The sequence below is a fragment of the Streptomyces sp. NBC_01089 genome (assembly GCF_045162975.1).
In the GTDB taxonomy this organism is placed as follows: Bacteria; Actinomycetota; Actinomycetes; order Streptomycetales; family Streptomycetaceae; genus Streptomyces.
This window is the reverse complement of record NZ_CP108660.1, coordinates 3823187-4053872: the sequence shown is the minus strand read 5'-3', so window position 1 is coordinate 4053872 and position 230686 is coordinate 3823187. Positions and strand designations below refer to the sequence as shown.

Sequence of the window (230686 nt, the reverse complement as noted above, 5' to 3'; positions counted from 1 at the left end):
CCGCAGCTGCCGCGAGCGCCGGATGATCGTGTACTCCAGGTCCGCGGTCATCTCGGGCGAGGTGTGGTGGCGGCGCACATCGACCTGCATCTCCATGTACCGCTGGTGGTCCGTCTGCACATGGAAGAGGTCGCGGGGCAGGGTGTGGATCGGCCGCGGGTCCCCGAGCTGCTCGTTCTCCATGCCGATGATGTGGGAGATGATGTCGCGCACCGACCAGTTGGGGCACGGCGTCCCGCGGTTCCACTCGCCTTCGACGAGCGGCTTCACCAGCTCGGATATGGCTTCTGCTGAGTGGGTCCAGGCGTCGGCATAGGTCTGAAGGCTTGGATGGACTGTCACGGGACCCCTCGGAGCGGTGTTCTGCGGTACGGCGGGCGTAGACCTGCTGGTTTTCGAGGCACTGCTGGGGGTCTGGGGGCATCCCCCCGGAAGGCACAGTACGCTGCCCAGTGGCACCCCGGCAGTGCTTTCGTGTGACGATCGTAGGCCCGCGTTGACGGCCCGAATGCCAGGACGGTGGTACTGTGCGCGCCTCTCTTCTTCAGATCGCAGTGAATCCTGCGGAATCGCCCGGTTCGCGCCGCTTGCGCGTGGCCGGTCTCGTACGGGAACAGTCGGCTGCGGATCTCGTCGTGCTGCCCGAACTGTGGCCCGTGGGCGCCTTCGCGTACCGGTCGTTCGAGGCCGAGGCCGAACCGCTGGACGGCCCCACGCACGAGGTGATGGCGCAGGCCGCCAAGGACGCCGGGGTCTGGCTGCACGCGGGCTCGATCGTGGAGCGGGACCCCGACGGCGCCCTCTACAACACATCCCTGGTCTTCACGCCCGACGGCGAACGGGCCGCCGCCTACCGCAAGATCCACCGCTTCGGCTTCGACAAGGGCGAGGCGGTCCTGATGGGGGCGGGCGACACCCTGGTGACGGTGGACCTGCCGGAGACCACGCTCGGCCTGGCCACCTGCTACGACCTCCGCTTCCCCGAAATGTTCCGCGGCCTGACCGACGCGGGCGCCCGCCTGCTCGTCGTCCCCGCGGGCTGGCCGGAGCGCCGCCGCTCGCACTGGACGCTGCTCGCGCAGGCGCGCGCGGTGGAGAACCAGGCGTACGTCCTGGCCTGCGGGTCCGCCGGTACGCACGCGGACGTGGAGCAGGCGGGGCACAGCATCGTGGTCGACCCCTGGGGCGAGGTGCTCGCCGAGGCGGGCGCGGGCGAGGAGGTCCTGACCGTCGAGCTGGACCCGGGGCTCGTCGCCACGACCCGCGAGCAGTTCCCCGCCCTGAAGGACCGGCGGCTCGGACTGGCCCCGCCCCGCTGAGGCCCGCCCTGCTGAGGCCCACGGCGCTGAGGCCCGCCCTGCTGAGGCCCGCGCCGCCCGAGGAGTACCGGCCACCGGTCACCAGCCAGAGGTGACCGCCAGGCCACCCGCCACCCGCCACCCACGACGTACGGAGCACGGAGCACCGCCATGACCGAACCCGGCTGTCTGCGCACCATCCGCGCCTCCTACGACACCGTCGCGGTCGCCTACGAGGAGATCGTCCGCGACCACCTCGCGAACAGCCCCTACGACCGGGCGATGCTGGCCGCGTTCGCCGACCAGATACGGACGGACGGCGGCGGCCCGGTGGCCGACATCGGCTGCGGGCCCGGCCGGGTGACCGCCCATCTGGACGGTCTCGGCGCCGACGCGTTCGGCATCGACCTCTCGCCGGGGATGGTCGACGTGGCCCGCAGGACGTATCCGGGGCTGCGCTTCGACGTGGGCTCGATGACCGCCATCGACCTGGCGGACGGCTCGCTCGCCGGCCTCGTCGCCTGGTACTCGATCATCCATCTCCCGCCGGAGCTGCTGCCCTCGGTGTTCGCGGAGTTCCACCGGGTGCTCGCGCCGGGCGGGCGGCTGCTGCTCGCCTTCAAGGCCGGGGACGAGATCCGCCATCTCGACCACGGCTACGGGCACGAGCTCTCGCTCGACGTGCACTGGCTGCCGCCGGACCGGGTCGCCGGATGGCTGACCGACGCCGGGTTCGACGTACGGGCCCAGCTGGTACGCGAACCCGATCCGCAGGAGAAGCAGCCGCAGGCGTACCTCCAGGCGACCAGGAGCCACTGAGCCACTGCGCCACTGAGCCGGGGGCCGGGGGCCGGGGGCCGGGGCCGGCCGGGCCCGAGCCGTCTCGGCGACGCACACCCCGCCCACGCGTCGCTCCTCACACACCACGGACTTGACGTGTCGCACGACGCCGTGCGAAGTTTCACTAGTCAATTAGTGAAAGAGGGTGCGCCGGTGGCCGATCACCACGTCGAATACCGCATCGACCGGCACAGCGGCATCCCCGCCTATCTGCAGATCGTGCAGCAGACCCAGCAGGCCCTGCGCCTGGGCCTGCTCGAACCGGGGGACAAGCTCCCCACGGCGCGTGAGGTCGTCGAAGTCACCGCCATCAACCCGAACACCGTGCTCAAGGCGTACCGCGAGCTGGAGCGCTCGGGACTGGTCGAGGCGCGGCGGGGGGTCGGCACCTTCATCCGCAAGGCGCTCGACGGCGCGGGCGCCGACTCGCCGCTGCGGGCGGAGCTGGACGGCTGGGCCCTGCGGGCCCGCGCCGCAGGTATCGGCCGGGAGAGCGCATCCGAGCTGCTGACCTCGGTCCTGGACGAGCACTTCCCGAAGGGGGATCAGTGAGCACCACCAACAGTGCCCCGGCGGTGATCGAGGCGTCAGGACTGACCCAGCGCTACGGGCGGGGCCGCCGCGCGGCCCTCGCCCTGGAGGACTGCTCCTTCCGGATCCCGGCGGGCAGTGTCTGCGCGCTGGTCGGCCCCAACGGTGCGGGCAAGTCCACCTTCCTGCGGATCGCCGCCGGACTGCTGCCGCCGGACAGCGGCACCGTCAGCGTCCTGGGCGCCGCGACCGGCACCCACCGCGACCGGGTCGGCTATCTGGACCAGAACCAGCCGCTCTACGGGCACCTCTCCGTCGCCGACACCCTCGACCTGGGCGCCCGCCTCAACGCGGGTCACTGGGACGCCGGTTACGCGGCCCGGATCGTCGAACAGGGCGACCTCGACCCCGGCCGCCGGATCCGCGGTCTCTCCGGCGGCCAGCGCACCCGGGTGGCGCTCGCCCTCACCCTGGGCAAGCGGCCCGACCTGCTGCTGCTGGACGAGCCGATGGCCGAGCTCGACCCGCTGGCACGTCAGCAGCTGATGGGGCTGCTGCTGGCCGACGCCGCCGAGAACGGCACCAGCATCGTGCTCTCCTCGCACATCGTCTCCGAACTCTCCTACTCCTGCGACCACTTGCTGCTCATCGACGACGGCCGGGTGCGCCTCGCCGGCTCCGTCGACGAGCTGATCGCCGCGCACACCGTGGTCACCGGCCGGGGCGCCGACCTGGCCCCGCACACGGTCGTCGAGTCGCACCCCACCGGCCGCGGCCTCACCGCCCTGATCCGGCCCCGGGGGCCGCTCGCCGACACCTGGCAGGCCCAGGCACCCACCCTGGAAGAGCTGCTGCTGGCCCACCTCCGTACGCCGTCGTCCCCGGCGTTCCTCACCCCGGACATGCGCGGTGACACCACACCGGCGGCCTGACCGCCCAGGCCGCGCACACCACGACTCCCGTCACGACTGCCGTTCACGACTCCTGCTGACGACTCCCGTTCCCCCCACCGCCGTTCCGCCACCGCTCACAAGGACATCTCATGGCCACCGCATCCCTGGACAAACCCGCCCCCACGCCCCCGCTCCGCCCCTCGCCGCTCGACCTGCTCCGGGCCGAACTGCGCCTGCACCGGGCAGCGCTGTGGATCTGGACGGCGTTCGTGGTCATCACCGCGGGGCTGCTGCTCTGGCTGACCGGGCCTGGCGCGAGCACCACGCAGAAGGCGTTCGACAAGTTCGGCTACGCCGGAGTGCAGCTGGAAGCCTGGAAGGGCCCGGTGCACAACGTCTTCCTCTCCACCACGTACAACGACCTCTTCTACGACCCGTCGAAGCTGATCACCCTCGCCACCTTCTGCGTGGCTCTCTTCGCGGCGGGCCCGCTGATCGCCCGTGAGCTGGAGAGCGGCACCACCAGGCTCGCCTGGTCCCAGTCGGTGTCCCCGGCCCGCTGGCTCGCCGCCAAGCTCGCCGTCCCGGCTGTCGTCGCCACCGTGGGCACCGGTCTGCTGATCCTGCTCTACCGGCTGCTGTGGTCCTCCCACAGTGATCTGCTGCGGGCCGGGTACGACCCCCGCCACCTGTACTTCTCCATCGGCCCCGCCACGGTGCTCGCCCCGCTCCTCGCCCTCGCCCTGGGCGCGCTCTGCGGACTGCTGCTGCGCCGCACGCTGCCCGCGATGGCCGTCGCCGCCGTCCTGCAGTACGTGGTCACGGCCATCCGCAGCGGCCTGTGGCCCTTCCAGCGCGCGTTCCAGGTGCCCGATCTCTCCGTGCACAGCCGGGCGATCACGTCCTCCGGCGCCCGGATCACCGACCCGGAGTGCTACGACAAGGCGGCCTGCCTCGCCAAGCACCACGTGACCGGCTTCACCCGCACCTACCTCCCGTCCGACGACTTCTGGACCCGCCAGCTCCTGGAGAGCGGCGTCCTGATCGCCCTGACCGCGCTGGCGGTCGGCATCGCCTTCTGGACACTGAAGCGCCGCACGGTCTGACGGCCCGGCCACTGCACAGTCCGACCGCCGCAACGTCCGACCACCGGCCGGGGCCCCCGCTCAACGGGCCCCGGCCTTGCGCTGTGGCGACGGCAACGGCGGCAACGGCAGACGACGGAACCGGACACGAGAGCTGCCCGGTCCACGCGCGTCAGCCTTCGTGCTCCTTCTCGTGCTCCTTCTCGTGCATGTGGATCACGGAGACCGCGATGGCGATCATCAGCGCCGGGTCGGAGTCCTCACGCACCACGTTCACGGCGTACGCGTCACGGACGCTGAACCACTTCTTCGAGATGTCGGCCAGCAGCTCGTTCTCGTACTCGACCGCGAACTCGCGGTCCAGGATGTTCCCGCTGACCTCAAGCTCGGTGCCGTCGACCAGCTTCACGCGGTAGTGGTCGTGCAGCAGGGTCAGCTTCTTCTTCCTGACGGTGGCCAGCTCCTCGCCGTCCCGCTTCAGGGTCATCGTGTCGCTGATGGCGATCAGCTTCTCCTTGAGCGTGATCAGCACCCGCCCGTCGAGATCCTTCAGCTCAAGGGTGTCGCGGACGCGCATCACCTTGCCGTCGACGAGATACGCCTTGTGGCCGTTCTCGTCCTCGATCCAGTAGTCGTCGCCGATGTCGAAAATTCGGTCGCGCACAAGGAATTTCATGCGGATGACGTTACCGCCGGACGGCGTACCGGATCAGGGCCGGGCGGACAGGACCGGGTGAACTCCCGGGAGAATGTCAGACCTTGACCACGGTGACGCCTTTGCCGCACAGCGGCACCAGGTCGTCCACGTCCGACGTCAGGACGGTGACGGGCCCGGACGCTGCCCGCGCGGTGGCCGCGACGATCGCGTCCAGGGCGTACTTGTGGCCGCCGCCGCTGCCCGCCTCCCTGAGCAGCCCGACCGCCCGCGCGGCGGTCTCCTTGGTCACCGGCTCCACCGTCAGCCGCGACAACGCCCAGTCCATGCGGCCCCGGTGCACGCCCTGCGGGTCGGCCTCGACGAGCGTCACCGCGCTGGTCACCACACGGACGTCATGGCGCAGGGCCGCCGCGAGCCTGGCCGTCATGGTGCGGTCCGTGCGGAGGTAGAGCGACAGCGCCTGGCTGTCCAGCACCCACGTACCGCTCACGCGGCGTGTTCCGAGCCGGGCCGCGCGGAGCCGAACATCTCGCGCTCGGCGGCCTCGATCTCCTCGGGCGTCAGCTCGCCGTGGATCTCCTCGTTCGCCGCGATCAGCTCCGCGAGGCTGTCCCGCTCGATCTGGCGCTGTATGGCGGCCTCGATATAGGGGGAGACCCCGCGCTTGCCGACGCGGGCGCGGACGGCGGAGATGGTGCCCTCGTGGACGGACACGGACACGGATGTCGTCGGCCCCTCGCCCGGAGGGTAGACCGCCTCGCTCCTGCTCGGTTCACTCACATCCGCAACTCTAACAAAACTTCTATGAGAGGGGCCCGCGGGGAGAGCCGCCGCCCGCTGCCCCCGCCCCGCGGGTGACGTGCCGCGGACCACACGGGGCCGGGTGGCACCCTTGACGGCATGAACGATGTGACTCCCGCACCCCGTCGCGCCCGTGTCCGTGCCCCCGAGCTTGTCGGCAAGGGCGGCTGGCTGAACACAGGCGGTCAGCAGTACACCCTCGCCGACCTGCGAGGACGCATCGTCGTTCTGGATTTCTGGACCTTCTGCTGCATCAACTGCCTGCACGTCCTCGATGAGCTGCGCGAGCTGGAGCAGCAGCACAGCGACACCGTCGTGATCATCGGGGTGCACTCCCCGAAGTTCGTGCACGAGGCCGAGCACCAGGCCGTCGTCGACGCCGTCGAGCGGTACGGCGTGCACCACCCCGTCCTGGACGACCCCGAGCTGGCCACCTGGAAGCAGTACGCCGTCCGGGCCTGGCCGACGCTCGTGGTGATCGACCCCGAGGGGTACGTCGTCGCCCAGCACGCCGGCGAGGGCCACGCCCACGCCATCGAGACGCTGGTCACCGAGCTGGAGGCCGAGCACGCGGCCAAGGGCACACTGCGGCGCGGCGACGGGCCGTATGTCGCGCCCGAGCCGGTCGCCACCGATCTGCGCTTCCCGGGCAAGGTGATCGCCCTGCCCGGCGGCAATCTGCTGGTGTCCGACACCACTCGCCACCAGCTGGTCGAGCTGGCGCCCGACGGCGAGACCGTCGTACGGCGCATCGGCGGCGACGGCGTCTTCAACGAGCCGCAGGGGCTCGCGCTGCTGCCCGGCGGGAAGGTCGCGGTCGCCGACACCGTCCACCACGCGATCCGCACGTACGACCCGGAGAGCGGCCGGATCGAGCTGGTCGCGGGGACCGGGAAGCAGTGGTGGCAGGGGTCGCCGACCAGCGGCCCCGCTCTCGGTGTGGCGCTGTCGTCGCCCTGGGACCTCGCCTGGTTCGGCGGGCGGCTGTGGATCGCCATGGCCGGTGTCCACCAGCTGTGGACGTACGACCCGGAGACCGGCACCGTCGAGGTGGCGGCCGGGACCACCAACGAGGGGCTGGTCGACGGACCGGCCGCCGACGCGTGGTTCGCGCAGCCGTCCGGTCTCTCGGCCGCCGGGGACCGGCTGTGGATCGCCGACTCCGAGACGTCCGCGCTGCGCTGGATCGAGCAGGACGCCGACGGAGGCACCGCGGCGGGCGCCGTCGTGCACACCGCCGTCGGCACCGGGCTCTTCGACTTCGGCCACCGGGACGGCGATGCCGAACAGGCGCTGCTCCAGCACCCGTTGGGCGTGACGGCGCTGCCCGACGGCTCGGTCGCGGTGTCCGACACGTACAACCACGCGCTGCGCCGCTACGACCCGGCCACCGGTGAAGTGACCACCCTGGCCACCGACTTGCGGGAGCCGAGCGACGCGGTGCTCGTCGGGGACGACATCGTGGTGGTGGAGTCCGCGCGGCACCGGCTGACCCGGCTGCGGCTGCCCGACGAGGCGGTACGGGTGGAGAGCGTCGCCCACCGCACGCAGCGGGCCGCCACCGATGTCGCGCCGGGCAAGCTCCGGGTGGACGTCGTCTTCCAGGCGCCGGCCGGCCAGAAGCTGGACGTCCGGTACGGGCCGTCCACCCGGCTGCTGGTCTCCGCGACCCCGCCCGAGCTGCTGCTGGACGGGGACGGGGCCGGTACCGACCTCTTCCGTGACGTGGTGCTGAACCCGGAGGTCACCGAGGGAGTGCTCCATGTGTCGGCGATGGCCGCGTCCTGTGACGACGACCCCGCCAACGAATATCCGGCCTGCCATGTGCACCAGCAGGACTGGGGCGTCCCGGTCCGCGTGACGGACGAGGGGACGGCCCGGCTGCCGCTGGTGCTCGCGGGAATGGACGGCTGACCGCCCTGCTGCCCGGCGGCGGCCGGACGGCCGTCAGCCCAGGTGGTGGTGGTCGTCCTCGACGACCGTGGTCGAGGTGGGCATCGTCGGGCGGCGACGGCGCAGGACGCTGGTGTAGACCGCGATACCGATCACGCCGACCAGCATCATGATGATGCCGACCATGTCCAGGTTGACGCCGTTCACGTGCCAGTCGGTTGCGAAGGTGAGGATGCCCCCCACCACGAGAAGAAGGATGCAGCCGCCTAGGCCCATCGGTGTTCGCCTCCGAAGTCGTTGTGGCTGTTCCGGTCCGTACAGGGCGCGTACCCGGGACCGGAACGGTCAATCAACGTGCGTTCGGCGCAGGCGAGTTCTCCGGTCGGCTCAGCCCTCCAGGAAAGCCGTCAGGGCGTTGGCGAGCAGATACGGGTCGTCGGCTCCGCACAGTTCGCGGGCGCTGTGCATGGAGAGGATCGCGACGCCGATGTCCACGGTGCTGATGCCGTGCCGGGCCGCGGTGATCGGGCCGATGGTCGTGCCGCACGGCATGGAGTTGTTCGACACGAAGTGCTGCATGGGCACCCCCGCCTTCTCGCACGCGTCGGCGAACACGGCCCGTCCGCTGCCGTCCGTCGCGTACCGCATGTTGACGTTGACCTTGAGGATCGGCCCGCCGTTGGCGCGCGGGTGGTGCGTCGGGTCGTGGCGCTCGCTGTAGTTGGGGTGCACGGCGTGCCCGGTGTCGGACGACAGACAGACCGATCCTGCGAGGGCGCGGGCCCGGTCCTCGTACGTACCGCCGCGGGCCAGGACGCAGCGCTCCAGGACGGTGCCGAGCAGCGGCCCGTCGGCGCCGGTGTCGGACTGGGAGCCGTTCTCCTCGTGGTCGAAGGCGGCCATCACCGGGATGTGCGTCAGTTCCCCGCCCGATGAGGCGACGGCGGCCAGCGCGGCGGTGGCGGCGTGCACGGAGAGCAGGTTGTCCATCCGGGGGCCGGCCAGCAGCTCACGGTCGCGGCCCAGGTAGGAGGGCGCCTCGACGGGGCTCACCATGAGGTCCCAGCCGGTGATGTCGTCGGTCGCGACGCCCGCCTCGTCGGCGACGAACCGGATCAGGTCGCCCTCGCGGACCTCGCCGAGGCCCCAGACCGGCTGCATGTGGCGCTGCTTGTCGAGCTTGAGCCCTTCGGTGTGCACCGAGCGGTCCAGGTGGATGGCGAGCTGCGGTACGCGCAGCAGCGCCCGGTCCACGTCGACCAGCCGGTGGCTGCCGTCGCGCAGCGTGAGCCGTCCTGCGAGGCCCAGGTCGCGGTCGAGCCAGGTGTTGAGCAGGGTGCCGCCGTAGACCTCGACGGCCACCTGGCGCCAGCCGTCGCTGCCACTGTCCGGGAGGGGCTTCACCCGCAGGTTCGGGGAGTCGGTGTGGGCGCCGACGATTCGGAACGGGGTGTGCGCCGACGCGTTCTCCGGCACGTACCAGGCGATGATGGCGCCGCCCCGCAGTACGTACTTGCCGCCCGCGGACGCGTCCCAGGCGTCGGTCTCCGACACCTGCCTGAAGCCCGCCTTCTCCAGCCGCCCGGCGGCGTTCGCCACGGCGTGGTAGGGCGAAGGGCTGGCCGTGAGGAAGCTCATCAGGTCGTCGGTGTGGCCGCGGTCGAAGCGGACGGAGGTGCTCATGGCAGCCACCATAACGACCGTGACGGCGGCCCCGCCCGCGGGAACGGAACGGGGCCGCGGGGCCGGCGGGCGCATGGGACATGTGGGACGGATCGCGGCCACTGTCAGTGCCGGGTGCCACTATCGGCGCATGGTCGAATACGGTGCCGACACCAGGGAGCCCGTGCTGCTGGGCGAGATCCTGGCCCATGTGCTCAACGTCCCGGCTGCCCGCTCCCGGCGGCCCCCGTGCCAGGAGCGGACGCCCGCCGGAACGCACACGGGGGCGCCCGCCGGAACGCACACCGGGACATACGCCGGACCGCACGCCCGAACGCACAGCGGCGGCGCGGCCCCGGAGACCGGGACCACGCCGCCGTGAGCGGGCCGAGCTTCTCGTCAGCTGCTGTCCGGGACCAGCCGGGACCAGCCGCCGGGACCAGCCGGGACTAGAAGGCCGCCTCGTCCAGGTCCATCAGCGAGGTGTCGACGGTCTCGGCGAGGGCGCGCTGCGCGCTGACGCCGGGCAGGACGTTGGCGGCGAAGAACTTCGCGGCCGCGATCTTGCCCTGGTAGAAGGCGACGTCCTTGGCGGAGGCGGTCGGCAGCTTGTCGGCGGCCACCGCCGCGCCCTTGAGCAGCAGATACGCCACGACGACATCGCCCGAGGCCAGCAGCAGGCGGGTGGTGTTGAGCCCCACCTTGTAGATGTTCTTGACGTCCTCGCCGGTCGAGGTCAGGTCGGTGATCATCGCGCCGACGATCGCCTCCAGGTCCACCGCGGCCTTGGACAGCTGGTCACGGGCGCCGGACAGTTCATCGCCGCCGGTGCCGGCCGCGAGGAACTTCTTGATCTCCTCGGAGAGGGTGTTCAGCGCGGCGCCCTGGTCGCGGACGATCTTCCGGAAGAAGAAGTCCTGGCCCTGGATCGCGGTCGTGCCCTCGTAGAGGGTGTCGATCTTGGCGTCCCGGATGTACTGCTCGACCGGGTACTCCTGGAGGTAGCCGGAGCCGCCGAAGGTCTGGAGCGACTGGGCCAGCTGCTCGTACGACTTCTCCGAGCCGTATCCCTTCACGATCGGCAGCAGCAGGTCGTTGAGGCCGTGCAGCGCCTTGGCGTCCTCGCCCGCGGCCTCCTTCTCCTGGATCGCGTCCTGGACGGAGGCCGTGTAGAGGACCAGGGTGCGCATGCCCTCGGCGTACGCCTTCTGCGTCATCAGCGAGCGGCGCACGTCGGGGTGGTGCGTGATGGTGACCTTCGGCGCGGTCTTGTCCATGAACTGCGCGAGGTCGGGGCCCTGCACACGCTCCTTGGCGTACTCCAGGGCGTTCAGGTAGCCGGTCGAGAGCGCCGCGATGGCCTTGGTGCCGACCATCATCCGGGCGAACTCGATGATGCGGAACATCTGGCGGATGCCCTCGTGCTTGTCACCGATCAGCCAGCCCTTGGCCGGGTGGCGGTCGCCGAACGTCATCTCGCAGGTGTTGGACGCCTTGAGGCCCATCTTGTGCTCGACGTTCGTCGCGTACACGCCGTTGCGCTCGCCCAGCTCGCCGGTGGTCCAGTCGAACTCGAACTTCGGCACCATGAAGAGCGAGAGGCCCTTGGTGCCGGGGCCGGCGCCCTCGGGGCGGGCCAGCACATAGTGGATGATGTTGTCCGACATGTCGTGCTCACCCGAGGTGATGAAGCGCTTCACGCCCTCGATGTGCCAGGAGCCGTCGTCCTGCTGCACGGCCTTCGTGCGGCCCGCGCCCACGTCCGAGCCGGCGTCCGGCTCGGTGAGGACCATCGTGGAGCCCCACTGCTTCTCGACCGCGATCTCCGCGATCTTCTTCTGCTCCTCGGTGCCCTCCTCGAAGAGGATCCCGGCGAACGCCGGACCCGACGAGTACATCCAGATCGCCGGGTTCGCGCCGAGCAGCAGCTCCGCGTACGCCCAGATCAGGGAGCGGGGAGCGGTGGTGCCGCCGATCTCCTCGGGCAGGCCGAGCCGCCAGTACTCGGACTCCATGAAGGCCAGGTAGGACTTCTTGAACGTGTCCGGCACGGGTGCGGTGTTGGTCTCCGGGTCGAAGACCGGCGGGTTGCGGTCGGCGTCGGCATAGGACTCGGCCAGCTCGTTCTCCGCGAGCCTGGCCACCTCGTCGAGGATGCTCTTCGCGGTGTCGACGTCCATCTCTGCGAACGGCCCGGCGCCGTACTGCTTGTCGCGGCCGAGGACCTCGAAGAGGTTGAACTCGATGTCGCGGAGATTCGACTTGTAGTGCCCCATGGCGACAGCCCTCTCGTAACGCATACCTGTAACGAATACCAGCAAGTAGCTACGATGATGCTACCCGTCAGTAATAAGATGCAACCCCTATCGGGCAAGTGTGACGAGACCGCCCCTGCGGCGGGGCCCCTTTACTCAGTACTCTTGCGCGCATGTACGGCTACGACTCGAACCCGAACCAGGGCGCCCAGCAGCAGTACGCCGCGCCGCAGCCCGGCTACGGGGATCAGCCGCTGTACCCCGAGCCGTCGCCGCCCTCGCTCGCCGACGGCGTGCGGGCCTTCACCACCGGCTCGATGGCCGCCGAGGACTTCCAGCAGATCTTCGCCACGTCGAAGGTCTACTGCCCGCGCGGCGACAACCCCGGATTCCTCGCCCTGCACAACACCCAGCAGCCGGTGATCCCGATGTTCACCTCGCTGAAGGAGCTGCGCAGGTACGCGGGCAAGGAGTCCAAGTACTTCGTGATCACCGGCGCCGAGGTGATCGACCTGCTGCCGACCGGGTACGGCTTCGTCCTCGACATGGAGGGTGAGCACCGGATGGTCTTCGACGCGAAGGCCGTGGAGCAGATGGTCGACTTCGCGATGCGGCGGATGTACGGCTGATCCGGCCGCCTCTGGCTTGAACTTGGGGTCGGCAAGGCCCCGGGAATGGTCATGGCTTGCTGGATGTTCACCATTCAACTACTTTGAATGCCGAGCATCCTGCCTGGAGGGCCGCCATGCCTGCCGTGACCGTCGAAAACCCGCTGACCCTGCCGCGCGTCCACGCGCCCGAAGGCGCCGTGCCGCGCCCCGTGCTCGCGGTGTCCACCGCGCCGGGGGGCTTCGAGGGCGAGGGGTTCCCGGTGCGCCGCGCGTTCGCCGGGATCAACTACCAGTACCTCGACCCGTTCATCATGATGGACCAGATGGGTGAGGTGGAGTACGCGCCCGGTGAGCCCAAGGGCACGCCCTGGCACCCGCACCGCGGCTTCGAGACCGTCACGTATCTGATCGACGGCACCTTCGTCCACCAGGACTCCAACGGTGGCGGCGGCACGATCAACGACGGCGACACCCAGTGGATGACGGCGGGCTCCGGCCTGCTGCACATCGAGGCGCCGCCGGAGTCGCTGGTCGTGAGCGGCGGGCTCTTCCACGGGCTCCAGCTCTGGGTGAACCTGCCGGCGAGCGACAAGATGATGGCCCCGCGCTACCAGGACATCGGCGGCGGCCAGGTCCAGCTGCTCACATCGGCCGACGGCGGTGCGCTGCTGCGGGTCATCGCGGGCGAACTGGACGGCCACGACGGCCCCGGCATCACCCACACCCCGATCACGATGATCCACGCGACGGTACGGCCGGGCGCCGAGGTCACGCTGCCCTGGCGCGAGGACTTCAACGGCCTGGCGTACGTGATGGCCGGGCGCGGCAGCGTCGGCACGGACCGCCGCCCGGTGCGCACCGGGCAGACCGCGGTCTTCGGCGCGGGCTCATCGCTGACCGTCCGCGCGGACGAGGCCCAGGACGCGAAGAGCCCGGACCTGGAGGTCGTCCTCCTTGGCGGCCGCCCGATACGGGAGCCGATGGCGCACTACGGGCCGTTCGTGATGAACAGTGAGGCCGAGCTGAAGCAGGCGTTCGAGGACTTCCAGCGCGGCCGGCTGGGGACGGTGCCCGCGGTGCACGGGATGTAGGGCCTGTCCCTACGCAGGTGTGGGCCGTACGCGGGCGGGTGCTGCACACGCGGGTGGCGGGCCCGGCCGGGCCGGGGAGGTTACGCCGCCACTCGCCCGGCCCCGGTGAACGAGCCGTCGACCCGCGCCCGTGATCGGCTGGAGGCGTGCATACCCAGAAGCCGCTTCTCCCCGCCCACGCCCGCCGGCTGGCCGCCTGGTGTGTCGTCGCACTGCTCGTCACGGGCGTGGCCGCGGTGGGGGTCTGGCTCTGCGTCACGCTGAAGACCGCTGTCACCCCGGTACTGCTCGCCCTGCTCGGTACGGCGCTCCTCGGACCGGTCCACCGGTGGCTGGTCCGGATGCGGCTGAACAGGTCGCTCGCGGCCGGGCTGACCTGCGCCGCGCTCGTCGCCGTCGTCGGCGGGGCCGCGTACATCGTCGTCACCGCACTGATCGACACCGGTAACCAGATCGTCGCCTCACTGAAGGACGCCGGGAAGTGGATCGCCGACCACTTCGGGGTGGCCACAGGCGACGGCATCACCAACATCGCCGACAACGCCAAGAACCTGCTCGGCAAGTTCGGCGCGAACGCGGCCGGCGGGCTGCTCAACGGGCTGAGCCTGATCGGCACCCTCATCGCCACCAGCGTGCTGGCGCTGCTCCTCACCTTCTTCTTCCTCCGCGACTCGGACCACGCCCGCGGACTCGCGTACGCCATCGCCCCGGGCCACGGCGCCACCATCGAGGCCATGGCCCGCCGGGCCTTCGAGGCCGTCGAGGGATTCATGCGCGGGACCACCCTGATCGCGCTCATCGACGCCATCTGCATCACGGTCGGCCTGCTGATCCTGGGTGTGCCGGGGGCGCTCGGGCTCGGTGCGCTGGTGTTCGTCGGCGCGTACATCCCGTATCTCGGCGCGTTCATCTCCGGGGCGGTCGCCGTGCTGGTGGCCCTCGCCGACCGGGGCTTCGTGATCGCGCTCTGGGCGCTCGGCGTGGTCCTGCTGGTGCAGGTGCTGGAGGGGCATGTGCTGCAGCCGGTGATCCAGAGCCGTACGGTCCAGATGCACCCGGCGATGGTCATGATCTCGCTGACGGCCGGGGCGAGCATCGCGGGGCTCCTGGGGATGCTGCTCGCGGTGCCGGTGGCGGCGGCGGCCTTCGGGGTGATCGGCGAACTGCGGAAGCGCTACCCGCCGGAGACCGGACCGGAACCGGGGGCGGGGGCCGACCCGGGGCCTGACCCGGGGGCTGACCCGGGCGCGGGGGCCGTGCCCGACCCGGACGCCTGAGCCGATCCCGGGTCCGTTTCCTGCCGGTCGTCGCCCTCTCCCGCCTGGTCCTCCCGCGGCCGGTCCTTCCGCGCGCCGTCTTCCCGTGCCCGGTCCTTCCGCGCGCCGTCTTCCCGTGCGCGGTCCTTCCGCGCGCCGTCCCCCTGCTGATCGTCCGTCTCCAGCTCCAGCAGTTCGTCGGGTGCGAGGTCGGCCAGGAAGTCGGTCAGCAGATCGGAGGTCGGCCCCTCGTCGCCCTCGCCCTCGCCGGAGTCCCCGGGCCCGGCGGGACCGGCCGGCCTGTCCTTCGACTCGCCCCGCGACTCGTAGAGCTCGAACCAGATCGACTTGCCGGAGCCGCGCGGATCCACCCCCCACATGTCCGCGAGCATCTCCATCAGCAGCAGCCCGCGCCCCGACGAGGCCATCTCGCCCGGGCGCCGCTTGTGCGGCAGCTCGTCGCTGTCGTCCGAGACCTCGACCCGCAGCCGCCGGCTGCCGGGCCCGCCGGTGACGTCCGCGGTCATCCGCGCGTCGCCGTCCGTGTGGATGAGGACGTTCGTCGCCATCTCGGAGACCATCAGCGCGGCCGAGTCGACCTGTTCGCTGTCCGTCCAGTCGTGCAGCAGCTCCCGCAGCTGGCTGCGGGCCGCCGAGATGCGCTCCGGCTGGGCCTGGGCGATCGTCAGCGAGATGTGCCGGGTCGTGCCCGCCCGTACGGGCTCTCCCGCACGGGACATCAGCAGGACGGCGATGTCGTCCTCACGGCGGTCGGAGAACGGCCCGGTGTGGTGGTGCTCCGGCGGGCCGTGCGCGGCCTGCACCAGCGCGTCGGCGAGGGTCTCCAGATTCTCCCCGGTGTGCCGCTCCAGCGTGCCGCGGATCCGCTCCCAGCCCGTGTCGAGATCGTGGCCGCCGGTCTCTATCAGCCCGTCCGTGCACATCATCAGCGTCTCGCCGGGCTGGAGCGTCAGACGGGTCGTCGGGTAGTCGGTGTCCGGGTGGATGCCCAGCGGCAGCCCGCCCTCGACGGGCCGTACCAGCACCGTGCCGTCGACCGTGCGGACGGTCGGGTCGGGATGGCCCGCGCGGGCCACGTCGAGCGTGCCGGTGGCCGGGTCGACCTCGATGTACAGACAGGTCGCGAAACGCGGCGGTGGCAGATCGTCGGAGACGGTCTGGTCATTGCTCTCGGTGATGCCGTACAGAAAGCGCGAGGCCCGCGAGAGCACCGCGTCCGGCGGATGGCCCTCGGCCGCGTACGCGCGCAGCGCGATCCGCAGCTGGCCCATCATCCCGGCGGCCCGTACGTCGTGCCCCTGGACGTCACCGATCACCAGAGCCACCCGGCCGCCGCCCTTGCCGTCCTCCTGCGCGGTGCTCCCCGGCAGCGCGATCACGTCGTACCAGTCGCCGCCGACCTGGAGACCGCCCCCGGTCGGCACATACCGGGCGGTGACCGTCATCCCCGGGATCCGGGGGCCCAGCATCGGCAGCATCGAGCGCTGCAGCCCGAGCGAGAGTTCACGCTCGTTGTCGGCGACCCCGGCGCGGGCGAGGGCCTGGGCCAGCATCCGGGCGACCGTCGTCAGCACCGAGCGTTCGTCCGGCGAGAAGCTGACCGGATACGCGAAGGCGGCCATCCAGGCGCCGATCGTCACACCCGAGTCGACCAGCGGCACGAAGGCCCAGGACTGCCGCTTGAGGGGCTCCACGGCCGGCCAGTACCGGGGATAGCGGTCGCGGTACGAGGCGGGGGTCGGCAGATAGATGGCCCGCCCGGTCCTGGCCACCTCGGCGGCGGGATAGACCTCGTCCGTGCGCATGGGGAATTCGGCCAGCAGCCCGTCCTCGGCGGGATTGTGCCCGTGGTGCCCGATGACGGTCAGCCAGTCCCCGGTGATCCCGAAGACCGCGAGACCGTCCGGCTCGAACCCCGGCATGGAGAGCGAGGCGGCCACCCGCAGTACCTCCTCGGTGGACCTGGCCTCGGCGAGCGCGCGCCCCGCGTCCAGCAGGAACGCCTCACGGGAACGGCGCCAGTCACCGGTGATCGGGGTGTGGGCCGCGTCGCCCGGCTGCGGCTCCGCGACCTCCTGGAGCGTGCCGACCAGGACGAAGCTGTGCGCGCTGATCAGCGGCTTGGAGCGGCTGCGTACGGTACGCAGGACCTTGCCGGTCTCGTCGACGATGCGCAGCCGGGCCTCGGCGAGGGTGCCCTCGGCCACCGCGAGATTCACCGTCCCGTTGATCTCGTTCCAGTCGACGGGGTGGAAGCGGGAACGGGCGGCGGCCTCGGAGATGCTGGCGGGTTCGGCGGGCATACCGATGAGCCGGGCGGCTTCCGCGTCGAGCGTGACGATCCCGGCGGTGTTGTCCCATCGCCACAGGCCGGTCGCAATGGCGGCCAGGACGTCCTCGGTGCGCATTGACCCACTTTAAGAAGGTGGGACCGGCCGCCGCCACACAGGGTGCGTCCATGCGGCCGCTCCCCGGGGGCCCGGGGCCCGGCCGATAAAGGCGTAAAGGCACGGTGTGCCCGGCGGTACCCTGGTGCGAAGTACACCCTTCCCGCCTGTCTCGCGAAGAACTGGATGAACGATGCATCGGTACAGGTCCCACACGTGCGGCGAACTGCGCGCCTCTGACGTCGGCTCCGACGTCCGGCTGAGCGGCTGGCTGCACAATCGCCGAGACCTGGGCGGCATCCTCTTCATCGATCTGCGCGACCACCACGGCATCACGCAGCTCGTCGCCCGCCCCGGTACCCCCGCCAACGAGGCGCTCTCCAAGGTCACCAAGGAGACGGTCGTCCGTATCGACGGCAAGGTCTCCGCGCGCGGCACCGAGAACGTCAACGAGGAACTGCCGACCGGCGAGGTCGAGATCGAGGTCGGCGAGGTCGAGGTGCTCGGCGCCGCCGCCCCGCTCCCCTTCACCATCAACGCCGAGGACGGCGTCAACGAGGAGCGGCGCCTGGAGTACCGCTTCCTCGACCTGCGCCGCGAGCGCATGCACCGCAACATCATGCTGCGCACGGCTGTCATCTCCGCCATGCGCCACAAGATGACCGAGCTGGGCTTCAACGAGATGGCGACCCCGATCCTCACCGCGACCTCCCCCGAGGGCGCCCGTGACTTCGTGGTCCCCTCGCGGCTGCACCCGGGGAAGTTCTACGCGCTCCCGCAGGCGCCGCAGCAGTTCAAGCAGCTGCTGATGATCTCCGGCTTCGACCGCTACTTCCAGATCGCGCCCTGCTTCCGCGACGAGGACGCCCGCGCGGACCGCTCGCCCGGCGAGTTCTACCAGCTCGATGTGGAGATGAGCTTCGTCGAGCAGGAGGACGTCTTCCGCCCGATCGAGAAGCTGATGACCGAGCTCTTCGAGGAGTTCGGCAACGGCCGCCATGTCACCTCGCCGTTCCCGCGGATCCCGTTCCGCGAGTCGATGCTCAAGTACGGCAACGACAAGCCCGATCTGCGCGCCCAGCTCGAACTGGTCGACGTCTCGGACGTCTTCGCGGACTCCGGCTTCAAGGCGTTCGCCGGCAAGCACGTCCGTGCGCTGCCCGTCCCGGACACCGCGGGCCAGTCCCGCAAGTTCTTCGACGGACTCGGTGCGTACGCCGTCGAGCAGGGCGCCAAGGGCCTGGCCTGGGTGCGGGTCGGTGACGACGGCGCGCTCGCCGGTCCGATCGCCAAGTTCCTCACGGACGCGGACATCACCGCCCTCACCGAGCGTCTGGAACTCAAGCCCGGCCACGCGGTCTTCTTCGGCGCGGGCGAGTTCGACGAGGTCTCCCGGATCATGTCCGCGGTCCGGGTCGAGGCGGCCAGGCGCGCCGGCCACTTCGAGGAGGACGTGTTCCGGTTCTGCTGGATCGTCGACTTCCCGATGTACGAGAAGGACGAGGAGACCGGCAAGATCGACTTCTCGCACAACCCCTTCTCGATGCCCCAGGGCGGCTATGCCGACCTGGAGGAGAAGGACCCGCTCGACATCCTGGCGTACCAGTACGACATCGTCTGCAACGGCATCGAGCTCTCCTCGGGCGCCATCCGTAACCACGAGCCTGACCTGATGCTCAAGGCGTTCGAGATCGCCGGCTACGACCGGGAGACCGTGGAGCACGAGTTCGCCGGAATGCTCCGCGCCTTCCGCCTCGGCGCCCCGCCGCACGGCGGTATCGCCCCGGGCGTGGACCGCATCGTGATGCTGCTCGCCGACGAGCCGAACATCCGCGAGACGATCGCCTTCCCGCTCAACGGCAACGCGCAGGACCTGATGATGGGTGCCCCCACGGTCCTCGACGAGACCCGGCTGCGCGAGCTGAACATCCAGCTGCGCAAGCCCGCGGCCCCGCCGAAGGACAAGCAGGAGAAGTAACAGCTCCCCGTTTCACGTGAAACGGCAGAACAGCCCCTGGCCGCCCGACCGGGGGCTGTTTCCGTGCTGTCGGCCGGCCCGGCACTCGCGGTCCTTCCACGGAGCGGCTGTGGTCTCACGGAGTTGCGCGGGATGAACCAGTACGACGGACTGATCGGCGTGCCGGTCAAGATCAAGACCGGGGGCGGGGGCAATCTGATTCCGGCGAGTCTGTGCGTGCGCGGCGACGCGCCAGGCTTGGGGCAGCCCTTGTCCCGACCGTACGGCAGGCCCTGGACGGGGCGTAATGCGCGACAACGACGTCGAAACCGCCATCGAACGTCACACCGACTTCCGCATAGGGGCCGGCCCCGGGGGGAACCCTGGCGGGTTCCTCGAAATGAATCGACGCCTACGGCACACACCAGTCGTTAACGGCGTGCACCCGACGTGATCCGACGGGATCCGACGTGAACTGAAAGGCTCGTACATGTCTCTTCGCCGACTTCCCAGAGGTGCGCTCCTGGCGACCGCACTGGTCACCGGCGGGTTGGTGCTCTCCGGATGTTCGGGGTTCCCGGGACACACGACGGCTCCGGCCCGGGCGGTCGAGGACAACAGCGGTCACGGCGGACCGCCGGCGCCTGCCGCGGCCTCCGCGACGCCCGCGGCCGGCCCGCAGCTCCGCAGGGCCGCGGAGCTTCAGGTCAAGGAGATCCCGGCGCTCGGCCCCAAGACCCTGGCGAAGATCCCGGAGTCCGCCCGGCAGGCCGTCGTCGTCACCGGCGACGCGGCGGACTCCAGCCGCTCCACCGCCGTCCTCTACGTGCGCGACCGGGTCAAGGGCTGGGAGCCGGTCTCCGACCCGTGGCCCGCGCACAACGCCCTGCACGGCTGGACCGAGGAGCACTACCAGGGCGATCTCCACTCACCCGCAGGGGTCTTCGGCCTGACCGACGCGGGCGGCCGCAAGAAAGACCCCGGCACCCGCCTGCCGTACGACCACGGGCCCTCCTTCGTCGCGGCGGGCACCGGCTTCGACGGGGAGTCCCTGGCGGGCGCCTTCGACTACGTGGTGGCGATCAACTACAACCACAAGCCGGGCACCACCCCGCTCGACTGGACCCGCCCGATGGGCGCGAACCGGGGCGGCGGCGTCTGGTTCCACGTCGACCACGGCGGCCCCACGCACGGCTGCGTCTCCCTGCCGGAGGACCGGATGAAGGAACTGCTGCGCTGGCTGGACCCGTCGAAGAAGCCCGTGGTGGTCATGGGGGACGCCTCGATGCTGGGGGAGTGAAGCGGAAGTGAAGCCGCGCGGTGGCGACGCGGCGCCCCGTAGGCTGGAGCGTGTCACCTACCCCTGAGGAGACCGTGGTGAGCGTCGTGGAAGAGCGGTGCACCGTCCTGACCCAGGAAGTGTTCGAGGGACTGGCCCGGCACGCCATACGAGCCGACGAAGCGGTGCGTCTGGAGTTCGTGAACGGGAAGTTGGGGGTCAAGGCTGTGCCGGACGGGGACCACGGGCGGATCATCGTCTGGCTGACGCAGATCTGCATTCAGTCGAAGCAGGGACTCTGGCTCTTTCCGGAGCAGGGCCTGCGGATCGAGACCTACCGGAAGGGCAATGCCCGCCCCGATGGGGTCCTCGCTCCGATCGACACCTTCGTCGGCCAGGGCGAGTGGGCCAGCGCGGAGGGTGCGCTGATGGTGGTCGAGGTCACCTCGAACGACGCCGACACCGATCGCCGGGACCGGGTGGAGAAGCCGCGCGCCTACGCCGAGACCGGGATCCCCGTCTATCTGCTGATCGACCGTGACGCCGGTGAGGTCAAGGTCCACTCGCAGCCGGACGGTGTGCGGTACGAGCAAGTGGTGACGGTTCCGTTCGGGAAGACCGTCGAGCTGCCCGGGCCGGTCGGGATCGAGCTGGACACCGCCCCGCTCACGGCCTGGGCGCGCTGACACGGGCCACGGCACAGCAGGAGGGCCCGGAACCGTCGCGGTTCCGGGCCCTCCTGCTGGGGTTTCACCCGTTACGCGGGCTTCTCCTCCAGGCGCGGGAACAGCACCGCGCCCTTCGTCACCGTCGCACCCGCGGGGAGCTGCCCCCAGGTGCCGGCCTGCTGGAGCTTCTGGTCGGCCAGTGCGCCGAGGTCCGCCTCGGCGCCCAGCGAGTCCCACAGGCTCTGCGAGGTCACCGGCATCACCGCGTTCAGCAGGACCGCGACACCGCGCAGTGACTCGGCCGCCGTGTAGAGGATGGTCGCGAGGCGGGCCCGGCCCTCCGGCGACTCGTCCTTGGCGACCTTCCACGGCTCCTGCTCCGTGATGTAGCCGTTGACCTGCTTCACGAAGTCGAAGACCGCCAGGATGCCGCCCTGGAAGTCCAGCTCGTCGCCGATCAGCCGGTCGGACTCGGTGACCGCCTTGGCGAGACCCTCCTGGACGGCCTGCTCGGCGGCGCCCGCGGCCTCGGCGGCCGGCAGGGTCCCGCCGTAGTACTTGCCGACCATGGCGGCCACCCGCGAGGCGAGGTTGCCGTAGTCGTTCGCCAACTCGGAGGTGTAGCGGGCGGAGAAGTCCTCCCAGGAGAACGATCCGTCGCTGCCGAAGGCGATCGCGCGCAGGAAGTACCAGCGGTAGGCGTCCACACCGAAGTGCGAGGTCAGGTCCTGCGGCTTGATGCCGGTCAGGTTCGACTTCGACATCTTCTCGCCGCCGACCATCAGCCAGCCGTTCGCCGCGACCTTGCCGGGCACCGGCAGGCCCTGGGCCATCAGCATCGCGGGCCAGATCACCGCGTGGAAGCGCAGGATGTCCTTGCCGACCAGGTGCACGTCGGCGGGGAACGTCTCGTCGAACTTCTGCTGGTTCGCGCCGTAGCCGACGGCCGTGGCGTAGTTGAGGAGCGCGTCGACCCAGACGTAGATGACGTGCTTCTCGTCCCACGGCACCGGGACGCCCCAGTCGAAGGTCGAGCGCGAGATCGACAGGTCCTGAAGCCCCTGCCGCACGAAGTTCACGACCTCGTTGCGCGCCGACTCGGGCTGGATGAAGCCCGGGTTGGCCTCGTAGAACTCCAGCAGCTTCGGCCCGTACTCGCTCAGCTTGAAGAAGTAGTTCTCCTCCTTGAGGATCTCCACCGGCTTCTTGTGGATCGGGCACAGCTTCTGACCGGGGAAGTCGGGCTCGCCGTCGATCAGGTCGCCGGGGAGCTTGTACTCCTCGCAGCCCACGCAGTACGGGCCTTCGTACCCGCCCTTGTAGATCTCGTCCTTGTCGAACAGGTCCTGCACGAACTCCTGCACACGGTCGGTGTGCCGCTTCTCCGTCGTCCGGATGAAGTCGTCGTTCGCGATGTTCAGATGCTCCCAGAGGGGCTTCCAGGACTCCTCGACGAGCTTGTCGCACCACTCCTGCGGTGTGACGTTGTTCGCCTCGGCCGTGCGCATGATCTTCTGACCGTGCTCGTCCGTGCCGGTGAGGTACCACACCTTCTCGCCGCGCTGACGGTGCCAGCGCGTGAGCACGTCCCCTGCAACGGTCGTGTAGGCGTGGCCCAGGTGAGGAGCGTCGTTGACGTAGTAAATGGGGGTCGATACGTAGTACGCGTTCGTCCCCTGCTTCTCAGATCCAGTGGCCGCCATGGTCGAAATCCTAACTTCCTCACGGCGAGCCTCCGACCGGGTTATGCGCCGGGGCCCCCGTCCGCTGGACGGGGGCCCCGTTCGGCCGGTGCTGTCCGGTGTCAGCTCTTGCGCGCCGCCAGCCAGGCCGGGAAGGCCGCGAGCAGCTGCTCGTACACCTCGGAGTCGGCCAGCTCACGCGGTGTGGGACCGGCGTGGAAGAACGCGGCGTGCGGGACGTCCAGCTTCCGGAGGAAGTCGAACGCCTTCGACTCGTGGTCGCCGAAGGCCACGAACTGCCAGAACAACGGCTTGTCCGCCACCTCCGCGATGGCCTGCTTGGCCACGACCTTGGCGTCCGGGGCGCCGTCCGTCTGGAAGATCACCAGGGCCGGGGCGGTGGGATCGGCCGACTTCTCGTGCAGCGAAGCGACCTCTTCGACGGCCCGGTGGTAGCTGGTGCGGCCCAGCCGTCCCAGTCCGGCGTGCAGCTCGTCGACGCGGCCGTCGTACGAGTCGAGCGTCAGCTCTCCGGTGCCGTCGATGTCCGTCGAGAAGAAGACGACACGGACGGTGGCCCGCTCGTCGAGGTGCGCGGCGAGGGCGAGGGTCTGCTCGCCGAGGGCCTGCGCGCTGCCGTCCTTGTAGTACGGCCGCATGGAACCGGACCGGTCCAGGACGAGATAGACGGCGGCCTTGGCATCGCTCAGCCCGGCCTTGCCGATCTCGGCCCCGGCGGCCTGGTAGGCACTGACGAGCTGCGGCGCGCGGGTGGCCAGGTCGGCGGCTGCCGGGGCCGCGGGGGCCGCCGGCGCCTCGGCGGGGGAGACGGGCTCGGGCGCCGGCTCGGTGATGTCGGCGGCGGGCTCGGTGACGTGGGTGTCGGCCGCGGGCTCGGCCGGGGCGGGCTCGGGGGCGGGCTCCGGTGCCTCGGTCCGGGCCGGCTCGGTGGTGGCCTCCGGCTCCGCTTCGGCGGCGACCGGCTCGGCCTCGGCGGGGGCCTCGGTCTCGGCCTCGGCGGGGACGGTCTCCTCCGGCACGGCCGTCACGGCTGTCACGGCCGCTTCGGCCCTTTCGGCCGCTTCGGGCTCGGGGGCGATGTCGGTGCCGGTGTCGGTGTCGGTGGCAGCCTCGGGCTCGGTGGCAGGCGCGGGCTCCGGCTCCGTGACGGGCTCGGCGGTCGCGGTCTCCGGCTCCGCCTCGACGGCGGGCTCCGCAGCCTCCGCCTCTGCCTCGGCCGGTGCTGCCTCGGATGCCTCGGCCGCCTCCGGCTCGGCCGCAGTCTCCGGCTCAACAGCTGTCGCCTCAGCGGCAACCGGCGCGTCCTCGGTGACGGCGGGAGCGGGCTCCGGCTTCGGCTCGGCTTCCGGCGCGGCCTTGTCCGACGCCTTCGCCTGGGCCGGCACAGTCGGCTCGGCCGACCTCGGCTTCGGGTTGTCGAAAGCCTCCGCCACCAGGTCGGACGCGATCCCAGGACCGGACCTGCGAGCAGGCTTCGGCACCGTCTTCTCGGCGGCCGGTACGGAGGTCGACGCCTTGTCGGCCTGTGCGGGCAGCGACACCGTACGCGGCTTCTCCGACGACGCGCCCTCGGACGAGGCCCGTTCCGACGTAACGCTTTCCGACGTAACGCCTTCCGATGCGGTGCCTTCCGACGCCGCACCCTCAGCCGCTTCGTCCGCCGACGCCACCTTCTCCGACGACGACTCCGACGACTGCGAGGACTCCGCAGAGGTCTTCGACGGCGCCGACGTGCGCTCGGCCTGCGCCGGAACGGTCGTGGCCGCCGACGGCTCACCGGACTCCACGCGGTCGCGTCCAAACACCTTGCGCAGCAAGCTCCGAATGCCCATGGGCGAGACCTTTCGCAATGATTCGCAGAGTCGAGTACGAGACACGTCCGCGCCGACGGGAGTCGATCCCTGGCCAGGGCGGACACGTAAGGTTAGCGACCGCCGTCAGCGATCTTGGACCGACCGGCCCCGAAGGGCCGGTCTCAGGAGAGGGTAGAACTCACGCCGCCGGGTCGGGCTCCAGGTCGAGCCGTGCGCGGGTCGTGTCGGCGAACAGCGCCGAAAGCCGTGCGCCGTCCGGCTGCCCCGGAGCGAAAAGCCCGGCCGCCCTGGCCCGTACGACCAGCAGACCGTGCGCGTCGACCGTCTCCGATACGCCCCGGGTCTCCACCACGTCCCACCAGGCATCGAGGTTCCTGCCGAACCAGTCGGGCAGCCCGCACGGCCGGGTCACCGCGTCCCAGAAATCGTCGAGCGAGGCGAGCGGCAGCGTGCGCAGATCCACGACCAGTTCGGAGCCCATGGCAGCGGATGGTACGCGGAAGGCCCGGCAGGCGTACTGGGCTGACGCCACCCGGACTCCCCGGTGGCTCCACGGGGAACACGATTTCACCCTCGGTGACGACCCGCTCCCGGCCGTCCCGGTCTGCGCCAGGTCTACAGCAACTCCCCGTAGGCGGCGGCCAGCTCCTCGTACACCACGTCCAGCTCCGCCTCATCCGTCCCCGACCGTGCGGCGAGCAGCAGCCGCACCCCGAGAGGGTCCCCGTGCAGCGGTCTTATCACCAGGTCGGGTCTGGGTCTGGTGGTCGGCTGGCAGACCGTGACCACCTCGCCGGACGCGACCAGGGCGAACGCCGTGAGGTAATCGCCGTGCAGCACCCGGGGATTGAGGCCCGCAGCGCGCAGCATCCGGCGCATACCGTCCCATTCGCCGTCCACGGTCGGGTCGACCATCCACTGGTCCGTCGCCAGGTCGGCCAGTTTCACCACCGCGTCGCTGGCCGCCGGGTGGTCGGCGGCCAGTGTCACGGACTGCGGTTCGCGCTCGACCAGGACACGGACCTCCAGGCCGTCCGGTACGCGCAGCGGGCACCCCTCCACCTCGTGCACGAACGCCACATCGAGCTGGCCCGATGCCACCAGGCGCAGCAGGGCGTTGGCCGACACATCCATATGGAGCGAGGTCTCGGTGTCCGGCAGCCGGCTGCGCAGCCGGCGCAGCCAGCCGGGGATGGCGCGGCTCGCCGTCGCGCCGATCCGCAGCCGGGGCCCGGCCGCACGCGCCGCCGCCGCCTTCGCCTCGGTGACCAGCGAGCGCATCTCGTCGATCAGGGGCCTGGCGCGGCTGAGTACGGTGCGGCCCAGCGGGGTGGGCCGACAGCCCGTGCGGGTACGGGAGAAGAGCTGCCCGCCCAGGGAGTTCTCGATCCGGCGGAGCTGTGTGGTGAGCGAGGGCTGGCTCATGCCCAGTTCACGGGCCGCCCGGTGGAGGCTGCCGGTGTCCGCTATGGCGCACAGTGCGCGAAGATGCCGCACCTCAAGGTCCATGCAACCAGAGAGTAGGGGTGTGCCGGAGGCCGCACCAGACCATCAAACCCGCACCGATAGCCCCAAGTTATCGCCAGTTGCCATCATCCCGGCGGGGCGCCCGCACAGCACACTCTCCGGTACCACCCGTTCACCCCCACACCGGACGAGTAGGAGCCCCCCACATGAAGCACCGTAATACCGCGATGTCCGCGATCCTCGGCCTCGGCATCGCCGCCGCCCTCGGCACCGCGGCCCCGGTCCAGGCGGCCACCTCCACCCAGGCCCCCGTGCCGCACACCGCGCAGCAGGGCGCCCAGCACTACACGAGTGCGCAGCAGGAGGCGGGCAACAAGGCGTTCTTCGACGCCGTCATGAAGTCGGTCGCCAAGAAGCAGGCGGCCCACCCCGGGCTGAAGTCCGTCACCATCACCTACGACGCCTCGGCCGCGCCCAGTTACCAGAGCCAGATATCGGCCAGCGCGCAGATATGGAACGCCGCGGAGACCAACGTCAAGCTCCAGGCGGGCTCGTCCGGCGCCGACTTCTCCTACCGTGAGGGCGACGACCCGCAGGGCTCGTACGCCTCGACGGACGGTCACGGCAGCGGCTACATCTTCCTGGACCACGCGCAGACCCAGGAGTACGACTCGATCCGTGTCACCGCCCACGAGACCGGGCATGTGCTCGGCCTTCCCGACGACTACAGCGGCCCGTGCACCGAGCTGATGTCGGGTGGCGGCCCCGGCCCGTCCTGCACCAACCGGCAGCCCGACGCGCAGGAGCGCGCCCAGGTCGACTCCCTGTGGGCGAACGGCTTCGCCAAGGCCCTGGCCAAGGCGAACGTGGCACGCAACTCCTGACAGCAGTTCCTGACAGCAGCTCCTGAAAGCAGCCCCTGACAGGGCGGCTGCGGCTCCGCACAGCGCCACCTGAAATGCCCTGACGCCACCTCCCCGGCGTCGGCCCCCCACCCCCGCACCCGGCGTCGTCAACGATGCCGGGTGCGGGTGACCTGCCGGGGCGGAAAAAGCCGGGCCGGGCCATGCCCGGCCCGGCTCCGCCGTCTCCGGGCGTCTCCCGGCTCCGCCGTCTCCGGGCCCCGGCGGCCGGCCACCGGCCCGTCTCACCGCCCCGTCTCACCGGCCCGTCTCACCGCTGCGGTGAGGCGATCTCCCGTGCCGCGACGACCTCCTGGCGCAGCGGGGCCAGGACGCCCTCGTCGTCGCCCTCGATCCGGGTCTCCACCTGCACCAGCGTCGGGCTCGACCGCAGCCCGTGCGCCAGCTCCCGCAACTCCCGGGTCACAGCGCGCACTTCATCCGGCGCGGGCGGCCGGGCCCCGTGGTCGACGCGTACCCGGGCGGCCGTCGTCGCGTCCACGATCCGTTCCGCCGCGACGACCAGCGGCCACCAGGCGGCGGCCCGCTTCCCGGTCGGCGGCGGCTCGGTGAGGGCCCGCTGGAACTCCGTCCGTACGACCGACAGATCGCGGTAGAGCCGCCGCCGCAGCCGGGCCCGGTCGTTGTGGTCGCCCGGCGGGCTCGGCACGTCCGCCGCTTCCCCGCCGAAGGCGCACTCGACATAGCGCGCGCTCTCCTCGACCGCGATGGCGAGCCGGTCGCCGATCCGGGTGTGCCAGCTCTCCGGCCAGAGCAGATAGCCCGCGACCAGGGTGATCCCGCAGCCGATCAGACTGTCGAGCAGCCGGGGCAGCACCAGATGGAACCCCAGATGGTTGAGCTGGTCGGAGATCAGCAGGATCACCGGGGTGATGGCCGCGGTCTGGAACGCGTACCCGTTCGCGGAGACCGCCGGGATCAGCGCGGCGAGCACCACCATCACCGGCACGTCCCACCAGCCGCGCGGCACCACCCCGAGGACCAGTGCGGCCGTGAGCACCCCCACCGCGGTGCCGAGCGCCCGCAGCACCGCCCGCGAGAAGACCGAGCCGAAGTCCGGCTTGAGTACGAAAGTGACGGTCAGCGCGACCCAGTACGAGCGGGGCACGCTCACCACCGACACCAGCACCTGTGCCAGGCCGATGCAGAGCGCCAGCCGCAGCCCGTAGCGCCAGGAGGCGGGCGAGAGCAGCACGGTGGCTGCGGCCCTGCGGGCCCGTACCCCGAGCGCGGCGGGCCGGCCCAGCCGGTCGTCGGCGCCGTAGTGGTCGGGGTCGTCCGTATCCGACTCGCCGACCACGGTGGCCGCGTGCCGCAGCGCCGCGTTCATCGCGCGGTCGGCGGGGCCCTCGGGCTCGGGGAGCACCAGGTCGGGCACCGCGCCGGAGCGGCCCGAAGCGACCACATCGGCCAAGTCCCTTACAGCGGCGGCGATCTCGGGGCGGCGCGAGGCGCGGCCGTGCAGATGGGCGGCGGCGGCCGCCTCGATCAGCGGGACGAGCACATTGAGCCGGCCGAGCAGCCGCACCATGGACGTGCTGCGGCCGTGGTAGTGGGCGCGCCGGGCGAGGATCAGGTCGTACGAGGCGTTGAGCGAGGCGGTCACGGCCTGGCGTCTGACGTCGTACGCGGTCGTGCCCGCGGCCGCGAGCAGTTCGGCGGCGGCGCGGTAGGTCGCGGCGACAGCGGTACGCTCCGGGGCCCGCGCCCGCAGCGGCCAGCCGAGCAGCGCGAGCACCAGCACGAAGAGCCCGCCGAGCGAGAGCAGCAGCGGGGCCTTCCACCAGGGCCCCGGCATCGGGAGGCCCGCGCCGACCACGGAGTTGAGCAGGAGCAGCAGCCCCGACACGGACGCCACCGCGCCGATCGTGGAGATCATCCCGGAGACCAGGGCGACCAGCGTGAGCACCGCCACCGCGGTCCAGCCGTCGCCGTACACCAGGGTGCCGAGCATGACGCCGAGCGCGCCGAAGCACTGTGGCACGGCGATGTTGAAGATCCGCATCCGGTAGGCGTCGGCGGTGTCGCCGATGACACCCGAGAGCGCGCCCATGGCGACGAGCGCCCCGTACTGGGGCTGTCCGACGGCGAGGCCGACCGCCAGCGGTGCGGCCAGGGCGATGCTCGCGCGGACCACGGCGGCCCGTGGGATCGGCGCCGGCTGCGGGCGCAGCCCCCGGATCAGCCACTCCGGCGGCGAGATCAGCGGCTGCCTCTTCCGTGCGTCTGCTCTGCTGCCGACCGTGTCACCCATGGCAACAAACTACGTCCTGGCGTGCGGGATTCATCCGCCGCGTGCGCCCCTGGGCACCGCCCGGGTGCGCGCGGGGGTGCGGACGGCGGGCGGACAGCGGGCGGGGGATGAGCGCGGGGTGTGCGGAGGGCCGGGGCGCCGTTCCGCTACGCCGTCCTGTCAGGCCGTCCTGTTACGCCGTACGAGTTGCCGGGTGGCCGCCGCGGGTGTCCGCTGGGGAGAGGGCGAGCGGAAGGAATCTGCCATGGCCACACCCAGCACGCTCCACGGACACCGGGCGGCTCATCGGCGCCCGTCGGCCCACCGGCACCTCCCCGCGGCCGCCGTGGGCGTCCCCCTGCTCCTCGGTGTCGTCTACGGGCTGTACACGGCGTTCATCCTCAGCTCCGGACATGTCTTCAGCACCGCCAAGACGGTGCTCAGCATCGTGTCGGGGCTGGTGCTCGCGGTGCTGGCCTTCGGCTTCGGCCGGATCCAGCACTCGCTGCCCAAGGAGGCGAGGGCGGCCGGGTACGGCGTCCTCATCGGCGGGGCGATGGGGTTCCTGTACTCGATGACCGGATCGAGCGTGCTGTCGTCGTCGTTCATCGGCGCCGGGTTCGGCATCGGCGCCGTGATCGCGACGTTCTACCTGTTCTATACGCACGAGGACTGACGTCGGAACTGACCTCGGGACTGACGTCGAGAGCTGATGTCGGGGACCGGCCTCACGAGGATGTGGAACCGCCTGCCGCCCGGCCGCCGTCGGCCGGGCGGGGCGTCCCGTCGTCGGCGGCCAGCTCCACCAGCGCCAGCGCGACGAGCGCGGACAGGACGATGCCCACCACGACGCCCGCGGTGGGCCGGTCCCAGACCAGGTAGACGGCGAGCGCGACCGCCACCACGGTCCGGTAGAGCCAGGTCCTGGCGCGCAGCACCCGGAGCCCGGCCCGCCCGGTGCGCAGGCCCATGGCGTCGCGTACGGCGCCGATGGAGCCCCGCCACACCGTCCGGACCCGCACCGGGATCCGGCCGGAGCCGCCCAGCCAGGCGGCGAGCGCCACCACCCCGCCGACGACGGCGATCATGCGGACCGCCGTCCGCAGGAAGGCGGTCAGCGCGTCGATGACGGCGGACGCGGCCGGCTCCGGGATGTCGGCGGGCAGCCGGTCCAGATACAGGCTGCGCAGGACGGCGAGCGCCAGGCCGAGCAGCAGCGCGCCGACCGCCATCGCCAGGGCCGCGGTGACCAGCGCTCGCCGTCTGCGGGCCGCGAGGAGCACACCGGCCGCCGCGAGCAGCAGGGTCACGATCGGCAGCCAGAGCCCGCCGATCCGCAGCAGCCGGAAGGCGGTGCGCGCCCGGCCCACGGCTTGGGAGTCCAGCACCGTGAACCGGGTGTGCTCCGTGGGGATCTTCGACGCGAGGGTCAGCCCGCTGTCCACCAGCCGTTTCTTCGCGGCCTCGGTCACGGGCGCCAGATCGATCGTGAGCGCGCTGCCACGGTCGCTGGTCAGGGCCTTCTCGGCGGCGGTGTGCGCGGTCCTGTTGAGCTGGACCCAGACGGGCGTGAACTCGCCGCTGTCGACGGAATCCTCGACGGTGCTGTGCACCAGGTTCCTGAGCCCCGATGTGAGGGGCCGGTCCAGTGCGCCGAGGGCAAGTTTGATCTTGGCGCGCTCGTCGGGCGGTACCGACTTGAGCAGCGCGTCGACCGTGACGTACTTCATGATGGCGTCCGTCGCCCGGTCGGTCACAGCCGACCGCACGGCCAGGTCGGAGGCCAGCGGCCGCATCAGCGCGACGTAGTGGCCGGTGTCGCCGATGACGTCGCGGGTCCAGACGGCGACGGCGGCGACCGGGGTGAGGATCCCGGCGACCACGATCAGCAGGACGGCGAAGAACGACCGCACCCGGTGCCCCGGCGGGCGCCCCTCGGGGGCGGCGGCCCGGGCCCGTCGCCCGTCCAGTCCGTCCGCGCCTTCGCCCATCACGTATCCAGGGGAAGCCACCGGCCGGGACCCCGCACTCCGGACGACGCCATTCGGCCATTTCCGCCGCGCGCCGGTACCACGCGGCCCACCGGGCCTTGGGCCTGCGTGTCCGGGCGGGGGCCGGATCCTGCACTATCCGTTTCGCTGATCGCCGAGCGCTGAGACGATGGCCGGAAAACGGGAGGAACACATGGCAGAGGTCTTCATGCGCCGCCTGACCAGATGGCAGGCCGAACAGCAGCGGGAGGCCGTCGCTGACACCTACGTCGAGGCGTACCCGGGGCCGCGCGGTGAGGAGTTCCACGACCGTCGGCAGTTCCTGGAGCGCTTCGCCGACGACATGCAGCGCCCCGGCTTCGACATGATGGTCGCCGACGGCCCGTCGCTGGCCGGCTGCGCGTACGGCTATGTCCTGGAGCGGGACGGCGGCCTCTGGGAGGGCTTCCGCGGCGCGCTTCCGGTGGACATCGAGGAGCTGACCGCGTCCGGGCAGGTCTTCGTCCTGGCCGAGCTGATGGTGCGGCCGTCCTACCGGCGGCAGGGGATCGCGACCCGCCTGGTCGACCAGCTGCTGGTGCGTTCGCGTGCCGCGCTGGTCGCGTCCCTGGTGGAGCCGGGGAACGAGGCGGCGCGGGGCGCGATGCGGGCGTGGGGCTGGACCCGCTTCGGCGCCGTGCGGCCGAGTGAGCCGCAGGAACCGCTGGAGCCGCCGCAGCCGCAGTCGACGTACGAGGCATGGAGCCACCCCATCGAGCACGCGGGCAGCGCGGGGTAGGGGCGGCAGGGGCGCGGAGGGAGCGGGAGAAGCAGGGCGGGGAGGGCCGGGAGAGGAGGACCGGGCGAGGAGGACGGGAACGAGGGGGAGAGGGGCGCGGGAGGCGCGGGAGGCGCGGGCGAGGGGCCGGGGGAGCTACAGCCGGCCGTTGCGGCGGAAGCCCCGGTACATGACCAGGCAGGCCGCCGCGATCACGGCCAGGGCCAGCGGGTAGCCGTACTCCCAGCTCTTCTCCGGCATGTGCTGGAAGTTCATGCCGTACACCCCGCACACCATGGTCGGTACGGCGACGATGGACGCCCACGCGGAGATCTTCCGCATGTCCTCGTTCTGCTCGATGCCCACCTGCGCCAGATGGGCCTGGAGAACCGAGTCGAGCAGGGCGTCGTACGCGGCGGTCTGCTCGGCGATCCGGTCGAGCCGCCCCGCCACATCGCGGAAGTACGTCCGGATGTCCTGGGTCATCAGCGGCAGCGGCTGCCGGGTGAGCAGCTTCTCCAGCGGGCGGCAGAGCGGGACCACGGCCCGCCTGAACTCCATCAGCTCCCGCTTGAGCAGATAGATGCGCCAGGCGTCGGTGCTCGCCACATGCTGCGAGAAGACCTTCGACTCGACGGCGTCGATGTCGTCCTGCATGGCGTCGCCGACGGCGGCGTACCGCTCGACGACGTGGTCGGCGATGGCGTGCAGCACGGCCGCCGGGCCCTTGGCGAGCTGGCCGGGGTCCGCCTCCAGGGCCTCGCGCAGCGGGCCGAGCGAGCCGTGCCGGCCGCGGCTGACGGTGAGGACGAAGTCGGCGCCGGTGAAGACGGCCAGCTCTCCGGTGTCGACGATCTCGCTGGTGGTCGTCAGCTCCTGGTGCTCGATGTAGCCGACGGTCTTGAGGACGGTGAAGAGCATGTCGCCGTAGGCGTTGATCTTGGGGCGTGGGTGCGGGAGCAGCGCGTCGTCGACGGCGAGCCTGTGCAGCCCGAACAGCTCCCCGAGTGAGGCGAGTTCCGGCTGCTGCGGCTCGTGCAGCCCGATCCAGACGAAGCCGCTGCCCTCCGCCCTGACCCGGCGCAGTGCCTCGTCGGCCGGGCAGTCGCCCGACTGCCGGACGCCGTCCACGTAGACCACGCAGTTCACGACCGCGCTGCCGAGCGGGGAGCGGGCGGGGTGGCTGAGATCGACGGCCGTGCGCTGGTGCGGGAGCCGCACGGCACGGCGCAGGGTGCGCAACATCGGCATCGGCATGTGGCTGCTCCTTCGGCGGACCGCGGCCAGTGTGCCACCGCGGGTCTTCGCAGGTGGGAAGGGAGACCGCCAGGGGCGGTTGCCGGACCCCGTCAGGCCCCGGGGCCCTCCCCCGGGCCGCTTCCGGGGGTGGCACCCGGAGGCCCGGGGAGCCGGAGCCCCGCGGCGGTGGCCGCCTCGCGGAACACCGCTGTCAGCATGGGGCGGGTCAGCCTGCCGGTGTTCACATTGCGCCGGCTCGGGTGGTAGCAGCCGAAGAGCCGCAGCTTGTCGCGGCCGTCCGGACCGGTCAGCACGACCTGCGCCCCGTGGCCGAACACCGGCCGCGGCCGGGGCAGCCGCCAGCCCGCCGCCGCGAGTACGGGAAGCAGGGCCTGCCAGCCGAAGCCGCCGAGCACCACCACCGCGCGCAGCCCGGGGCGGAGCAGCGCCAGCTCCGCCGCAAGCCAGGGGCGGCAGGTGTCGCGCTCCTCGGTGGTGGGCTTGTTCTGCGGCGGCGCACAGTGCACCGGCGAGGCCATCCGTACGCCGTGCAGGGTGAGCCCGTCGTCGGCAGCGGTGGCGGTCGGCTGTGAGGCGAGGCCGATGTGGTGCAGCGCCGCGACCAGGAAGTCACCCGCGGGGTCACCGGTGAACATCCGCCCGGTCCGGTTCCCGCCGTGCGCCGCGGGTGCCAGCCCCACCACGGCCAGCGCCGCGTCGGCGGGGCCGAAGCCGGGGACCGGCCGCCCCCAGTACTCCTGGTCCCGGTACGCGGCCCGTCTCTCCACGGCCACCTGCTCCCGCCAGGCCACCAGCCGGGGGCAGGCACGGCAGTTCACCACCTGGGCGTCCAGCGCGGCGAGATCGGCGCAGCCCGGCGCCCGACTGGCCGGAAAACGCCGGTCGTCGGCGCTCGGCTGCGGCTCTGACACTCCGGACTGCGACTCGGCCATCCCGCCACGGTACGGCGCATCCGCGCACCGGCCCCGGCGGCGCGGGGGGCCGCGCGCGGGGTCGCGGGGAAAAACGGTCGCGCGGCCGGGGCACGCGCCGCTAGCCTCACGTGGCTCGCCGCACAGACGTCAGCGTGCACAGACGTCAGCGTGCACAGACGTCAGCGTGCACAGACGTCAGCGTGCACGCACGGCAGGCGCCGACGGCGGACAGCAACGCCGGACAGCAACGCCGGACAGTAACGACAGGCAGTAACCCACCGGTATACGGGCCCAGAGGGTCACCAGGGAAGGCAGACGATGCGCCAGTTCCACGGAGTCATCAGGTCGTCTCTCCCCTACGCCCCCACTGAGGACCTCTGTGCCCGACGCCGTCCCGATCCCCGGAACCACCCTGAACCTGGGCGTGCTCGCCCACATCGACGCAGGTAAGACCAGCCTCACCGAACGGCTGCTGCTCGACAACGGCGCCATCTCCGCGCTCGGCAGCGTCGACGCCGGCAGTACGCAGACGGACACCGGCGAGATCGAGCGGGAGCGTGGCATCACGATCCGTTCGGCGGTGGCGCCGTTCGCTGTCGGAGCTGTCGGAGCTGCCGGAGCCGTTGGAGCTGCCGGAACCGCCGGAGCCGTTGGCGGCCTGCAGATCAATCTGGTGGACACCCCGGGCCACCCCGACTTCATCGCCGAGGTCGAGCGGGCGCTGTCCGTGCTCGACGGTGCGGTGCTCGTGCTGTCCGCCGTCGAAGGCGTCCAGGCGCAGACCCGGGTGCTGCTGAGGTCGCTGCGCAGGCTGCGGCTGCCGACCCTGCTCTTCGTCAACAAGATCGACCGCAACGGCGCTCGCCCCGACGGCCTGCTGGCCGACATCCGCGCCGGGCTCACGCCGGACATCCTGGCCATGAACACGGTGCGGGACGCGGGTACGGCGGCGGCCAGGACAGCCGTACAGCCCCTGGAGCGGCCGGAGTTCCGGATGGCGGCCGCCGAGGCGCTCGCCGAACACGACGACGCCCTGCTGGCCGCGCTGGTGGCCGACGAGCTGCCACCGGCGGACGCCGTACGCACCCTGCTGGCCCGGCAGTGCGGGGCCGGGCTGCTGCACCCGGTCTTCTTCGGCTCCGCGCTGACGGGCGAGGGCATCGGTGCGCTCACCGACGGCCTCGCCACACTGCTCCGTCCGGCCCCACGGACCGCGCCGGAGACCTGTGGCACGGAGCCCTGCGGCACGGTCTTCGCCGTCGAGCGCACGGGCGCCGGTGAGAAGGTCGCGTATCTCCGGCTGTTCTCGGGCGAGGTACGCGAACGGCAGCGCATCACTTACTGGCAGCGTGAACCAGGCGGAAAGCAGGCCGAGTTCAGCGGCCGGATCACCGGCATCGACATCGTGCGGGCCCCCGGCGCCCCGCCCGCCCGCGACGCAGACGGAACCACCGCCGGGAAGCCCGGGAAGCCCGGGAAGCCCGGGAAGCCCGGGAAGCCCGGGCAGTCCCAGCAGTCCCAGCAGTCCCAGCAGTCCCAGCAGTCCCAGCAGTCCGGCCGGCGGCTGACGGCGGGCAGTATCGGCCGGGTGCGTGGTCTGCCCGGCATCCGGGTCGGGGACAGGCTCGGCCCGCCCGACGACCGCCTGGAGCAGTTCCACTTCGCCCCGCCGAGCCTGGAGACCGTCGTACGGGCCTGCGGCCCCGGGCAGGAGGCGCGGCTGCACGCGGCCCTGCTGGCGCTCGCGGACGAGGACCCGCTGATCCGGACCCGGGCGACGGCCGGCGGCGCGACCTCCGTACTGCTCTACGGGGCGGTGCAGCAGGAGGTCCTCGCGGCGCGGCTGGAGCGGGACTTCGGCCTGGAGGCGGTGTTCGAGCCGGTCCGCCCGGTGTACTTCGAGCGCCCGGCGGGCCGGGGCGAAGCGGTCACCGAGATCGACCGGCACGGTCCCAACGACTTCCTGGCGACCGTGGGGCTGCGGGTGGCAGCGGCTCCCCGCGGCGCGGGCGTCACCTTCGTACGGGAGGTCGAGCTGGGCTCGCTGCCCCGTGCCTTCCACCGCGCCATCGAGGAGTCCGCACTGCGCACCCTGCAACAGGGCCTGTACGGATGGGAGGTGACCGACTGCACGGTCACGCTCACCCGCACCGGCTACATCGCGCCGCTCACCGTCGCGGCGGACTTCAGGCAGCTCACACCGCTGGTCCTGATGCGCGCGCTGAAACGGGCGGGCGCCCGGGTCTTCGAGCCCTGCCTGACCGTGGAGACGGAGATCCCGGAGGACACGCTCAGCGCCGTCGTCGGCTGTCTCCTCCCGCTCGGAGCCGAGATCACCGGCTCCACGGAGGCAGGCGCGTACGGGACAGGAGGGCCCGGGACAGGCCGGTCCGAGACAGACACTTCCAAGACAGCCAGGTCCAGGACAGACCGGCCCGGGGCAGGTTCGTCCTGGCTGGTCACGGCGGAGCTGCCGGTCAGACGCGTACAGGAGTTCCAGCAGGCGCTGCCGGGACTGACCCGGGGCGAGGGCGCGATGTGGTCGCGCCCGAGCCAGGACCGGCCGGTACGCGGCCCGGCACCGACCCGCCCCCGCACGGACGGCAACCCGCTGAACCGGGAGGAGTACCTGAGGTTCCTCGCCGACCACCGCCTCGCCGACTGAGTACGGGGCCGGGCCCGGGCGGCTGCGTACGGGACCGCCGCACCCGCGACCGGAACGGGGCCCGACCACGGGTCACCCCGGTGTGTGCGGCCGGCCTCAGAACCCCTGAACTCCGGTGAGTTCGGCCGAGAGCCCCGCGCAGCTCGGGGCCGACGGCCCGCCGTTCAGGCGGTTCAGCACCCAGTACTGCTGTTGGGTGACGTCGGTCTGTCCCCCGAGCACGTCAGCCGAGTGGCTTGTCCAGGACTGCCTTGCGGTGGCTGAACGTCTCCAGTGAGTAGCGGCCGTGGTAGCGGCCCATCCCGCTCTCGCCCACCCCGCCGAACGGCAGGTCGGGCACGGTGAGATGGACCACCGGCATGCCGAAGCCGAGGCCGCCCGACGAGGTCTCCGTCGTGAGCCGGTCGCGGGTCAGTACGGAGTCCGTGAACGCGTACAGCGCCAGCGGCTTGTCCCGGTCGTTGATGAACGCGATGGCCTCGTCCAGGCCGTCCACCTCGACGATCGGCAGGATCGGGCCGAAGATCTCCTCGGCCATGACCGGTGAGCCCGGGGCCACTTCGGCGAGCACGGTGGGGGCGAGATAGCGCTCCGTACGGTCGCTCTCGCCGCCGGTCACGACGCGGCCCGAGCCGAGCAGGCCGGTCAGCCGGTCGAAGTGGCGTTCGTTGATGATCCGGCCGTAGTCGCCCGAAGCGGCCGGGTCGTCGCCGAACAGGTCGTGTACGGCCGAGGCCAGCGCGCCCTCCAGTGCCCGGGCGGTTCCGGGGTCGGTGAGGACGTAGTCCGGTGCGACGCAGGTCTGGCCCGCGTTGAGGAACTTGGTCGAGACAAGCCGGGCTGCCACCGCCGCGAGGTCGGTGTCCCGGTCGACGAACGCCGGTGACTTGCCGCCCAGTTCGAGGGAGACCGGCGTCAGATGCTCGGCGGCGGCGCGCATCACGATGCGGCCCACGGTGCCGTTGCCGGTGTAGAAGATGTGGTCGAAGCGCTCTTCGAGCAGGGCGGTGGTCTCCGGTACCGCGCCCTCGACCACCGTCACCGCGTCGCGGTCGAGATACCGGGGCAGCAGCCCGGCGACGGTCCGGGAGGTGGCGGGGGCCAGTTCGCTGGGCTTGGCGACGACGCAGTTGCCCGCCGCGAGCGCCCCGGCCACCGGGGCGAGCAGCAGCTGGACCGGGTAGTTCCACGGGGCGATCACCAGGACGACACCCAGCGGGTCCAGCACGGTCCAGGCGCTCGCCGAACCGAGATGCTCAGGTACGTCGACGGGCTCGGGCCGCAGCCAGCCCTCCAGCCGCTCCAGGGTGTGGTCGATCTCGCGCACGGTGAAGTCGATCTCCGTACGCGATGACTCGCGCTCGCTCTTGCCCAGGTCGGAGTGGAGCGCGGCGGCCAGCTCCTGGCGGTGCCCGGTCAGCATCGCCCGCAGGCCGCGCAGCTGTTCGGTGCGCCAGGACAGGGTCCTGGTCCGGCCGGTACGGAAGGTGGCTCGCAGCCGGGCTACGGCTTCGGCGGGCTTCTCGGTCGGCTTCTCGGTGGGCTGCTGGGCCGGCTGCTCGGTGGGCTGCACGGATGCTCCTTGGTTCGGTGGTGCGGCGGTTCGGTGGTTCGGCGTTCAGCGGTGCGGCGGTTCGGTGTTCGGTGTGGTCCGGCGATTCTGCGCGGTTGTTGTTCTGTGGGCAGTTCGGGAGGCCCGTTCAGGTATTTGTATTTACCAACAATCCGGGAGGGCCGCTTCTTCCCTTGCCGGAGCGGCGGCCTCCCCGGTTCCCGCCCGGACCGAGATGCGCGCCTCGGGCAACCGATTCGTCCTTCATTCGGGTACGCCTTGTGGCATTCGGTCTCAGTGAACGGGTCCCACACCTCCCCCTTGCCCAAGGCTCGGGGAGACACCCGTGCTGTCCGGCGCGGGGAAGGAGATGGGACGCGATGGGTACCGATCACATCGACACCGGGTTGTTGAAGGAGCTGACCGAGCAGTCGCAGGATTTGAACAGCGACGCGCTCCGGGTGACGAACTCCGCTCTGGCGGATTTCGCCGAAACAGCCGAATCTTCGAGCCGTCGCTGGTGGCAGCGCCGGGGGACTCTGCTGGGAGCCGCAGGCGCGGCGACCCTGCTGGGCGCCGGACGCGCCGCGGCCGCGTCGAGCACCGACGTCATGGCACTCCAGACAGCCGCCTCGATCGAGAACCTGGCGGTGAGCGTCTATCACACCGCCGCCGGGCTGCCGTTCATCAAGACCGGCAACAAGACCGTGCTGGCCTTCATCACGAAGACGGCGCAGCAGCACACCGCGCACGCCCAGGCGTTCAACGCCGCCGCCAAGAAGGCCGGCGGCAAGGAGCAGACGGGCACGGACCCGAAGTACGCGGCGGTCGTCAAGAAGACCCTGCCGACGATCAAGACATCGGCGGACGTGGTCAAGCTGGCCATCACGCTGGAGGATGTCGCCGCGCAGACGTACACCAAGAACGTCGGGCAGGTCCACGACACCAGCCTGCGTCAGCTCTTCGCCTCGGTCGCGCCGGTGGAGGCGCAGCACCGCGCCACGCTGCTGGCTGTGCAGGCCCTGCTGGCCGACGGGAAGACCAGCCTCATCGCGATCCCGACGGACGTCGCGAAGCTGCCCGCCAACATCGGCAGCGTCGGGTTCCCGGACTCCTTCTACCCCACCAAGATGGCGTCGCCGGTCAGTGAAGGGGCCGTCAAATGAGCAACAGCAGGGGCAGCTGGGAGCTGCCGATCAGCGAGGGCGAGATGTCCCGCCTGACGAGCGAGATGGACGAGGCCCACCGGGCGACCCTGCCTGTCATGACCGCGTCCGCCCGTGACCTGTCGACGGAGCTCAAGGACCTGGAGTCCTCCCGTTCCGACCGGATCGACGAAGAGCGTGCGCACCTGGCCCGCCGCCGGTTCCTGACCGGCGCCGGTGCTTCGGCGGCCATGCTGGCGCTCGCCGCGTGCGGCGGGAAGTCCAGCACGACGCCGACCGGCGGGAGCGCGTCCGGTTCCCCGTCGGCCGGCACGTCGGCGAGCGCATCGGCGTCCTCGTCGGCCGGTGCCGGCAAGTACACAGGGGACCTGAAGGTCGTCGCCCTGGCGGTGGCCCTGGAGAACCAGGCAGTCGGCGCCTACCAGGCCGCTCTCAAGGCGGCCAACGCGGGCAAGCTCGGCAAGGTGCCGCCTGCCGTCGCGACGTTCATCCAGACCGCGATGGCTCAGCACAAGGACCACGCCAACGCGTGGAACGGTGTGCTCTCCAGCGCGGGCAAGCCCAAGATCACCGATGTGCCGCTCTCCAACCAGGCCGCGACCACCAAGGCGCTCGGCCAGGTCAAGGACGTCACCGGGGTGGCCAAGCTGGCGCTCCAGCTGGAGGACCAGGCCACCGAGACCTATGTGTTCGCGACGTACAACGTCAAGAGCATGGGCGGGGTCAACACGGCGGCGACCATCGCCCCGGTCGAGGCCATGCACGCGGCGATCCTGCACTACGTGCTGGGTCAGTACCCGGTGCCGGACGCCTTCATCGGTACGAAGAATGCCGCCAGCCCCAGCCTGCTGACGGTCTGAGTCCGGCCGGGCCCGGCTGAGTCTGCCGCCAGGGCCGGTCGGAGCCCGTCCGGCCCTGGCGGGCACCTCGCCTCTGTCCGGCTCCGTCCGGATTCGTTCGACCGCTGGACCGCTGGACCGCTGGACCGCTGGACCGCTCGACCCGTCCGTCCCCTTCCGGCTCCCGGCCAGGCGCCCCCCCCTCGCGCCTGGCCGGGGCCGGCCCCGGCCGCCCCGAGACCACCGGAGACACGATGCCCGCCCGTACCCGCAGACCGCGTGTGGCGGTTGCCGCAGTGGCGCTCTGCATGCTGACCGCCGTCACCAGCTGCTCGGACAGCGGATCGAAATCCTCTTCGTCGTCGTCCACCAAGCCCACCGGCGCGGCGTCCACGGCGAGCGGCAAGGGCAGCCGGATCACGATCAAGAACTTCAAGTTCATGCCCGCCGCGCTGACCGTCGCCCCCGGGACGAAGGTCACCGTGACGAACCAGGACTCGACGACCCACACGCTGACGGCCACCGGCAAGAAGGCGTTCGACACGGGTGACATCGCCGCCGGAAAGACGGTCACCTTCACGGCGCCGTCCGCCAAGGGCAAGTACCCCTACATCTGCACCATCCACCAGTACATGAAGGGCTCGCTCACCGTCAGCTGACGCGGATCGTGCACGAGCGTGCCTGTTCGACCGTGCCTGTTCGACCGCGCTTGTCCGACCGTGCTTCTTCGACCGTGCCGGGAAGGGACCCCCATGCCGTCCGATTCCTCGCTTGCCGAGCCGCCGGACCCCGCTCCCCGTCCGGGGCGCCGGTACCTGCGGGTGCTGCTCTGTGTGCTGGCCGCCGCGGGACTCGCGGTCGACGCCTACGTACACGCGCACCTCGCCGACCGCTACGACCCGGTCTCGGCGAGCATCAGCCAGGGCACGCTCTTCCGGATCGAGGCCGGGCTCGCCGCGCTGGCCGCGCTGCTCGTGCTGGTCTGGCGCCGTGCCGTGTCCGACGCGTTCGCCTGGCTGGTCGCCGCCGGAGGGCTGGCGCTGATCCTCATCTACCGGTACGTCAACGTGGGCAAGCTCGGACCGGTGCCGAACATGTACGAGCCGGTCTGGTTCGGCGACAAGTGGCTCGCGGCGATCGCGCAGGCCGTCACCGTCGTCGCGGCGACCCTGCTGCTGCTCACCGGCTCCTACCGCCGCCGGTTCAGCGCCCGCCGCCGGGAGCGTCGCCGGGTCGAGTGACCGCGGCCGCCCCGGCCGACGGCTCGGGCGCGGGCTGCCCGGACGGCTCCGCCACGGGCTTGGGCCGGGCCGCGGTCCGCACCCCGCGCAGGGTCACCGCGCTGAGCAGGGCCACCGCGACCAGGCAGCCGCAGTAGAGGGTCAGGCCGTTCCACGCCCCGGCGGAGTACGCGATTCCGCCCACGGAACCGCCGACCGCGCTGCCGATGTAGTAGAAGAACAGATAGACCGCCGCGCCCTGCACCCCCAGCACGGTCGACCGGCCGCCGACCCAGCCGCTGGCCACCGAGTGGGCCGCGAAGAAGCCCACGGTGAAGATCACCAGGCCGGGGATCACGGCGCCGAGCTGCGGTACGAGCATCAGCGCCAGCCCCGCGAGCGTGACGAGCAGCGCGGGCACCAGCACCCGCGGCCGGCCGTACCGGTCGACCAGCCGGCCGGCGGCCGCCGAGGAGAACGAACCGGCGGCGTACGCGATGAAGAGCAGCCCCGCCGTCGTCTCGGACAGGTGGAACGGCGCGTCGATGAGCCGGAAGCCCAGGTAGTTGTAGACCGTGACGAACCCGGCCATCGCCAGGAAGCCGATCAGATAGAGCCTGAGCAGGGCGCTGTCCGGCAGTGCCCGGCCGATCGCGGACGCGAGCGCGCGCGGCCTGGCCTCCCGGCGTACGAAGCGTACGGAGGCGGGCACCGTCAGATGGAAGATCACGGCGCAGACCGCGGCCACCGCGCCGACCGCGCCGATCGCCCAGCGCCAGCTGCCGGTCAGGTCCAGCACGCCGTCGGCGACGAGCCGGCCCGCCATACCGCCGATCCCGTTGCCCGCCACATAGAGCCCCATGGCCTGGCCGAGCGATTCGCGGTGCACCTCCTCGGCCAGATACGACATCGCCGTGGCCTGGAGGCCGGCCAGCGCGAGGCCCTGGAGCACCCGGAAGACCAGCAGCACCGGGTAGTTGGGCGCGAAGGCCGCCGCGATGCCGAGGAGCGCGGCCGCCGCCAGCGCCAGGCTCATCATCCCGGTCCTGCTCCACGCGTCGGAGAGGGCGGTCAGCGGCACCACGGCGACGGCCATGGCGGCGGTGGAGACCGAGATCGTCAGCGACGAGGCCGCGGGGGACAGGCTGAAGTGCGTGGACAGGGCGGGCAGCAGGGCCTGGACGCAGTACAGCGTCATGAACGTGGTCAGCCCGGCGGCGAAGAGCGCCCCGGTGGCCCGGCGGAAACCGGGTGTCCCTCGCGTGTGCGCGGCAGGCGGTATGTGCGGGTCAGTCACCGGACGACGGTAGGCCGGGTACCGTTCATGCGTCCAATGCATGGATTGCTGGGATACGTTCCGTATATGGAACACCGCCCGGACGGGCCCCGCCGCCTCGCGCCCAAACCCGCACCAAAGCCCGCGCCGAATGCCGTACAGAATCCCGCGCCGGGTCCCGCGCCAAGACCGGCTCCGGCACCGGCTCAGACACCGGCTCAGACACCGGGAGCCGCGCCCCGCAGTTCCCCCTCGCCCGCTCCGTCCTCCTCCCCCTCCTCCTCTTCCCCCGTCCCGCCTCCCGCCGTGCTGTCGTCCGATGTGCAGCATCTGCCGGCGCCGCTGTTCGGGATGTGTCCCGACCTCGTACGGTTCGTGACCGTCGCCGGACTTGAGCATCTCTCCGCCGCGGCAGGCGAGTTGGGCACCCCGCAGTCGACCGTCAGCCGCAGCATCGCCCGGCTGGAGGCGGCCGTCGGCACCCCGCTCTTCGACCGGGAGGGCCGGGGGCTGCGGCTGACCCGGCAGGGCCGCGCCTTTCTGGCCCGGGTGCAGCGGGGGCTCGCGGAGATCGCGACCGGGTGCGAGGAGCTGCGGCTTGCCACCGACATGCCGGGCACCGTCGCCCTGGGCTTCCTGCCCGCGCTCGGCTCGGCCCCGGTGCCGCTGCTGGTCAGCTGGTTCCGCGAGCGGCACCCCAAGGTCCGCTTCCAGCTGGTCCAGGACAACGCGCAGGGACTGCTCGACCGGCTCCGGGCGGGTGAGGTCGACCTCTGCCTGACCTCACCGCTGCCCGACGAGCCGGGCATCACCACCCTCCCGGTCGCGGCCGAGCCGCTGAGTCTCGTCGTACCGGCCGGCCATCCGCTGGCCGGGCGGCGCCGGGTCCGGCTGGCCGACGCCGAGCACGAGGACTTCGTGATGGCGGCCACCGGTTACGGTCTGCGCCGACTGGTCAACAGCCTCTGCGCAGCCGCCGGTTTCCCGCCGCGTGTCGCGTTCGAGGGCGCCGAGATCGCCACCATCCGCGGCTTCGTCGCCGCGGGCCTCGGGGTCGCGGTGCTGCCGCCGTCCCCGGTCCGGGTGCCCGGCCTCGTGGACCTGCCGCTCGACGACCCGGGGGCCTCCCGCACGGTCGGCCTGACCCGGGTGACGTCCCGCACCAGGACCCCGGTCGTCAGCGACTTCGTCGACCTGGTGCTGAGCCGGGCCCAGGAGTGCTTCGGCGCCCCGCCGCCGGACAGCCCCTGAGCGGGCCGGGGGGTTACCCCCACCTGGGGTCTCGTGCCTGTCGTATGGGCACCGCGGTGCGGGTCAACAACCCTTGTCCCATGACAAGTTACGCCCACAAGGGCCTCTTCCGCGCACTGTCCACGACCGCTGTCGCCACCGCTCTCACCGCCTCGGTCGTCCCGGCCGCGACCGCCGTACCGGCCACATCGCCGGTCCCGGCCGCACACCCCGGGACACCGCCCGCCCGCGCGTCGACTGCTGTACCGGCGCTCAGCTGGCGGGCCTGCGCCCAGTCCGGTGGCCCCGCCGGCCAGGAGTGCGCCGAGCTGCCCGTACCGCTCGACTACCGCCACCCGGACGGGCCGCAGCTCACCCTCGCGGTGTCCCGGCTGCGGAGCGACCGGCCGGCCGCACGGCGCGGGACGCTCCTCGTGATCCCCGGGGGGCCCGGCGGGTCCGGCGTGCAGCGCCTGACGCAGAAAGGGGCCGCGCTGCAAGGGCAGTTGGGCGGTGCGTACGACATCGTCAGCCTCGACCCCCGTGGCGTGGGCGGCAGTACGCGGGCGAGCTGCGGGCTCCCCGCTGCCGACCGGCAGCTGGTGACGGTCAGGTCCTGGCCCGCGGCGGACGGCGGGATCGCCGAGAACACCGCGAGAGCCCGGCGGACCGCCGACGCGTGCGCCCGCAACGGCGGCCCGGTCCTGCGCAGTCTCACCACGGCCGACGAGGTCCGCGACATCGACCGCTTCCGGCAGGCGCTGGGCGAGGAGAAGCTCTCGGCGTGGGGGGTGTCGTACGGGACGTACGTCGGGGCCCAGTACGCGCAGAAGTATCCGCAGCACACCGACCGCTGGGTCCTGGACAGCAACGGCGACCCCGACCCGTCGCGTGTCGCCCGTGGCTGGCTGGCCAACATGGCGGTCGGCGTGGAGGACCGGATGCCCGACTTCGCGGCCTGGGCCGCCGATCCCGCCAGGGCGGGCGACGGGCTGCGCTTGGCCCAACAGCCCGATGAGGTAAGGCCGTTGTTCCTCGCGCTGGCCGCGAAGCTGGATCGGGAGCCGAAGGAGACGACCACCCCCGGCGTCCCGCTCACCGGCACCCTGCTGCGGCAGGCGCTGCAGAGCGCGGTCGCGAGCGACGATGCGTTTCCGCGGCTGGCCCAGCTGATCAAGGCCGCGCAGGACCCGGCCGCGACGCCCGTCCTGACGCCCGATCTCTCCCAGGCCATCCCCGACGAGGACGCGGCCGTGGCGATCGGGGTGATCTGCAACGACGTGCGCTGGCCGGACCCGGTCTCCTCGTACGGGCCCGCGGTGGCCGCCGACCGCGCCGCGCACCCGCTCACGGCGGGGATGCCGGTGAACATCACGCCCTGCACCTTCTGGAAGGACGCACCGGCCGCTCCGCCCGCCCGGATCACCGACCAGGGTCCGTCGGACATCCTGATGATCCAGAACCGCCGGGACCCCGAAACCCCGTACTCCGGCGCCCTGAAGATGCGTGCCGCGCTCGGCGGCCGGGCCCGGCTGGTCACGGTCGACAGCGGCGGCCACGGCTCCTACCTGGGCACCGGGAACGCCTGCGGGGACCGGACCGTGACGCGCTTCCTCACCACGGGCCTGCGGCCGGCGCACGACACGGAGTGCGCCGGCTGAGGCAGGGCCGGACGGCGCGCTCTAGTCGTGCGCCGCCAGCAGGTGGTCCAGGCGGGCGTCGGGGAACGCCCGCTGGAAGGAGTTGGCCTGCCACTTGTCGGGGAAGAGCGCCAGCACCTCCTTGTCGCGGACCCGGGTCAGCGCCTCGCCCTGGACCAGCCGCGCGCTGTTCAGCGCGTCGCCGCCCGCCGCGTCCGTGGACCTCGCCAGGTGGTACGGCAGGAACTCAAGACGGACCGGCGAGGAGAACTCGCCCGCCATCCGGTGCGTCACCACGTCGAACTGCATCGGCCCCACCGCCGCGAGCACCGGCGACTGGTCCCCGCGCCGGTCCGAGACCAGCACCTGGACCACGCCCTCCTCGTCGAGCTGGGCGATCCCGCGCCGGAACTGCTTGGAGCGGCTGATGTCGGCCGGCCGTACGGCGGCGAAGTGCTCGGGCGCGAAGGTCGGCATCGGCGGGAACATCGCGGGCGGCCCGTCGTACAGGGTGTCGCCCACCCGGAGCGCCGCCGCGTTGCCCAGGCCGACCACGTCACCCGGGTAGGCGGTGTCGACCATGGAGCGGTCCTGGCCGAAGATGCTGTGCGCGTACTTGGTGGCGAACGGCCGCCCGGTCGCGGCCCGGGTGACGGTCTCCCCGCGCTCGAAGACCCCCGAGCACACCCGCAGGAACGCGATGCGGTCCCGGTGCGAGGGGTCCATGTTCGCCTGCACCTTGAAGACGAGCCCGGAGAAGGGCGCGTCGACCGGGCGGGCGCCGCCGCCCTCCAGCTCGCGGGCGTGCGGCGCCGGGGCGATGTCGACGATCGCGTCGAGCAGCAGCCGTACACCGATGTTGGAGACCGCCGCACCGAAGAAGACCGGCGTCGACGTGGCGCCCAGGAAGGACTCCGGGTCGAACTCGGCGCCCTCGGCCTGCAGCAGCTGCAGCTCCTCGGTGGCCTGCTCCCAGCGGTCGCCCTCCTCGGTGGCCGCCTGCTCGGCCGAGATGATCTCCTCCTCGGCCTGGTGGGCGCCGCCGGGCGTACGGGTGTAGCGCAGCATCCGCTCGGGGGAGCGCGCGTCGATCAGGCCGCGCATCTCGCCGGCCTCGCCGACCGGCCAGGTCACCGGGGTGGGCCGGACCCGCAGCTCGCGCTCGATCTCGTCCAGCAGCTCCAGGGCCTCACGGCCCGGCCGGTCCCACTTGTTGACGAAGGTGATCACCGGGATACGGCGGTGCCGGCAGACGTCGAAGAGCTTGCGGGTCTGCTCCTCCAGGCCCTTGGCGGCGTCGATGAGCATCACCGCGCAGTCGACCGCAGCGAGCACCCGGTAGGTGTCCTCGGAGAAGTCCGCGTGGCCGGGGGTGTCGAGGAGGTTGAGCACATGGCCGCGGTGGTCGAACTGGAGCACCGCCGACGTCACGGAGATCCCGCGCGCCTTCTCCATCTCCATCCAGTCGGACGCGACCGCGCGCCGCCCCGACTTCCCGTGCACGGCGCCCGCCTCGGTGATGGCGTGCGCGTGCAGGGCCAGGGCCTCGGTGATCGTCGACTTTCCCGCGTCGGGGTGGCTGATGACCGCGAAGGTCCGCCGCCTGGCCGCCTCGGCCGCCGTCCCGCTCACACCAGCTCCGCCGGGGGCGTCCCCTTTGCCCGCGGAAGTCCCGTACGTCTGCACCCTCGCCACCAGTCCCTCGTCCGTCCGAACCACCAGTGTGCGGCAAGGCGCCACCCGGCCGGGACCGGCGTCCGGCGCGGGACGGTCCGCGCCGCCCGCTGTGGGACCCTCCAGGGGGCGGGGGCGCCGGGGGAAGTACCAGGGACAAGGACAGCGGATGAGTGCACGTTTCCAGGAAATCGACTGGCGGCCCACGCCGATGGGCGAGATCAGTCTGCGGCGCCGGCGCGACCCGGCGTCAGGGGACGACGTGTACGAGGTGAAGCTCGGGGACGAGTTCCTGATGTCGAGCCTCTTCACCCTGGGTGAGACCGAACTCACCCGGCTCGGCCTCGCGGAGCTGCCGGACGCCCCGCTGGACGTCGCCGTGGGCGGCCTCGGCCTCGGGTACACGGCGCGGGCGGCGCTGGACGACCGGCGGGTGGCCTCACTGATGGTGGTCGACGCCCTGGGCGAGGTCATCGACTGGCACCGGCGCGGCCTCGTCCCGCTGGGCGCGGGGCTGGCGGCCGACGACCGCTGCCGGCTGGTCCACGGCGACTTCTTCGCCCTGGCCACCGGCCCGGGCGGCCTGGACCCCGAGGAGCCGGGGCGCCGTTTCCACGCGATCCTGCTGGACGTCGACCACTCACCGCGCCATGTCCTGCACCCGAGCCACGCCGCGCTCTACCGCCCGGCGGGGCTGCGCGCCCTCGCCGGACTGCTGCACCCGGGCGGGGCCTTCGCGCTGTGGTCGAACGACCCGCCGGACGCGGAGTTCGGGGCGGTACTCGCGGAGGTCTTCCCGCACACGCGGGCGCACGTGGTCACCTTCGGGAACCCGCTCCAGGGGGGAACGTCGACCAACACGGTCTATGTGGCCCGCAGGGGGACGGACAGCTCTTGAGGGCTGTCACCCCGGCGGGGCTCATTCACCCGGCAGGGCTCACTCACCCGGCAGGGCTCACTCACCCGGCAGGGCTCACTCACCCGGCAGGGGCAGGCTTGTTCTTCACGAGGCTGACGTCCTGGACGAACAGCTGGAACAGCAGCTGGCTGGGGCCGGCTTCCCGGCCGTTCTTGTTCTTGGCGCCCTGGGCGACCGCCAGGCTGTACGGCTCGTTCTTCTCCGCCTTCATCCCGACGTAGCCGGGCAGCGTGCCTTCGTTGCCCGTCGCGGCCTGGTGCTCGCCGCCCATCGCCTTGCGGATCAGGTCGGTCTTGTGGCCCGGTCCGAGCGCCATGTGGTCCGAGGTGAAGAGGAGTTCGTGCGCGCCCGGCTTCAGCGTGAACTTCAGCTGGACCTGATAGCTGTCGCCCGCCAAGCCGAGGTAGTAGTCCGCCTGTTCCTGGTCGCCCAGGTGAGCGCCGATCGTCATGCCTGTGTGCTGGGTCTTGAACCCCTTGGCCGTGCCGCCCCCCTGCTCCACATAGGCCAGGGCGGCAAGCTGTGCGTCACTGCCCCAGTAGCTCAGGATGCCCGCCGCCTCGGCGTGACTCATGGACCGGAACAGCTCCAGGCTGCCCGAGCCCGGCGGCTTGGCCGCCAGGTCACGCAGCAGTGCCAGCCCGACGGTCTTGATGATCTCGTCCATGGTGCGTGTCGTGCCCTTGGCGGCCTTCTTCTGGTTCTTCTGGTTCTTCTTGCCGGGGGCCCTGAGGCGGCCTGTCTCCTCGGCCATCTCCCGTGAGGACGTACCGTCGGCGCCGCGCAGCCCTGCCTCGCGTTCCCAGTGCTCTGTGGTCATGACGTTCTGCGGGTTGGCCGGGTCGGCGTGGTCGTAGGCCCGCTGCACGAAGGGACCGGCCGGCCGGTGGGAAGGCGCCGTCCGGCGTTGCACGTCCTCGTCGGCCCGGGGGCCGGCCGCCATGACCCGGGCGGCCGTGGCCTCGGCCTCGCGCTCGAAGCGGTCGGACGGGTCGGAGACCTTCAGCCCGTCGCCGTTGTCGGTGCCGACGACCGGTCCCTGGCGCTGCTGGATGACATGCGTGAGTTCATGGGCCAGGGTGTGCTGGTCCCCGCCCCCGTCCCCGATGACGATGTGGTTGCTGCTGGTGTAGGCGCGGGCGCCGACCTCGGCCGCGGAGGCCCTGGCCGCCGAGTCGTTGTGGATGCGGACGTCGGAGAAGTCCGCGCCCAGTCGCGCCTCCATGTCGGTACGGGTGGTGTCGTCCAGCGGCCTGCCGGATGTCCGCAGCACGTCGTGGACGGCGGAGCGCTGCACCTCGGGCCGGCGCGTCTCTGCCCGCTGGGCCGGCTCGGCCTGCTGGTGGCCGCATCCGGCGCTGTGCTCGTGCTCCTCCTGGGCCCACGGGTGGCCGTTGCGGCGGAGCAGCTGGATGACAGCGGCGTTGCCGGCACCGGCCTGCACGCCGAGCAGCCCGCGCAGCTGCGCGGAGGCAGCGGATGCGGGTTCGCCGGCCGGGGCACGGCCGGTGCCGGCCCCGGTGCGTCCGGCGTTCTCGTGCCCGTGCATGGGATCTCTCTTCCGGCGGGAGACGGTCAACCTCTCCTGTATACGCGGCGGGGAGCCGCTGACGCCAGGTACGGACGGGCAGCATCGGCCGCCGGACCGGCCCGTCCTGCGGGGCCTCCCGGCCACGGACGGCGACGCGTCCAGCAGACTGGTCCCGCAGCCGCACACCGAACCACCAGGCACCGGGGGCCACATGACGGAACAGACCGACGCGACGCACCGGTCCGGGGACTCCCGGCCCTTCCTGTACGTGGTGGTCTGCGCGTCCGGAATCGCGGGCGGTGTGGGCGAGCTGATCACCGCCGCGCAGCAGGCCCGGTGGGACGTCGGCGTCGTCGCCACCCCGCAGGGGCTCGGCTTCATCGACGCGGAAGCGGTGGTGGCACAGACCGGCTACCCGATCAGATCTGCCTGGCGTGCCCCGGGCGACCCGCGCCCGCTGCCGCCCGCGGACGCCATCGCGGTGGCGCCCGCCACGTTCAACACGATCAACAAATGGGCGGCCGGTATCTCCGACACCCTGGCGCTCGGCATCCTCTGCGAGGCGTACGGCGCGGGCATCCGCACCGCCGTACTGCCCTGTCTGAACGCGGCCCAGGCCGCCCACCCCGCGTACCGCAGGAGCGTGGACACGCTGCGTGGCATGGGCGTCCTGTTCAGCGCGTACGACCCGGGCCGGCCCGGCGCGCCGCACCCCGCCGCCGGGTTCCGCTGGGCCGAGGCCCTGGAGCTGCTCGGCGGACCCTGAGCGTCCGCCGGTTCAGCGGCGGGACATGTACAGGTCGAGGGCCTTGTGCAGGAAGCGGTTGAGGGGGAAGTCCCACTCGCCCAGGTACTCGACGGCGTGGCCGCCGGTGCCGACCTTGAAGCGGAGCAGGCCCAGGAGGTGGTTGCTCTCGTCCAGGGTGTCGGTGATGCCCCGCAGGTCGTAGACGCCCGCGCCGAGCGCGTGGGCGTCGGACATCATGCGCCACTGGATGGCGTTGTTCGGCTGGACCTCGCGCTTTCTGCCGGTGGAGGCGCCGTAGGAGTACCAGACGTGCTCGCCGACCGTCAGCATGGTGGCCGCCGCGAGGACGTCACCCTCGTGGTGGGCGAGATAGAGCCGCATACGGTCGGGGTCCTCGGCCGTCAGTACGGTCCACATCCGCTGGAAGTAGGAGAGCGGGCGGGCGATGAACCGGTCACGCTCGGCCGTCTCGGCGTACAGGTCGTAGAAGGCGGACAGGTCTCCGTACTCGCCCCGTACGACGGTGACCCCGGCCTTCTCGGCCTTCTTGATGTTGCGCCGCCACTGCTGGTTGAAGCCCTGCTGCACCTCGTCGAGCGAGCGCCCCGCGAAGGGCACCTGGAACACATAGCGCGGCTGGCCCGCCGCGAAGCCGTCATCGCCGCCCGGTTCGGTCTGCTGCCAGCCCATCCGGCGCAGCCGGTCGGCGACATCGGTCGCCCGGGGGTCGTGCCAGGTCGCCTCCGTGTCCCGCAGCCGTCCGGCCGCAGGATCGGCGATCGCGGCCTTGACCGCGTCGGTGTCCCAGCTCCTGGCGACCACGGGCGGCCCCATCTTCACCGAGAACGCCCCCTGCCTCTTCAGATGGGCCAGCATCGGTTCGAGCCACCGCTCCAGGTCGGCGGCGTGCCAGTCGATGACGGGGCCCTCGGGCAGATAGGCGAGACAGCGCCGGAGCCTGGGCAGGGGTCTGGACAGGACGAGCCCCGCCCCGACGAGCCGGTCGTCCGTGTCGTACCAGCCCAGGCTCTCCGCCCGCCAGTCCGGTTTCACGTCGCCCCACGACGGGACCTGCATATGGCTCGCCGAAGGCCGGGTCCTGATGAAGGCCAGGTGTTCTTCGCGGGTGATGCCCTTCAGCCGAAGGCTCATGCGCAACGCTCCTCTGCCCGGGACGCCCCTCCCGAGGCGTACGGCCCGTCAAGTCTCTCCGTACGCACCATGTCAAGACCGCATCTCTCTGTCCCGGGGCGCCACGCCGCATTACCGAGTCCGGGGCAACGCCGCCCGGCACCCGGCCGGTCGGGTCAGGCTCCGGGGCCCGTGCCCGGTACGGCGGCGGCTTCCGTCGTACGGCCACTACCGCCGGTATCGCCGTTACCGCCACTACCGCCACTACCGCCGTTACCGCCGTCCGGTTCGGCGAGACGCCGGAAGAGCGGGTGGAGCAGGACCGCGGTGAGGGTGCCCGCCACCACGCCGCTGCCCAGGACCGTCCGGGCCCAGCCGGGGAAGCCCTGGTAGATGTCCGGGGCGACCACCGGCAGCAGTCCGGCGGTGAGGGCCAGGGCGATCACCGTGGAGTTGGCCGGCGCGCCGGGTGCGGTACGGGCCAGCATGTCGATGCCCATGACGGCGATGATCCCGTAGATCACCAGCGACGATCCCCCGACGACCGGCGCCGGTATCCCGGCCAGCATCCGGGAGAGGGGCGCGAGCAGACCCACCACGACGAGCAGGGCGCCCGCCCCCGCCGTGACGAAGCGGCTGCGGACCCCGGTCAGCCGGACGATCCCGATGTTCTCCGAACTGGTCACGAGCAGCGACGTACCGAACAGCCCGCCGAGGAGCGAGACCAGCGCATCGGTCCCGGCCACGCGCGGCACATCGCGTCCCGGGTCGGCGGTCCGGCCCACCGTCTCGCTGTTCAGGACGGTCTGGCCGGTGATCTCCGCCAGGGTGGTGAGGCTGAAGACCAGCAGCGGCAGCGCGGCAAGCACATCGAAGTGCGGTGCCCCGTACGGCAGGAGACGCGGGAGAGCCAGGCCACCGCCGCCGTCGCCCGGCGGTGTGAAGCGGCCGAGACCCGTCGTGACGGCGACGAGGGTTCCCGCGCCCATCCCGAACAGCACCGCCGTCTGCCGCCAGACCCCGCGGAGCAGCAGCAGGAGCAGCAGCGTGCAGCCGATGGTCGCGGCGGCCAGCAGCACAGCCGACGGCGCCGCGTACCCGGCGGTCCCCGCCTGACCGGTGATCAGCTGTGCGCCGACCTTGATCATGCCGACGCCGATCAGCAGCACGGCGACCCCCATGACCAGCGGGGGGAAGAGCCGCACGACCCGTGCGTAGAACGGCAGTACGGCGCAGAGCAGCGCCGCGGCCAGGACGACCGCACCGGTCGCGGTGGCCGGTCCGTGGTCCTTGGCTGTCTGGAGGAACAGTGCCGTAGCCGCCCCGCCCGGCAGCATCACGAACGGCAGCCTCACCCCGATCTTCCACACCCCGACCGACTGCAGCAGCGTGCCCGCGCCGCACAGCACGAGCACGGCGCTGAGCAGGGAAGCGGTCCGCCCGGGGCCGAGGCCGAGCGCCTGGCCGGTCAGGAACACCGTCGAGACGGGCGAGGCCACCATGACCAGCACGTGCTGCGCGGACAGCGGGGCCAGCCGGCGCAGCGGCAGCCGCTCGTCGACGGCGTGGACCTGCCGGGGCGCCGGATCCGCGGTGGTCACGGGGTGGCTCCCGCGTCCAGCCAGGGCAGCTCGGCGGCGGTGTAACGGTAGGCGCGGAAAACGGCGTTGGGCTCGGACGGGAACAGGCCGCGCACCTCGGACTCCCGGTATCCGCCGAAGTACGGGACGACGTACTCCCAGCACAGATATCCCTCGGGCGTCACCTCGAACAGCCGGCCCGCGGGAGAGTCCGTGACGAGTGTGTTGCCGCCCGCGAGGCGCTGCGCGCTGCCCATGAACGGCGCGAAGAACGACTCCCTGGCCGGGTCGTGGTACTCCCACACGATCTTCCCCGACGCCCGCTCGATCTCGATGACCCGGGTGTACGGGACGTCGGAGCCCGGCCGGAAGACCCCGTTGTCGAAGACGAGCAGATCGCCGTTGGCCAGCTCGGTCGGCGCGTGCTGCTGCGACACGGTGCCCGGCGCGGTCCGCCAGAGGATCTCGCCGGTCTCGCGGCTGATGACGACGACGGCCGAGACGCTGCGCAGGCTGGCCAGGATGTTGCCGTCGGCGAGCGGGGTGACGCTGTTGATCAGGGGCCAGTGCTCGCGCGCGTAGTCGGGGTGCAGCGGGTACTCCTCGCGGCCGAGGTGCTCGGCGGCCCGCCACGACCAGCGTGCGGAGCCGTCGGCGCCGACCTCTCTGATCGTGTCCGCCCAGACGGTGCCGTCGGCCTCCGACCCTGGCACGCCGCCCCGTACGGCGTCCGCGTCCGCGCCCCGCAGGGGTTCGAGCGCGGTGTAGAGGATGCCGCCGTCGCCCAGGTGGTGGGCGTCGTGGTGCTGGAGCGGGTCGCGGTACTCGCGCAGGACGGTGCCGTCCGGGGCGGCTTCGAGCAGCACACCGCCCCGGTACTTGTGCCACATGGGGAAGAGGGCCGGCTCGTCGGGGAGTACGCCGTTGTAGGCGAGGTTCCCGTTCGGGAGGACGCGCGCGTGCCGGCCGGGCCGGTAGGGCAGCTTCCACTCGTGCACGACCGTGCCGTGCAGATCGATCAGATACACCTCACCGGTGCCGGTGAGCGGGGCGAAGAGGGTGTAGCCGCCCTCGGACGCGTCGGGGTCGAGAGCGATCAGACCGGTGCCGCGGCGGCGGCGCGTGTTCTGGTCGACCGGTGACATGCGGCCCTCCTGATGAAAGTTTCTTTGATGTGGTCAATCTCCTTAAGAAGCTAGCGAGGGAGTGTTGCGGCACTGTGAAGGGCGTACGAAGCCCTCGGCGGCTTACGGGATGATGGGGAGCGGTACAGCGGACAGCGGAGGAGGGAACACGACGTGACAGCCGAATCGCCCGCCCTCCGGATCGGGCCCGGCATCCGCAGGCGGCGCAGGGACCTGGATCTCACCCTCGCCGATGTCGCCGCGCTCAGCGGCCTCTCGTCGCCTTTCCTCAGCCAGGTCGAGAACAACCGGGCCCGGCCCAGCATGCGTTCGCTGCAGCTCATCGCGGACGCGCTGGAGACCACGGCCGTACAGCTCCTGGCCGCCGCCGACTCCCCGCGCCGGGTCGATGTCGTACGCGCCGACGCCGACCCCGGCCTCGACGCGGCGGCGCGGGTGCGCCCGCTGGTCCGCGGTCACCAGCAGATGCACGCGCTGGAGTTCACCGGGGACCACGACGAGAGCCGCGAATTCGAGCACCGAAACGACGAGTTGATGTACGTCGCCGACGGCAGCGCCGAGGTCGAGGCAGAAGGCCGTACCTACCAACTGGGCCGGGGCGACACGCTGTTCCTCACCGGCGGGGTGCGCCACCGCTGGCGGGCGCGCGAGGAAGGCACCCGGGTGCTGCTGGTGGCCGTCGCCGACCATGTCGAGGTCATGTCGGCCGGGCCCGGCGGGTGAATCCGCGGGCCGTACGCCCACGGACGCCTTACGCCTCGCGGCCCACGGACGTGATGGACATGTCCGCGTAGCGGTCGCCCGCCACCTGGCCGGAGATCGGTTCGAGGAGCGCCAGTTCGTCGGCGGTCAGCACGATCCGGGTGGCCGCCGCGTTCTCCAGGAGGCGGCTGCGCTTGCGGGTGCCGGGGATCGGCACCACGGTCAGACCGTGCGTCACGGCCCGCTGCTGCACCCAGGCCAGCGCGATCTGCGCGGTGGTGGCGCCGTGTTCGGCCGCGATCCTGTGCAGGGGAGCCAGCAGCGCGGCGTTCGCCCTGGCGTTGTCGCCCGTGAAGCGCGGCAGCAACTGCCGGAAGTCGTCACCGGACAGCTCCTGGTCGGAGCCGGTGATGGTGCCGGTCAGCAGCCCCCTGCCGAGCGGTGAGTACGGCACGAACGCCACCCCCAGCTCGGCGGCGGCGCCCACCGCGCTGCGCTCGACGTCCCGGCTGAAGACCGACCACTCCGACTGCAGGGCGGTGATCGGGTGCACGGCGTGTGCCTCGCGCAGCTCGGCGCCCGTGACCTCGCTCAGGCCGAGGTGCTTGACCTTGCCCTCCCGCACCAGTTCGGCCAGGGCGCCGACGGACTCGGCGAACGGGACGGCGGGGTCGCGGCGGTGCATGTAGTAGAGGTCGATGACCTCGACGTCCAGACGGCGCAGGCTCGCCTCGACGGCCGTCCTGATGTACGCCGGGTCGTTGCGGATGGCCCGGTAGGACGGGTCGTCGGCGCGGTACTCGAAGGCGAACTTGGTGGCCAGGGTGATCTCGTCGCGGTGCGCGGCGACGAACGGCGCGAGGAACTCCTCGTTGGCACCGAGGCCGTACATGTCGGCGGTGTCGATGAGGGTGACGCCCGCTTCGACGGTGGCCTCCAGGGCGTCGCGGGCCGCCGCGGTGTCGGTCTCCCCGTAGGCGGCGCTGATGCCCATGGCACCGAAGCCCTGGACGCCGACGAGGGGGCCGCCGGTGCCCAGCTCGACCTTGCGGATCTGTTCGGTGGGGCTGACGGCGGTGGTGCCGGCGGTGGAGCTGCTCGTGGTGTCGCTCATGGTGGGTTCAGGCCCTTTCCGGCGTCCGGCGGGCGCCCTGACAGCAGTCGATCTTGGAGTCGATCTCGATGAGGGTGTCCTGCAGCTCCGCGATGCGCGCGACGACGTCGTGCCGGGTCTGCTCCAGGATCTCCCGTCGCTCGCCGTCGGCGGTGGCGCCCCGGCGGACCAGCTCCGCGTAACGGACCATGACCGCGACCGGCATTCCGGTCAGCCGCAGTCTGGCCACGCAGGAGAGCCACTCCAGGTCCGCGCCGCTGAAGACCCGCTGACCGCTGTGCGAGCGCTCCACCTCCGGCATCAGGCCGATCTGCTCGTACCACCGCAGCGTGTGGGCGCTGAGCCCGGTGAACGCCGCGACCTGGCTGATCGTGTAGCGGTCCTGGCGGCCGGGAAGCGGCTGGGCGGGAACGGGCGGGGTGTTTACGGGAGGACTCTCGGTCACCGTCATGCCGTAAGGCTAGAACCCTCAAGTGCACTCGAAGCAAGCAATTGATCGAGTACTCCGGTGTGCCTGTGGCGCGGCCCGCCCGGCCGGGCCGCGGGCGCGGCCCCCCGCCCCGGCCCGCCCCGCGTACGGTCAGGCGCCGCTGTGGCGGAGCATGTCCTCGCGCTCGACGACCTTCACCCGCTCGCGGCCCTCCGCGGTGCCCAGGCTCCGCTCATGGCTGTCGAGCCGGTACCAGCCGTCCCACGTCGTGTACCGGACACCGCGCTCCTTGAGGAAGCCGGTCACGGCATCCGGATCCGGCAGCGTGGCGCCGGGCAGCCGCCCGGCGGCGTGGTCGTCGAGGAGGCAGGCCACGGTCTCGTTGGCGTCGCCCTTGGTGTGGCCGATGAGACCGATGGGGCCGCGCTTGATCCAGCCCGTGACGTAGACGGCGGTCTGGTGGCTGCTGTCGGCGGCCAGCACGCGCCCGGCCTCGTGCGGGACGGTGCCCGAGGTCACGTCGAAGGGCAGCTTGGGCAGCTCGTCCGAGCGGTAGCCGACCGCACGGTAGACGGCCTGGACGTCCCAGTCGGTGAAGCGGCCGGTGCCCCGGACGTTGCCGGTGCCGTCGAGCTCGGTGCGCTCGGTACGCAGCCCGGCCACGCGCCCGTCCTCGCCGATGATCTCCTGCGGGGACTCGAAGAAGTGCAGGAAGAGCTTGTGCGGCCGGTCGCCGGTGTCGCGGATGGCCCAGTTCTCCAGGGTGGAGGCGACCATGTTGGCCTGCTTGTCGCCCCGGCGGGTGGCGATCGAGCCCTCGTCGTAGTCGATGTCCTCGGGGTTGACCACGACCTCGATGTTCGGCGAGTGGTCGAGCTCGCGCAGCTCCATCGGGCTGAACTTCGCCTGCGCGGGCCCGCGCCGGCCGAAGACATGGACCTCGACGGCCTTGTTCCGCTGCAGCCCGGCGTGCACGTTCGGCGGGATCTCGGTGGGCAGCAGCTCGTCGGCGGTCTTGGCGAGGATCCGTGCGACGTCCAGGGCGACATTGCCGACGCCGAGGACGGCGACCTTCTCGGCCTCCAGCGGCCAGGTCCGCTCCACGTCCGGGTGGCCGTCGTACCAGGACACGAAGTCCGCGGCGCCGAACGAGCCCTCCAGCTCCATCCCCGGGATGTCCAGGGCGCGGTCCGCCATGGCGCCGGTCGAGAAGACGACGGCGTCGTAGAAGCGGTGCAGGTCGTCCAGGGTGACGTCGCTCGGGTAGTCCACATTGCCGAAGAGGCGTATCTGCGGCTTGTCCAGCACCTTGTGCAGAGCGGTGATGATGCCCTTGATCCGTGGGTGGTCGGGGGCGACCCCGTAACGGATCAGCCCGAACGGTGCGGGCATCCGCTCGAACAGGTCGATGGAGACACCCGGGGCCTGGGCGGCCTCGGACTTCAGCAGGGCGTCGGCGGCGTAGATGCCGGCCGGACCGGCACCGACGATCGCGACACGGATGGGACGAGACATACGGGACGTTCCTCCAGGCAACGCGGACAGACGGACCGACAGGCCCGCCGGACGGCGGCGGGCAACGGGCGGCGGCGGTCGAAGGGCCTGCGGCCCCCACAGTCATGACCCCCACGTCCGGTCCACCTGGGGATCCCCTGACGGGATCGATGCCACCCCTGCCGCCGGGAGCCGGACAGGCGTGTCACCCGAAAGCATATGGCACCAGGTGACAGAATCCCCTGGCTGCCCACGGTACGGACCGGGCCGCCGGTACGCCCGTCCCCGCCCAGGAGGAACCCCGTATGCTACCCAGCCCGGCCGTACGCACCGCGTCCGCCGGCCTGCGCGCCCGCAAGAAGCTCCGGACCCGCGACGCCCTCTGCCACGCGGCCCTCGACCTGTTCGGCTCCCGGGGCTTCGACCGCACCACGCTGGACGACATCGCGGCGGCGGCCGGGGTGTCCAAGCGCACACTGCTGCGCTACTTCACGGGCAAGGAGGACGTGCTGCTCGCGGTGTTCCGGGAGATGGCCGTACTCACCGTGCGCGAGCTGGACCGCAGGCCCCCGGACGAGTCCCCGTCGGCCGCCCTGCGCGAAGCCACCCGCCGGGCGCTGACCGAGGTGGCGGGGGCCTTTCCCGCGTACCGCTCCACGCCGGTCTGTCTCGCCGTACTGCACATCGTGGCGGTCACCCCGGGCCTGCTCGCCTCCCTGCACCACGTCCTGCTGAGCGAGCAGGACGCGCTCGCCGGGATCCTCGCCGCACGCGAGCACCTGGCGGACCCGGCCGACCCGCGGCCGCAGCTCCTGGTGTCGGTGCACGCCTGCGCCCTGACGGTCGCCGTCCGCACCTGGCGGTCCGGGGGCAGCCATGACCTCGACGCTCATGACCTCGACACTCTGCTGCACTGCGTCGACAGATGCCTGGACAACCTCGGCTCGGCGGTCGCGGGACCGTGGGCGGACGCGATGGCCGGGCGGGTGTGATGGTCGGGCGGAGGTGATGGCTGGACAGACCTGACGGCCGGGCGGACGTGATGGCCGGGCGGAGGTGACGGCCGGGCCGACCTGACGGCCGGGCCATGACGGAACGGTTCACCCGAATGGCCCCGCCCGCCTGGTGGCACGGGCCGTGCAAGCGGAGCGTACAGACCGACGCCGGTTCAGCCCGATGACCCGGCGAAGGAGGCTCTCATGGCTCAGCCCGCAGCCCCTTCCGGGGCCCCGACACCCCGCCCCACGCAGCCCGGCCGAGGCGACGGCAGCGCGTGGGCGACCGGTGGAACCCTGTTCGCCGGTGTGCTGCTGTTCGTGGACGGCGTCCTGGCGGTGCTCAACGGCGTCGTCGGCATCGCGAAGAACAACGTCTACACCCATGTCGGCCACTACAGCTACAAGTTCAACCTGACGGCCTGGGGCTGGATCCACCTGGCCATCGGCGTCCTGCTGATCCTCACCGGCCTCGGCATCCTCAAGGGCGCCCCGTGGGCCCGCTGGCTCGGCGTCGTCATGGCCGGTCTCAGCATCATCGCGAACTTCATGTGGCTGCCGTACCAGCCCATCTGGGCGTTCATCGCCATCGCGATCGGCGTCTTCGTGATCTGGTCCCTCCTCACGGACCACTCCAGGGCGCCGCTGCGGTGAGCCGTGGACAGCTCAGCGGCTCAGCCGGAAAGCCCCGGGCCACCGGCCCGGGGCTTTCCCGTGGTCTGCCGGGTGCGGGGGCCTACCGTCCGGTCCTGTCGTGGACGCGGACGACACCGCCGTAGGTGGAGATGTAGGCGGATCCGTCGGGGCCGAGGGTGATGGGGGACCAGTTGTTGTTGTACGCGTCACCGGTCCCGGTCAGGGTGCGGAAACGGGTCTTGCCGGTGCGCCAGTCGATGGCGCTGAGGTACCAGGCGTCGGTTCCCTTGCTGTCGGACGGCTTGGAGTAGGCGTAAAGCAGGCCGTTGGAGCGGGACAGTTTGGTGACGACGGTGGGGGACTGTTCCGGGCTGGTCCAGGCGACCTTGCAGCCGGTGCCCGCCTTGTTGACCTCGATCTTGGTGATGCCGCCCGGGGTGCTCCTGCCGCCCTGGGTGTTCTGGACGGACGCGTAGCCGTAGTCGTTCTCCACCGAGAAGCCGTTGCCCCAGGCGGTCAGCGAATTCTCGGTGGCACCGGCGCCGGGCCGGAAGACGGGGACGGAGCAGACCAGGCGGCTGTCCTTGACGTGGTTGCCGCGCTTGTAGACCAGGACGTGCATGCGGGGGTCGGCGTTGTCGGTGATGCCGACGTAGCCGTTGCCCAGCAGCGCGGGGGTGGCGCCGGTGCCCTGGTTGATCTGGCCGGGCTTGGTGCGCGTGCCGCGGTCGTACGTCTCGCGCCAGTCGGTGCGCGGGGTGCCGTCCGGCGCCGCGTGCATCTTGTAGAGGGCGTGGTCGGTGGCGATGAAGGCGCCGTCCGGGCCGGTGGAGAAAGAGTTCTCGATCTGCTCGCCCGGGAGGCCGGTCGTCCTGACCGCGCCGGTGTCCGGGTCGACCGTGCCGACGCGGCCGTGGTCGCTGACCCACCACATCAGGCCGTGGTAGTCCGCCTGGACCGCGGTGACCGGGTCGCACTCGCCCTTCGGGTCGGGGTCGGCGGCGGTGGCGCAGGAGTGCGGCAGGTACGGGCGCAGGTCCCAGCTGTCGGCCTGCTCGAACTCCCAGTGCCCGGAGCGGGTGCGATGTACGGTCAGCCGCTGGATGTGCTGGTCGGCGCCAGCGATGACGATCCGGTCCTGGTTGTCCAGGTAGTAGTAGGAGCCCGAGGTGTCGGAGAACATCAGGGCGGGGTTGTGGGTCGCGGCCGCCCGGTAGGTGGAGGGCCGCACCGGGAGCGGGTAGGAGGCCAGGTCCTTGAGGGTGGCGGGGTCCTCCAGCCGCAGGGTCGGGTGGTGCGAGGCGCCACCGCAGTTGAGGACCATCAGCCCGTTGCGCAGGAAGGTGGCCGTCGCGCACTGGGCCGGATCCTTGGGGTCGGTGACCTTGCTGGAGCTGTTCACCCCGGGGCTGTTTCCCAGGGGGCCGTTCTGGGGCTGGGTGTTGCTCGCGTAACTGTCGCCGTGCATGGCGCTTCGCCCGTCCTGCGCCATGAAGGGGTTGTGGATCTCGCTGCCCGGTACCGGGCGAGGGGTGGCGGCGTGGCCGGTGAAGCGTGGCACCTGACCCATGCCGGGGCCGGTCGGCAGCGGTACGGCCTGCGCGGGGGCGGCGACGGCCAGTGCCAGTGCGGCGGCCGCGAGAGAGGCGGCCGGTATCGCGGCGCGGCGCCACTTGGGGGTGGGGAACATCTGCGTGGTCCTTCCCTGGCGTTCTGACATTCGGTGATGAAGGCAGGAGCCTTATTAAGGTACGCGCCTTATTAAGGTAGGTGTCTTAGTATGGGTTCATGGCGAGAGGGAGCACCACACGCGAGGTCATGGCCGAAGTGGCGCTGCGGATGTTCGCCGAGCGGGGTATCGATGCCGTCTCGCTCAGGGAGATCACCACCGCGTCGGGCCAGCGCAACAAGTCGGCGGCCCAGTACCACTTCGGCACCAAGGAACAACTGGTCCGGGAGATCTTCGAACGGCACACAGGAGAGGTGAACGCCCACCGTCAGCGCCTGCTGGACGCCCTGCACGAGCGAGGGGACCGACCGGCCCTGGAGGAACTGGCCGACGTGCTCATCCGCCCGCTGGCCGAGACGGTCGACGGCGACAGCCACTACGCGCGCTTCCTCGCCCGGGTGTCCACACCTCCCTGGATCGGTGCTCTGGTGCACGCCGACCCCATGGCGACGCAGAGCGTGCAGACCGTCTTCACCGAGATCGCCCAGCTGCTGGACGGCCTCCCGGGCCCCGTGCTGCGCACCCGCCTCGCCCTGGCGATGATGCTCACGGTCCGCGCACTGGCCGCGTGCGAGCACACCGTGGCACCCGGCAGCCCGGACGACGCGCGGCGGGTGGCGCTGCTCGCCGCCCAACTCGTCGACACCACCGTCGGCATACTGCTCGCCCCCGTCTCCGGGGCCACCAGGGACCTCCTCCCCCACGCCGCGGAGCCGGTCACCGACGACAGCTGGCCCTGGCACCTGCTCATCGGCGCGGAAGCGGGCTTCTGACGGCGCTGCCCGTATATCGAGTTGTCCCGTATATCGCGTTGTGGGCCCAGGGGCGTCGGCATAGGGTCACCGGCATGTCTCTGCGTCTCCGTATGCGTCAAGCACTGCCGGAAGCGATGCGCGCCCGCGACAAGGCCGCGGTGAGCGCCCTGCGCTCCACGCTCGCCGCGCTGGACAACGCCGAGGCGGTGCCGGTGGGCGAGGCCGGGCTGCGGGGCCTTGCACTGGAGCAGTCGCCGGTCGGGGTCGGCGTGACCGAAGCGGCACGGCGTGAGCTGAGTGAGAGCGACGCGGTGCAGATCGTGCGCGCCGAGGCCGCCGAACGGCTGGACGCCGCAGCGCAGTTGACGTCACCCGCACACGCCGACCGGGCCGCGCGGCTGCGCGCGGAGGCGGCCGTGCTGCTGGGCTTCATCGACGGTCCCGGCACCGCGTAGGGCTCACCGCAGCTCGTGTGGACTGCGCGCCGGAGTGCTAGGCGCTCTCGTCGGAATCTTCCTGCCGGTAGATGGCCCATGTCTTGGGGGTTTCCGAGACCCAGACAGCCACGAGTTCGGGGTACTTTTCGACCCACTCGCTGTAGATCCACAGGGCGAGATGCTCGGCGGACGGGGAGATGTCCATGACGTCGTTGAGATGGCGGTGGTCGACGGTGTCGTCCATCCACTTCTTGAACCCATCCAGGTCGCCGTAGTCGCGGACGAAGCCGGCCTCGGTCAGACCGGACGAAGGCGCGGAGAGTTCCATGATGACGACGTAGTTGTGGCCGTGCAGCCGTGCGCACTTGTGCCAGCTGGGGAGTCTGTCCAGAACGTGGCTGGCGGAGAAGTGGAACTCCTTGGTGATGGTCAGCTTCCCCGCCATGTGCAGCCTCAGCTCCGCAAGTGGCGTGCCGTTCTCGTATGGCATCAGCGGGTTACTCGCTCTCCGGGTCGCTGAGCATGATGGCTCGGTTGAGTGGGACGTTGATGAGGAAGCTGTTACGCAACGCGGGGTCAGTGATAGTGGCGCCCTTCTGTGCCACCTTGATGCGGGCACGGCCGAGGAGATCACGGGCTTCGGCCTCGGATCCCGCGGCGCGCAGGGCGCGGGCCGCGTGGAAGAGAATTTCCTCGCTGCGCAGTGCCGGCATGTCGCCGGTCTGCTCCAGAAGCCGGACCGCGTCGCGTGCATATGCGACCGCCGTCGCCAAGTCTCCTTGCAGGAGATGTACTTGCGTGGACAGCCCCATAGCGGCGATCTCGCTGCGCACCATACCGGTGCGACGGGTTTCGACGACGGTGTCCGTCGCCAGGCGGTGGACGGTCTCCAAGGCATGGGGGTTGTTGTCAGCCGTGTCCAGGACGACCTGGGCGTAAAGGTTGCGCACGATGGGGACGAGGTTGATGAGCCAGGTGCGTTCCGTTTCCAGCCAGGCCTCCTCGATCAATGTCAGGCATTCGCCGCGGCGGCGGGGATCGGAGGTGAGGAGCTGGGCGAGCAGCGCGGTGTTGTAGGCGTGCCAGCCGCTGTCCCCACCGCGCTCGGCCTCGGCGCCGCGCGCCTCATGCAGGATGCGTTCCGCTTCGTCGAACTGGCCGAGCCCGGTGCGTACCTGCGCCAAGTAGTTGAGTGCGATCGGAAGTTCGACGTTGAGCGGCTCCATGCGCAGACGGTCGGTGCAACGCGCCAGACGGGTCAGGGCCTGCTCGGGGCGGCCGTCATCGAACAGGGTGATGCCCAGTTGCATCTCATTCAGGTTGCGGGCGTGCTGAAGGACAGGGTCGCCGCTCGCACCGAGCCGGGGATCGGAGGCGTACAGCTCTTCGGCCTGCTGGAGCTGGGCCAGGCCATCGGTGAGGTTGCGCTTGGACACCTGGCGGCCGTACTCGACCTTGGCGACGAACAGGGCGACCGGGTCGTCCTGCTGCTCTGCGATCTTCACAGCATCGCTGAGTTTGCCCAGGCCCGGCACCAGTCCCTTGGTGGCCATGAGGGTCTTGCCGCGTAGCAGGGTTGTACGGGCCACGAGCTCGGGCGCGGCACACCGGGAGGCAGCCTGTTCGGCCTCTGCTGCGAGGGCGTCGATCAAAGGTCCGCCTGCGGACTCACCGCGCCAGCGCACCTCGGTCAGTGACAACAACAGTTCAATCGCTTCCGCCAGTCGACGATCACGACCGGGGGTGCCGTCGGGGAGCTTGCGGGCGGTGCGGATGGCCTTCTCGCAGTGCCGTTCGGCCTCGGCGAAGGACAAGCCGTCGATGGCGGCGGAGCGGGCCAGGGCGTAGTGCGCGGTGGCCGACTCGGCAGCGCACTCCTGGCCGCCTTCCTCCAGGTGACGAGCGATCTCCAGGCGTCGCTCCAAGTGGGCCGAAGCGACGCCGCTCTGTTCGGCCAGGGCCCGGGCGATACGAGCATGCCGGCTGCGGCGCTGCTGATCGGTTTGCTGATGGTGATAGAGCACGTTCCACAAGGCCAGGTGCTGGAACCGATAGCAGTCCGAAGGGTCGCGGCTTGCCCAGTCGGGGCGCCGGCCCCGGGTAATCAGCTGATGGTCCTCAGCGATGCGGCGCAGACGTTCCATCGTCTCTTCGTCAGGAAGGTCCATGGCAGTGGCGACGGTACGGGACAGGAACGTCGGTCCTTGGGTGGCCGCGGTCACCAGGAGTAGCTGGTCGTCGGGCGGCAGGCGCCGCATCCGGTCCTTGACGACCCGCTCGACGCTCTGCGGGAGCAGGATCCGGTCGCCGTGCTCGGGCTGCCATTCGTCCAGACACAGGCGTACAAAGATGGGGTGACCGGCGGTGAGGGAGCTCAGGTGCGTCGGCAGGGCCGGCGGTGCGGTGGGGCAGTGGTGGCGGACGAGTTCCGCGATCGCGTCGTCCGGGAGCCCGCTCAGTGAGTGGGAGCGGACCAGCCCTTCGCTCTCCCACAGCCGCAGCAGCTCGCGGGTACTCTCGGCCGCTCCGTCGAGCGTCTCACCGGTGGCATGGCTGAGGACGAGAGCGATGGAGGAGCCGGGCAGCATACGCAGCAGCCGGTCCAGTACCAGCAAGCTGCTGGAGTCGATGTTCTGGACGTCGTCGATCGTGAGGACCGTGGGCGGCCCCGACTCCGTGAGCTTGAGTACCGCGTCGACGATTTGGATGGCAACACTCTGTTGGAAGGGCAACAGTGAGTCGAACGGCATGGAACCCGAACTGAGCGCGGCCTCGGTCACGTCACGGCCCATTTTCAGTACCTGGCCGAGCCCCGGCACCAGGGCTGACAGCAGATCCGGCAGTGAACGAGCAGCGCTCCGTCCCGCTGTGCCCAACAATTGCTTGAAGCGGCTGCGTCCTGTCTGGGCATCCAGCTTCACCAGGATGTCGATGATCGGGCCGTACAGCACTCCAGGGCCGATGCACGGGTGACAGCGCGCGGTGATGACCCGGCACGGGTGTGCCCTCGGGGCCGAAGTGGAAGTACGCCGGACGAACTCACTGATCAATGAGGTCTTGCCCATGCCTGAGGCGCCCTCGACCAGCAGTGCACCCCCGCGCCCCTCGGCCAGCCCCAGGACCAGGGAGCGCAGCTCTTCCATAGGTTCGGTCCGGTCGACGAACATGGCCTGCACGACAGCCCCCGTAGGTTCACTCTGTACCTGCCGGAGCGGCCACTCCGACACCTTTCGTCACTCAACGCACGTAAGCGGCCACAGTAGAACACGGTGATCGCGCATGCGAGAGTGAGATCCTGCCACTGGCCATGGCCTGCGAGGCCAGATGCCGGGTCCTGTCTCCGGGGCATCTGCTCCATGCACACCACCGGTCCGCCACCGGTCCACGGCTGACTCCGTTGACTCGCCCGAACGGCCGTGCGACGGTGAAGGATCGCTCCTCTCGGGAGCATTGGGAACTGGAGGCAGACCGCCGTGACCTTCGGAAACGACGACTCCCGCTCGGGCAGCATGAACCGCAGTCTGATGCCGGAGCAACTCGAATACTTCGACAAGGAGTTCGCCGCCCGCCCGGCGAACCGCCTGATGCAGAACGCCGTCACCCGGACACCCGTGGACGATGTCGCCCTGGACCGCCGCGTCCTGACCGGCATCGACCACTCGGTCTCCCATCACCTGGACGACTGGAAAGTCACCAACCAGAAGCAGAGCGGGCGCTGCTGGCTGTTCGCCGGGCTCAACCTGCTGCGGGTCGGGGCCGCCCAGGCGCTGGGGATGAAGGACTTCGAGTTCTCCCAGAACTACCTGCTCTGGTGGGACAAGTTCGAGCGTGCGAACCACTTCCTGGAGACGGTCATCGAGACCTCGGACCGGGACGTGGACGACCGCACGGTGGCCCATGTGCTGTCGGACCCGATCAGCGACGGCGGGCAGTGGAACATGTTCGTGGCGCTGGTCGCCAAGCACGGCCTGGTCCCCAAGTCGGCCATGCCGGAGACGCACAGCTCATCCGCGACCCGGTCGATGAACCGGGACCTGGAGACCTTGCTCCGCCAGGGCGCCCGTGACCTGCGCGCGCAGGCGGCCCAGGGCGCAGAGGCCCAGCGGGAGCGCAAGCGCGAGGTGCTTGAGGTCGTCCACCGGGTGCTCAGCATCCATCTCGGCACGCCGCCGCAGCGGTTCCTGTGGCAGTGGGAGGACAAGGACAAGGAGTTCCACCGCGACGGCTGGCTCACCCCGGCGGAGTTCGCGGCCTCCTATGTGCGGCTCCCGCTGGACGAGTACGTCTGTCTGGTGCACGACCCGCGGGAGTCCAGCCCGGTCGGCCGCACCTTCACCGTCGAGCATCTGGGCAACGTGGTGGAAGCCCCGCCGGTGGTCTATCTGAATGTGCAGGTGGACCTGTTGAAGCAGCTGGCCATGGACGCGATCGTGGGCGGCGAGCCGGTGTGGTTCGGCTGTGACGTGGCCAAGATGATGCGCGGGGACGTCGGCGTCTGGGACGCGGCGCTCTTCGACTACGCGGCCGTCTACGACGCTCCGTTCACCATGGACAAGGCCGACCGGCTGCTGCACCACGACACACAGATGACCCACGCGATGCTGTTCACCGGCGTGGACGTGGTGGACGGCAGCCCGCGCCGCTGGCGGGTGGAGAACAGCTGGGGCGAGGAGAAGGCCGACAAGGGCTTCTGGACGATGAACGACTCGTGGTTCGCCGAGCACGTCTTCGAGATCGCGGTCCGCCGCTCGACACTGCCGCCGGACCTGGCAGCGGCCCTCGACGAAGCCCCGATCGTCCTTCCGGCGTGGGACCCGATGGGAGCCCTCGCCGACTGAGGACACCGAGACGGCGGGGTAGTACGAGTACGAGCAGTTGGCGGAGGACGAGTGACCCCTGGCCGTCACCGACGGGCCCAGGGGCCTCCGCGGCCGGCCCGTCAGGCTGCCGCGACCGCTACCGCGTCGAGCTTGCCCGTCTTCGCGTCGGAGACGAGGTTCGCGAACTGGTCGGCGCTCATCTGGACACGTTGGCCGAAGTCGTCGGTGATGACGATGCGGCGGTCCTCTTCGGCCGCGGGGTCGACGAAGAGCTGGGGGCAGCCGCAGTTGCAGTTTCCGCAGAACGTGGCCACGGGTTCGAGGCCGATGGAGTTGTCGGTCATCGCACGCACCTTCCGGAGGTGATCGGCCCCGCCCCTGGGGCGGCGCCGGGAATGGGGCCTGTATACCCGGGCCCGTCCGCGGTCAGACCCGCGCCGCGGGCGTGTCAGCCCACCGCGGAACAGGGGAACTTCAGCGCCCTCCGCAACGACTACCTGGGGGGTTCGGTTCCTCCTGGCGGGAGTTGCGGGAGTTGCGGGAGTTGCGGGAGTTGCGGGAGTTGCGGGAGTTGCGGGAGTTGCGGGAGTTGCGGGAGTTGGTGGTGGGGCGGTGTCGTGAGGCCGCTCCGGTCAGGAGCGGCCCCACGGGTGGTGCGGTACGTCAGGCGGCCGCGCCGAGCAGGCTCCGGCCCCGGTTCTCGCCCCCGCCCCGGTTCTCGCCCTCGCCCCGGCTCTCGCCCTCGCCCTTGCTCCCGCTCTCGCTCTCGTTCGCGTTCTCGATGAGCTGAGCGGTCAGGGCGGCCCGTGCGCGGGCCACCCGGGAGCGCACCGTCCCCACCGGGCATCCGGTCGCCCGCGCGACCTCCGCGTAGGGGAGCCCGAGGAGTTGGGTGGCGACGAACGCCTCACGCCGTTCACGGGGCAGCGCGGCGAGCAGCTCCTGGAGCGCCACGCCCTCCTCGAAGCCGGGCAGGCCGATGGGCTGGGTCCGTTCGACGGCGCGGCGCCAGTCGTCGGTGTCGCTCAGCCGGGGGCGTGCCGCCGCCCTGCGGAAGTCGTCGACGACGGCTCGGCGTGCGATGGCCAGGAGCCAGGTGCGTGCCGACGACCGCCCCTCGAACCGGTGCAGGCTGCGCAGGGCCCGTACGAAGGTGTCCTGGGCGAGATCCTCGGCGAGCTGCGGGTCGGCCGAGAGGTGGGCGACGTAGCGCACGACGTCGCGGTGCAGAGCCCGTACGAACGCCTCTGCTGCCGCCGGATCGCCGGCGCGCGCGGCCAGGGCCCAGCCGGTGGACGCCGCGTCGTCGGGCCCGAGCCGTTCGGCCCGTGGGCCGGGGCCCGGCGCCGGCTCGGCGGTTTCCACAGGCTGGGGACGGTGTTGTTCGCGTGGTCCGCCGGGTTCGGCGGGCAGGGTCGGTTTCATCGCCTGGTGTCCTTTGCGGATCGTTCCGGAACCGCACCGCGCCGCTCCGTACCGCCGCGGGCCGCCGTGTGCACGCGTGACCGGCGGGCACGGCCGTGGCCCGGCGGACGGGAAGCCGGGGTTCCGGTGAGGGGGCACCCGTGCCCGTCGGCCCGGGTGTGCCCGAAGGAAGCGGCGGCGCCGTACGGCTGCGCGCCGTACGCACGGCAGCGGGCGGCCGGTCGCCTGACCGGTCGCGTGCGGGTGCGTACGTACGTCCTTCGGGATGCCTTGCCGCTGCGTCAGAGAGCAGCAAGGCCCCCGGGCGGGCCGCGTGGGTCCAGGTCGCGGGTGCACAACAGCCCGCGCGGCAGCCGGTCGCTGAGGCCCCGGCGCGCTCTCGCGCGAGGACGCGGGGGCGGGACCGGCGCGGTGAGGGGCCCCTGAAGCGGGGTCAGCAGCCAGGCGGCCACGGACCGCAGGATCCGGAAGGCCGCCCGCTCACCCCTGGCCAGCCATACACCGCACACGAGCGCGGCGAGGAGATGCGCGGCGAGCATGCCGGTCGAGGACATGCCCGCCATGTCGTGGCCCATGGAGCCCATGGAGCCCATGGAGCCCGTGTGCCCCATCGAGCCCATGTGGTTCATCGACATCATGTGGCTCATGTGGCTCATGGGCTCCGTGGTGTCCATGTCGCCCGCTTGCCCCATGTACCCCAGGTGGCCTGCGTGGTGGCCCATGTCATGCAGCGGGCCAGTCGAGCAGAGGTTGTCCACCAGTGGTGCCGTACGGGCCGGGGCGGCGGTGGAAGCCGTGGCGACCAGGCCCTGTGCCGTGGCGAATGCGCTGTGCAGGACCGCCTGCGTCGTGACGGCGAGGCCGGTCACCAGCCAGATGCCGCGCTCTCGTGTGGCGGCCCACCAGCCAGGAACCGCCACCGCCAGGAAGCCGGCGGCGACCACCCAGAAGGGCAGCGGCGCCCCGGACATCAGCACGTGGCCTGCGGCGGCGAGTGTCACGGAGACAGCGGCGAACATCGCCGCTCGTGCCGCGCGCCCGATCCGCCCCGCCTCCATGGCCCCTCATCCTCCCATCGCGGGGCGGAATCGGGAACGGCAGGGTGTCCTGGGTGCGCCTCTCGTCACCATTGCCGGATACGCGTACGGGAGCACATGAACACGGCATATGTGCAGGGGGCCGTGACAGGGCGGGAAGGCGAGTGGCCGAGCGGGCAGCTCGCTCCTCCGGCACCGTGCCCGCACCGGGTCACGCCGGGTTCCGGCCGGGGCGTACGACGGTCGCCGACACCGTGACCGGCTCGGCGCGTTCGAAGCGCAGGGTGAACGGGATGTGCTCCCCCGCCCGCCAGTCGCCCTTCGGGCGGACCGTGACGTCGATGCCGGTCGGGGCCATGGTGAGACCTTCCCCGGCCGGAACCGCCGCGGTGGTCACGGGCTGCCGGTACGCCCCGGACGGGGTCATACGGTGCCGGCTCAGGGCAGGTGGCACGGCCGCACGCGGGGAGGTGACCGACAGGAGACGGTCGTCCGAGCCCCCGGTGTTGGTGAGGGTGAAGAAGGCGGCGGTCTCCGGCGTCGCACCGAGCCGGAGGAAGACATGGCCTTCCGGTACGGCGATGTGCGAGGGGCTGCCCGCGTTGCCGTGCGCGGTCCAGGCGGTGAGCCCCGCGAGGGCGAGCCCGCAGGCGGCCACCGGCACACCGACGGCGGCCAGTGGGTCACGCAGCCGGGCGGGCAAGGGATTCTTCACGGCCGGTACTTCCTTACGGGAGACGGAGCGGGAGTCACCGAACGGTCCTGCGGGAGCGGGAGCGGGAGCGGGAGCCTGTGCCTGTGCCGGATCCGGAGCCGGAGCCGGATCCGGAACCTGTGCCTGTGCCTGTGCCTGTGCGGGAGATCGGGTGCCCGGCCGAGGCGGGGCCGTCCTGCGGGAGCGGGCGCCGGGACGACGCGGGAGCTGACCCGGCCGAGCGCGGGCGCCGGGCCGGCGGAGGAGCGGGCTGCCAGTGGCGCAGCCGGAGACTGCTGAGGACGACCAGGACGGAGCTGAGGGACATCGCGGCGGCGGCGAGCATCGGGTCGAGCAGTCCGGCCATCGCGAGCGGGATGGTGACGGCGTTGTAGCCGAAGGCCCACAGGAGGTTCCCGCGGATGGTCGCGAGGGTGCGGCGGGCGAGCCGCACCGCGTCGGCGAGCGCCTCGATGTCATCGCGTACGAGCGTCACATCGGCGGCCCCGATGGCGACATCGGTGCCGGTGCCCATCGCGATGCCGAGGTCGGCACCGGCGAGCGCGGCCGCGTCGTTGACGCCGTCCCCGACGACCGCGACCCGTAGCCCCTTCTCCCGCAGTTCGCGGACGAGCACCGCCTTCCGCTCGGGCGTGCACCGGGCGTGCACCTCGTCGATGCCGAGCAGCGACGCGATGGCGCGGGCCGGGGTCTCCTGGTCGCCCGTGGCCAGGACCGGCCGCACACCGAGGCGGCGCAGCCGGTCCACGGCGTGGTAGCTGCCGGGCCGCACCACGTCGCCGAGGGCCATGACCGCCTCGGGCCGTCCCTCGACATCCACCACGACGGGGGTGTGGGCGGCTTCCGCGGCGGCGGTGAGCGCGGCGGCCAGCGCGGGCGGAAGGTCACCCTCCGGCGCGCGGGCCTCCACGAGGGCGCCGTCGACAAGTCCCCGTACACCGCTGCCGGGTGTGGCGGCGAAGCCGGTGAGTACACCGGACCGTACGGCCGCCGGGCCGAGGGCGCGCTCGGCGTGTGCGACGATCGCGCGGCCGATGGGGTGCTCCGAGCCGCTCTCGACGGCAGCGGCCAGCCGCAGCACCTCCGCACCGGGGAGCCCGTCACCGCGGACCGTCACCCGGGCCACGCTGAGGTGCCCGGAGGTGAGTGTGCCGGTCTTGTCGAGGACGACGGTGTCGATCTGCCGGAGCGATTCGAGGGCCTGGGGGCCGTTGACCAGGACGCCGAGTTGCGCGCCGCGTCCGGTGGCCGCCATGAGGGCGGTGGGGGTGGCGAGTCCGAGTGCGCAGGGGCAGGCGACGACGAGCACGGCCACACACGCGGTGACCGCGGGCTGCACGTCGGCTCCGGCGCCCAGCCAGAAGCCGAGCACGGTGGCCGCGAGGATCAGCACGACGGGAACGAAGGACCCGGCCACGGTGTCGGCGAGCCGCTGGGCACGGGCCTTCCCCGCCTGAGCCTCCGTCACCATCGCGGTGATACGGGCGAGTTGGGTGTCGGCTCCGACGGCGGTGGCCCGTACGAGCAGCAGACCTCCGGCATTGACCGCGCCCCCCGTGACCGCCGAACCCGGGGCGACCTCCACGGGGCGCGTCTCGCCCGTCACGAGGGAGAGATCGACCGCGGACGCGCCCTCCGTGACCTCGCCGTCGGTGGCGACCCGCTCCCCGGGGCGTACGACGAAGACCTGCCCCACGGCGAGCCGTTCGGCCGGCAGCCGCAGCTCGGCACCGCCGTCGCGCACCGTCACCTCCTTCGCCCCCAGCTCGGCGAGCGAGCGCAGGGCCGCTGAGGTGCCCCGCCGCGCCCGGGCCTCCAGATACCGGCCGATGAGCACGGAGAGCGGGACGCCTGCCGCCGCTTCCAGATACACGTGCGCGACGCCCTGGGAAGCGGTGGGCACCAGGGTGAAGGGCATGCGCATGCCGGGGGCGCCGGCCCCGCCGATGAAGAGGGCGTACGCGGACCAGGAGAACGAGGCCAGGACGCCGAGCGAGACGAGGGTGTCCATCGTCGCCGCACCGTGCCGGAGCCCGCGCAGCGCCCGCCGGTGGAAGGGGAAGGCGCTCCAGAACACGACCGGCGCGGTGAGCACGAAGCACAGCCACTGCCAGTTGCGGAACTGCAGCGCGGGCACCATCGAGAGCGCCATCACGGGGAGAGCGAGCAGCGCCGTCACCACGAGCCGCTGCGGCAGGGCCTGTTGGCGCCGTTGCTGCCCGTCCTCGTACTCGTTCATGTGCTTACGGCCGGGGGCGGCGCGGGCGGTGTACCCGGCCTTCTCGACGGCCTGGACCAGCGGCGCGGTGCCGAGTTCTGCCGGGTACTGAACACGGGCCCGCCCGGTCGCGAGGTTGACGGTGGCGGTGACGCCGTCCAGCGCCGAGAGTTTCTTCTCCACCCGGCGTACGCAGGCGGCGCAGGTCATCCCGCCCACGGCCAGGTCCGCCGTGCGCATCGGCCGTGGGGCCGTGGTCTCCGTTGCCATCAGTGACCGTCCCCCTGCCCCATGCCGCCCATGTCCCCCATGCCCGGGTCGTCGTGGCGCGAGGCTCCGTGGTGCGAGACCCCGTGCATGTCGGGGGCGACCGGACCGGTGAGGTGCCCGACTCCGTACGACACGGTGAAGGCGGCCACCAGCAGCAACAGGAAGCCCACGAGCACGGCGTACGGAGACGGAGACGGGGCGGAGAGACGCGGGGCGGAGAGAGACGGGGTGGAGAGACGCGGGGCGGAGAGGGAAGAACGCCGTCCCGGGGAGGGAGTTGGGGAGGGCGTTACGGAGTGGTCCATGGATGTGGCTCCGGCTGGGGTGCGGGCCGCGCGCGAGGGGGCGCGGCTGTACGGACCAGTGGTCGGCCCGCAGCGGGCACCAGTTCCCGCGCGGACGAGTGACCTGAGCCACCTCAGGGGCATCAGGGGCACCAGGGACATCAGGCCCCGGCGGCACCCCTCACACCATGACGACGAACATCACCGCCATCCCCAGGGCCATCGCCCCGTGGCAGCCGAGGTCGAGCGCGCCCCGGGCATCGTCCGGGGCGACACCGTCCGGGGCGACACCGTCCGCATCCGGGCGGGGCCCGAGCCGGCCGGTGTCGAAGCCCCGGGTCAGCCACCACAGAGCCAGTGCCAGCAGGACGAACGCGAGGACTCCGGCGCTCCACCGGTCACCCGCGCCGGTCAGCTCCATCGCGCCCGCCGCACCGGAGCCGGACATGTCCATCCCCTGCATGTCCATCCCGGGCATGTCCGCCATCGACCCGCCCCCGCCGCCCATCGAGCCCATGGACGTGCTCCAGGCCATCGCCGCGACCATCCACGCCATCGCCCCGGTCATCACGGCATGCGGCAGGACACTCACCAGTGCTCGGCCGCGCGCCGGCTCTCCCGGCCAGGCCACGGCCGCCAGGGGGAACCAGACGGCGGCGAGCGAGAAGAACACCACCTGGGGAACGACGAGCAGGCCCATCCCCCAGGGCCACACCATCGCGAGCATCGCCAGGGCCATGACGGCATGCAGGATGTGCGCGAGCCGCGCCACCCACGGGTGCCCGACGTGCGCGTGCGCGGACCCGTGGGCGTGCGCGGGCCCGTGGGCGTGCGCGGGCCCATGCGCGGACCCGTGCGCGTGCGCGGACCCGGAGGCGAGGGCGCGCCACAGTCCGTAGAGGGTGAGCGCGCAGAAGAGCACGGTCATGATCCAGCGCAGTCCGGTGGCGGCGATCATCGCGCGGTCTCCTTACGGCGGCGTACGTCCGCGATCACGAGGTCCATGAGCAGGAAGCAGGCGAGGGGCAGTCCGAAAAGAGGCAGGTAGTAGGCGATGACGGCGGCCACCACCACGAATGGCGCCATCACCTTGCCCGGTACCCGGCGCCAGGCCCCGCGTACCGGGAGGCGTCCGGGACGCGGTCCGGTGGCCCGGGCGGGCCTGCGCAGCCACCACATCCGGTAGCCCCACAGCACGATGCCGATCAGTGCGACGGCGATGAGCGCCAGCACGATCTGGTTGGCGAGGCCGAAGAGCAGGCCCATATGGGCGTCGATGCCCCAGCGGGTGAGCTTCGCGAGGACGGGATAGTCGTCGAAGCGGAGGGCCGCGGTGACCTTGCCGTTCGCGGGATCGACCGCCACGGAATCCTGCAGTTCGGGCCAGCGCCGGGTGTTCTCCTTGACGACGTAGGCGCTCCTGGCGTCGGCGGGCGGTGTGATGACGAGCTTGCCGTGCAGCCCGGCTTCGCGAGCGGCCCGGGCCACGGCATCGATACCGACGTCCTTGCGAGAGGCGGAGCCGCCGGCGGACCCGGACGCGGAATGGGGCGCGGCCCCGGACCTGTGCCCCGCCCCCGCACGATCGCCGCCGGTGTGGCCGATGGCGGTGGTGACGGCGGGTGTGCTGCCGCCCAGCGAGTCCTGGATCTTCCCGATGTTCGCCCCCGCGTGCACCGACCACGTCAGCCCCGTGGCCGACAGCGCGAGAAACCCGGCGGACACCCAGAGCCCGACGGCACCGTGCCAGGACAGTGTGCGTCCACGGCCCCCGGGGCTCCGGCGCGGGACGAAGAGCTTGCGCAGCCGCTGCCGGTTGCGGGGTGCGCCGAGCCACAGGGCGAGCCCGCCGGCCACCTCCACCCACAGCCAGCTGGCGGCCAGTTCGCTGTAGTTGCGGCCGAAGGGGCCGAGGTGCAGCGTGCGGTGCAGGCTGTCGAACCACGCGCGGACCGGCAGCCACTCCCCGGTGGTACGCAGGGTGCCCAGGACTTCACCGCTGTACGGATTCACGAAGGCGGTCCGTGTGTCCCCCTCCGGCAGCCCCCGTACGTCGAAGGCCACCCGCGTGCTGTCGGTGGCGCCCGCGCCCAGGGTCACCGACACGAGACGACCGCCGGGGACGGCGGCGCGCGCCGCCTCGACCTGCTTGGCGAGCGGTTCCGCCGCACCCCGCGCGCCGACCTTCAGTTCGTGCCCGTACACCACGGACTCGATCTGCGGAGTCGCCGTGTACAGCAGGCCGGTGACGGCGGCGGTCAGCAGGAACGGCCCGATCAGGATGCCCGCGTAGAAATGCAGCCGCAGCAGCAGAGGACGCAGCCCGCTCCACACACCCGGGCGGCCGGGCGGCTCCACCCCCTCGTCCACGGGGGGAAGGGACGGCGACCGGCCGGCGGGTATGCGCCTTGCCGGTGGAGAAGGGGACGGTGGAGAAAGGGAGGGAGGAGAAGGAGAGGGAGGAGAAGGGGACGGAGGGACGGCAGGAGCGGTCTCGGGCATGGGGGCTTCCTCGTACGGGCACCGGGGACGGTTCTCGCACAGGAGTCGGCCCGCTGGGCCGGTGAGTTCCCCCGGGCCGGACGTGAGGGCGGTCACCTCTCCGTACGTCACCTCTCGGTACGGCTCCTGCCGTACGAGGTCACGGACGGGATCTACCAGATCCGCGGCCTGGACATCTCCAACATGACCCTGGTCGAGGGCGAGCGCGGCGTGATCGTGATCGACCCGCTGATGTCCATGGAGACCGCAGCGGCCGGACTGGCCCTGTACCGCGCGCACCGGGGCGGGCGCCCGGTGACCGCCATGATCTACACCCACTCCCACGGCGACCACTTCGGCGGCTCCCGCGCCATCGTGCCGCACGGCACCACCGGTATCCCCGTCGTGGCGCCGGCCGGATTCCTGGAGCACGCCGTGGCGGAGAACGTCTACGCGGGCAACGCCATGTCCCGGCGCGGGATCTTCATGTACGGCGTGCGCCTGCCCAAGAGCCCCACCGGGCAGGTCGGCTGCGGCCTGGGCAGTGTCACCTCACTGGGCACCATCAGCCTGGTCGCCCCGACCGTGGACATCGAGAAGGCCGGTCAGGAGCTGACCCTCGACGGCGTACGGATCGTCTTCCAGCTCACCCCGGGCACCGAGGCCCCGTCGGAGATGAACTTCCTCTTCCCCGGCCACCGGGCCCTGTGCATGGCCGAGAACGCCACCCACACCCTGCACAACGTCCTGACCCTGCGCGGCGCGGTCGTACGGGACTCCCGTATCTGGGCGCACTGTCTCGACGAGGCCCCGGTGATGTTCCAGGGCCAGGCCGACGTCGTGTTCGCCTCCCACCACTGGCCCACCTGGGGCGAGAGCGAACTCACCGACTGCCTCACCACACAGCGCGACCTCTACGCCTCGGGCCCGGTCAGGCCCTGGTTGAGCAGGCGCAGGGGAGAAGTCCTGGACGGCGCGCGGCTATTACGGCTCCGTCAGCCACAACGTCAAGGCCATCTACCAGCGGTACATGGGCTGGTTCGACGGCAACCCCGCCCATCTGTGGGAGCACCCGCCGACCGAGACCGCCAAGCGGTTCGCCGCCGACTACGGGGGCACCGACGCCCTTGTCGCCAAGGGCCGCAGCTATGCCGAGGAGGGCGACCTACGCTTCGCCGCGACCCTCCTCAACCACGCTGTCTTCGCCGAACCGGGCCACACCGGCGCCCGTGAGGCCCTCGCCGACGTCTACGACCGGCTCGGCCACGGCGCGGAGAACGCCACCTGGCGCAACTTCTACCTCACCGGTGCCATGGAACTGCGCGGCACCACCGCGACCGCGGGCATCGACCTCACCAACCCCGAGCTGGCCATGGCCCTCACCGTCGGCCAGATCATCGACTCCCTCGCCATCCGTATCGACGGCCCCCGCGCCTGGGACACCACCCTCACGATGGCCTGGCACCTCACCGACCACGACCGCACCTGGCACCTCGCCCTCTCCAACGGCGCCCTCACCTACCGCACGACGGCGGGGGCACCGCCTCCTGCCCCGGCGGCCGATCTCACACTGGCCCTCGACCGGCCCCGGCTGTTCGGTGTCCTCGCGGGCCAGGGCCTGGACGGCGTCACGGTCCAGGGGGACCCCGGGACCCTGGAACGTCTCGTCGCGCTCCTGGACACCCCCGACCCGAACTTCCCGATCGTCACGCCCTGACCTGCTGTCCGTACGGGCGGCGGCCCCAGCGCCCGGGGCCCGCCCACGGCATCGGATCAAGGCATCGGATCAGGAGATGGCGTCAGTTCAGGGATCGGTTCAGGGGGTCAGTTCAGACATCGATTCAGACACCGATTCAGACACCGATTCAGACATCGATTCAGGCATCGGTTCAGGGCGCCAGCACCGTGACCACGACGACGAACCCGGCGAGCAGCAGCAGGGCCAGAGCCAGCAGGGGCGCGCTCGTGCCGCGGCCCAGTGGCTGGCGTCCGCGCATCCGGGCCTGGCGGGTACGCCACTGGAGGTAGCCGGTGACCGTGACCCCGGTCGCCAGCGCGATGAGGTACCCCGCCAGCGCAAGACGCAGGGCGCGCGGGGCGATGTCCGTGAGCTGGACGACGACGAACGATGCGGCCAGCAGGGCCAGCGCCGTACGGAACCAGGCCAGCAGGGTGCGCTCGTTGGCCAGCGTGGCCCGGTAGTCGGGCTCCCCGCCGCGCTGCCACCACGGGGCGCCAGGGGGCGGGGAACTGTCACCCGGATCCGCAGGGGGACCGGGATCGCGGCCGGAACCGGGGCCGGGGCCGGGGGAGTCGGGCGGCATCAGCGGTCGCCCCCGCCCACGGGAACCGGCACGGCGGCGCTCACACCGGGCCTCATCCGGCCAGGCCGCTGATCGCGTCGCCGACGTACTTGGCGCCGAGTACGACCAGCAGGGTGGTCATGATCGCCGCGTTGTGCCGGGCCATCCACGTACGCCACTCGCCCAGCACGGTCTGCGAACGCCGGCCGCCGAGCAGATACACACCCAGCGGCAGCAGCGTGCACAGCGACGCGATGAGCACCATCAGGACGGCCGCGACGGTCTTGCCGCCGGTACTCGCGCCGGAGGCCGCAATCGAGACGGCGCTCCCGACGGCGAGTACGAGGTTCTTGGGGTTGGCGACCGCCAGCGCCACCGCGAGCCCCGCGGACTTGACGGGCGTGAAGCGGTCGACGGCCCCCATCCAGCGCGGCGATCCACCCGATGGCGAACGCCGTGCCGTTGCCGCGCCCCTTCGGCGTGGCCAGCATCAAGATCACCGCGATCAGCGGCAACGGGCTGATGGCGATGCCGACCGCCGAAGCCGGCATCTGCCCGACCGCGTCACCCACCGCTGCCCACCGGCCGCAACGCCGCAGGACGAACACCGCGGCCGTGTCCGGGCCCGGGCCCACGTCCAGGCCCGGAACCACGCCCGGTCCCGGTCGCGGCCGGCGGTGGGGCCGACGGCAGGGCCGTGTTTCCTCGCATGCCCCCACGTTCAGCGAACGCGCTGCGCACCGCCACCCGGCCGACCGGCCCTGCGAGTGAAGGCTGCTGCCGCCGTCGACTGATCCTGCGGAACTGACGCGAGAACAACGGGAACAACAGGAACAAGGAACAACGGGAACAAGATGCGCCGAGCGGGCACCGGACGTTGACTGACCCGAACGACGAGGGAGGCGGTCATGAACGGGACAGCAGCGCGGATGCGGCCGGCGAAGTCCGGCATGGACATCCGCCGCCGGCCCCTCACCGCGGTCGTCCCGACACCGGCCGCCCCCAGGAGGCAGCGCAACGGAGGCGCCCCCTGAACCGCTCAGATGCCGACGAGGACACGGAGCCGGGCGAGCCGGGCCCGCCGCTGAAGCACGCGCCCGGTTGCCCCGCTGGTGGCCGGATGGCTGCGGGGCTACCGGCGGAAGTGGCTGCGGGGCGATGCGCTGGGTGCGCTCACCGCGTGGGCGCTGATCGTGCCCGAGTGCGTGGCGTACGCGCAGATCGCCGGAGTGCCACCGCAGAACGCCTTCTACGCCGCCCCGGTAGCTCTGCTGGCCTACGCGCTGCTCGGCCGCTCGCGGTTTCTGCTCATCGGCGCGACCTCGGCGGCCGCGGTGCTCTCGGCGGCCACCGTCTCCGACGTCAGCTCCGATCCCGAGGCGGCCGTCGGGTGTCGGCCGCGCCGGCGCTGATCGTCGGGATCATCCTGATCGGGGCGGGGCTCGCCCGGCTCGGGTTCCTCACGAACTTCCTGGCCGAACCAGCCCTGGCGGGCTTCCTGTTCGGCATGGCGCTGACCATCATCGTCCGGCAGGTGGCGAAGCTCACCGGAGTCTCCAGCGGCGACGGCAACTTCTTCGAACGGCTGTGGACGGTGCTGCGCCGCGCCCCCGACTGGTCGCTCACCACCCTCGCCGTGGGCGCGGTGGCGCTCGCCCTGCTCCTGGTGCTCGAGCGGTACATGCCCCGGCTGCCCGCCTCGCTGCTTGTGCTGGCGCTGGGTTTCGCGGTGTCCGCCGCGGCCGGTCTGGAGCACCACGGGGTGGAGACCGTCGGGAAGATCCCCTCAGCGGTGCCCGTGCCGCATCTGCCGGGCGTCGCGGCCCACGACTGGCTGCTCCTGGGCGGCGGAGCGGCTGGTGTGGCCCTGATGGTGTTCGCGGAAGCCTTCAGCATCGCGGGCCGGTTCGCCCGCGAGCACGGCGACGACGTCGACGCCGACCGCGAGATGATCGCGGTCGGGGCGAGCAACATCGCCGTCGGCTTCTTCCGCGGCTACACGGTCTCCGGGAGCGCCTCACGCAGCGCCGCCGCCGAGGGGGCGGGCGGGCGCAGCCCGATGGTGTCCGTGATCGCCGCCCTGCTGATCCTGGTCACCGGGGCGTTCCTCACCCCGCTGTTCACCGACCTGCCCGAACCGGTCCTGGGCGCCATCGTGATCGTCGCCGTACGGGGTTTCCTGAAAGTCGGCGAACTGCACCGGTACGCGAAACTGGACCGCCCCAGCTGCTGGGTGGCCCTCACCGCACTGACCGGTGTGCTCCTCTTCGATCTGCTGCCGGGCCTGCTGCTGGCCGTGGCGCTGTCGCTGGCACTGTTCATCGGCGCGGCCGGCCGCCCCCGCCTGGCCGTACTCGGCCACCTCCCGGCACCCACCTCTACGGAGACACCGCCGAACACAGCGCCGCCCTCACCACCCCCGGAGTGCTCGTGACACGGCCGGACGGCGCCCTCTTCTTCGGCAATGTCAGCCGCACCAGGCTCGGCATCAAGGCCCTCTTGAAACAGACTGACCCACCCCCGCACGCGGTGGTCCTGGACATCGGCACCAGCTTCCACCTGGGCGTCCCGGTCCTCGACGTACTCGACGAACTGCACGAGGAACTCACCCGCAGCGACATCCCCTCCACCTGGCCCGGTTACGCGCCCGGGCCCGAGCGGACCTGATGCACCACCCACTCGCCGGCAAACTGGGCCCACGGGGACTCCATACAACGGTCGAAGAAGCCGTCACAGCCACGACAAGGGGACGGGGCACCGATGATGCGGGTCGCTGACTGGCCTGGCAACGGCCAACGGCCAGTGGACGAGGCTCAGGCCGATTGTCGGAGCCTTGGCCGTTGAGTGAGTGACGGTGACGAAGGGCCGTCCATCGTAGCTCGACCGACTGTAGCGGCTTCGCCCGGAAATCCGGCAGCTGGATCACTGTCCGACAGGGCCTTGTCAGTGCCTACTGCCAGTATTTCTCCTTTGCTCTCACCGAAGTATGAGGAGACAACATGGCGGGGCTTCTGAACTTCCCAGTACAGGCGTGGCGTTCCCGCCGTGCGCGCCTGCAGACGCCGGTGCCGCCGCAGAGAGGGGAGCCCGGGACAACCGGGCCCGGCGACGGGGCGCCCAGCGGAGCGGAGATCGGAGTGCTCACTACCGCTACTCAGCGCGTCCGGCTGATCATCGAAGGGCCCAATGACCCGGATGAGGCGGAGCGAGCGATCGAGGTGCTCGGGAGCCGGCGGGGCTGGAAGGTCAGGTTTGCGCTGCCGCACGACAGACTGAGTGTGGCGGACGGGCGTGTCGCCTTGGTGGTGGATGCCCTCGCAGACGGCCAGCGAAGGACGGCGGTCGGCGCGGTGCGCGACCAAGCGGTCCGCTCGCTCAGAAAGCCTCCAGTCGGATTTCGGGTCCGGGAGGCGCAACTCGTCCGGCACGAGGACGAGCGGGGCACCACCCTGGTTCGGGTGGTGCGGAGGATGCCGCAGGGCTCCGGAAGAGTTTGCCGCTGGCTGTGGCGCCACTGGGAGGCCATGGGCGGGGCCGACACGGGGCATGTGCTGACCGTCCCCCTGATTCCCGAAGAGGATGGCGAGCAGCTGAAGACAAGAGTGAAGGAGCGGTGGGCAGACCTCACGCATGGGGCCTCGGCCTTCGACGAGGAACTCTATGACCTACGGCTGCCCATTGGGCCGAGCCCGAGGTCGGGGACAGGAAGATCCTTCTCGCGGGGGGCTGGCCCTCGGCGCTTTGAGCCAGTGACGTTGTCACTCCTGGTCATATTGATCCCGCTGATGTGTGCCTGGATGCTCGCCTCGCTCTCCTCACGGTGGCGGTTCTTGGCCCTGTTGGCCCCCCTCATGTCCTCCGTGCCAGTGGGATACTGGATCACGTCTAATGAGTCGCGACCCCGACTGCTACGGCTCATGTGGGGCATGTTCGTGGTCGGTAGTTTCACGGGAGTTTCGTACCAGTGGCTGGTAAATAGTCCTGGCGGGCTCGGAGCCCAGGCCCGGGGGGCTCTTCAGGCGCTGCTGTTGCTGGCGATGGCCATTGGTTGCTGGCACGCCTTCACCCGCTCGTGGTTGAGCCGTAATCTGCTGCTGCTCCTGCCTGTGCTCCTGGCACCACTTCCGTTCGTGCTCCCCTGGGTCGGCTCCTTCCTCCACACCGCCTACCTCGAGGACGTGCTGGGAATTCCGGAGTCATCTGTACACGTCGCCTTCTATTGGCGCTACTTCGTAGCACTCAAGCCGGTGGCGCTGATATTCGCGATCACACTGTTCTACGTGTCTCTCTACGGATGGGCCAAGTACTTCAACCTGCACATCTCGCAGAGCGCCATGTTGAACACGATGTTGCCCTTCGTCGTCCTGATCGCCGTCCTTGGGGTGACGGACAAGACCCTGAAAGAAGTGCAGGCCGAAGCAGAGCGCACGTACATGGCTGCGTCCAGGGGCGAGCAGCCACCGGGATACTTCGGCTTGAACGGTCGGCTGGTCTGTGTACAACCGGTGGAGTCAGGCAAACCGATCTCCGTCCAACCGGGGCCGCCCCCGACGAGTCGGCCGGTTCTGGCCTTTCCCAGGGAAGGCGACGACTTGTGGGTGTGGGACCCATCTCCCAAGCGCGGCCGCCTTTCTGCCGAGCATGCTGTCCGGATGAGAGCCGAGGATGTCTCCCTTTACCCGGTGACTGGCACCTCTTGCCCCTGACACCGGCGACTGTGGTGCGGCACCCTCACACCCGCCAAGTGCGTTGACCCGCGTCGGATGTGTCCACGAAGGCATCCTGTGCGAGAGCCCACATAACGGCGAAGCCCCCAGCTCCTTGGCTTGAGGAGGCTCGCAAGTGCGGGCGACGAGATAATTCGGATCGTTCGGTCAGCTGTGGAATTGGATGACCGGCAGTGAAGACTCCACGTTGACCTTCCCCCAGTCGCCTTCCAGGTGGAATTCCGTTCCGTTCCAATGGAGAGCGTCGACTCCCCCGTAGTCCAAGGATCCCGACGCATCCACGGCAGGGGGAGTTCCCTGCTCTGTCCACTCGAGGCGCCGGACGTTCAAGAACTCAATCGTCGCCCTGGCGTAGCAGTGCTGCTCACCGGGCGCAGGAGTCGTGTAGGCAGGGTGGCCGGGGGTGAGAATCAGATCGAGTTCCAACGTCAGCCGCCCGGGGGAAGCCGTGATGCCCAGCACGAAACTGTCCTCGAGATAGACGTTCTCGAATCCGTCGAGGCTGGGGTAGTCAAGCATTTTTCTCCTTATGGAAGGTCCCAGGTTATCGCGGTGTGGTTCCCTACACTCTTTCGAGTCACCGGGTTCCCCTCGGGGTCGATGCGTTCGCCGTTGGCGTTCCTGATCTCTACATGGGGATCAGCGCTGCCAGGCGCGCGGCCACTGCCTTGCTTCAAAGTGACGCGCACGACCCCATTCTCATCAGTAAACTTGGGTGGTCCGTTCTCCGTCTGTGTCTCTGTCCATCCTTGTTCCCGGGCCCACTCTCTGATTCCGGATGCCGTTCGTTGGCCGCCGATGGCGTCGGGCTCGGTGCTGGGCTGCTGGCTGCCGCTGGAGTCCGCAGTGGATGGCTCGCCGTCGGTGCCGCTCTGGGCGCCCTGTGCCATGAGGGCGATACCGGCTCCCCCCAGCGCGGCGACCTGAACAGCATCCACTGATGCGGCGCCGGCGAGGATGCCGCCTCCGGCGAGTGCGAGGCCGCCGGGTGGGAAGAGCATGATCAGGGCGGCGAGGGCGAGCATGGTGAGGGCGATACCAGCGTAAAGTTCGAGGTTTTCCAGGCCCGCTAGCAGCATCGCGCGGGAATCGGTGACGTTACCCCCCAGGGGAGTGCCGCGATAGTGAGCTGCGAGGAGCAGGCCAGTGGTGAGAATGCACCCAGTGGCGGTGAACACGCGTAGCCGCAAGGCCGCTTGCGGCTCGGCAAGCGGTTGTCGCGAGGCGGCCCGCCACGCCCGCAGCAGGAGCGCCAGTTGGATGAGGGCCCAGATGAGTGCGGCTATGCCGAACCACATCAGTAACGTTTGGCCTGCGCCGGTGGTGAAGTGTTTCTGAAGGCCCTTGGTGGAGGTGAATGAGCCCAGGCCCAGGAAGAGCAGAGACGGCAGCATCAGGATGACGGGCACGGCCAGAAGTGGCCAGCGCCTTCGCCACGGGTTGCTGTGGCGAACTTCCTTGAGGTACGCCCGTATTCGCCCCGTATCCCACGCAATGTCCTGGCTGACTGCGTCGATCCGTGCGGCCGTCCCTGCGACCGCGGCATGCAGCAGTTCGAGGCGTCCGGGTTCGGTGCGTCCGGCGGCGTAGAGGAGGGATCTGCGCATGCGGGCGAAGCGGAGGGCGACCAGCGCTGTCCATGGCGGGCACCGGGCGCTGAACGCGGTGAGAGGGCCGATGGCTGCGTTCCCGGTCCGCTCTGCGTTCAGGAGCACGGCGGGCATGGCCTGCTTGCTGCGCTGCAACTGGGCGAAGTCCAGGGCCATGGCGGTGGCCAGGCAGACCAGCGGTGCGTATGTGACCAGGTCGTTGGCTGTGCCGAGCAGGGAGGCTGTCCAGCCAGGCGGTTGGGCGTCGCGGCTGCCGGTGTAGTTGACCAGGGTGTGGTGGCCCATTGCGTAGGCGATGGGAAGTAGCCCGAACAAGCGCCGCCAACCGCGCCCCCGGAGCAGCAGTCCTGTGCCGAGTGCTCCGATGGCTCCCCAGGCGAGGTGGAGGTTGGTGTCCAGGCTGGGCTGGGTGAAGCTGAGGTCCAGGCTGCCGAGCGAGGCCGGCAGCCAGGTGCTCAGTACGGTGTGCCAGTCGGGTATGTACGTGGAGCTGAGGCTGAGGCCCCCGGGCAGCATCCAGCCGCCGTAGGGATACGGGGTGGCGTGCTGGGCGTCGAGAAGATGGCTGAGGAGCACTTCGTACAGGCCGAGCCCGGCCCCGGTGGCGGCGCCGAGGATCACGTAGTCGGTCAGGCCGAGTTGGTAGCGGATCTTGATGTTGAGACCGGCGAGAAGTAGCGGTGCGAGCTTGGCGAGCTCCTCCACGACGGGGACGACGGTGTAACTGCCCCGTCCCATGGCTTCGACCAGTGGCTGCGTGGCGCTCGATGCCACGGCGTGGGCGTAGCCGAGTTCGATGAGTGCGGCCACAACTCCGCTGCCGTACACGCCGACGGCGACCGTCAGCACCACGGTCGACAACCGCAGGGACCTCATCGGCGAGCCGATCACGGCGAGTTGCAGCACTCCGTAGATCGCTGCCGCAACCATGATGACCGACACACGAGCCCCCATTTGGCCATGGCGTCACGGAAAGAAACCACGACAGTACAAGACCTGTGAACGGCTCCTTGGGCGCGGAGGGTGTGGCGGGTTCGCGGTCATGAAACGCTGTCCCTAACAAACCTGGGACTTCACAGCGCATGAGGGGGCCATGGCCAACCGCTCTGCACAACGATGGGTTCGGGCCTATATGGCGGCGTCGTTCGTCGTCGGAGTCTCCGTGATCGTGATTTCTCTGCTTGATCACGACCCGTGGTGGTCCTGGTTGTCCCACCTGCTGTTCGGGGTGGGCCTGGTTGCCCTTGCCACTGTCCTGTTCGCGGCTACCGGCCACGGCCGCCAGCGGAAACTGAAAGAGCGGAGCCGTCCGCAGCAGTGAGGATCGTGCTCGGCTCGCTCGGCAGGAGACCGGTCTCATCGCCTTTGACATCACGGCGCCTTCAGGCTCCCGTCAAACCACGCCCCGGTGCCGCGCGGGCCGTCCCGCGTCGCTTGTTGTGGAGAGAAGCCCCAGCCGGGTGCGCCGGCAAGGCGTCCACCGTCCGGCTGTCCCCGGGGATTGTCAGTAGCAGGTGGCAGGATCCCGTGCCATGACGGCGCCGATCAATGAGTCATGGACGCGAATCGAGAACTGGCTGGCCAGGCACGCGCGGGCGACCTACGCCGCGCTGGCGCCGCCCGCGGATCCGGCGGACATCGCCGCGACCGAACGTGTCATCGGGCGGCCGCTCTTGAAGCCCCTGGTGTTGTCGTTGCTGCGGCACGACGGTCTTCCCGATCTACGGAGCTCGCTGTTGCCGGGCTCCTACCGGCCGATGGGCGCACGTGAGATCGCGAATGAGTGGAAACGCTTCAACGGCTTCTTCGACAAGCGCACGGCGGATGAGGAAGGAGATGAAGCGGACTACCGCTTCATGAAGATCGGGAGCAGTCACGTCCTCTACGGGCACCCGCAGTTGATACCCATCGCGCGGGACCTCTGCGGGGAGAGCCTCGTGCTGGACCATCGCCCCGAGATCGACCGGGGCCGGATCCACCGAGCCGAGGCCGAGGAGGGCATTTGGCGAGATTCACATGACATGTGGGGATCCCTGCCGGTGCTCATGGAGGCGATCGCCACGTCTCTCGAGACCAACCAGCCCCTCAACAACTACACACCCGTAGTGGACGAGAACCAGAGGCTGGCCTGGGACTTCGTGCCGCTGCGCAGTAACCGGACCTTGCATCGGCCATGACGCAGCAGGGGGACAGCGCGCGCTCCGCGGGGCCGACCGCGAGCCGGGGGTTGCGCCGCTAACCCCCGCCTGCTCGAAACTCCTGTCCGTCACCGAACGACAGGAGAAGAACTGTGTCCGCGAAGAAGACCTCCCGCCACCGGGAGAGGCAGAACAAGAGCCGTGCGTACGTCGATCTGAGCATCGGCCAGGTACGTCTGACCGCACCGAAGCGAACGGCTCGCCGCGTCGCACGGACCGTCAAAATGACCGTTACGCACCTGGGGTCATTCTGCTTCTACCCATTGCTGATCCACTTCTTCCCGTGGCGCTGAGCCCACCCCTGCCTCCTAAGACAAGCTATGTCTCCGGAGGCTGGCCCGGCCCGGCCCGGGCCTCCGGTTGACAGTGACCAGTGACTGTCGTGCGTAGTGGGAGACGTCCGTACCGCGTGAGGTTGGGCCAGTGGCCTCGCTCCTTTCACTCGCGAGCCAGGCCGAGCAGTACGTTCTCCACACACGGGCTGGGCTTGTCGGGCCCTCGTTTCCTTCGCTTCACTCTGCTGAGTGAAGTTGACGCCTGTCAGGGCCACTTCGGCCGCGCCGTCCTTCGATCTGGCCGTGGTCCACCCCAACGATGAGCGCATGTCACTAGTCAGTCTGCGTGTGCTGGCAGGTCGCGTGGTTCCCGCGCTGGTGCTCGCCCAAGCCGTCATCCTCCCCCTTCAGCCCGCCTCTGCCACCGAGCACGTGGCGCATTCGTGCCGATCGTTGGCCGGCTGCGGTTCGGTCATCGTCGCCCCTGTTTCCCAGGCGGCCCCGAACCACGGACCCTGCAGCAGCCCGGAACCGGTCGTGTGCCTGATCCGGAGCGAGACCCCGCAGGAACGCGAGGTCTCCCGTGATCAACGGATGCGCTACCACCACCTCCTTGAGGACATGGAGCGGAAAGAGTGCGCCATGCGTGCCGACGGGCGCTCGGAGGAGGACATTGCCCGCACCTTGAGCCGGATGCGCAACGACGCCAAGGATGTCGTGCGCGCCGGCATGACTCCCGAACAGGTCGCGGAACTGGAGGCACGCAACCAGAAAAAGTACGGCAACCCGCTCGGCCCGACACCGGACCAGCTCTACGCGAAGTACGGCTCCTGGGAGAAGGTGGCCGAAGCCGCCACACGTTCGAGCGCGGCTGTGGACCACGAGCTCGGCCTGGAATTCCGCCACTGTCCATGCGAAGTACTCCTGGCAGCGTGACTCGGACGACACCGGCAGCCTGCCCCATCGGCCAACGCCAAAGCACAGCAGAGGAATGGTCGTACAGGGCAGGTTTCCTGTGGAGCCGACAGCTCGGTCCTGTCCGTACCGGAGTTCATTACCGCCCCGCTCAACCGTCGGGACACTGAGGCCCTGACCGCATTCCATTGTGCCTGCGACGCGGCCGCCCGCCCTCTGTGTCTCACAGGAATTGGTGGACAACAAGGACCGCATCACGGAGTAAATCGCTGCTGCAAGGTGATCGTCCAGATCAACAGCGATGCTACGGCGACCTTCGTCTCCTGCGAAGATCAGGGCAATGTGACGCCCACTCAGGGCCACTCCGATACCAGCAGGACAGGGACCTTGAGGGGGGACAGAACGTGAGGCGCGTCAACCCGGACGACCTGGAGCAGCTCGCAAAGCTTCTGGACGGGCGGGGCAGTGTTCAAGACAAGATCGACGAGGCATTCGCCAGAGCCTCCCGGCTGGGAGTCTCCGGCAAGCTGACGGCACTGAAGCCTTTGCGGAGCTGGGTGGCCGATACCGCGCCGGATCTTCGCAGACGTGCAGGGATCGCTCGGTTGGAGAGTGGTGACCCTGAGGCGGGTGTGCGCTGGGCCGGTTTCAGCGCCGAGGACATCCGTCAGTACAAGGGCCAGGGGCTGTCACCGGACCAGCTGCTGCTGGCCAATTCCGTGGCCGCGAGCGATGTCCCGGCCACCAAGTCGTTGCGACGACGCGGCGATGAGTCGATCGACGCGTGGATCGAACGCCTTGAATCGACTGCCCTCACGAAAATTCCCGGCCTTGAGCCGCACAAGGAGACCGTCGAGGCATTCGTTGGGGCTGTCAGAGAGTACAAGGGGTTCACAGAAACAGCCGCGCAGACAACCCTTATTGCGACGTCACTGACGAAGGTATTGGTAGGAAATCGCATTCGCGCAGCGTGGCGTGCGGGCGGCTGGACTCAACCCATCCAGGACAGTGTGTACAACCTGGTACGGAGGAGCGGCGACAGGGGCCTGGTGCGTTGGGGCAGGCATGTCAGGGCTTGGTATCCGGAGCTCAGGTCGCTGAACTCCCCAGGTTCCTGGCTTCCCACAAAGATTGCCAATGTCGTCTACCGAAGCCGAGGTTTCCAGCATTTGGGGAGCCTTCCTGGCATGTCCACGGTGCAGACCTGGGCCAGCAGTAGAGGGTGGAACAGGCTGGCGGGTTCCAGATTCATGGATATGGGGCCGAACTCGATCGTTCGATTCATCGGTGGAAGCAACGAACTGGCAAGGGAGTTCGGGGGGATCACGCATGCGGGCGTCGCTGCCAGAGCCGCCAGCGCCAATCTCTTGAAGGTCACCGGTAACGCCTACACCGAGGCGCGGGCCGTCCAGGGACTTGGCCGGGGAGCATCGGTATTCAGAGGCCTGGCAGCCACGGGCAAGGTGGCGGGTGCCTTCCGCGGTGCCGGTGTGGTGAGTGGTGTCGCCTCAACCGCTATCAGCGCCAACACGGTCTATCACGACGGGTTGCCGTGGGACAACGGGAATTTCTCCACTCGAGAGAAGGGGGCTTCCTACGTCGCGGATGTCGCTGAGACCGGATTCAACGCCTCGTTGACCGCTGCCACCGTCGCACCCAATCCCGTCACCATAGGTGCCACTGCCGTGTTCGGCGCCGTCTACCTGGGAGCCAAGGTCGTCCAGCACTGGGATGGTGTCAAGGAAGGTGCGGATAAAGCGGTGGACGCTGTCGCCGACACAGCCAAGGAAGCTGTAACAAACCCAGTCGGCACGGCCAAAAAAGTCGGCCATGCAATCAATCCAAAGAACTGGTTTTGACCCTGTGGCAAAAGGAATGGAGCGCCGTGGCCCGACCTGCCCGCGGTGCCCCTCTTCAGCCAACGCTTCAGGCGTCGGCTGGGACGCCCCCTTCACCGATCAGATCCTCCTGGTCCGGGAGCAGATGCGTGATCTTCTCCCAGATCTTGCCGTTCCGCGTGCGCACCAGGCACAGTTCGCTCTCGGGCCCAACTTGCCCGTCCAGAATGGGCTCTTCGGGCTTTTCCCTGACCCAGTAGCCGCGCGGTCCGCAGTCCCACACCGCCAGAGCACGGACCATGGCGGCCCGTTCGCCGTCGTGCTTGCCGTCCCAGGCAGTGGTGATACGCCACATCGCGTTCAGGTCCATCACGAGTTCGGTGAACTCGCTCAGCTCCGGTTCCCTGGGCGTGCCGGCCTCGATCAGTGCCACGCGAATGAGGTCCCTGGTCGCGGCCTCGTCGCCCTCTCCCTGCTCCAGAGCCGATAGTGCGGCGTCCAGAGCACCCATCGTCGTCTCGATCCGGCAGACCTCGGAGTTCGCTTCGTTGTCGGCCTGTAGGTTGACCATGCGGGCCAACTCCCAGACCAGGCCGTGTGGGGCGATGGGCGTGTACTCGGATTCCTCCTCGCCGGGCCAGCCCTCATACGAGATCACAGCCTCCTGGCCGACGATGACCCCGTGGTTGAGCGTTCCGTGCTCGCCCATCACTTCGACAGTGACCAGGACCAGCGGCGCAGCCAGGGCGCCGAGCAGATCCTTGAGGATCGGCGCCAGCTCGCCCTCTTCGCCGACCAGGCCGATCTGCATGAGTTCACCCAGTGCAGGCCAGAGTTCGTCGGCCGGATTCTCGCCGTTCAGGAGACGAGCGAGTACCGCTATGTGCCGATCCGCCAGTCGGAATCGCGCCCGGGAGCTGTCATAGGAAGGCATGGAAGGCGTGTTACCTCAGTCTCTCGTGGCGAAGCCGCCAGAACTCCCCCCGACGGCATGCGCTGTCTCTTCGGGGCGCCGCATTGCATGATCCCACGGCCACCGTGCGGCTCGCAGTACCGCCATCGCATGGGGTTCACAGGGTTGTTGAGCGAGATCGCCCGTTCTGACCCCGGACGCTCGTCAGTGACACGGTCACCGCTCGCCCGGATAGGCTCCGGTCGTTAACGTCGCGGAGCTGATGGAGGGAGTCGTCGGTGGTGTTCGGTAAGCGTAAGGCGCAGGAGCAGAGGGTTCCTGTCCCCGCCGTCGACTGGAAGGATGTTCGCCGTTTCACCATTGGAAGGACCGAGCGATCGGTTGTCCATGGAAAGAAGCCTCAGCTCGGGCGGCTCGCGGTGCGGGTGCCCCGACAGGCGAAGGACCTTCGGACCTATGCGCCCTGCGCCTATTTCCGGACCGACTCGCCCGGCAATGCGGTGGATGAGCCGATGCTCTACGAGGACGAAGCGGCCCAACGGGTTCTCTGTGTAGTTGGCGATCCCATGGATGTCGGCAAGGAGGTGCACCGTAGCGTTCGGGACGCTGAGGGACGGGTGATTGGTACGATCCGTCGCATTCCCTCTTCGAATAGGGTGGTTCACCATACCTGGCGTATTGACCAGCCGGGTCATCCCGAGATCGCAGGCCGCAGTCAATGGTCTCTCGCGAACAACAGCCCGAAGGGCTTGGCGCTGCGCGGCCTTGAGTCGACCCTGAATGTGGTTCTGGAGCTGGCGGCGGACGGAGATAACCGAACCACAGAGGGTCGCACTCTCGAATGGAGGACTGAGGGTGAGTTGGTGATGGTATCCAAAGGAATTCCACAGTTCGACAGCAGTATTGATATGTCGATCAAGGTGGGATGGCTGGATCGGCGTCTGGCTTTTGCCGTCGCCATGGTTCCGGACTTCCCTAAGCTATAGTCGGCTTGAGTGAGGGGGAATCGATTGCAACGTAAATGTAGATGGAATGGGGAGTCCAGCGGACTCTTGCGCCGTACCCGGCTGCCACACGCGTTTCTCACCGGCAGGTACGACGGCCTCTCGACGCTCGACCTCGTCCGCGACGGCGGCTACCTGCTGCTCGCCGGGCTCGAAGGGCAGCGTTGGGCAAGGGCCGGGCGAGCGCTGGACCCAGGGGGCGCTTTCCTCCGCGTGGCCCTGCTGTCCCGGCAGGCAGGTTCCGCAACAGTACGGCCGGCTGATGCCTGCGGCATCGGCGACCACAGTGCGATGCTGGTCCGCCCCGACCACGTGGTCACCTGGCACACCACCCAGGCCACCGCGAACACCACCGCGGCGGTGGCCGAGGTCACGCGACGGGCCCTCCAGCCTGCCCGACTCTGTCGCGGCACGACGGGGCGGCCGGACCGGCGATCGCCCGGCGGGGCACGCAACGGGGACGAGAGTCTTGGATTGGTCTGAACAACACAAAGGCCGGGTTGGGGATCATGTCCCGGACCTGGGCCTTGAGTTGGTGGAGCGAGTGACGGGAATCGAACCCGCGCTCCGAGCTTGGGAAACCAACGGGTCGCGTGGAGCTGAGATGGTATTCGACCTGCGGAGACATGGACTTGAGTGGATCCTGCTGCGGGCCTGATCGCATCGCTGTTGGCCGGGGTTTTCCGGTAGGCAGGGCGCGGTTGGGGCACGCGACCGCCAACACCACGTGTTGGGGCGCGATGCCCGTGCTGATATTCCGCTCCCCGGTTCTCATGGTGGCCAGAGCGGCTGCCTGACCGTCGGGCACGCCCTATTCCCGCACCACGCGAATCGCGAGCGCAGTGCCATCCGGCCGGATGGAGCTCGCGCCCCAGAGGCCGACGCCGTCCGGCTTCGACCAGTCCTTCCGGCGTTCGTACGCCTGTCGGCGGTACTCCTCGACTTTGCCGTCCACGAGAAGCTTGTACAGATCCGCGGCCATGCCGGAAAAGGCTTCGACGCGGGTGCCGTTGATGCGGAATACCTGGTCGGTTCCGACGTACCGCTCGTCGGCGAACGAGGTTTCGGCGTCATGGACGCTGGCCGTACCGGCGAACGCCGTCTCGCTGAAGTGCTTACTACCCTGCTCGTCAATCAGGTATCGCCCAACCGTCCCCCCGCCGCCGGCCAGGGAGAGCTGGCCGGCGGCGTGGGCCCGTGCGATCACGCGACCGAACCAGGTGAGTTCCTTTTCAGGGATCAAGAAGGCGTTGTGCCGACTCGCTCCACGCTTCGTGGGCACGGCGACGGAGTTCACGTAAGGCAGGGCCCGGCGCCCGATGGCCACATCGGCGGAGCCAGCGCCGGACATCGGCCGCATCGGGAGCACGACGCCTCCCCCGGCGTGCAGCATGTGGACCGTCACGCCGGCGGCGGCGAGGAATTCAGTCGAGGTCAGGAGGGCGGGAGTCTCGTCCCACTGCCCCAGGTGAAGGCGTTCCACCCGCTCACTGCTCCGGGCCAGTTGCCTATACGTCGTCCGGGAGCTCGCGGAGGTCTTCGCCGTCACGGCTTGGTGGTTGCCGTTCACGGTCACCACGAAGATCCGAGACCCCTCACCGGGACGCCACGCCTCCAGCAGGAAGTCCGGCCGCGGCCTCGCACCCAGAGTCCCTGCCGGCTTGGTCCGGGCGAAGCCGGGAAGCAGGGCGATCTCCGCGTCGACGATGCTGACCAAGTGGTCCGGATAGCGGTCGCGGAGCACCTGCTCTGCGACCGCGAGCCCGAACGCCCGACCCAACTCTCGGGCTTGCATGGCCCGATAGGAGAGCTCGGGGGCCTTCCCTTCAGTGGTGAGACGCAAGTTTCCGTGGTGGTCCCCGGCGAAGGCGCGGCAGTACTTCAGACCCTGCCAGTGCTCGGCCAGCCCTCTCCCTCGCCCCTGCCGTGCCAGGGCTGTAGCGCGCGCGAACGTCGCAAGCAGGTCCCATGGAGTTATTCGCAGCGGTTGACCTTCGGCTCGGGGGACTTGATCGAGGCCAGGTTTGCGAGGGCCTTGGGTGTCCTTCCTGGCCCCCTTCTTCGCCCGCTCGCGGTCGATGGCGGCTGCCGCCTTTCCCATGCCAACAGCGAGTTCGGGCGAGGAGTTCACCTGCACGGCCAAGGGCTCACTGAGACGGTTGATCACGTCGGAGGCTGTGGAGTCCATGACATTGGACGGTAGAAATGCCGGACAACGACGGCAAGAGGGTGTTTCAGGCCAAAAGGGCATAGGGGGCCACGTCTCTCCCAAGGCTGACGGAGAGGGTGACGGCGGCCGTCTGGCAGCCCTGGACAGGGCATTGCGCTGCGCGCATTACCCTGCCGGGCATGATTCGCGCTGTGGTGTTCGACGTCGGTGAGTGTCTCGTGGACGAGACCCGTGAGTACGGGACCTGGGCGGACTGGCTGGGGGTGCCGCGGCATACTTTCGCGGCGATGTTCGGGGCGGTCATCGCGCAGGGGCGGGATTACCGTGAGACGTTCCAGGTGTTCCGGCCGGGGTTCGACCTGGCCGATGAGCGGGAGAAGCGCACGGCGGCCGGCAAGCCGGAGTGGTTCGGCGAGGACGACCTCTATTCGGATGTGCGGCCGACGCTGGCTGGGCTGCGCGAGGCCGGTTTCTGGGTCGGTATCGCCGGCAATCAGACCGTGCGGGCCGGTGGTCTGTTGCGTGGGCTGGACCTGCCGTCCGATCTCATCGCCACCAGTGACGACTGGGGTGCGTCGAAGCCGGACGTGAAGTTCTTCGAGCATGTCATTGAGGTGACGCCTGCCGAGCCGGGCGAGATTCTGTACGTCGGTGACCGGCTCGACAACGACATCCGCCCGGCTGTGCAGGCCAGGCTGCTGACGGCGCTGATTCGGCGTGGGCCGTGGGGCACCATTCAGCAGGGCGATCCGGACGCAGCCGCGATCACCACGATGCGGATCGACTCGCTGGCGGAACTGCCGGAGAGGATCGCCCGATTCAACGCTGGAGAGCGCTGACCATCGTTCCCCAGTGGTAGAGCCGGTCGTCGAACTCCCGGACGCACTGCTCGTTCTGCCACGGAGCGAGCGTGCGCCGCACTTCGCGTACGCGGTCCATGCCTGTGGCGTACCAAGTGGCGGCGAGCTGGTCGAGGGGCGGACGCGCATTCTGGCGGCGCTGTCGAGCCAATGGGAGGTGCGCGCGATCGCGGCGGACGACGCGTGGGCGGTGATCGTTGGAGGCCGGTGTCCGGAACGAGGCACCGCGCGGGTGCCCGGGCTGCGGGCCGGTCAGCGCAACAGGCCAGTTGCGGTGCTCAATTCGAGCGCCGCAGGGCGGGCAGGCCGGCGCACAGGGCGGTCGGGAAGGCGGGCTCGATGCGGTGCACGTCGGCGCAGCCCGCCTTCTCGCCCCGGAAGAACCACCGGTCGCCGAAGCTGGCCCCGCAGCCCGGCGCCTGGCCCTCGGCGCAGGCCGGTCCCATGCGTGAGGACACGTCGAACACCAGCCACTTCCCGTCGCAGTGTTCCTCGCCGCGGGAGGTGTGGTTCGGCACGTCGAGCGCCGCCACCGCCTGGTCGTAGGAGGCGGGAGTGCGGCCGGTGGGTGTCGGGTGGGCAGCCGAGGTCGCCGCACTGGCGCAGGTCGGGCAGGTGGGCGTCGTCCGCCGTGAAGGTCGTGTCGTTGTCCACGGCCAGTTCGCGGTGGCCGAGCGCGGACGGCAGCCGTACGTCCGCCGTGCCGGTCGAAAAACGGTCGACCGGGGCGACTATAGAACGCCGTGTACACGTCAGGCCGGACCCAACCACACGCTGGCGAGCGGTGGCAGGGGCAGGCGTCGGCTCGCCGGGCGGCCGTGGGTCGGCACTCCGTCCGGCTTCACCGGCTCCGTGTTCGTGACGTCGGCAGCACGACCTGATCGCCGCGTCGTGTGTGTGGAACGCCTCTGCTCGTCTGGCGCGCGCCCGGTGACCCACGTCCGCTCCCGCTCGCCGTCGTCATCGCAGTTGCGCAACAAAGAAGCCCCAGGCCGCTGACCTGGGGCTAAGCAATGGAGCGAGTGACGGGAATCGAACCCGCGCTCTGAGCTTGGGAAGCTCATGTTCTACCATTAAACTACACTCGCGCAGCGATCTTCCCGGAGGGAATCGCATCGCGTTTACTCTACCTCATGCCTGGCCGCCCCCGGTGTCCACGTCCCGGCGGTGTCCGGCTCCCCTCTCCGGCGGTGTCCGGCTCCTCCCCGGGGCGCCCGCTCCCCTTGGGGCCCCGCCCCGGCACCCCCGCCTCACTCCACCCCCCGTCACCCCGCGTCGCCATCCGGGCCACTGTCCGTACAACCGTCCGGTTCAAGGGTTCCTCTGTTGGTTTCCGGTGGGGATCCCGCTGCCGGGTGCGGAAGTTGGGGCGTACCGTGGCCGATCGGAGTGCCGGTTGGAGCGGTGTCCTGTACATCCCCTAATGTGGTGTTTTCTCTCGTCCACGCTTGATGGGGAAGGGACTTGATGGATCCGATGGAACGCACCGTCGTCCGCTGTGCCGAAGGGCACGTGTTCAGTACTGCCTCGTTCCCGTTGCAGCAGCTCGGGACCGACCGGATCGGGCCCGGGCGGCTCATTCGGTGTCCTCGTTGTGCGCGGCTGCGGCATGCTGTGCCGGTCGGGCTGGATCAGCAGTAAGTCAGTACCGCCGGCGCGGTTCCGGACCGTTGCCGGCGGAGCGGGACCAGATCGTTCCGCGCGGGCTCGTCGTCCGTGGTGCGGGGTGTGCGGGTCGGCCGATTGGGGCAGGGCCGCACGGTCCCCGTATCCTCGGGGCGTGCTTCTCTCAGACAAGGACATCCGGGCCGAGATCGACGCCGGGCGCGTACGCATCGATCCGTACGACGAATACATGGTGCAGCCCTCCAGCATCGATGTGCGGCTCGACCGCTACTTCCGGGTGTTCGAGAACCACCGGTATCCGCACATCGACCCCGCGGTCGAGCAGGCGGATCTGACGCGCAAGGTCGAGCCGGACGGGGACGAGGCGTTCATCCTGCACCCCGGGGAGTTCGTGCTCGCCTCCACCTATGAGGTCGTCACGCTGCCCGACGATCTCGCCTCCCGGCTGGAGGGCAAGTCCAGCCTCGGGCGGCTCGGGCTCGTCACGCATTCGACCGCCGGGTTCATCGACCCGGGGTTCTCGGGGCACGTCACGCTCGAACTCTCGAACGTCGCGACCCTCCCCATGAAGCTCTGGCCCGGGATGAAGATCGGGCAGCTCTGCATGTTCCGGCTCACCTCGCCGGCCGAGCACCCGTACGGCAGTGAGCGGTACGGGTCGCGCTACCAAGGGCAGCGCGGGCCGACCGCCTCGCGGTCCTTCCTCAATTTCCATCGGACCCAGGTGTGATATCCAGCCATGAGTGACGTACGCGAGAACCTGACTTACGACGGTTTCGGGAACGCGGTGCGCGAGCTCGCGCAGACCATCGCCGACGACGGCTATGAGCCGGACATCGTGCTCAGCATCGCGCGCGGCGGCGTATTCGTGGCCGGTGGGCTAGCGTACGCGCTGGACTGCAAGAACATTCATCTCGTGAACGTGGAGTTCTACACCGGTGTAGGCACCACGTTGGAGATGCCGGTCATGCTGGCGCCGGTGCCCAACGCGATCGACTTCTCGGCCAAAAAGGTACTCATCACCGATGACGTCGCCGACACGGGGAAGACCCTCAAACTGGTCCATGACTTCTGCGTCGGTGCCGTCGCCGAGGTACGCAGCGCAGTGATCTATGAGAAGTCGCATTCGCTGGTGAAATGCGAGTACGTGTGGAAGCGCACCGACGAGTGGATCAACTTCCCGTGGAGTGTGGAGCCGCCCGTCGTGCGGCGCGAGGGCCAGGTGCTGGACGCCTGACGGAGCAATCGCACACAATCCCACACGCGCCGGAATGCGGGGGAATGGTGAAGGAATCGCGTGCTGACCAGCGCGTGAGTCTCCCGGCGGGCTCCCGGCGGACTCGGTGCGGAGCGGATCTGTCTCTGTTATGTCTCTGTTCTGTACCTGTTCTTTGTGACGCTGCGGATATGCCTTTTCACTCCTAGACCGGTCGGCCCCCGCGTTCCGCAGGGGTTTGTCCGGCTTTCTGGCCTTGTTCCGGCCGGGTCGGCGCACGGTGTGCGGTGGCAATACGCCCGATCGGTCCGAGAGTTCATCGATCTGTCATCTCCGAACGCCCGGGGTATGTAACTGGTCGGATACGGGCGTGTGAGAGGCTTTCCGGTCGGTGGTCGCCTTAATGCCGGGCTGTCCGTCTCGTGCCGATCTCGTGCAGACCAACGAATACGGACACACCATCAGCCACAGGAGTGTGGACTCCGTTGATTCCGCCGGAGCACGGTGTGACGGATCATGGTGTTCTGCGAGAACGTGAGGGGTTGGCCATGCGGACGTCATTAGATTCGACGGGACCTGATGCCAGGATCCCGGTCGCCATTCACGCGTCCGACCCGCTTTCGCTGGCGGGGGCTACCACTCAGCTGCGCCAGCAGCCGGCCATCGAGCTGGTCGACGAGGCGAGCGGACGGCCGGGAACGGTGGCGGTCCTGCTGGCGGACGCGCTGGACGAGCCCACCCTGTCGCAGCTGCGGCGGCTGGTGCGGATCGACGGCACCAGGGCCGTCCTCGTGGCGGGCCTGATCCGTGAGGCGGAACTGCTCCAGGTCATAGAAAGTGGCGTCGCGGCCATTGTCTGGCGGCATGAGGCCACCGGGCACCGGCTCCTTCAGGCCGTCATCGCTGCCTCAAGGGGCGAAGGCGACCTGCCCTCCGACCTGCTCGGGCGGCTGATATCCCAGGTCGGTGCCCTCCAGCGCAAAGCCACCAGCTCACCGGGGGCCCCCGCTTCGGGGCTCTCCACGCGTGAGCTGGAGGTGCTGCAACTGGTGGCCGAGGGCATGGACACGGCCGAAGTCGCCCGTAAGCTCTCGTACTCCGAGCGCACCGTCAAGAACGTGATGCACGGCCTCACGACCCGGCTGCACCTTCGTAATCGGGCCCATGCCGTCGCTTATGCCTTCAGAGAGGGCTATATCTGACTGTTCCGGGCAGCGCCCTGCTTCCGGTGTCCGGACGGCCGGGTGCCCCGCCGGTCATTCCGCCGGTCCGCAAGGGCAAGCCGTACCGCCCTTGCGGACCGGCGGAGTTGTCCCCGGCCCGTCCCTCCCACGCCTGGGGCACGGGTGCGGTCACGGTGCAGGATGGCGGTGCGGACCCGCGACCCGGAGCGGTGCCCGCCCGTGACACCGGTACCAGCGAAGGGCGCGACAGTGATCCACGAGGTGGACGAGGTCCTGAAGGGGCTGCTGTCCGGCGGAGCCCTGGAGGGGACCGGGGTCGACATCGCCTTCGAGGCCCCGACCCGCGACTGGGCGGCCCGGCGCAACGCGCCGACGATCGACGCCTATCTGTACGACATCCGCGAGGACGTGAAGCGGCGCGAACGCGGCGCCATCGCGGTCAAGGACGACCGCGGAGTGGTGCTGAAGCGGCGGCAGCCGCCGCGCTGGTTCCGGCTCTCGTATCTCATCACCGCCTGGACCAAGCAGCCCCAGGACGAGCACCGGATGCTCTCCGCCGTACTGGCCACGCTGCTGCCCCGTGAGGTGCTGCCCCCGGAGCAGCTGACCGGGGCGCTGGCCGAGCTGGGGCTCACCGTGCCGCTGACGATCGCCGGGCTGCAGACCGACGCACGGTCCTACGCCGAGATCTGGTCCGCGCTGGGCGGCGAGCTCAAGCCGTCGCTCGACCTGGTCGTGACCGCGCCCTTCCCGGCGTTCCCCGAGTACGAGGTCGGGCCGCCGGTCACCGAGGGCGCCGGGGTGCGGGTACGCGGTACGGACGGCACCCTCGACGACTCGCAGCAACGGGATCACCAGCCGCGCCACTTCGCCAGGACCGGCGGGCGCCGCTGGCCGGGCGCTTCCTCGGCGTCCGCTTCCGGCGGTGCGGCGAACGCAGGGAGCGCCGGGACGAGCGCGGGGACGAGCACGGGCACGGGGACCAGTAACGGGACGAGTACAGGCACGAGTACAGGAGCGCAGCCCGAGTGACCGCAGGTGCCGACGCCGGCCGTGCAGCCGGACGTGAGACCGAACCGGCCGCCGCGCTGATCGCGCGGCTGGGGCTGCTCCGCGAGCGGGTCGCGGAGCTGGTGGAGTCGCGCAGCGCCACCGACCCGACCGCCGCCGACCCGCTGCGCGGGCTGTACCTCTCCGACGAGGCCGTTCAGCATCTCCTCGCGGCCCCGCCCGGCGGTGTTCCCGGACAGGTGCTCCCGGATGGTTCCGGTGTTTCCGATGGTGTGGGTGTTCCCGGCGCCGAGGGTGCTCCCGGTGCTCCTGGTGAGTCCGGCGTTTCTCGCGGAGGCCCCGGCTCCGGTGCGGCCGGCCCGGGCTCCGCGGTGCCGGACGTCGGTGACCGGCTGAGCCGTCTCACCCGGCGGCTCGGGCTCGGCCCGCTGGACGAGGCGATCCTGCTGCTGGCGCTCGCCCCGGACCTCGACCGGACCTTCGAGCCGTTGTACGGCTACCTCAACGACGACGTCAGCCGGCGCCGGGCGACCGTCGGACCCGCCATCGAACTGTGCGGCCTGCCCGTGCACGACGCCGGTGCCCGGGCCCGCTTCCACCCCTCCGCGCCGTTGCTCGCCCTGGGGCTCCTGCAGGTCGATGAGCCCGAACGCCCCTTCCTCAGCCGGTCGTTGCGGGTACCCGACCGGGTCACCGCGCATCTGCTCGGCGACGACACCCCGGACGCCGCGCTCGCCGGACAGGTCACCCTGCTGCCGCCCGCGGAACCGATGCCGCAGGCGAGCCCCCTCGTGGAGCAGCTGGCCGGGCGGCTGAGCGCCGGGGCGCTGACGGTGTACCTCCGCGAGGCACGGGAGGGCGAAGCGCTCTCCTGCGCCACCGCCGCACTGGCCGCCGCCGGTCTTGAGGCCCTGCACTTCGCCCCCGGCCAGGGCGCGTCGGGGGACGCGTCCGCGGTGGATCCGGCCGCCCCGTACCCGGCCCAGGGCGAGCAGCCCACGGCCGGGCTCCTCTCCGATCTGCTGCGTGAGGCGCGGCTGCGCGACTGCCCCATCGTGGTGGCTCCGGTACCGGAGAAGCCGGGGCCGCTGCTCCGCGCGCTGCTGGCACAGGACACCCCGCACGACACATCGCGGGACGCGGTTCACGGCAGCACGGTTCACGGGGACACGGTTCACGGCAGCACCGGCCACGGCACCTCGTACGACGTCTCCGTGCTGCTGGCCGGCGGGCGTCCCTACGATCCCGACTGGTGCGGCCGTGACCCGCTGGTCCTCGACGCCCCCCGGCAGCGCTCCGGCGACCTCGCCGCCTGGTCGGCGGCGCTCGGCCTCGCGGAGGACACGGCGGGTGCGGACGGTACGGGCGGTACGGACAGTACGGTCGGCGCGGACGACCCCGGCGGCGCGCCCTCCCTCGGCTTCGATCTGGCGCCCGTCGTCGCCCCGTACCGGCTGGGCGGCGACCGTATCCGCCGTACCGCGCGCGCCGCGCTGGACCTCGCGGCCTTCGACGGCGTGGAGTTGTCCGCCGCGCATCTACGGCTGGCCGCCCGGCAGCAGTCCGCGTCCGGGCTTGAGCAGCACGCCCGCCGGATCAGGCCCGACGTGACCTGGGACGACCTGGTGCTGCCCGAACGGCCGCTGGCGCAGCTCCATGAGCTGGCCCTGCGCGCCCGCCACCGCGACCGGGTACTCGGCGACTGGCGGCTGAGCGCCGGCGGCGGGCGCGGGCGCGGTGCGCTGGCGCTGTTCGCGGGTGACTCGGGGACCGGCAAGACGCTGTCCGCCGAGGTGGTCGCGGCCGAACTGGGCCTCGATCTCTACGTCGTGCAGCTGTCATCGGTGGTCGACAAGTACATCGGCGAGACCGAGAAGAACCTGGAACGGATCTTCGCCGAGGCCGACCGTACGGACGCCGTGCTGCTCTTCGACGAGGCGGACGCCGTCTTCGGCAAGCGCTCGCAGGTGACCAACTCGAACGACCGCTACGCGAACCTGGAGAGCGCCTATCTGCTCCAGCGCCTGGAGTCCTTCGACGGCATCGTGCTGCTGACCACCAACCTGCGGGCCAACATCGACGAGGCGTTCACCCGGCGCCTGGACCTGATCGTCGACTTCCCGTTCCCCGACGTCGCCCAGCGGCTGGCGCTCTGGCAGCACAGCCTGGTGCATGTGCCGTGCGCGGACGACATCGATCCCGGCCGGTGCGCCAAGGAGTTCGAGCTGGCGGGCGGTTCGATCCGCAGTGCCGTGGTCACCGCCGCCTACGCGGCAGCCGGGCGGGGCTCACCGGTCACGTCGGCCGACCTGCTGGCGGGCGCGCAGCGCGAGTACCGCAAGGCCGGACGGCTGGTCCTGGACGACGGCGGCTGGTGAACGCCGGGCCACGGCGGCCGGTAAACGCACGGCGAGCGGTGAACGCCCGGCCACGGCGGCCGGTGACGCCCGGCGGCCGGTGAAGAGAACGGCGGCGGGTTCTCACCCGCCGCCCGCTCATCGGCCGCTCACCGTCCCGGCCGGATCACGCGTCCTTGGGGACCTGGACGATGGCCCACTCATGGGCGTCCTGGAGGTCGCACCGCCCGATCAGGAGCTCGTTGTCGTCGTCGTCACCCTGCTTGGTGTCCGGACCGTTCTGCGTCGACTTCAGGCAGAGGTCGTGGCTCGCGTAGTTGCGGATCAGGTAGTGATCGTCGCGCTGCTTGTCGAGCCACCACAGCTGGTTGTCCTGCTTGGTGCCGTTGCAGGTGAACTCGGCGACCCCGGTCCCTGCGGGCCTGGCGCCGAATTCGCCCAGGTCCATGCAGAGTTTGTCCTTGATGTTGCGGATCTGGAAGAGGCTGTTGTTGTGCGGGCCACTGTGCGAGTAGCGCACCTCCAGGTCCCAGACCTGGTTGTCCGCGTCCGTGAAGTTGCAGTCGTTCTCGATGACCCAGCCGTTGATCTTGCCCTTGTCCCTGCCGGGGAGTTCGGCGCAGAGCTTGGTGCCCGTGTTCTTGAGCACCACGTGCTTGGTGTTCGCCGGGTCGGCCTTCTTCTTGGGCGCACCGCCGCCGCCTCCGCCTCCGCCGTTTCCGCCGCCGCTGTTGCCCGCGTCCGGGTTGGCGGGGGCTGACGGGGTGGGCGGGGGCACGCTCGCCGCGGGCGGCGGGAGGCTCGGCGTGGGGGTCGGGGTGGCGATGGCGCCTGCCTCTTCGACCTTCGGCTGGGCCGCGGTGGCGACCGTGGGCTTGTGGGTGAACCAGGCCATGACGAAGACGATGGCGATGGCCATGAACACCGCGAACAGGGTGGCGAGCCAGCGGGGCAGGAACCCGCGCTGGACGTAGGTCCCGTCGACGTTGAGCGGTTTGGTGCCCGAGCGCTGGATCGCGAGCTTGTAGGGGCGGTCCTGCTTGCGGCCGAACCAGATGATCTGGCGGGGCCGGAGTGTGGCGCGTACGAAGGCGGCGCGGCCGGGCTCGATCTGGACGTTGGCCGGGTGGACCTCGTACGAGAGCTGATCGCCGTTCTCGCTGCCGTTGACGGACGCGGTGAGCTTGGTGTTGCCGAGGTTGTCGATCGCGAGCTTGGGGCGCCCGCGGAAGCAGCCCTTGACGGTGTGGGGCACCAGTTCCGCGCGGATCTCGGAGAACGGGGTGATCGTGACGTTGCCCTCGGGGACCGTGGTCGCCTCGGGGTGCTCGGTCGGGATGACCTGGACGCCGTAGGGGTTCGGGCCGGCGACGGCGTCCGGGGTACGCGGCGGGGCGAACGTGAGGTCCACGGTGCCGGTGGTGCCGGGAAAGAGTCGGATGGTCGGTGGTTCGACGGTCACGTACGGGGCCAGATCACCGACGGGTACGCACCGGTACTCGTCGACGACGTCGCCCGTGTTGCGCAGCCGTAGCCGCACGGTGGCCGTACTGCCGGGGTCCACGGTCGTGGACGCAGGCTCCAGAGAGGTCCAGATGCTCACGCGCCGGACACTAGTCAGCCGCATGACGTCGTGTCACCAGGAGGCCGGGCAGGACTGTTGCCCGAGCGGTCTCTCCGGGTGCCCTCGGTGACGGTCGGGGGCAACGGTCGCGCCCCCGCGGCCGCCGGTCAAGGCCCCGGCGGGCCCTGCGGGTTCGGAGCCGGGGGCGGCGCGGGCGGATCGGCACGGTACGGACGGCCCGGCCACGGTCCCGCAGGACAGCGGGGGGTGACAGCGCGGCGTCTGTCTGTGATGATCTGGCCGTTCGCCCGCTGCCGCGCCGGCGCCGGGCGGGCTCGCACGGCGGACCCGCGCCGGTCCCCGGTGCCCCCGGCTGCCCCTCAGGGCATGCGGTATGCCCTCGGATAGGTACCGGAGGACGTTTCGCCGGCGCTCCCCGCCTCGCAGAGTGGAGGGCAGGTCGTGTCTCGTACCCCGAGGAGAGCTGAGCATGCCGTCTTACCTGTCACCAGGTGTGTACGTGGAGGAGGTGGCCAGCGGCTCCCGTCCGATCGAGGGGGTGGGCACCTCGGTCGCCGCCTTTGTCGGTCTCGCGCCCGTTGGGCCGTTGAACGAGCCGACGCTGGTGACCAACTGGACGCAGTACGTCGCGTCATTCGGTGAGTTCACCGACGGTTACTTCCTTGCGCACTCGGTCTACGGATTCTTCAACAACGGCGGTTCTGCCGCCTATGTGGTCCGCGTCGGCGGTGCCCCCGGTGGGGTTCCCGGCGAGGAGGAGCAGACCCCGGCGGCCGTCACCGGCCGTCCCGCCCAGGCCGCACTGCCGGCCGGCGAGCCGAAGCAGCTCGGCACCTTCGCGGTGTCGGCGATCGCGCCCGGCGAGAGTGGCTCCATCAGCGTCGAGGTCGCGGACTCCGAGGGTCCCGCGGACCGCTTCAAGCTGGTTGTCAAGGACGGCGAGAAGGTCGCGGAGACCTTCGACGTGTCGGCCAAGAAGGGCAACCGCAATTACGTCGTCACCCAGGTCAAGGAGCGGTCGAAGCTGATCCTCCTGCAGGAGGACGCCGCCGCCGCGCAGGTCGCGAGGCCGGAGAACCAGACGGTCGCGCTGTCCGCGCCGCCCGCCGCCCCGGCCACGCCGGCCCCGGTGGAGCAGCAGCAGCCCGAGCAGGTGCGGATCGGCGACTACCTCGGCGACTCCGCCGACCGGACCGGCTTCGGCGGTCTTGAGGCCGTCGACGAGATCTCGATGGTCGCGGTCCCCGACCTGATGGCCGCCTACCAGCGCGGTGCCATCGACCTGGAGGCCGTCAAGGCCGTCCAGCTCGGTCTGATCGCGCACTGCGAGCTGATGGGCGACCGGCTGGCCGTCATCGACCCGCCGCCCGGTCTCAACGCCCGTCAGATCCGTGTCTGGCGTCAGGAGACCGCGGGCTACGACTCCAAGTACGCAGCCCTGTACTACCCGTGGATCAAGGTCTTCGACCCGGCGGGCGGCCAGACCAGGCTGATCCCGCCGAGTGGCCACGTCTCCGGCATCTGGGCCCGTAACGACTTCGAGCGCGGTGTGCACAAGGCGCCCGCCAACGAGGTCGTCCGCGGAGCTGTGGACCTGGAGATGCAGATCACCCGCGGCGAGCAGGATCTGCTCAACCCGCTCGGCATCAACTGCATCCGGGCCTTCCCCGGCCGCGGTATCCGGATCTGGGGAGCGCGCACGCTCTCCTCCGACCCGGCCTGGCGCTACCTGAACGTCCGCCGGTACTTCAACTACCTGGAGGAGTCCATCCTCACAGGTACCCAGTGGGTCGTCTTCGAGCCGAACGACCAGGCTCTCTGGGCCAGGATCCGGCGGAACATCTCCGCCTTCATGGTGACCGAGTGGCGCAACGGCGCACTCTTCGGCGCGACGCCGGAGGACGCCTACTACGTGAAGTGCGACGCGGAGACCAACCCGGCGGAGTCGGTGGACCTCGGCCGGGTCATCTGCGAGATCGGTGTCTCACCGGTCAAGCCGGCCGAGTTCGTGATCTTCAGGCTGGCCCAGTTCTCCAGCGGTGGCGGAGAGCTGGAGGAGTAGCAGCGCGCCCCGGGCCCGGCGGCCAGAACCTGGCCGCCGGGCCCGGGCCCGCGCACCACCGGTCGCCCGTCAGCCACGGCCCGCAGGGGCCGTGCGGCGGGCACCGGTACCAGCACCACCGGCACTACCGACACCACGGACAGCGCGAACAGAAGGAACAGCGTCCATGAGCCTCATGCCCGGCGATTCGCTCACTTCACACAATTTCGGCCTCCAGATCGACGGCGTCATGGTCGAGTACCTCCAGGAGGTCAACGGCCTGGACATGACGCAGGACGTCATCGAGTTCCAGCAGGTCTCGTCGAACGGCCAGCCCATCACCAAGAAGCTGCCCGGCGTGAAGAAGGCGGGAGAGGCCACGGTCGTCCGCGGCATGACCCAGTCCAAGTCCTTCAACGACTGGATCAACGCCTCCGTACGCGGCGACATGGGCTCGGCCCGTAAGAACGCCAGCATCATCGTGATGGACTACCAGAACAGCCCCGTGAAGCGGTACCACCTCCGCAACGCCTGGTGCAGCAAGGTCTCGGCCAGCACGGTGAAGGCGGGCGAAGCCTCGGCCCTCACCGAGTCCGTCACGATCACCTACGAAGAAATGATCATGGAGTAATGCGCAGGGGAGCAGCTGCCCAGCCTGCACCGGCCGCCGCCGCCACGGTCACTCCCGAGGCGGCGGCCCCGGTCGCAGCAGCGGTCGAACCGCCTCCCGCACGGCGGGAGTTGCGTACCGAGTTCGCCTTCGAGCTGCCGCGCGGCTACGTGGACGAAGCGGGGAACGTGCACCGTGAAGGTGTGATGCGCCTGGCCACCGCACGGGACGAGCTGATCCCGCTGCGGGACATCCGGGTGCAGGAGAACCCCGCGTACCTGTCCGTCGTGCTGCTCGGCCGGGTCATCACCCGGCTGGGCAGCGTGGCGCACATGCACGACGGCGTGGTGGAGAACATGTTCGCCTCCGACCTCGCCTTCCTGCAGGACTTCTACCGTCAGGTGAACGCCGAGGGCCACACCAGGGCCGGCGTGACCTGTCCGCACTGTGAGCAGCCGTTCGAGGTCGAACTCGGCGGGAGCCGCCTGGGGGAATCGTGACGTACGCGACCGAACGTGTCCACGAGGAGATCGCGTACATCGCCTACCACTTCCACTGGAGCCTGGAGGACATCCTGGACCTCGAACACCGCGACAGGCGCCGTTATGCCGAGCAGATCGCCACGCTCGTGACCCGCGCGTCGGCGGAGCGGTAAGGGAGGCGGGACACCGTCATGGGATTCCTCGACCGGTTCAGGGGCCGCACCGACACGGGCCCGGCTTCATCACCTGCCCGCACCACCGCGGCACCCGCCGCCCCGGCACCGTCCGCCCCGGCGGCGGCCACGCCGGACGTGGTGGGGGCTTCCGGGCACGACTGGAACGGTCTGCCCGCGATCCAGCGGGCGACCCAGCGCACGGCGGGGCACGCCGTGGCCACCGCCGACTTCTCGTCCCGGCTGGCCACGTGGCAGAACCCGTCCTTCTCGGGGTCGCTCTCGCACGCCGTGCTCGACGGCGCACCCGGCGGGGTGCTCCGTGATGCCCTGACACCCGCGGCCGCGCCCTCCGGCGCCGGCTTCGGGATGCCCGCGTTGTCGCTGCCGGTCGCGGTGGTGGACGACGCGGCCGATGTCGTGGACCAGGGCCCGGGGCCGTACGAGGGCTCCGGCACGCTGCCTGACTCGCCGGTCCAGCGGGCGGTCGCCGCCGCGCGTCCTGCCGGGCCGCGGGTCGCGCCCGTACGGCAGCCCGCGAGCCGCCGGGCCCCGCTGACCAGCGCGGCCCCGCCCGCGGTGCAGCGGCGGGTGCTGCCTGCTTCGGCCCGTCCCGCGCAGGCGGGTGAGCCTCCCGCCAGGGAGGCGGAATCTCGGGCGTCGACTGCGCCTGCTCCCGCGCCTGCGTCACGTCCTTCTGCTTCTGGTCCGGCCCCGGCTCCTGCTCCGGGTTCGACTTCTGCTCCGGCTTCCGCCCCCGGTAGTGGTCGGACTCCTGCGGTTTCCGGGCCTTCGGCTGCTGCTCCTTCCGGTGCTTCCTCTGCCGCTCCTTCTGCTTCCGCCGGTGGGTCCGGTCCCGCCGCGCGTCCCGTTCAGCGGGCGAGCGCGGCAGCGCCCGGAGCGCCGGTGCGGCGGCCGACGGGTGCGACGTCCGCGCCCTCGCAGCCTCCCGTACAGCTGTCGAAGTCGCCCGGCGGGAACGGCGGTTCGGGTGGTTCGGCCGGTTCTGCCGGTTCAGGCGGACCGGTGCGGCCTTCGTCCGCTGCGTCCTCGGCCCCCTCGACGTCCGGTCCTGTGTCGCCGCCTGCCGTGCCGCCTGCCGGTCCCGTCGGGCCGGTTGCCGGTGGCGCGGTGCAGCGAAGCGCCTCCGCGCCCGGTGCGTCCGGTGGCAGCGGTACGGGCTCGGACGGCGCCGCTGCGGAACGTGCCGTTACGGACGGCCGGTCCGCGGGTGGCGCGTCCGCGGGCGGCGCGACGACGGGGCCCGCGGCTCCCGCCGCCCCCGCGGCCGGAAGCACGTCGGCCACCGGTGGCTCCGCCGCCGGAAGTGCCGCGCAGGAACGCTCCGTTCAGCGGTCCATGACACCCGAGCGTGCGGTGCGGGCGCAGACCGGCCCCGCCCCCGTTCAGCGTTCGACGGCGCCCGCCCCGGCGTCCGGCTCCGGCCGGACGGGCGGACTCGGTACGCCGGTACGCGGCAGCGCTGCGGCCGGTTCCGGAGCGGCCGGGGCGCCGCAGCCGGTGCGCTCCAGCAGGCTCGGGCCGCCCACGTCAACCCCCGACGCCCAGGGCGCCACACCGGCAGGCGACGGGCCCAACCAGGCCGGGACGGGCGGCACTTCGCCGTCCGGCGGCGCGGGGACGACGGGCTCCGGCTCCACGTCCCCGTCGGCTGCGTCGGCCCCGTCCGCTTCGTCAGCCGCGTCGGCTCCGTCCGGCTCGTCCGGCCCGTCGGCTCCGTCCGGCTCGTCCAGTGAGGCTTCCCGGCCGCGGCCCTCGTCCACGGCGCCGGGCCAGTCGTCCCCGGCCGCGTCCGCGCCCGTACAGAGGCGTGCGACCGGAGGCGGCAGCGGTACGGGCAGTGGGGCCGCCACGCCCGCCACCCCCGCCTCACCGGCTCCCGCTGCCCGCCGCAGGCCCCTGCTCGGGGCGCCGCTGGCCGGGCCGCCGTCGGGGTCGCGACCGGTGGCCGCAGAGACGAAGGGGCCAACTCCGTTGCAGCGGAAGCAGGACAGCGCGCCGGGCGGCAAGGCCGCCCCCGCGCCCGTGCAGCGGGCCGCCGCCACGCCCCCCGCCGCCGGACCCTCTGCCGCCGCACCCACCGCGGCCAAGCCCGCCACCGCCACGCCCGCAGCCCCGGCCCCTGGTGGTCAGGATGCCGGCTCAGCGGGGAGCGGTACGACGGGCGCGTCATCCGCCGCTGCGCCGGGACCCGCCCCGGCGCCCACGTCCAAGCCGGAGTATCCGTCCGCGCCCGCAGGCGGGCCGGTCGCCCGTAACACCGCTGACGCTTCGTCAACAGCCGCCTCCGGCAGCGGTGTCGGACCGGCCGCGGCGCCTCCGGTCGTGCAGCGAGCGCCCGCAGGCCCGTCCTCTGCCGCCGCGCCGTCGGCGTCCGCCGCACCCTCGGTGCCTACCGCACCCACCGCACCCACCGCGGCCTCGGCGCCCACCGCGCCCTCGGCACGGCGGGCCGCCGCTGCGCCCGCGCCCGCCGTACGCCCGCTGGCTCCGGCGCGCGCCGTGCAGACGCCGTTCAAGCCCTCGGGCGCAGCCCCGCAGCAGAGCGCACCGGGTGCGGCGCCGCTCCGCCCCCTGGCGCCCGAGCCCGGTGCTGCCGCCCTCCCGGTGGCGGACAACCGCCCCGAGACCGGTGAGGCGGCGGCCGTCCAGCGTTCCGCAGCCCCCGGCATGCCCGTACCGCAGGCTCTGCCGGAGCCGAACCGGGCTGCCACGCCCGGGAGTTCCCCGGCCCCGCTGCCCGTGGCCCGTCCTTCCGGCTCAGGCGAACCGGTGGTCCAGCGCAGCGCCGTGTCCCCTTCCGGGCCCGGTGCGCCCGCGCCGCTGCGCAGCGTGCCCGGTGCCTCGGGACCGGCAGGGGCGCCCGGTGCGACGCCGGTGGCGCGCCCCGTACAGCGCTCGGCCGACCTGTCGGCCCCGGCACCTTCGGCGCCCCTTCCGGGCGGCCCGTCGGGCCCGGCCACGGTGTCCGCCCAGCAGCCCGCCGGGTTCCCGGCGCCGCTGCAACGCGCGTCGGCCCCGGGCCCGGTGGCCCCCGTCGCGCAGGGTCCGGCAGCCGTCGGCGGCGTACCGGGCTCCGGCCAGGGCTCGGCCCACGACGACGGCGCCCCGGTGCGGCGCGGGGCGGGCGACCTCCGGTTCAGCGGGGTCGCCGAGGCGTTCCCGCCGCTGCCCGTGCAGCGCGCGGCCGTCTCGCAGGCGACACCGTCCGCACCCACGGCCATGAACTCCCCAGCCATGAACACCACGGCCATGAACTCCACCGCCACCGCACCGGCCCCGCTCACCGCCAGGTCCACGCCGCCCGCGCCGGGAGCCCCCGCGGCGCCGGACACCACGGGGCGCCAGGCCACACCGGTCGTCACCCTCGGCCGTACGGCGGCCGCGGCGGCGCCCGCGGCGCTGCCGGTGCAGCGGGCGCCCGGCACCCCGACATCGCACGGGTCGAATCCGCCCCAGCTGGTGAAGGCGCCCGCGCCCGTTCCGCCGCAGCTCTCGGCCGTCAACTTCACGACCCAGAACTCGTCGGGCGGCTCCGGCAACGGCGGGGGAGGCGCACCTCCGCCCCCGTACACCGAGCGGGCCGAGAACCCTCCGCCGTACAGTGCGGTGGCGCCGAGCCTCAACAACGGCCCGCGCTGCGACGGCGCCACCGAGGAGACCGGCAGCAGGTTCGACGCCCGGGACCTCTCCGACGGCCAGGTGGACGAGCTCACCCACCGGCTGATGGGGCCGATCACCCGGCTGTTGAGGACGGAACTGCGCATGGACCGTGAACGGATCGGCAGACTCCGGGACCCCCGGCGCTGACGGCGACCGCCCCGGCGCACCATGGCAGGACGGCACGACCCGCAGGACCGCACCACCGGCACCATCGCAGAACCGCACGACCGCACCACCCGCACCGACCGCAGGAAGGAACGCCGCACCCGATGCCCCAGGACCAGGATCCCGGCTCCACCATCTTCTTCAGCCTGTCCATCGACGGAGAGAGCCTGGGTACGTTCAACGGCTGCGAAGGGCTCTCCTCCCAGGTGGAGATCGAGCAGCGGCAGGAGGGCGGCAACAACGGCTTCGTCTGGCAGCTGCCGTCCCGGGTCACGTTCTCCAACATCACGCTGACCCGCCCGCTCACCCCGGACACGGCGAAGGTCGCGCGCTGGATCTCCTCCATCACCACCGGCGTCACCCGGCCCACCGCACAGATCTCCGCGCTGCGCGCCGACGGTTCGCTGGTCGCCCGCTGGGGTCTGATCGACGTGCTGCCGGTGAGCTGGCGCGGACCTTCGCTGAACCCTTCCAGTCCCTCGGTGGCCACTGAGACCCTGGAGATCACCCACCACGGATTCACGGACTAGGGGGCCGCGCAGATGGCGAGCACCGGAGGCAAGGGCGGCGCGGGCAAGAGCCTGGTGCGGGCGACGCTGGCGATCCACCAGCCGCCCGTCGGCTACAGCACCACGCCCGGCGGGCTGATCCGCACGTTCAACTTCGACTTCAACCCGTCGCAGCTGGCGCTGAGCCGCCGCGCCCAGTGGAAGACCACCCCCACGGCGGCGGTGCGCGACGGCGCTGTGCCGGAGTTCATGGGGCCCGAACCCCGTGAGATGACGGTCGAGGTGTTCCTCGACAGCTCCGACGAGCCGGACAGCAACGACGTACGGAAGAACGTCGAAGCGCTCTTCTCCTGCTGCGAGACGACCTCGGCCAGCATCGCGGCGAAGCAGCCGTCGACGCCGTGGGTGGTCTTCCAGTGGGGCGCGTTCTCCACCGCGCGTTTCACCGCGTACGTCAGCTCGGTCGACGCCTCGTACAGCCTCTTCAGCACCACGGGTGTGCCGATCCGGGCCACCTGCCAGGTGCATCTGCACGAGATCCCGAGCAAGACCGCCGGGCAGAACCCCACATCCGGGGCGCTCACCGCACGCCGGGTGCACCGGGTCGTCGCCGGTGACTCGCTCCAGTTCCTCGCCTGGCGCGAGTACGGTGACGCCACCGTCTGGCGGACCATCGCCGAGGCCAACGGTATCGACAACCCCGGTCAGTTGAGCCCCGGCACCGAACTCATGCTTCCCGCTGCCGAAGAGGTCGGCCACTGATGACCAAGATCGGCTACTCCAACGTCCTCCATGTCACGATCGGCGGGGCGCCGCTGACGAAGGAGCTCGCCTCGCTGCTCGTCGGGGGCTGGGTCGACTTCGGCGCGGGGGTGCCGGGCGCCTTCGAGCTCACCTTCCGCGACCCCAAGAAGAAGGTGCTCTCCGAATCCGGGGCCGACATCGGCAAGAAGACCGTCATCGCGCCGGTCGCCGACGGCCAGGGGGCCCAGTCCCCGCTGATCACCGGTGAGATCACCGGCCTGGAGATCGACTACGACGGCACCGGCACCAGGACGGTCATCCGCGGCTACGACGGCGGTCACCGGATGCTGCGCCAGCGCCGGGTGATCGGATACCGGAACATGACGGCGTCCGACATCGCCCGCAAGCTCGCCGGCCAGGACAAGCTCCCGATCGGCACCATCGATGCCACGAAGGGCATCTACGAGTACATCACCCAGGCCAACGTCACCGACTGGGACTTCCTGTGCCGGCTCGCCGACGAGAACGAGCGGGTGATGTCCGTCGACTCCAAGGGCGAGTTCCAGTTCGCGAAGCCCGACCCGGCGTCCGGCGCCCCGCCGGTGAGCACACCGAGCGAGAAGAGCCCGTACGTCCTGGAGGCCGGGGTCGACATCCTGCGCTGCCGCGCCGCGGTGACCTCCGCGGATCAGGTGGCCAAGGTCGAGGCGCGCGGCTGGGACGTGACCGCCAAGCGCGACCTCGTCGGCAAGTCGCCCGCCACCTCCAACCCCGGGATATCCATCGGCACTTCGCCCGCGAAGGCCAGCAGCAAGTTCGGCCCCGCCACGATCGTCGAGACGGACACCCCGTACGACAAGCAGAGCGAGGTGAAGAACGCCGCTTCGGCCCTCGCCGACGACGTCACCGCGGCCTTCGCCGAGCTGGAGGTGACGGTCCGCGGCAACCCCAAGCTGCGGCCCGGTGTGCCGGTCGCGCTCGCGGATGTGGGCGACCCGTTCGAGGGCAAGTACACGGTGACGGCGGCCCGTCACACCTTCGGTGACGGCCGGCACTACGAGACGTTCCTGACGGTCAGCGGCCGCCAGTGGCGTTCGACGTACGGGCTGACGTCGGGCGGGGCGAGCCCGTCGGTCCGGCTGCCCAGCGTCGCCAACGCGCTGGTCACCGACATCAAGGACCCGCTGAAGCAGGGCCGCGTCAAGCTGCGCTTCCCGTGGCTCGACGACATGTACACCAGCGACTGGACGCGTACCGTGCAGTTCGGCGGGCTCAAGGGCGGCGGTCTCATCGCGCCCGACGCCGGGGACGAGGTGCTGGTGGCCTTCGACCGGGGCGCGCTCGACCACCCGTTCGTGATCGGCGGCCTCTACAACGGCAAGGACAAGCCGGGCACCAACGACGTCCAGCCGTACGACCGCACCAGCGGCCGGGCCACCCGGCACACCCTGGCCGACCGCAGCAACAACCGGGTCGACCTGCTCGACCAGCGGACCGGCGGCAAGCGCGGGGTCCGCATCAGCAGCGGCGACGACCGGCTGACCATCAATCTGGACCGCACCAAGACCGAGATCACCGTCGACAGCAAGGGCTCCGTCACCATCAAGGGCACCCGGTCGGTGTCCGTCGAGGCGGGGAAGGACCTGTCGTTGAAGGCGGGCGGCAAGATCTCCATCATGAGTGGTGGGATGCTCGACCTGACGGGTTCGGTCATCAACGCGAAGGCGGCGGGTGCGCTCAACATGGAGGCGGGCGGCGAACTGGGCATGAACGTCGGCGGTCTGGCGACCATCGACGCGGTCGGCAGCATCCAGCTCAACGCGGTCGCGAACATCGGGATCAAGGCCGTCAGCGTGGCGCTGATGGGCGTCGTCACCGCCAACGACTTGCCGGTGGTCTGATATGGCAGAGCAATTCGTCGGCACCGGCTGGGCGTTCCCCCTGCGCATCGGCCCCACCGGTGGCATCGCCATGGTCAGCGGGGAGCGCGAGGTCGAGGAGGCCATCAGGCTGGTCCTCGCCACCGCCCCGGGCGAACGCCCCATGCGCCCGGACTTCGGCTGCGCCATCCACGACATGGTCTTCGCCCCGGTCAACGAGGCGACGGCCGGCCGCATCCAGCACGAGGTGTACGTGAGCCTCGACCGCTGGGAGCCGCGCATCGAGGTGGAGGATGTCGAGGTGAGTGCCGGGGACGAACAGGGCGTGCTCTTCATCGACGTCCGGTACTCGATCCGCGGCACCAACAACCCGCGCAGCCTGGTCTTCCCGTTCTACACGATTCCCTCCCACGACGAGCCGTCCTCGGATGCGGGACCGGCCACCGAAAGCGAACGCTGATGGCACTGCCCTCTCCCCACCTCGACGACCGCCGCTTCCAGCAGTTCGTCGACGACGCCAAGCGCTACATCCAGCAGCGCGCCCCGGAGTGGACGGACCACAACGTGTCCGACCCGGGGGTCACGCTCGTCGAGACGGTCGCGCACATGGCCGACCAGATCGTCTACCGGCTCAACCGCGTCCCCGAGAAGAACCACCTCGCCTTCCTCGACCTGATCGGGATCACCCTCTTCCCGCCGTCGGCGGCGCGCACCGACGTCACCTTCTGGCTGTCGGCGCCGCTGGACGAGGCGGTACGGCTGCCCGTCGGCACCGAGGTCGCCACCGCCCGCACCGAGAGCGAGGAGGCGGTGGTCTTCGCCACCGAGCGCGAACTGACCGTCTACTCGTGCGAGTTGGCGTATCTGGTGGTCCAGCGCAACGGTGAGACCGCCGCCGACCGTACGTCCGAGCTGGCCGAGGCCAAGGACCTGCTCTGCTTCTCCGAGTCGCCGCAGCCCGGCGACTGCCTGATGTTCGGCCTGACCGCGGCCGTCCCGCGCTGCGCGGTGGCGCTGACCCTCGACAGCCGTGTCGACGGTGTCGGTGTCGACCCCCGCCAGCCCCCGCTGGTCTGGGAGGCGTGGACCGAGGACGGCTGGACCGCCTGCGAGGTCGACCGGGACGGCACCGGCGGTCTCAACCGGCCGGGCGAAGTCGTCCTGCACGTCCCCGGCGGCCACACCAAGTCCCGTTCCGGGCGCCGCGAGGCGGGCTGGCTGCGCTGCCGGGTCACCGAACCCGCCACCGGGCAGCCCTTCTACACGACGTCGCCCACCGTGCGTTCGGCCGAGGCGTTCACCATCGGCGGCACCACGGGCGCCGTGCACGCCGAGACCGTGCGCGACGAGGCGCTCGGGGAGTCCAGCGGCCTGCCCGGCCAGCGGCTGCGGCTCGCCGCCGCCCCGATCGTCGGCGACGTACCGCCGCTGAACCTGCAGATCGCCGAGCGCGACGGCTGGGTCGACTGGGACGTCGTCCCGCACTTCGCCGCTTCCGGACCCGACGACCGCCATCTGACCCTGGACGCGGCCACCGGCGAGATAGCCTTCGGCCCCTCCGTACGCGAGGCCGACGGCACCATGCGGCAGTACGGCGCGGTGCCGCCGAAGGGCGCCGTCATCCGCGCGCGCAGCTACCGGACCGGCGGCGGACGGCACGGCAATGTCGCCCGCGGCGCCGTGCAGGTGCTGCGCAACTCCGTCCCGTACGTCTCCGAGGTCATCAACCGCGAAGCGGCCAGGGGTGGGGTCGACGGGGAGACCGTCGAGGAGGCCAAGGCCCGCGCCCCGATCACGCTGCGCGCCCAGGACCGTGCGGTGACCCTGCGCGACTACGAGGAACTGGCCCGGCGCGCGGCCCCGGAGACCGCCCGTATCACCTGCCTCGAAGGCAAGTCGGACGAGCACGGCGCCCATGCGGTGCGGGTCCTGGTCGTGCCGCAGGCGGTGCCCGACCCGGGCGGCTGGCTGCGGTTCGAGCAACTGGTGCCCGGCGACGCGCTGCTGGAGCGCATCACCCGTTATCTGGACGAGCGGCGGCTGCTCGGTACCCGGCTGGCGGTGGGTCCGCCCTTCTACCAGGGCATCACCGTCGTCGCGACCGTGCACGCCTTCCGCGGCGCCGACACCGACAAGGTCAGGCGGCAGGCGCACGAGGCGCTCTACCGGCACCTCGACCCGCTGACCGGCGGCGCGCACGGCACGGGGTGGCCGTTCGGGCGCCCGGTGCAGTCCGGTGAGATCTTCGCGGTCCTCCAGCGGGTACCGGGTGTGGAGCTGGTGGACCAGGTGCTGCTGCACCCGGCCGACCCGCTGACCGGCAAGCGCGGCGACGCGACCGAGCGGATCGACCTCGAAGCCCCGGCGCTGGTCTTCTCGTTCGACCACCGGGTCCGGGTCATCGGGGACGGGTCATGAGGGGCTCCGTCGACGGTCTGGGCTCGTCGGCGCCGCTGGGCCTGATGCTTCCCGCGGTGTTCGCCGACGACGAGCTGGCGCAGCGCTTCGTCGCCGGTCTCGACGACATCCTCGCGCCGATCCACAACGTCCTCGACTGCCTCGACTCCTACTTCACCCCGTCGCTGGCGCCCGCCGACTTCACCCGCTGGCTCGCGGAGTGGGTCGGCGCCGAGACGGACGGCGCCGAACGCCTCGGTGGGCAGGAGGGCGAAGCCGTACTCAGGGCCGCCGTGGCCGCCGCCGCCCATCTGCACCGCATCCGCGGCACCCGGCGCGGTCTCGCCGAGGTGATCCGGCTGACGTTCGGCGTCGAGCCGGTGATCGCCGAGAGCGGCGCGGCCGACTGGGACGCCCGCCCGCTCGGGCCCGTCCCCGGCGGACGGCGCCCGAGCCTGCACGTGTCGTTGGCGCTGCCCCATCCGGCCCCCGGTGACCAGCACCGGCTGGAAAGCCTCGTCGAAGCCGCCCGCCCCGCCCACATGCCCTTCACGGTCCAGGTGACCGCGGCCGAAAGGACCCCCGGCAAATGACCACTCAGCCCCCAGGTGCCGACCCGGGACGGACGCGGGAGCGGACCCGTACGTGCGCCGAGTGCGGTACGCCTTCGACGCCCGGGCACTCGTTCTGCGAAGGCTGCGGCGCCGTCCTCAGCTGGTCCCCGGCCGAACGGGCCGCGGCGCCCGCCGACCCGCCGCCCCCGGCGGCCGAAGACGACGACGAGCCGAGCACCCTGCCGACCCCGGTCGTACGGGACGGCGGCCGCAGGCCGCAGGACGCCCCGGGCACGTCCGACGCGCAGGACCGCGCGCCGGCGGCCCCGGCCCCGGACCGCGGCGACCAGGACCGGAGCAATCAGGCGCCCGGCTTCGGCGCCCCGGACTACCCGGCGCCGTACACAGCACCGGACGCCACCCCGGGCTACGCGGCATCGAGCGGCGCGGCCCCGGCCGGCGGCGGCCCGGATGTCCCGGCGCCCCGCCCCGGCGGGGCCACCCCCGGCTGGGACGCGCCCCCCGCGCAGGACAGCGAGGCGGACCGGGCCGCGGCGGCGGCGGCAGCGGCCGACCGCGCACGGGCCCTGCTCGTCCCCGTGGCCGACCCGGAACGGCGCAACCCGGACGCACCGTCCGTCGCACCCGTGCTGCCGGGCCGCCCGGAGACCTCGCGCCCGCTCGTCCAGGGCCCGGCCGCCGAGCCCGACGGCGCCGGCGGCTACGCCTGCCCCTGGTGCGCCACCGGTAACAGGCCCGACCGCCACTTCTGCCGCCGATGTGGCATGAGCATGGCGGAGCGCCCGGAGGGTCCGGCCAGGCTCCCGTGGTGGCGCAGGCTGCGCGCGGGCAACCGGGAGGTGCCGTGGGCCGGTGACCGGCCCCGGCTGCGCAGCGGGTTCGGCTGGATCGTGCGCTGGCTCGCGGCGGCCGCCGCTCTCGGGCTCGTCATCTGGGGCGCGCTCAACACCGGTGCGGCGGTCCAGGCGATCGGCGACCACTTCGCCAAGCGCGCCGCCATCAACGTGGACGACCCCAAGGCGTCCCGGTCCTTCGCCGACCACACCGCGGGCAAGGTGTTCGACGGGCTCAACAACACCTACTGGGAGCCCGGCCGTTCGCAGGACGGCCGCGGCGAGTGGGTCCAGGCCACCTTCCAGGACCCGGTCCGGCTGCTCAACATCATCATCACGCCCGGTATCTCCGTCCAGCCCCAGGACCTCTCGAAGACCGCCCGTCCGCACCGCATCGACGCGATCGTCACCCAGGCGAGCGGCAAGCAGGTCGTGCAGCATCTCAACCTCGACCAGGGCGCCGGCCCGCAGACCTTCGACTTCCGCGTCGGGACGGTCTCATCGGTCCGCTTCGTCCTGCGCACGGGCTACGGGATCTCGGACAAGAAGCAGGTCGCGATCGCCGAGGTCGAGTTCTTCGGACGGTCCCACTCCTCCTGAACCGCCCGGACGGGCACGCCCGTTCCCGTCACAGCGCTGAGGCCACCCGGTGAACCCATCCGGGTGGCCTCAGCGCTGTCGGCGCCTCAGAGGCGCCTCAGGGGGCGCCAAGGGGGCGTCAGAGCGTGCCGAGCTTCAGCAGCGACAGCAGGGCGATCAGCTGGATCGACGAAGCGGCCAGCGCCTTCGGCCACGGCAGGTCGTGCGACTTGCTCACCATGGACGTGAACAGCGCGCCCGCCGCGATCCAGGTCACCCAGCCCAGGATCTGGACGAAGCCGTTCTCGCCGCCCAGGAAGACCGCGAAGAGCAGCCGGGGCGCGTCCGTGATCGACATGATCAGCATGGAGAGGCCCACGGTCGGCTGCCACGCGCCGTCGCCGCCGAGCTGACGCGCCAGCGTATGGGTCACAGCGCCCAGCAGCAGACTCCCGATGACGAAGGCGACCCCGGTCGTCAGGACGTACGGGACGGCGTTCGACAGCGTCGCGTGGACGGCGTCCTCACGGGCCTGGTCGAAGCCGAAGAGCGCCAGCATCCCGTAGATGAGCGTGACGGTCAGCGCGGGGCCCCACACCTTGTGGTCGCGCATCTGCCAGAACGTCGGCCCCGGGCGCATCACGATGCCCCGCAGCAGTTCCTTCCAGTGCAGCCGCGGCCCCACGGGCGGCGCGGCGGTCTGCCCGGCCCGGTAGGTGTTGCCGTCGCCGTACGGGTCATCGCCGATGCTGAACGCCTGGGTGTGCCCTGGGCTGTCCGCGCTGTTCGCGTACGGGTCGACGGGCGGCCCGCCGTACCCGCCCTGCCGGCCCTGGTACGGGTCGGCAGGCCCCGGCCCCTGCGCCGGGTACGGGTCCCCGAAGTACTCCGGCTCGCCGTACGGCTGCTGGGCCTGCGGGGGCCACTGGTGCTGCTGCGCACGCTGGGGGGACGGCTGGGGCGCGGCAGCGCCACCGTACGGCGGAGGCGGTGCCTGCCTGCCGTACGGCTGCTGCTGCGGCGCCTGCCGTTGCGGTCCCCGCTGCTGACCCTGCGGGTTCTGTTGCGACGTGCGGTTGTCCCGGCCGCGTCCGATCCTGAATCCAGCCACGCTTTCGAACGTACCTGCTTCCGGCCGACCGGGGGTCCGACCTGGGAGAACAGGCGGTGCTTTGCGGCCGACCTGTGACATCCCCCAGGGGACGGCCCCTAGGGGGGCGACGGCCCCTGGGGCAGAGCGAAGGGCCGGGGCCGCCCGACGGCGGCCCCGGCCCTTCGCTCGCGTACTCGCTGCGTTACTTCACCGGCTCAGGCTCCGGTGCGTCCTCGTCGGCCGGGTCGTCCGCCGGGTCGGCGGGGAGCTTCACCGAGTCGAGCAGCAGCTGGGCCACATCGACCACCTGGAGCGACTCCTTGGCCTTGCCGTCGTTCTTCTTGCCGTTGACCGAGTCGGTGAGCATCACCAGGCAGAACGGGCAGGCCGTGGAGACGATGTCCGGGTTGAGGGAGAGTGCCTCGTCGACGCGCTCGTTGTTGATGCGCTTGCCGATGCGCTCCTCCATCCACATCCGGGCGCCGCCGGCCCCGCAGCAGAAGCCGCGCTCCTTGTGCCGGTGCATCTCCTCGCTGCGCAGGCCCGGCACCTTCGCGATGATCTCGCGGGGCGGTGTGTAGACCTTGTTGTGGCGGCCCAGGTAGCAGGGGTCGTGGTAGGTGATCAGACCCTCGACCGGGGTGACGGGGATGAGCTTGCCCTCGTCGATGAGGTGCTGGAGCAGCTGCGTGTGGTGGATGACCTCGTACTCGCCGCCGAGCTGCGGGTACTCGTTGGCGATGGTGTTGAAGCAGTGCGGGCAGGTCGCGACGATCTTCTTCGTCGCCTTGGGCTTCTTGGTCGACTCGTCCACGTTGCCGTCGTCGTCGAAGGACTCGCCGTACGCCATGTTCAGCATCGCGACGTTCTCCTGGCCGAGCTGCTGGAACAGCGGCTCGTTGCCCAGGCGGCGGGCGGAGTCACCGGTGCACTTCTCGTCGCCGCCCATGATCGCGAACTTGACGCCCGCGATGTGCAGCAGCTCGGCGAACGCCTTGGTGGTCTTCTTCGCCCGGTCCTCCAGGGCGCCCGCGCAGCCGACCCAGTAGAGGTAGTCGACCTCGGTGAGGTCCTCGACGTCCTTGCCGACCACGGGGACGTCGAAGTCGACCTCCTTGGTCCACTCGACGCGCTGCTTCTTGGCAAGCCCCCAGGGGTTGCCCTTCTTCTCCAGGTTCTTGAGCATCGTGCCCGCCTCGGACGGGAACGCGGACTCGATCATCACCTGGTAGCGGCGCATGTCGACGATGTGGTCGATGTGCTCGATGTCGACCGGGCACTGCTCCACGCACGCACCGCAGGTGGTGCAGGACCACAGGACGTCCGGGTCGATGACGCCGTTCTCCTCGAGGGTGCCGATCAGCGGGCGCTCGGCCTCGGCGAGAGCCGCGGCCGGCACGTCCTTGAGCTGCTCATCGGTGGCCTGCTCCTCGCCCTCCATGTTCTTGCCGCCGCCGGCGAGCAGATACGGCGCCTTGGCGTGCGCGTGGTCGCGCAGCGACATGATGAGGAGCTTCGGCGAGAGGGGCTTGCCGGTGTTCCAGGCGGGGCACTGCGACTGGCAGCGGCCGCACTCGGTGCAGGTGGAGAAGTCCAGCAGGCCCTTCCAGGAGAAGTGCTCGACCTGCGAGACGCCGAACACGTCGTCCTCGCCCGGGTCCTCGAAGTCGATCTCCTTGCCGGCCGACGTCATCGGCAGCAGCGCGCCGAGGGCGACACCGCCCTGCGCGTCGCGCTTGAACCAGATGTTCGGGAAGGCGAGGAAGCGGTGCCAGGCGACACCCATGTCCGTCTTGAGCCCGACCACGATCATCCAGATGAAGGACGTCCCGATCTTGATCATCGCGGTCAGGTAGATCATGTTCTGCAGCGTCGGGACGCTGGTCCCGCGGAAGGCCGCGACCAGCGGGTACGAGAGGAAGTACGCGGCGTCGTAGCCGTGTACGCCGGCCAGCGCGCCCTCGAGTCCGCGCAGCGAGTAGATCGCCAGGCCGATGATGAGGATGACGGCCTCGACGAAGTACGCCTGGCCGAAGTTGGAGCCCGCGAACCGGGACTTGCGGCCCGGCCGGTCCGGCTTCGACAGCTGACGGATCACGATCAGGACGAGGATGCCGAGCGTCGTCATCACACCGATGAACTCGACGAACATCTCGTACGGCAGCCAGTGGCCGATGACCGGCAGGACCCAGTCGGCCTTGAAGAGCTGGCCGAGGGCGTTGATCAGGGTCAGCACGAGCGAGAAGAAGCCGACCGCTACGAACCAGTGCGCGAACCCGATGATGCCCCAGCGGTTCATCCTGGTGTGGCCGAGGAACTCCTTGACCACCGTGATCGTGCGCTGTGCGGGTTCGTCGGTGCGGGTGCCTGCGGGCACGTCCTGACCGAGCCGCACGGAGCGGTAGATCTGGGCGATGGCTCGGGCGAACAGCGCGACACCGACCACGGCGAGTACCAGCGACACAATGATCGCGGCGAGTTGCATGGGGGCTCCTCGGGCCTGCGAGGTGGGGATCCAGTGGTGACAGTGATTCTCAAGTGATTACTAAGCAGTAACTTAATGCAGTCCGTTGCTGAGAGTACCCACTTATCCCACTGCGATGTACCAGGGCAGGCGGTGATCTGCGTCGCTCAGGGTGTCCTCATCGGATGTCTGCCGTCCAATCGTGTTACTCACCGCATAGTGGTGCATAACGAACTAACTTGTGGACCGTGCGAGCTGGATGCCCCGGTGGCATCACCCCGATACCGCAACCGATGGGCGGCGCATGAGCCAGGCGATCTCCCGTACCGACGGCCCCCCGGCCCCTCCCGGCGGCGGCCCGCCCCGCACCGTCCGCAGCGCCGGAATCCCGCTCACCCCGCTCACCCCGGCGGCCGCCGCGCGGACACTCGTACGCCTCGCGGTACGGGGAACGGCGGCGGACGTCCACCTCTGCGGGACCGCCACCCTCGCGGACGCCGACCGCGACCCCGGGCTCCAGCGGCTGCTGCGCTCGGCGGCGCTCAACCTCCCCGCAGGCGGCGGCACCGCCCGGACGGTGCGGCCGGGCGGGCGGCCCGCGGCCCGGGTGTACGGGCCGGACCTGCTGCTCGACACCGTCCGCGCCGGACAGCGCGAAGGGCTCGGCCACTATCTGCTCGGACAGCCGCCCGGAGCGGAGAACGCCCCGGCGCACGGAACAGCCACCGGCACTGGCACCGGCACCGGCACCGGCACCGCCACCGGCACCGCCACCGCGACCGGCACCGGCAGCCCGGCCGGTGCCGGTGCCGGGCTGACCGCCGAAATCCTGGTGCGCTACCCCGACGCACGGGTCGCGGGCGCCGCCCCGCTGCCCGGCCGGACGGCAACCGCCGACGAGTGGACGGCGCTTGCGGCCCGCATCCGGGAGAGCGGCGCCCGGCTCGTCTGGATCGGCGGATCCGACACCGCCCGGCAGCACCGCGCGGCCGCCCGCCTCGCCGCCGGACACCCCGCGGTGTACGTCGCGGCCGGCCCGGCCTTCACCCTCGTCCACGGCGGCGCCCGCCCCGCTCCGCCGCGCGCCCGGTGGCAGCGGTGGCAGGCCGCGGCGCTGAGCCACGCACGCTTCCTGCGGGCCGCGGCGCGCGAACGGCACCGGGGGCGCGGCCCGTACCGCGAACTCGTCCAGCTGCTGGCCGACGCCGAGATCGACCTCGTCCTCGACACGGCCGCGGACGACGGGGCGTATGTGACGGGGCTGCGCCGGGCCGGCTACCGGGGGCGCGTCGTCTCCTTCGAGGTGCTGCCCGGGCCGCGCGAACAACTGGCGCGGCGCGCGGCGGGCGACCCCGGGTGGTCCGTACTCCCTTACGCGCTGGGTGACGGGAACGGCCCGGACGGTGGCCACAGGCTCGACGCGCTGTGGGACGCGGTGACCGCGCCGGGCGAGCGGCTGTTCGTACGGCTGCGGGCGCCCGGCCACGAGGACCGGCTGCTCGAAGGGGCGGGGGCGTACGCGCCGGACTGCGTCGGCCTGCAGACACGGGGGGAGCGGTGCGCTCCGCCGCCCGGCTACACGGCGGTCCCGCCACCGGTGCCGGGCGACGGGGTGCTGTTCCGGCAGTCGTGAACCGGCAGGCGTGAACAGGCAGCCGCGAACCGGCGGGCAGGCAGACATGAACAGGCAGACATGAAGGGGCCCCGGTGGCAGCGCGAGCTGTCACCGGGGCCCCTTCAGTGCTCCACCAGGACGTCAGTGTCCGGAGGTCGGAGGAGCGGCGCTGATCAGCGGCCGTTCCCGGCGCCGTTGCCCGAGAGGATCGGCACGTTGTCCAGGAGGTGCGACAGGGCCTCGTCACCCTTGGCCTGGGTGGAGTTCTCGGTGCACTGCTGGGTCTGCGGCGACGACAGGATCGGGATGTCCTGGACGGAGACCGGGACCACGCCGACGAGGGAGCCGAGGTTGGCCTTGGCCGGCAGGGCGATGCAGGGCTTGTTGAGCGAGCCCTGGATGAGGCCGATCTGCGGGCTCATGTTGCCGTACGTGGCCGAGTTGCCGAACGCCTGCTGGGCACCGTTGCCGCTCAGCGACGTGGTGCCGCCGTCGTGGCCGACTGCCATGGCCGGCGACGCCATCATCGCGCCGGCGCCTGCCATCGTGAGGGTGGCCGCCGCAGTGGCCATAGCCTTCTTGATCATTTCGCGTCCTTCGGTTGTCACACGAGTGCCCGCTTCCGGAGCGCTCTGATCAACTGCCGGACCGGCGATTGGTTCCGGCGCTTCACTCATATGGCTTCTTGTCGCAGGTGTGCGGGAAGCGGGTTGACGGGCCCGGTGACCGGGGGGTTTGCGCGTCGGGCCGGAATTGGGCCGAACAGGTTCCATGGGCCGCCGGGCCGTGTCGTGGCCCCCGGTCGTTCGTTGCGAATCGAGTGGGTCCTGATTCAGGGCACAACATCGAAGAGAAGGTGCAACTCCCATGAACACTGCCAAGAAGGCAGCTCTCGTCCTTGCCACCGCGGGCCTCGCCGCCGGCGGCGCCGCCGGCTCCGCGTTCGCCGACGCCGGCGCCGGGGGCGCGGCCGTGGGCTCCCCGGGTGTCATCTCCGGCAACGAGGTCCAGGTGCCGGTCCACATCCCGGTGAACCTGTGCGGCAACACCGTCAACGTCATCGGTCTGCTGAACCCGGCGTTCGGCAACACCTGCGTCAACAACTGACGCTCTGATCCTGCGGGCCCGGCCGAGGCCGGGCCCGCGGACCGGACAGCAGAAGTGGCGGTACCCGCAGCTGATGCGGGTACCGCCACTTTCGCGTCACGGGCGCTGCCGGGAGCGGGCCGGAGCGGGACTGCCGCCGGTCGAGCAGGGCTGTTACTGGTTGCCCAGCTGCACGCCGCCCAGCATCGGGGTGGCCTGGCGGGCGAGGCCCAGGACCTGCTCGCCCGCGTCGGCCTTGCCGGTCGCCAGGCTCGTCGCGGTGTCGGCGACCGCGGCCACCGGGACGGCCGCCCCCTGCTGAAGCGACTGCGTGGCCTGGTCGAGTCCGCCGTTGAGGCTCATGGGGGGCATGGCGGGGGGCTCGGCGGCGAACGCGGGGGTGGCCGCGGCCGCGCCCGCGCCGATCGCCATCATGGAACCGGCGACGACAGCGGCGACCTTTGAGTACTTCATGTCGAATACCTTTCTCCGGCGGCGCTGTTCACAGCTGCGACTCTCGCGCCGGGCACCGTCGGTGAAAGGTGCCGGTGCGCCGCCTGCACCGTGGCTAACGATCCCGCCGGGTGGGAGAAACCCCAGGACGGCGAGCGTTTCTGCGCCCCGTTCCCCAGACGGAATTCCACGGACGGAAGCGGCCCCGCCGGGTCATGCGATACCCGGCGGGGCCGCTTCCGTGACTCGCCCGTGAGGGAGAGCCCTACGTCACTTGTTGACGCAGGTGTTGCCGAGCGCCGGGTTGAGCAGCGCGATGATGTCGACGCTGTTGCCGCACAGGTTCACCGGGATGTGAATCGGAACCTGGATGACGTTGCCAGAGAGGACGCCGGGCGAGCCGATGGCCGCACCCTCCGCGCCCGAGTCGGCCATGGCGGGCGCAGCGGCGCCCAGGGCCATCATGACGCCGGCGGCGAGAACAGCAGCCTTCTTGAACTTCATGTCGATCCTTCCCGCAGCGGTGTCTCCCGCGTCCACGACCGTCGCGACGCGTGTCCAGTTGCCTTTTCATGAACACCACTGCAGGACTGCTAACGACCGGTGCGCCGCGGGGAAACTCCGTACGCGGGTCCGGGCGGCAAATCGACCCGAATGCTTTCGGCGTCCCGGCCGGCCGGGAGGCGTGCGCCCGGTGCGGACACACGCGTGGCCGCCGCAACGTCCTGTCTGCGGCGGCCACGTGGGAGCTGCGAGGGGATCAGCCCTGGTTCGCCGCACCGTTGCCCGAGAGGACCGGGATGTTGTCCAGGATGTGCGACAGGGCCTCGTCGCCCTTCGCCTGGGTGGAGTTCTCGGTGCACTGCTGGTTCTGCGGCGAGGACAGGACCGGGATGTCCTGAACGGCGACCGGGACCAGGCCGACGAGGGAGCCCACGTTGGCCTTGACCGGAACGCCGAGGCAGGGCTTGTTCAGCGAGCCCTGGACCAGGCTGAGCTGCGGGCTCTGGGCACCGTTGGTGGCCGAGTTGCCGAACGCCTGCTCGGCGCCGTTGCCGCTGGCGGAGGTGGTGCCACCGTCGTTACCGATGGCCATGGCCTGCGGGGCCAGGGTCGCACCGGCGCCGACGATCGAGGCGGTGACGGCTGCGGTGGCCAGAATCTTCTTGATCACTGTGGTCCCTTTTCTGCATTTTTGCCCGGAAGTGGAGCACCCTGATCAACTCCGGGGGCTGAGTTTGGTTCCGCCCCTTCACTCGATTGCCGTAGCGCACGAGTGCGGCGGCCCGCTGGAGTGAGCCCCCTGCGCGCGGGGTGCGCCGTGCTGCGCGGTCTCCGCCGGTGGCGGGCTGCGGGGAAGCGGGGTGCCTCTGGGGTGCATCTCGCCCTGCCGGGAAAATCCGGCGCTCCCCGCGCTCTTGCTTCAGGGGCCCCGCATTTCCGCACGCGTTCAACGAACGCTGTTCCCGCCGGGTACGCGCCGTCACCCGTTGGAGACCTTTCCTGGCAAATGGCGGGCCTATTGCCCACCGCCACAAGGGGATTCAGGGCATTCGGGCCAACTGCCGTACGGCGGTATGCGCGAGTCCGTCATGATTTCCACCCCGCTTTCTGACAAAGTGCACTCCTGCTTGGTCCGGTTGGTCGCATTTGTGGAGACGGGAGAGCCAGTCATGCGGGAAACGACGGGTCTCGCTGTGCCGTACGGCTTGGGCACACAGCCCTGCGTGGCGCGTTCCGCCGGCCCTCCTCGGGCGGGCCACGGCTCCGGCCCATTCGCCCCGCGGCCCGTTCTCCCCCGCGGTTCGGACAGCCCGTACTTCCACTTCCCGGCCGAAAGCCAAGGGAATTGCCCCGGTGCGCCCGCGGTGCAGACGGATTCCCGCCGCTGAGCCATCAGCTCCGCGCATCCCGGGGAAACCGATCTCCGGGCCAGGTACTAAGAGAGCCGCACACGTGCTGCCAGAAAACAATTCTCCCGGACGCCCGCTGACGGTATTTCATCTCGTGCAGCCGGTGGACGGCGGAGTCGCCCGCGTGGTCACCGACCTGGTGCGGGCACAAGTGGCCGAAGGAATCAGAGTAGTTGTGGGCTGTCCGCCCGGCGCCGGTCTGGCGTCGGTGCTCGCCGGGTCAGGGGCCGACGTCCGCCCCTGGCCGGCCGGCCGGGCGCCCGGTCCCGGGCTGGCCGCCGAGACCGCTGCCGCCGCCCGGCTGATCCGTGCGAGCCGCCCCGATGTGGTGCACGCGCACAGCTCCAAGGCCGGTCTGGCCGCCCGCCTCGCCGTACGGGGGCGCGTCCCGACGGTCTTCCAGCCGCACGCCTGGTCGTTCGACGCGGTCGGCGGCCCGACCGCGCGCCTCGCGCTGGCCTGGGAGCGGTACGCGGCCCGGTGGGCCGACCGCGTCCTGTGCGTCAGTGAGGCGGAACGGCGGGCCGGTGAGGCGGCCGGGATCGCCGCCAGGTGGGCGGTGATCCGTAACGGCGTCGACCTCGGTGAGTTCCGCCCCGACGGCGGCGTCGGGCCCCAACCCGGTTCAGGGGAAGGGGCCTTGGGGTCGGGGCCCTTCGTCGTCTGTGTGGGCAGGCTCTGCCGCCAGAAGGGCCAGGACGTACTCCTGCGGGCCTGGCCGGAGATCCTCCGTGCGGCGCCCGCGGCCCGGCTGGTGCTCGTCGGCGACGGACCCGACCGGGCGCGGCTGACCAGAACAGCGCCGCCCGGTGTGCTGTTCGCCGGCGCGGTCGACGGGCCGTGCGACTGGCTGCGCGCCGCCGACCTCGTCGTCCTGCCGTCCCGCTGGGAGGGCATGGCGCTCGCCCCGCTCGAAGCGATGGCCTGCGGGCGGCCCGTCGTCCTCACCGATGTGAGCGGCGCCCGGGAGAGCCTGCCGCCCGGGCACCACCGGCACGGGCTCGTCCCGCCGGACGACCCGCACGCGCTGGCCCGCGCGGTCGGGAAGCTGCTGGCCGACGCCCGGCTGCGGGACACGCTCGGCCGCGAGGCCGGGGCCCACGCGCGGGCGAACTTCGATGTGCGGCACACGGCCACCGCGGTCTCGGGGCTGTACCGCCGGCTCACCGGCCTGCCCCCATCCACCACGAGCCCGCCCCAATCCACGACGAGGGAGCGCATCAGCCCATGACGACGGACAGCGCACATGCTCCCCACGCGGGCCGGAGCGGCGGCCCCGGCACGGCCGTGCAGCAGCCCGTGCCCGCGATCCACCCGCCGCGCGGCGCGGAGGGCCCCCGCCCCGAGCCGGCCCGGCCGGCCGGACGGCGGCGGGCCCGTACGGTCGCCCCGCTGATCGCGGGTGACACGCTCGCCCTGGCCGCCACCTGCGCGCTGGTGCCCGGGCCGGGCCCGGCGCCGCTGGTCCTCGTACCGATGCTCGCGCTGCATCTGGCCCTGCACCTGCACGGCGGCCTCTACCGGCGGCGCCTCTCCGCGTCGGCGCTGCTCGAACTGCCCGCGCTGCTCGGCCATGCGCTCGTCCTGTGGTGCACCGCGGCCGCCTGCTTCGCGGCCCTCGCGCCCTGGCGCATCCTCGACTGGACGGTCCTCGCCACCGCGGTCACCGCGCAGACCCTCACCGGCTGCGCGGTCCGCGGCGCGGTCCACCGGCTGGCGCGTGCCACCGCCGCCCGGCGCGGGCAGTCGACGCTGATCGTCGGCGGCGGCGCCACCGCCCACCAGATCAGTGCCGCGCTCTACGCGCACCCGGCGTACGGCATGCGGCCGGTGGGACTTGTGGAGACCGGGGCCGCCACCGACGCCGGATCCGCCGCAGGGGACGGGAGTTCCGTACTGCCCGTGCTCGCGGCCCATGAGGAGATCGGCCGGGCCGTCATCCAGACCACGGTCCGCCACGCCCTGTTCGTCGGTCCCGGCGGTGCCACCGCCGACGACCCGTCCCTCGTGCGGCTGCTCGGCGAGTACGGCGTCCAGCTGTGGCTCGTCGACACGTCGGGGCCCGGCCGGCGCACCGTGTCCGCCGACCACTTGTGGGGGTTCGCCGTGCGGCCGCTGGCCGTGCCCGGCCACCGCGTGAGCCGCTGGGGCAAACGCGCCCTCGACACCTCGCTCGCCGCCCTGGTCCTGATCGCGGCGGCTCCCGTGATGGGGCTGTGCGCGCTGGCCGTACGGATCTCCGACGGGCCCGGCGTCATCTTCCGGCAGGAACGGGTCGGCATGGACGGGCGCGCCTTCACCCTGCTCAAGTTCCGTACGCTGCGCCCCGCCGACGACCACGAGTCGGCGACCCGGTGGAGCGTCGCCAGGGACCACCGGATGAGCGGCGCGGGCAGCCTGCTGCGGCGGACCTCGCTCGATGAGCTGCCGCAGCTGTGGAACGTACTGCGCGGTGACATGAGCCTGGTCGGCCCGCGGCCCGAACGGCCCTACTTCGTCACGAAGTTCTCCGGCTGCCACCCCGGCTACCGGTCCAGACACCGGATGCCGGTCGGGATCACCGGGCTCGCCCAGATCAGCGGACTGCGCGGGGACACCTCCATCGAGGACCGGGCCCGCTTCGACAACCACTACATCGACAGCTGGTCGCTCTGGCAGGACATCTGCATCCTGGCCAGGACCGCCGGCTCGCTCTTCCGGCTGGGGGGCAGCTGACCGTGACGGCCCTCACCCAGGCCCCCGCGGTGCCCCGGCCGCGCACCGCACCGCCCGCCGCCGCGCCGCTCGCCGTATGCCTCGGGCGCCGGCTCGCCCGCTGGTGGCCGGTGCTGCCGGTGGCCGCGCCCGTCCTGCTGCTGGCCGTCCCCGTCGAGTACGGGAACGGGGCCAGCACCTCCACCAACATCTCGGTCGCCGACGTGGCTTCGGCGTTCCTGGTGCTGTACTGCGCGGTACGGATGCTGCGCGGCAGGCCGCGTCCGCTGAGCCCGGCCGCCGCCGCCGTCCTCGGTGTGCCGGTCGTGGGGCTGGCCGTGGCCACCGTGACCGCGGCCGATCCGGTGGCCGCGCTCCCCGGGTTCGTGCGGTACGTCCAGGTGTTCGTGCTGGTGCCGGCGGCCGTCGTGCTGCTGCTCAGGGACGCCGGCGACTTCCGGTTCGTGGCCGGAGCCTTCGTCGTACTCGCGCTGGTCCAGGGCGGGTTCGGCGTCTGGCAGTACGCGACCGGCAGCGGCGCCTCGTACATGGGCTCCGACATCCGGGCCGTCGGCACCTTCGGCCCCACCGACATCATGGGCATGGCCACCACCGTGGCGTTCGGGATGGTCGTCGCCACCGGACTCGCGCTGCGTCCGCCGCCCGGCGCGCCCCGCTGGGTGCGCCCGGCCGCGCTCGCCGCGGCGGTGGCGCTGGTGCTGCCCCTCGCGTTCTCCTTCAGCCGCGGCTCGTGGATCGCCACCGTGGTCGCGGTGCTCGCCGTCGTCCTGCTCGCCGGACTGCGTACGGCGGTCCGCGCCCTGGCGGTCGTGGTCGCGGTCGCGGTGGTGCTCGTCGGCGGATTCGGGGTCGGCTCGCAGCTCATCACCGAACGGCTCGGCTCGATCACCCAGGTCACGGCCGCCCCCGACCAGTCGGTCACCGACCGGTACACGATGTGGGCGGCGGCGGTCGGCATGTGGCGCGACGAGCCCGCGACGGGCGTCGGCCTCAAGGGATTTCCCGCGTACCGCGACGGCCACGCCTCGCTGGGGCTCTCCTCGGGCTCCGACACGGCGGGCGCAGGCCACGCCTACCAGCGCCAGCCGCTGCTCTCGCCGCACAACATGTATCTGCTGGTCCTCGGCGAACAGGGCCTGATCGGGATCACCGCGCTGGCCGGCAGCTGGGCCGCGCTCCTGGCGGGCGCGGCGCGCCGCCTGTACCGCGCGCGGAGACGGCGCGGAGCGGCCGCCGACTGCGGGCTCGTGGCGGTGGGGCTGATGCTGTGGCAGACGGTCGACTTCCTCTACGCGGACATCGGCGGCCCCTCCACCGCGCTCACCGGCATCGTCTTCGGCCTGATCGCCTGGTGGGCGCTGGGGGGCCGTCAGGAAGCGCCGGGCGCCGTATGAACGAGACGACCAGCGGCACCCGCACAGCCACCGGCACCCGTTCGCGCCGCCGTGCCGCCGCCCGTACCGCGGTGGCCGTGCGGTCAGCGGCGGGCCCTGTGCCGCCCGCCGTCCGGCAGGCACCGCCCCGGCTCGGGAAGGTGCTGGCCAGGGCGGCCGCGGTCACCGCGGCGCTGACCATCGCCGGTTCGGTGCTCGGTCTCGTCCGGGACCAGAGCATCGCGCATCTCTTCGGCGCGGGCAGTGACAGCGACGCGTTCCTGATCTCCTGGACCGTGCCGGAGATGGCCTCCACGCTGCTCATCGAGGACGCGATGGCGCTGGTGCTCGTCCCGGCGTTCAGTCACGCGCTGGCCCGGCGCGCCGCGGGCGAACACCCCGACCCCGTACGCGCCCTGGTCTCCGCGACCCTGCCGCGCCTTCTCGTGCTGCTCGGCTGCACCACCGGGGTCCTGGTGCTGGGTGCACCGGTGATCGTGGAGCTTCTGGCGCCGGGGCTCGCCGAGCCGCAGGTGGCCGTCCAGTGCACCCGGCTGACCGCCCTCACCGTGCTCTCGTTCGGGATCACCGGCTATCTCAGCGCGGCGCTGCGGGCGCACCGCAGCTATCTGCCGCCCGCCACGATCTATGTGGCGTACAACGTCGGCATCATCCTCACCATGCTGGTGCTGCACTCCCTGTGGGGCGTGCGTGCCGCGGCCGCCGGGGTCGCGGCGGGCAGTGTCCTGATGGTGCTGGCCCAGCTGCCCGCCTTCGTCAAACACCTGGCCGTACGCCCGGCCGACCGCGGCGAGAGGACGCTCATCGGCGCCCCGGCCCCGGCCCCGGCCCCGGCCCCGGCCCCGGCCCCGGCCACGGTCACGGCCACGGCCCCGGCCCCGGCCCCGGCCCCGGCCCCGGCCCCGGCCACGGTCACGGTCACGGCCGCGGCCACGGCCGTCGGCACCGCGCGGCCGGTGCTCGGAGTGCTCGCGCCCGTCGTCATCTTCACCGTCTGCCGCCAGTCGCAGGTCCTCGTCGAGCGGTTCCTGGCCGCCTCGCTGCCCGCCGGGGCGATCTCGCACCTGAACTACGCGCAGAAGGTCGCCCAGGTGCCGATGATGCTGTCGCTGATGATCTGCACGGTCACCTTCCCTGTGGTCGCCAAGGCCGTCGCCGACGGCGAGGGCGACCAGGCGCGGCGCCGGGTCGAGCGCGATCTGGCGCTGGCCGGGGTCGTGGTGCTGGCCGGCACCGCGGTCGTCGTGGCCTACGCCCCGCAGATCATCGAAGTCCTCTTCCAGCGCGGCGCGTTCAGCGCCCGCGACACCGCGACCACGGCGTCCATCATGCGGGTCTACGCGCTCGGGCTGCTCGGGCAGTGCCTGGTCGGCGCCCTGGGAAGGCCGTTCTTCTCGGCGGTGCGGCCCACCTGGTTCCCGGCCGCGGCGATGGCCGCCGGACTCCTCGTCAACACGGTCGCCGGAGCACTCACCGTCGGCCCGTGGGGGGTGTACGGCATCGCCGGTTCCAACGCGCTGGGTATCACCGTCACCGCCGTGCTCCTGCTGCGCGGGCTCGGCTCGCGGGTCGTCTCCATCCACGTACGCGGCGTCGCCCTCACGCTCGCCAGGCTGTCCGCCGCGGCCGTCGCCGCCTGCGCGGCGGGGACGCTGCTCGCCCCGCTGGTCCCCGGCGCGCTGCCCAGCCTGGCCGCCGGCTGTCTGCTGGTGCCCGGTGTGTTCGCCGCAGCGGCACTCGCGCTGCGCGCCCCCGAAGTCGTCGGCCTGCTCGACCTCACCAAGCAAAGGTTCCGTCATGTCCGCTGACACGGCGCCACACGCCGCCGCCCCGCCATCGACCGGATCCAGCAGTCAGCCGTGGATCCTCATGTACCACTCGGTGGCCGACCCCACCGACGACCCGTACGGCATCACCGTCGCCCCCGGGCGCCTCGACCACCAGCTGCGCCGACTGGCGCGGTCCGGGCTGACCGGTGTCGGCGTCGGGGCCCTGCTGCGCGCCCGCGCCGAGGGCCGCGGGCGCGGGCTCGTCGGGCTGACCTTCGACGACGGCTACGGCGACTTCACCGACCACGCGCTGCCGCTGCTGAAGCGGCACGGGTGCACGGCCACCGTGTTCGTGCTGCCCGGCAGGCTCGGCGGCGAGAACGTCTGGGACGCGCTCGGGCCGCGCAAACCGCTCCTCACCGAGGACGGCGTCAGGGCCGCGGCCGCGGCCGGCATGGAGATCGGCTCGCACGGCCTCTACCACCGGGACCTCACCGACGCGGCCGACGACGAACTGCGCGAGGAGACCCGGGGGAGCCGCGAACTCCTGCGCAGGATCACCGGCGTCGCGCCGGAGGGCTTCTGCTATCCGTACGGCACCATCGACCGGCGGACCGTCGACGCCGTGCGCGCCGCAGGTTACGCGTACGGCTGCGCCATCGCCCCCGGGCCGCTGGCCGGCGGCCACGCGCTGGCCCGCACCCACATCAGCCACGCGGACCGCGGCCTGCGGCTGGGCACCAAACGGGCGCTCCACCGGCTGCGGCAGCTGCGGGCCGGAGGCGGCCGATGAGGGTCCTGCACATCATCACCGGCCTCGGTGTGGGCGGCGCCGAGCAGCAACTGCGGCTGCTGCTGCGCCAGTTGCCCGTCGAGTGCGATGTGGTCACGCTCACCAACCCCGGCCCGGTCGCCGACGGGCTGCGCGCCGACGGGATCTCCGTCACGCACCTGGGGATGCGCGGCAACCGCGACCTCGCGGCGCTGCCCCGGCTGGTCCGGCTGATCCGGCGCGGCCGGTACGACCTGGTCCACACCCATCTGTACCGGGCCTGTGTGTACGGCAGGATCGCCGCCCGGCTGGCCGGGGTACGCGCCACGGTCGCCACCGAACACTCGCTGGGCGCGCGGTACATCGAGGGCCGCCCCCTCACCCGGTCCGCCCGCGCGCTGTATCTGCGCACCGAGCGGCTGGGCTCGGCGACGGTCGCGGTGTCGGCGACGGTCGCCGACCGGCTGCGCGGCTGGGGCGTGCCGGCCTCGCGTCTCCATGTCGTACCGAACGGCATCGACGGGGCGCGGTTCCGGCACGATCCGCGGGTCAGGGCCGCCACCCGGGAGCTGCTCGGTATCCCGGCCGACGCGTTCGTGGTGGGCGGCGTCGGCAGGCTGGTGCCGGGCAAACGCTTCGACCTGCTGGTACGGGCGGTCGCCGCGCTGCCGGAGGTCAGACTGCTGCTGGCCGGGGACGGGCCGGAGCGGGAGGCGCTGCGCACGCTCGCCGGGCAGCTCGGGGCCGGTGACCGCATCCACCTCATCGGCGAGTGCGACGCACTGCCGGACGGGCTGTCCGACGCACTGCCGGACGGGCGGCCGGACGTGCTGTCCGGCGGGTCGCATACCGGGCCGCCCGCCGGGCCGACCGCTGGACCGCACGCCGGAACGACCGCTGGGCCGCCCTCCGGGCCGACCGCCCGGCCGACGGTCCCCGCTGTCCTGGACGCGGCGGACGTCTTCGTCTCCGCGTCCGACGAGGAGTCCTTCGGGCTCGCTGTCGTCGAGGCGCTGGCCGCCGGTCTTCCCGTCCTGTACGCCGTCTGCCCCGCGCTCGACGACCTGTCGGCCGGACCGGTGCCGGGCGCGGTACGGGTGCCGGGCGGCGCCGCCGAGATCGAGGCGGCGCTCCGCCACCAACTGAGCCTGGGGGCACGGCGGTTGGCGCCACCGGCGGTGGTCGGCCACTACGACATCGCGCGCAGCGCGGCCGGTCTGCTCGGGGTGTACGCCCGCACGGTCGCCGCGGCCCCGGCCGTCCCGCGCGTACGCCGGCCGTTCGTGACCCCTGTCCCGTGACCCCCGTTCCCCCCTCCCGTGCCCCGTTCCGCGACCACCCGTGACACCGACGAAGAAGTGAGCCCCATGCCTGATTCGCCCCGCGAAGAGCACCGGACCGAGCACCGGACCGAGCGCCGAGCCGAGCGCCGAGCCATCCCCCGGACCATCGGGCGGGCCGTCCGCCGCCGCGCCGCCGCGCTGCCCGGCTGGTGGCCGCTGCCCCTGTGCGCGCTGGTCGGCGTGGTCGGCGGTGCGGCGTACGGACTGGCCGCGGCGCCCGACTACGCCGCCACCAGCTATGTCGTCGCCGCCCCCGCCAAGGGCGCCGACCCCTCCACCGCCCTCGGCTTCGCCCAGGCGTACGGCCGTATCTCCACCAGCAGCTCGACACTCGCCGCGGCCCAGAAGGCGGCGGGCGTCCCGGTGCGGACGCTGGGGCGGCACGTCCGTACGGAGACCTCGCCCGAGTCGCCGATGATCGGCATCACCGGCAGCGCGACGCGCCCCGGCAAGGCCGCCGACATCGCCAACGCGGTGGCCGGAGCCCTCACCACCAGCGGCAACGCCGCTGCGGGCAACACCGGCGTCCGGCTGGTCCTGTTCTCCAAGGCCGTCGCACCGTCGGCCGCCGTCTCGCCCTCGGTGCCGGTCGGCATCGCGGTCGGCGGCTGCGCGGGCGGCCTCGTCGGCGCCCTCACGCTGCTGGTCCGCCCGCGCCGCAGGCAGTGGAGCCAGGGCACAGCGGTCCCGGCGCCCGCCCAGGCCACCGGACCCGACGCGCTCGCCGAGCCCGCACAGCCGAAGGAACACGTCTGATGGCGGTGGCCGCCGGGACCACGTCCGGGGCCGGGGCCGGGGTCAGGACAGGCGGTGGGCCGGGGTCCGGGACAGCGGCCGGGTCCGGCCTGTCCGTGACGCTGTGCCGCGACGAACGGCAGTTCGCCGCGCTGGAGACCCAGTGGGCGGCGCTGTACCGCGGCTGCGCCACCGCCACCCCGTTCCAGAGCCACTCCTGGCTGTACTCCTGGTGGCTCTCGTACGGCACACCCGGGCGGCTGCGGGTGGTCCTCGTACGGCGTGGCGGACAGCTGGTGGGAGCCGCACCGCTGATGCTCACCCACCGGCCGCTGCCGCTGCTCGTCCCGCTGGGCGGCGGCATCTCCGACTTCTCGGACGTCCTCATCGACGGCTCGCAGCCGTCCGGCACGCTCACCGCGCTCGCCGAGGGGCTGCGCCGGGCCGCCCCGCACGCGTTGATCGATCTGCGCGAGGTGCGCCCCGGGGCCGCGGCCGAGGAGCTCTACGCCTGCTGGCCCGGGGCGCGGCGCAGGCTCAGCGACTCGGTCTGCCTCGAACTGCCCGCCGAGCCCATCGACCAGCTGGTCAAACGGCTCGCCTCCGGACGGGCCCAGCGGGTCCGGGCCAAGCTGCGCAAGCTCGACGCGCTGGGGATCGAGGGGCGCGCCGTCCCGGAGCACGAAGTCCCCTGCGGCATCCGGGAGTTGCTGCGTCTGCACGAGCTGCAGTGGCGTGGGCGCGGGGTCACGCCCGAGCACCTCAGACCCCGGTTCGCCGAACATCTGACGCGCGCCACCCAGCGCATGGTGCGGGACGGCGACGCGGCGCTCACCGAGTACCGCCTCGACGGTGCGGTGGTCGCCGCCAATGTGACGCTCCAGTCCGCCCGGCTCAGCGGCGGATATCTGTACGGCGCCGACCCCCAGCTCCGCACCAGGAAGGTCGACGTGGCGACGATGCTGCTGCGCCGCGACGCCCGGCACGCCGCCGAGAGCGGCCGGACCGTCATCAGCCTGCTGCGCGGCACCGAACCGTACAAGAGCCACTGGCGCCCGGCCGTCGTCACCAACCAGCGGCTGCTGCTCGCGACGGCCGCGCTCGCCCCGGTGCTCAGCCTGTACGCGGCCCAGCTGGCGGGCCGGGACCGGGCGGCCGACGCGGTACGCACCATCGGGCCGGTGGTACGCGACTGGCGCACCAGGCTCGGCGGCCGGCGGGCGGACGGAGAACGGCCGGCGGCCGGCGGCCGGTGACCGCACCCGGCCCGCCGTTCCACCCGCCGTCCACCCGCCGCCTGTTGCCCCGTTCGCCGTCCGCCCGTCCGCTGCCCTGTCAGTCCTCCGGCAGGGACACGCAGATCTTCCGGGGCTTGAACCAGGTGCCGGCCCACTTGCCCAGGTCGACCCGGATGCACCACTGCTTCGTACCCGTCGGCTTCGACGGCGGCTCCACCCCGTGCTCCGACGGCGTCGGAGTCGGCGTCGGCGCCGTGCCGGGCGGGGTGCTCGGTTCGGCCGTCGGCCTGCCGGGCTCCGGCTTGGCCTCCTGGGACACCTTCGTCCGGAAGATCTTCGACGCGTCGGGGTTCTCGTCGCACTGCCACACACCGTGCGGGCAGTAGTCCGTGATGGTCTGGTACAGCGGCTTGTGCGCGTCGAACCAGGCGAGCATCCCGCGCATATAGGCGGTGTTGTCGCCGTTCCTGAAGAGGCCCCACTCGGGGTAGGAGATCTGCTTCTTGTGCGCGGCGGCGAAGTCGACCTGCGCCTGGAGCCCGTACGGCCCCTTCACCTGGTCCTCGAAGGTGTCGCCCGGCGGCTGGTCGTACGAGTCCATCCCCACGATGTCCACCGTGTCGTCGCCCGGATAGCACTGGGTCCAGGGGATGTCGTCAGGGCCGCGGTTGGGCGTGAAGTCGAACTTGAACTTCTGCCCGGGGACCGAGCGCATCGCGGTGACGATCCGGTTCCAGTACGTCTTCCAGCCCTGCGGGTCGGGGCCGCAGCGCTGGGTGTACGTCGTGCCGTTCATCTCCCAGCCCAGCACGATCACCGTGTCGGGGATCCCCAGTTTCACCAGGTGGGTGGCCAGCTTGCGGTAGTGGTCGTCGAAGTCGCCCCGGGCGCCCTGCTGGATGAGGCCGCGGACCTGGTCGTCCGGGAGATGGTCCTCGTTGTGCTCCTGCATGGGCACGTTGAGCACGAACATCCGGTCGGCATCGGCGCGCCGCCACTTCGCCCAGGTGCTGAGGAAGCCGGGCTGCCCCTCGATGTTCGACCAGACGTCACCCGGCAGGTAGGTGTGCCCCACCCGCACGTCCGCGCCGCCCAGCCAGCGCGAGAGGTCCGCCATCCGCGCGACGCCCTTCGGCCCGTAGTCCAGGTACGCGCCCACCGCGGGCGCGGAGTCCTCCGGCGCCTCGGGCAGGGGGCCCTTCGGCGCGAGCGCCCCGGACTCCTTCGCGGCGGGGGAGCCGTGCGGCTCAGGCGCCGGGGACGCGGGCTGCTTCGGCGCCGCGGCGGCCGGCCCGGCGGGGGACGGAGCGGGGGCGGGCCTGAGCGCACCCTGCGCGCCTCCGGCGCCGGTCACGAGAAGACCGGCGGCCGCGCCTGCGACGCATACGCTCCTCAACCGTCGTCGTGGATGCGGCATGGGCCTCTCCTCGTGGTGAATTCGTGCAGGTGACGGAAGACGCGGACTCATGATCCATTGGTCAAACCGTCCCCCCGAAGGGCCGACCGGGCGCGCTGCGCTGGGCCATCGGTGCGTTCCATGACCACCAGTCAGCTCCATCCAGGTGAAAGACGGGACGTCCGCGCTGCACCGGGATGGGTCGGGATGAGTAACGAATGCACCGGGAGATCGTTGATCAAGGCGTCGCATGGGGAGTGAACGTTTCCCTGCGGACTGCCCAGGACCCGCCCGGTCCTGGGCAGTCCTGTCCCCGGCGGGCCCTTCTCCGGCTGTCCTGTCCCGGGCGGGCCCTTCTCCGGCTGTCCTGTCCCGGGCGGTCCGCTGTCCCGCGTACGCCCTGACTGATGGTTTGCGGCCGCGTTGCCGCGCCCGGTTCCGCCATCCGGGTGAACGGCCGCCGTGGGGGCCCGGGCCCGCCACTAGGGTGCCGAGCCATGACCGCATCCCACACCGCCACAAGCAGTGTCCAGCGCGACCAATTGGGCACCCTCTCCGTGCTCGCCTGGTCCGGCGACCCCGAAACGAACAACCTGCCTTATCTGCTGGCGTATTCACTCGGTGACGGCAAGGACGGTGCCGAGGCGGGCGAGGCCGCCGTACGCACGCTCTTCGACGAGCTCGGCATCCCGCTGGGCAGCTCGCTGGCGGACGGCTCGCGGCCCGGCTTCCCGGTCAGGCTGCTGGTCGAGGGCGGCCAGGCCGCCGTCAACATGCCGTATCTGAGCGCCCAGTGCCCCGTCCCGCCCGAGTGGCTGCGGGCGGTGGCCGACCGGGGCGAGGTGCACTTCATGTTCGCCAGCAAGCCGTGGCCGGAGGCCGTGCCGGGCCGGCCCGTGTCCGAGGAGGTCCTCAGCGCCTTCGTCGGCGACGAGGCCATGCTCACCACGTCCGCGCACTGCATGCTGCCGGTCACCCAGCTGCGGAAGTAGCCGCGGCGGCGGGGCCGGGCCGGGGAGGCGTACGCCCGGCCCGGCCCCGCACCGCTGTCACACGCCGGGCGTCACCGGGCCTGCCGTACCGGGCCTGCCGTCACGGTGCGGGCGGGTCGAAGGCGAAGGGCAGCGCCCGTACCCGGTTGTCGAAGTTCGAGCCGGCCAGGTCGGGGAGGCCCACCGCGCGCGGCGCCAGCGGGCGGCTCAGCAGCTCCCGGAAGAGCGCCTTGATCTCCTGCCGGGCCAGATGTGAGCCCAGGCAGAAGTGCGGGCCGCCGCCGCCGTACCCCAGGTGCGGGTTGGGGCTGCGGGTGATGTCGAAGGCGTCCGGGTCGGTGAAGACCGCCTCGTCGCGGTTGGCCGACGCGTAGTAGAGGACCACCTTGTCGCCGGGCCTGAAGAGGTGCCCGCCCAGTGCGTACTCCGTCCGTACCGTCCTGCGGAACTGGATGATCGGCGTCGAGTGCCGTACGACCTCGTCGACCGCCCCGTCCGCGTACCGCTCGAAGTCCGAGGCGAGCAGGTCCCGTTGCTCCGGGTTCTCGGTCAGCAGCGTCAGCGCGTGAGTGATCGCGTTCCTGGTGGTCTCCACACCGGCCACCATCAGGAGCGAGAAGAACGAGCCGAGGCTGCGGGCGCCGAGCCCCCGCCCGTCGACGTCGGCGCGCACCAGCGCCGAGATCAGGTCACCGGTGGGCCTGCGCCGCCGCTCGCGGCCGAGCGCCGCCATCATCAGATGCATCCGGGCCAGGGCCCGCAGCCCGCGCCCCGGGTCCCGCAGCCGGGCGCCGATGCCGCGCCGCACGCCCGCGTTCTCCGACGCGTGGTCGACGCGGCCCGCGATGTCGGCACGGTAGCGCTCCGGGATGCCCATGAGGTTGCAGATGACCTCGAACGGCATCCGCGATGCCACCGACGCCACGAACTCGGCGGGCCGCCGCGCGACCATGTCGTCCACGACGCGCTCGGCGACACGGCGGATGTCCTCGTCGGCCGCGGCGAGCAGCCGGGGCGTGAAGGCCCGGGAGACCACCCGGCGGAGCTGGGTGTGGTGCGGGGCGTCCATGTTGACCATGGATTCGCCGAACAGGAACCTGACCCAGCGGGCGGGCTCGGGCGTGGTGACCCCGGGGGCGCTCGCGAACACCTCGGGCAGCCGGCTGGCCCGCACCACGTCCGCGTGCCTGACCAGCGCGTAGAAGCCCTGCCCCGGCCTGCGCCGGGTGGCGGGGCGCTCGGTGAAGTACGCGGGCCCTTCGAGCTTCCGCAGCGCGGCGAAGGCGTCCAGCCGTACGGGGCGGGGCAGTTGCCAGAACGCCGGGTCCGCGAGGTTCACCTCCGCCGGGTGCGCCGGGTGCCGTACGGCAGGCTGTGCCGGGACGCTCATCCGTCCGTCCTTCCCCCGGGCCGAACAGCCCTGGTCCGGCGGTCATCGTGGCGCATCCACGGCGGCGCGGACCGCCCCCGCGGGGCCGGGCGGGCAAGTTCCCGCCGCGGCGCGGGACATTCCCCCCGTACGGCCGAACGGCCGCCGGGTCAGGGGGCAGCGGAGTGAGCCGGAGCCGCTGGTCGGCGCGCCGGAGCGGTCATTTGTCCGAAGAACTGTTTCCTCGTGCCGTCGTTGTCCCCGACGAGGCGCGACCCGGCGTGCGGCAGGCGCGGCGGTCCGCGCCGACCGGCGGGGTGAACCGGAGGGAGCCAGGATGAGAACGTCCACGCGCGGTACGGCCGGGCGGACACAGCGGGGACAGCCGGCGGACGGTGCGGGCCGCGCGGACGGTGCGGGCCGGGGCCGTGCCGGTCGCCAGGAACCGGCGGACCCGTCGGTACCGGTGACCCGGCGCGGGGCACTGCGCGCGCTGTTCGCGGTGGGCGCGGTCGGTGGTACGGCCGGGGCGCTGGCCCCGATCGTGCGGGCCGGTGCCACGGGGCGCGAGGGCGACGACGGGAAGGGTGTCCTGTCGCCGGGGCCGCCGCAGGAGCTGCGGGACGCGTTCGACGAGATGTACCGGGGCCGGCACATCAGGGGCGGTACGGCGGGCGACTCCACCGAGGTGACCGTCGACGGCAGGCCGCTGCACATCATGCGGCGGGCCGACGGCAGCTACCTCAGCATGGTGGACCACTACGAGTCGTACCCGACGCCTCTCGCGGTGGCGCGCGGCGCGGTCGACGAACTGGGCACGGCCCGGCTGTCGTTGACATCCATGCAGCAGACGCACCCGATGCGGCAGCTCTGACCGGGAAGGTCCCTGACCCGTGTACACCCGCAAGAACCAGAAGGACCTCACCGCGTCCGAGAAGAGGCGGTTCGTCTCCGCGGTCCTGGAGGTCAAGCGCTCAGGCCAGTACGACGACTTCGTACGGACGCACGGCGAGTACTACGTCCCGGACGGGTCGCGGGGGAAGCGGGTCGCCCATATGGCGCCCACGTTCTTCCCCTGGCACCGGCGCTTCGTGCTGGAATTCGAGCGCGCACTCCAGGCGGTCGACCCCAGCGTCACCGTGCCCTACTGGGACTGGACGGCCGACCAGGCCCCGACCGGCGGGCTCTGGGGCGACGACTTCCTCGGCGGCGACGGCCGGCGCTCCGACCAGCAGGTGATGACCGGCCCCTTCGCCTACCGCGAGGGGAACTGGGAGGTCACGGTCGGGGTGACCGACGACCGGTTCCTGACCCGGAACTTCGGCCGTCCGTCCCGTCCCGTCTCGCTGCCGAGCCGAGCCGATCTGGCCCGTGCGCTGAAGGAGACGGTGTACGACGCGGCCCCGTGGGACTCCACCGTGCCGCACGGCTTCCGCAACACCTTCGAGGGCTGGTCGGTCGGTGACGGACCGGCCTGGCGCAACCACAACATGGTGCACCGCTGGGTGGGCGGGGCGATGAACAGCGCGACCTCGCCCAACGACCCGGTCTTCTGGCTGCACCACTCCTTCTGCGACCTGGTCTGGGACCGCTGGCAGAAGGCGCATCCGCACGCCGGGTTCGTCCCCGCGAGGAAGCTTGCCCCGGGTGATCCGCAGAGCGGCCGGATCTTCAGCCTGGACGAGCCGATGGAGCCGTGGGGCGTCAAACCGTCGTCGCTGCTGAGCCATGCGTCGCTCTACCGGTACGCCTGAGAGCAGGTACGGGCCCGGTGCGGGTGGGCCGGACACAGCTGCGGCCACCTCCTTCGCAGGGGGTGGCCGCAGGTCGCGGGAGGCGCTGCCGCCCGCTGTCTCAGTCTCAGTTGCCGTAGCCGTCGTCGCCGTAGCCACCGTGGCCGTGGTCGTGCTGGTCGGCGTTGACGCAGGTGTTGCCGAACGCCGGGTTCAGCAGACCGATGACGTCGACGGTGTTGCCGCAGAGGTTCACCGGGACGTGGACCGGGACCTGGACCTGGTTGCCGGAGATGACACCGGGGGAGCCGATGGCGGCACCCTGGGCTCCGGCGTCGGCGGCGGCCAGACCGGCGGAACCGGCCAGGACGGCGCCGGTGCCCGCGAGTACGGCAGCGGCCTTCGCGATACGCGACATTGCGTTCTCCTTGGAACAGTGGAACGGGAACATTCAGGGTCAGCCGCAGCGATTCACGGTCCGACGTGTCGTTCAACGCCGCAGCGCACCACCGGTAACGGATGTCGATCAAAGTCACCGGGGTTCGGCACAGGACCGGCGGCTCCCCGGCGGCGGAAAGCGCACCGGGCGGCGGCCCATTCGGGGCGATAGGCTCAATCGAGGCATATGAGGCGGCTCGGTTCTCGTGCCTGCTCGCGCCCCGTACCGCTCCCACCAGGGGTTTCTGGGCATTGCGCATAAGGCCGGGATAAAAGTTGAGTGCACTCGACTCAGGTCAGTTGACTCGACGGGATCTGTCGTGCACTCTTGAGCCAGTTCCACTCAAGTCAGCTGGAGGATTCACCATGGCACGTGCGGTCGGCATCGACCTGGGCACGACTAACTCCGTCGTCAGCGTTCTCGAAGGCGGCGAGCCCACCGTCATCACCAACGCCGAAGGCGCCAGGACCACGCCGTCCGTCGTCGCCTTCGCCAAGAACGGCGAGGTGCTCGTCGGCGAGGTCGCCAAGCGCCAGGCAGTCACGAACGTCGACAGGACCATCCGGTCGGTCAAGCGCCACATGGGCACCGACTGGAAGATCGACCTGGACGGCAAGAGCTTCAACCCGCAGCAGATGAGCGCCTTCATCCTGCAGAAGCTGAAGCGTGACGCCGAGTCGTACCTGGGAGAGAAGGTCACCGACGCGGTGATCACCGTCCCGGCGTACTTCAACGACTCCGAGCGCCAGGCGACGAAGGAGGCCGGCGAGATCGCGGGTCTGAACGTCCTGCGCATCGTCAACGAGCCGACGGCCGCCGCCCTGGCGTACGGGCTCGACAAGGACGACCAGACGATCCTCGTCTTCGACCTCGGTGGCGGCACCTTCGACGTGTCGCTCCTGGAGATCGGTGACGGCGTCGTCGAGGTCAAGGCCACCAACGGTGACAACCACCTCGGTGGTGACGACTGGGACCAGCGCGTCGTCGACTACCTGGTGAAGCAGTTCGCCAACGGTCACGGCGTGGACCTCGCCAAGGACAAGATGGCTCTCCAGCGTCTCCGCGAGGCCGCGGAGAAGGCGAAGATCGAGCTGTCGTCCTCGACGGAGACCACGATCAACCTGCCGTACATCACGGCGTCGGCCGAGGGCCCGCTGCACCTGGACGAGAAGCTCACGCGCTCGCAGTTCCAGCAGCTCACCGCCGATCTGCTGGACCGCTGCAAGAGCCCCTTCCACAACGTCATCAAGGACGCGGGCATCCAGCTCTCCGAGATCGACCACGTCGTTCTCGTCGGTGGCTCGACCCGTATGCCGGCCGTCGCGGAGCTCGTCAAGGAGCTCACCGGCGGTCAGGACGCCAACAAGGGTGTGAACCCGGACGAGGTCGTCGCGATCGGCGCCTCGCTCCAGGCCGGTGTCCTCAAGGGCGAGGTCAAGGACGTCCTGCTCCTCGACGTGACGCCGCTGTCCCTCGGTATCGAGACCAAGGGAGGGATCATGACGAAGCTCATCGAGCGCAACACCACGATCCCGACCAAGCGTTCCGAGATCTTCACGACGGCCGAGGACAACCAGCCGTCCGTGCAGATCCAGGTCTACCAGGGCGAGCGCGAGATCGCGGCGTACAACAAGAAGCTCGGGATGTTCGAGCTGACCGGTCTGCCGCCGGCCCCGCGCGGTGTGCCGCAGATCGAGGTCGCCTTCGACATCGACGCCAACGGCATCATGCACGTCGCTGCCAAGGACCTCGGCACCGGCAAGGAGCAGAAGATGACCGTCACCGGTGGCTCCTCGCTGCCGAAGGACGAGGTCAACCGGATGCGCGAAGAGGCCGAGCAGTACGCGGACGAGGACCACAAGCGCCGCGAGGCCGCCGAGTCGCGCAACCAGGGCGAGCAGCTCGTCTACCAGACCGAGAAGTTCCTCAAGGACAACGAGGACAAGGTCCCGGGCGACGTCAAGACCGAGGTCGAGGAGGCCCTCACCGAGCTGAAGGAGAAGCTCAAGGGTGAGGACACCGCCGAGATCCGTACGGCCACCGAGAAGGTCGCCGCGGTCTCGCAGAAGCTCGGCCAGGCGATGTACGCGAACGCCGAGGGCGCCGCTGCCGCAGGCGGTGCGCCGGGCGCCGAGGGTGGCGAGGGCACCGAGCAGGCCACCGAGGCGCCTGACGACGTGGTCGACGCCGAGATCGTGGACGACGAGAAGGACGGCCGTCAGGGAGGCGCCGCATGACGGAGGAGACTCCGGGCTTCGAGGAGGAGCCCGACGTCCCCTCCGGCGCGACCTCCGAAGACGCCGCGTCGAAGGCCGCCGGTTCCGACTCCGCCAAGGAGCCGGAACCGGCGGCCCCGGCCGGGGACGCACAGAGCAGTCAGGAAACAGCCCTCACCGCCCAGCTGGACCAGGTCCGCACCGCGCTCAGCGAGCGCACCGGGGACCTCCAGCGGCTGCAGGCCGAGTACCAGAACTACCGCCGCCGGGTGGAGCGGGACCGGGTTCAGGTCAAGGAGGTCGCCATCGCGACCCTCCTGTCCGAACTCCTCCCGACCCTCGACGACATCGGCCGCGCCCGTGAGCACGGCGAGCTGGTCGGCGGCTTCAAGTCGGTGGCCGAATCGCTGGAGACGGTCGTCGCGAAGATGGGCCTCCAGCAGTTCGGCAAGGAGGGTGAGCCCTTCGACCCGACGATCCACGAGGCCCTGATGCACTCGTACGCGCCGGACATCACCGAGGACACGTGCGTGGCGATCCTGCAGCCGGGGTACCGGTTCGGCGAGCGCACCATCCGTCCCGCCCGGGTCGCGGTGGCCGAGCCCCAGCCGGGGGCGCAGGCCAAGGACGAAGCGCCGGACGAGGACAGCGGTGGCCCGGACGAGGGCTGACATCAGTACCAGTACTGACGTCATGATCAGGAGCGAGCGGAAGGAGGGACGTCGGGGATGAGCACCAAGGACTTCGTCGAGAAGGACTACTACAAGGTTCTCGGCGTCCCGAAGGACGCCACCGAGGCCGAGATCAAGAAGGCGTACCGGAAGCTCGCCCGCGAGCTGCACCCGGACGCCAACAAGAGTGACGCGAAGGCCGAGGAGCGGTTCAAGGAGGTCTCCGAGGCGAACGACGTCCTCGGCGACCCCAAGAAGCGCAAGGAGTACGACGAAGCGCGTGCTCTCTTCGGCAACGGCGGCTACCGGCCAGGGCCCGGTGCCGGCGGCGGCTCCTTCAACTTCGACCTGGGGGACCTCTTCGGAGGTGCCCCGGGCGGGGGAGCGGGGCAGCCGGGCGGCGCGGGCGGATTCGGCGGCGGACTCGGGGACGTGTTCGGCGGACTGTTCAACCGGGGCGGTGCCGGTACGACCCGTACCCAGCCGCGCCGCGGCCAGGACATCGAGTCCGAGGTGACGCTCAGCTTCACCGAGGCGGTCGACGGGGCCACGGTCCCGCTGCGGATGTCCAGCCAGGCGCCGTGCAAAGCCTGTTCGGGCACCGGCGACAAGAACGGCACCCCGCGGGTCTGCCCGACCTGCGTCGGTACCGGTCAGGTGTCGCGCGGCACCGGCGGTGGTTTCTCACTGACCGATCCGTGCGTGGACTGCAAGGGCCGCGGGCTCATCGCCCAGGACCCCTGCGACGTCTGCAAGGGTTCCGGGCGGGCCAAGTCCTCCCGGACCATGCAGGTCAGAATCCCGGCGGGCGTCTCCGACGGCCAGCGGATCAGGCTGCGCGGCAAGGGCACCCCGGGCGAGCAGGGCGGCCCGGCCGGTGACCTCTATGTGATCGTCCATGTCGACGCCCACCCGGTCTTCGGCCGCAGGGGCGACAACCTCACGCTCACCGTGCCCGTCACCTTCGCGGAGGCGGCACTGGGCGGCGAGGTCAAGGTACCGACGCTCGGCGGGCCCCCGGTCACGCTGAAACTGCCCGCGGGTACGCCCAACGGCCGTACGATGCGGGCCCGGGGTAAGGGTGCGGTCCGCAAGGACGGCACCCGCGGAGACCTGCTGGTCACCGTCGAGGTCACCGTGCCGGCGGAGCTCAGCGACAAGGCACGGGAGTCGCTGGAGACCTACCGCGACGCGACCGCGGGGCACGACCCGCGCGCGGAGCTTTTCCAGGCCGTGAAGGGAGCTTGAGATGAATGGCCGCCGAGGACGCCGTGACCCATCCATGGGGTACGAACTGACCGACGAGACCCCCGTGTACGTCATCTCGGTCGCCGCTCAGCTCTCGGGCCTGCACCCGCAGACCCTGCGCCAGTACGACCGTCTTGGCCTGGTCTCACCGGGCCGGACGGCCGGGCGCGGCCGGCGGTACTCGGCCCAGGACATCCAGCTGCTCCGTACGGTGCAGCAGCTGTCCCAGGACGAGGGCATCAACCTCGCGGGCATCAAGCGCATCATCGAGCTGGAGCACCAGGTCGCCGCGCTCCAGGCCAGGGTCGCCGAGCTCTCGGCGGCGGTGGACGGCGCGGCGGTGGCCATGCAGCAGCGCGAGGCGCAGGTACACGCCTCGTACCGCCGTGACCTGGTCCCGTACCAGGACATGCAGCAGACCAGCGCACTGGTGGTCTGGCGGCCGAAGCCGAAGCGGTCGCCGGAGTAGGCCGATTCGTCACATGGCTCACACGGCTCACACGGCTGAGGGCCGTCACCCGACCCGGGTGGCGGCCCTCAGCCGTGTGCGTGACTGCCGAGCATCCCGGACTGGGCGATCCGTACGCCGAGCTGCACCCGGTTCGTGGTGCCGAGTACGGTCGAGAGGTGCGCGATATGGGTGCGGCAGGTGCGGACGCTGATCCCGAGCCGCTTGGCGACGGCTTCGTCGGGGTGCCCTTCGCTGAGGAGCCGGGCGACGGCGTACGGGTCACGAAGCGCAGCAATGTAGGCGCCTCGGTTCGACAACGACTGCGACCTCCTGGCACATGCCGTAATGAGCGACGTCGCCCAGAGTGAGCGCGCTACGTCGTAAATAGGATACAGAACTGGATGCAATATGAATGGTCGCAGACGACGCCAACAGCGGCCTTGGAAATAACAGCGCTCCATGATTACAGAAGAGTCTACGCGGGGCTTCTGGGATTAGCCGAAGGCTCTCTGTGATCATCTGGCCCCCTCCGCTCGATGCAATGCAGCAAGATGGTGGTAGCGCCGGTGCGGCCACGCGGTGCATCCTTTGGGCAGCATGAGCGGATGCAACGCCATCGAGACAAACGGATTCGTGGTTTCCGTCTGTGGAGGCAGGGGAGAATTGCGGGGGAATTATCGACCGGCGACGTACTTATCCAAGACCCTGATCACCTGTCATTCAGGGGGGGGGGAGAAGCAAGCCCGGGCTGATTGGACGAGCGTTAATCCAAGATGCTTGGTGAAGCTCACCACCCAAGGTGATTCAGATGGTGCCGATGTGTGAGTCTTGACCCGGTGGCTCAATTCTATTTTGTCAGGGGTGTGGGAAGTGTGGGAAGCTTTCGGTCTCGACAAGTTTGTGGAATTGGTGTACGGCGCAATGTTTACCAATTCGTGGAGCGGGGTCGCAGATCTCGCTTCCCAGCTCGGATGCAAAGAAATTGATATCCGTCGCGCATTCGATCAACTGGCGCAGCTGTCGCTGCTGCGCCCTTCGAGAAATGATCCTGACACATTACGACTGGTTAGTCCGGAGCTAGCCGTGCAGTCTCTGCTTGCACGACAGGAGGCCGAATTGGTACGGCGGCAAGCGGAAATCTTGGAAAGCCGTGCCATGGCTGCCATCTTCGCGGCCGATCACGCACGAAATCGAGCCAGCGATAGACACTACGGTATCGAGGAGATTACCGGTGTCGACGCTATGAGAGACCGCCTGGAAGTCAAAATTTCGATGGAGAGCGGCTCCCTGCTCGCCGTCGCAGTTGGCGCCTCCGAAGACCGTCGCCACACCAGGCGCAAGTTCTTTGATGCGCTTGGCTGCCGCAAGTGCGGCAGCATTTTGCTGGAATGTAGAGGTGAAGCCAACCACATCGGGCAAGAGTCCGGCGATGTGCTCCGCGATGTGCTCGATGAACTGTGGCACTAAAGAATGAAGTTGGACGGACAATTTCATCTCAGCTTCGGTCATACTGTTTCCCAGCTGTTCTTGAAACTCGGCAAGCCTCCACTTGGGATCGTCATACAAGGCCGAAGAGAAGACCCAGTCCCCGCAGCCTTTAAAGTAGCTTACCAAGGAGTAGTAGTAGTCCCGACCGCGAAAATCTACACGCTCGGTGATCCAATCGGCGAAATCGAGGTTGGCGTGGATTACGTCGATTTCGGTTTCGGGCATGGTTTTTGCGACGCGATTCTTTAGTATTCCGAGGGCTAGGGAAGGCACTTCTATCGGCGCCCATGGCATGTTGACCAGCAAGACTCGCACAGCAGAAGCACTCCTTAGGGATGTCGGACGTGGGGCCGCCGCGAGATGGGCGACCCCACACCTGAGCTATCGGCCGTACCGTCAGTCTCCGACGGAGACGGTAATAGGTGCGTTCAGCTCGCCGTCTTCGCCCTCGATGGGGTCATTCTCGATTGTGATTTTCTGAACCATGAGCATTCCTCCTTTCATTTGTGAAGGCGTGCCGGGCGAAGGTCAGTTGGCCGGCTCGGGTGCGTGGAGTGCGGCCGATGGGTCCTCGGAAAGCATGGGAAGCGTCTGGAGTTGCTCCAGATAGTCTTGCATCTGCTCCTCCGAATCTGTATCCATGCGAGCAAATTTTGCACGCCGGCGGATTCGATACCTTCCTTGATCGCTTGTCCCTCGGCGCCCGGAACCTACTAGAATGAGGGGCTACCTTCATTTCTTGTATTGGGTCCGAGTGTTGGACGAAGCAAGCAGGGTTACGTATCCAGAATGTCTGGAGAGCGAATGCAAGTGGATCGTGTAGATGATCATTCGCCCTTCGTTCATCTGCGGTCGCGCCGAGATCTCCCGGTGCGACGACATCAAATATGCGCCCACCGGCTGGCTCTGTCACCCGGATCGACTGGCCAATATCGGCTTTGCCTGTTTAGGTCACCGAGATGTATGGATCTTCCGCGCCCGTCCTCTTCCCAATGGACGTAGCTGCCGACACAATGTCGCGATGATGCTGATCAATCGCAACTATCGGCTGTTATGGGCAGGGCAGTTGGTCTCCCAGATCGGTGACTTTGCCTTCGCGACCACTCTGTCGCTCTGGGTGGGCCAGGTGCTGCTGGCTGGCAAGCCGTATGCTCCGGCTGCAGCCTCGGCATTGATCGGGATCGTTGCGATAGGAACTCTCGCCGTTGGGCCGATTGCTGGGGTGTTCGTCGATCGCTGGGACCGGCGGCGCACCATGTTGGTTGCGGACTTGGTTCGCGTGGCCCTGATTGGTGCGTTGACCGTAGTGGCGTTCCTGCCGAACGGGACCTTGCCGGACGCAGGCGTGCTCGTGGCTGTGTACGTGACCGTGCTGTTAGCCACCGCGGCCGCCCAGTTCTTCAATCCAGCCCGGTTTGCGCTGATTGGGGACGTTGTGAAGCCCGGGGAACGTGCACGAGCCTCTGGGATTGGACAGGCAACACAGGCCATCGCCATCATCGCGGGACCTCCGCTGGCCGCACCCGTCTTGTTTGTCGTCGGCGTGCGGTGGGCGTTGCTCCTGAACACCCTCTCCTTCCTGGCCTCTTTTGTAGCTGTACGTGCCGTCCGCGTACGCGCCGCTGCCTCCGTGCCGGTTGCCACCCCCGGACTCGCCGGGGTGCGTGCGGAGTTCATTGCCGGTCTGCGGCTGGTGACGGGGAGCCGTGCCGTGACGGCATTGATGGTGACTGTTGCCCTGGTCACTGTCGGTGCTGATGCCTTGAACACGTTGAATGTGTTCTTCGTGACCGACAATCTGCATGCTGATGCGAGCTGGTACGGCACCCTGGAGATGGCTCTAGGGTGCGGACTGATTGCCGGGGCTCTGCTCGCGACGCGGATGGTGGGGCGGCTGGGGGCGGCCCGAACGTTCTCTCTTGGACTGCTGCTGACCGGTTTGGGCCTGGTGTTTTACTCACGGCTGGGCTCTCTGGGCCCCTCGCTCATCACTTTGGCCGTCGTGGGCATCCCCTTGGCCGCTGTCAATACGGCATTAACCCCGGTGTTGCTTGCGTCAGTTCCACAATCTCATTTGGGTCGGGTCATCTCTGTGATCAATCCCGTTCAGCAATTGGGAGCATTGCTGGGGGTTTCAGGGGCGGGTTGGCTCGCCAGCACTGCCTTGCGTGACTTCCACGTAGACATCGCCGGTATCCAGTTCGGCCGGATCGATACGATCTTTACGGCGGCTGGACTGCTGGTGGTGGCCGGCGGGTTGTACGCGTCGATGGCATTGCGATCGACTGATCACAATCAGGAACTTATGTTACAAAAGAGATGAAGCCGGAACTCTCTGGTAGATGTTGTCGGGATCGACCGAAATCCCCTGTTCTGTGTGTCGTCGTGCGACTTAGATCCACGAGACCCGGACGAGCGGGCTCATGCGCCCTTGATCGACCGACAACGGGTCGGCGTTGGCCTCCGGTATTTGTGTGGGTATCTGCAAGCGTTGCTGGCTGGTGGTGTCTGGTTATTCGAGCATCCCGGACTGGGCGATCCGTACGCCGAGCTGCACCCGGTTCGTGGTGCCGAGCACGGTGGAGAGGTGCGCGATATGGGTGCGGCAGGTGCGGACGCTGATGCCGAGTCGCTTGGCTACGGCTTCGTCGGGATGCCCTTCGCTGAGGAGCCGGGCGACGGCGTACTGACGCTCGGAGATCCCGGCCCTGGCCGGTACGGGGGGTGCGGGCTCGTGGAGGGGGATGCCTTGGCGCCAGAACCGCTCGAAGACGGTGGCGAGGTATTCGATCAGGGCGGGGTGGCGCAGTTCCAGGGCGGTGGTGCGGTCGGCGCTGGCGGGGATGAAGGCGACCGAGCGGTCGAAGATGATCAGGCGCTCGGGGATGTCGTCCAGGCTGCGGATCTCTATCGCATCACCCATCTGCTCCAGGTAGTCGCGTAACCCCGGGCTGTGCAGCGAGGCGCGCTGGTAGAGGGTGCGCATGTGGGCTCCGCGCTCGCGCAGCAACAGGCCCCTGGGCAGGGCCGTGCGCAGTTCGTACTCGCTGCGAGGTCCGGGCTGGACACACAACGCCTCGGTGCGGCAGTCGTTGTTGGCACGGTTGATCGCGGTGTTGATGCGGGGGAGACCCTCCAGCACCACGATCCCGGGTGCGCTTTCCGCCGGATCCGGGGAGTCGAGCGCGATGAACCGTTCCAGGGTCTCGGCGATCCTGACTTCGCGTGAACGGCGTGTGTGGATCTCCGTCTCGATGTCGCGGAGCACCGTGTGGAGGGCGCGCGAGGGAGACGTGGGGAGGAGGCGGTCCATGTGGTCCGGGTCCGGATGCAGGAGCCCCAGGTCGATGAGGCAGGGGGCCGCCGCTGCGGCCGGGCGCTCGACGTATCGCTGTTTCAGGGCTTCGGCGTATATCCGGCTGCCGGACTCGCACAGCTCCTCCACACCATGTGTGTGCTGGGGCGCCGTCACTTCTGCTCCGTCCCTGAGTTCTGGCGGCAGGGCCGCTCGCCCCCTCATCAAGCTGCAGAGCAGCAAGTTGAGGGTGGCCGCGCCGCCGCGGACACACCAGAATCATTGCGTGTACCGGGTATCGCGGTCAGTTTCCCTGCTCCAGGATGCCGGACTGCGCGATCAGATAGCCGAGTTGGGCCCTGCTGCTGCTGCCCAAGGACGCGGAGAGTTTGGCGACGTGGGCGCGACAGGTCCGTACGTTCATACCGAGGCGCCGGGCTATGGCCTCGTCGACATGCCCCTCCACCAGGAGCTGGGCGATGGAACGCTGGACGCCGGACACACCGTCGGGCGTGGGGTTGTAGGGGATCTCATCGAGCAGCGGGGTGGCACGCCGCCACAGCTGCTCGAAGACCTTGATGAGGTACTCGACAAGTCCGGGATGGCGCAGTTCCAGGGCGACCCTGCGGTCGTCGCGCGCGGGGATGAAGGCAACCGTGCGGTCGAAGATGATCAGGCGCTCTATCAGCTCTTCCAGGGTGCGGATTTCGGCCTTGCCGCCGGATATCCGGTCCACGTACGCGAGGGTGCCCTGGCTGTATCTGACGGTGTGCTGGTACAGCGTGCGTATGCTGACGCCGCGGTCGATCAGGGGCCTGTCCCGTTCCAGGGCCTGGCTCAGGACGTGTTCGCTGCGTCCGCCGCCCGGCTGGACCGTCAGCATCTCCGTACTGCACTCTGCGGTGGCGAGGTTGAGCGCGGCGTTGATCCGGTCGAAGCCCTCCAGCACGGTGATGGCGTGGGTGCTCGGTGGTGTCTGGGCGCTGATGGCCATGAACGGCTCGAAAGAGTCCGTTAGCTGGACGGACATCCGTCTGCGGTCCTGGATCTCGCGTTCCAGCGGATGCAGCCGCTGAGCGAGCGCGATGGAAGGCGGAACCGGGCGGAGCCAGTTCGCGTCGTCGGGATCCGGGTGCAGCAGGCCGAGTTCGGCCAGGCACGGCGCGGATTCCACCTCGATGCGGGTGACACGTCCGGCGCTCAGCGCACTGGCGTACAGGCGGGCGCCCTCGTCGCACAAGTCGGTGACGGCATGAGGGTGTGTCGGTTGTGTGGTGTTACTGGGCAAATCTCCACCCCCCAGGGTCCTGAACGTGCAAGAACATGATGCATCGTGCGTGTAGCGCTGACGTGCCGGAATGAGCCATCGTCTTGTCATGCGGGGGAGAAGACACCATCAAGTGAGGACGAAGCCGACTATGTACAAGATATTGCTTCGCTCGGCGCTTGCCGCTGCTTTCTCCGTGGCCTTGGCGTTCGGTGTTCTGAGTGGGGCGACCCTCGGCGCGGGAGCCGGCAGGGCCATTGCCCCGTCCGACAGCGGCTGGGACATTGTGCACGCGGCGTCCCCGGCCATGGACAGCGGCTGGGACAGTGCACAGACTTCGGTGCAGGCATGACCGTCCCACCGGACGACAGAGTCTTCCAGCGCGAGATGGCCGTCGCCTACCGCTCCGGGTGGCATTTCATCGACCTCGTCACGGCGATTCCGCACCGTGGTGACTCGTTGATGGTCACCCTGTTCGGTGAGCCGATCGTCGTCGTACGCGAGGAGGACGGTGACGACGGTGACGTCCGCGCCTACCGGTGCCTGCGCAAGCCCCGGGGTGCCCCGCAGCCTGTTCGCTGTGCCATCCGTTACGGCATGGTGTTCGTCAACCTCGACCGGCGTGACCACCAGTTGTTCGACGCCGAGCCGACCACAGCTATCCCCCGCAGTGCCTGACGCGATTCCCCCGTCGTAACAGATCGCTCAGGCGCTTCCCCCACACAGCGGCGCCACCGTGACCTGAACACGGTGGCGCCGCTGTGCTGCGCGCACTTTCCCTGTCGTCCCGGCGACCCGGCGGCCTGTCACCCCGGTGGGGCCCGGCCGCCCCGGTGGCCGTACGGGTCAGGCGCGGCCCATCGCCCGCTCGACGCTGATCTCGATCAGGACCCGGTCCGGGTTCTCGGACGGCGTGCGCCCGTAGCGCTCCGCGTAACGCCGTACCGCGTCGGCGACGGCATCCGGCTCCGTACGGATCCTCGCGCGCCCCTCCAGCGTCGCCCAGCGCCCCGGTGCCACCTGGCAGACCGCGACCCGTGCGCCCTCCGGGCCCGCCGCCAGCACATGGGCGACCTTCCGCGACTTCTTGTTGGCGATGACCCTGGCTGTCCCGGCCGCCGGCTCCCACGTCACCCCGACCGGCACCACATGCGGTGAACCGTCCGGGCGCAGGGTCGTCAAGGTGCAGCGATGGAATTCGCGCCAGAAGCTGAGGTAGGGCGGCTCGGGGTTCCGTGGGTCAATGGCCATGGGCGCGAACCTACCCGCGCTCCGCGACGCCCGGTGTGGCGGAGATCCCGTCGGCCGGGGGCCGGTGGGCCTGTCCAAGAAAGGTTGAGTGGAATAGACTCAACTTTATGTACGTTGCCTGAGTCCAGGCCGTTGCAGCAGGACGGCCAGCGACATGACAGCCGTTGCCGGGACGGACCCGCCCCGCGAGGAGGAGAGCGCACACGTGGACGCCGAGCTGACCAACAAGAGCCAGGACGCGATCACCGCGGCGAACAGCCGCGCCGTGTCCAGTGGCAACCCCGACCTGACCCCCGCCCATCTGCTGCTCGCACTGCTGGAGGGGCAGGACAACGAGAACGTCGTCGACCTGCTCGCCGCCGTCGAGGCGGACCAGGCGGCCGTGGGGTCAGGGGCCGAGCGGCTGCTCGGCGGGCTGCCCAGCGTGGCCGGGTCGACGGTCGCGCCCCCGCGGCCCGACCGCGAGCTGCTCGCCGTCATCGCGGACGCCTCGCAGCGGGCCAAGGAACTGGGGGACGAGTACATCTCGACCGAGCATCTGCTCATCGGGATCGCCGCCAAGGGCGGCCACGCGGGCGAACTGCTGGCGCAGCAGGGTGCCGGTGCCAAAGAATTGCTGGAAGCGTTCGAGACGAGCAGGGGAGGGCGCCGGGTGACCACACCCGACCCCGAGGGTCAGTACAAGGCGCTGGAGAAGTTCGGTACGGACTTCACAGCAGCGGCACGTGAAGGCAAGCTCGACCCGGTCATCGGGCGGGACCACGAGATCCGCCGGGTGGTGCAGGTGCTGTCCCGGCGCACCAAGAACAACCCCGTGCTCATCGGCGAGCCGGGCGTCGGCAAGACGGCCGTCGTGGAGGGCCTCGCCCAGCGGATCGTCAAGGGCGATGTGCCGGAGAGCCTGCGGAACAAGCGGCTGATCTCCCTCGACCTGGGGGCCATGGTCGCCGGCGCGAAGTACCGCGGCGAGTTCGAGGAGCGGCTGAAGTCCGTCCTGGCCGAGATCAAGGAGAGCGACGGCCAGGTCATCACCTTCATCGACGAGCTGCACACCGTCGTCGGCGCGGGCGCAGGCGGCGACTCCGCGATGGACGCGGGCAACATGCTCAAGCCGATGCTGGCCCGCGGTGAGCTGCGCATGGTCGGCGCGACGACCCTCGACGAGTACCGCGAGCACATCGAGAAGGACGCCGCCCTGGAGCGGCGCTTCCAGCAGGTGCTGGTCGCCGAGCCGTCGGTCGAGGACACCATCGCGATCCTGCGCGGGCTCAAGGGCCGCTACGAGGCGCACCACAAGGTCCAGATCGCGGACGCGGCCCTGGTCGCCGCCGCGACCCTCTCCGACCGCTACATCACCTCCCGCTTCCTCCCCGACAAGGCCATCGACCTGGTGGACGAGGCCGCGTCCCGGCTGCGGATGGAGATCGACTCGTCCCCCGTCGAGATCGACGAGCTCCAGCGCTCCGTCGACCGGCTGCGGATGGAGGAGCTGGCCCTCAAGAACGAGACGGACGCCGCTTCCAAGCAGCGCCTGGAGAAGCTGCGCCGCGACCTCGCCGACCGCGAGGAGGAGCTGCGCGGCCTCACCGCACGCTGGGAGAAGGAGAAGGAGGGCCTCAACCGGGTCGGTGAGCTGAAGGAGCGCGTCGACGAACTCCGCGGCCAGGCCGAGCGCGCCCAGCGCGACGGGGACTTCGACACCGCGTCCAAGCTGCTGTACGGGGAGATCCCCGGCCTGGAGCAGGAGCTGGAGGAGGCCACCGAGGCCGAGCAGGAGGCGGCCAAGACCGCCGACACCAAGAGCACCATGGTCAAGGAGGAGGTCGGCTCCGACGACATCGCCGACGTGGTGGGCGCGTGGACCGGTATCCCGGCCGGCCGTCTCCTGGAGGGCGAGACGCAGAAGCTGCTGCGGATGGAGGAGGAGCTGGGCCGCCGCTTGATCGGCCAGACCGAAGCGGTCCGCGCCGTCTCCGACGCCGTACGCCGCACTCGCGCCGGCATCGCCGACCCCGACCGGCCCACCGGTTCGTTCCTCTTCCTCGGCCCGACCGGCGTCGGCAAGACCGAGCTGGCCAAGGCGCTCGCCGACTTCCTCTTCGACGACGAGCGGGCCATGGTCCGCATCGACATGAGCGAGTACAGCGAGAAGCACTCGGTCGCCCGGCTCGTCGGTGCGCCGCCCGGCTATGTGGGGTACGAGGAGGGCGGCCAGCTCACCGAGGCGGTGCGCAGGCGCCCGTACAGCGTGGTGCTGCTCGACGAGGTGGAGAAGGCCCACCCCGAGGTCTTCGACGTGCTGCTCCAGGTCCTCGACGACGGACGCCTCACCGACGGCCAGGGCCGCACGGTGGACTTCCGCAACACCATCCTGGTCCTGACGTCGAACCTCGGCAGCCAGTATCTGGTCGACCCGCTGACCAAGCCCGAGGAGAAGAAGAAGCAGGTCCTCGACGTGGTGCGGGCCTCCTTCAAGCCCGAGTTCCTCAACCGCCTCGACGACCTGGTGGTCTTCTCCGCGCTCTCGCCCGACGAGCTGGCGCACATCGCGGGCCTCCAGATCGACCGGCTGGCCCAGCGCCTGGCCGACCGGCGGCTCACCCTGGAGGTCACCCCCGAGGCACTGGCCTGGCTGGCCGAAGAGGGCAACGACCCGGCGTACGGCGCCCGGCCGCTGCGCCGGCTGATCCAGACGGCGATCGGCGACCGGCTGGCGAAGGAGATCCTCGCGGGCGAGGTCACCGACGGCGACACGGTCCGGGTGGAGCGGGTCGGCGACGAGCTGATCGTGGGCCGCGCGGAGACCCCGGTCGAGAGCGCGGGCTGAGCCCGGAGCCGGTATCGGGCTAAGCCCGGAGCGGACACCGGCCGATAGAGCGGGGCGGGGGTTGCCATGCCCCGCCCGCCATGGGAGAGGATGGCGGAACTCGTACGAAGGGCAATTCAAAGATGACCATCGACCCGTCCTCCATTCCGAACTTCGGGGGCCAGCCCGATCCGCAGGATTCAGGACCGGCGGGCCCCGTCGTTCCCGACCAGGATCTGGTCAAGCAGCTCCTCGAGCAGATGGAGCTGAAGTACGTCCTGGACGACGAGGGTGACCTCGCCGCGCCGTGGGAGGAATTCCGCACGTACTTCATGTTCCGCGGTGAGGACGACCAGCAGGTCTTCTCCGTCCGGACGTTCTACGACCGCCCGCACGGCATCGAGGAGAAGGCGCAGCTCCTTGAGCTGATCGACGACTGGAACCGCCGCACGCTGTGGCCCAAGGTCTACACGCACACCCACGACGACGGCAGCGTCCGGCTCATCGGTGAGGCGCAGATGCTCATCGGCACCGGCGTGGCGCTGGAGCACTTCGTGTCGTCCACGGTCAGCTGGGTCCGTGCCTCGATCGAGTTCGACAAGTGGCTTGTCGACCAGCTCGGTCTTGAGCAGGACCTGGAGTCCGGCAAGGGCGACGACGAGCAGCCCGGCGACGACGCCTGAGACGGTCGTAGCCAGACAGGTACGAAGCCCGGTTCACGGGGCACCTCGGTGCCCCGTGAACCGGGCTTCCTGCCGTCGACACCTGCTTTGCAAGAGCAGCGCTCAGCCCCTGAAGGCGCCCTTCAGCCGTTCTCCCGCGTCCCTGAGCACCTCGTCCTTCTTGCAGAACGTGAAGCGCACCTGGCTGCGGCCCGGCTCCGGGTCGTCGTAGAACACCGAGCTGGGCACCGCCACCACACCGCAGCGCTCCGGCAGCGCACGGCAGAACGCGAGCGCGTCCTTCTCGCCGAAGGGCGCGATGTCGGTCGTGATGAAGTACGTGCCCTGCGGCTCGTACACGGTGAATCCGGCGGCCCGCAGGCCCCCGTCGAGCAGATCGCGCTTGCGCCGCATATCGGTCCGCAGGGTGGTGAAGTAGCTGTCCGGGAGCCGCAGCGCCTCGGCGACCGCGTACTGGAACGGTCCCGCGCTCACATAGGTCAGATACTGCTTCGCCGTGCGCACCGCCGAGACGAGGGCCGGGGATCCGGTGACCCAGCCGACCTTCCACCCGGTGAACGAGAACGTCTTGCCCGCCGACGAGATGGAGACGGTGCGCTCACGCATCCCGGGCAGCGCCGCGATCGGGTGGTGGGGGCCGTCGAAGACCAGGTGTTCGTAGACCTCGTCGGTGACCACGAGCAGGTCGCGTTCGCGCGCCAGGTCCGCGATGGCCGTCAGCTCGTCGGGGCTGAGCACCATGCCGGTCGGGTTGTGCGGTGTGTTGAGCAGCAGCAGCCGGGTGCGCGGCGTGATCGCGTCCCGCAGTGCGTCGAGGTCGGGCCGGAAGTCCGGGGCGCGGAGGGTCAGCGGTACGCGGACGGCGCCCGCCATGGCGATGCAGGCGGCGTACGAGTCGTAGAACGGCTCGAACGCGATGACCTCGTCGCCCGGCTCCAGCAGGGCGAGCATCGCGGCGGCGATGGCCTCGGTGGCCCCGGCGGTGACCAGGACCTCCGTGTCGGGGTCGAGGCCGATGCCGTAGAAGCGGCTCTGGTGGTCGGCGATCGCCGAGCGCAGCTCCGGGATGCCCGGGCCCGGTGGGTACTGGTTCCCTCTGCCCTCGCGCAGCGCACGGACCGCCGCCTCGCGGACCTCGTCCGGGCCGTCGGTGTCCGGGAAGCCCTGGCCCAGGTTGATCGCGCCGGTGGCCGTGGCCAGCGCGGACATCTCCGCGAAGATGGTGGTGCCGAGCCCGTCGAGCCGGTGGTTGAGCAGCGGCCGGCCGCCGACCTGTTCCGTGGAGCTTCCCGTAGTGGTCATGCCGGCCATCCTGCGCCGAACCTCTGGACTTCCTCAACTCCTGCTTGAGGCCGCGCGTACCGGGGATTGGCCTGTCACACGAGAAGCCCGGCAGCCGGGCGGGGACCGACGGGGGGCCCCGCTGCGCCGGACGGATGAGGGGTGAGTGCCGTGGGCTTTTTCATCGTGGCGGTAGTGGTGATCGTGCTGGTCGCGCTGGTGTCCGCCGACCGGAGGCGCGGTGGGCGCAAGGGGCGCGCCGGCCGCTCGTCCGCCGTGGGCGGTACGGCGGCGGGCGGCGGCAGCTGGTGGGCCGGGGACAGCGGACCGGGCGGTCACCACTCCGGCGGCCACCACTCGGGCGGGCACTCCGGCGGGCACCACTCCTGTGGCGGCGGCCATTCGTCCTGCGGCGGGGGTTCGTCGTGCGGGGGCGGTTCCTCGTGCGGTGGCGGCGGCGGGTGCGGCGGCTCCAGCTGACACAGGACCGCGCTCGCACGTTCCGCAGGCGCCCGCCGGGTCAACCCCCGGCGGGCGCCTTCTGGTTGCCCCCACCGGACGCCGCCTTGCCTGCAAACCGCACGCCCGCCCTGCCTGCAACCGGGCACCCGGCTCGCCCCCGCCGGACACCTGCCTCGCCCGCACCGGACGCCCGCCGTCGTCGCCGCTGCCGGGTCGCTGTGACCCATCTCTCAGCTGCTCGCGGCCCCGCCGGACACCGCCCGTACCGCCCCACAGCTCGCCTCACGGCTCACTCCGCATCCCCCTCACCGCCGGTTTGTTGAACGTATGAACAGCGCAGCCCCCGGGGGGATGGAAACCCCTTCAAGTTGGGTAAAAACGCTGTGAGCATCGCGTACTTCGTGATTCCCTCCATGTGAGAAGAAGCAGCCCTCGGACCTGAGACCTGACCGTGGCCCATGCCGGCGTCTCTTTCCCTGACACCTGCTCCGGGGAGAACCCCGTCCATCTGCCGATTGTGTGTTTGCGGAGCCCACCCATGCTCACGACCCTCAGTACTGCCTACACCGACACTCGCGCCGCCGATCTGGCCTGGGCGCTGGGCCGCGAACCGCTGCCCGCGCTCGCGGTCCTCGATCTCGAACTCGGCGGCGCCAAGCTCCAGATGAGGCTCCTCGGCGCCTCTCACCAGGTGCTTCTCGAGGAGGAGGGCGGCACCTGTTCCGAGACCGTCGCCTGCATCCCGGGAAGCAGCACTCCCTTACCGCTCGGCGTCGCCGAGCGCGTCGGCGACTGGGGGTACGAGTTCGCGGCCTGCGTCGAGACGCTCTCGGCCTGCTCGTTCGCGGGCCGCGCACAGGAGTTGCTCGCTCTGGTCGCCGACCATCCGAACGGCCTGGCCGGTACGTTCCCCGGCTCCCCGCACGCCTTCACCGCGATGCTCGCGCAGCGGCGCGAGGGCCAGGTGCACTGGCGCACCTGGCACGCGTACCCGCAGGAGGGGCAACTCGTGGTCACCCGCACCAGAGTTGGGGTACGCATCCCCGTCGAAGCCTGATTGCATCCTTGTGGGTGACGAGTGGTGTGCGTTCCGTAACGTAGCGTTCTTGGCATGATCGACCAGTCCGCGCCCCCAGAAACCCAGGACGCGGCGCTCTCCGTACGCCCGAGGACCGGCAGGGTGCTGGTCCTCGCCACCGTTTTCGTCTGCGCCGCCTGCGGACTGGTGTACGAGCTGGAACTGGTCGCCCTCGCCTCGTACTTGATCGGGGACTCGGTCACCCAGGCGTCGGTCGTGCTGTCCGTCATGGTCTTCGCGATGGGGATCGGCTCGCTCCTCGCCAAACGGCTGCGGGTCCGCGCCGCCGTGGGGTTCGGCCTGGTCGAGGCCGCGCTGGCGCTGATCGGCGGCGGCTCGGCGCTCGTCCTGTACGGCTCCTTCGCCTGGGCGGGCGGCGGCGGTTCGCGGTATGCCCTGGTCGGTTTCTCGCTGGCGATCGGGGTGCTGATGGGCGCCGAGATCCCGCTGCTGATGACGCTGATCCAGCGGGTCTCGCGACAGGACGCGGGCGGCGCGGTGGCCGACCTGTTCGCGGCGGACTACGTGGGCGCGCTGGTCGGCGGACTCGCCTTCCCGTTCCTGCTGCTGCCGCTGCTCGGCCAGCTCACCGGGGCGCTGCTCACCGGCACGGTCAACGCCGTGGTCGGCGGTGCGCTGGTGCTGTGGCTCTTCCGGCGCGATCTGACGACCCGGGCGAGGTGGTGGCTGATCCTGCTGAACGTGCTGGTGCTCGCCGTGCTGGCCACGGCGACGGCACTGGTGGGCGACTTCGAACTGGCCGCCAGGCGCGCGGTGTACGGGGCGCAGGTGCGGGTCGCCGAGCAGACCCGCGTCCAGGAGATCGTCCTGACCCGGTCCGCGCACGGCACCCTGGACCTCTTCCTGGACGGCAGGCTCCGGGTCGACGGCGCCGACGAACGGCAGTACCACCGGGCGCTGGTCGACCCCGCGATGCGCGGGCCGCACCGGAACGTACTGATCCTGGGCGGCGGCGACGGCCTCGCGGCCCGCGAGGTGCTGCGCCACCGGGACGTGGCGTCGGTGACCGTGGTCGAACTCGACCCCGGTGTCGAACGGCTGGCCCGCACCGATCCCGGACTCTCCGCGCTCAACGGGCATGCCTACCGCGACCCGCGGCTGCGGGTGGTCACCGCTGACGCCTTCAACTGGCTGCGCTCCCCGAGGCCGCGGTACGACGTGGTCCTCACGGATCTGCCCGACCCGGGGATCACCGCGAGCACCAAGCTCTACTCGGAGGAGTTCTACGGCCTGGTGTCGCGGGTGCTGGCCCCGGGCGGCCGGCTGGCCGTCCACGCGGGCCCGGTCGACACCCGCCCCGACAGTTTCTGGACGGTCGACGCGACGGTGCGGGCGGCCGGCCTGCGGGCGGTTCCGTACCGGGCGTCGGGCCGAGGCGTGGGCTTCGCCGCGGGCCCCGACCGGGCGAAGGACACGGGGAAGGGTGCGGGGAAGGTGCCCGGCGGCTGGGGCTTCGTCCTGGCGGCCCATGGCACTCCGCGGCTCGGGCCGGAGACCGCGGGCACCTGGTCACGGGTGCCGGGCCGGCCGCCGGATGTGCCGCCGTCGACGCTGGTGCATCCGCGGTACGGGGGGTGAGGCGGGGGCGGTGTGCGTGTGCCCCGGCCGAAAGGCAGACGAGTCGGCTGTGGCTGAGTAGGCTCGGCTTCCATGGAGCATGAGGTGGTCGTTCCGGTTCCGGCAGAGTCCGTCCGACGGGTCCTGGCGGACCCCGCCCGTGTGGCCCGCTGCGTACCGGGGCTCCAACAGGACGCGGACAGCGCCGGCGCCGGGAAGGGCGGGCTCGCGGGCCGGCTCAAGGTCAGGATCGACGGCCACACGATCACGTACCGCGGGACCGTGCGCTTCGTGGAGCGGGACGGCGGCTACGAGATCGACGGCGAGGGCACGGAGGCTCGCGGCCCCGGGTCGGTCACACTCTCGCTGAAGCTGGGCCTCGCGGATGCGGACGCGGGGACGACTCTGAGGTGGACGGGGACGGCCCGGGCGACCGATGGCCGTCTGGCGCAGATCCCGCCCGAGGCCGCACTGACCGCGGCCCGCCGCCTGCTCGACCGCTTCGGCGACCGCGTACGGGCCGAGGCGCAGGCTGACGGCAGCGGTGGCGTCAGCGGCAGCGGTGGCGGTGCCGCCGATGCGGCTGGGTCCGCGGATGCCAGGGCTGCGGATGCCGCCGGGGCCGCGGATGCCGGGGGCACCGATACCGGTGCTGCCGATGCCGCTGGGTCCGCCGATTCGGGGTCCTCCACCGATTCCGACGGCGCTACACCAGCCCCCACCGATGAACCAGCCTCCACCGATTCCACCGATGCCAACGATTCCGGGGACGGGGACGGCCACGGGGATGCCGGGGCGTCCGTGTTCGATACGGAGGTGCCGCCGCCGTCGCTCGACCCGGCGGCCGACGCGGGCTTCACCGCCCCCGGCGAACCCCCGGTCGAGGCCGCACACGCCCGCCGCACGATGATCGGCCGCAGCGCGGAAGAGGTCGACCACGCCCCGCCCCGCGGCCGCTACGCCCCGGTACCGGCCCCGTCGTCGAGCACGGCGGGCGCGACCCTCCGCTGGGCGGCCCCGGCGGCGGCGCTGGCCCTGGCATCGGCGGTCGTCGTGGGCCGCGCCCTGCGGCGCCGGCGCTGAACCGGGCGGCCGATCGGTCCGCGTCCCGTTAGGGTCGGGGCGTGAGTAGCGAAGAGGTCCGGCTCGTCGCCGGCGACGCCGAGTTGACCGTGAGCCCCGAGAACGGCTGCCGTATCCGCAGCCTCCGCATCGGCGGTACCGAACTGCTGCGGCAGGGAGCCAAGTTCGGCTGCTTCCCGATGGTGCCCTGGTGCGGCCGTACCGGGAACGGCCGGTTCAGCAACGGTGGCATCCCGCACCAGCTGCCGCTGAACTCCCCGCCGCACGCCATCCACGGCACCGGCCGCAACACCGCCTGGCGGCCCGCCCGTGCCGGCAGCGGCGACGGGCTCGGCGTGGCGGCGTTCACCTACGATCTGGCCGACCCCTGGCCGTACACCGGCCGGGTCACCCAGACCTTCGAGCTGACCGAGTCCGCCCTGACGCTCACCCTCGGTGTGGAGACCTACGACGACTCGTTCCCCGCGCAGGCCGGCTGGCACCCCTGGTTCAACCGGAACCTGGGCGTAGGCGGCGACGCGCAGCTCGGCTTCGAGCCCGCCTGGCAGGAGGAGCGCGGCGACGACCACCTGCCCACCGGCAAGCGGATCGACCCCCTCCCCGGCCCCTGGGACGACTGCTTCGGGATGCCGGACGGAGTGGACGTCACCGTCACCTGGCCCGAACAGCTGGAGCTGACGGTGCGCAGCCGCTCCGAATGGGTCGTGATCTACGACGAGCAGGCGGAAGCGGTCTGCGTCGAGCCCCAGTCCGGCCCGCCGAACGGGCTGAACACACTGCCGCGCCTGGTCACACCCATCGACCCGCTGGAGATGTCGGCCACCTGGAGCTGGCGCCGTCTCTGAGCCAGGGCGAGAAGTACCGGCTGTCCGGCCGTCCCAATTAAGCTCGGGACCATGACTGACGTACGCGCTGATCTGCTCCAGCACATCAAGGACAAAGCCGTCGTGCACGGCAAGGTGACGCTCTCCTCGGGGATCGAAGCCGACTGGTACATCGATCTGCGCCGGATCACCCTGGACGGCGTGGCCGCGCCGCTGGTCGGTCAGGTGATGCTGGATCTGACCGACGGGCTGGACTTCGACGCGGTCGGCGGGCTGACGCTGGGCGCCGACCCGATCGCGGACGCCATGCTGCACGCCTCATCGGCGCGCGGCAGGACGCTGGACGCCTTCGTCGTACGCAAGGCCGCCAAGACACACGGGATGCAGCGACGCATCGAGGGCCCGGACATCAAGGGCCGCCGGGTTCTCGTCGTCGAGGACACCACCACGACGGGCGGCTCGCCGATGACCGCGGTGGAGGCGGTGCGCGAGGCCGGCGGTGAGGTGGTCGCCGTCGCCACGATCGTGGACCGCAACACCGGCGCGGCCGAGGTCATCGCCGAGGCGGGCGTGCCGTACGTCTTCGCGTACAACCAGGGTGACCTCGATCTGTGAGGCCACCCGGTCCGTGAGGCAACTCGGTCTGTGAGGCGCTGAACACGGGGTGTGGTTTCACGTGAAACCACACCCCGTGTTCAGGGTCAAGCCACCACGCCAGGTGGACCCGCGCCAGGAGTCTGGAAAGATGGGCGGCGACGATGACGTCGCCCCCAGGTCAGGGACCAGTTACGCACACCCGCACATCCCAAGGAGCGGACAGATGCCCATCGCAACCCCCGAGGTCTACAACGAGATGCTCGACCGGGCGAAGGCAGGCAAGTTCGCCTACCCGGCCATCAACGTGACCTCGACCCAGACCTTGCACGCGGCGCTGCGCGGCTTCGCCGAGGCCGAGAGCGACGGCATCATCCAGATCTCCACCGGCGGTGCCGAGTTCCTGGGCGGCCAGTACGCCAAGGACATGGTCACCGGATCGGTCGCGCTGGCCGAGTTCGCGCACATCGTCGGCGAGAAGTACCCGGTCACGGTCGCGCTGCACACCGACCACTGCCCCAAGGACAAGCTCGACGGCTATGTCCGGCCGCTGCTCGAGGTCTCCCGCAAGCGCGTCGAGGCCGGTCTGAACCCGCTCTTCCAGTCCCACATGTGGGATGGCTCCGCCGAGACCCTCGCCGACAACCTGGCCATCGGCCAGGAGCTGCTCGCGCTGGCGGCCGCCGCCAAGATCATCCTTGAGGTCGAGATCACCCCGACCGGCGGCGAGGAGGACGGCGTCAGCCACGAGATCAACGACTCGCTGTACACGACCGTCGACGACGCGCTGCGGACCGCCGAGGCCCTCGGCCTGGGCGAGAAGGGCCGCTACCTGCTGGCCGCCTCCTTCGGCAATGTGCACGGCGTCTACAAGCCGGGCAACGTCGTCCTGCGCCCCGAGCTCCTGAAGGACCTCCAGGAGGGCGTCTCCGCCAAGTACGGCAAGCCGGCCGGCAGCCAGCCGTTCGACTTCGTCTTCCACGGCGGCTCCGGCTCCTCCGCGGAGGAGATCGCCACCGCGCTGGAGAACGGCGTCGTGAAGATGAATCTCGACACCGACACCCAGTACGCCTTCACGCGTCCGGTGGTGGACCACGTCTTCCGCAATTACGACGGCGTCCTGAAGGTCGACGGCGAGGTCGGCTCCAAGAAGACCTACGACCCGCGCACCTGGGGCAAGGCCGCTGAGGCCGGTATGGCGAAGCGCGTCACCGAGGCGTGCGCCAACCTGCGCTCCACGGGCACCCGCATCAAGTAGCACGTCCGTCACGCCGGGCCCGGTATCCCGCCCAGGGGTGCCGGGCCCGCGTCATATCCGGGGCAGCCCTGTCCGGGGCCGGCCCCCGATCACCCGCAGCTCAGAGCCCAGAGTCCAGAGCCCACAGCCCACAGCCCACAGCCCACAGCCCAGCGAGAGGGTGCCGCACATGGCGTACGACTTCGATACGGCCGTCGACCGGCGCGGCTCCTGGAGCGTCCAGTGGGACGGGGTCGCGGACCGGTTCGGTGTGGACGGGCTGCTGCCGTTCACCATCTCCGACATGGACTTCCGCTGCCCGCCCGAGGTCCTCACGGCCCTCCACGAGCGGATCGACCACGGGGTGTTCGGCTACACCGACTGGCGGCTCGGGGACTTCCGGGACGCGGTACGCGACTGGTACACGACCCGCTTCGACACCCGCATCGACACCGGCCGTATCGTGTACGGGCCCTCCGTGCTCAACCAGCTCTCACAGCTGCTGCGGATGTGGACGGACGAGGGCGACGGAGTGGTGGTCCACACCCCCACCTACGACGGCTTCACCAAAGCGGTCTCCGGTCTGCGCCGGGAACTGCGCGGCTGCCCGGTGGGCGACGACGCGGAGCTGGAGCGGCAGCTCGCCCGGCCGGGCAGCAAGGTCCTGCTGCTCTGCTCGCCGCACAACCCCACCGGCCGGGTGTGGCCGCACGACGAGCTGACCCGCTTCGCCGCGCTCGCCGAGCGGTACGGCACCGCCGTGATCTGCGACGAGATCCACGCCGACTTCGTGCACGAGGGGCACCGGCATCTGCCCTGGACCCGGTACGGGCGGGGCCGCTGGGCGCTGATCACCTCCGGCAGCAAGGCGTTCAACTTCCCGGCGCTGACCGGTTCGTACGGCATGATCGGCGACCCGGACGACCGGGCGGAGTACCTCAGCCGGATGGAGACGGGCGAGGGGCTGGCCTCGCCCGCGGTGCTCTCGCTGACGGCGCATGTCGCGGCCTACCGGTACGGGGCGGCCTGGCTGGACGCCGTCCGCACGTACATCGCGGCGAATCTGTCGATGCTCGCCGAGCGGCTGAACACGGCCTTTCCCGAGCTGCGCTGGACGCCGCCGCAGGCCGGATATCTCGCCTGGATCGATCTGCGCCCACTGGGCATCGACAGTGCGGCGCTCCAGCGGCAGCTGATCGAGGTGGAGAAAGTGGCGATCATGCCGGGCGCCGTCTACCGGGCGGAGGGCTTTGTCCGGCTCAACGTGGGCTGCCCCCGGGCCAAGGCGGAGGCAGGGGCCGACGCCCTCGTACGGGCGGCCCGCGCGGTGCGGCCCTAGGGCATGTCCGCAAAGTCGCGTCCGGCCGGACACGACTTTGCGGACCTACCCGGGGCCTCTCGCTCGCGTCCGGGCTCCTCGCCTCGTCGCCGGCCCGGAGCCCTGGTCCTGCCGGGCCAGGCGGCCCCTGGCAGCCGTATCCGCGCGGGCCAGGCAGACTGGCCTCCATGTCCATTCACGAGAATCTGCTCGGGGGCCCTCCCGAGACCCGTCTTCCCGACGACCCCGAACCCCGCGAGCTGCTCGCGGGCGGCACCGCCCCCGCCGATGTGGCGGCGAAGTACCCGACCTCCTCGCTCGCCTGGGCGCAGCTCGCCGACGACGCCTTCGAGCACGGGCGGGTCGTCGAGTCGTACGCCTACGCCCGTACCGGCTACCACCGCGGCCTCGACTCGCTGCGCCGGGCCGGCTGGAAGGGCCACGGCCCCGTGCCGTGGGACCACGAGCCGAACCGTGGCTTCCTGCGGGCCCTGCACGCCCTGGCGCGCGCCGCCCAGTCGATCGGTGAGGACGCGGAGTACCAGCGCTGCACGGAGTTCCTGCGCGACTCCTCGCCTGCGGCGGCCGACACGCTGGGCTGACCTGACCTCGGCGCATCCCCTGCGGTATCCCTGCGGCATCGGTGCCGCACCGGTGCCGCATCCGCGCCGCACCGGGCGAGGGCCGGACACACACCGTGTCCGGCCCTCGCTTGTGTCTCGCTTGTCCTGCCTTGCTTGTCTTGCCGTGGACCAGGTTTCGCGTCAATGATGAAGGTGGGGACCGGGGCCCACCTGTCGACGGAAGGGGCGGACCGCTACCTGGAGCACCACCGAGGAGACAGCGATGTCTACGCCTTCGCACGACCCGGCCCCGAAGCACGACCAGGCCCCGAGCCACGACCCGGCCCCGAATCTGGACTTCGCGGGGACCACCCCGTACGAGGACTATGTCCAGGCGGACGTCCTCACCCACCTCCAGCAGCTGCGCTCCGACGACCCGGGCGAGATGGTCTTCCTGGTCACCACCCAGGTCATGGAGCTGTGGTTCACCGTGATCGTCCATGAGTGGGAGACCGCGTCCGCGGCCCTGCGCGGTGACGATCTGCCGACCGCCATCGCCGCCCTGAAGCGCTCGACGTACGAGCTGCAGTCGCTCAACGACTCCTGGCGGCCGCTGGCCCAGCTCACGCCCGCACAGTTCAACGCGTACCGCGGCGCGCTCGGCGAGGGGTCGGGCTTCCAGTCCGCGATGTACCGCAGGCTGGAGTTCCTGCTGGGCGACAAGTCCGCCTCGATGCTCGTCCCGCACCGCGGAGCGCCCCGGGTCCACGCCGAGCTGGAGAAGGCGCTCCAGGAGCCGAGCCTGTACGACGAGGTGCTGCGGTTCCTCGCCCGGCATGGGCAGCCGGTGCCCGCCGCCGTGCTCCGGCGCGATCTCGCGGCCAAGTACGAGCCGTCGCCCGAGGTCGAGGCGGTGTGGACCGCCGTGTACACGGGGGAGCAGGACTCCCCGCTGGTCCGGCTCGGCGAGGCGCTGACCGATGTCGGTGAGCTGGTGTGGCGCTGGCGCAACGACCATCTGGTCGCCACCCGCAGGGCGATGGGGTCGAAGACCGGCACGGGCGGCTCGGCCGGGGTGGCCTGGCTGGAGAAGCGCGCCGCGAAGAGCGTGTTCCCCGAGCTGTGGACGGCGCGCAGCCATGTCTGAGCGCACCGCAGGGACGACCCCGCAGCCCCCGACGACCGAGGATCAGCCGATGAAGCCCGCACCGGCCCAGCCGAAGCCCGATCTGTCCGCCCTGGCCCGCCGAGCGGCCGAGCTCGACGCGGCCGATGAACTGGCCCCGCTCCGGGAGCTGTTCACCATCGCCCCCGGCACGGTCTACCTCGACGGCAACTCGCTCGGCGCCCTGCCCCGGCACGTTCCCGCACGGATGCAGGAGGTCATCACCCACGAGTGGGGCGCGCTCGGCATCCGGTCCTGGGAGGAGTCCGGCTGGTGGACCGCGCCGGAGCGCATCGGCGACAGGATCGCGCCGCTGGTCGGAGCTGAGCCCGGCACGGTGGTCGTCGGGGACTCGACAAGCGTCAATGTCTTCAAGGCACTTGTGGCCGCCGTCCGGTCGGCCGGGGACGACCGTGACGAGATCCTGGTCGACGCCACGACCTTCCCGACGGACGGCTACATCGCGGAGTCGGCGGCCCGGCTGACCGGCCGCCGCATCGTCCCGTACGCACCGGGCGACCCGGTCGGCCCCCGTACCGCCGCCGTGCTGGTCAACCATGTCGACTACCGCACCGGGCGGCTGCACGACCTGCCCGCCGTGACCGGCGCCGTGCACGCGGCGGGTGCGAGGGTCGTCTGGGACCTCTGCCACAGTGCGGGCGCGCTGCCGGTCGGGCTCGCCGCGCACGGGGTGGACTTCGCGGTCGGCTGCACCTACAAGTACCTGAACGGCGGGCCCGGTTCCCCCGCCTTCCTGTACGTACGCCCTGACCTCCAGCCGTCCTTCGACTCACCGCTGCCCGGCTGGAACTCGCACGCGGACCCGTTCGGCATGGAACCGGGATACACCCCGGCGGACGGCGCCCCCCGCGGCCGGGTCGGCACCCCCGACATCCTGTCGATGCTCGCGCTGGAGTCGGCGCTCGACGTGTGGGACGGGGTGTCGGTCGAGGCGGTCCGGGCCAAGTCCCTCGTCCTGACGGACTTCTTCCTGGAGTGTGTGAGCCTCGAATCGGTGACACCGGCCGCCCCTGAACAGCGGGGCAGCCAGGTGTCGCTGAGGTGCGAGAACGCCGGGGCCGTCATGAAGGAGCTGATCGCCCGCGGTGTCGTCGGTGACTTCAGGCCGCCGGACATCCTGCGCTTCGGTTTCACCCCGCTCTATGTCGGATTCGGCGATGCGCTGCGTGCCGCGCGCGTTCTGGGGGAGGTACTCGCCTGATAGCGTCCCGGCTGGTCAGGGCAGCCCGGCCCGCACAGAGAGAGGTTGGAGCCGTATGTCGGACGACGCAGAGGCCGATTCGGTCCTCGGGCATCCCGCTGTCGCCCCCGATGCGACCGCCGCGTACGGCGATCACCCCGACCAGACCGTGGACTTCTACGCCCCGCACGGCGGCGAGGGGCCGGTCCCGCTCGTCGTCGTGCTGCACGGCGGCTCCTGGCGGCAGCGGTACGACCGCCGGCACATGTCGCCGTTCGCGGCCTTCCTGGCCCGCCGGGGCTTCGCTGTCGCCAGTGTCGAGTACCGGCGGGGCGGTGCCGCCGAGGGCAGCGCGGGCCGGTGGCCCGACACCCTCGACGACGTGGCCGCCGCCCTGGACGCGCTGCCGGAGCTCGTACCGTCCGCTCTGCCGCGCGCCGACCTGCGGCGTACGGTCCTCACCGGGCATTCGGCCGGCGGGCACCTCGCGCTCTGGGCGGCCGCCCGGCACGTACTGCCGCCCGAGGCGCCGTGGCACCGGTCGACGCCGCCGTTCCGTGGTGTGGTCGCGCTGGCGCCGCTCGCGCACTTCGGCGTCGCCAGGGAGGTGGGGGCGTGCGAGGGGGCGGTGGACCAGTTCCTGGCGGTCCCGGACGCCCCCGCAGCGGCCGGGGCCTCGGCCGTCCGCGCGGAGTGGGCCGATCCGTCCGCGCTGCTGCCCACCGGCATCGCGACCACGGTCGTCCAGGGCCGCGCGGACACCACGGTGCCGCCGCAGGTCGCCGACGCGTACGCGGACGCGGCGGCCAAGGAGGGGGAACTGGTCGGCGTGACCCTGCTCGACGGTGTCGGGCACTTCGCGCCGATCGACCCGGCGGCCGACGCCTGCGCGGTGGTCGTCGCGGAGATCGAGCAACTGGCCTGGTGAGGACGGGCGCACCTGCCGCGGGTATCCGTGTGGGCACCCGCCGCCGGTACCGTATGCGCACCCGCCGCCGGTACCCGTACGGGCACCCGATCCGAGGCAGGTAGTACCTGAGGGGGACCCCACAGGTTCCGTACCAGTGCGGACGACCGGGGCCATGCCGCCGCCCTACCGTGGGGCCTGTGACCGATACAGAGACGCGGAGCCCGGATACACAGACGCGGAGCCCCGAGATCCGGCTGGCCGAAGGGGTCCTGGCGGGCCTGCGCCAGGACCTCTTCCACGACGCCTTCGCCTACCGCCCGCTCCGCCCGATGCGTACGGACGGACTGCTGACCCGGCGGCTGCCCGGCCGGATACGGGACCGGGCCGCATGGACCCCGCACGCGGTGGTGCTGGGCCTCGCCCTCATCACCCTGCTGCTGCCGGCCCATGGCACCACCGACTTCGACGGCCTGCTGTCCTTCCTGACCGGCCTCATCTCGGCCGGAACGGTCGTGATGACGCTGCTCAGGCCGGTCGGCGCCTGGTGGGCGTCGGTGGTGGCCGTGCCCGTGGTCAGCCTGCTCGACCGCAGCTCCGGGGCCTGGCCCTGGTCCGACAGCGCCTTCCTCGCGCACCTCGTGGTGCTGACGGTGGTCGCGGCCAGGACCAGGCCGCGGACCGCCGCCTGGATGTGGGCGGGCACCGCCCTGTACGGGTTCCTCGGCGGGTCGGTCATAGGGGTGGTGGGGCAGGCCGGCATGGTCGGCTCCAACACGGCGATGATGCTGTTCCTCTCCGCGGTCGCCCTCCTCATCACGACGACGGTGCAGGTACGCCGCGAGGCGCACCGCGAGGTCACCGCCCAGCAGACGGTCACCGCCATCGAACGCGACCGGCGCACGCTCCTGGAGGAGCGCACCACCATCGCCCGTGAGCTGCACGACGTCGTCGCCCACCACATGTCGGTGGTCGCCATCCAGGCCGAGGCCGCCCCGTACCGGGTGACCGATCCGCCGCCCGAGCTGACCAGGTCGTTCGAGGTGATCAGGGAGAACGCGGTGGCGGCCCTGACGGAGCTGCGCCGGGTGCTCGGTGTCGTACGGGCCGAGGACTACGAGGCCCCGGACGCCCCGCAGCCCACCCTCGCCGAACTGGAAGGGCTGCTCACCAATGTCAGGGAGGCCGGCCTGACGGTGGACAAGACCGTGACCGGCGCCGTACGTGAACTCCCGCAGGGCGTCGAGCTGTCGGCATACCGCATCATCCAGGAGGCGCTGAGCAACGCCCTGCGCCATGCGCCGGGCGCGCAGGCCCGGGTGGAGGTCAGCTACGTCCTGGGCGGCCTCGGCCTGCGCGTGGTCAACGGCCCGCCGCAGGGCCTGGTCAAGCCTTCCCCCGGCGCCGGGCACGGCATCACCGGAATGCGGGAGCGGGTCACCATGCTGAACGGGGAGATCACCACGGACCGTACGGAGGACGGCGGTTACGAGGTCACCGCGTTCATCCCGGTGCAGCGAGCGGCGGAGGACTCCGAATGACCACCGTCCCGGCCATCAGGGTCCTGGTCGTCGACGACCAGATGATGGTGCGCGAAGGGTTCTCGGTCCTGCTCAACGCGATGCCGGGCATCGAGGTGATCGGCGAGGCGGTCAACGGTGTCGAGGCGGTGGCCCAGGTGGCCGCCCTGCGCCCGGACGTCGTACTGATGGACATCCGGATGCCCGAGCTGAACGGCATCGAGGCGACCCGGGCGATCGTCGCGGCGGACGAGGCGGCGAAGGTGCTGGTCCTGACCACGTTCGACCTGGACGAGTACGTCTACCAGGCGCTGCGCGCGGGGGCTTCGGGCTTCCTGCTGAAGGACGCGTCGGCCCGTCAGCTGGCCGACGGCGTACGGGTGGTGGCGTCCGGGGAGGCGCTGCTCGCCCCCACGGTCACCAAACGGCTGATCGTCGAGTTCTCCCGGCTCTCGGACACCCCGAAGCAGCCGTCGCTCACCCGGGCCGAGGAGCTCACGGAGCGCGAGAGCGAAGTGCTCGTGCTGATCGCACAGGGCCTGTCGAACGCGGAGATCGCCTCCCGGCTGATCGTCGCCGAGTCCACGATCAAGACCCACGTGAGCCGGATCCTGGTGAAACTCGGCCTGCGGGACCGGACCCAGGCGGCGGTCTTCGCGTACGAGACGGGGCTGGTCAGGCCGGGGTAGCGCTCACTCGGACGGGTGATCGCCGGTGGAACGGGCCCGGATCGGCGGACGGCTGGTGACACATGTGCCGCCGCTCCTTCACCCGCTCATGTCCCGCCGCCCCCTCACCCGCTCATGTCCCGCCGCCGCAGCGCCGCCAGGCCCGCCGTCACCAGTGCCGCCGTGAGCAGCAGCAGGACCGCCACCGGGGGCCAGGCCATCTCGGCGCCCGGCAGTTTCGCCAGATGTCCGAAGGGGGACAGGCCGAGGACCGGCTGCGGGAGGTTCAGTGCCGGGCCGAGCCAGTCCAGGGACAGGGCGAGGCCGGCCACCGCCCAGGCCGCGGGTGCGGCCTTCGGGGCCGCTCCGTACAGCAGGACCGCGAGGCCGCCGAACACCCAGACCGCCGGGAGCTGGGCCAGGGCCGCGCCGATGACCCGGGCCGGGTCCCGGCCGTAGCCCAGGGCCAGGCCGGCGCCGCCCGCCAGTACGACGGCCGCCGATCCCCCGAAGGCGACCGCGAGATGGCCGGCCGCCCACCGCAGCCGCCCGACCGCGCCCGCCAGCAGCGGTTCGGCGCGGACGCCGGTCTCCTCGCCGTGCAGCCGCAGCACCGACGCGACCACGTACAGCGCGGCGACCGTGCCGAGCACCCCGGTCATCGCCGCGAGGAACGCTTCGGTGAGGCCGGAGTGGCCGCCCATCCGCTCGAAGATCTCCCGGGCGCCCGCGTTGTCGCCGACCAGGTCCCCCGCGCCGTCCGCGATGCCGCCGAAGACCACCCCGCTGACCAGGAACCCGGCCGCCCACCCGTACAGACTGCCCCGCTGGAGCCGTAGCGCGAGTGCGCCGGCCGTGGCCATCCGGCCCCGGGCCGGTCCCGGCCGGGCGGGCAGGAAACTCATGCCGAGGTCGCGGCGTGCGGCCAGGGTGTACGCGAGGGCGCCCTGGGCGGCGACGGCCGCTGCGGGGAGCAGCAGCACCCACCAGCGCTCGGCCGCGTACGGGCGTACGTTCTCGGCCCAGCCGACCGGGGACAGCCAGGTCAGCACGGACGAACCGGCGTCCGACGCGGCGTCGCCCGCCGCTTTCAGCACGTACGCGCCGCCGACCGCGGCCGCACCGATCGCCTTCGCCGCGCGGGCGCTCTCGGTGAGCTGCGCGGCGAGGGCCGCTGTGCACGCGAACAGCATCCCGGTGGCCGCCACCGACAGCGCGAGCGCCACCGAACCGCCGGCCGGTTCGCCGGACGCCGCGAGTCCGGCGGCGGTCACACCGGCCAGACCGGCGTTGGCGGCCGCGGCGGCCAGCAGCGCGGCGGTGAGCGGGGCGCGACGGCCGACCCCGGCCGACGACAGCAGCTCCTGCCGCCCGGTCTCCTCCTCGTCGCGGGTGTGGCGTACGACGATGACCAGGCTCATCACGGCGGCGAGCGCGGCTCCGAAGCCGCTCATGCGCCAGGCGGTGAGTCCGCCGGCCGAATCGCTGAACACCGGGCCGTAGAGCGCCCGCAGCAAACCGTCGCCGTTCATCGAGTGGGCCAGCGCGGCGCGTTCGGCGGCCGTGCCGTACAGCGAGGTGATGGAGCGCGCGACGGAGGCGAACGAGCCGCCGAGCAGCAGGATCCAGAGCGGCATCATGAGGCGGTCGCGGCGCAGGGCGAGCCGCAGCAGGGCGCCGGTTCCCGCGAGTTGCTGTGCGGGGCGCGCCGCGCCGAGCGGTGGCCCGGCGGCGGTGGCGCCGGTGCTGGTGCTGGTGGCGGTGGCGGTGGCGGTGGTGACGGTGGAGCGGCCGGTGCTGGTGCTGGTGTCGGTGGCGGGGTGGCCGGTGCCGGTGGCGGGGCGGCCGGTGGCGGTCATCGGCGTACCGCGGGCGGCTGCGTGGGTCCGGCCGCTGCGGTGCCGTGACTCGGGCCGTTGGCCGGGCCGTTGGTGGTCGGGCCTCCGCTCGAACCGCCGCTCGGGCCGCCGCTCCGGCCGTTGGTCGGGCCGGCGCTCGGGTCGTTGCTCGGCGTGCCGACCGGTGCGTCGGACGGTGCGTCGGCCCCGGTGCGGTCGGTGGTCCCGTCCGGGGCGGGCGCCGGTGTCGCGTAGTGGCGCAGGAAGAGTTCCTCCAGCGTCGGCGGTGTGCTGGTCAGCGACCGTACGCCCGCGGCGCCGAGCGCCCCGAGCACCGCGTCCAGCCGGTCGGTCTCGACCTGGAGTCTCACCCGGGTGCCCTGGACGTCGAGGCCGTGTACGCCGGGCAGCCGGTCAAGTCCGCTGGGCGCGGCGGCCAGTTCGGCGACGATGCTGGTGCGGGTCAGATGCCGCAGTCCGGCCAGCGAACCGGTCTCCACCGTGCGCCCGCCGCGGATGATGCTCACCCGGTCGCAGAGCGATTCGACCTCGCTCAGGATGTGGCTGGAGAGCAGCACCGTCCGCCCCCGGTCCCGCTGTTCGGTGACGCACTGCTGGAAGACCTCCTCCATCAGCGGGTCGAGCCCGGACGTCGGCTCGTCGAGGATGAGCAGATCCACGTCGGAGGCGAACGCGGCGACCAGCGCCACCTTCTGCCGGTTGCCCTTGGAGTACGTACGCCCCTTCTTCGTGGGGTCCAGCTCGAAGCGGTCGAGCAGCTCGGCCCGGCGCCCGGGGTCCAGGCCGCCCCGCAGCCGTCCGTACAGATCGATGACCTCGCCGCCGCTCAGGTTCCGCCAGAGGGTGACGTCGCCCGGCACATAGGCGATGCGTCGGTGCAGCTCGACCGCGTCGCGCCACGGATCGCGGCCCAGCAGCTGCGCGGCCCCCGAGTCCGCGCGCAGCAGCCCGAGCAGGATCCGGAGGGTCGTGGACTTCCCGGAGCCGTTGGGCCCGAGGAAGCCGTGGACCTCACCGGTCTCGACGGCGAGGTCGAGGCCGTCCAGTGCGGGTGTCCTGCCGAACGATTTGTGCAGTCCGGCGGCCGTGAGTGCCTTGGTCATGTTTCTGAAAGTACAGTGATTTCACAAAGTTGTGAAGTTAAGGAAACGTATAAACTCGCAGGATGACGACGGAAGACAACGGTCCGGAGAGCGGCCCGGACACCGCACAGGCTGGGGGAAGCGCGGCTGGGGACGGTGTGGCCGGGGACGGTGCGGCTGGGGAGGGCGCGGTCTCACGCTTCGTCGAGCGGTTCGCCGCACAGCTCGCCGACGCCGGGATGCAGCGGATGCCGGCCCGTGTCTTCGCGGCGCTGCTCGCCTCCGAATCCGGCGCGCTGACCTCGGCCGAACTGTGCGCACAGCTCAAGGTCAGCCCAGCGGCGATCTCCGGCGCCGTCCGCTACCTCACCCAGGTCAACATGGTCACGCGCGAACGCGAACCGGGCTCGCGCCGGGACCGCTTCCGGGTGCACAGCAACCAGTGGTACGAGGCGCTGACCAGCCGCGACATGGTCATCAAGCGCTGGGAGGACGCGCTGCGCGACGGCGTCACGAGCCTGGGGCCCGACTCCCCGCAGGGCCGGCGGCTGGGGGAGACGCTGGCCTTCTTCGAGTTCCTGCACGGGGAGCTGGCGACGCTGATGGAACGCTGGGACGTGGAGCGCGAGAAGCGCTTCGGCTGAGGGGGCGAGGGACCGAGAGGCTGGTCCCCGCCTCGCTCCGTGGGACAGCGTCACACTGCCACCGCGGGCAGCGTCAGCCCCCACACCCCCGCCCGCACCATCCACGTCCGGGTCCGCACCGGGCCGCCCAGCAGGCCGTCCCTCCGGTACCGGAAATCCGCCCCGGAGACCGTCACCGCCAGCGCCTCGGCCGTCAGCCGGTCGCCGGACGGCAGCTCGATCGCCACCTCCGCCTTCCCCGCCCCGCCGCGCGACGAGACCCGTACCCCGGCCACAGGACGGTCCAGATCGGCCAGCAGCACCCCGTCCGCCTCCACCCGCAGCCGCTGCACCCGGGGCGCCTCCGGCGCGGGCGCCGGCGAGACGAGGGTCCGCACCAGCGAACGGCAGGCGCCCCACACCGACAGCGGCCCCTCGCCGTCCGCGCCCGGCGGCCCGGACCGCGGACCCCCCGCGGGGATCCGCAGATCGCCCAGCACCACCGCGTCGCTGTCGTCCACCAGCAGGTCCAGCCAGCGCACCGCACCGTCCAGCACCGACCGCGCCGCGGCCACCGCCCCCACCGGCACACCCAGCGACCCAGCGAGCTCCAGCGCGTGCGCCGGTCCCACCGGCACCAGCGACAGGGCGTCGCGCGCCCGGTTCCGCTCGTGGTGGAGCAGCGTCACCGCCCTGAGCAGCGCCTGGTCGTCACCGACCACCACGAGGCGCCGGTGGCCGCGTCTGGCGAGCGCCCGCGCGAACTCCTCCGGCCCGTCGGGCAGGCAGATCTTGGCGTGCGCTCCGGCGCACAGCACGTCCTTCGCGATCCGTACGGACTCGCCGTCCGCACGGCGGGCGACCGGGTCGATGACCACCAGCAGCTGATGCTCGGTGCTCGCTGCGGGATCTGGAGCCGACACCTCGGTCCTTCCTCGGGTAGCATCTTTGTGCAAGAGCCCCTTGCGCTATTGCGCCAGGGGCTTCGTCTATTCCGGGGCAGCCGGTTCGACGGTTCAGGTATCGGCGTACGACAGACGTGCGCCCCCTGGCCTTGGACATGCCCCGCCCGGAAGGGGTGTACGCCTGTGCCCGCACTTGTGCTGCTCGGTGCTCAGTGGGGTGACGAGGGCAAGGGAAAGGCCACCGACCTCCTCGGTGGATCCGTGGATTACGTGGTGCGCTACCAGGGCGGCAACAATGCCGGCCACACGGTCGTCGTAGGCGACCAGAAGTACGCGCTCCACCTCCTCCCTTCCGGAATCCTCTCGCCGGAGTGCACTCCGGTGATCGGTAACGGAGTCGTCGTCGATCCAGCGGTCCTGCTCTCCGAGCTGAGCGGGCTGAACGACCGCGGCGTGGACACGTCCAAGCTGCTGGTCAGCGGTAACGCGCACCTGATCACGCCGTATCACACCACCGTCGACAAGGTGACGGAACGGTTCCTCGGCAAGCGGAGGATCGGCACCACGGGCCGGGGCATCGGCCCGGCCTACGCCGACAAGATCAACCGCGTCGGCATCCGCGTCCAGGACCTCTACGACGAGTCGATCCTGGAGCAGAAGGTCGAGGCCGCGCTCGACGGCAAGAACCAGATCCTCGCCAAGCTCTACAACCGGCGCGCGATCGAGGCCGGCCAGATCGTCGAGGAGCTGCTCGGCTACGGCGAGCAGATCCGCCCGTACGTCGCGGACACCGCGCTCGTCCTGAACAAGGCGCTGGACGAGGACAAGGTCGTCCTCATGGAGGGCGGACAGGGCACGCTCCTGGACGTCGACCACGGCACGTACCCCTTCGTCACGTCGTCCAACCCGACCGCCGGCGGCGCCTGCACCGGTACCGGCGTCGGCCCGACGAAGATCACCCGGGTCATCGGGATCCTCAAGGCGTACACCACGCGGGTGGGCGCGGGCCCCTTCCCGACCGAGCTTTTCGACGAGGACGGCGACAAGCTGCGCTCGATCGGCCACGAGTACGGCGTCACGACCGGACGCGACCGCCGCTGCGGCTGGTTCGACGCGGTCATCGCGCGCTATGCGACGCGGGTGAACGGGCTCACCGACTTCTTCCTCACCAAGCTCGACATCCTCACGGGCTGGGAGCAGATCCCGGTGTGTGTGGCGTACGAGATCGACGGCAAGCGCGTCGACGAGCTGCCCTTCAGCCAGACGGACTTCCACCACGCGAAGCCGGTCTACGAGTACCTGCCCGGCTGGACCGAGGACATCACCAAGGCGAAGACCTTCTCGGACCTGCCGAAGAACGCGCAGGCGTACGTGAAGGCGCTGGAGGAGATGTCCGGCGCACCGATCTCGGCGATCGGCGTGGGCCCGGGCCGGACCGAGACGATCGAGATCAACTCGTTCATCTGAGAGGTCTGAGAGGTCTGAGAGGTCTGCGGGATCTGTGAGGTCTGCGGGATCTGAAAGATCCGCGAGACACCGCGGGCGCACCGCGCGGCGGCCGGCCTGTTGTCACGGGCCGGCCGCCGTCGCCGCGTCCGCCACCGCGCGGGCCGTCGCCCGCGCGCCATCCCGTACCGAAGCGTCGACGCCCGGCAGACAACGCTGCTCCGTGGGGTCGTACACACAGCCCAGCACCCCGGCGTGGTCGGCGGCCGGTTCGAGCAGCTCCGAGTCCCAGCCGTGGGCGAGCAGCGCCTTGTGCAGTTCCCGTGAGGCGTCACAGGGGACGACGGTGTCGGCCGTGCCGTGCACCAGCCGTACCGGAACCGGTGTTACCGCCCGGCCCAGCGCCCGGAGGGGCACCGTGCCCGTGGTACGCGCCGGACGCTGGTAGCCGCCCGCGATGCCGACCACCGCGGCGGGCCGCCAGCCGTCGAAGAGCTCCGGGTGCAGCGCCACCCCCATGGCGGCTCCTGCCCCCGCCGACCAGCCCGCGAGGACGACCTGCCCGGGGCCGGGGCAGCCGGTCAAGTCGCTTGCGTGATCACGGACGAACCGCAGCGAGTCGGTGAGATGGGCGCGGCCCTCGTCGGGCAGGTCCGCGCGCCAGTCCGGTACGAGGACAGCGGGGCCCAGAGCGGCGATCTCCCGCGCCAGCGGGGCCAGTACGTCCCGCTCGTCGGGTCCGACGCCGTGCCACAGCAGCACACACGGGCCGCTGCTCCGGGGGCCGGTGTACAGGTCGAGCGGCTTGGTCCCGCCGCCGGTCGGGTAGTGCGCGGTGCGGACCGTCACGCTCAAGGCCGTTCCTCCGGGCTGTGAGTGGTGGGAATGGGAAGGGGCGTGCCTTCAGGAGGCGGGAAGCAGGAAGAGGGCAGCGGGCAGCGGGAAGCCGGGCCTGCCCCGACTACCGCTTCACGGCCCGCAGGATCACGAACTTCGGATCGCTCGTCACCACCCGGCAGTTGCCGAAGGTGCGCTGGAGCATGACGTGGTAGCTGAGGTGCCGGTTGCCGACGACCCACAGCTCACCGCCCGTCCGCAGTGCGTCGCGCGCGCCGCGGAACATCCGCCGGGACGTCTGGTCGCTGGTCGCCTGGTGGGTGTGGAACGGGGGGTTGTTCAGTACGAGGTCGACCGAGCCGGCCGGCACGCCCGCGAAGGTGTCGCCGGTGCGGAACTCGGCCGGGGCGCCCGGGCCGAGGTTCTTCCTGAAGGTGGCCTCGGCCGACGCGATGGCCTGGAACGACTCGTCGGTGAAGATCACTTCGGCCCGCGGGTTCGCCAGCGCGACGGCGGTGCCGACGACACCGTTTCCGCAGCCCAGGTCCACCACCCGCTCCGGTCCCTCGTGCTGGGGGAGGTGCGGAAGGAAGAACCGGGTGCCGATGTCGAGGCGTTCGGCGCAGAAGACCCCCGCGTGGTTGACGACGGTCCGCCCCGAAGCGGCACCGATGCCGGCGGGGAGTTCGTAACTGCGCGGCCAGGGGCTGGGGCCCGGGGTGAGCGACGGGTCGGGGGTGCAGAAGATCAGCCGGGCCTTCTTCACCGCGAGGGAGGTCTTCGTGGCCCCGATGATCTGCTCGAAGAGCTTGAGGGTCGAGGTGTGGATCTCCTTGACCATGCCGGTGCCGACGACGACGGTCCCGGCGTGCACGGCGGGCGCGAGCCGGTGCAGCTGGTCCTCCAGCAGCGCCAGGCTCTTCGGCACGCGGACGACCAGCAGATCGATCCGCTCCGGCGGCGCGTCCTGCGTGGAGAGCAGCCGCACGGCGCCGGTGCCGATCCCGTTCCGCGCCAGATTGGCCCGGGTCGCCTCCTGCCCGAGGAAGGAGTCGGTGATCTGGACGACCTCGCCGGCCCCGTCCCGCGCGGCCCCGGCCAGGGCGGTGGTGAGCGCACCCCACCGGTCACCGGCCACGACGGTGGTCCCCGGGGCGGTGCCCGAAGCGGTTCCGTTCTCTTCCAGCTCTTCCAGGTGGCGCAGGAGATACTCGTCAGCGGCGTCCCAGGCGCGCAGCTGGTCGCGGGGGTCCTCGGGGAACCGGGTGAGGGCGAGCGAGCCTGATGACGTCGGCAAATGGTTCATTGCTGCCCAGGCTAGCCGCCACAGGAAGCGGCCGTCTTCTCGGCCAGTTTCTGGAATTCGCCCAGGTCGTAGTTGGCCAGGGCGGAGTCCAGGTTGGTGAGTGCGCCCAGGTGTTCGACGAAGCCCTGGGGGGTGTACTCGATCTGGAGCGTCACCCGGCTCGTCGTGTCGGTGAGGTGATGGAAGGTGACCACACCGGCATGGTGGACGCCCTCGGTGGTCCGCCAGGCGATCCGGTCCTCAGGTACGACCTCGGTGAGCTCGGCGACGAAGTTCTTGTCGGCGCCGGGGAGCTGGAGCTGCCAGGCGAAGCGCCTCTCGTCGATCGGCTCGACCAGGCGTACGTGGCTCAGGAAGGCGGGCCAGCGGGTGACATCGCTCCACAGAGCCCAGCTCACGGCGACCGGGGCGTTGATGTCCACGGTTTCGACCATCGATGACGACATGCGTGCCTCTCTTCGTTCGTGGGCTCGTTCTTCACGGGACCGGCTACCCGGAGAGTGATCTGCCACACGGAACGGCCGGACGCGCGGGACCTGTGGGCCACGCGGGCCCCCTGCACTCACTGTGTCGCAGCGTCAGTGCACCGCATTGCGCAGATGCGGGGGCCCGGCACTCGCCGGCTCGGCTTTGGAGACGCATTGGCCGCCGTCGCCTCCGCCGTAGCCGCCGTAGCCGCCGGCGGTGACGGCGAGGACGGTGTCGCCGATGAGCCGTCCCTGGCCGGGCCACTGGGGCCGGTGGTCGTGTGCGATGCCGGGGCCTTCGTGTTGCTTTCGCTGCCCTTGTTCAGGACCGCGAGCACCGAGCCGCCCGCGCCGATCGCCACTATCAGCGCCACCACGACCAGCGCCAGCGTCCAGCGGCCGCTGCGGTCCGGTGGTTCGGGTATCGGTGCCGGGGTGTAGTAGCTGTACCCGGGCACCGGCGGGGGCGGTCCGGGGGCGCCGCTGCCGAGGCCCGCGCCGTCCGCGCCGTCGTCGTGTGGATCGCCCGGCTGGAGCTTCCCCATGGCTGTGCCGCCTCCCCGTGGCCGCGCCGCCGCGCGCCCCCTGGGGAGGATAGTGCGCCGGTACGACGCGCCGGTATGCCACAACCCGACACCCTGCCGACGAATGCCGCCCAGTCCATACACGATGGCCATGTGCACCCCGACCTGCGGCTCTCTACGCTGGGGTGCATGACCCCTCAGATCCCGCAGCCCGATCCCCGGACAGGTGCGGCCGTCAAGGCCGCCGACCGTGCGCATGTGTTCCACTCCTGGTCCGCGCAGGACCTCATCGACCCGCTCGCCGTCGCCGGTGCCGAGGGTTCGTACTTCTGGGATTACGAGGGCAACCGGTACCTCGACTTCACCAGCGGTCTCGTCTTCACCAACATCGGCTACCAGCACCCGAAGGTCGTCGCCGCGATCCAGGAGCAGGCGGCGACGATGACGACGTTCGCCCCCGCCTTCGCGGTCGAGTCGCGCTCCGAGGCCGCACGCCTCATCGCCGAGCGCACCCCCGGCGACCTCGACAAGATCTTCTTCACCAACGGCGGCGCCGAGGCCGTCGAGAACGCCGCCCGGATGGCCCGGCTGCACACCGGCCGCGCGAAGGTGCTGAGCGCCTACCGCTCGTACCACGGCGGCACCGCCACCGCGATCAACCTCACCGGTGACCCGCGCCGTTGGGGCTCCGACACCGCGACGGCGGGTGTGGTGCACTTCTGGGCGCCGTTCCTCTACCGCTCGCCGTTCTACTCGGCGACCGAGGCCGAGGAGAGCGCCCGCGCCCTCCAGCACCTCGAGGACACCATCGCGTACGAGGGCCCGCAGTCGGTGGCCGCGATCATCCTGGAGACCATCCCGGGCACCGCGGGCATCATGACCCCGCCGCCCGGCTACCTCGCGGGCGTCCGGGAGATCTGCGACCGGTACGGCATCGTCTTCATCCTCGACGAGGTGATGGCGGGCTTCGGCAGGACCGGCACCTGGTTCGCCGCCGACCTCTTCGACGTCACGCCCGACCTGCTGACCTTCGCGAAGGGCGTCAACTCGGGTTACGTCCCGCTGGGCGGTGTCGCGATCTCCGCCGAGATCGCCGAGACCTTCGCCAAGCGCCCCTACCCGGGCGGACTCACCTACTCCGGCCACCCGCTGGCCTGCGCGGCTGCCGTCGCGACGATCAAGACCATGGCGGAGGAGGACATCGTCGGCCAGGCCGCCCGCCTCGGCACCGACGTCCTGGCCCCGGCCCTCGCGGACCTGGCCGCCCGCCACCCCTCGGTCGGCGAGGTGCGCGGCGTGGGCGCGTTCTGGGCGCTGGACCTCGTACGGAACAGGGAGACGCACGAGCCCCTGGTCCCGTACAACGCGACGGGCGAGGCCAACGCCCCGATGGCGGCGTTCGGCGCGGCCGCGAAGAAGCACGGCCTGTGGCCCTTCATCAACATGAACCGCACGCATGTGGTGCCCCCGTGCAACATCACCGACGCGGAGGCCAAGGAGGGCCTGGCGGCACTGGACGCGGCCCTCTCGGTGGCCGACGAGCACGTGGTCGCCTAGGGACTGTCCGGCCCGGCGGAGGGTCAATGGCCGGGGCAACGTCCGGGTCAACGTCCGGGTGGCGCAGGGGTGTTCAGTGCCTCCGCGCCACCCGGATGCCGTTTCCCCTCGGCCCGGCTTCGGCAGCCGGAAGATCACCTCGGCTCCGGTCACCGTCTACGCTCGCCCCGGAGGATGCCCGCGCGCACCAGGACCGCTCGTTGGATCAGGCCCGGTTGATCAGTACGGATGATCACGCCGGGTCCCATCGAAAGACCCTGGCCGTAGGGTGTCCTGAGTCGGACGAGGGGAACAGGACCATGCCCGCGAGCGGAGCGGTGACCCGCAGTACTCTGCGGCAGCAGATCGCCGACGCGCTGCGTGACGAAGTGCTTGCGGGCCGTCTTCAGCCGGGCGAGGTCTTCACCGTCAAGCAGATTGCCGAAGGGTACGGGGTCTCGGCGACCCCGGTCCGTGAGGCGCTCGTCGAGATGTCCGCGCAGGGGCTGCTCGACTCGGACCAGCACAAGGGGTTCCGGGTCCACCAGTTCTCGGTCGACGACTACTGCGCCATGGTCGAGGCCCGGTCGCTGATCGTCGACGGGATCTTCCGGCGGCTCGCGCTGCGGGGTGTGGCCGGGGAGCCGCTGCTGTCCGTGCGCCGCCGGGCCGAGGAGGCCGGGCAGGCAGCGCGGACCGGCAGTCTGGAGATCCTCATCGGGTACGATCTGCGGTTCTGGCGCGAGCTGGGCGCGCTGACCGGCAACCGCTACATCTCCGACTTCCTGCACCGGCTGCGGGTGCAGTGCTGGGTGTTCGCCGTGCCCTATCTGCGCGGCTGCGCGGAACCGGCCCACTGGCTGTGGCAGGGGCACGAGGAGCTGCTCGACGCGGTGACGAGCGGCGACGGCGAGCGGGCCCACGCGGTGATCGAGGCGTACAACGCGCACGCCGTCCGCTGGGCCGAGCAACTCCGCGACAGCGGTGGCGACGCTCCTGACAGTGCTGAGAGCGAGGGTCCTGACAGCGGTGCTCCTGACAGCGGTGTTCCTGACATCGGTGTTTCGGGCATCGATGCTTCTGACCTGGATGCGGGCGGGGCCGGCCGGTGAGCGTTGTGGAGCCGCGGACCGCGGAGGCGACGGTGGAGCTGTCCGTCGTCGTGCCCGCGTACAACGAGGAAGGGCGCCTCGGCCCCACGCTGGACGCCGTCCGGAGCCATCTGGACGGGCGGCCCGGCAGCTGGGAGCTGCTGGTCGTCGACGACGGTTCGGCGGACGGCACCGCGCGCATCGCCCGGGAGGCAGCGGCCGCCGACCCCCGGGTCCGGCTGGTCAGCAGCCCCGGCAACCGCGGCAAGGGGCACGCCCTGCGGCTCGGTGTGGCCGCGTCGAAGGGCGTACGGGTGCTGGTCACCGACGCCGATCTGGCCACTCCCATCGAGGAGTTGGACCGCCTCACCGATGAGCTGGAGACCGGGTACGAGGCCGCTGTCGGCTCACGCGCGCACCCCGATTCCAGCGTCGAGGTCCACCAGGGGCGGCTGCGCGAGTGGATGGGGCGGATGGGCAACCGGCTCATACGGGCCGTCGCCGTCCCCGGCATCCGCGACACCCAGTGCGGATTCAAGCTCCTGGACGGCGACAAAGCGCGCGAGGCGTTCGCCGACGCCCGGCTCGACGGGTGGGGCATCGACGTCGAGATTCTCCAGTACTTCCGCCGGCAGGGCTGGGCGGTCGCCGAGGTCCCGGTGCGCTGGTCGCACCAGGAAGGCTCCAAGGTCGGACCGCTCGACTATCTGCGCGTCCTCGCGGAGCTGATCCGGCTCAAGGCCCGCGCGGTGCGCGGCACCGACCTGGCGGTCTGCGGGCTCTTCCTGCTGGCTTCCGTCCTGCTCTACAAGAACCTCTGGGCCGACCTCGGCCACGGCTACCTCCGCGACTCGCTCCAGGACCAGAACCAGTGGGAGTGGTTCTTCGCGGTCACCGCGGACAACGTCGCCCATCTGCACAACCCGTTCTTCACCACCGCGCAGAACTTCCCCGCCGGGGTGAACCTCATGGGCAACACACCCATGCTGGGACTCTCCGTCCCGCTCACCCCCGTGACCCTGGCCTTCGGGCCGACCGCGACCTGGGCGCTGGTGCTGACCGGCGGGCTCGCGGCGACGGCCGCCGCCTGGTACTGGCTGATCGCCCGGCGCCTGGTCCGCAACCGGTGGGCCGCCGCACTCGGTGCGGCGCTCGCCGCCTTCGCGCCGCCGATGATCTCGCACGGCAACGCGCACCCCAACTTCCTGGTGCTGTTCATGATCCCGGTCATCATCGACCGGGCGCTGCGGCTCTGCGCAGGGGAGCGACCGGTACGGGACGGGGTGCTGCTCGGGCTCTTCGCCACGTACCAGGTCTTCCTCGGCGAGGAGCCGTTCCTCCTCGCGGCCCTCGGCATGCTGCTCTTCGCGCTCGCCTACGGGCTGCTGCGCAGGGACGTGGCGCGGGCGGTGCGGCGCCCGCTGCTCAAGGGGCTCGGGGTCGCCGCGCTCACCGCGCTGCCGCTCGTCGCGTACCCGCTGGGCTGGCAGTTCTTCGGCGCGCAGAGCTACCACAGCGTGCTGCACGGGAACAACGCCGGCAACAGCCCGCGCGCCCTCCTGGAGTTCTCCGGGCGGGCCCTGTTCGGCAGTGATGCGACGGCCGACAAGCTGGCGCTCAACCGGACCGAGCAGAACGCCTTCTACGGCTGGCCGCTGGTGGCGCTGGCCTTCGCGATCACCGTACGGCTGTGGCGGCACACCCTGGTCAAGGCGCTGGCCTTCACCGCGGTGGCGGCCGCGGTGCTCTCCCTCGGCCAGAAGATCCGTATCCCTTACACGGATGTGGTGTTGCCCGGCCCGTGGCGGCTGCTGGCGCACCGGCCGCTCTTCGAGTCGGTGATCGAGGGCCGGGTCGCGATGATCTGCGCCCCGGCGCTCGGGGTGCTGATCGCGCTGGCCGCCGACCGGCTGATCCGCACGCGTGTGCGCGGGTACCGGGCCGTGGGCGCGCTGGCCGTCGCCGCGGCGCTCGTGCCGATCGTGCCGACCCCGATGCCGGTGCAGAAGCGGCCGGACGTCCCGGCGTTCATCGCCGACGGGCTGTGGAAGAAGTACGTGGGCCCCGGCGAGTCCGTGGTCCCGGTGCCGCTGCCCGACCCGGGCAGCGCGGAGGCCCTGCACTGGCAGTCGGCCACCGGCGTCGGCTTCCCGGTGCCCGGCGGCTACTTCAACGGGCCGTACGGGGCCGACCGCACCGGCATCTACGGAGCGCCGCCCCGCTACACGTCGAACCTCTTCCACGACGTCCGCTACGGCGCGAAGATCCCGGTGATCGGCCCCAACTGGCAGGCCCAGGCGCGCTACGACCTGGCCTACTGGAAGGCGGGCGTGGTCGTCATCCCGCCCGAGGACAACGACGCGGCGCTGTACGTCACGGTGGAGAAACTGCTGGGCCGGCCGGGAAAGCGGATCGGCGGCGCCTGGGTCTGGCCCGTGGGCAAGGAGAGCGGTGCGTCGTCGGCGTCGGTGACGACGGCGGAGTAGGAGCGAGGCGGCAGGGCACCGGGCCCGGGGTGGTCCCGTACGGCGGCCCGCGACTGCCGCCCCGGCCGCCCGTACGGGTCTGGCCCGGCCCACACCGCCCCGGCCCGTACCTGCCTCGCCGGGACCGCCTCGGCCCGTCCCGCCCCGCCCCGGTCCGTACCGCTGGGGAACGCCCGGGAACGCCCGGGTCGACCGGGGGTCTTCGCGCAGCGTGAACCGCGCATTACGCTGGCCGGACAAGCCCGCTCGGGGGGTGACCCCCGAACCCCGCTAGGAGCCCCGTTGGCCTGTGACCTGTGGCTGGTCCCCCTCGTCGATGTGCTGTGCCACAGCCCCGACAACCCCTTCGCGGAAGAGATAGCCGTCTACGACAAGGCACTCGGCGAAGCCGGTCTGCCGTCCGTACCCGTCTACGCCTATATGCCGGGCCTCTCCGGCGATGTGGCCCCGGTGGCCGGATTCGACTACGACGCCCTGCACTTCCTGCGGCGCGCGTACCTCCTGAAGATCTGCGGCCTTGAGGTCGCCCCGGTCGATCACCTGGGCGGCGACTACGAACAGCTCCTGGAGATGTTCGAGTCCACGGCGCAGCAGTCCCATCTGGTGTGGCACTACGACCACGCGGGCGCCTATGTCCCGGTCGACTTCGGCGCACCGCTGTCCAACGACGAACTCCTGGAGGGCGGCGGCCCGCTGGGCTCCGCCCACGGTCTGCTCCGGGAGCTGGAGGTGGTGGCCGGGTCCATCGGGATCGACGCGGCGAACCCACCGGCGACACCGCGGGCCCCGTCAGGCCCGACAGCACTGGAGGAACCTGCCGGTCCGGTCCCGGCCGACGACAGCCCGTTCGCCCGGGAACGGCATGTGTGGCTGGGACTGCACGCGGCTGCCACCCGCAGCCTCGCGCAGGGGTCGATGATCGTCTTCAGCTGACCGGCCGGCCGGCTGCTGCCCCCGATCCTCCGACACTCCGGCCGTGCGCCGCCCCGTGGTCAGGGGCGGCGCACGGCCGCCCGTACGCTTCAGGGCATGCGTGTACTTGTCACTGGAGGCGCGGGTTTCATCGGCTCGCACATCGTCGCCGACCTGACCGCCCGCGGGCACGAACCGGTGGTGTTCGACGCCCTGTTGGCCGCCGCGCACGCCCAGCGGCCGTCCCCGTCAGGCGCCGAGTGGATCGAGGCCGATGTCCGCGACCGGCCCGCCGTCGAGAAGGCCCTGCGCGGTGTCGACGCGGTCTGTCACCAAGCGGCGATGGTCGGACTCGGCAAACACTTCGCCGACGCCCCGTCCTATGTGAGCTGCAACGACCTCGGTACCGCCGTGCTGCTCGCGGCCATGGAGGGCGCGGGCGTGCGCGATCTCGTGCTGGCCGGGTCCATGGTGGTGTACGGCGAGGGCCGTTACGACTGCGCACGCCACGGGACCGTCCGCCCCGGCCCGCGCGCACCGGCCGATCTCGAAGCGGGCCGCTTCGAGCCCGCCTGCCCGGAGTGCGGGGACGCCGTGGCGCCGGGCCTGGTCACCGAGGACGCGCCCGTCGACCCGCGGAACGTCTACGCGACGACGAAGCTCGCCCAGGAGCACCTGGCCGCGGCCTGGGCCCGGGCGACCGGCGGCCGGGCGGTCGCGCTGCGCTACCACAACGTGTACGGGCCCGGAATGCCCCGCGACACCCCGTACGCGGGCGTGGCGTCCTTCTTCCGCTCGGCGCTGGCGCGCGGCACGGCGCCGGTCGTGTTCGAAGACGGCGGACAGCGGCGGGACTTCGTCCATGTACGGGACATCGCGTCCGCCAACACCGCGGCGCTGGAAGGCGTACGCGACCGTGCGGACGGGGAGCTGCGCGCGTACAACGTGGGCAGCGGCGAACCGCACACCATCCTGGAGATGGCCCAGCAGCTCGCCACGGCGTACCCGGGCCCCGCCCCGCTGGTGACCGGCGAGTACCGGCTGGGGGACGTCCGCCACATCACCGCGTCGTCCCGGCGGATCCGGTCCGAACTCGGCTGGCTGCCCGCGGTGCCGTTCACCGGCGGGGTGGCGGAGTTCGCCCACGCGTCGATGCGACCGTCGGCCGAGAGCCCGGCCGAGAGCCCGGCCGAGAGCCCGGCCGAGAGCCCGGCCGAGAGCCCGGCCGAGAGCCCGGCCGAGAGCCCGGCCGCCCCGGCCTGAGGTCCGGCTCTCTCCCCCCGGCGCTGCCCGGGCCGGCCGCGGGGGCCGCTACCGGGAGGGCGGCTCCGGCGGGCGCTGGCGCGGCATGTTCGGGCGTACGCCCAGCGCCGGCACCGTACGGCCCACGGGCGCCGGTTCACCGCCGCGCGGCTCCCCGGGCCCCCGTACCGACCCGGGCAGCGCGCCGCCCGTACGGAATCCGACCATCCACTCCGCCGTCTCGCCCTGGACGAGGTCCGCCACATCGTCCGAGAACCTGCGCAGCACCCCCAGACAGCGTTCGGTCGCCTCGCTCGCCGTGCCCTCCGCCGGGCCGAGCACCTCGCGGACGGACTCCGACGCCCACTCGAACTGGAGCACCTGGAGCCGCCGCTGCACCGCCTGCGCCGTCGCCACATCGCGCATCCAGCCCGCGGTCAGCCCGAACCAGCGGTCGCCCGCCGCGCACGCCACCGCGGCCAGCAGCGCCGGATAGCCCCACTCCGCAGCGCCGTGCAGTCCGGCCGCCAGAGCGAGCAGCGGCAGTAACGCCCCCACGAGCGCACACCCGGCCGACCCCGCCCGCAGGGCACGCGCCGCCCGCCGTTTCCAGGTCCGGTCGGCCAGATACCAGCCCGCGGTCCGCAGGGCGGCCGCCTCCACCCACCGGTACAGCTCGTCCAGGCGCTCGGCCGGCTCCCCCCAGTCACCCCCGGGGAACGGCCCGCCGGTCAGGTCGGCGTCCGGACCGGCGCGGGTGCGGCCCCGGCCAGGCCCCGGCCCTGGGCCCTGCCCCGTATCCGTCCCGGTGCCCGTCTGCGGATGCGTACCCGATTCCGATTCCGATTCCGTTTGCGTGCACGTGTCGGGGCCGGCCGCGGGATCCGCCTGCCCGCCCGGTTTCCCGCCCGGCTCCGTCCCCGGAGCGGAGGCCCCCGTACCCGCCCGGGGACCCGTGCCGGGTTCGCCCCCGGACCGTACGGCGTCCTCATCGGGCTGCGGCGTCTCCGGCTGGCCCACCAGGCTCTCCCCTCCGTCACGTACGAGCGAGTGCCTTCATACCGCCGAATGGTGGGCGTCGGTGCCGTTATGCCAGGGTTTACGACCGTGAGCGGGCTGTGATCAGGTAGAGGAGCCGCCGCGCTCTCACCCGAAAGAGTTGGTCCTCACGGTGGAGGGCGGGGCGCCCGGGGACCACGTAGGCTCGTTTTACCGGCCAAGACTCCCGGAAAGTCCTGGCGCAGTCGGAAACGTCGTCGAACAGCCTCGGAGTGACCCGTGATTCCCGGTGGTGGCCAGCCCAACATGCAGCAGCTGCTTCAGCAGGCCCAGAAGATGCAGCAGGATCTCGCACAGGCTCAGGAGGAACTGGCCAGGACCGAGGTCGACGGCCAGGCGGGCGGCGGTCTGGTCAAGGCCACCGTCACCGGCTCCGGTGAGCTGCGCGGCCTGGTGATCGACCCCAAGGCCGTCGACCCCGAGGACACGGAGACCCTCGCGGACCTGATCGTCGCCGCGGTCCACGCCGCGAACGAGAACGCGTCGGCGCTCCAGCAGGAGAAGCTCGGCCCGCTCGCCCAGGGGCTGGGCGGTATGCCGGGCCTGGGTATCTGACGCAGGTCTTCATCTGACGAAGGTCTTCACGCTCCCGAGGTTCTGCGGAAACCTCGCACGAACTACCGTTACGTTCCACAGCAGACCGAAAGAGGCGCTCCGTTGTACGAAGGCGTGGTCCAGGACCTCATCGACGAGTTGGGCAGGCTGCCCGGCGTCGGTCCCAAGAGCGCGCAGCGGATCGCCTTCCACATCCTCCAGGCCGAGCCCACCGATGTGCGCCGCCTGGCGCACTCGCTGCTCGAAGTGAAGGACAAGGTCCGGTTCTGCGCGGTGTGCGGCAATGTCGCGCAGGCCGAGCTGTGCGGGATCTGCCAGGACACCCGTCGCGATCAGACGGTGATCTGTGTCGTCGAGGAGCCGAAGGACGTCGTGGCGGTCGAGCGGACCCGTGAGTTCCGCGGCCGCTACCACGTGCTCGGCGGCGCCATCAGCCCCATCGAAGGCGTCGGCCCCGACGATCTGCGGATCAGGGAACTGCTGGCCAGGCTCGCGGACGGCGCTGTCACCGAGCTGATCCTGGCGACCGACCCGAACCTGGAGGGCGAGGCCACGGCGACGTACCTCGCCCGCATGATCAAACCCATGGGTTTGAAGGTCACACGGCTGGCGAGTGGTCTTCCTGTAGGGGGAGACCTGGAATACGCGGACGAGGTCACGCTCGGTCGTGCCTTTGAGGGGAGACGACTACTCGATGTCTGACGCAACGCTGAACCAGGTCACGGAAGACCCGAACGACTTCGACGTCCAGATCGCCGACCAGGTCGAGTCCTTCATCGTCGCCGTCACCGAGGTGGCCAAGGGCGACGAGCCCGACAGCGCGGTGCCCTTCCTGCTGCTCGAGATCTCCCAGCTCCTCCTGGCCGGGGGCCGTCTCGGCGCCCATGAGGACATCCTCCCGGCCGACCGGTACGAGCCGGACCTCGGCCCTGAGCCCGACGTCGACGACCTGCGGGAGCGCTTCGCGCGGCTCCTGGAGCCGATCGACGTGTACTCCGAGGTGTTCGACCCGTACGAGCCGCGCAAGGCCCCCGTCGCCTGCCGCATCAGCGACGACCTCGCGGACATCGTCACGGACCTCCGGCACGGCATGGCGCACTACCGCGCAGGCCGGACCACCGAGGCGATGTGGTGGTGGCAGTTCTCGTACTTCTCAAACTGGGGCTCCACCGCGTCGGCCGCGCTCCGCGCGCTGCAGTCCCTGGTCGCCCATGTCCGCCTCGACCAGCCGCTCCCGGCGCTCGACGGCCTGGACACGGACCAGGATCTGGGCGAGGAAGTGCTGGCCGAGGAGGCCGGCCGGGTCATGGCCGAGGAGATCGGGACTCCGCTGGGCCTCCCGTCGGTCTGAGCGGCTGAGCGGCGCAAGGCCCCCGGCACTCTCGTGATGCCGGGCGTCATGAGTACGGGGGCCTGTGCCGGAATGGACGCCTAGTCAGAAACCGCCTCTGCTTGGGCGTTCGCGCCCGCCCGCATGTCCTCCCGCCCGTCCTGCCGCACATCCTCCGCCCCGGCGCCCCGCTTCGGCAGCGCGAGGGCGAGGAGGAGCGCGACCACCGAAGCGCCGCAGGCGATGAGGAAGGCGGCCCGCATCCCCCCGTCGCTGTAGAAGTCGTAGCCGCCCTCGGCGACCGCGATATGCCCGTTCAGCACGGCGAAGGCGACAGCGGGCAGGACGGCGGCCAGGGCGCTCTGGAAGACCTGGACCATGCTCGACATCGACGCCTGGAGCCCGGGTGGCACCGCACCGATGACGAGGTTCGGCGCTGCGGCGTACGAGACCCCGAGGCCGAGGCCCTCGATCAGCGCCCACGCGGTCAGGGGCCCCTGTGCGTCGTGCCGGAGCGCGGTGAGTGCGGTGCCCACGACCAGCAGCGCATGACCGGTGATCATCAGGTTGCGCGGTGAGGTCCTGCGCATGGCCCGCCCCACGAGATACCCGCCGACCACGGCCCCGGCCGCGACGGGCACCTGGAACAGGGCGTACCCCTTGGCGTCGACACCGAAGCCGTACCCCAGGCCGAGCGTGAGCGGCGTCATGCACATCGTCGGCAGCAGGGCGTTGAACACACCGGTGTTCGCGGAGGCCAGACCGGCGGTGAGCGCGGTGAGGATCATCGGCCGGCGTCTGAAGAACCGGATGTCGATCAGCGGGTCCCGGCCGCGCAGCGCCGAGACGATCCATACGCAGGCCAGCACCGCACCACCCACCAGCACCCCGAGCGTCCGCGCGGAGCCCCAGCCCCATTCGGCGCCGAAGCTGACACCGATCAGCAGACACGCCAGAGCCGCGCCGAGCAGCAGCGCGCCGAGGAGATCGAGCCGCGAGCGATGGCGTACGGGACTCTCGTCCGTGGCCAGCGCCAGCGGGGCGAGGAGCGCGGCGGGCACGAGGGCGAAGAACCAGAACACGCCGTGGAAGCCCCAGTTGCCCATCAGCCAGCCGGTGATCCAGGGGGCGGGGATGTTGATGAGGCCCATCCCTGCCGTCATCAGGGAGACGGCCATCGGCAGGATCCTGGACGGGTACACGTCGCGCATCAGGGAGTACCCGAGGAAGGTGCAGGGCACGAGCAGCCCCTGGAGCGCCCGGCCCGCGATGACGACTCCGAAGGTGGGCGCCAGCGCGGTCAGCAGCGCCCCGAGCGTGGCACCGGCGACGGCGAGCAGCAGGACCAGGCGCTTGCCGTACATGTCGGCGAGCTTCCCGGCGATCGGGCTGAGTACCGCGCCGACCAGCAGGAAAGCGGTGAGCAGCCAGGCGCTCTGGTGGGTCGCGTAGTGCGCGCTGATCTCCGGCCGCGCGGTCGACGTCATCTGGAAGTTGGCGGCTATGAGTTCCTGGACGCCGACGATCGAGGCGAAGGAGAGAACGAGGCGCGGCGTCCAGCCGCCATGGGGTGTCGGACCCTCACCGGCTGTGGGAGGGCGTGCGGTGCCGGCTGTCACCATGCGGACGGTTCCTCTCGACGTACCAAACAATCGTTTGTTTGGATCGGGAGCAGCTAACCCTCTCGCGCCGGGCATGGTCAACGGGAGCGGCAACAGGAGCGGCAACGGAGACGGCGGCGGAAAAAGGCTCGCCGTCGGCTGGTCCGGACCGCCGGGAGCGCTGTGTTCAGGTGGCGCCCCCAATCGGCCCCTGACGTCGCACGCGCTGCGTTCACCCGTCCAACTCCCCTTGCGGTGCAGCCAGTCGGGGCGGTTTGTGCCGCTGCTCCGGCGGTCTACGGGCTATTGACACGGTCTTGTCAGGAGCGGAACACTCCGAATCGGGAGAGCGCTCTCCCAGTCTCCCGCTCTTCCGGATCCGTTCCCCGCCCTCGCATTCCCGCACTGACGCAGGAGGAGGTCTCCATGCCACGGAGGTCGAGAACCCTCACAGGACTACTGCTGTCCACCGCTCTGGCTCTCACAGCGGCCGGCATCGGCGGTGTCGTGATGACGACCGGCGCATCGGCGGACACACCCGCCGCCACCGCCGCCGCACACGCCAAGGCCGGCACCGCCACCAAGACCGTCGCCCCCGGCATGGCCGGTATGCCCGGGATGGGGGTGTCCACCAAGGCGTCCGGCGACGACCCGGACGGCGACGGCTACATCATGGCCGACCCGCCGGTGACCGGTGTCACCCCGTCGACGTACGACCCACCGCACCGGTACTTCCACGAGTTCCAGGCCAAGTGCGCCCCGAACCACACGGCGCCCGACGACCCGATCGTCTTCCCCGGGCAGCCGGGGAAGTCGCACGACCACACCTTCATGGGCAACACCGGCACCGACGCCAACACCACCACCGCCTCGCTCGACCAGGGCGGCACCACCTGTCTGGCGCCCGGCGACAAGTCGGCCTACTGGATGCCGAGTCTGTACAACGGGGACGAGAAGATCCTCCCCGTCGGACCGCAGACCATCTACTACAAGTCCGGGGTCACCGACTACACCAGCGTCCGCCCCTTCCCCAAGGGCCTCAGGTTCGTCGTGGGCAACCCCATGCAGAGCCTCGACGACTTCAAGAACCTCAAGGGCACGGTCGAGGGCTGGGAGTGCGGTACGCAGTACCACAACTTCGACTTCCCGGTGAGCTGCCCGTCCACCGAGGACACCCAGCTCAACATCCGCCTCCAGGCGCCCAGTTGCTGGGACGGAATCCACCTCGACACCCCTGACCACCAGAGTCATATGGCGTACCCGGTGGCGTCGGGCAACAACCAGAACACCTGCCCGGCCGACCATCCGGTGGCACTGCCGATGATCGAGTTCAAGATGGCGTGGCCGGTGAACGGCGATATGTCGAAGGTGCGGCTGGCCAGCGGGACCGGCCACTCGTTCCACTACGACTTCTTCAACGGCTGGGACGCCGCGACGCTCCAGGCCCTGGTCACGCACTGCGTCAACGGCGGTCTGCAGTGCGACGCGCGCGGCTACGACGAGACCAACCCGGCGGCGGGCGCCGCACTCAACGACGACTACGAGCTGCCGTAGGACCTCACCGTTCGGTACGTCACCGGCCGGTACGTCACGCGAGACGGACAGAAGGAGAGCGACATGCACCATCCCCCCACCCGTCCCCCCATGCTTCACCCCACCCGTACGGCGAAACGCGCCCTGGCGCCGCTGGCCGCGACAGCGCTGCTCGCCGGGGCCCTGCTCGCCGTGCAGGCACCGGCGGCCCACGCGGCAGGCAGTGTCGTCAAGGTGACAGGGTCGCAGGGCGACTGGGCGCTGACCGTCGACGGTTCGCCGTACACGGTCAAAGGGCTGACCTGGGGCCCGTCGGTCGACGACGCGGCCAAGGACATGCCGGACGTGGCCTCGATGGGCGTCAACACCATCCGTACCTGGGGTACGGACGCGACGAGCAAGCCTTTGTTCGACGCGGCGGCGGCCAACGGCGTCAAGGTGATCGCCGGCTTCTGGCTCCAGCCGGGCGGCGGCCCGGGCAGCGGCGGCTGCGTCAACTACCTCACCGACACCATGTACAAGAACGACATGCTCGCCGAGTTCCCCAAGTGGGTCGACACCTACAAGGACAACCCCGGTGTGCTGATGTGGAACGTCGGCAACGAGTCGACGCTCGGCCTGCAGAACTGCTACAGCGGTGACGAGCTGGAGGCGCAGCGCAACGCGTACACCTCCTTCGTGAACGACATCGCGAAGAAGATCCACCAGGTGGACCCCAACCACCCGGTCACCTCCACGGACGCGTGGACCGGCGCCTGGCCGTACTACAAGAGGAACGCGCCCGACCTGGATCTGTACGCGGTCAACGCCTACAACGCGGTCTGCAACGTCAAGTCGGACTGGGAGCAGGGCGGTTACGACAAGCCGTACATCGTCACCGAGACCGGCCCGGCGGGCGAGTGGGAGGTGCCGGACGACGCGAACGGTGTGCCCGACGAGCCGACCGACGTGCAGAAGGCCGACGGCTACACCAAGGCGTGGGGCTGCGTCACCGGCCACAAGGGGGTCGCGCTGGGCGCCACGATGTTCCACTACGGCACCGAGGACGACTTCGGCGGTGTCTGGTTCAACCTGGTGCCCGACGGCCAGAAGCGGCTGTCGTACTACGCGGTCAAGAAGGCGTACGGGGGCGACACATCGGGCGACAACACCCCGCCGGTCATCTCGGACATGACCGTCGCCGACGCCACGGCGGGCGTCCCGGCCGGCGGCCGGGTCACGGTGAGCGCCAAGGTCACCGACCCGGACGGTGACGCGACCACCTCGCAGCTCTTCTTCAGCAGCAACTACATCGACCAGGACAAGGCGCTGGTGCCGGCCGACACCACGGACAACGGCGACGGCACGTTCTCCGCGAAGGTCCCCGACAAGGTGGGGGTCTACAAGGTCTATGTGAAGTCCACGGACGGCCACGGCAACGTCGGCATCGAGACGAAGTCGCTGAAGGTCGTCCCCCCGAAGGTCGACGGGACGAATGTGTCCCAGGGCAAGGCGGCCACCGCGTCGTCCTTCCAGACCGACCCGACGGGCGGCTGCCCGTGCGGCGCGGCCAACGCGGTGGACGGCAGCTTCGACACCCGCTGGGCGAGCGACTGGAGCGACCCGCAGTGGCTCCAGGTCGACCTGGGCGCCTCCACCACCTTCACACACATCCAGCTGGCCTGGGACCCGGCGTACGCGAAGGCGTACGACATCCAGACGTCGGACGACGGCACCAACTGGACCACGGTCACGTCGGTGACCGACGGCAACGGCAACATCGACGACCTCGATGTGAACGGCACGGGCCGGTACGTCCGGATGCTGGGGACGGCGCGCGGCTCCGGATACGGCTACTCGCTCTACGAGTTCGGCGTCTACAGCTGAGAGGAGCACAGCCCTCATGTCCGACACCCGCCTCACGCAGGCTCAGCCGTACACGCTCAGCCTGTTCCGTATCGTCATCGGGACGCTCTTCACCTGCCACGGAGTCGCTTCGCTCTTCGGGCTGCTCGGCGGCCACCCGCTGCCGGCGGGCAGCTGGCCCGGCTGGTACGCCGCCGTCATCCAACTGGGCGCGGGCGGGCTGGTGCTGCTGGGGCTTGGCACCAGGACGGCGGCGCTGCTCGGGTCGGGGTCGATGGCGTTCGCCTACTTCGACATCCACCAGCGGCGTGGCCTGCTGCCGATCGAGAACGGCGGCGAGGCCGCTGTCTTCTTCTGCTGGACGCTGCTGCTGATCGCCGTATCGGGGCCGGGGGCCATGGCTGTCGACCGGCTGATCACCGGGCGCCGCGCGGCGCGTGCGGCTGGTGCCGCCGGTGCAGCTGGTGCGGACCATGCGGCCGGGCGGGCCGGGGGTGCGCAGTCGCGGCAGGCGGCGGCGGCCGGGCCGGATCAGGTGGTGGCGCGTACGGTGTCGTAGTCGAGCCAGGGGAAGGTGCCGGGCCGCCCGTCGGGTTCGGCGGGAAAGCCGTCGATGTGGTGCATGCCGGGCCGGTGCGGGAACGGCGGGATGGTGAGCACCGCCTGCACCTGGCCCGGCACTTCCAGCGTGCCGGGGCCGGTCAGCGACTCGGCCAGGGCGAAAGCGGGACCTCCGGTCAGCAGCGCGGCGAGGGCCGGTACCCGCTCGGCGGCGGGGAAGTAGTTGTGCGGCCCGCGGACGTCGGGGCCGGGCGGATACCGTTCGGCCAGCCGGTCGATGACCCGGGACCCGGCCGCCACCAGTTCCTGGGGCACCGCCTGCGGGATCAGCGGAAACCCACGCTCGGCGAACTCCGCCACCTGCCCACGGTCCAGCCGTACGTCATCCAGCACGCGGACCACGCCAGGACGGCCGGTACGTCGGGAGCGAGCGAATATTCCCCGGCGGCCCGCGGAGCACCCCGGGCCGGGGAACTGCCCCGCCCCCCTGCGGGCGTTGGCAACTTCCGACCACCGACACTCCGACGATCAGGTGAATAGATCCAGATGTGCCTGGTCGCTGCGTCTACTGGTGCGCGTTCCTGTTCCCCCACATTCCACTGGAGTGACATGCGCGCCCGTACCGCCCTCACCGCTGCGGCCCTTGCCGCCGCGGCCCTCGCCGGCGCCGCCGGTAACGCAGCCGCCATCGGCAACGACGGTGGCACCACATCCCTGAGCGGCAACGGCGCCGAGCAGTCGTTCGGCAACTCGAAGACCGACGGCGCCATGAGCCCGCAGCTCACCCTCGTGCAGGGCTCCCTGAACAAGCTGTGCGCCGGTGTGCCCGTCAAGGCGAACGTGGGCTCCCTCGTCGGTGTCGTACCGGTCGCCGTCCAGGACATCCCCGTCCTGTCGTCCCCGCAGAACCAGCAGTGCACCGAGAACTCCACGCAGTCCAAGGGCGACGAGCCCCTGTCCCACATCCTCGACAGCATCCCGGTGCTCTCGGGCAACGGAGTCGGCAACGGCTGACCACCTGCTCCGAGCCCGTCAGCGGCCCGCCCCACCACGGATCACCCTTCGCCCGGAAAGCATCCTGAAGGAGATCAGTTCGAGGGACGGGCCGTAGTCATGACCTCGTAGCACCACGTACGGAAGCGGCACCCGCGGCGGCCGCGGCAGGGCACCGGCGGATGCCGCCCGCCCCCCCCTCACGCCGACTCGCGTACCACCAGCTCCGGTTCGAAGACGATCGAGGTGACGGGGCGCTCCGGGTGTTCGATGCGCTCCTGGAGCAGCCGGGCCATCTCGGCCGCCATCCGCTCCACCGGCTGCCGGACCGTGGTGAGCGGCGGGCGGCAGGCCACGGCCACCGAACTGTCGTCGAACCCGACCACGGCGACGTCGTCCGGGACCCGTCTGCCGTGCTCGCGCAGGACCAGGCACGCGCCCTGCGCCATCAGGTCGTTGGCCGCGAACACCGCGTCCAGGTCCGGGTGTTCGTCCAGCAGCCGGCTCATCGCCTCCACCCCGCTGTGCAGCGTGAAGCCGCCCTCGGCCACCGGTACGTCCCGGTGGCCGTGCCGCGCCATCGTCTCCCGGAAGCCGGTCAGCCGCTGTTCGCCCGCGGTGATGTCCTGCGGGCCTGCGATGGTGACGGGGCGGCGGCAGCCGCGGGCGAGCAGGTGGGCTGCGGCCAGCTCGGCGCCTTCCCGGTGGGCGAGGTCCACGTAACTGATGGGGACGGCTCCCGCGGGCCGCGCGAACAGGACGGCGGGCAGCCCGGCCGCCGCGATCATGCCGGGCAGCGGGTCGTCGGCGTGGGTGGACACGATCAGCGCGCCGTCGGCGCTGCCCTGGCGCAGATAGCCGACGACCTGGTCACGGGCTTCGGGGGTCTCGGCGAACATCAGCACCGGATGCATGGAGCGCGGCCGGAGATACCCGACGACCCCGGCGGCCACCCGGCCGAAGAACGGATCGGCGAACACCCCGGAGGCGAAGGCGTTCTGCCCGGCCTCCGACGCGTCGCCCGCGCCGGAGACGACCAGCGCGATGGTCTCGGCCCGCCGCGTCACCAGGGCGCGTGCGGCCCGGTTCGGGGTGTACCCGGTCGCGGCCACCGCGTCGCGTACGGCCTGCTGGATCGCGGGGTCGACATTGCGGATGCCGTTGACGACGCGCGACACGGTCGCGCGGGAGACTCCCGCCGCGCGCGCCACGTCTTCCAGGGTGGGCATGGCGGCGGGCGCCTCGGGCTCTCTGCTCATGGACGCACTGTAGTGGGAACCGGCGGAGAGCGCTCTCCGCCCTCTTTGCTCGCCTGCCCCCCCCGCGCTCTTGTGTAGCGCCGGGGCGCCTCTGCCTCATCGCCGGGCTGCCTCTACCTCATCGCCGGGGCGTCGCGGTGGTGCGACGTGCCGTCCATCGGGTGAATATCGGCCCGCCCTGAACTCATTGGGACCACGGCATCACTCGGATGCCCCGGTCTCCGGTGGCGGGGTGTCAGATTCCTGCTGATGGTGAGGGCGTCGCTTCTGCGAATCGATGAGCCGACGGAGTGTCAGCCTTCGCAGGCGTGGCGAAAGGAACCATTTCAAATGCGCACTGCCCGCACCCTGCTCGCGTCAGCCGCTGTGACTGCCGCCCTCGCCTTCTCCGCCCCCGCCGCTTACGCCCTGACCACGACAGGTGCGCCGAACTCCGACAGCGGCGCGGCTGCAAGCAGCGACCGCCATGACACCTCGGGCGACAGCGACGGCGGCGGCCGTGGCGATCACGGCCACGGCGATCACGGGCAGGGCGACCACGGTCACGGCCACGGTGACCACGGCCACGGCGACCACGGTGACCACGACCACGGCCACCGTCCGCACGGCGGGATGCGGACCGGGGGCGGCGCTCTGGCCATGACCACGCTGGTCAGTCCGGCGGTCACCACGGGCGACGACGGCGGTGACGCGTACGGGGACGACGGCCACGGGCAGGGCGGCCACGGCCAGGGCGATCACGGTCACGGCCAGGGTGACCACGACCACGGCCAGGGCGACCACGACCACGGCCAGGGCGACCACCACCACGGGCACGGGAACGGCCACCGTCCGCACGGCGGCATGCACACCGGCGGTGGCGCTCTCGCCATGAACACGGCCCTCACCACCACGGGCGACGACGGCGGCTCGGCGTCCGGCCTCGACCAGGACGGCTCCTGGAAGGACGGTTCGTCGGACGGCGGTTCCTGGAACGACGGCTCGTGGAACCACGACCAGGACGGCGGCCGTCACCACCGTCCGCACGGCGGCATGCACACCGGGGGTGGCGGCCTCGCGACCAATGGCGGGGTGGCCGCCGGTTCGGTGCTGCTCCTCGGCGGCGTCGGCGCGGGTGTCTATCTGATCCGCCGTCGCCGCACCGCGTCGTCCGGCCTGTCGATGGCCTGACCGCCACACCGTTTGCAGTCGCACCGTTGACGAGGCCACCGCCCCCGGGGGCGGTGGCCGCAACGGTGTGAGCCACATCAAGACCCGAAGTACCCGGAGTAACACCCCGGCCCCGCGCTCTCCCCTCTGCCTTCCTCCACCTTTTCCGCCGCCCCGCGCCCGAAAGGCATCCCCCGATGGCCGCTGAGAAGCTTCCCCAGCCGAAGCCTTCCGTCCCGTCCCCGAAGAGTGCGACCCCCCTCCACCGCGTCCTGCTGTGGCCCGCCGCGGCAGCGGCCGGAGGCGCCCTCCTGCTCTGCAACTCCTTCGGAATCGGGTTCGGAAGCCCGGCGGGCGACGCCAAGGTGCAGTCATCGGCCGCGGTAACGGCCTCCGCGGCCCCCCGTACGCCCACGCCGGCTGCCGCAGCCCCGCTGCCCAAGTCCGAGCCGACGCGGCTGACGATTCCGACGATCGCGGTCAACGCACCGTTCACACCGCTGGATCTCGGCACCGACGGCCGGCTCGAACCGCCGCCCGCGGACAACACCAACATGGTCGGCTGGTACCGGGGCGGCGCCACCCCGGGAGAGCGCGGGGCGGCGATCGTCGCCGGTCACGTCGATACGAAGACCGGCCCGGCGGTGTTCCTGCTGCTGCGGACCCTCAAGCCGGGCAGCGAGGTCGACATCGCCAGGAAGGACGGCACGACCGCCACCTTCAAGGTCGACTCCGTGGAGACGTTCAGCAAGGCCGACTTCCCCGACAAGCGGGTCTACGGAGACACCCCCGACGCCCAGCTCCGTCTGATCACCTGCGGCGGCGCGTACGACAGGGACGCCCAGGACTACGTGGACAACGTGGTCGTCTTCGCGCACCTCGAATCGTCCAAGGGTGCCTGAGCGAAGGGCTGTTGGCAGCGCACACCGGGCCGTTCACCACTCACTGCCCAGCACCCGCCGCCCACCGCTCACGGCCTGATCACCGTCAGCCTGAACGGCCCCCGGCCTGCCGCCGCGTGGGCCACCGCCTCGTTCGCGTCGGACAGGGCGAAGTCCGTGACCGTGAAGTGGTTCAGGTCCAGGAGGCCGGAGCGGATCAGGGCGGTCAGACGGGGGCTCGCGTCCCGGGGGCAGAGCCACTGGCCCCGGACCGTGATGCAGTTGCGCATCAGCCACGGGTACGGCAGTCCGAGGTCCTCGCCGCCCTCCATCCCGACGCCGCCCATCAGGACGACCCTGCCGAATTCGCGGACGGTCATCGCCGCAGCCCTGACGGGTGTCGTTCCGGCGCCGGGCGGCAGCAGGTCGAGTACGCAGTCGATCGGGCCCGGGGCCGCGCGCTTCATCCGTTCGCGGTCCTCGGCCTCGTCCCCGGTGAGCCGGACCGGGCGGAGCCGGGGGCCGAAGCGCCGGGCCAGCTCCGCCAGCACCTTCTCGTTGCGGCCCGGCGCGATCACACAGCCCGCTCCCATGGCCAGCGCCACGGCCACCGCCGCGCTGCCGAAGTTGCCGGTGGCGCCGCTCACCAGCAGCGTCTCGCCCGCACGCAGCTCCGCCGCGAGGAGACCTCCGTACGGCACGAGAAGCACCTGCAGGGCGCACCACAGTCCCGCGTCCGCCGGGTCGAGCGGGCCGATGGGGGCGGCGTTCTCCGTCGGGACGCGGATCTGTTCGGCGAAGGGGCCGTCGTGGAAGTACCGCTGCAGCCGCAGGCCGCCGTCGCCGCGGGCGCTCAGGCCCTGCAGTGTGATGTCGGGGGTCCGGGCGTTGTCGCGCGAGCGGACGGTGGGGTCGCAGGAGACCCAGTCGCCCACGGAGAGGGCGGTGGCGTCCGGGCCCACGGCGCGGACCCGGCCGATCGCCCCGGCCCCCGGCACCACCGGCAGGTCGAGCAGATAGCCCCGCTTGCCGCTGAACACCTCGGCGGTGTACGGCAGTACACCGGCTGCGACGACGTCGACGAGCACCTCGCCCGTCCCCATGACCGGGTCGGGGAGCGTCTCCACGCTCAGGGGTGATCCGAATGCCTTCAGGACTGCGGCTTTCATGGTCCTGGTCCTCCTGCTGTACGCGTGACCTGTGTGAGTGGCGGGCTGGTACCGCGGTCAGCCTCACAAGCCCGTGGGGCCGGATCCAGGACCGGCGTGATCCTAGGATTGGTGAATCCCCGGCTGCCCCCTGCGCCTCCACGGCGCCGGGCAGGGCCGGTGCGGAGGAGAGGAAGCGGTGTGGCCATGACGGGAGTGACGGAGCGGCGGGAGTGACAGGCGCGGCGGGCGCGGCCCCCGGCGGGCTCGGTGACTTCCTGCGGTCGCGGCGCGAGCGGCTGAGCCCGGAGGCGGTGGGGCTCGCGGGCGGACGTCGGCGCAGAACACCCGGGCTGCGGCGCGAGGAGGTGGCCGAACTCGCGGACATCGGCGTCGACTGGTACATCCGGCTCGAACAGGGGCGCGCTGTCTGCCCCTCGGCCGGCACCGTCGAAGCGCTGGCCCGTGCGCTCCGTCTCGACCCGGTCGAACACGCCCATCTGCGCGCGCTGGCCGCGCCGTCGGGCCGGCGCGGCTTCGTGCGGGAGACCGTGCCTGACGCCATCCGGCGGCTGGTCGAGAGCCTCGGCCAGCCCGCCTACGTCACGGGCCGCCGGTGGGACGTACTGGCCTGGAACGCCGCCGCGGCCGACACCGTCGCCGATTTCGGCCGGCTCCCCGACGCGGACCGCAATGTGCTGGTCCATCTGCTGACCGACCCCGGCGCCCGGCGCCTCTTCGGGGCCGCCTGGCCGGACGAGGCGCGGCGCGTGGTGGGCCAGTTCCGGGCGGCGCACGATCTGTGGGCCGGTGATCCGGCCTTCGCGGGTCTCGCGGAGCGCCTCCGGCGGGACAGCCCGGAGTTCGCGGGCTGGTGGGACGCGCACGACATCCGTACCGGCGGTGAGGCCGGACGGAAGGAGCTGCACCACCCGCGGCGGGGCCTGCTCCGCTTCGAGTACGCGACCTTCCAGGCCAACGACGACCCCGCGCTGCGCCTGACGGTCTACACCCCGGTGTGACCCGCACGGGTGTGACCCGCCCCACGTTCCGAGTGTCCCGGTTGATCGCGGGCAGGCATTCTCACCGAGCGGCCGTGCCACTGAGCGTGATCAGTGAGTGAGCGGGACATCTCACGATCTGATACATACGAGGTGTCGTGCGGCCGCTCGTTAGACTGAGCCGACCGCAAAATGACTGGATCGAGGAGCGCACGTGGGCCTTGTCGTGCAGAAGTACGGAGGCTCCTCCGTAGCCGATGCCGAAGGCATCAAGCGGGTTGCCAAGCGAATCGTCGACGCCAAGAAGAGCGGCAACCAGGTGGTTGTCGTGGTGTCAGCGATGGGCGACACGACGGACGAGTTGATCGATCTTGCCGGGCAGGTGTCGCCGATTCCTGCCGGGCGGGAGTTCGACATGCTGCTGACCGCCGGAGAGCGGATCTCCATGGCCCTGCTGGCCATGGCGATCAAAAACCTGGGCCACGACGCCCAGTCGTTCACGGGCAGCCAGGCCGGTGTCATCACCGACTCGGTCCACAACAAAGCGCGGATCATCGATGTCACACCGGGGCGGATCCGCACCGCGCTCGACGAGGGCAACGTGGCGATCGTCGCCGGTTTCCAGGGTGTGTCGCAGGACAAGAAGGACATCACCACCCTCGGCCGCGGCGGTTCCGACACGACCGCCGTCGCCCTCGCGGCGGCCCTCGACGCCGAGGTCTGTGAGATCTACACGGACGTGGACGGTGTCTTCACCGCCGACCCCAGGGTCGTCAAGAAGGCCCGGAAGATCGACCGGATCTCCTTCGAGGACATGCTGGAGCTCGCCAGCTCCGGCTCCAAGGTGCTGCTGCACCGCTGCGTCGAGTACGCACGCCGCTACAACATCCCGATCCATGTCCGGTCCTCGTTCTCGGGCCTCCAGGGCACATGGGTCAGCAACGAAGCACGCGTCGAAGCACAAGAAGCACAAGGGGACCCGACAGTGGAGCAGGCCATCATCTCCGGTGTCGCGCACGACACCTCCGAGGCGAAGATCACGGTCGTCGGCGTGCCCGACAAGCCGGGTGAGGCCGCCGCGATCTTCCGCGCCATCGCGGACAGCCAGGTCAACATCGACATGGTCGTGCAGAACGTCTCCGCCGCGTCGACCGGGCTGACCGACATCTCCTTCACGCTCCCCAAGGACGAGGGCCGCAAGGCCGTCGACGCGCTGGAGAAGTCGAAGCCGGTCGTCGGCTTCGACTCGCTGCGCTACGACGACCAGATCGCCAAGATCTCCCTCGTCGGCGCGGGCATGAAGACCAACCCGGGCGTCACCGCGACCTTCTTCGAGGCGCTCTCGGACGCCGGTGTGAACATCGAGCTGATCTCGACGTCCGAGATCCGCATCTCGGTGGTCACCCGTTCTGATGAGGTCAACGAGGCCGTGCGCGCCGTGCACAGCGCCTTCGGTCTCGACAGCGACTCCGACGAGGCAGTCGTCTATGGGGGCACCGGGCGATGACCGGCACCGGCCTCCGGGCAGGAGGCCGTAAGCCGGCGCTCGCGGTCGTGGGAGCGACCGGGGCCGTCGGCACGGTGCTGCTCCAGATGCTGTCGCAGCACGCCGACATCTGGGGCGACATCAGACTCATCGCCTCCCCGCGCAGGACCGGCCGCAAGCTGGTCGTGCGCGGGGAGGAGTGCGAAGTGCTCCCCCTCACCGAGGAAGCCTTCGAGGGCGTCCAGGTCGCGCTCTTCGTCGTCCCCGACGACGTCGCGCGCGAGTGGGCGCCCGTCGCCGCGTCCAAGGGCGTGGTGGTCGTGGACAGCTCGGGCGCCTTCCGGATGGACGCCGATGTGCCGCTGGTGGTGCCCGAGGTCAATCCGCACGCCGTACGGCTCAGGCCGCGCGGCATCGTCGCGTCCCCGCACTGCACCACGCTCGCGATGATCGTCGCTGTGGGCGCGCTGCACGCCGAGTTCGGACTGCGTGAGCTGGTCGTCTCGACGTACCAGGCGGTGAGCGGCGAGGGGAATCCCGGGGTGGCGGCGCTGCGCAGCCAGACCGAGCTCATCGCCGGTACGGAGCTGGGGACGCACCCCGGCGACGTACGCCGTGCCGTGGGCGACGACACCGGGCCCTTCGCTGCGCCCATCGCGCTCAATGTGGTGCCCTGGGCCGGTTCGCCGGCCGCCGACGGCTGGTCGTCCGAGGAGCTGATGCTCCGCGCCGAGACCCGCAAGATCCTGGACCGGCCCGCGCTTCCCGTGGTGGCGACGTGTGTCCGGGTCCCGGTCGTCACCACGCACTCCCTCTCGGTGCACGCGCGCTTCGAGAACGAGCTGACGCTCGGCCGGGCGCACGAGATCCTGGCGACCGCGCCCGGTGTGGTGCTCTTCGACGACCCGGACGCGGGGGACTTCCCGACCCCGGCCGACGCGGTGGGCACGGACCCGGCCTGGGTGGGCCGTGTACGGCGGTCGCTGGACGATCCACAGGCGCTCGAACTGTTCGTCTGCGCCGACAACCTCCGCAAGGGGGCCGCCCTCAACGCCGCGCAGATCGCCGAGGCCGTCGCGGCCGAACTGCGGCTGCCGGACGCCTGAGGCGCGGTCTCCCGCACCTGGTTCTTTGTAGGATCTGTGAGCGGCCTGTGAGCAAGACGTGTGTCTGGACCACTTGAACTGAGGGTTGTGGCTGTTACACGATTCAGTCTCCCGTACGTCTGCAACCGCGGCCGGAGCGGGCGCGTCTTTGGGGTGGCCTCGACCTGCGCAAGATGCCATGGAAAAAGGGGCATTGGGGGAGATCGGGTACGCATGAGGGCATTGGCATTGGCCGCATCGTCAAAGGCGATGCCATACGCGTACAACCCTGGCGGGGGGAAGCGTGTCCAACTGGCGTGGCAGAGGTTCTCGATATTGCGGCGGTGTCCGGACGGGGCGGAGTGGTCCGTCCGCTCCGGCGACCGCGTGTGTCCGGCGGGATGCCGGTGATCGCCCCCTTGCCGACACGGCCGAGCGCTGTTCCGTCCCAGAGCGGCGAGGGCGCTGACGACGCCATGGCCGCCGGCACCACCGTCGATCACCTCACCGAGACCTACCGCGCCCACTACCGGTCGCTGCTGGGCCTCGCGGCGCTCCTGCTCGACGACACCGCCTCCTGCGAGGACGTGGTCCAGGAGGCGTTCATCCGCGTCCACTCGGCACGCAAACGGGTCAGGGACCCCGAGAAGACCCTCGCGTATCTGCGCCAGACCGTGGTGAACCTGTCCAGGTCCGCGCTGCGCAGGCGCATCCTCGGGCTGAAGCTCCTCTCGAAGCCGATGCCGGACATGGCGAGCGCCGAGGAAGGGGCGTACGACCTGCTGGAGCGCGACGCGCTCAAGAAGGCGATGCGCAACCTCCAGCGCCGCCAGCGCGAGGTCCTGGTGCTCCGTTACTTCGGTGACATGACGGAGGCGCAGGTGGCCGACGCGCTGGGCATATCGCTCGGTTCGGTGAAGGCGTACGGTTCGCGTGGCATCGCGGCACTGCGGGTGGCCATGGAGGCATCGGCATGAGCGACAAGCGGGACGGGTCCGACGAGTGGGACATGCCCGCCGAGTGGCGCACGCGGTACGGCGGGCCCACCCGGGCCGGGGAAGACCAGGCGGAGAACGGAATGCAGAACGACGGTTCCGACAACGCTGTCGACGGCCTCGACGAGGACGAACGCGAACTGCGCAGGATGATGCACGGCGCCGTGCGCGGGCTCACCCCGTCCGACGACGCGCTCGACCAGCTGCGCAGGGCCGTGCCCGCGCGCCGGGCCAGGAAGCGGCAGATCGTCGTCGGTACGGCCGCCGCCGCGCTGCTCGTCGGGACCGCGATCCCGGCCTTCATCCATGTCGCGGACGCGGGTGACGGGGACAGGAGCAACTCGGCGGTGGCGGGCCGGGGGCACCGGCCGCCCGGCGGCACGGGCACCGCGGTGCCCGACGGCGGCAAGAAGAAGAACGACAAGCCGGCCGGTGACGGTGGCTCCGACGGCGACGACGGGAAGAAGCACACCCCGAAGGGGGCCGGGAGCGGCACCCACGGTGGTTCGGACGGCGGGTCCGCCGGGGCGTCCAGCAAGGCGCTCGACTCGCTGCCGGTCTGCGCGGCCCAGCAGCTCGGGGTCACATCGGCGGACACCGGCACACCGAACGCGGACGGCACGGTCTACGGAACGTTCCGGGTCTCCAACGTCTCGCACAGCCAGTGCGCCGTCAGCGACGCGGGCACCGTCAACTTCCAGGCGCTGGGCGCCGCCGACGCCGCCCGTATCACCGTGGTCGACCACACGGCGGGCGACGCGGCCTCCGGTCTGCCCGACCCCTCGCAGGACGCGACCAGTCTGGTGCTCCGCCCGTCCCAGGCGTACGAGGTGAAGTTCGCCTGGGTCCCGGCCGAGACCTGCCCCACCGGCGGCGGTGCCACCCCCGACCCGACCCCGTCGGGCGGGTCGGGCGGCACCGGCGGATCGGGGGGCTCGGAGGGCACGGGCGGCGACGGCAACCCGCCGGTGAACGGCGGCGCGGACGCCACGCCCCAGCTCGGCAGCGGCGACGGCACGTCGGACGGCAGCGTGGCCGTGGTGCACGAGGCGGAGCCTGGCGTCCCGGCCGCGCAGGCGACCATCGCCAACGCGTGCGCGGGGACGATCTACCGGACCGGACTGCTGTCGGCGCCGTAGCCGCGCGGCGGACCGGGTGTGGTGGGCCGCCGGGGGTGGGCCCGGGCGTGGTGGGCCGGTGACGGCGTCTCGGCGCCGGCCGGATGCCTCAGGGGCGGCCGGACACCTCAGGTGCGGCAGCCTCTTCGGCACCGGCCTCATCCGAACCGGCCGCACGCTCGGCGGCCTCATCCGCACCGGCCGCACGCTCGTCGGCCTCATCCGAACCGGCCGCACCCGAACCGGCACCATCCGCACCGGCCGCACCCGCACCGCTCCCAGCGGTGCCCGCGGGCCCGGCGGCGCCCCCCGCCCCGCCGTCCACCACGGTGACCGGTTCCGGGTCGGGCACGATCCCCAGCTCCAGGTCCCTGAGCGCCTCGGCCTCGCGCCTGGCCAGCCGGAACCACATGAAGACCACGAAGCCCGCGAAGACGAACCACTCGCCGGTGTAGCCGAGGTTCTGGAAGGACTTCAGGTCGAGCCCGCTGTTCGGCGGGGCCGCCGCCGGGACGGCCTTGAGGCCCGCGGAGGCGTGCGGCAGCGTGATCCACGCGTCGTACACGGGGTACGACACGACGTTCACCAGGGAGGCCGCGCTGATGATGCCGATCTGGTCGGCCGGCAGCCCGCCGCCGGTGTAGGCGCCGTCGGTCCCGCTGTTCTCGGACGCCTGGAGCGACCCGGTGACCTTGACAGTGCCCTTGGGCGGCGCTGGCGCCTTCGCGCCGTGCGGCAGCCAGCCGCGCACCACGGGGAGGGCCTTGCCGCCGTCGGTGCGGAGCAGGGTCAGGACGTACGACCCCTCCTTGCCGTCCACGACCCGGTCCGGCACCAGGAACTGCCTGCCGTACTTCCCGGTCGCGCCGGCCTGCCGCCCGGACGTGTCGAGGTTCACGGGCAGCAGGGAGTCGAGCGGCGCCGACGCCTGGCGGGCCGGGTCGGGCCGGTGCTCGTCTGTCCGGTGGGTGGCCACCCGGTCCTCGAACCTGCTCAGCTGCCACGAACCCATGAAGATGCAGAAGGGGATGGCGAGCAGGGCGAAGACGGTGATCCCCAGCCAGCGGGGTGTCAGCAGGAACCGGTACACATCTCTTACGTTACGGGGCGCGATCCGGGAGCAATGCCCCGGACCCCGCCCCGTGGGCTCCGCCCCGTACGGCCTGCTACTTCTTCACATGCCGCCGCGCGAAGTCCAGCTCCAGGCGGACCTGCTTGATCCGCTCCTCCACCACCAGTGAGCCGTGACCCGCGTCGTACCGGTACACCTCGTGGACCGCACCGCGCCCCGCGAGCCGCTCCACGTAGTTCTCGACCTGCCGGATCGGGCAGCGCGGGTCGTTCACGCCCGCCGAGATGTAGACCGGCGCCCGCACCGCGTCCACATAGGTCAGCGGCGACGAGGCGGCGAACCGCTCGGGCACCGTCTCCGGGGTGCCGCCGAGGAGCGTCCTGTCCATCGCCTTCAGCCCCTCCATCTCGTCGTGGTACGCCGTGACGTAGTCCGCGACCGGCACCGCGGCCAGCCCCGCCGCCCACGCGTCCGGCTGGGTGCCGAGCCCGAGCAGCGTCAGATAGCCGCCCCAGGAGCCGCCCGACAGGATCAGCCGGGCCGGGTCCGCGATCCCCGACGAGACCGCCCACTCCCGGACCGCGCCGATGTCCTCCAGCTCGATCAGCCCGACCCGGTGCTTGAGCGCGTCCGTCCAGGCCCGCCCGTAGCCGGTCGAGCCGCGGTAGTTGACCCGGACGACCGCGTAACCGTGGTCGACCCAGGCCGCCGGGCCCGAGGCGAACGCGTCGCTGTCGTGCCAGGTCGGCCCGCCGTGGATCTCGAAGACCGTGGGGAACGGGCCGTCCCCCGCGGGCTGCTGCACCAGCGCGTGGACCCGGCCGCCAGGCCCCTCCACCCACACGTCCCGCACCGGCACGGACTCCGGCGCCTTCATCCCCGGCGGGTCGAGCACGACGGCGCCCGACGTGGAGCGCACGACCGGCGGCAGCGCGGCCGACGACCAGAGGTACTCGACGGTGCCGTCCGGCCGCGCGGTCGCCCCGGACACCGAACCCGCCGGGGTCTCGACCCGGTCCAGTTGTCCGGTGGCCGTCTCGTACCGCCACATCTCGCTGCGCGCCTCGAAGCTGTGCACGATCAGCAGCGCGGACCCGTCCGGATACCACTCGGCGCTGACATCGCCGGGCAGCTCGATCGCGGGCGAGCTCTCGACGCCGGTCGCCACGTCCCACACCATCGGCTCCCAGCGGCCCCGCCGCTGGTGCCCGACGAGCAGCCGGGTGTCCCCGGCGACCGGCGCGAACCCGAGCACCTGCAGCCCCAGCTCCTCGGTGCCGCCCTTGGTGTCGTCCAGCTCGGCGACCGTGGACCCGTCGGTACGGACCACCCGCAGCGCGGAGTGCATGGCGTCACCGTGCTCGGTGTGCTCCAGCGCGATCAGCGTCCCGTCGTACGAGAGGTCACCGACCCCGGCGGACTCCCGGTGCCGGTAGATCTCGACGGGCCCGGCGCCCGGCCGTACGACATGGACGGTCGAACCGTCCTCGTCCGTCGACCGTCCGACCACGGCGGTGCCGTCCCGGCCGATCCCCAGACCGGCCGGGTAGGAGGGCTCAAGGCCGGGGGTGGCGGGTTCGTCGGGCCCGCCACCGAAGGGCCGGCGCATCCAGACACCGAACTCGTCCCCGTCGGTGTCGTTGAACCACCACAGCCACTCACCGTCGGGCGACAGCGTCCCGTCGGTCGTACCTCCCCCAGAGGGGGTGCCCCCAGTCCGGTCGGTGGCCTGGTGCTGCTCGCCGCTCGCCCGGTCCCAGGTGTACAGCTCGTACGTCCCGGTCGCGTTGGAGACGAAGAGCGAGCGGTCCGGTGCGTCCTCGGCCCACTCGGGCAGCCCCACGCGCGGGGCCCGGAAGCGCTTCTCCCAGTCGGGCATGGTGTGTTCGTCGTGACTCATACGCCCCATTGTGGCCGCCCGGCGGGGCGGGGCGAGGGCCGCGGTGAAGGCCGCTCACGCCAGGGCGAAGTACCGCAGCCAGATGTATCCGGCCGACAGGGCCAGGGTGGCCGCCGTGACGACGAGGCCGTAGCGGGTGAACTGCCAGAAGGAGATGGGGGTGCCGTTGCGTTCGGCGATGCCCAGGACCACCACGTTCGCGCTGGCACCGATCGCCGTCGCGTTGCCGCCGAGGTCCGCGCCGAGCGTCAGCGCCCACCACATCACGTGGTCGCTGCCGCCGCCGACGCTGTGCACCAGGCCGGCGGTGATCGGGGCCATCGTCGCGACGTACGGGATGTTGTCGACCACCCCGGACAGCGCCCCGGACGCACCGAGCAGCAGCATCGAGCCGCCGAGTTCCTGGCCGCCCACCGCGTGCGACAGCGCCGTCGACACCTCGCCCACGACGCCCGTGCCGATGAGCGCGCCGATCATCACGAAGAGGCCGGCGAAGAAGGCCAGCGTCGGCCACTCGACCTCGGCGAGCACCTCGCCCGTGCGGACCGTGGAGACGGCGACGAGCAGCCCGGCGCCGAGGAGCGCGACCACGCTCGGGGCGTAGTGCAGCACCGGATGGAGGATGAACCCGACGATGACCAGGGCCAGTACGGCCAGGCCCTGGGTGAGCAGCCGCCGGTCACGGAGCGCGTCCCGGGCGTCAAGCTCCAGCACCCGGGCCGCGCGCTCCGCGTCGTACGTGAACGCGCCGCGGAACAGGAACCGGCACACCGCGATCAGTACGGCCGTCAACAGCACCGCCAGCGGCGCCAGATGAACCAGGAAGTCGTTGAACGTCAGGCCCGCCCGGCCGGCGACGATGATGTTGGGCGGGTCGCCGACGAGGGTGGCGATGCCGCCGATGTTGGACGCGAAGACCTCGGTGATCAGGAACGGCGCGACGGCCAGCCCGAGCCGGTCGCAGACCAGCAGGGTGACCGGGGCGATCAGCAGGACGGTGGTCACGTTGTCCAGCAGCGCGGAGGCCAGCGCGGTCATCACGACCAGCATGGCCAGCACCCGGAACGGTCTGCCCCTGGCCCGCTTCACCGACCAGATCGCCAGATACTCGAAGACGCCGGTCCTGCGCAGCACACCGACGATCACCATCATGCCGAGCAGCAGGAAGATGACGTTCCAGTCGATGCCGGTGTCCTGCGAGAAGAAGGCCGCACCGTCGTCGGTCGCGCCGATCGCCAGCATGAGCCCGGCGCCGCCGAGCGCGGCGGCCACCCGGTGGATCTTCTCGCTGATGATCAGGGCGTAGGTGCCGGCGAAGACGGCGACGGCCGCCCAGGCATGCCAGTCGCTCACAGGATGTCCAACCGATCGGGTCCTCAGGCCGGGCAGGCCCGGAAGCCGGGGCACGGCGGCCCGGAGGGGGGTACGCGGGGCCGGTCGGCCGGCGCCACCCGAGGACGGTACGGCTGCCCTGCCCGCCGCTGACAGGCCGCCGCCGCGCAGCACCCGGTGCCCGAACTCTGCCGGAACCGGGCATTGAGCAGCAGGTGGGAGCAGGCGGGAGCAGGTGAGGACAGGTGCGGGGCGGCCGGATCCCGGCCGGGTCCCGGTCAGATCTCCTGGGCGGGCCAGTTGAGCAGCCTGGCGCCGATGACCGCGGTCTGCAGGGTGTAACGGTGCGCGGGATCGGCCGGGTTGGCGCCGGTCAGCTGATGGATCCGCTCCAGCCGGTAGGTGAGCGCCCGCACGCTCAGCGACATCCGGCGGGCCGCCTCGGCGGCCACGCACCCCGATTCGAAGTAGTGGCCGAGCGTCGAGACGAGCGGCTGTGCGCCGCCCCTGGCCCGCTGGAGCGGCCCGAGCGCGCTGTGGACGAGATCGACGAGCGCCTCCCGGTCGCGGGTGAGCACCGGGTAGACCAGCAGGTCGGCCGCGCGCAGCACCGGCCCTTCCAGGTCCATCCTGGCCGCGAGGTCCAGGGCGTTGAGCGCCTCCTCGTAGCTGTGCACGATGCCGCCGGATCCCGGGTGCGGGCGGCCGATCGCGACCTGTACGCCGTCGTCGGCGGTGGCCGCGTACGCCTGCTTGGCGAAGTACGTCAGGACGTCGTCCTGGTCGCCGGGGGCGATACAGATCAGCCGGGCGTCCTTCGTGGTGAGCAGGATGCTGCGGTTGCCGAAGCGGCTGAAGAGCGCCAGCTCCACACGGCGGGTGGCGGCGGCGCCCTCGTCGTACGCGCCGGCGCTCTGCGCGACCGCGACCGCGTGGGTACGCGACAGCCGCAGCCCGAACCGTTCGGCGCGCTCGGCCAGCCGCCCCAGGTCGCTCCCGCCGTACAGCAGATCGTCGATGAACTCCCGCCGTACGGCCTCCTCCTGGCGTACGGCCATCCGCTGGGCCCGCTCGTACCCCTCGGCGAACGCGTCGACGGCCAGCTCGACGGCGGCGAGTACACCGCCCGCCGCGCTGCCGCTCACCACGGTGGCCCCGGTGGGCCAGGCCGCACGGGTGGCGGCGAGGTGCGCGGCGACCAGGGACCGCAGCGAGTGGCCGTCCTCCGCCGCCTGCTCACCGAAGGCGCGGCGCGCGTCGAGCTCGGGCCTGGTCGGCCGGCGGCCGGTCGCCAGCACATCGGCCAGCATGCGGGCGTACCCCTCCAGATACCTGTCGGGGTGCCTCCCTGAGTCCCCACCGGGGTGCTTCTCGGATATGTCCGGCCCTGTCACACGCGCTCCTGCTTCCCCTGCTTCTCGTGCTTCTCCGGCCCTGTTTCCGGCCCGCACAGCGGCAAGAGTGACAGACCGCGACGGGTGCCGGGGCCGTGGGTACGGGCCTGGCACCCGGAGGAGGCGAACATTGCCGGGTTACGGCAATGCGGCGAGGGGCGGAGTCCCGTCAGAATGGGCATTGCGGAAACGGGGGAGAGCAGCCCGGTGCCGGAGTACGGAAACGTACGCCCGGCGCCGGAGTGCTCTGCACGGGGGTGTTCCGCATGGGGGAATCGGGGGAGGGGGGCTGCGCGATGGATGAATTCATGGGCGCCGCGCTGGGATTTCCGGCGGTTCTCTTCGGTGCGGCGCTGCTGGTGGTCATCGCCTTCTGGCTGCTCGTACTGGTGGGGGCCGCCGAGCACGACGCCTTCCATCTGCACCTCGACACGGGGGACACGGGCACGGCCGCTGCGGGGGGCAGCGGCGTGCCCGTCACCGTGCCGGTGTCGCTCTTCACCCTCCTCGCCTGGTTCGCGAGCCTCGCGGGCTCGGTGCTGGTGCGCAGGGCCGAGCCGCCGGGCGGTGTGCGCACCGCGCTCGACGCCGCCGTGCTGGTCGCCGCGCTGCTGATCGCCTGGGTCGTGACACGGTTCGCCGTCCGCCGGCTGCGCGTCCTCCTGCCCGCCCAGCCACCGCCCTCCCGGCTGGACTTCGTCGGACTCGTCTGCACCGTCCGCACCGGCTCCGTGACCGCCGACTTCGGGCAGGCCGAGGTCGCGTCCGACGACGGCTCGACCGCTGTCGTCCAGGTCAGGGTCCAGGGCGACGACAGCCTGCTCGGGCTCCGATCCGGGGACACCGCGCTGCTGTACGCGTACGACGAACCGGGCGAGTTCTTCTGGATCGCGCCGTTCGACGCGGCGCTCGATCCGCGCAGCACGGGCTGAGCCCTCACCTTCCGGCGCGCTCCGCGTCCTCAAAGCCACCGTTCAAGACACCCTTCGAGGAATGTTCATGGATGCCATTTCCCTGGGCATCGGCGTGCTCGTCGCCGTTGTCCTGCTCATAGCCGTCGCACTCGTCCTGGTGCTCAGCAGGCTGTTCCGCAAGGTGGAACAGGGCCGTGCACTGATCATCTCCAAGACGAAGAAGGTCGACGTCACCTTCACCGGTGCCGTGGTGCTGCCCGTGCTGCACAAGGCCGAGTACATGGACATCTCGGTGAAGATCATCGAGATCAGGCGGACCGGGCGCGAGGGCCTGATCTGCCAGGACAACATCCGGGCCGACATCCACATCTCGTTCTTCGTACGGGTCAACAAGACCGTCGAGGACGTCGCCAAGGTCGCCCAGGCGATCGGCACCCAGCGGGCCAGCGACAAGGCGGCCATCCAGGAGTTCTTCGCCGCCAAGTTCTCCGAGGCGCTGAAGACCGTGGGCAAGCAGCTGGACTTCGTGGACCTGTACACGAAGCGCGAGGAGTTCCGGGACCGGATCATCCGGGTCATCGGCACCGACCTCAACGGCTACCACCTGGACGACGCGGCCATCGACTTCCTGGAGCAGACCCCGATGGCGCAGCTCGACGGCGCCAACATCCTGGACGCGCAGGGCATCCGCAAGATCACCGAACTGACGGCGGTCGAGCACGTCCGCACCAACGAGTTCCAGCGCACCGAGCAGAAGGAGATGACCCGGCAGAACGTCGACGCCCGCGAGACCATCCTGGAGCTGGAGCGCCGGCAGGCCGAGGCCGAGATCAAGCAGCGGCGCGAGGTCGACACCCTGCGGGCCCGCGAGGAGGCGGTGACGGCCAAGGTCCAGGAGGAGGAACGCCTGGGCGCCCAGACCGCGTTCCTGCGTACCGAGGAGCAGCTCGGGGTACAGCGCGAGAACCAGGCGCGCGAGATCGCCGTGGCGCAGAAGAACCGCGAGCGGGTCATCGCCGTCGAGAACGAGCGGATCGAGAAGGACCGGCTGCTCGAAGTCATCGGCCGCGAGCGCGAGACACAGCTGTCGATGATCTCCCGGGACAAGGAGGTCGAGGCCGAGCGCCGCGAGGTGGCCGATGTGATCCGGGAGCGGATCGCGGTGGACCGTACGGTCGCCGAGCAGGAGGAGTCGATCAAGAAGCTGCGGATGGTCGAGGAGGCCGAACGCACCCGGCAGGCCGTCATCATCGCGGCCGAGGCGGAGGCCCAGGAGAAGCTGGTCAAGGACATCAAGGCGGCCGAGGCCGCCGAGACCGCGGCCACGCACCACGCGGCCGAGCAGCTGACCCTGGCCGAGGCCCGGCTGAAGTCCGCCGACCTCGACGCCCGCGCCAAGCTGCGCCTCGCCGAGGCGATCCAGGCCGAGGCGGCCGCACCAGGACTGGCCGACGTGCAGGTACGCGACAAGGAGGCCGACGTCATCGAGAAGGCGGGCCGCGCCGAGGCGGAGGCCACCGAGGCCCGGCTGAAGGCGGAGGCGTCGGGCGCCCGGCTCAAGGCACTGGCGACGGCGGAGGGCACCAGCGCCCAGGCCACCGCGGACGCCGCGATGATCGGCGAGAAGCTGAAGGCGGAGGCCGCGGGCCTCACCGAGAAGGCGGCGGCGATGGCCGCGCTGGACGACGCGTCGCGCGGACACGAGGAGTACCGGCTGCGGCTCGCGGCCGAGAAGGAGATCAGGCTGGCCGGGATCGACGTCCAGCGCCAGGTCGCGGAGGCGCAGGCCACGGTCATCGCCACCGGCCTGGAGAACGCCGACATCAGCGTCGTCGGCGGCGAGTCGGTCTTCTTCGACCGCCTGGTGTCGTCGATCTCCCTGGGCAAGGGCATCGACGGCTTCGTGGAGAACTCGAAGACGGCCCAGGCACTCGCCAAGCCGTGGCTGGACGGCTCGGCCAGCTTTCCGGAGGACCTGACGAAGATGGTCGGGTCGGTGTCGAGCGGCGATGTGCAGAATCTGACGGTGTCGGCGCTGCTGATGAAGCTGATGAAGTCGGGGGGTGCGGAGGCCGGCCTGGTCCAGCAACTCCTGGACCAGGCCGATCGGTTGGGGCTTTCGGAGGTGCCGGTGGCTGCGGTTGCTGCGCTGAACGGCGCGGCCAAGGTCTGAACGGCGCCGCCGTCCCGGCCGGCTGAACTGTGGCCTCAAACGCCGGCCGGGCTGAACTGTGGCCTCAAACGCCGGCCGGGCTGGACTTGGCCTCAAGCGCCGGCCGGGCTGGTTTTGGCCTCAAGCGCCGGCCGGGCTGGGTCGGTGGCCTCAAACGCCGGCCGGGCTTGAAAGATGTCCTCAATCGCCGGACGGGCTGGATTTTGCCGGGCACCGTTTGAAGAGTGCGGCTCAGCCCAGCCTGTCGGTGCCCACAGCGGTCGCTGCCTACCCAGCCCCTCCGGCGTTTGAGGAGCGGGGTCCGGGGCGGAGCCCCGGTTACGGGAAGTGGGGGTCCCCCCGGCCGAAGGCTGGGGGAGGGGAGGGGAACTGGCCCACCCGCACCCGAACACCCCACCCGCACCCGAACACCCCACCCGCACCCGAACACCACCCCCGCCCCCACCCCACCGCGGCCCACCTCCCGCCCCCACCCCACCCAGAAAGCAGCCCGATGACCACCCCCTCCGTAGACGTCGGCACCTACGAGGTGCTCAGGGACCGACTGACCGCCCAGGCCGCCGACCTGGCCCGCAGGGCCACCGCCCTCAACACCCGCAGGACCGAGACCTTCGGCTCGACGGAGCTGGCCCTCACCGGCACGGAACACCTCCGTACCGACAACAACTGCGTCCCCCGCGACACCGTCGCCATCGGCGACCGCCTCCTCATCGGCTCCAACATCCCGCCGGGGCAGAAGCAGACATCCGAGCCCGCGGACGTCTTCGCCCTGCACGACACCGCACCGGACCTGAACCGCCTCCCCGACACCGCCGTACCAGGACTCCTCGACGACCCCGCGTTCACCAGGGAGTTCGCCGAGCTCTACCGCTACTACCGCGACGCCCGCCTCCTCCAGCTCCGCCACACCGACGGCAAACTGCTCGCCGTCTTCCGTACCGGCGAGACCGCCGACGACATCCGCGTCCTGCGCTGGACGCTCACCGCCGACGGCACCGCCGCGTACCTGGACGCCCGCGGCGACCGCGACCATGTCCTGCCGCCGTCGCACGACTTCGAGTGGACCCCCACCACCCGCCAGGACCAGGTGCTCGGCCGCCACCCGCACATCGCCCTGCCCGGCGACGTGTATGTGACCACGGTCGGCGGCTCCCTCACCGTCAAGGACGAGGACAGCACCGAGACGGCCGACGGCATCTGGTCCGAGCCGGTCGACGAACCGCTCCAGTCGCTCGCCGACGCCGAGGTCGAGTACGCGCGGGCCGGCGCCCTGCTCCTGCTGCGCATACGCCCGTACAAGGAGGAGAACCGGCGCCACCTGGTCTTCAACACGGTCACCCGCACCGTCGTCCGCCTCGACGGCATCGGGCAGGCGTGCCGCAGCCTCCCCGAGGACCAGGGCATCGTCTTCCCCGGCGGATACTGCCTGGCCACCGGCGCGTACAAGACCTTCGACCTCGACACCACCGGCCTGGAGTTCGAGCGGCTGCTCCGCTCCCCGAACGGCGAGGACGTCCTGTACGTCTTCCACGCCCGCGCCGACGGCCGCACCCTGCTCCTGCCGTACAACCTGATCCGCAAGGAGACCGGGACCCCGCTCGTCTGCCGGGGCTACGCGCTCTTCGACGACGGCACCCTCATCGTCCTGCGCGGCGACTCCGACGAGCCCGCCCGCGTCCACCCGCTCCAGCGCTGGCGCTCGCCGTACGTGTCCGACACCTACGCCGACGCGGCCCCGCCCGCCGAAGGGCCCCTCGGCCGCATCGGCAACGCCGACCTGGTGCGCGGGATCTCCGACTGCCTCTCGCTGGCCCGCGCGGTCACCGAGAACACCGCGCCCACCACCGGCGTCTACGAAACCCTGCTGGCCTCCTGCGTCCGGGCCGCCGACACCCACCACTGGCTGGCCGACGAGGGAACGGGCGACCTGCTGGCACCGCTCGACGGGCTGCGGATCACGGCCGGGCAGGTGCTCGCCGAGTTCGAGACCGTCCGGACCCTGACCCGGCAGGCCGCCGACGCGCTGGAAGCGGCCGGGGCGGAGATCACCGCACTGGTGCGCCGGACCAGGGGAGAGGCGCCCGGCTCGGCCGCCGAGTGGGTCACCCGGCTGACCGAGCTGCGCCGCGCCCACGGACACGTACTGACGCTCAAGGAGCAGCGGTACGCGGACCCCGTCCGCATCGACGCGCTCGCCGCCGAAGTCGAGGCGGACATCGCCGCGTTCGCGCAGCGCGCCGTCGGGCAGCTGCGGCGCGACGACGCCTTCGCCGGATACCACGCCGAGACCGGCCGGCTCACCGCCGAAGCGGAGGCGATCGCGACGGTGGCCGGGGCGGCGCCGGTCACCGACAGCCTCGACGAGCTGGCCGACGGGCTGCGCACCGTCACCGAGGTGGTCACCGGGCTCGACATCGGCGACGCCACGGTCCGCACCTCGGTACTGGAGCGGATCGCCGAGGTCGTCGGCGCCGTCAACCGTGCTCGCGCGACACTCGAAGCGCGCCGCAGGGAGCTGCTCGACCACGAGGGGCGCGCCGAATTCGCCGCCGAGCGCGCCCTGCTGGGCCAGTCGGTGACCGCCGCCCTGGCCGCGGCCGACACCCCGGAGACCTGCGACGACCAGCTCGCCGCGCTGCTGCTCGGGGTGGAGGACCTGGAGTCGCGGTTCGACGGGTCCGACGACTTCCTCGCCCAGCTGGGCGCCGTGCGGACCGAGGTGTACGAGGCGTTCTCGGCGCGCAAGCAGACCCTCCAGGACGAGCGCGCCCGCCGCGCGGAGCGGCTCGGTGCCTCGGCGTCCCGCGTGCTGGAGACCATCGCCCGCCGGGCGGCCTCGCTCGGCTCGGCGGACGCCATCAGCACGTTCTTCGCCTCCGACCCGCTGGTCGCCAAGGTCAGCCGTACCGCCGATGAGCTGCGTGGACTGGGCGACCGGGTCAGGGCCGAAGAGCTGGCGGGCCGGATCGCGGCCGCCCGCCAGGAAGCCGTCAGGGCGCTGCGCGACCGCACCGATCTCTACGCGGACGGCGGCGGCACCATCCGGCTCGGCCGGCACCGCTTCGCCGTCAACTCCCAGCCGCTCGACCTGACCCTGGTCCCGTACGACGGACCGGGAACCGGCGGCGGCGATGGCGGCGGCGGTGGCGACAACAGCGCAGGTCTGGCTTTCGCGCTCACCGGCACCGACTACCGCTCCCCGGTCACCGACCCCGCCTTCGCCGCCTGCCGCCCGTACTGGGGCCGCACCCTGCCCTCCGAGTCACCCGCGCTCTACCGGGCCGAATATCTGGCGGCCCGGCTGCTCGCCGAGCACGGCGCCGACGCCCTCACCGCAGCCGATCTCCCTTCGCTGGTACGGCAGTCGGCCGAGGCCGCGTACGACGAGGGGTACGAACGCGGCGTCCACGACCACGACGCCGCACTGATCACCGGCGCGCTGCTGCGGCTGCACTCCGGCGCCGGACTGCTGCGCTTCCCTGCCGAGGCCCGCGCCGCGGCCCAGCTGTTCTGGGCGCACCGCACGACCGAACCGGCACGCCGGGCCTGGACTCGCAGGGCCGCTTCGATGGCCCGCGCCCGCGACACCTTCGGCCTTGCCCCGGCCATCGCGGACTGGCGGGCCGAGCTGGCGGGAGTGATCGGCGGACCGGACGCGCGGACCGCGGCGGAGTACCTCTTCGAGGAGCTGACCCGTGGCCCCGACGGCTTCGTCACCCATGCGTCGGCCCGCACCCTGCTCGACAAGTTCCGCCGGGCCGTGGGCACTTCGGCGTACGACGACGACCTCGCCGCGCTCGGCGACGACGACCCTGCGGCCCGCCGTCAGCTGGTGGAGAACTGGCTGGGCGCCTACACCCGCTCCGGCGGCCAGGACGCCCCCGGCGAACTCGCCGAGGCGGTCGCCGTCGAGCTCTGCCCGGATCTGCCGCGCTACGAGTCGGCCGCGCCGCTGGCCGAGACGGTGGAGGGGCTGCTCGGCACCCACCCGCGCGTCGAGCGCCGCAGGCTGACCGTCCGGATCGACCAACTCCTGCCCGCTGTAGCCGAGTTCCACCGTACCGATGTACCCGCCTTCCGCGACTACCAGCGGCAGCGCACCGCCCTGGTCGCCGCCGAACGCGCCCGGCTGCGGCTGGACGACTACCGCCCGCGGGTCATGTCGTCGTTCGTACGCAACCGGCTCATCGACGAGGTCTACCTCCCGCTGATCGGCGACAACCTCGCCAAACAGCTCGGCACCGCCGGGGACACGAAGCGCACCGACAGCAACGGCCTGCTGCTGCTGGTCTCGCCGCCCGGCTACGGCAAGACCACGCTCATGGAGTACGTGGCCGACCGGCTCGGTCTGGTCCTGGTCAAGGTCGACGGCCCGGCGCTCGGCCACCGGGTCACCTCGCTCGACCCGGCGCAGGCACCGGACGCCACCGCCCGCCAGGAGATCGAGAAGATCAACTTCGCGCTGGCCGCGGGCAACAACACCCTGCTCTATCTGGACGACATCCAGCACACCTCGCCCGAACTGCTCCAGAAGTTCATCCCGCTCTGCGACGCCCAGCGCCGCGTCGAAGGCGTCAGGGACGGGGTCGCGCGCAGCTACGACCTGCGGGGCAAGCGGTTCGCGGTCTGTATGGCGGGCAACCCGTACACCGAGTCGGGGCAGCGCTTCCGGATCCCCGACATGCTGGCCAACCGGGCCGACGTCTGGAACCTCGGCGATGTGCTCACCGGCAAGGAGGACGTCTTCGCGCTGAGCTTCGTGGAGAACGCGCTCACCGCCAACCCGGTGCTCGCCCCGCTCGCGGGCCGGGACCGCGACGACCTCGCCCTGCTCGTACGGCTGGCGGCCGACGACCCGACCGCACGCCGCGACCGGCTCCAGCATCCGTACGCGCCCGGCGAACTGGACCGGGTCGTCGCGGTGCTGCGCCATCTGCTGGCGGCCCGCTCCACGGTGCTGGCGGTCAACGCCGCGTACATCGCGTCGGCGGGCCAGTCCGACGCGGCCCGTACCGAGCCGCCGTTCCAGCTCCAGGGCTCGTACCGCAACATGAACAAGATCGCGGCGCGGATCGACCCGGTGATGAACGACGCCGAACTGGCCGCGGTGATCGACGACCACTACCGGGGCGAGGCCCAGACGCTGACCAGCGGCGCCGAGTCCAACCTGCTGAAACTGGCCGAACTGCGCGGCACCCTGACACCGCGGCAGGCGGCCCGCTGGGCGGAGATCAAGGCCGCCGATGTCCGCGCCAGGACCCTGGGAGGCGGCCCGGACGACGACCCGATGCCGCGCGCGGTGGCGGCGCTGGGGCTGCTGGCGGACCGGATCGCGGCGGTCGAGACGGCGATCAGTCGGGCGGCTGACACCCGGTAGTCGATGCGTTTGCGCAGACCACCGCGCGTACGCCCGTTCCCCGCGGCGTCTCTTCGGGTGAACAAGCGATGCGGGACCCATCTCAGCGGGCAGGCATAGCGAAGGACCACACAAGAGGGCTCGGACGTATCCGGCCCTGGAGTGCTCCTACGGAAGGGTTTGTGTCCATCATGTCTCGAATCGTGCGGATGACCGTGCTGTCTGCCATCGCCGCCGCCACCGTCCTCGGGGGCGCGTCGGTCGCCTCCGCTGACAGCGGGGCGGAGGGTGCAGCCATCGGCTCGCCCGGCGTGCTCTCCGGCAACGTCGTCCAGGTGCCGATCGACGTCCCGGTCAACGCCTGCGGCAACAGCGTCAACGTCATCGGCCTGCTCAACCCGGCCTTCGGCAACACCTGCGGCAACGGTGGCCGCGACCACGGCCGCGACCACCAGCACGGCGGCTGGGACCACGGCCGCGACCACGGCCGTAACCACGGCGGCTGGGACCACGGCCGTAACCACGGCTGGAACTGACACCTCCGGAGCGCCAGGAGCGCTCCTGCGGTGAACCAGTGAGCACCGTGCCCCGGACGGCCGCTTCCGCGGTTCCTTCCGGGGCACGGTGCTGTGCGCCTGCCGCTACCGGTTCCTGCTCATGACTGGCTGACCTCGGCCGAGAACCAGTCCACGCTCATCCCCGCACCGGAGCTGATGTCGGCCCCCGGCGAGGTGCAGCCGCAGACCTTGTCCGGGTACGAGCCGCCGATCGCCACATCGAAGATCGCGAAGAAGCCGTGGTCGACGGCGGCCTTCCAGGTCGCGTCCGAGACCTCGTTCTGGTCGACCACGAAGGTCTGGACGCCGTCGAGGGAGAACCGCAGCTGCTCGGCCGACGGGTTCGTACGGTCCACGATCACCGAGTACGTGTGGTAGCCGGACTGGCAGCCCGTGCACGTCTGCAACCCGCTGCTGATCCCGTCCGGGTCGTGGCACTCACCCGCCCACTGGCCGCAGTGGAAGGTGGTCGAGTGCTGGCTGAGCGCGTTGACGTCCTCCATGATGTCCAGCTCGCCGATGCTGGGCCAGTTGGTGGCCCCGGTCGGCCTGGCGTCCGCGCCCATCGCCCAGAAGGCGGGCCAGTAGCCGAGTCCGCTCGCGGGGTCGGGCTGCTTCAGGGAGGCGCTGAGCTGCAGCTGTCCGCCGGCGGGTGCGGCGAAGTCGGTGCGCTGGGTCTCCACCCGGCCGGACGTCCAGTGCCCGGACGCGTCGCGCACCGGCTTGATCACCAGATGGCCCGAGCCGTCCTGGTAGACGTTGTCGGTCGAGTCGGTGGATGTCTCGATCTCGCCCGTGCCCCAGTTGGCCGCGCCGCCCGGGTAGCCGGTGCCCTTGTCGTAGAGCCAGTCGGCGGTGTTCAGGCCCGAGCCGGCCGCGCCGTCGAAGTCGTCCTTGAACACCGTGGTCCAGTCGGCGGCGGTACGGGCCCCGGCCGCCGGTTCGCTCGCGGCTGCGGAGCCGGAGAGCGCGGCGGGACCCGCGAGACCGGCGAGCCCGGCCAGGGTCAGGGAGAACGCGGTGAGCACGGAGAAAGCGATCCTGTTCATGGGGGCTGCTTTCGTGGGGGTGTTCGTGGGGGGTGGGGGGAGAGTAGCTGAGAGCGACTGAGAGCGCTCTCAGCCTCTTGCGAACGACTGTCGGGCACTGCGGCTGACCCCGTCAAGAGGTGCGCCGCGTTCACTCCCTGAAGCCAACTGGGGAGTAAATCGAGCCAGTTGGCCTACGGCGTTTCGCTGAGGCCGCCGGAAGTGGCTTCGCGGGGCCCGATTCGGCGGAGTGTGTATAAACCATTGACGATGCGGGCGATCTCTGTGCCCATGTACATGTCACTTCCTGCATGTCTTTCGTCACTCGTTCATCCATGGCATGCGTGCATCCATGACAGCGATGCATCCACGACAGCGACTCGGGAGGGCACATGAACGTCAACCGGAGATCGGTACTGAAGCTGGCCGGAGCGGGCACGGTGGCGGCGGGCGTCACCACGGTCGCATCGGCCACCGGCGCGGCGGCCGCCGTCCGGGGCGGTGTCACCGCGGGGCCGGTGCCCGCGGCGGCGCCGGCAGCCAGGCCCGGTGAGTCCGCGGCCGCGGACAAGGCCGCCGCGCGGGCCGCCGACCTCGTAGCCAAGATGACCCTGGACGAGAAGATCGCCCTGCTGCACGGCGGGAACGGCGGCACCGGTTACGCGGGAGCGGTCCCCGCCAACACCCGGCTCGACATCCCGGCCCTCTACCTCGGCGACGGGCCGGGCGGTGTGGGCAACGGCTCCACGGGCGTGACCCAGTGGCCCGACTGCAAGACCCTGGCGGCGACCTGGGACCCGGGGGCAGCGCGGGACTACGGTGCCGCCTACGGCGCCGAACAGGCGGCCAAGGGCCACAACATCGCCCTGGCCCCCTGCATCAACATCCTGCGAGTCCCTTACTGGGGGCGGTCGTTCGAGACCTTCACCGAGGACCCGTACCTCAACGCGGAGCTGGCCGCCCATGTCGTCGAAGGCATCCAGACCCACCCGGTGATCGCCACCGTCAAGCACTTCGCGGCCAACAACCAGGAGACCCTGCGCGGCTCGATCGACGTCGTGGTCTCCCAGCGGGCCCTGCACGAGATCTACTACCCGGGCTTCCGCGCCGCCGTCCAGCGCGGCGGCGCCGGTGCCGTGATGACGTCGTACAACAAGGTCAACGGCGCCTGGTCGCACGAGAACCGCACCGCGGTGCAGGACACCCTGCGCGACGCGTGGGGCTTCGACGGTCTGGTGATGTCCGACTGGGGCGGCACCCACAGCACCGTGCTCACCGCCCGCGCGGGCTCCGACATGGAGATGCCGGGCTCCACCTACCTCGGCGGCAAGCTCAAGGACGCGGTCACGGCGGGCACGGTGAGCGCCGCCACCGTGGACACCATGGCGGTCCACGTCCTCACCGCGATGTACAGGACCGGGCTCTTCGACCACCGGCTGCCGGACCCGGCGTCCGTCCTCTCCACGGTGGTCAGCAGCGACGCGCACCTCAGGCTGGCCCGCGGCATCAGCGTCCGGGGGAGTGTGCTGCTCAAGAACGAGCGGGTGCTGCCGTTCGCCCGGCCCGCCTCCCTCGCGGTCATCGGCGACGCGGCCGACGCCGGGGCCCTGACGCACGGCGGCGGTTCGGGCGCCGTCACGGCCAACGGCGCCGTCGTCACCCCGCTCGCCGGTATCAGGGCGCGGGCCGGGGACATCCCGGTGACGTACACCAAGGGCCTCGCGGGGGCCGCTGACGCGGCGCGTGCCGCGGACGTGGCCGTCGTCGTGGCGGGCGACTACACCGGCGAGGGCACCGACCGCACCACGCTCGCCCTGCCCGACGGCCAGGACGAGCTGATCGCGGCGGTGACGGCGGCGAACCCCCGTACCGTCGTCGTCCTGAACACCTCGGGCTCGGTCCTCATGCCGTGGCTCGACGGCGCCGCCGCCGTCATCGCCAACTGGTACGGCGGACAGGAGCAGGGCAACGCCCTGGCCGCGATGCTCTTCGGCGACGAGGAGCCGGGCGGCCGGCTGCCGGAGACCTTCCCGGCATCCGAGCAGCAGGGCCCGGCGAAGACGACCGTGCAGTACCCGGGCGACGGGACGCACGTCTACTACGACGAGGGGCTCGCGGTCGGCTACCGCTGGTACCGGAGCTCGGGCGAGAAGCCGCTGTTCCCCTTCGGCCACGGCCTCTCGTACACCACGTTCCGGCTGTCGGGACTGAGCCTGGAGCGGTCGGGGGACGGCTATCGCGCGAGTGTCGGCGTCCGCAACACCGGCCGCCGCACCGGCAGCGAGGTGGTCCAGCTGTATCTGACGGCGCCCGCGGCGGCCGGTGAGCCGGCCGGGCAGCTGAAGGCGTTCGAGAAGGTCACCCTGAAACCGGGCGAGAGCCGGACGGTACGACTCGCACTGCCCCGCGAGGCGTTCGCGGTGTGGCAGACGACGGAGACCGGCTGGACGGTGCTGCCGGGGACCTACACGGTGGCGGTCGGCCGGTCGTCGGCGGACCTGCCGCTGGAGACGAAGGTACGGATCGGCTGAGGCCGCGTCCCCGGACCGGCCCTGAGCCCATACGCTGGTGCCCGCGGGAGGGTGGGCCGACGGACGACGAGGGTCCGGGCGGTCACCGGCGGACAGCGGAACGGCGAAGGAACGGGGCGTGCGGTGGCGGCGGGGGACGGGAACGGCGGGGAGCTGGTCGGCCGGGTGCTCGGCGGGCGGTACCGGGTGACGGCGCCGATCGGGCGCGGCGGTATGGGGGTCGTGGCGCGGGCGGTGGACCAGCTGCTCAACCGTGAGGTCGCGGTCAAGATCCTGCGCGCCTACACCGACGCTTCGGGGGCCGAACTGGCCGATCTGCGGGCCCGGATGCACCGCGAGGCGCAGGCCGCGGCCCGCATCCGGCACCCCTCGGTGGTGACCGTGCACGATGTGACCGAGGAGCAGGGGCTGCCGGTCATCGTGATGGAGCTGGTCGACGGGCCGTCGCTGGACGACGTACTGACGGAGCGCGGCACCGTCGAACCGCGGGAGGCGGCGGAGATCGGCGCCCGCCTCATGGACGCGCTCGACGCGGCGCACCGGGTGGGCGTCCTGCACCGGGACGTCAAGCCGGGCAATGTCCTGCTGGAGCGCGGCGGCCGGGTGGTGCTCACCGACTTCGGCATCGCCAGCATGGAGGCGTCGGGGGCGCCGGGCGAGGACGCCAGGGAGCGGCTGACCCGCAGCGGCGAGCTGGTCGGCTCCCTCGACTATCTGCCGCCGGAGCGCGCCAGGGGCATGGAGCCGGGGCCCGCTTCGGACATCTGGGCGCTGGGGATGACGCTGTACGCGGCGGTGGAGGGCGCGTCGCCGTTCCGCCGTACGTCGGCGTGGTCGACGCTGGCCGCGATCGTCACCGAGCCGCTGCCGGAACCGCGGCTGGCCGGGCCGCTCACGCCGGTGCTCCGGGCGCTGATGGCGAAGGAACCGGCCGACCGGCCCACCGCGGACCAGGCACGCCGGATGCTGGAGGCGGTCGCGGCGGGCGGGACACCCCCGGCCGGGCCTGGCAACCCGCCGTCCCCCGACCAGGGCCCGGCGGCCCCGCCCAAGGCGTATCCCCCACTCTCCTTCGGCCCGTCGCCGCAGGACTCTCCGGCGGGCGGGCCGGAGCAGCCGCAGCCCACCGGTGACACCCCGCTGCCGTACGGTCCGCGGCAGCAGCCGGGCGGTGACACACCTCCGCTGTACGGTCCACGGCAGCAGCCGGGCGGCGACACCTCACTGCCGTACGGTTCGCAGCAGCCGCCCGGCGGGGATACGCCTCCGCCGTACGGGAGTTACGGCCCGGCGCACGCACCGGCCGACCCGCGCTTCCCGCAGCCGGACCAGCAGAGCGCCGGGGAGATCCGTACCGGCGGGGAGTTCGGCGGCGCCGGGGAGATCCGTACCGGCGGGGAGATCCGTACCCACGACGCGGTCACGGCCGGCGGCCACCGCACCGCGCCCGCCCGTGCCAGGCGTCGCAGCCGTACCGTCATCGCCGCGGCGGCCGCCGTGGTGCTCGTGGGAGGCGGCACCGCGTACGCCGTGCTGGCGCACCAGGGCGGCAGCGGCGGCGAGACCCGGGCATCGCACTCCACGGCGCCCGTCTCGCCCGGGAACACGCTGCCCAGCGCGGACGGGATGGCCAACGGCACCACGATGCCCGGCGCTTCGTCGTCCGCGAGCCCCCACACGACGCCGTCGGACACCCCTTCGCACCGGCCGGACCCCTCGGCGACGGCGGGCGACGGTGCCGACAGCGGCACGGCCGGCCCCACCGCGAAGCCGGGCAGCACGGGCGGCGGCGGGAGCGCCGGGAAGCCGCCGAGCGCCCCGGCGACCCCGAGTACGCGGCCGTCCTCGGTGTCGAAGAGCTGCGGCGGCTGGAGCCACCAGGACCCGAACCCCGGCTCGTACGCGTCCATGGCGGGCAGCTACCACATCGAAACCGGGCCCTACCAGTCGTGCCCGGCCGTGGCACTGGCCGCGTCGGGCAAGAAGGTCTGGTTCCACTGCTACGTGACCAACGCGTACGGCAACCGGTGGACCTACATCCGGATCGCCGGTACGAACACCTCGGGCTGGATGTCCAACGACAACTTCACCCGGCAGAGCGGCCCTTCGACCCACTGCTGAGCCAACCGCCGCTGAGCGAACCGCTGCTGAGTGACCGGCTGCTGAGTGACCGGCTGCTGAGCGACCGGCCGCCGGGCGGCACGGCTGAGCGGCCGGCCCCGCTTCGTGGGGCTCGGTTCAGGGCCGCACGGGCGCCGCGCCCGGCTGGGGCGGCTGGAGGATGGAGAGCGGGTCGCCGGTGGGGGCGACCAGGTACTTGGCCAGGTAGGCGGGCCTGCCGCCCAGTTGTGCGGTCTGCGTGATGATGAGCAACGGGTCGGTGGGGCGCAGTCCGAGGAGCCTGCCGCGGGTGGCTCCGGCGATACCGGCGGTGATCGTGCACTCGCCGGGGCCGAAGACCGGGCCCAGCATGCCGATCATCGCGCCGAGCAGGGTGCGCGGACTGTCGTGCAGCTCCTGCACCCGGTCGGCCACCACGGGGGAAAGCGCGCGCAGCTCGGAGCCGCACG

General features: G+C 71.1%; 200 protein-coding genes, 1 tRNA gene and 5 pseudogenes (2 of these 206 cut by a window edge). 124 read left to right on the top strand and 82 right to left on the bottom strand.

Annotated elements, in window-relative coordinates:
• On the bottom strand, positions 1-342 hold the 5' end (the start) of the coding sequence (locus OG510_RS17915; protein ID WP_164264711.1) for a maleylpyruvate isomerase family mycothiol-dependent enzyme. It extends 483 nt beyond the left edge of the window; only the first 342 of its 825 coding nucleotides appear in the window; the start codon lies at positions 340-342; its stop codon lies off the left edge, out of view.
• Positions 343-527: 185 nt separating this feature from the next.
• Here OG510_RS17915 and OG510_RS17910 point away from each other — a divergent pair, with 185 nt between their 5' ends.
• The 5 genes from OG510_RS17910 (at position 528) to OG510_RS17890 (ending at position 4668) form a co-directional block, all read left to right on the top strand.
• Positions 528-1319: a carbon-nitrogen family hydrolase gene (locus OG510_RS17910; protein ID WP_406138000.1), complete on the top strand. Its 792-nt coding sequence runs from the start codon at positions 528-530 to the stop codon at positions 1317-1319.
• Between the two features lie 150 nt (positions 1320-1469).
• Positions 1470-2117: a class I SAM-dependent DNA methyltransferase gene (locus OG510_RS17905; protein WP_406137999.1), complete on the top strand. Its 648-nt coding sequence runs from the start codon at positions 1470-1472 to the stop codon at positions 2115-2117.
• A 174-nt stretch (positions 2118-2291) separates the two neighbouring features.
• Complete coding sequence (locus OG510_RS17900; protein WP_164264708.1) at positions 2292-2690, top strand: GntR family transcriptional regulator; 399 nt, start codon at positions 2292-2294, stop codon at positions 2688-2690.
• Positions 2687-3601 (top strand): ABC transporter ATP-binding protein, encoded by a 915-nt coding sequence (locus OG510_RS17895; protein WP_406137997.1) that lies wholly within the window; start codon positions 2687-2689, stop codon positions 3599-3601. The genes OG510_RS17900 and OG510_RS17895 overlap by 4 nt, the downstream gene beginning before the upstream one ends.
• A 110-nt stretch (positions 3602-3711) precedes the next feature.
• Entirely contained in the window at positions 3712-4668 is a 957-nt protein-coding gene (locus OG510_RS17890; protein ID WP_406137995.1) for a hypothetical protein, read from the top strand.
• Between the two features lie 151 nt (positions 4669-4819).
• Here OG510_RS17890 and OG510_RS17885 read toward each other — a convergent pair whose 3' ends face one another.
• From OG510_RS17885 to OG510_RS17875, 3 genes are all read right to left on the bottom strand, one after another.
• Positions 4820-5323, bottom strand: coding sequence for an LURP-one-related/scramblase family protein (locus OG510_RS17885; RefSeq protein ID WP_406137994.1), 504 nt, complete (start codon positions 5321-5323; stop codon positions 4820-4822).
• A gap of 76 nt (positions 5324-5399) precedes the next feature.
• Positions 5400-5795, bottom strand: a complete 396-nt coding sequence (locus OG510_RS17880) for a DNA-binding protein (RefSeq protein WP_406137993.1) — start codon at positions 5793-5795, stop codon at positions 5400-5402.
• Positions 5792-6085 (bottom strand): hypothetical protein, encoded by a 294-nt coding sequence (locus OG510_RS17875; protein WP_406137992.1) that lies wholly within the window; start codon positions 6083-6085, stop codon positions 5792-5794. Before OG510_RS17875 ends, OG510_RS17880 begins: the two co-directional genes overlap by 4 nt.
• 120 nt (positions 6086-6205) lie before the next feature.
• Here OG510_RS17875 and OG510_RS17870 point away from each other — a divergent pair, with 120 nt between their 5' ends.
• Positions 6206-8020 (top strand): NHL domain-containing thioredoxin family protein, encoded by a 1815-nt coding sequence (locus tag OG510_RS17870; protein WP_406137990.1) that lies wholly within the window; start codon positions 6206-6208, stop codon positions 8018-8020.
• 33 nt (positions 8021-8053) lie between these two features.
• Here the strand turns inward: OG510_RS17870 and OG510_RS17865 are convergent, their stop codons facing one another.
• Together OG510_RS17865 and OG510_RS17860 are read right to left on the bottom strand one after the other, a co-directional pair.
• The gene (locus OG510_RS17865) at positions 8054-8275 is read right to left on the bottom strand and encodes a DUF6458 family protein (RefSeq protein ID WP_164264703.1); all 222 of its coding nucleotides are present in this window, start codon (positions 8273-8275) and stop codon (positions 8054-8056) included.
• Between the two features lie 111 nt (positions 8276-8386).
• Positions 8387-9682 (bottom strand): M18 family aminopeptidase, encoded by a 1296-nt coding sequence (locus OG510_RS17860; protein ID WP_406137989.1) that lies wholly within the window; start codon positions 9680-9682, stop codon positions 8387-8389.
• Positions 9683-9812: 130 nt separating this feature from the next.
• Here OG510_RS17860 and OG510_RS17855 point away from each other — a divergent pair, with 130 nt between their 5' ends.
• Positions 9813-10043: a hypothetical protein gene (locus tag OG510_RS17855; RefSeq protein ID WP_406137988.1), complete on the top strand. Its 231-nt coding sequence runs from the start codon at positions 9813-9815 to the stop codon at positions 10041-10043.
• Between the two features lie 67 nt (positions 10044-10110).
• Here OG510_RS17855 and OG510_RS17850 read toward each other — a convergent pair whose 3' ends face one another.
• Complete coding sequence (locus OG510_RS17850) at positions 10111-11937, bottom strand: acyl-CoA dehydrogenase (RefSeq protein ID WP_406142437.1); 1827 nt, start codon at positions 11935-11937, stop codon at positions 10111-10113.
• A gap of 152 nt (positions 11938-12089) precedes the next feature.
• On the opposite strand from OG510_RS17850, the gene OG510_RS17845 reads away from it, so the two are divergent.
• The 3 genes from OG510_RS17845 (at position 12090) to OG510_RS17835 (ending at position 14895) form a co-directional block, all read left to right on the top strand.
• Positions 12090-12545: an SseB family protein gene (locus tag OG510_RS17845; RefSeq protein WP_164264700.1), complete on the top strand. Its 456-nt coding sequence runs from the start codon at positions 12090-12092 to the stop codon at positions 12543-12545.
• Between the two features lie 116 nt (positions 12546-12661).
• Positions 12662-13618 (top strand): pirin family protein, encoded by a 957-nt coding sequence (locus OG510_RS17840; RefSeq protein WP_401968269.1) that lies wholly within the window; start codon positions 12662-12664, stop codon positions 13616-13618.
• A gap of 146 nt (positions 13619-13764) precedes the next feature.
• Positions 13765-14895, top strand: a complete 1131-nt coding sequence (locus OG510_RS17835) for an AI-2E family transporter (protein ID WP_406137987.1) — start codon at positions 13765-13767, stop codon at positions 14893-14895.
• A gap of 269 nt (positions 14896-15164) precedes the next feature.
• Here the strand turns inward: OG510_RS17835 and OG510_RS17830 are convergent.
• A pseudogene (locus OG510_RS17830) lies at positions 15165-17303 on the bottom strand (SpoIIE family protein phosphatase); the annotation flags it as partial.
• Between the two features lie 172 nt (positions 17304-17475).
• Here OG510_RS17830 and aspS point away from each other — a divergent pair.
• The 3 genes from aspS (at position 17476) to OG510_RS17815 (ending at position 21204) form a co-directional block, all read left to right on the top strand.
• Positions 17476-19260 carry an aspartate--tRNA ligase gene (aspS, locus tag OG510_RS17825; RefSeq protein ID WP_406137985.1) on the top strand — a complete coding sequence of 595 codons (1785 nt, stop codon included), beginning with the start codon at positions 17476-17478 and terminating at the stop codon, positions 19258-19260.
• 469 nt (positions 19261-19729) lie between these two features.
• On the top strand, positions 19730-20539 hold the full coding sequence (locus OG510_RS17820) for a L,D-transpeptidase family protein (protein WP_406137984.1): 810 nt from the start codon (positions 19730-19732) through the stop codon (positions 20537-20539).
• Between the two features lie 86 nt (positions 20540-20625).
• On the top strand, positions 20626-21204 hold the full coding sequence (locus OG510_RS17815) for a Uma2 family endonuclease (protein WP_406142436.1): 579 nt from the start codon (positions 20626-20628) through the stop codon (positions 21202-21204).
• Positions 21205-21275: 71 nt separating this feature from the next.
• On the opposite strand, the gene metG is transcribed toward OG510_RS17815, so the two are convergent.
• From metG to OG510_RS17795, 4 genes are all read right to left on the bottom strand, one after another.
• Positions 21276-22889, bottom strand: a complete 1614-nt coding sequence (gene metG, locus OG510_RS17810) for a methionine--tRNA ligase (protein WP_406137982.1) — start codon at positions 22887-22889, stop codon at positions 21276-21278.
• 101 nt (positions 22890-22990) lie between these two features.
• A complete protein-coding gene (locus tag OG510_RS17805; protein ID WP_406137980.1) occupies positions 22991-24721 on the bottom strand; it encodes a VWA domain-containing protein in 1731 nt (576 codons plus the stop codon).
• Positions 24722-24881: 160 nt separating this feature from the next.
• On the bottom strand, positions 24882-25184 hold the full coding sequence (locus tag OG510_RS17800; RefSeq protein ID WP_406137979.1) for a barstar family protein: 303 nt from the start codon (positions 25182-25184) through the stop codon (positions 24882-24884).
• Between the two features lie 134 nt (positions 25185-25318).
• Entirely contained in the window at positions 25319-26212 is an 894-nt protein-coding gene (locus OG510_RS17795) for a LysR substrate-binding domain-containing protein (protein WP_406137978.1), read from the bottom strand.
• A 164-nt stretch (positions 26213-26376) separates the two neighbouring features.
• On the opposite strand from OG510_RS17795, the gene snpA reads away from it, so the two are divergent.
• Positions 26377-27054, top strand: coding sequence for a snapalysin (gene snpA, locus OG510_RS17790; protein ID WP_406137977.1), 678 nt, complete (start codon positions 26377-26379; stop codon positions 27052-27054).
• 289 nt (positions 27055-27343) lie between these two features.
• Here snpA and OG510_RS17785 read toward each other — a convergent pair whose 3' ends face one another.
• Positions 27344-29347, bottom strand: a complete 2004-nt coding sequence (locus OG510_RS17785; protein ID WP_406137975.1) for an FUSC family protein — start codon at positions 29345-29347, stop codon at positions 27344-27346.
• A gap of 244 nt (positions 29348-29591) precedes the next feature.
• Between OG510_RS17785 and OG510_RS17780 the strand changes: the two genes are divergently transcribed.
• The gene (locus OG510_RS17780; RefSeq protein WP_406137974.1) at positions 29592-30002 is read left to right on the top strand and encodes a hypothetical protein; all 411 of its coding nucleotides are present in this window, start codon (positions 29592-29594) and stop codon (positions 30000-30002) included.
• A gap of 52 nt (positions 30003-30054) precedes the next feature.
• On the opposite strand, the gene OG510_RS17775 is transcribed toward OG510_RS17780, so the two are convergent.
• Positions 30055-31338, bottom strand: coding sequence for a hypothetical protein (locus OG510_RS17775; RefSeq protein WP_406137972.1), 1284 nt, complete (start codon positions 31336-31338; stop codon positions 30055-30057).
• A 172-nt stretch (positions 31339-31510) separates the two neighbouring features.
• Here OG510_RS17775 and OG510_RS17770 point away from each other — a divergent pair, with 172 nt between their 5' ends.
• Positions 31511-32095: a GNAT family N-acetyltransferase gene (locus OG510_RS17770; RefSeq protein WP_406137971.1), complete on the top strand. Its 585-nt coding sequence runs from the start codon at positions 31511-31513 to the stop codon at positions 32093-32095.
• A 135-nt stretch (positions 32096-32230) separates the two neighbouring features.
• Here OG510_RS17770 and OG510_RS17765 read toward each other — a convergent pair whose 3' ends face one another.
• Complete coding sequence (locus tag OG510_RS17765) at positions 32231-33325, bottom strand: magnesium and cobalt transport protein CorA (protein WP_406142435.1); 1095 nt, start codon at positions 33323-33325, stop codon at positions 32231-32233.
• A gap of 98 nt (positions 33326-33423) precedes the next feature.
• Positions 33424-34266, bottom strand: a complete 843-nt coding sequence (locus OG510_RS17760) for a uracil-DNA glycosylase (protein ID WP_406137970.1) — start codon at positions 34264-34266, stop codon at positions 33424-33426.
• A gap of 394 nt (positions 34267-34660) precedes the next feature.
• Between OG510_RS17760 and OG510_RS17755 the strand changes: the two genes are divergently transcribed.
• The gene (locus tag OG510_RS17755; RefSeq protein ID WP_406142434.1) at positions 34661-36913 is read left to right on the top strand and encodes a GTP-binding protein; all 2253 of its coding nucleotides are present in this window, start codon (positions 34661-34663) and stop codon (positions 36911-36913) included.
• A gap of 223 nt (positions 36914-37136) precedes the next feature.
• Here the strand turns inward: OG510_RS17755 and OG510_RS17750 are convergent, their stop codons facing one another.
• Positions 37137-38486, bottom strand: coding sequence for an aldehyde dehydrogenase family protein (locus OG510_RS17750; protein ID WP_406137968.1), 1350 nt, complete (start codon positions 38484-38486; stop codon positions 37137-37139).
• A gap of 359 nt (positions 38487-38845) precedes the next feature.
• Between OG510_RS17750 and OG510_RS17745 the strand changes: the two genes are divergently transcribed.
• From OG510_RS17745 to OG510_RS17730, 4 genes are all read left to right on the top strand, one after another.
• The gene (locus OG510_RS17745; RefSeq protein WP_406137967.1) at positions 38846-39631 is read left to right on the top strand and encodes a ferritin-like domain-containing protein; all 786 of its coding nucleotides are present in this window, start codon (positions 38846-38848) and stop codon (positions 39629-39631) included.
• Positions 39628-40491: a ferritin-like domain-containing protein gene (locus OG510_RS17740; protein WP_406137965.1), complete on the top strand. Its 864-nt coding sequence runs from the start codon at positions 39628-39630 to the stop codon at positions 40489-40491. Before OG510_RS17745 ends, OG510_RS17740 begins: the two co-directional genes overlap by 4 nt.
• A 233-nt stretch (positions 40492-40724) precedes the next feature.
• Positions 40725-41129, top strand: coding sequence for a cupredoxin domain-containing protein (locus tag OG510_RS17735; protein WP_406137963.1), 405 nt, complete (start codon positions 40725-40727; stop codon positions 41127-41129).
• Between the two features lie 93 nt (positions 41130-41222).
• Entirely contained in the window at positions 41223-41711 is a 489-nt protein-coding gene (locus tag OG510_RS17730) for a hypothetical protein (protein ID WP_406137962.1), read from the top strand.
• Here OG510_RS17730 and OG510_RS17725 read toward each other — a convergent pair.
• The gene (locus OG510_RS17725; protein WP_406137960.1) at positions 41674-42987 is read right to left on the bottom strand and encodes an MFS transporter; all 1314 of its coding nucleotides are present in this window, start codon (positions 42985-42987) and stop codon (positions 41674-41676) included. The two genes, OG510_RS17730 and OG510_RS17725, sit on opposite strands and share 38 nt — an antisense overlap.
• Positions 42988-43272: 285 nt before the next feature.
• Here OG510_RS17725 and OG510_RS17720 point away from each other — a divergent pair, with 285 nt between their 5' ends.
• The gene (locus OG510_RS17720) at positions 43273-44217 is read left to right on the top strand and encodes a LysR family transcriptional regulator (RefSeq protein WP_406137958.1); all 945 of its coding nucleotides are present in this window, start codon (positions 43273-43275) and stop codon (positions 44215-44217) included.
• A gap of 80 nt (positions 44218-44297) precedes the next feature.
• Positions 44298-45857 (top strand): alpha/beta hydrolase, encoded by a 1560-nt coding sequence (locus tag OG510_RS17715; protein WP_406137956.1) that lies wholly within the window; start codon positions 44298-44300, stop codon positions 45855-45857.
• A gap of 21 nt (positions 45858-45878) precedes the next feature.
• Here the strand turns inward: OG510_RS17715 and OG510_RS17710 are convergent, their stop codons facing one another.
• Entirely contained in the window at positions 45879-47468 is a 1590-nt protein-coding gene (locus tag OG510_RS17710; protein ID WP_164262476.1) for a peptide chain release factor 3, read from the bottom strand.
• Positions 47469-47679: 211 nt separating this feature from the next.
• On the opposite strand from OG510_RS17710, the gene OG510_RS17705 reads away from it, so the two are divergent.
• Positions 47680-48408: a spermidine synthase gene (locus tag OG510_RS17705; RefSeq protein ID WP_406137954.1), complete on the top strand. Its 729-nt coding sequence runs from the start codon at positions 47680-47682 to the stop codon at positions 48406-48408.
• Between the two features lie 79 nt (positions 48409-48487).
• On the opposite strand, the gene OG510_RS17700 is transcribed toward OG510_RS17705, so the two are convergent.
• Positions 48488-49978 carry a DUF4157 domain-containing protein gene (locus OG510_RS17700; RefSeq protein ID WP_406137952.1) on the bottom strand — a complete coding sequence of 497 codons (1491 nt, stop codon included), beginning with the start codon at positions 49976-49978 and terminating at the stop codon, positions 48488-48490.
• A 193-nt stretch (positions 49979-50171) separates the two neighbouring features.
• Between OG510_RS17700 and OG510_RS17695 the strand changes: the two genes are divergently transcribed.
• Positions 50172-50726: a flavoprotein gene (locus OG510_RS17695; protein ID WP_406142433.1), complete on the top strand. Its 555-nt coding sequence runs from the start codon at positions 50172-50174 to the stop codon at positions 50724-50726.
• 12 nt (positions 50727-50738) lie between these two features.
• Here the strand turns inward: OG510_RS17695 and OG510_RS17690 are convergent, their stop codons facing one another.
• From OG510_RS17690 to OG510_RS17680, 3 genes are all read right to left on the bottom strand, one after another.
• Positions 50739-51860: a lipid II:glycine glycyltransferase FemX gene (locus tag OG510_RS17690; RefSeq protein ID WP_406137951.1), complete on the bottom strand. Its 1122-nt coding sequence runs from the start codon at positions 51858-51860 to the stop codon at positions 50739-50741.
• Positions 51861-52015: 155 nt separating this feature from the next.
• Positions 52016-53440, bottom strand: a complete 1425-nt coding sequence (locus OG510_RS17685; protein WP_406137949.1) for a uracil-xanthine permease family protein — start codon at positions 53438-53440, stop codon at positions 52016-52018.
• Positions 53437-54564, bottom strand: coding sequence for an aryl-sulfate sulfotransferase (locus OG510_RS17680; RefSeq protein WP_406137948.1), 1128 nt, complete (start codon positions 54562-54564; stop codon positions 53437-53439). The genes OG510_RS17685 and OG510_RS17680 overlap by 4 nt, the downstream gene beginning before the upstream one ends.
• Positions 54565-54717: 153 nt before the next feature.
• On the opposite strand from OG510_RS17680, the gene OG510_RS17675 reads away from it, so the two are divergent.
• Complete coding sequence (locus tag OG510_RS17675; RefSeq protein ID WP_406137946.1) at positions 54718-55287, top strand: helix-turn-helix domain-containing protein; 570 nt, start codon at positions 54718-54720, stop codon at positions 55285-55287.
• Positions 55288-55315: 28 nt separating this feature from the next.
• Here OG510_RS17675 and OG510_RS17670 read toward each other — a convergent pair whose 3' ends face one another.
• The 3 genes from OG510_RS17670 to OG510_RS17660 form a co-directional block, all read right to left on the bottom strand.
• Positions 55316-56380 carry an aldo/keto reductase gene (locus OG510_RS17670; RefSeq protein WP_406137945.1) on the bottom strand — a complete coding sequence of 355 codons (1065 nt, stop codon included), beginning with the start codon at positions 56378-56380 and terminating at the stop codon, positions 55316-55318.
• A gap of 7 nt (positions 56381-56387) precedes the next feature.
• On the bottom strand, positions 56388-56831 hold the full coding sequence (locus OG510_RS17665) for a MerR family transcriptional regulator (RefSeq protein ID WP_406137943.1): 444 nt from the start codon (positions 56829-56831) through the stop codon (positions 56388-56390).
• A gap of 129 nt (positions 56832-56960) precedes the next feature.
• Positions 56961-58325, bottom strand: a complete 1365-nt coding sequence (locus tag OG510_RS17660; protein ID WP_406137942.1) for an FAD-dependent oxidoreductase — start codon at positions 58323-58325, stop codon at positions 56961-56963.
• A 284-nt stretch (positions 58326-58609) separates the two neighbouring features.
• Here OG510_RS17660 and OG510_RS17655 point away from each other — a divergent pair, with 284 nt between their 5' ends.
• Positions 58610-59296, top strand: coding sequence for a TetR/AcrR family transcriptional regulator (locus OG510_RS17655; protein WP_406137940.1), 687 nt, complete (start codon positions 58610-58612; stop codon positions 59294-59296).
• Between the two features lie 207 nt (positions 59297-59503).
• Positions 59504-59953 (top strand): hypothetical protein, encoded by a 450-nt coding sequence (locus OG510_RS17650; protein WP_406137939.1) that lies wholly within the window; start codon positions 59504-59506, stop codon positions 59951-59953.
• A gap of 82 nt (positions 59954-60035) precedes the next feature.
• On the opposite strand, the gene OG510_RS17645 is transcribed toward OG510_RS17650, so the two are convergent.
• Positions 60036-61625, bottom strand: a complete 1590-nt coding sequence (locus OG510_RS17645; protein ID WP_406137937.1) for a hypothetical protein — start codon at positions 61623-61625, stop codon at positions 60036-60038.
• A gap of 98 nt (positions 61626-61723) precedes the next feature.
• Between OG510_RS17645 and OG510_RS17640 the strand changes: the two genes are divergently transcribed.
• Both OG510_RS17640 and OG510_RS17635 read left to right on the top strand, forming a co-directional pair.
• Positions 61724-62437 (top strand): TetR/AcrR family transcriptional regulator, encoded by a 714-nt coding sequence (locus OG510_RS17640; protein ID WP_406137935.1) that lies wholly within the window; start codon positions 61724-61726, stop codon positions 62435-62437.
• A gap of 116 nt (positions 62438-62553) precedes the next feature.
• On the top strand, positions 62554-62874 hold the full coding sequence (locus OG510_RS17635) for a hypothetical protein (protein ID WP_406142432.1): 321 nt from the start codon (positions 62554-62556) through the stop codon (positions 62872-62874).
• Positions 62875-62911: 37 nt separating this feature from the next.
• Here the strand turns inward: OG510_RS17635 and OG510_RS17630 are convergent, their stop codons facing one another.
• Both OG510_RS17630 and OG510_RS17625 read right to left on the bottom strand, forming a co-directional pair.
• Positions 62912-63301 carry a 6-pyruvoyl trahydropterin synthase family protein gene (locus OG510_RS17630; RefSeq protein WP_406142431.1) on the bottom strand — a complete coding sequence of 130 codons (390 nt, stop codon included), beginning with the start codon at positions 63299-63301 and terminating at the stop codon, positions 62912-62914.
• A 52-nt stretch (positions 63302-63353) separates the two neighbouring features.
• Positions 63354-66023, bottom strand: a complete 2670-nt coding sequence (locus tag OG510_RS17625; RefSeq protein WP_406137933.1) for an ATP-binding protein — start codon at positions 66021-66023, stop codon at positions 63354-63356.
• Between the two features lie 306 nt (positions 66024-66329).
• Between OG510_RS17625 and OG510_RS17620 the strand changes: the two genes are divergently transcribed.
• Positions 66330-67694 carry an aminopeptidase C gene (locus OG510_RS17620; protein ID WP_406137932.1) on the top strand — a complete coding sequence of 455 codons (1365 nt, stop codon included), beginning with the start codon at positions 66330-66332 and terminating at the stop codon, positions 67692-67694.
• Between the two features lie 101 nt (positions 67695-67795).
• Here OG510_RS17620 and OG510_RS17615 read toward each other — a convergent pair whose 3' ends face one another.
• The 8 genes from OG510_RS17615 to OG510_RS17580 form a co-directional block, all read right to left on the bottom strand.
• A complete protein-coding gene (locus OG510_RS17615; protein WP_406137931.1) occupies positions 67796-68020 on the bottom strand; it encodes a hypothetical protein in 225 nt (74 codons plus the stop codon).
• Between the two features lie 319 nt (positions 68021-68339).
• Positions 68340-69101, bottom strand: coding sequence for a sigma-70 family RNA polymerase sigma factor (locus tag OG510_RS17610; protein ID WP_406137930.1), 762 nt, complete (start codon positions 69099-69101; stop codon positions 68340-68342).
• 281 nt (positions 69102-69382) lie between these two features.
• Positions 69383-70159 (bottom strand): hypothetical protein, encoded by a 777-nt coding sequence (locus OG510_RS17605; protein WP_406137929.1) that lies wholly within the window; start codon positions 70157-70159, stop codon positions 69383-69385.
• 190 nt (positions 70160-70349) lie between these two features.
• The gene (locus OG510_RS17600; RefSeq protein ID WP_406137927.1) at positions 70350-70853 is read right to left on the bottom strand and encodes a copper chaperone PCu(A)C; all 504 of its coding nucleotides are present in this window, start codon (positions 70851-70853) and stop codon (positions 70350-70352) included.
• Between the two features lie 34 nt (positions 70854-70887).
• Positions 70888-73341, bottom strand: a complete 2454-nt coding sequence (locus OG510_RS17595) for a heavy metal translocating P-type ATPase (protein WP_406137925.1) — start codon at positions 73339-73341, stop codon at positions 70888-70890.
• The gene (locus OG510_RS17590; RefSeq protein ID WP_406137924.1) at positions 73341-73511 is read right to left on the bottom strand and encodes a hypothetical protein; all 171 of its coding nucleotides are present in this window, start codon (positions 73509-73511) and stop codon (positions 73341-73343) included. Before OG510_RS17590 ends, OG510_RS17595 begins: the two co-directional genes overlap by 1 nt.
• A gap of 295 nt (positions 73512-73806) precedes the next feature.
• Entirely contained in the window at positions 73807-74583 is a 777-nt protein-coding gene (locus OG510_RS17585; protein ID WP_406137922.1) for a DUF5134 domain-containing protein, read from the bottom strand.
• A complete protein-coding gene (locus OG510_RS17580) occupies positions 74580-76127 on the bottom strand; it encodes a PepSY-associated TM helix domain-containing protein (protein WP_406137921.1) in 1548 nt (515 codons plus the stop codon). Before OG510_RS17580 ends, OG510_RS17585 begins: the two co-directional genes overlap by 4 nt.
• Before the next feature lie 183 nt (positions 76128-76310).
• On the opposite strand from OG510_RS17580, the pseudogene OG510_RS17575 reads away from it, so the two are divergent.
• Positions 76311-77823: pseudogene (locus tag OG510_RS17575) on the top strand (alkyl/aryl-sulfatase).
• A 172-nt stretch (positions 77824-77995) separates the two neighbouring features.
• Here the strand turns inward: OG510_RS17575 and OG510_RS17570 are convergent.
• Together OG510_RS17570 and OG510_RS17565 are read right to left on the bottom strand one after the other, a co-directional pair.
• Complete coding sequence (locus OG510_RS17570) at positions 77996-78430, bottom strand: YidH family protein (protein ID WP_406137920.1); 435 nt, start codon at positions 78428-78430, stop codon at positions 77996-77998.
• A 52-nt stretch (positions 78431-78482) separates the two neighbouring features.
• Positions 78483-78833, bottom strand: coding sequence for a GAP family protein (locus OG510_RS17565; protein WP_406137919.1), 351 nt, complete (start codon positions 78831-78833; stop codon positions 78483-78485).
• A gap of 484 nt (positions 78834-79317) precedes the next feature.
• On the opposite strand from OG510_RS17565, the gene OG510_RS17560 reads away from it, so the two are divergent.
• The 5 genes from OG510_RS17560 (at position 79318) to OG510_RS17540 (ending at position 83115) form a co-directional block, all read left to right on the top strand.
• Positions 79318-79443 carry a hypothetical protein gene (locus OG510_RS17560; RefSeq protein WP_406137918.1) on the top strand — a complete coding sequence of 42 codons (126 nt, stop codon included), beginning with the start codon at positions 79318-79320 and terminating at the stop codon, positions 79441-79443.
• Between the two features lie 78 nt (positions 79444-79521).
• Complete coding sequence (locus tag OG510_RS17555) at positions 79522-79821, top strand: SulP family inorganic anion transporter (RefSeq protein ID WP_406137916.1); 300 nt, start codon at positions 79522-79524, stop codon at positions 79819-79821.
• The gene (locus tag OG510_RS17550) at positions 79800-80843 is read left to right on the top strand and encodes a SulP family inorganic anion transporter (RefSeq protein ID WP_406137915.1); all 1044 of its coding nucleotides are present in this window, start codon (positions 79800-79802) and stop codon (positions 80841-80843) included. The genes OG510_RS17555 and OG510_RS17550 overlap by 22 nt, the downstream gene beginning before the upstream one ends.
• Positions 80840-81076 (top strand): hypothetical protein, encoded by a 237-nt coding sequence (locus tag OG510_RS17545; protein ID WP_406137913.1) that lies wholly within the window; start codon positions 80840-80842, stop codon positions 81074-81076. The genes OG510_RS17550 and OG510_RS17545 overlap by 4 nt, the downstream gene beginning before the upstream one ends.
• Positions 81077-81408: 332 nt before the next feature.
• Positions 81409-83115 carry a hypothetical protein gene (locus OG510_RS17540; protein WP_406137911.1) on the top strand — a complete coding sequence of 569 codons (1707 nt, stop codon included), beginning with the start codon at positions 81409-81411 and terminating at the stop codon, positions 83113-83115.
• Between the two features lie 168 nt (positions 83116-83283).
• On the opposite strand, the gene OG510_RS17535 is transcribed toward OG510_RS17540, so the two are convergent.
• Both OG510_RS17535 and OG510_RS17530 read right to left on the bottom strand, forming a co-directional pair.
• Positions 83284-83655 (bottom strand): hypothetical protein, encoded by a 372-nt coding sequence (locus tag OG510_RS17535; RefSeq protein WP_406137910.1) that lies wholly within the window; start codon positions 83653-83655, stop codon positions 83284-83286.
• Positions 83656-83663: 8 nt separating this feature from the next.
• Positions 83664-85688 carry a hypothetical protein gene (locus OG510_RS17530; RefSeq protein WP_406137908.1) on the bottom strand — a complete coding sequence of 675 codons (2025 nt, stop codon included), beginning with the start codon at positions 85686-85688 and terminating at the stop codon, positions 83664-83666.
• A 151-nt stretch (positions 85689-85839) separates the two neighbouring features.
• On the opposite strand from OG510_RS17530, the gene OG510_RS17525 reads away from it, so the two are divergent.
• The 5 genes from OG510_RS17525 (at position 85840) to OG510_RS17505 (ending at position 89993) form a co-directional block, all read left to right on the top strand.
• A complete protein-coding gene (locus tag OG510_RS17525) occupies positions 85840-86067 on the top strand; it encodes a hypothetical protein (protein ID WP_406137907.1) in 228 nt (75 codons plus the stop codon).
• A 211-nt stretch (positions 86068-86278) separates the two neighbouring features.
• On the top strand, positions 86279-86923 hold the full coding sequence (locus OG510_RS17520; RefSeq protein WP_406137906.1) for an SMI1/KNR4 family protein: 645 nt from the start codon (positions 86279-86281) through the stop codon (positions 86921-86923).
• A gap of 113 nt (positions 86924-87036) precedes the next feature.
• Entirely contained in the window at positions 87037-87237 is a 201-nt protein-coding gene (locus OG510_RS17515) for a hypothetical protein (protein WP_406137904.1), read from the top strand.
• A gap of 309 nt (positions 87238-87546) precedes the next feature.
• On the top strand, positions 87547-88155 hold the full coding sequence (locus OG510_RS17510) for a hypothetical protein (protein WP_406142430.1): 609 nt from the start codon (positions 87547-87549) through the stop codon (positions 88153-88155).
• 383 nt (positions 88156-88538) lie between these two features.
• Entirely contained in the window at positions 88539-89993 is a 1455-nt protein-coding gene (locus tag OG510_RS17505; RefSeq protein WP_406137903.1) for a PE-PGRS family protein, read from the top strand.
• 67 nt (positions 89994-90060) lie between these two features.
• Here the strand turns inward: OG510_RS17505 and OG510_RS17500 are convergent, their stop codons facing one another.
• Positions 90061-90783 (bottom strand): hypothetical protein, encoded by a 723-nt coding sequence (locus OG510_RS17500; RefSeq protein ID WP_406137901.1) that lies wholly within the window; start codon positions 90781-90783, stop codon positions 90061-90063.
• A 380-nt stretch (positions 90784-91163) separates the two neighbouring features.
• Between OG510_RS17500 and OG510_RS17495 the strand changes: the two genes are divergently transcribed.
• Together OG510_RS17495 and OG510_RS17490 are read left to right on the top strand one after the other, a co-directional pair.
• A complete protein-coding gene (locus OG510_RS17495; RefSeq protein WP_406137900.1) occupies positions 91164-91871 on the top strand; it encodes a hypothetical protein in 708 nt (235 codons plus the stop codon).
• Between the two features lie 66 nt (positions 91872-91937).
• Complete coding sequence (locus OG510_RS17490; RefSeq protein ID WP_406137899.1) at positions 91938-92372, top strand: hypothetical protein; 435 nt, start codon at positions 91938-91940, stop codon at positions 92370-92372.
• A gap of 328 nt (positions 92373-92700) precedes the next feature.
• Here the strand turns inward: OG510_RS17490 and OG510_RS17485 are convergent, their stop codons facing one another.
• The gene (locus OG510_RS17485; RefSeq protein WP_406137898.1) at positions 92701-94077 is read right to left on the bottom strand and encodes a hypothetical protein; all 1377 of its coding nucleotides are present in this window, start codon (positions 94075-94077) and stop codon (positions 92701-92703) included.
• Between the two features lie 161 nt (positions 94078-94238).
• Here OG510_RS17485 and OG510_RS17480 point away from each other — a divergent pair, with 161 nt between their 5' ends.
• Entirely contained in the window at positions 94239-94898 is a 660-nt protein-coding gene (locus tag OG510_RS17480; protein WP_406137897.1) for an HAD family hydrolase, read from the top strand.
• Here OG510_RS17480 and OG510_RS17475 read toward each other — a convergent pair.
• The 3 genes and pseudogenes from OG510_RS17475 to OG510_RS17465 form a co-directional block, all read right to left on the bottom strand.
• Positions 94879-95034 (bottom strand): annotated as a pseudogene (locus tag OG510_RS17475) (transcriptional regulator); the annotation flags it as partial. The gene OG510_RS17480 and the pseudogene OG510_RS17475 overlap by 20 nt on opposite strands.
• 163 nt (positions 95035-95197) lie before the next feature.
• Positions 95198-95630: pseudogene (locus OG510_RS17470) on the bottom strand (hypothetical protein); the annotation flags it as partial.
• Between the two features lie 303 nt (positions 95631-95933).
• Positions 95934-96007, bottom strand: a tRNA-Gly gene (locus OG510_RS17465).
• Positions 96008-96699: 692 nt separating this feature from the next.
• Between OG510_RS17465 and dcd the strand changes: the two genes are divergently transcribed.
• The 5 genes from dcd (at position 96700) to OG510_RS17440 (ending at position 102334) form a co-directional block, all read left to right on the top strand.
• Positions 96700-97275, top strand: coding sequence for a dCTP deaminase (dcd, locus tag OG510_RS17460; RefSeq protein WP_164262529.1), 576 nt, complete (start codon positions 96700-96702; stop codon positions 97273-97275).
• A 9-nt stretch (positions 97276-97284) separates the two neighbouring features.
• Entirely contained in the window at positions 97285-97782 is a 498-nt protein-coding gene (locus OG510_RS17455; protein ID WP_164262532.1) for a phosphoribosyltransferase, read from the top strand.
• Between the two features lie 527 nt (positions 97783-98309).
• Positions 98310-98963, top strand: coding sequence for a LuxR C-terminal-related transcriptional regulator (locus tag OG510_RS17450; RefSeq protein WP_406137895.1), 654 nt, complete (start codon positions 98310-98312; stop codon positions 98961-98963).
• A 231-nt stretch (positions 98964-99194) separates the two neighbouring features.
• Positions 99195-99977, top strand: a complete 783-nt coding sequence (locus OG510_RS17445; protein ID WP_406142429.1) for a DUF4255 domain-containing protein — start codon at positions 99195-99197, stop codon at positions 99975-99977.
• On the top strand, positions 99974-102334 hold the full coding sequence (locus OG510_RS17440; protein ID WP_406137893.1) for an ATP-binding protein: 2361 nt from the start codon (positions 99974-99976) through the stop codon (positions 102332-102334). The genes OG510_RS17445 and OG510_RS17440 overlap by 4 nt, the downstream gene beginning before the upstream one ends.
• A 145-nt stretch (positions 102335-102479) precedes the next feature.
• Here the strand turns inward: OG510_RS17440 and OG510_RS17435 are convergent, their stop codons facing one another.
• Positions 102480-103916, bottom strand: coding sequence for an RICIN domain-containing protein (locus tag OG510_RS17435; protein ID WP_406137891.1), 1437 nt, complete (start codon positions 103914-103916; stop codon positions 102480-102482).
• Between the two features lie 451 nt (positions 103917-104367).
• Here OG510_RS17435 and OG510_RS17430 point away from each other — a divergent pair, with 451 nt between their 5' ends.
• The 4 genes from OG510_RS17430 (at position 104368) to OG510_RS17415 (ending at position 107204) form a co-directional block, all read left to right on the top strand.
• Positions 104368-105960: a phage tail sheath family protein gene (locus tag OG510_RS17430; protein ID WP_406137890.1), complete on the top strand. Its 1593-nt coding sequence runs from the start codon at positions 104368-104370 to the stop codon at positions 105958-105960.
• Between the two features lie 166 nt (positions 105961-106126).
• On the top strand, positions 106127-106570 hold the full coding sequence (locus OG510_RS17425) for a phage tail protein (RefSeq protein ID WP_164267765.1): 444 nt from the start codon (positions 106127-106129) through the stop codon (positions 106568-106570).
• Entirely contained in the window at positions 106570-107049 is a 480-nt protein-coding gene (locus OG510_RS17420) for a hypothetical protein (RefSeq protein ID WP_406137889.1), read from the top strand. Before OG510_RS17425 ends, OG510_RS17420 begins: the two co-directional genes overlap by 1 nt.
• Positions 107046-107204, top strand: a complete 159-nt coding sequence (locus tag OG510_RS17415) for a DUF6760 family protein (protein WP_328537638.1) — start codon at positions 107046-107048, stop codon at positions 107202-107204. Before OG510_RS17420 ends, OG510_RS17415 begins: the two co-directional genes overlap by 4 nt.
• Positions 107205-108076: 872 nt before the next feature.
• Here the strand turns inward: OG510_RS17415 and OG510_RS17410 are convergent.
• A complete protein-coding gene (locus OG510_RS17410) occupies positions 108077-108511 on the bottom strand; it encodes a hypothetical protein (RefSeq protein ID WP_406137887.1) in 435 nt (144 codons plus the stop codon).
• Positions 108512-108610: 99 nt separating this feature from the next.
• Complete coding sequence (locus OG510_RS17405) at positions 108611-109078, bottom strand: hypothetical protein (protein ID WP_406137886.1); 468 nt, start codon at positions 109076-109078, stop codon at positions 108611-108613.
• A 535-nt stretch (positions 109079-109613) separates the two neighbouring features.
• On the opposite strand from OG510_RS17405, the gene OG510_RS17400 reads away from it, so the two are divergent.
• The 8 genes from OG510_RS17400 to OG510_RS17365 all read left to right on the top strand — a co-directional run bounded on the left by OG510_RS17400 (position 109614) and on the right by OG510_RS17365 (position 118591).
• A complete protein-coding gene (locus OG510_RS17400) occupies positions 109614-111035 on the top strand; it encodes a hypothetical protein (RefSeq protein ID WP_406137884.1) in 1422 nt (473 codons plus the stop codon).
• Between the two features lie 122 nt (positions 111036-111157).
• A complete protein-coding gene (locus OG510_RS17395; protein ID WP_164267372.1) occupies positions 111158-111583 on the top strand; it encodes a phage tail protein in 426 nt (141 codons plus the stop codon).
• Between the two features lie 12 nt (positions 111584-111595).
• On the top strand, positions 111596-112324 hold the full coding sequence (locus tag OG510_RS17390) for a LysM peptidoglycan-binding domain-containing protein (protein WP_164267367.1): 729 nt from the start codon (positions 111596-111598) through the stop codon (positions 112322-112324).
• Complete coding sequence (locus OG510_RS17385; protein WP_406137882.1) at positions 112324-114207, top strand: VgrG-related protein; 1884 nt, start codon at positions 112324-112326, stop codon at positions 114205-114207. Before OG510_RS17390 ends, OG510_RS17385 begins: the two co-directional genes overlap by 1 nt.
• Before the next feature lies 1 nt (position 114208).
• Positions 114209-114646 carry a GPW/gp25 family protein gene (locus tag OG510_RS17380; protein WP_164267369.1) on the top strand — a complete coding sequence of 146 codons (438 nt, stop codon included), beginning with the start codon at positions 114209-114211 and terminating at the stop codon, positions 114644-114646.
• Entirely contained in the window at positions 114646-116604 is a 1959-nt protein-coding gene (locus OG510_RS17375; protein ID WP_406137880.1) for a putative baseplate assembly protein, read from the top strand. The genes OG510_RS17380 and OG510_RS17375 overlap by 1 nt, the downstream gene beginning before the upstream one ends.
• The gene (locus OG510_RS17370; protein WP_406137879.1) at positions 116601-117176 is read left to right on the top strand and encodes a phage tail protein; all 576 of its coding nucleotides are present in this window, start codon (positions 116601-116603) and stop codon (positions 117174-117176) included. The genes OG510_RS17375 and OG510_RS17370 overlap by 4 nt, the downstream gene beginning before the upstream one ends.
• The gene (locus OG510_RS17365; protein ID WP_406137877.1) at positions 117173-118591 is read left to right on the top strand and encodes an NADase-type glycan-binding domain-containing protein; all 1419 of its coding nucleotides are present in this window, start codon (positions 117173-117175) and stop codon (positions 118589-118591) included. The genes OG510_RS17370 and OG510_RS17365 overlap by 4 nt, the downstream gene beginning before the upstream one ends.
• A gap of 118 nt (positions 118592-118709) precedes the next feature.
• Here the strand turns inward: OG510_RS17365 and OG510_RS17360 are convergent, their stop codons facing one another.
• Together OG510_RS17360 and OG510_RS17355 are read right to left on the bottom strand one after the other, a co-directional pair.
• Complete coding sequence (locus OG510_RS17360) at positions 118710-119681, bottom strand: YIP1 family protein (RefSeq protein WP_406137875.1); 972 nt, start codon at positions 119679-119681, stop codon at positions 118710-118712.
• A 184-nt stretch (positions 119682-119865) separates the two neighbouring features.
• Positions 119866-122148 (bottom strand): heterodisulfide reductase-related iron-sulfur binding cluster, encoded by a 2283-nt coding sequence (locus tag OG510_RS17355; protein WP_406137874.1) that lies wholly within the window; start codon positions 122146-122148, stop codon positions 119866-119868.
• 283 nt (positions 122149-122431) lie between these two features.
• On the opposite strand from OG510_RS17355, the gene OG510_RS17350 reads away from it, so the two are divergent.
• Positions 122432-123760 carry a hypothetical protein gene (locus OG510_RS17350; protein ID WP_406137872.1) on the top strand — a complete coding sequence of 443 codons (1329 nt, stop codon included), beginning with the start codon at positions 122432-122434 and terminating at the stop codon, positions 123758-123760.
• A gap of 155 nt (positions 123761-123915) precedes the next feature.
• On the opposite strand, the gene OG510_RS17345 is transcribed toward OG510_RS17350, so the two are convergent.
• Complete coding sequence (locus OG510_RS17345; RefSeq protein WP_164267693.1) at positions 123916-124329, bottom strand: rodlin; 414 nt, start codon at positions 124327-124329, stop codon at positions 123916-123918.
• 280 nt (positions 124330-124609) lie between these two features.
• On the opposite strand from OG510_RS17345, the gene OG510_RS17340 reads away from it, so the two are divergent.
• On the top strand, positions 124610-124849 hold the full coding sequence (locus OG510_RS17340) for a chaplin (RefSeq protein ID WP_406137870.1): 240 nt from the start codon (positions 124610-124612) through the stop codon (positions 124847-124849).
• Positions 124850-125002: 153 nt separating this feature from the next.
• Here the strand turns inward: OG510_RS17340 and OG510_RS17335 are convergent, their stop codons facing one another.
• The 3 genes from OG510_RS17335 to OG510_RS17325 all read right to left on the bottom strand — a co-directional run bounded on the left by OG510_RS17335 (position 125003) and on the right by OG510_RS17325 (position 126455).
• Positions 125003-125302: a hypothetical protein gene (locus OG510_RS17335; protein WP_164267691.1), complete on the bottom strand. Its 300-nt coding sequence runs from the start codon at positions 125300-125302 to the stop codon at positions 125003-125005.
• Between the two features lie 249 nt (positions 125303-125551).
• Positions 125552-125785, bottom strand: coding sequence for a chaplin (locus OG510_RS17330; RefSeq protein WP_406137868.1), 234 nt, complete (start codon positions 125783-125785; stop codon positions 125552-125554).
• A 256-nt stretch (positions 125786-126041) separates the two neighbouring features.
• Positions 126042-126455, bottom strand: coding sequence for a rodlin (locus tag OG510_RS17325; RefSeq protein ID WP_164267689.1), 414 nt, complete (start codon positions 126453-126455; stop codon positions 126042-126044).
• A gap of 842 nt (positions 126456-127297) precedes the next feature.
• On the opposite strand from OG510_RS17325, the gene OG510_RS17320 reads away from it, so the two are divergent.
• From OG510_RS17320 to OG510_RS17285, 8 genes are all read left to right on the top strand, one after another.
• Positions 127298-128425, top strand: a complete 1128-nt coding sequence (locus OG510_RS17320; protein ID WP_406137866.1) for a glycosyltransferase family 4 protein — start codon at positions 127298-127300, stop codon at positions 128423-128425.
• Positions 128422-129909 (top strand): exopolysaccharide biosynthesis polyprenyl glycosylphosphotransferase, encoded by a 1488-nt coding sequence (locus tag OG510_RS17315; protein WP_406137864.1) that lies wholly within the window; start codon positions 128422-128424, stop codon positions 129907-129909. The genes OG510_RS17320 and OG510_RS17315 overlap by 4 nt, the downstream gene beginning before the upstream one ends.
• Entirely contained in the window at positions 129906-131303 is a 1398-nt protein-coding gene (locus tag OG510_RS17310) for an O-antigen ligase family protein (RefSeq protein WP_406142428.1), read from the top strand. Before OG510_RS17315 ends, OG510_RS17310 begins: the two co-directional genes overlap by 4 nt.
• Complete coding sequence (murJ, locus tag OG510_RS17305; RefSeq protein WP_406137862.1) at positions 131300-133111, top strand: murein biosynthesis integral membrane protein MurJ; 1812 nt, start codon at positions 131300-131302, stop codon at positions 133109-133111. The genes OG510_RS17310 and murJ overlap by 4 nt, the downstream gene beginning before the upstream one ends.
• Positions 133101-133865: a polysaccharide deacetylase family protein gene (locus tag OG510_RS17300; RefSeq protein WP_406137860.1), complete on the top strand. Its 765-nt coding sequence runs from the start codon at positions 133101-133103 to the stop codon at positions 133863-133865. The genes murJ and OG510_RS17300 overlap by 11 nt, the downstream gene beginning before the upstream one ends.
• Positions 133862-135145, top strand: coding sequence for a glycosyltransferase (locus OG510_RS17295; RefSeq protein WP_406137859.1), 1284 nt, complete (start codon positions 133862-133864; stop codon positions 135143-135145). The genes OG510_RS17300 and OG510_RS17295 overlap by 4 nt, the downstream gene beginning before the upstream one ends.
• 66 nt (positions 135146-135211) lie before the next feature.
• A complete protein-coding gene (locus OG510_RS17290; protein ID WP_406137857.1) occupies positions 135212-135943 on the top strand; it encodes a lipopolysaccharide biosynthesis protein in 732 nt (243 codons plus the stop codon).
• The gene (locus tag OG510_RS17285) at positions 135943-137178 is read left to right on the top strand and encodes a GNAT family N-acetyltransferase (RefSeq protein ID WP_406137855.1); all 1236 of its coding nucleotides are present in this window, start codon (positions 135943-135945) and stop codon (positions 137176-137178) included. Before OG510_RS17290 ends, OG510_RS17285 begins: the two co-directional genes overlap by 1 nt.
• Before the next feature lie 79 nt (positions 137179-137257).
• Here OG510_RS17285 and OG510_RS17280 read toward each other — a convergent pair whose 3' ends face one another.
• The gene (locus OG510_RS17280) at positions 137258-138577 is read right to left on the bottom strand and encodes a glycoside hydrolase family 26 protein (RefSeq protein ID WP_406137853.1); all 1320 of its coding nucleotides are present in this window, start codon (positions 138575-138577) and stop codon (positions 137258-137260) included.
• Between the two features lie 476 nt (positions 138578-139053).
• Between OG510_RS17280 and OG510_RS17275 the strand changes: the two genes are divergently transcribed.
• Positions 139054-139548: a DUF5949 family protein gene (locus OG510_RS17275; protein WP_406137852.1), complete on the top strand. Its 495-nt coding sequence runs from the start codon at positions 139054-139056 to the stop codon at positions 139546-139548.
• Between the two features lie 100 nt (positions 139549-139648).
• Here the strand turns inward: OG510_RS17275 and OG510_RS17270 are convergent, their stop codons facing one another.
• Positions 139649-140938, bottom strand: a complete 1290-nt coding sequence (locus OG510_RS17270) for a cytochrome P450 (protein ID WP_406137850.1) — start codon at positions 140936-140938, stop codon at positions 139649-139651.
• A 316-nt stretch (positions 140939-141254) separates the two neighbouring features.
• On the opposite strand from OG510_RS17270, the gene OG510_RS17265 reads away from it, so the two are divergent.
• Together OG510_RS17265 and OG510_RS17260 are read left to right on the top strand one after the other, a co-directional pair.
• Entirely contained in the window at positions 141255-141791 is a 537-nt protein-coding gene (locus tag OG510_RS17265) for a tyrosinase family oxidase copper chaperone (protein WP_406137849.1), read from the top strand.
• Between the two features lie 19 nt (positions 141792-141810).
• A complete protein-coding gene (locus tag OG510_RS17260; RefSeq protein ID WP_406137848.1) occupies positions 141811-142671 on the top strand; it encodes a tyrosinase family protein in 861 nt (286 codons plus the stop codon).
• Between the two features lie 106 nt (positions 142672-142777).
• Here OG510_RS17260 and OG510_RS17255 read toward each other — a convergent pair whose 3' ends face one another.
• Positions 142778-143068, bottom strand: coding sequence for a chaplin (locus tag OG510_RS17255; RefSeq protein WP_406137846.1), 291 nt, complete (start codon positions 143066-143068; stop codon positions 142778-142780).
• Positions 143069-143454: 386 nt separating this feature from the next.
• Between OG510_RS17255 and dnaK the strand changes: the two genes are divergently transcribed.
• From dnaK to OG510_RS17235, 4 genes are read left to right on the top strand one after another with little or no spacing between them, the layout of a single operon-like run.
• The gene (gene dnaK / locus OG510_RS17250; RefSeq protein ID WP_164264177.1) at positions 143455-145326 is read left to right on the top strand and encodes a molecular chaperone DnaK; all 1872 of its coding nucleotides are present in this window, start codon (positions 143455-143457) and stop codon (positions 145324-145326) included.
• Positions 145323-145976: a nucleotide exchange factor GrpE gene (grpE, locus tag OG510_RS17245; RefSeq protein ID WP_406137845.1), complete on the top strand. Its 654-nt coding sequence runs from the start codon at positions 145323-145325 to the stop codon at positions 145974-145976. The genes dnaK and grpE overlap by 4 nt, the downstream gene beginning before the upstream one ends.
• A 57-nt stretch (positions 145977-146033) precedes the next feature.
• Complete coding sequence (dnaJ, locus tag OG510_RS17240) at positions 146034-147224, top strand: molecular chaperone DnaJ (RefSeq protein WP_406137844.1); 1191 nt, start codon at positions 146034-146036, stop codon at positions 147222-147224.
• A 1-nt stretch (position 147225) separates the two neighbouring features.
• Positions 147226-147693 carry a heat shock protein transcriptional repressor HspR gene (locus tag OG510_RS17235; protein ID WP_164264174.1) on the top strand — a complete coding sequence of 156 codons (468 nt, stop codon included), beginning with the start codon at positions 147226-147228 and terminating at the stop codon, positions 147691-147693.
• A 68-nt stretch (positions 147694-147761) separates the two neighbouring features.
• Here the strand turns inward: OG510_RS17235 and OG510_RS17230 are convergent, their stop codons facing one another.
• Positions 147762-147992, bottom strand: coding sequence for a response regulator transcription factor (locus tag OG510_RS17230; protein ID WP_406137842.1), 231 nt, complete (start codon positions 147990-147992; stop codon positions 147762-147764).
• A 760-nt stretch (positions 147993-148752) separates the two neighbouring features.
• The gene (locus OG510_RS17225; protein WP_406137841.1) at positions 148753-149478 is read right to left on the bottom strand and encodes a hypothetical protein; all 726 of its coding nucleotides are present in this window, start codon (positions 149476-149478) and stop codon (positions 148753-148755) included.
• 508 nt (positions 149479-149986) lie between these two features.
• On the opposite strand from OG510_RS17225, the gene OG510_RS17220 reads away from it, so the two are divergent.
• Complete coding sequence (locus tag OG510_RS17220; RefSeq protein WP_406137840.1) at positions 149987-151486, top strand: MFS transporter; 1500 nt, start codon at positions 149987-149989, stop codon at positions 151484-151486.
• A 189-nt stretch (positions 151487-151675) separates the two neighbouring features.
• On the opposite strand, the gene OG510_RS17215 is transcribed toward OG510_RS17220, so the two are convergent.
• Positions 151676-152635, bottom strand: coding sequence for a LuxR C-terminal-related transcriptional regulator (locus OG510_RS17215; RefSeq protein ID WP_406137839.1), 960 nt, complete (start codon positions 152633-152635; stop codon positions 151676-151678).
• Between the two features lie 127 nt (positions 152636-152762).
• On the bottom strand, positions 152763-153746 hold the full coding sequence (locus OG510_RS17210) for a helix-turn-helix transcriptional regulator (protein WP_406137837.1): 984 nt from the start codon (positions 153744-153746) through the stop codon (positions 152763-152765).
• Between the two features lie 327 nt (positions 153747-154073).
• On the opposite strand from OG510_RS17210, the gene OG510_RS17205 reads away from it, so the two are divergent.
• Complete coding sequence (locus tag OG510_RS17205) at positions 154074-154403, top strand: (2Fe-2S)-binding protein (RefSeq protein WP_406137836.1); 330 nt, start codon at positions 154074-154076, stop codon at positions 154401-154403.
• 168 nt (positions 154404-154571) lie between these two features.
• Here the strand turns inward: OG510_RS17205 and OG510_RS17200 are convergent, their stop codons facing one another.
• Entirely contained in the window at positions 154572-154976 is a 405-nt protein-coding gene (locus OG510_RS17200; RefSeq protein ID WP_406137835.1) for a pyridoxamine 5'-phosphate oxidase family protein, read from the bottom strand.
• Positions 154977-155181: 205 nt separating this feature from the next.
• Between OG510_RS17200 and clpB the strand changes: the two genes are divergently transcribed.
• Positions 155182-157803: an ATP-dependent chaperone ClpB gene (gene clpB, locus OG510_RS17195; RefSeq protein WP_406142427.1), complete on the top strand. Its 2622-nt coding sequence runs from the start codon at positions 155182-155184 to the stop codon at positions 157801-157803.
• Between the two features lie 122 nt (positions 157804-157925).
• A complete protein-coding gene (locus OG510_RS17190; RefSeq protein WP_406137834.1) occupies positions 157926-158465 on the top strand; it encodes a YbjN domain-containing protein in 540 nt (179 codons plus the stop codon).
• Between the two features lie 102 nt (positions 158466-158567).
• On the opposite strand, the gene OG510_RS17185 is transcribed toward OG510_RS17190, so the two are convergent.
• On the bottom strand, positions 158568-159767 hold the full coding sequence (locus tag OG510_RS17185; protein WP_406137833.1) for a pyridoxal phosphate-dependent aminotransferase: 1200 nt from the start codon (positions 159765-159767) through the stop codon (positions 158568-158570).
• 150 nt (positions 159768-159917) lie between these two features.
• On the opposite strand from OG510_RS17185, the gene OG510_RS17180 reads away from it, so the two are divergent.
• The 14 genes from OG510_RS17180 (at position 159918) to OG510_RS17115 (ending at position 173965) form a co-directional block, all read left to right on the top strand.
• Positions 159918-160226 carry a hypothetical protein gene (locus OG510_RS17180; RefSeq protein WP_406137832.1) on the top strand — a complete coding sequence of 103 codons (309 nt, stop codon included), beginning with the start codon at positions 159918-159920 and terminating at the stop codon, positions 160224-160226.
• Positions 160227-160746: 520 nt separating this feature from the next.
• A complete protein-coding gene (locus tag OG510_RS17175; protein ID WP_164264413.1) occupies positions 160747-161265 on the top strand; it encodes a DUF2617 family protein in 519 nt (172 codons plus the stop codon).
• Positions 161266-161319: 54 nt separating this feature from the next.
• A complete protein-coding gene (locus tag OG510_RS17170; protein WP_406137831.1) occupies positions 161320-162885 on the top strand; it encodes a polyamine aminopropyltransferase in 1566 nt (521 codons plus the stop codon).
• 72 nt (positions 162886-162957) lie between these two features.
• Positions 162958-163947 (top strand): SRPBCC family protein, encoded by a 990-nt coding sequence (locus OG510_RS17165; RefSeq protein WP_406137829.1) that lies wholly within the window; start codon positions 162958-162960, stop codon positions 163945-163947.
• 41 nt (positions 163948-163988) lie between these two features.
• Positions 163989-164792: an aldose 1-epimerase gene (locus tag OG510_RS17160; protein ID WP_406137827.1), complete on the top strand. Its 804-nt coding sequence runs from the start codon at positions 163989-163991 to the stop codon at positions 164790-164792.
• A 51-nt stretch (positions 164793-164843) separates the two neighbouring features.
• Positions 164844-165386 carry an orotate phosphoribosyltransferase gene (gene pyrE / locus OG510_RS17155; protein WP_406137826.1) on the top strand — a complete coding sequence of 181 codons (543 nt, stop codon included), beginning with the start codon at positions 164844-164846 and terminating at the stop codon, positions 165384-165386.
• Between the two features lie 205 nt (positions 165387-165591).
• Entirely contained in the window at positions 165592-166623 is a 1032-nt protein-coding gene (fbaA, locus tag OG510_RS17150; RefSeq protein WP_164264418.1) for a class II fructose-bisphosphate aldolase, read from the top strand.
• Between the two features lie 169 nt (positions 166624-166792).
• Complete coding sequence (locus OG510_RS17145) at positions 166793-167941, top strand: MalY/PatB family protein (RefSeq protein WP_406137825.1); 1149 nt, start codon at positions 166793-166795, stop codon at positions 167939-167941.
• Positions 167942-168108: 167 nt separating this feature from the next.
• On the top strand, positions 168109-168522 hold the full coding sequence (locus tag OG510_RS17140; protein ID WP_164264419.1) for a DUF3151 domain-containing protein: 414 nt from the start codon (positions 168109-168111) through the stop codon (positions 168520-168522).
• 244 nt (positions 168523-168766) lie between these two features.
• A complete protein-coding gene (locus tag OG510_RS17135; RefSeq protein ID WP_406137823.1) occupies positions 168767-169630 on the top strand; it encodes a tryptophan 2,3-dioxygenase family protein in 864 nt (287 codons plus the stop codon).
• Between the two features lie 82 nt (positions 169631-169712).
• Positions 169713-170870: a kynureninase gene (locus tag OG510_RS17130; RefSeq protein WP_406142426.1), complete on the top strand. Its 1158-nt coding sequence runs from the start codon at positions 169713-169715 to the stop codon at positions 170868-170870.
• Between the two features lie 55 nt (positions 170871-170925).
• Positions 170926-171777: an alpha/beta hydrolase gene (locus OG510_RS17125; protein WP_406137821.1), complete on the top strand. Its 852-nt coding sequence runs from the start codon at positions 170926-170928 to the stop codon at positions 171775-171777.
• A 170-nt stretch (positions 171778-171947) separates the two neighbouring features.
• Positions 171948-173297, top strand: a complete 1350-nt coding sequence (locus OG510_RS17120) for a sensor histidine kinase (protein ID WP_406137820.1) — start codon at positions 171948-171950, stop codon at positions 173295-173297.
• Positions 173294-173965, top strand: a complete 672-nt coding sequence (locus tag OG510_RS17115) for a response regulator (RefSeq protein ID WP_406137818.1) — start codon at positions 173294-173296, stop codon at positions 173963-173965. The genes OG510_RS17120 and OG510_RS17115 overlap by 4 nt, the downstream gene beginning before the upstream one ends.
• 104 nt (positions 173966-174069) lie before the next feature.
• On the opposite strand, the gene OG510_RS17110 is transcribed toward OG510_RS17115, so the two are convergent.
• Positions 174070-175803 (bottom strand): ABC transporter permease, encoded by a 1734-nt coding sequence (locus OG510_RS17110; protein WP_406137817.1) that lies wholly within the window; start codon positions 175801-175803, stop codon positions 174070-174072.
• Positions 175800-176906, bottom strand: a complete 1107-nt coding sequence (locus OG510_RS17105; RefSeq protein WP_406137816.1) for an ATP-binding cassette domain-containing protein — start codon at positions 176904-176906, stop codon at positions 175800-175802. The genes OG510_RS17110 and OG510_RS17105 overlap by 4 nt, the downstream gene beginning before the upstream one ends.
• Before the next feature lie 218 nt (positions 176907-177124).
• Here OG510_RS17105 and OG510_RS17100 point away from each other — a divergent pair, with 218 nt between their 5' ends.
• Complete coding sequence (locus OG510_RS17100) at positions 177125-177529, top strand: GbsR/MarR family transcriptional regulator (protein ID WP_406142425.1); 405 nt, start codon at positions 177125-177127, stop codon at positions 177527-177529.
• 50 nt (positions 177530-177579) lie between these two features.
• Here OG510_RS17100 and OG510_RS17095 read toward each other — a convergent pair whose 3' ends face one another.
• Positions 177580-178431 (bottom strand): diacylglycerol kinase, encoded by an 852-nt coding sequence (locus OG510_RS17095; RefSeq protein WP_406137815.1) that lies wholly within the window; start codon positions 178429-178431, stop codon positions 177580-177582.
• A 165-nt stretch (positions 178432-178596) separates the two neighbouring features.
• Here OG510_RS17095 and OG510_RS17090 point away from each other — a divergent pair, with 165 nt between their 5' ends.
• Positions 178597-179880, top strand: coding sequence for an adenylosuccinate synthase (locus OG510_RS17090; RefSeq protein ID WP_406137814.1), 1284 nt, complete (start codon positions 178597-178599; stop codon positions 179878-179880).
• Between the two features lie 102 nt (positions 179881-179982).
• On the opposite strand, the gene OG510_RS17085 is transcribed toward OG510_RS17090, so the two are convergent.
• The 4 genes from OG510_RS17085 to OG510_RS17070 form a co-directional block, all read right to left on the bottom strand.
• Positions 179983-180708, bottom strand: a complete 726-nt coding sequence (locus tag OG510_RS17085) for an alpha/beta hydrolase (protein ID WP_406142424.1) — start codon at positions 180706-180708, stop codon at positions 179983-179985.
• Positions 180709-180820: 112 nt separating this feature from the next.
• Positions 180821-182002 (bottom strand): methyltransferase, encoded by a 1182-nt coding sequence (locus tag OG510_RS17080; RefSeq protein ID WP_406137813.1) that lies wholly within the window; start codon positions 182000-182002, stop codon positions 180821-180823.
• Between the two features lie 11 nt (positions 182003-182013).
• A complete protein-coding gene (locus OG510_RS17075) occupies positions 182014-182448 on the bottom strand; it encodes an SRPBCC family protein (RefSeq protein WP_406137812.1) in 435 nt (144 codons plus the stop codon).
• A 116-nt stretch (positions 182449-182564) separates the two neighbouring features.
• Complete coding sequence (locus OG510_RS17070) at positions 182565-183014, bottom strand: hypothetical protein (protein ID WP_406137811.1); 450 nt, start codon at positions 183012-183014, stop codon at positions 182565-182567.
• Positions 183015-183182: 168 nt separating this feature from the next.
• On the opposite strand from OG510_RS17070, the gene OG510_RS17065 reads away from it, so the two are divergent.
• From OG510_RS17065 to OG510_RS17045, 5 genes are all read left to right on the top strand, one after another.
• The gene (locus OG510_RS17065) at positions 183183-184550 is read left to right on the top strand and encodes an aspartate aminotransferase family protein (protein WP_406137809.1); all 1368 of its coding nucleotides are present in this window, start codon (positions 183183-183185) and stop codon (positions 184548-184550) included.
• Positions 184551-184849: 299 nt separating this feature from the next.
• On the top strand, positions 184850-185641 hold the full coding sequence (locus tag OG510_RS17060; protein WP_406137808.1) for a GntR family transcriptional regulator: 792 nt from the start codon (positions 184850-184852) through the stop codon (positions 185639-185641).
• Positions 185638-188106, top strand: coding sequence for a dolichyl-phosphate beta-glucosyltransferase (locus OG510_RS17055; protein WP_406137807.1), 2469 nt, complete (start codon positions 185638-185640; stop codon positions 188104-188106). Before OG510_RS17060 ends, OG510_RS17055 begins: the two co-directional genes overlap by 4 nt.
• Before the next feature lie 282 nt (positions 188107-188388).
• Positions 188389-189039, top strand: coding sequence for a hypothetical protein (locus OG510_RS17050; protein ID WP_406137805.1), 651 nt, complete (start codon positions 188389-188391; stop codon positions 189037-189039).
• A gap of 96 nt (positions 189040-189135) precedes the next feature.
• Entirely contained in the window at positions 189136-190281 is a 1146-nt protein-coding gene (locus OG510_RS17045) for an NAD-dependent epimerase/dehydratase family protein (protein WP_406137804.1), read from the top strand.
• A 48-nt stretch (positions 190282-190329) separates the two neighbouring features.
• Here the strand turns inward: OG510_RS17045 and OG510_RS17040 are convergent, their stop codons facing one another.
• Entirely contained in the window at positions 190330-191280 is a 951-nt protein-coding gene (locus OG510_RS17040; RefSeq protein ID WP_406137803.1) for an SLATT domain-containing protein, read from the bottom strand.
• A 258-nt stretch (positions 191281-191538) separates the two neighbouring features.
• On the opposite strand from OG510_RS17040, the gene OG510_RS17035 reads away from it, so the two are divergent.
• The 3 genes from OG510_RS17035 (at position 191539) to OG510_RS17025 (ending at position 193225) form a co-directional block, all read left to right on the top strand.
• Positions 191539-191874 carry a YbaB/EbfC family nucleoid-associated protein gene (locus OG510_RS17035; RefSeq protein WP_406137802.1) on the top strand — a complete coding sequence of 112 codons (336 nt, stop codon included), beginning with the start codon at positions 191539-191541 and terminating at the stop codon, positions 191872-191874.
• A gap of 102 nt (positions 191875-191976) precedes the next feature.
• Positions 191977-192576: a recombination mediator RecR gene (recR, locus tag OG510_RS17030; protein WP_385022688.1), complete on the top strand. Its 600-nt coding sequence runs from the start codon at positions 191977-191979 to the stop codon at positions 192574-192576.
• Complete coding sequence (locus OG510_RS17025; RefSeq protein WP_406137800.1) at positions 192569-193225, top strand: DUF5063 domain-containing protein; 657 nt, start codon at positions 192569-192571, stop codon at positions 193223-193225. The genes recR and OG510_RS17025 overlap by 8 nt, the downstream gene beginning before the upstream one ends.
• A gap of 80 nt (positions 193226-193305) precedes the next feature.
• Here the strand turns inward: OG510_RS17025 and OG510_RS17020 are convergent, their stop codons facing one another.
• A complete protein-coding gene (locus tag OG510_RS17020) occupies positions 193306-194826 on the bottom strand; it encodes an MFS transporter (RefSeq protein ID WP_406137799.1) in 1521 nt (506 codons plus the stop codon).
• 405 nt (positions 194827-195231) lie between these two features.
• Between OG510_RS17020 and OG510_RS17015 the strand changes: the two genes are divergently transcribed.
• The 3 genes and pseudogenes from OG510_RS17015 to OG510_RS17005 form a co-directional block, all read left to right on the top strand.
• Complete coding sequence (locus OG510_RS17015) at positions 195232-196359, top strand: DUF1996 domain-containing protein (protein WP_406137798.1); 1128 nt, start codon at positions 195232-195234, stop codon at positions 196357-196359.
• A 63-nt stretch (positions 196360-196422) separates the two neighbouring features.
• On the top strand, positions 196423-198204 hold the full coding sequence (locus tag OG510_RS17010) for a discoidin domain-containing protein (protein WP_406137796.1): 1782 nt from the start codon (positions 196423-196425) through the stop codon (positions 198202-198204).
• Between the two features lie 16 nt (positions 198205-198220).
• Positions 198221-198622 (top strand): annotated as a pseudogene (locus OG510_RS17005) (DoxX family protein); the annotation flags it as partial.
• Between the two features lie 92 nt (positions 198623-198714).
• On the opposite strand, the gene OG510_RS17000 reads toward OG510_RS17005, so the two are convergent.
• A complete protein-coding gene (locus OG510_RS17000; protein ID WP_406137794.1) occupies positions 198715-199137 on the bottom strand; it encodes a hypothetical protein in 423 nt (140 codons plus the stop codon).
• A gap of 216 nt (positions 199138-199353) precedes the next feature.
• Between OG510_RS17000 and OG510_RS16995 the strand changes: the two genes are divergently transcribed.
• Positions 199354-199758, top strand: a complete 405-nt coding sequence (locus OG510_RS16995; RefSeq protein ID WP_406137793.1) for a rodlin — start codon at positions 199354-199356, stop codon at positions 199756-199758.
• Positions 199759-199937: 179 nt separating this feature from the next.
• Here the strand turns inward: OG510_RS16995 and OG510_RS16990 are convergent, their stop codons facing one another.
• Positions 199938-200996: a LacI family DNA-binding transcriptional regulator gene (locus OG510_RS16990; protein WP_406137791.1), complete on the bottom strand. Its 1059-nt coding sequence runs from the start codon at positions 200994-200996 to the stop codon at positions 199938-199940.
• Between the two features lie 330 nt (positions 200997-201326).
• Here OG510_RS16990 and OG510_RS16985 point away from each other — a divergent pair, with 330 nt between their 5' ends.
• Entirely contained in the window at positions 201327-202166 is an 840-nt protein-coding gene (locus OG510_RS16985; RefSeq protein ID WP_406137789.1) for a hypothetical protein, read from the top strand.
• Between the two features lie 176 nt (positions 202167-202342).
• Positions 202343-203047 (top strand): class F sortase, encoded by a 705-nt coding sequence (locus OG510_RS16980; RefSeq protein WP_406137787.1) that lies wholly within the window; start codon positions 202343-202345, stop codon positions 203045-203047.
• Between the two features lie 68 nt (positions 203048-203115).
• Here the strand turns inward: OG510_RS16980 and OG510_RS16975 are convergent, their stop codons facing one another.
• A complete protein-coding gene (locus OG510_RS16975; protein WP_406137786.1) occupies positions 203116-204195 on the bottom strand; it encodes an alcohol dehydrogenase catalytic domain-containing protein in 1080 nt (359 codons plus the stop codon).
• Positions 204196-204407: 212 nt separating this feature from the next.
• Between OG510_RS16975 and OG510_RS16970 the strand changes: the two genes are divergently transcribed.
• From OG510_RS16970 to OG510_RS16950, 5 genes are all read left to right on the top strand, one after another.
• On the top strand, positions 204408-205196 hold the full coding sequence (locus OG510_RS16970) for a helix-turn-helix transcriptional regulator (RefSeq protein ID WP_406137784.1): 789 nt from the start codon (positions 204408-204410) through the stop codon (positions 205194-205196).
• A 193-nt stretch (positions 205197-205389) separates the two neighbouring features.
• The gene (locus OG510_RS16965) at positions 205390-206682 is read left to right on the top strand and encodes an aspartate kinase (protein ID WP_406137782.1); all 1293 of its coding nucleotides are present in this window, start codon (positions 205390-205392) and stop codon (positions 206680-206682) included.
• Positions 206679-207767 carry an aspartate-semialdehyde dehydrogenase gene (locus tag OG510_RS16960; protein ID WP_406137781.1) on the top strand — a complete coding sequence of 363 codons (1089 nt, stop codon included), beginning with the start codon at positions 206679-206681 and terminating at the stop codon, positions 207765-207767. The genes OG510_RS16965 and OG510_RS16960 overlap by 4 nt, the downstream gene beginning before the upstream one ends.
• A 296-nt stretch (positions 207768-208063) precedes the next feature.
• Complete coding sequence (locus OG510_RS16955; RefSeq protein WP_406137780.1) at positions 208064-208723, top strand: SigE family RNA polymerase sigma factor; 660 nt, start codon at positions 208064-208066, stop codon at positions 208721-208723.
• Positions 208720-209880: a hypothetical protein gene (locus tag OG510_RS16950; RefSeq protein WP_406137779.1), complete on the top strand. Its 1161-nt coding sequence runs from the start codon at positions 208720-208722 to the stop codon at positions 209878-209880. Before OG510_RS16955 ends, OG510_RS16950 begins: the two co-directional genes overlap by 4 nt.
• 88 nt (positions 209881-209968) lie before the next feature.
• On the opposite strand, the gene OG510_RS16945 is transcribed toward OG510_RS16950, so the two are convergent.
• The 4 genes from OG510_RS16945 to OG510_RS16930 all read right to left on the bottom strand — a co-directional run bounded on the left by OG510_RS16945 (position 209969) and on the right by OG510_RS16930 (position 215473).
• The gene (locus OG510_RS16945; protein WP_406137778.1) at positions 209969-210949 is read right to left on the bottom strand and encodes an SURF1 family protein; all 981 of its coding nucleotides are present in this window, start codon (positions 210947-210949) and stop codon (positions 209969-209971) included.
• Between the two features lie 76 nt (positions 210950-211025).
• A complete protein-coding gene (locus OG510_RS16940; RefSeq protein ID WP_406137776.1) occupies positions 211026-212840 on the bottom strand; it encodes a S9 family peptidase in 1815 nt (604 codons plus the stop codon).
• A 45-nt stretch (positions 212841-212885) separates the two neighbouring features.
• Complete coding sequence (locus tag OG510_RS16935) at positions 212886-214184, bottom strand: SLC13 family permease (protein WP_406137774.1); 1299 nt, start codon at positions 214182-214184, stop codon at positions 212886-212888.
• Between the two features lie 257 nt (positions 214185-214441).
• Positions 214442-215473, bottom strand: a complete 1032-nt coding sequence (locus OG510_RS16930; protein WP_406142423.1) for a PucR family transcriptional regulator — start codon at positions 215471-215473, stop codon at positions 214442-214444.
• A gap of 380 nt (positions 215474-215853) precedes the next feature.
• Between OG510_RS16930 and OG510_RS16925 the strand changes: the two genes are divergently transcribed.
• The 4 genes from OG510_RS16925 (at position 215854) to OG510_RS16910 (ending at position 224536) form a co-directional block, all read left to right on the top strand.
• Positions 215854-216489, top strand: a complete 636-nt coding sequence (locus tag OG510_RS16925; RefSeq protein WP_406137773.1) for a hypothetical protein — start codon at positions 215854-215856, stop codon at positions 216487-216489.
• Between the two features lie 67 nt (positions 216490-216556).
• Complete coding sequence (locus tag OG510_RS16920) at positions 216557-218644, top strand: flotillin family protein (protein WP_406137772.1); 2088 nt, start codon at positions 216557-216559, stop codon at positions 218642-218644.
• Positions 218645-219137: 493 nt separating this feature from the next.
• Positions 219138-224021 carry a DNA repair ATPase gene (locus tag OG510_RS16915; protein WP_406137770.1) on the top strand — a complete coding sequence of 1628 codons (4884 nt, stop codon included), beginning with the start codon at positions 219138-219140 and terminating at the stop codon, positions 224019-224021.
• 188 nt (positions 224022-224209) lie between these two features.
• Positions 224210-224536 (top strand): chaplin, encoded by a 327-nt coding sequence (locus tag OG510_RS16910; RefSeq protein ID WP_406137769.1) that lies wholly within the window; start codon positions 224210-224212, stop codon positions 224534-224536.
• Positions 224537-224655: 119 nt separating this feature from the next.
• Here OG510_RS16910 and OG510_RS16905 read toward each other — a convergent pair whose 3' ends face one another.
• Positions 224656-225606: a glycoside hydrolase family 16 protein gene (locus OG510_RS16905; RefSeq protein ID WP_239074177.1), complete on the bottom strand. Its 951-nt coding sequence runs from the start codon at positions 225604-225606 to the stop codon at positions 224656-224658.
• Positions 225607-225977: 371 nt separating this feature from the next.
• On the opposite strand from OG510_RS16905, the gene OG510_RS16900 reads away from it, so the two are divergent.
• Together OG510_RS16900 and OG510_RS16895 are read left to right on the top strand one after the other, a co-directional pair.
• Positions 225978-228116 carry a glycoside hydrolase family 3 C-terminal domain-containing protein gene (locus OG510_RS16900; protein WP_406137767.1) on the top strand — a complete coding sequence of 713 codons (2139 nt, stop codon included), beginning with the start codon at positions 225978-225980 and terminating at the stop codon, positions 228114-228116.
• Positions 228117-228239: 123 nt separating this feature from the next.
• Positions 228240-230237: a protein kinase domain-containing protein gene (locus OG510_RS16895; protein WP_406137765.1), complete on the top strand. Its 1998-nt coding sequence runs from the start codon at positions 228240-228242 to the stop codon at positions 230235-230237.
• 117 nt (positions 230238-230354) lie between these two features.
• Here OG510_RS16895 and OG510_RS16890 read toward each other — a convergent pair whose 3' ends face one another.
• Positions 230355-230686, bottom strand: partial view of a GntR family transcriptional regulator gene (locus OG510_RS16890; RefSeq protein ID WP_406137763.1) — the 3' end only. The gene runs 487 nt beyond the window's last position; 332 of the gene's 819 nt are visible here — the last part of the coding sequence; its start codon lies off the right edge, out of view; the stop codon is at positions 230355-230357.

What these genes read in the sequence shown, in the direction of transcription:
- OG510_RS17585 (WP_406137922.1), bottom strand. Translation starts at nt 74,583, where the DNA reads ATGATCGCCGCCACCGGACTGCGCTGGATCATGACCGTGCTCTTCTGC.
- OG510_RS17285 (WP_406137855.1), top strand. Translation starts at nt 135,943, where the DNA reads ATGGCGGTGGCCGCCGGGACCACGTCCGGGGCCGGGGCCGGGGTCAGG.
- OG510_RS16925 (WP_406137773.1), top strand. Translation starts at nt 215,854, where the DNA reads ATGGATGAATTCATGGGCGCCGCGCTGGGATTTCCGGCGGTTCTCTTC.
- OG510_RS17290 (WP_406137857.1), top strand. Translation starts at nt 135,212, where the DNA reads ATGCCTGATTCGCCCCGCGAAGAGCACCGGACCGAGCACCGGACCGAG.
- OG510_RS17535 (WP_406137910.1), bottom strand. Translation starts at nt 83,655, where the DNA reads ATGCTTGACTACCCCAGCCTCGACGGATTCGAGAACGTCTATCTCGAG.
- OG510_RS17500 (WP_406137901.1), bottom strand. Translation starts at nt 90,783, where the DNA reads ATGCAGATCGGCCTGGTCGGCGAAGAGGGCGAGCTGGCGCCGATCCTC.
- OG510_RS17060 (WP_406137808.1), top strand. Translation starts at nt 184,850, where the DNA reads ATGCCCGCGAGCGGAGCGGTGACCCGCAGTACTCTGCGGCAGCAGATC.
- OG510_RS17165 (WP_406137829.1), top strand. Translation starts at nt 162,958, where the DNA reads ATGGAGCATGAGGTGGTCGTTCCGGTTCCGGCAGAGTCCGTCCGACGG.
- OG510_RS17780 (WP_406137974.1), top strand. Translation starts at nt 29,592, where the DNA reads ATGGCCACACCCAGCACGCTCCACGGACACCGGGCGGCTCATCGGCGC.
- OG510_RS17820 (WP_406137984.1), top strand. Translation starts at nt 19,730, where the DNA reads ATGTCTCTTCGCCGACTTCCCAGAGGTGCGCTCCTGGCGACCGCACTG.
- OG510_RS17330 (WP_406137868.1), bottom strand. Translation starts at nt 125,785, where the DNA reads ATGAAGTTCAAGAAGGCTGCTGTTCTCGCCGCCGGCGTCATGATGGCC.
- OG510_RS17655 (WP_406137940.1), top strand. Translation starts at nt 58,610, where the DNA reads ATGCTACCCAGCCCGGCCGTACGCACCGCGTCCGCCGGCCTGCGCGCC.
- OG510_RS17385 (WP_406137882.1), top strand. Translation starts at nt 112,324, where the DNA reads ATGACCAAGATCGGCTACTCCAACGTCCTCCATGTCACGATCGGCGGG.
- OG510_RS17395 (WP_164267372.1), top strand. Translation starts at nt 111,158, where the DNA reads ATGCCCCAGGACCAGGATCCCGGCTCCACCATCTTCTTCAGCCTGTCC.
- OG510_RS17340 (WP_406137870.1), top strand. Translation starts at nt 124,610, where the DNA reads ATGAACACTGCCAAGAAGGCAGCTCTCGTCCTTGCCACCGCGGGCCTC.
- OG510_RS17860 (WP_406137989.1), bottom strand. Translation starts at nt 9,682, where the DNA reads ATGAGCACCTCCGTCCGCTTCGACCGCGGCCACACCGACGACCTGATG.
- OG510_RS17275 (WP_406137852.1), top strand. Translation starts at nt 139,054, where the DNA reads ATGACCGCATCCCACACCGCCACAAGCAGTGTCCAGCGCGACCAATTG.
- OG510_RS17100 (WP_406142425.1), top strand. Translation starts at nt 177,125, where the DNA reads ATGCAGCGGATGCCGGCCCGTGTCTTCGCGGCGCTGCTCGCCTCCGAA.
- OG510_RS17890 (WP_406137995.1), top strand. Translation starts at nt 3,712, where the DNA reads ATGGCCACCGCATCCCTGGACAAACCCGCCCCCACGCCCCCGCTCCGC.
- OG510_RS17800 (WP_406137979.1), bottom strand. Translation starts at nt 25,184, where the DNA reads ATGGGCTCCGAACTGGTCGTGGATCTGCGCACGCTGCCGCTCGCCTCG.
- OG510_RS17740 (WP_406137965.1), top strand. Translation starts at nt 39,628, where the DNA reads ATGAGCAACAGCAGGGGCAGCTGGGAGCTGCCGATCAGCGAGGGCGAG.
- OG510_RS16930 (WP_406142423.1), bottom strand. Translation starts at nt 215,473, where the DNA reads ATGCTGGCCGATGTGCTGGCGACCGGCCGCCGGCCGACCAGGCCCGAG.
- OG510_RS17630 (WP_406142431.1), bottom strand. Translation starts at nt 63,301, where the DNA reads ATGGCGGGGAAGCTGACCATCACCAAGGAGTTCCACTTCTCCGCCAGC.
- grpE (WP_406137845.1), top strand. Translation starts at nt 145,323, where the DNA reads ATGACGGAGGAGACTCCGGGCTTCGAGGAGGAGCCCGACGTCCCCTCC.
- OG510_RS17580 (WP_406137921.1), bottom strand. Translation starts at nt 76,127, where the DNA reads ATGCCCGAGACCGCTCCTGCCGTCCCTCCGTCCCCTTCTCCTCCCTCT.
- OG510_RS17760 (WP_406137970.1), bottom strand. Translation starts at nt 34,266, where the DNA reads ATGGCCGAGTCGCAGTCCGGAGTGTCAGAGCCGCAGCCGAGCGCCGAC.
- OG510_RS17595 (WP_406137925.1), bottom strand. Translation starts at nt 73,341, where the DNA reads ATGGCAACGGAGACCACGGCCCCACGGCCGATGCGCACGGCGGACCTG.
- OG510_RS16995 (WP_406137793.1), top strand. Translation starts at nt 199,354, where the DNA reads ATGCGCGCCCGTACCGCCCTCACCGCTGCGGCCCTTGCCGCCGCGGCC.
- OG510_RS17705 (WP_406137954.1), top strand. Translation starts at nt 47,680, where the DNA reads ATGAGTGCACGTTTCCAGGAAATCGACTGGCGGCCCACGCCGATGGGC.
- OG510_RS17735 (WP_406137963.1), top strand. Translation starts at nt 40,725, where the DNA reads ATGCCCGCCCGTACCCGCAGACCGCGTGTGGCGGTTGCCGCAGTGGCG.
- OG510_RS17425 (WP_164267765.1), top strand. Translation starts at nt 106,127, where the DNA reads ATGAGCCTCATGCCCGGCGATTCGCTCACTTCACACAATTTCGGCCTC.
- OG510_RS17315 (WP_406137864.1), top strand. Translation starts at nt 128,422, where the DNA reads ATGACGACGGACAGCGCACATGCTCCCCACGCGGGCCGGAGCGGCGGC.
- OG510_RS17615 (WP_406137931.1), bottom strand. Translation starts at nt 68,020, where the DNA reads ATGACCGACAACTCCATCGGCCTCGAACCCGTGGCCACGTTCTGCGGA.
- OG510_RS17265 (WP_406137849.1), top strand. Translation starts at nt 141,255, where the DNA reads ATGAGAACGTCCACGCGCGGTACGGCCGGGCGGACACAGCGGGGACAG.
- metG (WP_406137982.1), bottom strand. Translation starts at nt 22,889, where the DNA reads ATGGCGGCCACTGGATCTGAGAAGCAGGGGACGAACGCGTACTACGTA.
- murJ (WP_406137862.1), top strand. Translation starts at nt 131,300, where the DNA reads ATGAACGAGACGACCAGCGGCACCCGCACAGCCACCGGCACCCGTTCG.
- OG510_RS17870 (WP_406137990.1), top strand. Translation starts at nt 6,206, where the DNA reads ATGAACGATGTGACTCCCGCACCCCGTCGCGCCCGTGTCCGTGCCCCC.
- OG510_RS17255 (WP_406137846.1), bottom strand. Translation starts at nt 143,068, where the DNA reads ATGTCGCGTATCGCGAAGGCCGCTGCCGTACTCGCGGGCACCGGCGCC.
- OG510_RS17075 (WP_406137812.1), bottom strand. Translation starts at nt 182,448, where the DNA reads ATGTCGTCATCGATGGTCGAAACCGTGGACATCAACGCCCCGGTCGCC.
- OG510_RS17905 (WP_406137999.1), top strand. Translation starts at nt 1,470, where the DNA reads ATGACCGAACCCGGCTGTCTGCGCACCATCCGCGCCTCCTACGACACC.
- OG510_RS17805 (WP_406137980.1), bottom strand. Translation starts at nt 24,721, where the DNA reads ATGGGCATTCGGAGCTTGCTGCGCAAGGTGTTTGGACGCGACCGCGTG.
- OG510_RS17715 (WP_406137956.1), top strand. Translation starts at nt 44,298, where the DNA reads ATGACAAGTTACGCCCACAAGGGCCTCTTCCGCGCACTGTCCACGACC.
- OG510_RS17695 (WP_406142433.1), top strand. Translation starts at nt 50,172, where the DNA reads ATGACGGAACAGACCGACGCGACGCACCGGTCCGGGGACTCCCGGCCC.
- OG510_RS17645 (WP_406137937.1), bottom strand. Translation starts at nt 61,625, where the DNA reads ATGTTCCCCACCCCCAAGTGGCGCCGCGCCGCGATACCGGCCGCCTCT.
- OG510_RS17350 (WP_406137872.1), top strand. Translation starts at nt 122,432, where the DNA reads ATGAGCCAGGCGATCTCCCGTACCGACGGCCCCCCGGCCCCTCCCGGC.
- OG510_RS17430 (WP_406137890.1), top strand. Translation starts at nt 104,368, where the DNA reads ATGCCGTCTTACCTGTCACCAGGTGTGTACGTGGAGGAGGTGGCCAGC.
- OG510_RS17020 (WP_406137799.1), bottom strand. Translation starts at nt 194,826, where the DNA reads ATGGTGACAGCCGGCACCGCACGCCCTCCCACAGCCGGTGAGGGTCCG.
- aspS (WP_406137985.1), top strand. Translation starts at nt 17,476, where the DNA reads ATGCATCGGTACAGGTCCCACACGTGCGGCGAACTGCGCGCCTCTGAC.
- OG510_RS17510 (WP_406142430.1), top strand. Translation starts at nt 87,547, where the DNA reads ATGTCACTAGTCAGTCTGCGTGTGCTGGCAGGTCGCGTGGTTCCCGCG.
- OG510_RS17045 (WP_406137804.1), top strand. Translation starts at nt 189,136, where the DNA reads ATGCGTGTACTTGTCACTGGAGGCGCGGGTTTCATCGGCTCGCACATC.
- OG510_RS17140 (WP_164264419.1), top strand. Translation starts at nt 168,109, where the DNA reads ATGTCCATTCACGAGAATCTGCTCGGGGGCCCTCCCGAGACCCGTCTT.
- OG510_RS16975 (WP_406137786.1), bottom strand. Translation starts at nt 204,195, where the DNA reads ATGAAAGCCGCAGTCCTGAAGGCATTCGGATCACCCCTGAGCGTGGAG.
- OG510_RS17170 (WP_406137831.1), top strand. Translation starts at nt 161,320, where the DNA reads ATGATCGACCAGTCCGCGCCCCCAGAAACCCAGGACGCGGCGCTCTCC.
- OG510_RS17080 (WP_406137813.1), bottom strand. Translation starts at nt 182,002, where the DNA reads ATGAACCATTTGCCGACGTCATCAGGCTCGCTCGCCCTCACCCGGTTC.
- OG510_RS17270 (WP_406137850.1), bottom strand. Translation starts at nt 140,938, where the DNA reads ATGAGCGTCCCGGCACAGCCTGCCGTACGGCACCCGGCGCACCCGGCG.
- OG510_RS16915 (WP_406137770.1), top strand. Translation starts at nt 219,138, where the DNA reads ATGACCACCCCCTCCGTAGACGTCGGCACCTACGAGGTGCTCAGGGAC.
- OG510_RS17200 (WP_406137835.1), bottom strand. Translation starts at nt 154,976, where the DNA reads ATGGCCATTGACCCACGGAACCCCGAGCCGCCCTACCTCAGCTTCTGG.
- OG510_RS16960 (WP_406137781.1), top strand. Translation starts at nt 206,679, where the DNA reads ATGACCGGCACCGGCCTCCGGGCAGGAGGCCGTAAGCCGGCGCTCGCG.
- OG510_RS17570 (WP_406137920.1), bottom strand. Translation starts at nt 78,430, where the DNA reads ATGCCGCCCGACTCCCCCGGCCCCGGCCCCGGTTCCGGCCGCGATCCC.
- OG510_RS17015 (WP_406137798.1), top strand. Translation starts at nt 195,232, where the DNA reads ATGCCACGGAGGTCGAGAACCCTCACAGGACTACTGCTGTCCACCGCT.
- OG510_RS17560 (WP_406137918.1), top strand. Translation starts at nt 79,318, where the DNA reads ATGAACGGGACAGCAGCGCGGATGCGGCCGGCGAAGTCCGGCATGGAC.
- OG510_RS17485 (WP_406137898.1), bottom strand. Translation starts at nt 94,077, where the DNA reads ATGGACTCCACAGCCTCCGACGTGATCAACCGTCTCAGTGAGCCCTTG.
- OG510_RS17640 (WP_406137935.1), top strand. Translation starts at nt 61,724, where the DNA reads ATGGCGAGAGGGAGCACCACACGCGAGGTCATGGCCGAAGTGGCGCTG.
- OG510_RS17115 (WP_406137818.1), top strand. Translation starts at nt 173,294, where the DNA reads ATGACCACCGTCCCGGCCATCAGGGTCCTGGTCGTCGACGACCAGATG.
- OG510_RS16940 (WP_406137776.1), bottom strand. Translation starts at nt 212,840, where the DNA reads ATGGGGCGTATGAGTCACGACGAACACACCATGCCCGACTGGGAGAAG.
- OG510_RS17110 (WP_406137817.1), bottom strand. Translation starts at nt 175,803, where the DNA reads ATGACCGCCACCGGCCGCCCCGCCACCGGCACCGGCCACCCCGCCACC.
- OG510_RS17420 (WP_406137889.1), top strand. Translation starts at nt 106,570, where the DNA reads ATGCGCAGGGGAGCAGCTGCCCAGCCTGCACCGGCCGCCGCCGCCACG.
- OG510_RS17335 (WP_164267691.1), bottom strand. Translation starts at nt 125,302, where the DNA reads ATGAAGTACTCAAAGGTCGCCGCTGTCGTCGCCGGTTCCATGATGGCG.
- OG510_RS17680 (WP_406137948.1), bottom strand. Translation starts at nt 54,564, where the DNA reads ATGTCACCGGTCGACCAGAACACGCGCCGCCGCCGCGGCACCGGTCTG.
- OG510_RS17690 (WP_406137951.1), bottom strand. Translation starts at nt 51,860, where the DNA reads ATGAGCCTTCGGCTGAAGGGCATCACCCGCGAAGAACACCTGGCCTTC.
- OG510_RS17125 (WP_406137821.1), top strand. Translation starts at nt 170,926, where the DNA reads ATGTCGGACGACGCAGAGGCCGATTCGGTCCTCGGGCATCCCGCTGTC.
- dnaJ (WP_406137844.1), top strand. Translation starts at nt 146,034, where the DNA reads ATGAGCACCAAGGACTTCGTCGAGAAGGACTACTACAAGGTTCTCGGC.
- OG510_RS16985 (WP_406137789.1), top strand. Translation starts at nt 201,327, where the DNA reads ATGCGCACTGCCCGCACCCTGCTCGCGTCAGCCGCTGTGACTGCCGCC.
- OG510_RS17300 (WP_406137860.1), top strand. Translation starts at nt 133,101, where the DNA reads ATGTCCGCTGACACGGCGCCACACGCCGCCGCCCCGCCATCGACCGGA.
- OG510_RS17235 (WP_164264174.1), top strand. Translation starts at nt 147,226, where the DNA reads ATGAATGGCCGCCGAGGACGCCGTGACCCATCCATGGGGTACGAACTG.
- OG510_RS16900 (WP_406137767.1), top strand. Translation starts at nt 225,978, where the DNA reads ATGAACGTCAACCGGAGATCGGTACTGAAGCTGGCCGGAGCGGGCACG.
- OG510_RS17220 (WP_406137840.1), top strand. Translation starts at nt 149,987, where the DNA reads ATGATCATTCGCCCTTCGTTCATCTGCGGTCGCGCCGAGATCTCCCGG.
- OG510_RS17390 (WP_164267367.1), top strand. Translation starts at nt 111,596, where the DNA reads ATGGCGAGCACCGGAGGCAAGGGCGGCGCGGGCAAGAGCCTGGTGCGG.
- OG510_RS17205 (WP_406137836.1), top strand. Translation starts at nt 154,074, where the DNA reads ATGACCGTCCCACCGGACGACAGAGTCTTCCAGCGCGAGATGGCCGTC.
- OG510_RS17355 (WP_406137874.1), bottom strand. Translation starts at nt 122,148, where the DNA reads ATGCAACTCGCCGCGATCATTGTGTCGCTGGTACTCGCCGTGGTCGGT.
- OG510_RS17480 (WP_406137897.1), top strand. Translation starts at nt 94,239, where the DNA reads ATGATTCGCGCTGTGGTGTTCGACGTCGGTGAGTGTCTCGTGGACGAG.
- OG510_RS17610 (WP_406137930.1), bottom strand. Translation starts at nt 69,101, where the DNA reads ATGAAACCGACCCTGCCCGCCGAACCCGGCGGACCACGCGAACAACAC.
- OG510_RS17795 (WP_406137978.1), bottom strand. Translation starts at nt 26,212, where the DNA reads ATGGACCTTGAGGTGCGGCATCTTCGCGCACTGTGCGCCATAGCGGAC.
- OG510_RS17540 (WP_406137911.1), top strand. Translation starts at nt 81,409, where the DNA reads ATGGCGGGGCTTCTGAACTTCCCAGTACAGGCGTGGCGTTCCCGCCGT.
- OG510_RS17840 (WP_401968269.1), top strand. Translation starts at nt 12,662, where the DNA reads ATGCCTGCCGTGACCGTCGAAAACCCGCTGACCCTGCCGCGCGTCCAC.
- OG510_RS16920 (WP_406137772.1), top strand. Translation starts at nt 216,557, where the DNA reads ATGGATGCCATTTCCCTGGGCATCGGCGTGCTCGTCGCCGTTGTCCTG.
- OG510_RS17670 (WP_406137945.1), bottom strand. Translation starts at nt 56,380, where the DNA reads ATGAGCGACACCACGAGCAGCTCCACCGCCGGCACCACCGCCGTCAGC.
- OG510_RS17605 (WP_406137929.1), bottom strand. Translation starts at nt 70,159, where the DNA reads ATGGAGGCGGGGCGGATCGGGCGCGCGGCACGAGCGGCGATGTTCGCC.
- OG510_RS17520 (WP_406137906.1), top strand. Translation starts at nt 86,279, where the DNA reads ATGACGGCGCCGATCAATGAGTCATGGACGCGAATCGAGAACTGGCTG.
- OG510_RS17010 (WP_406137796.1), top strand. Translation starts at nt 196,423, where the DNA reads ATGCACCATCCCCCCACCCGTCCCCCCATGCTTCACCCCACCCGTACG.
- OG510_RS16910 (WP_406137769.1), top strand. Translation starts at nt 224,210, where the DNA reads ATGACCGTGCTGTCTGCCATCGCCGCCGCCACCGTCCTCGGGGGCGCG.
- OG510_RS17375 (WP_406137880.1), top strand. Translation starts at nt 114,646, where the DNA reads ATGGCACTGCCCTCTCCCCACCTCGACGACCGCCGCTTCCAGCAGTTC.
- OG510_RS17175 (WP_164264413.1), top strand. Translation starts at nt 160,747, where the DNA reads ATGCTCACGACCCTCAGTACTGCCTACACCGACACTCGCGCCGCCGAT.
- OG510_RS17070 (WP_406137811.1), bottom strand. Translation starts at nt 183,014, where the DNA reads ATGGGGAAGCTCCAGCCGGGCGATCCACACGACGACGGCGCGGACGGC.
- OG510_RS17370 (WP_406137879.1), top strand. Translation starts at nt 116,601, where the DNA reads ATGAGGGGCTCCGTCGACGGTCTGGGCTCGTCGGCGCCGCTGGGCCTG.
- OG510_RS17650 (WP_406137939.1), top strand. Translation starts at nt 59,504, where the DNA reads ATGGCTCAGCCCGCAGCCCCTTCCGGGGCCCCGACACCCCGCCCCACG.
- OG510_RS17345 (WP_164267693.1), bottom strand. Translation starts at nt 124,329, where the DNA reads ATGATCAAGAAGGCTATGGCCACTGCGGCGGCCACCCTCACGATGGCA.
- OG510_RS17190 (WP_406137834.1), top strand. Translation starts at nt 157,926, where the DNA reads ATGACCATCGACCCGTCCTCCATTCCGAACTTCGGGGGCCAGCCCGAT.
- OG510_RS17850 (WP_406142437.1), bottom strand. Translation starts at nt 11,937, where the DNA reads ATGGGGCACTACAAGTCGAATCTCCGCGACATCGAGTTCAACCTCTTC.
- OG510_RS17145 (WP_406137825.1), top strand. Translation starts at nt 166,793, where the DNA reads ATGGCGTACGACTTCGATACGGCCGTCGACCGGCGCGGCTCCTGGAGC.
- OG510_RS17745 (WP_406137967.1), top strand. Translation starts at nt 38,846, where the DNA reads ATGGGTACCGATCACATCGACACCGGGTTGTTGAAGGAGCTGACCGAG.
- OG510_RS17380 (WP_164267369.1), top strand. Translation starts at nt 114,209, where the DNA reads ATGGCAGAGCAATTCGTCGGCACCGGCTGGGCGTTCCCCCTGCGCATC.
- OG510_RS17280 (WP_406137853.1), bottom strand. Translation starts at nt 138,577, where the DNA reads ATGCCGCATCCACGACGACGGTTGAGGAGCGTATGCGTCGCAGGCGCG.
- OG510_RS17365 (WP_406137877.1), top strand. Translation starts at nt 117,173, where the DNA reads ATGACCACTCAGCCCCCAGGTGCCGACCCGGGACGGACGCGGGAGCGG.
- OG510_RS16990 (WP_406137791.1), bottom strand. Translation starts at nt 200,996, where the DNA reads ATGAGCAGAGAGCCCGAGGCGCCCGCCGCCATGCCCACCCTGGAAGAC.
- OG510_RS17455 (WP_164262532.1), top strand. Translation starts at nt 97,285, where the DNA reads ATGAGTGACGTACGCGAGAACCTGACTTACGACGGTTTCGGGAACGCG.
- OG510_RS16905 (WP_239074177.1), bottom strand. Translation starts at nt 225,606, where the DNA reads ATGAACAGGATCGCTTTCTCCGTGCTCACCGCGTTCTCCCTGACCCTG.
- OG510_RS17845 (WP_164264700.1), top strand. Translation starts at nt 12,090, where the DNA reads ATGTACGGCTACGACTCGAACCCGAACCAGGGCGCCCAGCAGCAGTAC.
- pyrE (WP_406137826.1), top strand. Translation starts at nt 164,844, where the DNA reads ATGACTGACGTACGCGCTGATCTGCTCCAGCACATCAAGGACAAAGCC.
- OG510_RS17765 (WP_406142435.1), bottom strand. Translation starts at nt 33,325, where the DNA reads ATGCCGATGTTGCGCACCCTGCGCCGTGCCGTGCGGCTCCCGCACCAG.
- OG510_RS17785 (WP_406137975.1), bottom strand. Translation starts at nt 29,347, where the DNA reads ATGGGTGACACGGTCGGCAGCAGAGCAGACGCACGGAAGAGGCAGCCG.
- snpA (WP_406137977.1), top strand. Translation starts at nt 26,377, where the DNA reads ATGAAGCACCGTAATACCGCGATGTCCGCGATCCTCGGCCTCGGCATC.
- OG510_RS17105 (WP_406137816.1), bottom strand. Translation starts at nt 176,906, where the DNA reads ATGACCAAGGCACTCACGGCCGCCGGACTGCACAAATCGTTCGGCAGG.
- OG510_RS17525 (WP_406137907.1), top strand. Translation starts at nt 85,840, where the DNA reads ATGGCCAACCGCTCTGCACAACGATGGGTTCGGGCCTATATGGCGGCG.
- OG510_RS17770 (WP_406137971.1), top strand. Translation starts at nt 31,511, where the DNA reads ATGGCAGAGGTCTTCATGCGCCGCCTGACCAGATGGCAGGCCGAACAG.
- OG510_RS17295 (WP_406137859.1), top strand. Translation starts at nt 133,862, where the DNA reads ATGAGGGTCCTGCACATCATCACCGGCCTCGGTGTGGGCGGCGCCGAG.
- OG510_RS16950 (WP_406137779.1), top strand. Translation starts at nt 208,720, where the DNA reads ATGAGCGACAAGCGGGACGGGTCCGACGAGTGGGACATGCCCGCCGAG.
- OG510_RS17625 (WP_406137933.1), bottom strand. Translation starts at nt 66,023, where the DNA reads ATGTTCGTCGACCGGACCGAACCTATGGAAGAGCTGCGCTCCCTGGTC.
- OG510_RS17730 (WP_406137962.1), top strand. Translation starts at nt 41,223, where the DNA reads ATGCCGTCCGATTCCTCGCTTGCCGAGCCGCCGGACCCCGCTCCCCGT.
- OG510_RS17855 (WP_406137988.1), top strand. Translation starts at nt 9,813, where the DNA reads ATGGTCGAATACGGTGCCGACACCAGGGAGCCCGTGCTGCTGGGCGAG.
- OG510_RS17135 (WP_406137823.1), top strand. Translation starts at nt 168,767, where the DNA reads ATGTCTACGCCTTCGCACGACCCGGCCCCGAAGCACGACCAGGCCCCG.
- OG510_RS17660 (WP_406137942.1), bottom strand. Translation starts at nt 58,325, where the DNA reads ATGTCTCGTCCCATCCGTGTCGCGATCGTCGGTGCCGGTCCGGCCGGC.
- OG510_RS17885 (WP_406137994.1), bottom strand. Translation starts at nt 5,323, where the DNA reads ATGAAATTCCTTGTGCGCGACCGAATTTTCGACATCGGCGACGACTAC.
- OG510_RS17025 (WP_406137800.1), top strand. Translation starts at nt 192,569, where the DNA reads ATGTCTGACGCAACGCTGAACCAGGTCACGGAAGACCCGAACGACTTC.
- OG510_RS17065 (WP_406137809.1), top strand. Translation starts at nt 183,183, where the DNA reads ATGACCCCTCAGATCCCGCAGCCCGATCCCCGGACAGGTGCGGCCGTC.
- OG510_RS17185 (WP_406137833.1), bottom strand. Translation starts at nt 159,767, where the DNA reads ATGACCACTACGGGAAGCTCCACGGAACAGGTCGGCGGCCGGCCGCTG.
- OG510_RS17865 (WP_164264703.1), bottom strand. Translation starts at nt 8,275, where the DNA reads ATGGGCCTAGGCGGCTGCATCCTTCTTCTCGTGGTGGGGGGCATCCTC.
- OG510_RS17665 (WP_406137943.1), bottom strand. Translation starts at nt 56,831, where the DNA reads ATGACGGTGACCGAGAGTCCTCCCGTAAACACCCCGCCCGTTCCCGCC.
- OG510_RS17700 (WP_406137952.1), bottom strand. Translation starts at nt 49,978, where the DNA reads ATGCACGGGCACGAGAACGCCGGACGCACCGGGGCCGGCACCGGCCGT.
- OG510_RS17565 (WP_406137919.1), bottom strand. Translation starts at nt 78,833, where the DNA reads ATGGGGGCCGTCGACCGCTTCACGCCCGTCAAGTCCGCGGGGCTCGCG.
- OG510_RS16980 (WP_406137787.1), top strand. Translation starts at nt 202,343, where the DNA reads ATGGCCGCTGAGAAGCTTCCCCAGCCGAAGCCTTCCGTCCCGTCCCCG.
- OG510_RS17450 (WP_406137895.1), top strand. Translation starts at nt 98,310, where the DNA reads ATGCGGACGTCATTAGATTCGACGGGACCTGATGCCAGGATCCCGGTC.
- dnaK (WP_164264177.1), top strand. Translation starts at nt 143,455, where the DNA reads ATGGCACGTGCGGTCGGCATCGACCTGGGCACGACTAACTCCGTCGTC.
- OG510_RS17635 (WP_406142432.1), top strand. Translation starts at nt 62,554, where the DNA reads ATGCGCGCCCGCGACAAGGCCGCGGTGAGCGCCCTGCGCTCCACGCTC.
- fbaA (WP_164264418.1), top strand. Translation starts at nt 165,592, where the DNA reads ATGCCCATCGCAACCCCCGAGGTCTACAACGAGATGCTCGACCGGGCG.